General features: G+C 38.7%; 207 protein-coding genes, 1 tRNA gene and 3 pseudogenes (2 of these 211 only partly in view). 78 read left to right on the top strand and 133 right to left on the bottom strand.

What is annotated here, in order from left to right; all coding sequences use genetic code 11:
• From AS4_RS08700 to AS4_RS21885, 26 genes are all read right to left on the bottom strand, one after another.
• Positions 1 to 1,738 carry the 5' portion of a transglycosylase SLT domain-containing protein gene (locus AS4_RS08700; RefSeq protein WP_096733895.1) on the bottom strand. 2,138 nt of this gene lie to the left of the window's left edge, so the window shows 1,738 of its 3,876 coding nt (coding positions 1–1,738); it begins with the start codon at positions 1,736 to 1,738; its stop codon lies off the left edge, out of view.
• Positions 1,739 to 1,795: 57 nt separating this feature from the next.
• Positions 1,796 to 2,206, bottom strand: coding sequence for a hypothetical protein (locus tag AS4_RS08695; protein WP_096733894.1), 411 nt, complete (start codon positions 2,204 to 2,206; stop codon positions 1,796 to 1,798).
• Positions 2,207 to 2,416: 210 nt separating this feature from the next.
• Positions 2,417 to 2,890 carry a phage tail assembly chaperone family protein, TAC gene (locus AS4_RS08690; protein WP_096733893.1) on the bottom strand — a complete coding sequence of 158 codons (474 nt, stop codon included), beginning with the start codon at positions 2,888 to 2,890 and terminating at the stop codon, positions 2,417 to 2,419.
• 40 nt (positions 2,891 to 2,930) lie between these two features.
• Entirely contained in the window at positions 2,931 to 3,401 is a 471-nt protein-coding gene (locus AS4_RS08685; protein WP_096733892.1) for a phage tail tube protein, read from the bottom strand.
• Between the two features lie 70 nt (positions 3,402 to 3,471).
• On the bottom strand, positions 3,472 to 3,693 hold the full coding sequence (locus tag AS4_RS08680; protein WP_096733891.1) for a hypothetical protein: 222 nt from the start codon (positions 3,691 to 3,693) through the stop codon (positions 3,472 to 3,474).
• 29 nt (positions 3,694 to 3,722) lie between these two features.
• Positions 3,723 to 4,076: a DUF3168 domain-containing protein gene (locus AS4_RS08675; RefSeq protein WP_096733890.1), complete on the bottom strand. Its 354-nt coding sequence runs from the start codon at positions 4,074 to 4,076 to the stop codon at positions 3,723 to 3,725.
• On the bottom strand, positions 4,073 to 4,525 hold the full coding sequence (locus tag AS4_RS08670; protein ID WP_096733889.1) for an HK97-gp10 family putative phage morphogenesis protein: 453 nt from the start codon (positions 4,523 to 4,525) through the stop codon (positions 4,073 to 4,075). The genes AS4_RS08675 and AS4_RS08670 overlap by 4 nt, the downstream gene beginning before the upstream one ends.
• 8 nt (positions 4,526 to 4,533) lie before the next feature.
• Complete coding sequence (locus AS4_RS08665) at positions 4,534 to 4,875, bottom strand: phage head closure protein (RefSeq protein WP_096733888.1); 342 nt, start codon at positions 4,873 to 4,875, stop codon at positions 4,534 to 4,536.
• Positions 4,876 to 4,884: 9 nt separating this feature from the next.
• Positions 4,885 to 5,172 carry a head-tail connector protein gene (locus AS4_RS08660; RefSeq protein ID WP_096733887.1) on the bottom strand — a complete coding sequence of 96 codons (288 nt, stop codon included), beginning with the start codon at positions 5,170 to 5,172 and terminating at the stop codon, positions 4,885 to 4,887.
• Positions 5,156 to 6,427 carry a phage portal protein gene (locus AS4_RS08655; RefSeq protein ID WP_096733886.1) on the bottom strand — a complete coding sequence of 424 codons (1,272 nt, stop codon included), beginning with the start codon at positions 6,425 to 6,427 and terminating at the stop codon, positions 5,156 to 5,158. The genes AS4_RS08660 and AS4_RS08655 overlap by 17 nt, the downstream gene beginning before the upstream one ends.
• Before the next feature lie 8 nt (positions 6,428 to 6,435).
• Positions 6,436 to 6,648 (bottom strand): hypothetical protein, encoded by a 213-nt coding sequence (locus AS4_RS08650; RefSeq protein WP_096733885.1) that lies wholly within the window; start codon positions 6,646 to 6,648, stop codon positions 6,436 to 6,438.
• A gap of 63 nt (positions 6,649 to 6,711) precedes the next feature.
• A complete protein-coding gene (locus tag AS4_RS08645) occupies positions 6,712 to 8,040 on the bottom strand; it encodes a phage major capsid protein (protein ID WP_096733884.1) in 1,329 nt (442 codons plus the stop codon).
• On the bottom strand, positions 8,037 to 8,651 hold the full coding sequence (locus tag AS4_RS08640) for an HK97 family phage prohead protease (protein WP_096733883.1): 615 nt from the start codon (positions 8,649 to 8,651) through the stop codon (positions 8,037 to 8,039). The genes AS4_RS08645 and AS4_RS08640 overlap by 4 nt, the downstream gene beginning before the upstream one ends.
• Positions 8,635 to 8,844: a hypothetical protein gene (locus tag AS4_RS08635; protein ID WP_096733882.1), complete on the bottom strand. Its 210-nt coding sequence runs from the start codon at positions 8,842 to 8,844 to the stop codon at positions 8,635 to 8,637. Before AS4_RS08635 ends, AS4_RS08640 begins: the two co-directional genes overlap by 17 nt.
• On the bottom strand, positions 8,841 to 10,529 hold the full coding sequence (locus AS4_RS08630) for a terminase large subunit (RefSeq protein WP_096733881.1): 1,689 nt from the start codon (positions 10,527 to 10,529) through the stop codon (positions 8,841 to 8,843). Before AS4_RS08630 ends, AS4_RS08635 begins: the two co-directional genes overlap by 4 nt.
• Position 10,530: 1 nt before the next feature.
• Complete coding sequence (locus AS4_RS08625) at positions 10,531 to 10,992, bottom strand: terminase small subunit (protein ID WP_096733880.1); 462 nt, start codon at positions 10,990 to 10,992, stop codon at positions 10,531 to 10,533.
• Between the two features lie 473 nt (positions 10,993 to 11,465).
• Complete coding sequence (locus tag AS4_RS08620) at positions 11,466 to 11,723, bottom strand: hypothetical protein (protein WP_096733879.1); 258 nt, start codon at positions 11,721 to 11,723, stop codon at positions 11,466 to 11,468.
• Positions 11,724 to 11,736: 13 nt separating this feature from the next.
• Positions 11,737 to 11,931, bottom strand: coding sequence for a hypothetical protein (locus AS4_RS08615; protein WP_096733878.1), 195 nt, complete (start codon positions 11,929 to 11,931; stop codon positions 11,737 to 11,739).
• Entirely contained in the window at positions 11,918 to 12,073 is a 156-nt protein-coding gene (locus AS4_RS21725) for a hypothetical protein (RefSeq protein WP_167468919.1), read from the bottom strand. Before AS4_RS21725 ends, AS4_RS08615 begins: the two co-directional genes overlap by 14 nt.
• Complete coding sequence (locus tag AS4_RS08610) at positions 12,070 to 12,384, bottom strand: HNH endonuclease (RefSeq protein ID WP_096733877.1); 315 nt, start codon at positions 12,382 to 12,384, stop codon at positions 12,070 to 12,072. The genes AS4_RS21725 and AS4_RS08610 overlap by 4 nt, the downstream gene beginning before the upstream one ends.
• Entirely contained in the window at positions 12,384 to 12,743 is a 360-nt protein-coding gene (locus AS4_RS08605; protein WP_096733876.1) for a hypothetical protein, read from the bottom strand. The genes AS4_RS08610 and AS4_RS08605 overlap by 1 nt, the downstream gene beginning before the upstream one ends.
• Positions 12,744 to 12,944: 201 nt before the next feature.
• Complete coding sequence (locus AS4_RS08600) at positions 12,945 to 13,418, bottom strand: hypothetical protein (RefSeq protein ID WP_096733875.1); 474 nt, start codon at positions 13,416 to 13,418, stop codon at positions 12,945 to 12,947.
• A gap of 376 nt (positions 13,419 to 13,794) precedes the next feature.
• The gene (locus tag AS4_RS08595; RefSeq protein ID WP_096733874.1) at positions 13,795 to 15,609 is read right to left on the bottom strand and encodes a DUF5906 domain-containing protein; all 1,815 of its coding nucleotides are present in this window, start codon (positions 15,607 to 15,609) and stop codon (positions 13,795 to 13,797) included.
• Complete coding sequence (locus AS4_RS08590; RefSeq protein WP_096733873.1) at positions 15,606 to 16,514, bottom strand: primase-helicase zinc-binding domain-containing protein; 909 nt, start codon at positions 16,512 to 16,514, stop codon at positions 15,606 to 15,608. Before AS4_RS08590 ends, AS4_RS08595 begins: the two co-directional genes overlap by 4 nt.
• 2 nt (positions 16,515 to 16,516) lie before the next feature.
• Positions 16,517 to 17,026 carry a phage regulatory CII family protein gene (locus tag AS4_RS08585; protein ID WP_096733872.1) on the bottom strand — a complete coding sequence of 170 codons (510 nt, stop codon included), beginning with the start codon at positions 17,024 to 17,026 and terminating at the stop codon, positions 16,517 to 16,519.
• Positions 17,027 to 17,044: 18 nt separating this feature from the next.
• Complete coding sequence (locus AS4_RS21885; RefSeq protein ID WP_096733871.1) at positions 17,045 to 17,260, bottom strand: Cro/CI family transcriptional regulator; 216 nt, start codon at positions 17,258 to 17,260, stop codon at positions 17,045 to 17,047.
• Between the two features lie 108 nt (positions 17,261 to 17,368).
• Here AS4_RS21885 and AS4_RS08575 point away from each other — a divergent pair, with 108 nt between their 5' ends.
• From AS4_RS08575 to AS4_RS08550, 6 genes are all read left to right on the top strand, one after another.
• A complete protein-coding gene (locus tag AS4_RS08575; protein ID WP_096733870.1) occupies positions 17,369 to 18,010 on the top strand; it encodes a LexA family protein in 642 nt (213 codons plus the stop codon).
• Between the two features lie 151 nt (positions 18,011 to 18,161).
• Positions 18,162 to 18,482 (top strand): hypothetical protein, encoded by a 321-nt coding sequence (locus tag AS4_RS08570; protein WP_096733869.1) that lies wholly within the window; start codon positions 18,162 to 18,164, stop codon positions 18,480 to 18,482.
• On the top strand, positions 18,479 to 18,658 hold the full coding sequence (locus AS4_RS08565; RefSeq protein WP_096733868.1) for a hypothetical protein: 180 nt from the start codon (positions 18,479 to 18,481) through the stop codon (positions 18,656 to 18,658). Before AS4_RS08570 ends, AS4_RS08565 begins: the two co-directional genes overlap by 4 nt.
• 85 nt (positions 18,659 to 18,743) lie before the next feature.
• A complete protein-coding gene (locus AS4_RS08560; RefSeq protein ID WP_096733867.1) occupies positions 18,744 to 18,941 on the top strand; it encodes a hypothetical protein in 198 nt (65 codons plus the stop codon).
• Positions 18,931 to 19,431: a hypothetical protein gene (locus AS4_RS08555; RefSeq protein WP_096733866.1), complete on the top strand. Its 501-nt coding sequence runs from the start codon at positions 18,931 to 18,933 to the stop codon at positions 19,429 to 19,431. The genes AS4_RS08560 and AS4_RS08555 overlap by 11 nt, the downstream gene beginning before the upstream one ends.
• Entirely contained in the window at positions 19,424 to 19,705 is a 282-nt protein-coding gene (locus AS4_RS08550; protein ID WP_096733865.1) for a DNA-binding protein, read from the top strand. The genes AS4_RS08555 and AS4_RS08550 overlap by 8 nt, the downstream gene beginning before the upstream one ends.
• A 28-nt stretch (positions 19,706 to 19,733) precedes the next feature.
• Here AS4_RS08550 and AS4_RS08545 read toward each other — a convergent pair whose 3' ends face one another.
• The 9 genes from AS4_RS08545 to efp all read right to left on the bottom strand — a co-directional run bounded on the left by AS4_RS08545 (position 19,734) and on the right by efp (position 29,707).
• Positions 19,734 to 20,753: a tyrosine-type recombinase/integrase gene (locus AS4_RS08545; protein ID WP_096735498.1), complete on the bottom strand. Its 1,020-nt coding sequence runs from the start codon at positions 20,751 to 20,753 to the stop codon at positions 19,734 to 19,736.
• Between the two features lie 146 nt (positions 20,754 to 20,899).
• Positions 20,900 to 20,976: transfer RNA gene (locus AS4_RS08540), tRNA-Val, on the bottom strand.
• A gap of 44 nt (positions 20,977 to 21,020) precedes the next feature.
• A complete protein-coding gene (locus AS4_RS08535; RefSeq protein ID WP_096733864.1) occupies positions 21,021 to 23,036 on the bottom strand; it encodes a transglutaminase family protein in 2,016 nt (671 codons plus the stop codon).
• Between the two features lie 9 nt (positions 23,037 to 23,045).
• Entirely contained in the window at positions 23,046 to 23,954 is a 909-nt protein-coding gene (locus AS4_RS08530; RefSeq protein ID WP_096733863.1) for a DUF58 domain-containing protein, read from the bottom strand.
• A 12-nt stretch (positions 23,955 to 23,966) separates the two neighbouring features.
• Complete coding sequence (locus tag AS4_RS08525) at positions 23,967 to 24,926, bottom strand: AAA family ATPase (RefSeq protein ID WP_096733862.1); 960 nt, start codon at positions 24,924 to 24,926, stop codon at positions 23,967 to 23,969.
• A 155-nt stretch (positions 24,927 to 25,081) separates the two neighbouring features.
• Positions 25,082 to 26,107 carry a 2-dehydropantoate 2-reductase gene (locus tag AS4_RS08520; RefSeq protein WP_096733861.1) on the bottom strand — a complete coding sequence of 342 codons (1,026 nt, stop codon included), beginning with the start codon at positions 26,105 to 26,107 and terminating at the stop codon, positions 25,082 to 25,084.
• 197 nt (positions 26,108 to 26,304) lie between these two features.
• Entirely contained in the window at positions 26,305 to 26,607 is a 303-nt protein-coding gene (locus AS4_RS08515) for a YbdD/YjiX family protein (protein ID WP_004721243.1), read from the bottom strand.
• A gap of 32 nt (positions 26,608 to 26,639) precedes the next feature.
• On the bottom strand, positions 26,640 to 28,739 hold the full coding sequence (locus tag AS4_RS08510) for a carbon starvation CstA family protein (RefSeq protein ID WP_004820734.1): 2,100 nt from the start codon (positions 28,737 to 28,739) through the stop codon (positions 26,640 to 26,642).
• A gap of 398 nt (positions 28,740 to 29,137) precedes the next feature.
• Positions 29,138 to 29,707, bottom strand: coding sequence for an elongation factor P (gene efp / locus AS4_RS08505; RefSeq protein WP_004721246.1), 570 nt, complete (start codon positions 29,705 to 29,707; stop codon positions 29,138 to 29,140).
• Between the two features lie 341 nt (positions 29,708 to 30,048).
• Here efp and epmB point away from each other — a divergent pair, with 341 nt between their 5' ends.
• The 3 genes from epmB to AS4_RS08490 are packed head-to-tail and all read left to right on the top strand — an operon-like array spanning position 30,049 to position 35,050.
• Positions 30,049 to 31,065 carry an EF-P beta-lysylation protein EpmB gene (epmB, locus tag AS4_RS08500; protein WP_034611889.1) on the top strand — a complete coding sequence of 339 codons (1,017 nt, stop codon included), beginning with the start codon at positions 30,049 to 30,051 and terminating at the stop codon, positions 31,063 to 31,065.
• A gap of 14 nt (positions 31,066 to 31,079) precedes the next feature.
• Positions 31,080 to 32,831 (top strand): hypothetical protein, encoded by a 1,752-nt coding sequence (locus AS4_RS08495; RefSeq protein WP_034612070.1) that lies wholly within the window; start codon positions 31,080 to 31,082, stop codon positions 32,829 to 32,831.
• Positions 32,813 to 35,050 (top strand): EAL domain-containing protein, encoded by a 2,238-nt coding sequence (locus AS4_RS08490; protein ID WP_096733860.1) that lies wholly within the window; start codon positions 32,813 to 32,815, stop codon positions 35,048 to 35,050. The genes AS4_RS08495 and AS4_RS08490 overlap by 19 nt, the downstream gene beginning before the upstream one ends.
• A gap of 144 nt (positions 35,051 to 35,194) precedes the next feature.
• On the opposite strand, the gene rpmE is transcribed toward AS4_RS08490, so the two are convergent.
• The 4 genes from rpmE to AS4_RS08470 all read right to left on the bottom strand — a co-directional run bounded on the left by rpmE (position 35,195) and on the right by AS4_RS08470 (position 40,000).
• On the bottom strand, positions 35,195 to 35,419 hold the full coding sequence (gene rpmE, locus AS4_RS08485; RefSeq protein WP_004721254.1) for a 50S ribosomal protein L31: 225 nt from the start codon (positions 35,417 to 35,419) through the stop codon (positions 35,195 to 35,197).
• Between the two features lie 227 nt (positions 35,420 to 35,646).
• Positions 35,647 to 36,627: a bile acid:sodium symporter family protein gene (locus tag AS4_RS08480; RefSeq protein WP_004820726.1), complete on the bottom strand. Its 981-nt coding sequence runs from the start codon at positions 36,625 to 36,627 to the stop codon at positions 35,647 to 35,649.
• Between the two features lie 484 nt (positions 36,628 to 37,111).
• A complete protein-coding gene (gene gloA, locus AS4_RS08475) occupies positions 37,112 to 37,513 on the bottom strand; it encodes a lactoylglutathione lyase (protein WP_096733859.1) in 402 nt (133 codons plus the stop codon).
• Positions 37,514 to 37,804: 291 nt separating this feature from the next.
• On the bottom strand, positions 37,805 to 40,000 hold the full coding sequence (locus AS4_RS08470) for an AmpG family muropeptide MFS transporter (protein WP_096733858.1): 2,196 nt from the start codon (positions 39,998 to 40,000) through the stop codon (positions 37,805 to 37,807).
• Between the two features lie 181 nt (positions 40,001 to 40,181).
• Between AS4_RS08470 and AS4_RS08465 the strand changes: the two genes are divergently transcribed.
• Positions 40,182 to 42,821, top strand: a complete 2,640-nt coding sequence (locus tag AS4_RS08465; RefSeq protein WP_096733857.1) for a Lon protease family protein — start codon at positions 40,182 to 40,184, stop codon at positions 42,819 to 42,821.
• Positions 42,822 to 43,042: 221 nt separating this feature from the next.
• On the opposite strand, the gene grxD is transcribed toward AS4_RS08465, so the two are convergent.
• Positions 43,043 to 43,384, bottom strand: a complete 342-nt coding sequence (gene grxD / locus AS4_RS08460; RefSeq protein ID WP_004820720.1) for a Grx4 family monothiol glutaredoxin — start codon at positions 43,382 to 43,384, stop codon at positions 43,043 to 43,045.
• Between the two features lie 165 nt (positions 43,385 to 43,549).
• Between grxD and AS4_RS08455 the strand changes: the two genes are divergently transcribed.
• On the top strand, positions 43,550 to 44,761 hold the full coding sequence (locus AS4_RS08455) for an aspartate aminotransferase family protein (RefSeq protein ID WP_096733856.1): 1,212 nt from the start codon (positions 43,550 to 43,552) through the stop codon (positions 44,759 to 44,761).
• A 131-nt stretch (positions 44,762 to 44,892) separates the two neighbouring features.
• Here the strand turns inward: AS4_RS08455 and AS4_RS08450 are convergent, their stop codons facing one another.
• The 3 genes from AS4_RS08450 to surE all read right to left on the bottom strand — a co-directional run bounded on the left by AS4_RS08450 (position 44,893) and on the right by surE (position 47,649).
• Positions 44,893 to 45,825: a LysR family transcriptional regulator gene (locus AS4_RS08450; protein WP_004721269.1), complete on the bottom strand. Its 933-nt coding sequence runs from the start codon at positions 45,823 to 45,825 to the stop codon at positions 44,893 to 44,895.
• Positions 45,826 to 45,920: 95 nt separating this feature from the next.
• Positions 45,921 to 46,757 carry a peptidoglycan DD-metalloendopeptidase family protein gene (locus AS4_RS08445; RefSeq protein ID WP_034613659.1) on the bottom strand — a complete coding sequence of 279 codons (837 nt, stop codon included), beginning with the start codon at positions 46,755 to 46,757 and terminating at the stop codon, positions 45,921 to 45,923.
• Positions 46,758 to 46,863: 106 nt separating this feature from the next.
• Entirely contained in the window at positions 46,864 to 47,649 is a 786-nt protein-coding gene (gene surE, locus AS4_RS08440) for a 5'/3'-nucleotidase SurE (RefSeq protein WP_034613661.1), read from the bottom strand.
• 116 nt (positions 47,650 to 47,765) lie between these two features.
• Here surE and AS4_RS08435 point away from each other — a divergent pair, with 116 nt between their 5' ends.
• The 4 genes from AS4_RS08435 (at position 47,766) to AS4_RS08420 (ending at position 50,655) form a co-directional block, all read left to right on the top strand.
• Positions 47,766 to 48,131 carry an MCR_0457 family protein gene (locus tag AS4_RS08435; protein ID WP_034613664.1) on the top strand — a complete coding sequence of 122 codons (366 nt, stop codon included), beginning with the start codon at positions 47,766 to 47,768 and terminating at the stop codon, positions 48,129 to 48,131.
• A 183-nt stretch (positions 48,132 to 48,314) separates the two neighbouring features.
• Positions 48,315 to 48,689 (top strand): MCR_0457 family protein, encoded by a 375-nt coding sequence (locus AS4_RS08430; RefSeq protein ID WP_004721274.1) that lies wholly within the window; start codon positions 48,315 to 48,317, stop codon positions 48,687 to 48,689.
• 141 nt (positions 48,690 to 48,830) lie between these two features.
• Positions 48,831 to 49,979, top strand: coding sequence for a D-alanyl-D-alanine carboxypeptidase PBP5/6 (dacC, locus tag AS4_RS08425; protein WP_096733855.1), 1,149 nt, complete (start codon positions 48,831 to 48,833; stop codon positions 49,977 to 49,979).
• A gap of 133 nt (positions 49,980 to 50,112) precedes the next feature.
• On the top strand, positions 50,113 to 50,655 hold the full coding sequence (locus AS4_RS08420) for a gamma carbonic anhydrase family protein (RefSeq protein WP_034613668.1): 543 nt from the start codon (positions 50,113 to 50,115) through the stop codon (positions 50,653 to 50,655).
• Positions 50,656 to 50,782: 127 nt separating this feature from the next.
• On the opposite strand, the gene AS4_RS08415 is transcribed toward AS4_RS08420, so the two are convergent.
• Positions 50,783 to 51,265 (bottom strand): hypothetical protein, encoded by a 483-nt coding sequence (locus AS4_RS08415; RefSeq protein ID WP_096733854.1) that lies wholly within the window; start codon positions 51,263 to 51,265, stop codon positions 50,783 to 50,785.
• 608 nt (positions 51,266 to 51,873) lie between these two features.
• On the opposite strand from AS4_RS08415, the gene AS4_RS08410 reads away from it, so the two are divergent.
• The 5 genes from AS4_RS08410 (at position 51,874) to AS4_RS08390 (ending at position 56,455) form a co-directional block, all read left to right on the top strand.
• Positions 51,874 to 52,359, top strand: coding sequence for an NUDIX hydrolase (locus AS4_RS08410; RefSeq protein WP_004820704.1), 486 nt, complete (start codon positions 51,874 to 51,876; stop codon positions 52,357 to 52,359).
• 4 nt (positions 52,360 to 52,363) lie between these two features.
• A complete protein-coding gene (mnmA, locus tag AS4_RS08405; RefSeq protein WP_034613669.1) occupies positions 52,364 to 53,500 on the top strand; it encodes a tRNA 2-thiouridine(34) synthase MnmA in 1,137 nt (378 codons plus the stop codon).
• 30 nt (positions 53,501 to 53,530) lie between these two features.
• Positions 53,531 to 54,262 carry a high frequency lysogenization protein HflD gene (gene hflD, locus AS4_RS08400; protein WP_004820699.1) on the top strand — a complete coding sequence of 244 codons (732 nt, stop codon included), beginning with the start codon at positions 53,531 to 53,533 and terminating at the stop codon, positions 54,260 to 54,262.
• Positions 54,263 to 54,318: 56 nt separating this feature from the next.
• Positions 54,319 to 55,707, top strand: a complete 1,389-nt coding sequence (gene purB / locus AS4_RS08395; RefSeq protein ID WP_096733853.1) for an adenylosuccinate lyase — start codon at positions 54,319 to 54,321, stop codon at positions 55,705 to 55,707.
• Between the two features lie 103 nt (positions 55,708 to 55,810).
• The gene (locus AS4_RS08390) at positions 55,811 to 56,455 is read left to right on the top strand and encodes a DUF2238 domain-containing protein (RefSeq protein ID WP_096733852.1); all 645 of its coding nucleotides are present in this window, start codon (positions 55,811 to 55,813) and stop codon (positions 56,453 to 56,455) included.
• 68 nt (positions 56,456 to 56,523) lie between these two features.
• Here the strand turns inward: AS4_RS08390 and AS4_RS08385 are convergent, their stop codons facing one another.
• Positions 56,524 to 56,898, bottom strand: coding sequence for a winged helix-turn-helix transcriptional regulator (locus tag AS4_RS08385; RefSeq protein WP_004721299.1), 375 nt, complete (start codon positions 56,896 to 56,898; stop codon positions 56,524 to 56,526).
• A 126-nt stretch (positions 56,899 to 57,024) separates the two neighbouring features.
• Between AS4_RS08385 and AS4_RS08380 the strand changes: the two genes are divergently transcribed.
• Positions 57,025 to 57,876 (top strand): SDR family oxidoreductase, encoded by an 852-nt coding sequence (locus AS4_RS08380; protein ID WP_096733851.1) that lies wholly within the window; start codon positions 57,025 to 57,027, stop codon positions 57,874 to 57,876.
• A gap of 60 nt (positions 57,877 to 57,936) precedes the next feature.
• Here AS4_RS08380 and AS4_RS08375 read toward each other — a convergent pair whose 3' ends face one another.
• The 8 genes from AS4_RS08375 to uvrB form a co-directional block, all read right to left on the bottom strand.
• Positions 57,937 to 58,617: a hypothetical protein gene (locus AS4_RS08375; protein WP_096733850.1), complete on the bottom strand. Its 681-nt coding sequence runs from the start codon at positions 58,615 to 58,617 to the stop codon at positions 57,937 to 57,939.
• 12 nt (positions 58,618 to 58,629) lie between these two features.
• On the bottom strand, positions 58,630 to 59,364 hold the full coding sequence (locus AS4_RS08370) for an MFS transporter (protein WP_096733849.1): 735 nt from the start codon (positions 59,362 to 59,364) through the stop codon (positions 58,630 to 58,632).
• Between the two features lie 130 nt (positions 59,365 to 59,494).
• Positions 59,495 to 59,956, bottom strand: coding sequence for a hypothetical protein (locus tag AS4_RS08365; protein WP_096733848.1), 462 nt, complete (start codon positions 59,954 to 59,956; stop codon positions 59,495 to 59,497).
• 148 nt (positions 59,957 to 60,104) lie between these two features.
• The gene (locus AS4_RS08360) at positions 60,105 to 61,562 is read right to left on the bottom strand and encodes a glyceraldehyde-3-phosphate dehydrogenase (protein ID WP_096733847.1); all 1,458 of its coding nucleotides are present in this window, start codon (positions 61,560 to 61,562) and stop codon (positions 60,105 to 60,107) included.
• A gap of 353 nt (positions 61,563 to 61,915) precedes the next feature.
• Complete coding sequence (locus AS4_RS08355; protein WP_096733846.1) at positions 61,916 to 63,616, bottom strand: hypothetical protein; 1,701 nt, start codon at positions 63,614 to 63,616, stop codon at positions 61,916 to 61,918.
• 112 nt (positions 63,617 to 63,728) lie between these two features.
• Positions 63,729 to 64,658 (bottom strand): EamA family transporter RarD, encoded by a 930-nt coding sequence (gene rarD, locus AS4_RS08350; protein WP_034613698.1) that lies wholly within the window; start codon positions 64,656 to 64,658, stop codon positions 63,729 to 63,731.
• Positions 64,659 to 64,802: 144 nt separating this feature from the next.
• Positions 64,803 to 65,393: a lipocalin family protein gene (locus AS4_RS08345; protein WP_034613701.1), complete on the bottom strand. Its 591-nt coding sequence runs from the start codon at positions 65,391 to 65,393 to the stop codon at positions 64,803 to 64,805.
• Between the two features lie 137 nt (positions 65,394 to 65,530).
• Positions 65,531 to 67,552, bottom strand: coding sequence for an excinuclease ABC subunit UvrB (gene uvrB / locus AS4_RS08340; RefSeq protein WP_096733845.1), 2,022 nt, complete (start codon positions 67,550 to 67,552; stop codon positions 65,531 to 65,533).
• A 177-nt stretch (positions 67,553 to 67,729) separates the two neighbouring features.
• Between uvrB and AS4_RS08335 the strand changes: the two genes are divergently transcribed.
• The 3 genes from AS4_RS08335 (at position 67,730) to AS4_RS08325 (ending at position 71,689) form a co-directional block, all read left to right on the top strand.
• On the top strand, positions 67,730 to 68,509 hold the full coding sequence (locus tag AS4_RS08335) for an A1S_2505 family phage non-structural protein (RefSeq protein WP_096733844.1): 780 nt from the start codon (positions 67,730 to 67,732) through the stop codon (positions 68,507 to 68,509).
• Between the two features lie 137 nt (positions 68,510 to 68,646).
• Positions 68,647 to 70,050, top strand: coding sequence for a sensor domain-containing diguanylate cyclase (locus AS4_RS08330; protein ID WP_227548149.1), 1,404 nt, complete (start codon positions 68,647 to 68,649; stop codon positions 70,048 to 70,050).
• 187 nt (positions 70,051 to 70,237) lie between these two features.
• Complete coding sequence (locus AS4_RS08325; RefSeq protein WP_096733842.1) at positions 70,238 to 71,689, top strand: sensor domain-containing diguanylate cyclase; 1,452 nt, start codon at positions 70,238 to 70,240, stop codon at positions 71,687 to 71,689.
• 101 nt (positions 71,690 to 71,790) lie between these two features.
• On the opposite strand, the gene AS4_RS08320 is transcribed toward AS4_RS08325, so the two are convergent.
• The gene (locus AS4_RS08320) at positions 71,791 to 71,970 is read right to left on the bottom strand and encodes a hypothetical protein (protein WP_004721316.1); all 180 of its coding nucleotides are present in this window, start codon (positions 71,968 to 71,970) and stop codon (positions 71,791 to 71,793) included.
• 221 nt (positions 71,971 to 72,191) lie between these two features.
• On the opposite strand from AS4_RS08320, the gene AS4_RS08315 reads away from it, so the two are divergent.
• Complete coding sequence (locus AS4_RS08315; RefSeq protein WP_004820670.1) at positions 72,192 to 73,427, top strand: pyridoxal phosphate-dependent aminotransferase; 1,236 nt, start codon at positions 72,192 to 72,194, stop codon at positions 73,425 to 73,427.
• A 98-nt stretch (positions 73,428 to 73,525) separates the two neighbouring features.
• Here AS4_RS08315 and AS4_RS08310 read toward each other — a convergent pair whose 3' ends face one another.
• Positions 73,526 to 73,903: a hypothetical protein gene (locus AS4_RS08310; protein ID WP_004820668.1), complete on the bottom strand. Its 378-nt coding sequence runs from the start codon at positions 73,901 to 73,903 to the stop codon at positions 73,526 to 73,528.
• 229 nt (positions 73,904 to 74,132) lie between these two features.
• Positions 74,133 to 75,029 (bottom strand): AraC family transcriptional regulator, encoded by an 897-nt coding sequence (locus AS4_RS08305; RefSeq protein WP_096733841.1) that lies wholly within the window; start codon positions 75,027 to 75,029, stop codon positions 74,133 to 74,135.
• Between the two features lie 201 nt (positions 75,030 to 75,230).
• Between AS4_RS08305 and AS4_RS08300 the strand changes: the two genes are divergently transcribed.
• The gene (locus AS4_RS08300) at positions 75,231 to 75,926 is read left to right on the top strand and encodes an alpha/beta hydrolase (RefSeq protein ID WP_034613715.1); all 696 of its coding nucleotides are present in this window, start codon (positions 75,231 to 75,233) and stop codon (positions 75,924 to 75,926) included.
• Between the two features lie 133 nt (positions 75,927 to 76,059).
• Here AS4_RS08300 and AS4_RS08295 read toward each other — a convergent pair whose 3' ends face one another.
• The 11 genes from AS4_RS08295 to AS4_RS08245 all read right to left on the bottom strand — a co-directional run bounded on the left by AS4_RS08295 (position 76,060) and on the right by AS4_RS08245 (position 91,070).
• Positions 76,060 to 77,550, bottom strand: a complete 1,491-nt coding sequence (locus tag AS4_RS08295; protein ID WP_096733840.1) for a surface lipoprotein assembly modifier — start codon at positions 77,548 to 77,550, stop codon at positions 76,060 to 76,062.
• 67 nt (positions 77,551 to 77,617) lie between these two features.
• On the bottom strand, positions 77,618 to 78,379 hold the full coding sequence (locus tag AS4_RS08290) for a Slam-dependent surface lipoprotein (RefSeq protein WP_004820661.1): 762 nt from the start codon (positions 78,377 to 78,379) through the stop codon (positions 77,618 to 77,620).
• Between the two features lie 203 nt (positions 78,380 to 78,582).
• Positions 78,583 to 81,717, bottom strand: coding sequence for a TonB-dependent receptor (locus AS4_RS08285; RefSeq protein ID WP_096733839.1), 3,135 nt, complete (start codon positions 81,715 to 81,717; stop codon positions 78,583 to 78,585).
• A 275-nt stretch (positions 81,718 to 81,992) separates the two neighbouring features.
• Positions 81,993 to 83,006, bottom strand: coding sequence for a FecR family protein (locus AS4_RS08280; protein ID WP_096733838.1), 1,014 nt, complete (start codon positions 83,004 to 83,006; stop codon positions 81,993 to 81,995).
• Positions 83,007 to 83,528, bottom strand: coding sequence for a sigma-70 family RNA polymerase sigma factor (locus AS4_RS08275; RefSeq protein ID WP_004721334.1), 522 nt, complete (start codon positions 83,526 to 83,528; stop codon positions 83,007 to 83,009).
• 277 nt (positions 83,529 to 83,805) lie between these two features.
• On the bottom strand, positions 83,806 to 84,243 hold the full coding sequence (locus tag AS4_RS08270; RefSeq protein WP_004820653.1) for a Fur family transcriptional regulator: 438 nt from the start codon (positions 84,241 to 84,243) through the stop codon (positions 83,806 to 83,808).
• A gap of 17 nt (positions 84,244 to 84,260) precedes the next feature.
• Positions 84,261 to 84,686 carry a YbaN family protein gene (locus AS4_RS08265; protein WP_004721341.1) on the bottom strand — a complete coding sequence of 142 codons (426 nt, stop codon included), beginning with the start codon at positions 84,684 to 84,686 and terminating at the stop codon, positions 84,261 to 84,263.
• Positions 84,687 to 84,717: 31 nt separating this feature from the next.
• Complete coding sequence (locus AS4_RS08260; protein WP_004721344.1) at positions 84,718 to 85,314, bottom strand: biliverdin-producing heme oxygenase; 597 nt, start codon at positions 85,312 to 85,314, stop codon at positions 84,718 to 84,720.
• 41 nt (positions 85,315 to 85,355) lie between these two features.
• Positions 85,356 to 86,213, bottom strand: a complete 858-nt coding sequence (locus AS4_RS08255; protein ID WP_096733837.1) for an energy transducer TonB family protein — start codon at positions 86,211 to 86,213, stop codon at positions 85,356 to 85,358.
• 499 nt (positions 86,214 to 86,712) lie between these two features.
• A complete protein-coding gene (locus AS4_RS08250; RefSeq protein ID WP_096733836.1) occupies positions 86,713 to 89,829 on the bottom strand; it encodes an efflux RND transporter permease subunit in 3,117 nt (1,038 codons plus the stop codon).
• On the bottom strand, positions 89,826 to 91,070 hold the full coding sequence (locus tag AS4_RS08245; protein WP_096733835.1) for an efflux RND transporter periplasmic adaptor subunit: 1,245 nt from the start codon (positions 91,068 to 91,070) through the stop codon (positions 89,826 to 89,828). Before AS4_RS08245 ends, AS4_RS08250 begins: the two co-directional genes overlap by 4 nt.
• Positions 91,071 to 91,206: 136 nt before the next feature.
• Here AS4_RS08245 and adeR point away from each other — a divergent pair, with 136 nt between their 5' ends.
• Together adeR and adeS are read left to right on the top strand one after the other, a co-directional pair.
• Complete coding sequence (adeR, locus tag AS4_RS08240) at positions 91,207 to 91,938, top strand: efflux system response regulator transcription factor AdeR (protein ID WP_004820644.1); 732 nt, start codon at positions 91,207 to 91,209, stop codon at positions 91,936 to 91,938.
• On the top strand, positions 91,928 to 93,019 hold the full coding sequence (gene adeS, locus AS4_RS08235) for a two-component sensor histidine kinase AdeS (RefSeq protein WP_096733834.1): 1,092 nt from the start codon (positions 91,928 to 91,930) through the stop codon (positions 93,017 to 93,019). Before adeR ends, adeS begins: the two co-directional genes overlap by 11 nt.
• A 176-nt stretch (positions 93,020 to 93,195) precedes the next feature.
• Here adeS and mobR read toward each other — a convergent pair whose 3' ends face one another.
• Positions 93,196 to 94,878 carry a phenol degradation transcriptional regulator MobR gene (mobR, locus tag AS4_RS08230; protein ID WP_096733833.1) on the bottom strand — a complete coding sequence of 561 codons (1,683 nt, stop codon included), beginning with the start codon at positions 94,876 to 94,878 and terminating at the stop codon, positions 93,196 to 93,198.
• 405 nt (positions 94,879 to 95,283) lie between these two features.
• Here mobR and AS4_RS08225 point away from each other — a divergent pair, with 405 nt between their 5' ends.
• The 8 genes from AS4_RS08225 (at position 95,284) to AS4_RS08190 (ending at position 102,007) form a co-directional block, all read left to right on the top strand.
• Positions 95,284 to 95,574, top strand: a complete 291-nt coding sequence (locus tag AS4_RS08225) for a phenol hydroxylase subunit (RefSeq protein ID WP_004820638.1) — start codon at positions 95,284 to 95,286, stop codon at positions 95,572 to 95,574.
• 18 nt (positions 95,575 to 95,592) lie between these two features.
• Complete coding sequence (locus tag AS4_RS08220) at positions 95,593 to 96,594, top strand: aromatic/alkene monooxygenase hydroxylase subunit beta (protein ID WP_096733832.1); 1,002 nt, start codon at positions 95,593 to 95,595, stop codon at positions 96,592 to 96,594.
• Between the two features lie 12 nt (positions 96,595 to 96,606).
• Entirely contained in the window at positions 96,607 to 96,876 is a 270-nt protein-coding gene (locus AS4_RS08215) for an MmoB/DmpM family protein (protein ID WP_034615112.1), read from the top strand.
• A gap of 67 nt (positions 96,877 to 96,943) precedes the next feature.
• On the top strand, positions 96,944 to 98,470 hold the full coding sequence (locus AS4_RS08210; protein ID WP_004820631.1) for an aromatic/alkene/methane monooxygenase hydroxylase/oxygenase subunit alpha: 1,527 nt from the start codon (positions 96,944 to 96,946) through the stop codon (positions 98,468 to 98,470).
• Between the two features lie 94 nt (positions 98,471 to 98,564).
• Entirely contained in the window at positions 98,565 to 98,927 is a 363-nt protein-coding gene (locus tag AS4_RS08205; protein WP_096733831.1) for a phenol hydroxylase subunit P4, read from the top strand.
• An 11-nt stretch (positions 98,928 to 98,938) separates the two neighbouring features.
• Entirely contained in the window at positions 98,939 to 100,000 is a 1,062-nt protein-coding gene (locus AS4_RS08200; RefSeq protein ID WP_096733830.1) for an NADH:ubiquinone reductase (Na(+)-transporting) subunit F, read from the top strand.
• Between the two features lie 124 nt (positions 100,001 to 100,124).
• Entirely contained in the window at positions 100,125 to 101,045 is a 921-nt protein-coding gene (gene catA, locus AS4_RS08195) for a catechol 1,2-dioxygenase (protein ID WP_096733829.1), read from the top strand.
• A gap of 80 nt (positions 101,046 to 101,125) precedes the next feature.
• The gene (locus tag AS4_RS08190) at positions 101,126 to 102,007 is read left to right on the top strand and encodes a SphA family protein (RefSeq protein WP_096733828.1); all 882 of its coding nucleotides are present in this window, start codon (positions 101,126 to 101,128) and stop codon (positions 102,005 to 102,007) included.
• Between the two features lie 191 nt (positions 102,008 to 102,198).
• Here the strand turns inward: AS4_RS08190 and cntB are convergent, their stop codons facing one another.
• From cntB to AS4_RS08160, 6 genes are all read right to left on the bottom strand, one after another.
• The gene (gene cntB / locus AS4_RS08185) at positions 102,199 to 103,155 is read right to left on the bottom strand and encodes a carnitine monooxygenase, reductase subunit CntB (RefSeq protein ID WP_096733827.1); all 957 of its coding nucleotides are present in this window, start codon (positions 103,153 to 103,155) and stop codon (positions 102,199 to 102,201) included.
• A 111-nt stretch (positions 103,156 to 103,266) separates the two neighbouring features.
• Positions 103,267 to 104,718, bottom strand: a complete 1,452-nt coding sequence (locus AS4_RS08180; protein ID WP_004721374.1) for an NAD-dependent succinate-semialdehyde dehydrogenase — start codon at positions 104,716 to 104,718, stop codon at positions 103,267 to 103,269.
• Positions 104,719 to 104,846: 128 nt separating this feature from the next.
• Positions 104,847 to 105,962: a carnitine monooxygenase subunit alpha gene (cntA, locus tag AS4_RS08175; protein ID WP_004721375.1), complete on the bottom strand. Its 1,116-nt coding sequence runs from the start codon at positions 105,960 to 105,962 to the stop codon at positions 104,847 to 104,849.
• A 66-nt stretch (positions 105,963 to 106,028) separates the two neighbouring features.
• The gene (locus AS4_RS08170; RefSeq protein ID WP_096733826.1) at positions 106,029 to 106,982 is read right to left on the bottom strand and encodes an alpha/beta hydrolase; all 954 of its coding nucleotides are present in this window, start codon (positions 106,980 to 106,982) and stop codon (positions 106,029 to 106,031) included.
• Positions 106,979 to 108,634 (bottom strand): BCCT family transporter, encoded by a 1,656-nt coding sequence (locus AS4_RS08165; RefSeq protein WP_016539053.1) that lies wholly within the window; start codon positions 108,632 to 108,634, stop codon positions 106,979 to 106,981. Before AS4_RS08165 ends, AS4_RS08170 begins: the two co-directional genes overlap by 4 nt.
• 42 nt (positions 108,635 to 108,676) lie before the next feature.
• A complete protein-coding gene (locus AS4_RS08160; protein ID WP_096733825.1) occupies positions 108,677 to 109,789 on the bottom strand; it encodes a tartrate dehydrogenase in 1,113 nt (370 codons plus the stop codon).
• 100 nt (positions 109,790 to 109,889) lie between these two features.
• On the opposite strand from AS4_RS08160, the gene AS4_RS08155 reads away from it, so the two are divergent.
• The gene (locus AS4_RS08155) at positions 109,890 to 110,870 is read left to right on the top strand and encodes a LysR substrate-binding domain-containing protein (protein ID WP_004721384.1); all 981 of its coding nucleotides are present in this window, start codon (positions 109,890 to 109,892) and stop codon (positions 110,868 to 110,870) included.
• A gap of 75 nt (positions 110,871 to 110,945) precedes the next feature.
• Positions 110,946 to 111,779, top strand: coding sequence for a DMT family transporter (locus tag AS4_RS08150; protein WP_096733824.1), 834 nt, complete (start codon positions 110,946 to 110,948; stop codon positions 111,777 to 111,779).
• Between the two features lie 112 nt (positions 111,780 to 111,891).
• On the opposite strand, the gene AS4_RS08145 is transcribed toward AS4_RS08150, so the two are convergent.
• From AS4_RS08145 to AS4_RS08095, 12 genes and pseudogenes are all read right to left on the bottom strand, one after another.
• Positions 111,892 to 113,076, bottom strand: a complete 1,185-nt coding sequence (locus AS4_RS08145) for a TonB-dependent receptor (RefSeq protein ID WP_096733823.1) — start codon at positions 113,074 to 113,076, stop codon at positions 111,892 to 111,894.
• 378 nt (positions 113,077 to 113,454) lie between these two features.
• Positions 113,455 to 114,177 carry a tetratricopeptide repeat protein gene (locus AS4_RS08140; protein ID WP_096733822.1) on the bottom strand — a complete coding sequence of 241 codons (723 nt, stop codon included), beginning with the start codon at positions 114,175 to 114,177 and terminating at the stop codon, positions 113,455 to 113,457.
• Positions 114,177 to 114,656, bottom strand: a complete 480-nt coding sequence (locus AS4_RS08135; RefSeq protein WP_096733821.1) for a hypothetical protein — start codon at positions 114,654 to 114,656, stop codon at positions 114,177 to 114,179. Before AS4_RS08135 ends, AS4_RS08140 begins: the two co-directional genes overlap by 1 nt.
• 109 nt (positions 114,657 to 114,765) lie before the next feature.
• The gene (locus tag AS4_RS21980; RefSeq protein ID WP_227548148.1) at positions 114,766 to 114,930 is read right to left on the bottom strand and encodes a hypothetical protein; all 165 of its coding nucleotides are present in this window, start codon (positions 114,928 to 114,930) and stop codon (positions 114,766 to 114,768) included.
• Between the two features lie 30 nt (positions 114,931 to 114,960).
• Entirely contained in the window at positions 114,961 to 115,197 is a 237-nt protein-coding gene (locus tag AS4_RS21975; RefSeq protein WP_227548147.1) for a hypothetical protein, read from the bottom strand.
• Between the two features lie 39 nt (positions 115,198 to 115,236).
• On the bottom strand, positions 115,237 to 115,710 hold the full coding sequence (locus tag AS4_RS08125) for a hypothetical protein (protein WP_096733820.1): 474 nt from the start codon (positions 115,708 to 115,710) through the stop codon (positions 115,237 to 115,239).
• An 806-nt stretch (positions 115,711 to 116,516) separates the two neighbouring features.
• Positions 116,517 to 116,984: a hypothetical protein gene (locus AS4_RS08120; RefSeq protein ID WP_096733819.1), complete on the bottom strand. Its 468-nt coding sequence runs from the start codon at positions 116,982 to 116,984 to the stop codon at positions 116,517 to 116,519.
• Positions 116,972 to 117,343 (bottom strand): hypothetical protein, encoded by a 372-nt coding sequence (locus AS4_RS08115; protein WP_126606911.1) that lies wholly within the window; start codon positions 117,341 to 117,343, stop codon positions 116,972 to 116,974. Before AS4_RS08115 ends, AS4_RS08120 begins: the two co-directional genes overlap by 13 nt.
• A 56-nt stretch (positions 117,344 to 117,399) precedes the next feature.
• Positions 117,400 to 119,133: pseudogene (locus AS4_RS21970) on the bottom strand (RHS repeat domain-containing protein); the annotation flags it as partial.
• 124 nt (positions 119,134 to 119,257) lie between these two features.
• Complete coding sequence (locus AS4_RS08105; protein ID WP_096733818.1) at positions 119,258 to 119,506, bottom strand: hypothetical protein; 249 nt, start codon at positions 119,504 to 119,506, stop codon at positions 119,258 to 119,260.
• 39 nt (positions 119,507 to 119,545) lie between these two features.
• Positions 119,546 to 124,699: an RHS repeat-associated core domain-containing protein gene (locus AS4_RS08100; RefSeq protein WP_227548146.1), complete on the bottom strand. Its 5,154-nt coding sequence runs from the start codon at positions 124,697 to 124,699 to the stop codon at positions 119,546 to 119,548.
• A gap of 68 nt (positions 124,700 to 124,767) precedes the next feature.
• A complete protein-coding gene (locus tag AS4_RS08095) occupies positions 124,768 to 128,352 on the bottom strand; it encodes a type VI secretion system Vgr family protein (protein ID WP_096733817.1) in 3,585 nt (1,194 codons plus the stop codon).
• A 702-nt stretch (positions 128,353 to 129,054) separates the two neighbouring features.
• Here AS4_RS08095 and sbnA point away from each other — a divergent pair.
• From sbnA to AS4_RS08060, 7 genes are all read left to right on the top strand, one after another.
• Complete coding sequence (sbnA, locus tag AS4_RS08090) at positions 129,055 to 130,059, top strand: 2,3-diaminopropionate biosynthesis protein SbnA (protein WP_056513005.1); 1,005 nt, start codon at positions 129,055 to 129,057, stop codon at positions 130,057 to 130,059.
• Positions 130,060 to 130,081: 22 nt separating this feature from the next.
• The gene (gene sbnB / locus AS4_RS08085; RefSeq protein WP_004820581.1) at positions 130,082 to 131,095 is read left to right on the top strand and encodes a 2,3-diaminopropionate biosynthesis protein SbnB; all 1,014 of its coding nucleotides are present in this window, start codon (positions 130,082 to 130,084) and stop codon (positions 131,093 to 131,095) included.
• Between the two features lie 71 nt (positions 131,096 to 131,166).
• Entirely contained in the window at positions 131,167 to 132,807 is a 1,641-nt protein-coding gene (locus AS4_RS08080) for an IucA/IucC family protein (protein ID WP_096735497.1), read from the top strand.
• A gap of 3 nt (positions 132,808 to 132,810) precedes the next feature.
• The gene (locus tag AS4_RS08075) at positions 132,811 to 134,016 is read left to right on the top strand and encodes an MFS transporter (protein ID WP_096733816.1); all 1,206 of its coding nucleotides are present in this window, start codon (positions 132,811 to 132,813) and stop codon (positions 134,014 to 134,016) included.
• Positions 134,013 to 137,540, top strand: coding sequence for an IucA/IucC family protein (locus tag AS4_RS08070; protein WP_096733815.1), 3,528 nt, complete (start codon positions 134,013 to 134,015; stop codon positions 137,538 to 137,540). The genes AS4_RS08075 and AS4_RS08070 overlap by 4 nt, the downstream gene beginning before the upstream one ends.
• Positions 137,533 to 138,306 carry an HpcH/HpaI aldolase family protein gene (locus AS4_RS08065; protein ID WP_096733814.1) on the top strand — a complete coding sequence of 258 codons (774 nt, stop codon included), beginning with the start codon at positions 137,533 to 137,535 and terminating at the stop codon, positions 138,304 to 138,306. Before AS4_RS08070 ends, AS4_RS08065 begins: the two co-directional genes overlap by 8 nt.
• Positions 138,307 to 138,468: 162 nt before the next feature.
• Positions 138,469 to 140,697 carry a TonB-dependent receptor gene (locus tag AS4_RS08060; protein WP_096733813.1) on the top strand — a complete coding sequence of 743 codons (2,229 nt, stop codon included), beginning with the start codon at positions 138,469 to 138,471 and terminating at the stop codon, positions 140,695 to 140,697.
• A gap of 438 nt (positions 140,698 to 141,135) precedes the next feature.
• On the opposite strand, the gene AS4_RS08055 is transcribed toward AS4_RS08060, so the two are convergent.
• From AS4_RS08055 to AS4_RS08040, 4 genes are all read right to left on the bottom strand, one after another.
• On the bottom strand, positions 141,136 to 142,314 hold the full coding sequence (locus tag AS4_RS08055) for a thiolase family protein (RefSeq protein WP_096733812.1): 1,179 nt from the start codon (positions 142,312 to 142,314) through the stop codon (positions 141,136 to 141,138).
• A 151-nt stretch (positions 142,315 to 142,465) separates the two neighbouring features.
• Complete coding sequence (locus AS4_RS08050) at positions 142,466 to 143,113, bottom strand: 3-oxoacid CoA-transferase subunit B (RefSeq protein WP_004721431.1); 648 nt, start codon at positions 143,111 to 143,113, stop codon at positions 142,466 to 142,468.
• 2 nt (positions 143,114 to 143,115) lie between these two features.
• Entirely contained in the window at positions 143,116 to 143,817 is a 702-nt protein-coding gene (locus AS4_RS08045; protein ID WP_004721433.1) for a CoA transferase subunit A, read from the bottom strand.
• A gap of 147 nt (positions 143,818 to 143,964) precedes the next feature.
• A complete protein-coding gene (locus AS4_RS08040) occupies positions 143,965 to 144,846 on the bottom strand; it encodes a LysR family transcriptional regulator (RefSeq protein WP_004721435.1) in 882 nt (293 codons plus the stop codon).
• A gap of 654 nt (positions 144,847 to 145,500) precedes the next feature.
• On the opposite strand from AS4_RS08040, the gene AS4_RS08035 reads away from it, so the two are divergent.
• The 3 genes from AS4_RS08035 to AS4_RS08025 all read left to right on the top strand — a co-directional run bounded on the left by AS4_RS08035 (position 145,501) and on the right by AS4_RS08025 (position 148,908).
• The gene (locus AS4_RS08035) at positions 145,501 to 146,925 is read left to right on the top strand and encodes a GntP family permease (protein ID WP_004820560.1); all 1,425 of its coding nucleotides are present in this window, start codon (positions 145,501 to 145,503) and stop codon (positions 146,923 to 146,925) included.
• A gap of 33 nt (positions 146,926 to 146,958) precedes the next feature.
• The gene (locus AS4_RS08030) at positions 146,959 to 147,744 is read left to right on the top strand and encodes a 3-hydroxybutyrate dehydrogenase (protein ID WP_096733811.1); all 786 of its coding nucleotides are present in this window, start codon (positions 146,959 to 146,961) and stop codon (positions 147,742 to 147,744) included.
• A gap of 207 nt (positions 147,745 to 147,951) precedes the next feature.
• A complete protein-coding gene (locus tag AS4_RS08025; protein ID WP_096733810.1) occupies positions 147,952 to 148,908 on the top strand; it encodes a 3-hydroxyacyl-CoA dehydrogenase NAD-binding domain-containing protein in 957 nt (318 codons plus the stop codon).
• Between the two features lie 1,146 nt (positions 148,909 to 150,054).
• Here the strand turns inward: AS4_RS08025 and paaG are convergent.
• Both paaG and AS4_RS08010 read right to left on the bottom strand, forming a co-directional pair.
• Complete coding sequence (gene paaG / locus AS4_RS08015; protein ID WP_096733808.1) at positions 150,055 to 150,843, bottom strand: 2-(1,2-epoxy-1,2-dihydrophenyl)acetyl-CoA isomerase PaaG; 789 nt, start codon at positions 150,841 to 150,843, stop codon at positions 150,055 to 150,057.
• A gap of 40 nt (positions 150,844 to 150,883) precedes the next feature.
• A complete protein-coding gene (locus tag AS4_RS08010; protein WP_096733807.1) occupies positions 150,884 to 152,686 on the bottom strand; it encodes an acyl-CoA dehydrogenase C-terminal domain-containing protein in 1,803 nt (600 codons plus the stop codon).
• A gap of 329 nt (positions 152,687 to 153,015) precedes the next feature.
• Here AS4_RS08010 and AS4_RS08005 point away from each other — a divergent pair, with 329 nt between their 5' ends.
• Positions 153,016 to 153,450: a PaaI family thioesterase gene (locus tag AS4_RS08005; RefSeq protein WP_096733806.1), complete on the top strand. Its 435-nt coding sequence runs from the start codon at positions 153,016 to 153,018 to the stop codon at positions 153,448 to 153,450.
• Between the two features lie 210 nt (positions 153,451 to 153,660).
• Here the strand turns inward: AS4_RS08005 and AS4_RS08000 are convergent, their stop codons facing one another.
• The 6 genes from AS4_RS08000 to AS4_RS07975 are packed head-to-tail and all read right to left on the bottom strand — an operon-like array spanning position 153,661 to position 160,123.
• Complete coding sequence (locus AS4_RS08000) at positions 153,661 to 154,869, bottom strand: MFS transporter (RefSeq protein ID WP_034614883.1); 1,209 nt, start codon at positions 154,867 to 154,869, stop codon at positions 153,661 to 153,663.
• A gap of 18 nt (positions 154,870 to 154,887) precedes the next feature.
• Positions 154,888 to 156,204 (bottom strand): outer membrane trimeric porin-like protein DcaP, encoded by a 1,317-nt coding sequence (gene dcaP, locus AS4_RS07995; RefSeq protein WP_096733805.1) that lies wholly within the window; start codon positions 156,202 to 156,204, stop codon positions 154,888 to 154,890.
• Between the two features lie 42 nt (positions 156,205 to 156,246).
• Positions 156,247 to 156,900: a 3-oxoacid CoA-transferase subunit B gene (locus tag AS4_RS07990; RefSeq protein ID WP_004721453.1), complete on the bottom strand. Its 654-nt coding sequence runs from the start codon at positions 156,898 to 156,900 to the stop codon at positions 156,247 to 156,249.
• A complete protein-coding gene (locus tag AS4_RS07985) occupies positions 156,900 to 157,568 on the bottom strand; it encodes a 3-oxoacid CoA-transferase subunit A (protein ID WP_004721455.1) in 669 nt (222 codons plus the stop codon). Before AS4_RS07985 ends, AS4_RS07990 begins: the two co-directional genes overlap by 1 nt.
• 47 nt (positions 157,569 to 157,615) lie before the next feature.
• On the bottom strand, positions 157,616 to 158,911 hold the full coding sequence (locus tag AS4_RS07980; RefSeq protein WP_016539715.1) for an MFS transporter: 1,296 nt from the start codon (positions 158,909 to 158,911) through the stop codon (positions 157,616 to 157,618).
• A gap of 57 nt (positions 158,912 to 158,968) precedes the next feature.
• Positions 158,969 to 160,123, bottom strand: a complete 1,155-nt coding sequence (locus AS4_RS07975; protein ID WP_004721459.1) for an acyl-CoA dehydrogenase family protein — start codon at positions 160,121 to 160,123, stop codon at positions 158,969 to 158,971.
• 312 nt (positions 160,124 to 160,435) lie between these two features.
• On the opposite strand from AS4_RS07975, the gene AS4_RS07970 reads away from it, so the two are divergent.
• The 6 genes from AS4_RS07970 to AS4_RS07945 all read left to right on the top strand — a co-directional run bounded on the left by AS4_RS07970 (position 160,436) and on the right by AS4_RS07945 (position 167,075).
• Positions 160,436 to 161,224, top strand: a complete 789-nt coding sequence (locus AS4_RS07970; RefSeq protein ID WP_004721460.1) for an enoyl-CoA hydratase — start codon at positions 160,436 to 160,438, stop codon at positions 161,222 to 161,224.
• 29 nt (positions 161,225 to 161,253) lie between these two features.
• On the top strand, positions 161,254 to 162,015 hold the full coding sequence (locus AS4_RS07965) for an SDR family oxidoreductase (protein ID WP_096733804.1): 762 nt from the start codon (positions 161,254 to 161,256) through the stop codon (positions 162,013 to 162,015).
• Between the two features lie 88 nt (positions 162,016 to 162,103).
• Positions 162,104 to 163,627, top strand: coding sequence for a 3-hydroxyacyl-CoA dehydrogenase (locus AS4_RS07960; protein WP_096733803.1), 1,524 nt, complete (start codon positions 162,104 to 162,106; stop codon positions 163,625 to 163,627).
• 14 nt (positions 163,628 to 163,641) lie between these two features.
• A complete protein-coding gene (locus AS4_RS07955) occupies positions 163,642 to 164,847 on the top strand; it encodes a 3-oxoadipyl-CoA thiolase (protein ID WP_096733802.1) in 1,206 nt (401 codons plus the stop codon).
• A 121-nt stretch (positions 164,848 to 164,968) separates the two neighbouring features.
• Entirely contained in the window at positions 164,969 to 165,811 is an 843-nt protein-coding gene (locus tag AS4_RS07950; RefSeq protein ID WP_004721464.1) for an IclR family transcriptional regulator, read from the top strand.
• A gap of 88 nt (positions 165,812 to 165,899) precedes the next feature.
• Complete coding sequence (locus AS4_RS07945; protein WP_004820527.1) at positions 165,900 to 167,075, top strand: MFS transporter; 1,176 nt, start codon at positions 165,900 to 165,902, stop codon at positions 167,073 to 167,075.
• Between the two features lie 63 nt (positions 167,076 to 167,138).
• Here the strand turns inward: AS4_RS07945 and AS4_RS07940 are convergent, their stop codons facing one another.
• Complete coding sequence (locus tag AS4_RS07940) at positions 167,139 to 168,110, bottom strand: NAD(P)H-dependent flavin oxidoreductase (RefSeq protein ID WP_004721466.1); 972 nt, start codon at positions 168,108 to 168,110, stop codon at positions 167,139 to 167,141.
• Between the two features lie 50 nt (positions 168,111 to 168,160).
• On the opposite strand from AS4_RS07940, the pseudogene AS4_RS21965 reads away from it, so the two are divergent.
• Positions 168,161 to 168,298: pseudogene (locus AS4_RS21965) on the top strand (enoyl-CoA hydratase); the annotation flags it as partial.
• A 67-nt stretch (positions 168,299 to 168,365) separates the two neighbouring features.
• Here AS4_RS21965 and AS4_RS07930 read toward each other — a convergent pair.
• Both AS4_RS07930 and AS4_RS07925 read right to left on the bottom strand, forming a co-directional pair.
• On the bottom strand, positions 168,366 to 169,211 hold the full coding sequence (locus AS4_RS07930) for an IclR family transcriptional regulator (RefSeq protein ID WP_004721467.1): 846 nt from the start codon (positions 169,209 to 169,211) through the stop codon (positions 168,366 to 168,368).
• A gap of 190 nt (positions 169,212 to 169,401) precedes the next feature.
• Positions 169,402 to 170,619 (bottom strand): CaiB/BaiF CoA transferase family protein, encoded by a 1,218-nt coding sequence (locus tag AS4_RS07925; RefSeq protein ID WP_096733801.1) that lies wholly within the window; start codon positions 170,617 to 170,619, stop codon positions 169,402 to 169,404.
• A gap of 328 nt (positions 170,620 to 170,947) precedes the next feature.
• On the opposite strand from AS4_RS07925, the gene AS4_RS07920 reads away from it, so the two are divergent.
• The 4 genes from AS4_RS07920 to AS4_RS07905 all read left to right on the top strand — a co-directional run bounded on the left by AS4_RS07920 (position 170,948) and on the right by AS4_RS07905 (position 176,154).
• Positions 170,948 to 172,099: an acyl-CoA dehydrogenase family protein gene (locus tag AS4_RS07920; protein WP_096733800.1), complete on the top strand. Its 1,152-nt coding sequence runs from the start codon at positions 170,948 to 170,950 to the stop codon at positions 172,097 to 172,099.
• 61 nt (positions 172,100 to 172,160) lie between these two features.
• Positions 172,161 to 173,411, top strand: coding sequence for an MFS transporter (locus tag AS4_RS07915; RefSeq protein ID WP_096733799.1), 1,251 nt, complete (start codon positions 172,161 to 172,163; stop codon positions 173,409 to 173,411).
• A gap of 175 nt (positions 173,412 to 173,586) precedes the next feature.
• Complete coding sequence (locus tag AS4_RS07910; protein WP_096733798.1) at positions 173,587 to 175,299, top strand: electron transfer flavoprotein-ubiquinone oxidoreductase; 1,713 nt, start codon at positions 173,587 to 173,589, stop codon at positions 175,297 to 175,299.
• A gap of 264 nt (positions 175,300 to 175,563) precedes the next feature.
• Positions 175,564 to 176,154 (top strand): tetratricopeptide repeat protein, encoded by a 591-nt coding sequence (locus AS4_RS07905; RefSeq protein WP_227548145.1) that lies wholly within the window; start codon positions 175,564 to 175,566, stop codon positions 176,152 to 176,154.
• A 77-nt stretch (positions 176,155 to 176,231) separates the two neighbouring features.
• Here the strand turns inward: AS4_RS07905 and AS4_RS07900 are convergent, their stop codons facing one another.
• Positions 176,232 to 176,561 carry a hypothetical protein gene (locus tag AS4_RS07900; RefSeq protein WP_096733796.1) on the bottom strand — a complete coding sequence of 110 codons (330 nt, stop codon included), beginning with the start codon at positions 176,559 to 176,561 and terminating at the stop codon, positions 176,232 to 176,234.
• 730 nt (positions 176,562 to 177,291) lie between these two features.
• Here AS4_RS07900 and AS4_RS07895 point away from each other — a divergent pair.
• Positions 177,292 to 178,974: an arylsulfatase gene (locus AS4_RS07895; RefSeq protein ID WP_096733795.1), complete on the top strand. Its 1,683-nt coding sequence runs from the start codon at positions 177,292 to 177,294 to the stop codon at positions 178,972 to 178,974.
• Positions 178,971 to 179,975 (top strand): SUMF1/EgtB/PvdO family nonheme iron enzyme, encoded by a 1,005-nt coding sequence (locus AS4_RS07890; protein ID WP_096733794.1) that lies wholly within the window; start codon positions 178,971 to 178,973, stop codon positions 179,973 to 179,975. The genes AS4_RS07895 and AS4_RS07890 overlap by 4 nt, the downstream gene beginning before the upstream one ends.
• Before the next feature lie 127 nt (positions 179,976 to 180,102).
• Here AS4_RS07890 and tatC read toward each other — a convergent pair whose 3' ends face one another.
• From tatC to AS4_RS07860, 7 genes are all read right to left on the bottom strand, one after another.
• Positions 180,103 to 180,876, bottom strand: a complete 774-nt coding sequence (gene tatC, locus AS4_RS07885; RefSeq protein ID WP_096733793.1) for a twin-arginine translocase subunit TatC — start codon at positions 180,874 to 180,876, stop codon at positions 180,103 to 180,105.
• On the bottom strand, positions 180,873 to 181,385 hold the full coding sequence (gene tatB / locus AS4_RS07880; protein ID WP_096733792.1) for a Sec-independent protein translocase protein TatB: 513 nt from the start codon (positions 181,383 to 181,385) through the stop codon (positions 180,873 to 180,875). Before tatB ends, tatC begins: the two co-directional genes overlap by 4 nt.
• Before the next feature lie 17 nt (positions 181,386 to 181,402).
• Positions 181,403 to 181,627, bottom strand: a complete 225-nt coding sequence (tatA, locus tag AS4_RS07875; RefSeq protein WP_096733791.1) for a Sec-independent protein translocase subunit TatA — start codon at positions 181,625 to 181,627, stop codon at positions 181,403 to 181,405.
• A gap of 201 nt (positions 181,628 to 181,828) precedes the next feature.
• Complete coding sequence (locus tag AS4_RS07870) at positions 181,829 to 183,592, bottom strand: alkaline phosphatase D family protein (protein ID WP_034616083.1); 1,764 nt, start codon at positions 183,590 to 183,592, stop codon at positions 181,829 to 181,831.
• Between the two features lie 106 nt (positions 183,593 to 183,698).
• Positions 183,699 to 183,866: a hypothetical protein gene (locus tag AS4_RS21960; RefSeq protein WP_227548144.1), complete on the bottom strand. Its 168-nt coding sequence runs from the start codon at positions 183,864 to 183,866 to the stop codon at positions 183,699 to 183,701.
• Entirely contained in the window at positions 183,850 to 183,918 is a 69-nt protein-coding gene (locus AS4_RS21955; RefSeq protein WP_264757332.1) for a hypothetical protein, read from the bottom strand. Before AS4_RS21955 ends, AS4_RS21960 begins: the two co-directional genes overlap by 17 nt.
• 657 nt (positions 183,919 to 184,575) lie before the next feature.
• Positions 184,576 to 184,821: an ABC transporter permease subunit gene (locus AS4_RS07860; RefSeq protein ID WP_319922701.1), complete on the bottom strand. Its 246-nt coding sequence runs from the start codon at positions 184,819 to 184,821 to the stop codon at positions 184,576 to 184,578.
• Here AS4_RS07860 and AS4_RS07855 point away from each other — a divergent pair.
• Positions 184,802 to 184,906, top strand: a pseudogene (locus AS4_RS07855) (twin-arginine translocase subunit TatC); the annotation flags it as partial. The gene AS4_RS07860 and the pseudogene AS4_RS07855 overlap by 20 nt on opposite strands.
• Positions 184,907 to 185,006: 100 nt before the next feature.
• On the opposite strand, the gene AS4_RS07850 reads toward AS4_RS07855, so the two are convergent.
• The 6 genes from AS4_RS07850 to AS4_RS07825 form a co-directional block, all read right to left on the bottom strand.
• Positions 185,007 to 186,122: an NAD(P)-dependent alcohol dehydrogenase gene (locus tag AS4_RS07850; RefSeq protein WP_096733790.1), complete on the bottom strand. Its 1,116-nt coding sequence runs from the start codon at positions 186,120 to 186,122 to the stop codon at positions 185,007 to 185,009.
• Between the two features lie 33 nt (positions 186,123 to 186,155).
• Positions 186,156 to 187,610: a benzaldehyde dehydrogenase gene (locus AS4_RS07845; protein ID WP_096733789.1), complete on the bottom strand. Its 1,455-nt coding sequence runs from the start codon at positions 187,608 to 187,610 to the stop codon at positions 186,156 to 186,158.
• 95 nt (positions 187,611 to 187,705) lie between these two features.
• Positions 187,706 to 188,590, bottom strand: coding sequence for a transporter (locus AS4_RS07840; protein ID WP_096733788.1), 885 nt, complete (start codon positions 188,588 to 188,590; stop codon positions 187,706 to 187,708).
• Between the two features lie 511 nt (positions 188,591 to 189,101).
• A complete protein-coding gene (locus tag AS4_RS07835) occupies positions 189,102 to 190,898 on the bottom strand; it encodes a sigma-54-dependent Fis family transcriptional regulator (protein WP_096733787.1) in 1,797 nt (598 codons plus the stop codon).
• 265 nt (positions 190,899 to 191,163) lie between these two features.
• Positions 191,164 to 191,859, bottom strand: a complete 696-nt coding sequence (locus tag AS4_RS07830) for an LrgB family protein (RefSeq protein WP_096733786.1) — start codon at positions 191,857 to 191,859, stop codon at positions 191,164 to 191,166.
• Positions 191,856 to 192,248: a CidA/LrgA family protein gene (locus AS4_RS07825; protein WP_096733785.1), complete on the bottom strand. Its 393-nt coding sequence runs from the start codon at positions 192,246 to 192,248 to the stop codon at positions 191,856 to 191,858. Before AS4_RS07825 ends, AS4_RS07830 begins: the two co-directional genes overlap by 4 nt.
• 611 nt (positions 192,249 to 192,859) lie before the next feature.
• Between AS4_RS07825 and AS4_RS07820 the strand changes: the two genes are divergently transcribed.
• From AS4_RS07820 to AS4_RS07810, 3 genes are read left to right on the top strand one after another with little or no spacing between them, the layout of a single operon-like run.
• A complete protein-coding gene (locus AS4_RS07820; RefSeq protein WP_056513011.1) occupies positions 192,860 to 194,317 on the top strand; it encodes a cytochrome ubiquinol oxidase subunit I in 1,458 nt (485 codons plus the stop codon).
• Entirely contained in the window at positions 194,310 to 195,314 is a 1,005-nt protein-coding gene (gene cydB, locus AS4_RS07815) for a cytochrome d ubiquinol oxidase subunit II (RefSeq protein ID WP_096733784.1), read from the top strand. Before AS4_RS07820 ends, cydB begins: the two co-directional genes overlap by 8 nt.
• A 14-nt stretch (positions 195,315 to 195,328) precedes the next feature.
• Positions 195,329 to 195,451 (top strand): DUF2474 family protein, encoded by a 123-nt coding sequence (locus tag AS4_RS07810; RefSeq protein ID WP_096733783.1) that lies wholly within the window; start codon positions 195,329 to 195,331, stop codon positions 195,449 to 195,451.
• A 586-nt stretch (positions 195,452 to 196,037) separates the two neighbouring features.
• Here AS4_RS07810 and AS4_RS07805 read toward each other — a convergent pair.
• Positions 196,038 to 197,303: an OprD family outer membrane porin gene (locus tag AS4_RS07805; protein WP_096733782.1), complete on the bottom strand. Its 1,266-nt coding sequence runs from the start codon at positions 197,301 to 197,303 to the stop codon at positions 196,038 to 196,040.
• 557 nt (positions 197,304 to 197,860) lie between these two features.
• Here AS4_RS07805 and catA (AS4_RS07800) point away from each other — a divergent pair.
• The 3 genes from catA (AS4_RS07800) to AS4_RS07790 all read left to right on the top strand — a co-directional run bounded on the left by catA (AS4_RS07800) (position 197,861) and on the right by AS4_RS07790 (position 201,709).
• Positions 197,861 to 198,805 (top strand): catechol 1,2-dioxygenase, encoded by a 945-nt coding sequence (catA, locus tag AS4_RS07800; RefSeq protein WP_004721555.1) that lies wholly within the window; start codon positions 197,861 to 197,863, stop codon positions 198,803 to 198,805.
• A gap of 85 nt (positions 198,806 to 198,890) precedes the next feature.
• A complete protein-coding gene (locus tag AS4_RS07795) occupies positions 198,891 to 200,147 on the top strand; it encodes a GTPase (RefSeq protein WP_096733781.1) in 1,257 nt (418 codons plus the stop codon).
• The gene (locus tag AS4_RS07790) at positions 200,147 to 201,709 is read left to right on the top strand and encodes a dynamin family protein (RefSeq protein WP_096733780.1); all 1,563 of its coding nucleotides are present in this window, start codon (positions 200,147 to 200,149) and stop codon (positions 201,707 to 201,709) included. Before AS4_RS07795 ends, AS4_RS07790 begins: the two co-directional genes overlap by 1 nt.
• Before the next feature lie 193 nt (positions 201,710 to 201,902).
• On the opposite strand, the gene catM is transcribed toward AS4_RS07790, so the two are convergent.
• The gene (gene catM, locus AS4_RS07785) at positions 201,903 to 202,820 is read right to left on the bottom strand and encodes a cis,cis-muconate-binding transcription regulator CatM (protein ID WP_034617960.1); all 918 of its coding nucleotides are present in this window, start codon (positions 202,818 to 202,820) and stop codon (positions 201,903 to 201,905) included.
• Between the two features lie 118 nt (positions 202,821 to 202,938).
• Here catM and AS4_RS07780 point away from each other — a divergent pair, with 118 nt between their 5' ends.
• The 7 genes from AS4_RS07780 to AS4_RS07750 all read left to right on the top strand — a co-directional run bounded on the left by AS4_RS07780 (position 202,939) and on the right by AS4_RS07750 (position 210,769).
• A complete protein-coding gene (locus AS4_RS07780) occupies positions 202,939 to 204,048 on the top strand; it encodes a muconate/chloromuconate family cycloisomerase (RefSeq protein WP_096733779.1) in 1,110 nt (369 codons plus the stop codon).
• A gap of 14 nt (positions 204,049 to 204,062) precedes the next feature.
• A complete protein-coding gene (gene catC / locus AS4_RS07775; protein WP_004820442.1) occupies positions 204,063 to 204,353 on the top strand; it encodes a muconolactone Delta-isomerase in 291 nt (96 codons plus the stop codon).
• Positions 204,354 to 204,489: 136 nt separating this feature from the next.
• The gene (locus AS4_RS07770) at positions 204,490 to 205,173 is read left to right on the top strand and encodes a 3-oxoacid CoA-transferase subunit A (RefSeq protein WP_096733778.1); all 684 of its coding nucleotides are present in this window, start codon (positions 204,490 to 204,492) and stop codon (positions 205,171 to 205,173) included.
• Between the two features lie 2 nt (positions 205,174 to 205,175).
• Positions 205,176 to 205,829, top strand: a complete 654-nt coding sequence (locus tag AS4_RS07765; RefSeq protein ID WP_096733777.1) for a 3-oxoacid CoA-transferase subunit B — start codon at positions 205,176 to 205,178, stop codon at positions 205,827 to 205,829.
• Between the two features lie 132 nt (positions 205,830 to 205,961).
• Positions 205,962 to 207,176 (top strand): 3-oxoadipyl-CoA thiolase, encoded by a 1,215-nt coding sequence (gene pcaF / locus AS4_RS07760; RefSeq protein WP_096733776.1) that lies wholly within the window; start codon positions 205,962 to 205,964, stop codon positions 207,174 to 207,176.
• A gap of 10 nt (positions 207,177 to 207,186) precedes the next feature.
• A complete protein-coding gene (gene pcaD, locus AS4_RS07755; RefSeq protein ID WP_096733775.1) occupies positions 207,187 to 207,984 on the top strand; it encodes a 3-oxoadipate enol-lactonase in 798 nt (265 codons plus the stop codon).
• 295 nt (positions 207,985 to 208,279) lie between these two features.
• The gene (locus AS4_RS07750; RefSeq protein WP_096733774.1) at positions 208,280 to 210,769 is read left to right on the top strand and encodes a penicillin acylase family protein; all 2,490 of its coding nucleotides are present in this window, start codon (positions 208,280 to 208,282) and stop codon (positions 210,767 to 210,769) included.
• A 174-nt stretch (positions 210,770 to 210,943) separates the two neighbouring features.
• On the opposite strand, the gene AS4_RS07745 is transcribed toward AS4_RS07750, so the two are convergent.
• The 12 genes from AS4_RS07745 to AS4_RS07690 form a co-directional block, all read right to left on the bottom strand.
• The gene (locus AS4_RS07745) at positions 210,944 to 212,431 is read right to left on the bottom strand and encodes an NAD-dependent phenylacetaldehyde dehydrogenase (RefSeq protein ID WP_004721583.1); all 1,488 of its coding nucleotides are present in this window, start codon (positions 212,429 to 212,431) and stop codon (positions 210,944 to 210,946) included.
• Between the two features lie 34 nt (positions 212,432 to 212,465).
• Positions 212,466 to 213,743 (bottom strand): hypothetical protein, encoded by a 1,278-nt coding sequence (locus AS4_RS07740; protein WP_096733773.1) that lies wholly within the window; start codon positions 213,741 to 213,743, stop codon positions 212,466 to 212,468.
• 84 nt (positions 213,744 to 213,827) lie between these two features.
• Complete coding sequence (gene tynA / locus AS4_RS07735) at positions 213,828 to 216,143, bottom strand: primary-amine oxidase (RefSeq protein ID WP_167468937.1); 2,316 nt, start codon at positions 216,141 to 216,143, stop codon at positions 213,828 to 213,830.
• Between the two features lie 208 nt (positions 216,144 to 216,351).
• Positions 216,352 to 217,266, bottom strand: coding sequence for a transcriptional regulator FeaR (feaR, locus tag AS4_RS07730; RefSeq protein ID WP_096733771.1), 915 nt, complete (start codon positions 217,264 to 217,266; stop codon positions 216,352 to 216,354).
• 144 nt (positions 217,267 to 217,410) lie between these two features.
• Entirely contained in the window at positions 217,411 to 218,370 is a 960-nt protein-coding gene (locus AS4_RS07725) for a p-hydroxyphenylacetate 3-hydroxylase reductase component (protein WP_406565196.1), read from the bottom strand.
• Between the two features lie 65 nt (positions 218,371 to 218,435).
• The gene (locus tag AS4_RS07720; RefSeq protein ID WP_096733769.1) at positions 218,436 to 219,389 is read right to left on the bottom strand and encodes a PDR/VanB family oxidoreductase; all 954 of its coding nucleotides are present in this window, start codon (positions 219,387 to 219,389) and stop codon (positions 218,436 to 218,438) included.
• 34 nt (positions 219,390 to 219,423) lie between these two features.
• The gene (locus tag AS4_RS07715; RefSeq protein ID WP_096733768.1) at positions 219,424 to 220,161 is read right to left on the bottom strand and encodes an SDR family NAD(P)-dependent oxidoreductase; all 738 of its coding nucleotides are present in this window, start codon (positions 220,159 to 220,161) and stop codon (positions 219,424 to 219,426) included.
• Between the two features lie 11 nt (positions 220,162 to 220,172).
• Positions 220,173 to 220,658, bottom strand: a complete 486-nt coding sequence (locus AS4_RS07710) for an aromatic-ring-hydroxylating dioxygenase subunit beta (protein ID WP_004721595.1) — start codon at positions 220,656 to 220,658, stop codon at positions 220,173 to 220,175.
• A 10-nt stretch (positions 220,659 to 220,668) separates the two neighbouring features.
• Positions 220,669 to 221,946: an aromatic ring-hydroxylating oxygenase subunit alpha gene (locus AS4_RS07705; protein ID WP_004721598.1), complete on the bottom strand. Its 1,278-nt coding sequence runs from the start codon at positions 221,944 to 221,946 to the stop codon at positions 220,669 to 220,671.
• Positions 221,947 to 221,979: 33 nt separating this feature from the next.
• On the bottom strand, positions 221,980 to 222,504 hold the full coding sequence (locus AS4_RS07700; RefSeq protein WP_096733767.1) for a nuclear transport factor 2 family protein: 525 nt from the start codon (positions 222,502 to 222,504) through the stop codon (positions 221,980 to 221,982).
• Between the two features lie 43 nt (positions 222,505 to 222,547).
• Positions 222,548 to 223,714, bottom strand: a complete 1,167-nt coding sequence (locus tag AS4_RS07695) for an acyl-CoA dehydrogenase family protein (RefSeq protein WP_096733766.1) — start codon at positions 223,712 to 223,714, stop codon at positions 222,548 to 222,550.
• 18 nt (positions 223,715 to 223,732) lie between these two features.
• Entirely contained in the window at positions 223,733 to 224,845 is a 1,113-nt protein-coding gene (locus tag AS4_RS07690) for an amidase (RefSeq protein ID WP_096733765.1), read from the bottom strand.
• A gap of 147 nt (positions 224,846 to 224,992) precedes the next feature.
• On the opposite strand from AS4_RS07690, the gene AS4_RS07685 reads away from it, so the two are divergent.
• Complete coding sequence (locus AS4_RS07685) at positions 224,993 to 225,460, top strand: MarR family winged helix-turn-helix transcriptional regulator (RefSeq protein WP_004721604.1); 468 nt, start codon at positions 224,993 to 224,995, stop codon at positions 225,458 to 225,460.
• A 54-nt stretch (positions 225,461 to 225,514) separates the two neighbouring features.
• Here the strand turns inward: AS4_RS07685 and AS4_RS07680 are convergent, their stop codons facing one another.
• From AS4_RS07680 to AS4_RS07665, 4 genes are all read right to left on the bottom strand, one after another.
• Positions 225,515 to 226,510 (bottom strand): 3-hydroxybutyryl-CoA dehydrogenase, encoded by a 996-nt coding sequence (locus AS4_RS07680; protein ID WP_096733764.1) that lies wholly within the window; start codon positions 226,508 to 226,510, stop codon positions 225,515 to 225,517.
• A gap of 1 nt (position 226,511) precedes the next feature.
• Complete coding sequence (locus AS4_RS07675; protein ID WP_096733763.1) at positions 226,512 to 227,618, bottom strand: NAD/NADP-dependent octopine/nopaline dehydrogenase family protein; 1,107 nt, start codon at positions 227,616 to 227,618, stop codon at positions 226,512 to 226,514.
• 83 nt (positions 227,619 to 227,701) lie between these two features.
• On the bottom strand, positions 227,702 to 228,703 hold the full coding sequence (locus tag AS4_RS07670; RefSeq protein ID WP_096733762.1) for an AraC family transcriptional regulator: 1,002 nt from the start codon (positions 228,701 to 228,703) through the stop codon (positions 227,702 to 227,704).
• A gap of 90 nt (positions 228,704 to 228,793) precedes the next feature.
• On the bottom strand, positions 228,794 to 230,137 hold the full coding sequence (locus AS4_RS07665) for a spinster family MFS transporter (protein WP_004721612.1): 1,344 nt from the start codon (positions 230,135 to 230,137) through the stop codon (positions 228,794 to 228,796).
• Between the two features lie 364 nt (positions 230,138 to 230,501).
• On the opposite strand from AS4_RS07665, the gene AS4_RS07660 reads away from it, so the two are divergent.
• Positions 230,502 to 230,686 carry the 5' end (the start) of a DUF4440 domain-containing protein gene (locus AS4_RS07660; RefSeq protein WP_096733761.1) on the top strand. The gene runs 208 nt beyond the window's last position, so only the first 185 of its 393 coding nucleotides appear in the window; the start codon lies at positions 230,502 to 230,504; the stop codon falls past the right edge of the window.

The following is a 230,686-nucleotide window of genomic DNA, read 5'->3' as shown; positions in this document are numbered from 1 at the left end:
TTTGAGCAAAACTTTGATTTGCCTTACTGATCTCCAGTGCTGAAAGAGGATTTTTCCCATAACCTAAATCCGCGGCATCACGATAGTCTGCAAAGGACTCAGCTTTCTCTCTACTTCCTCCTGCTTGAACAAACTCTCGTATATATTTTTCACGTTGAAGAGATTTATCTATATTATTAATAGCTTCACGCTGTTTTTGATTCAAAGCTAAAAATGCTTTTGCCTGAGCATTAACACTCTCAGTAACACGATCATTAGATCTGGCAAGTTGAGCATTTTTAGATTCAAGCGTAATAAGCAATTGCTGGTGTGTTTTCAACTTCTCATTTACATCACCATAACCTAAATTTAATTTTGCAATATCATCCAAGTCTTTTTGACTAAACATACCTGTTGCTTGAAGTTGTTTAAATGCCTCGTTAGTGTCCATCCCACTTTTAGTGACTTGTCTAATCATACTGTCATATTTTTCAATTTTATCTAAAGTCCAAATACCTTCTTTAGACATTGAAAATGCAAAGTATTTATTTGTTGCCAATTCTACAGCATGTGCCTCTTCTTCAATCTTTTCACGTAGCTTTGATGCTTCAAATTGACGTTGTTCATCATTTAATTTGATGTAAGATTTAACCAATTCTTCAACATTCTCAATCTGATCAATAAGCGCTTCTTTTGACTCATCACTAGAGCTTTTCATATAAAGGAATGCCGCACCAGCAGCAATGGCTTGAACAGCTAACATGGCCAAACCAGCTGGACCACCAATTAAACTCCACATCGATGCACGTAATGCTGCTGTAGCAGATGTTAATGTTATTGTTTCACCAGCCATTGCCGCCAATGTCATCTGATAACGTACACCCTCAATGACACCCTTTACAAATTGGAAAGATAACATTCCAATCTGTACCACTAATCTAGTTGCAATTGCAGCACCAAGTGCAATTGCAACAGCCTTAATAGTATCGAAATTTTCTACAACAGAAGTAATAACAGGCGCAACATGTTCTGCCATTTCAACTTTAAAACCAGTCCAAGACTCCAAAAGCATTTGGACACTTTCATTGGCATCAGCTAAAGCATTGGCAGTACTTTCACTTACAATCGAACCAGCAGCTACAGCATTATCACCCCATTTTTTAAACCCAGCACCACCTTTTTCTAATAATGGAATTAACTTTGAGGAATCCCCAATAATGCTTTCCATATAAAATTTAATATCATTTTGTGTAGCACCCACTTTTTCTAATGAATCGTAAAATAATTGTAAGGCTTCTGGACCTGATAATTTTTGAAATTGCTGAATTGTCACACCAACCAAGGGCGCAATATTGGTAAAGAAATCTGCAAGTGGACCGCCCCCAGATTGCTGAAAATCACCAATACGATCTTGCATATCTTTCATTTGATCTGCAAATTGCTCCATTTCAATACCAGCTGAACGTGCACCTTTCGCATAATATTGAAATTGAGTAACGCTTGAATTAGCGAGCTTTGCAAATGAAGTAAGTTGATCACCTGCATCCATCAAACTATTTACATAATCAACAACTACACCAACAGATATCCCTGCCAAAATTGCCCCAAAAGCTTTAACTGCCAATCCTGCTGTAGTAAAACCTTCTTCAATTTCACTGGTTGCCTCTGTAGCAGCATCTCTTGCTTGATTCACTGGTGCAACAAATTGGCCAATTCGTGCCACCAAATCCAAAGTGAGTGTTCCAAGTTTTGATGACATTACTTTTCTCCAATTATAAAAAAACCCCGCGTTATGCGGGGTTCAAGTACTTTTACATTATTCAGGTTTGTCGTGATATTTCCTATCTGAACCTAAAAATTTTAACACTCTAATCTCATTTACAACATCAGCACCATAACTATTTTCAGCAGTATATTTAACTATAAATTCTAAAGTATCAGATACCTGCTCAACAATTACTTCACGTGGTTTAAATGAATATTCATTTTTTAAATTTGATTTTTTTGCTTTATTAAAAGCCGCTTCTGAAACACTGTTAATATATTTTTTTGATATTGGCTGATTAATTTTACCATCCATTAAAACTTTGACTTGCACAGATTTGCTAGAATTATTCCCATCAATTACTGAAATATTAAAAACTTGATCCTTTTCAATCATTTTTTCATTTACTGCAAAAGTATTACTAGAAAATAAAAGGGCAATCATTAACAAAAACTTTTTCATATCTTAAATCCTTAAACTTTAGGATAAAATACTAATTAATGGATTAAAAAGAAACCAGTCTAAGCCAATTTCTTTACTCATCATCTTCAAATTCCAACTCACTCATCTCACTTTCTGGTTTATTTTCATGTGACATAAGATCATAGATACTGATCTCTTTAACACCTTTAGAAACTAAAAATGAATGATGTATCTTGGAGAACTCTTGCTCTATTCGTCTGCCAATGTTGAAGCTGCCGTATTTTTTGAAGTACGCTGAGTACTTTTTGACTTCTGAGATCGGGAAGGCTTTGATTTCTGAGAACGTCCGACCTGTTGCGATTCCGATTTCGATAATAAGTTCGTCGTCTGGGCTAAGGTCTGCGTCTTTCCCAAAACATTGACTTCCACGATTTTAGACCAGATAGCATCAACCAATGCTTGGTTAAACTTGGTCCGTACATCATCTTCATTAAATTCTAACTTACCGTCTTTATCACAAATAACTGAAGCCAAAATCCCCGCCAAAGCTTCTTTCTTTTCACCGAATGCTTTTAATTGGGCTACAGCAGTATCATAAGAAAACGGCAAGATAAAAGTGTTAAATTCACAGTCTTCACCACTTACCTTGATATTCACTGTAATTTCTTCAGGTTTACCCATCAGCAAACCAGACTTGATATCTTTAAGACTTAACTTTTTCATATTTCACCAAAAAGTATGCCCCGAAAATCGGGGCAGTATGTTAAGGGGCAATTGTTCGTTTAGTTCGCTTCACTGGTGAAACACGTACCATTGTAAATGTATAGCTTTCAACTGCATCCACTTCTACATCATTTGGTGCGGTTGGATTGATATAGCCTGTAAACTCATTCCAAGCCCGTGTTTTTGGCAATGTTACTATGCCAGTGGCCACAGTTGGTGGTTCCTTAGAATGACCAGAACCAACATACCACACCAACTTTTCACCCGATTCAGCAATTTCAATCAATCGGTCATGACTGGTATTGGTATCATCATAGTTAATTTCTAAAGACCCCTCACCAGGATCACGCATACCGCGCTCATACTGTTTAGAATCAGCATCTAAACAAGTAATATCGATTTTCGAAAATGAATCTTGACCGTAGCCAATTTTCTTTAAACATTTAAACTGGACGACTAAATCATCAATCACAGTAAATAACTGTGTACCTTGTGTTTTTACAACAGGCATAAGCTACCACTCCATAAATAACAGGCAATAAAAAACCCCGCTTGCGCAGGGTTTCATTAAAAAAATTAAATTAAGGTTTATAGTCTAAATCGACAGAAGCACCTGTTACAGAATATTGTTTAGGTTCTGCCATGCATGCAGTATTAGTCAGAGAAATATATATCTCTTTAACTGCCAACTGATTTTCAGTTTGAAATTTTGCAACCTCAATACCAACGACTTCAGCAATACGTTTTTCTAAATCCTCTTTTTTTGCTTCAATTTCATGAAGCATTTTTAAATATTCAGACATAAAATTTCACCTTGTTTTTATGCATTATATCAACGATTCAACCACCAACTCACAGTAAATCCACGTGCAAATAGCTTGGTGACTGTTTCATAATGGCCAAGTCTTTCATTTACAACGCCATGATCCTCTAAAACACGACAAACTTCTTTTCTTACACTTGTCGCAGTGACTTGATAAGGATCATAAATTAAAATCTGAATTTCCAAATGATCAACAGAAGCCCCACAATCCAAATGATTTTCAGGTGTACCTGAAACTTCGGTCCAGACCAAATAAGGCGTAGATGTTTTATCAGGTGCTAAATCCTCAAAAATCCGATTTGCCAGCAATGACTTAACCTGAGTATCTGCTTGTAATATCTTAAACAACTCTATTGTATTCATAATGCAGCAATGGCCTCATCTAACTGTTGCATAAAAGATTGAGAAAAACGTCCAATTACGGCATCGACATTATTCGCTAAAGCAGGACGCATAAATGGTACAGCTGGAATTGTTGAAGTTCCAAATTCAATGAATCGCCAATGCCGGGTATCACCACCACTTAATCCTGCTGTACTGACAGAATATTGGTTTTGTCCAGCACCACCTTTAATCCCTACTCGCATTTTTATACTATTTCGATCACGGACTTTACCCGCTTGAACCGTGATATTTTTGTGAATTTTTTCAACAGTTTCAGGATCATCAATCGCTTTGGCATTATTTCGAGCCGTATCTCGAACAATGTTCATCGCTTGACGGCTTGCTTTACGTACAAACTTTTTAACTTCCTTTTCACTGCCAATACGACGCATCTTTTCACGAAAATCAGGCAATCCATGTATCGACATTAGACCTCCTATGGTGGATATTTTTCTAAACCACCACTTAAAGTGAATGTACAGTATTCATTGCCACTGTTTGGATCATCCAATGCTGATGAAGTAATCGCATAGATACGGCCCTTATGAATCACTCGCATAGTTGTTTCAATATCAGTCCGATAATTGATTTTTAAACGAGCAACTGTTTCAGACTGTGCCGCTTGCGCAGCAATTAAGTCACGTGCTGATAATGGTGTAATTTTTGCCCATAGCGTTTTGTAATCCACCCACTGTTCAGGAATGGGATAATTATTTTCATCACGACCATCTGTTTTTTGCTGTATTTGAACACGGTGTCTAAGCTCATTTGAACGCATAACACCACCTCAAATGCACAATGGGAAATAATATGGCGAAAGCAAATCTTTGACGGGTTGTGGCAAGAATCCATCATTTGATTGTGTATTTTTATCTACACCCCGATTTTCATCAAAATAACCGCACATCATCAATATTGCACGTTGATGAATCTTATTTTCAGGATCATATTTATTTTTAATATGATCCTTCACGGCCTGCTCAGCACTCTCTAGAATTTCCTGTAAATCGTCTTCAACAATATTATCCAGATCATATCGTAAGTGAAATGCAACTTTTTCAACTGTCAGGGGCATTATCATTCTCCTTAGATTTTTCAGAACCACCCGCAAACGGATCTTCTTTAGCATCACGCTTAGATAATGCCTCAAGTGAAAAGTTTTGTTGTTGCATATAGACAGAGTTACCACCAGGTACAGGTGCATAATTAAATTGCTCCCGTGCTTCATCAGGTGAAATAATGCCACGCTGCACACCAAGAGAATAAAAATTCATTTGTGACATTGAATCCATTCTCAACAAACCAGATATATCGAGAAAGGCTTCATAGCCTTTTTCTTTAAGCCCCAACCCATCATCTAAACAGTTTTCAATTGCTTCAATTAACGCCTGTAAACAACTATTTAAGTAAATACGCTCCATATCTTCAGGCTTTGTACCACTTGGTAATGAACCAATATTGACCTTAAATGAAGGAACCTTCATAACAGAACAACAGATTTCAGCAGACCATTTGTGTTGCTCAATCATCTGAGCATCAGAAGCAGGAATAGACATAGCAACATATTTCATGTCACCACCTAAAACAGCAGTTTTACCAATATTATTACCTGAATAATTTTCGTTCCAAGCTGCTTGGATTTTTTTTGCATCTGCTTCTTCTATTTTGCCTGGTGCTGTCAAAATCCCACTTGGCCGCCCCATGTTATGGAAGAAACTTGAGCTATACTTTTGTATTTCAGTTCCTTGAACAGCAGCATTATTAGCTGCTTGGATGCGACTAATACCAACGAGCGGATGATATAAGCAGTTTTCCCGATCATGAATGATTTCAGAAGCAGGTAAAATAATTGATTCCATCTGACCAGCAAGCCGATCAATACCGATTCTATAAAAAACATCACCAGAATCTGAAATCAAAGGCATAACATTGTCAGGATTTAATACAATCAAATGAAGTATTTTTCCAAACGCATCACGACGTTTGAAAACATAAGTATTACCACGAGTAATTTTTGAAATAATCCAATATTCCAAGAATTGCTGCATTGTTTGAAATGGATTAGGTTTTACTAAAAACTTTAGATTTTTATCTTTAGTTTTTACCCAAATAGCACCATTTTTCTTTTTTAAATCTAATGGTAACTTACCAATGTCTTGTGAGATTGTAGAAATACATGCAAAAACAGCATGAAATAAAAGTAAGTCTTCACGTTTTAGCTCAATATTTCTTTGCCAAGCGCCCGTAAATGGCTCACTTACATAGGTCCAACCACTTTGAATCGCATTAGCTAGCGTTTTTTTTCGAAATAAATCACCAAACCAACTCATATTTTCACCTATTTCGACTTCGACAAACCTTTTTCAGAAACAAGTCCACCAAAATCATCCACAACTGGCGTCCCATTCAGATTTAACAATAATTTCGGATCACTTTTTTTTTGCAATTTTGCTATACCCAGAGCGATCAAAATTTTGGCTTCATGTTCCTGAACTGTTGCAACTTCACCTTTTTTCCCAAGTGGGGCATCTTTTAAATATTTGATTTCCACAACATCACCTATTTATCGAGAAATAAAAAAAAGCAGTCTCGAAAGACTGCTTTGCACCTTTTACTACTCAATGATCTGAGCCGTATAGTCAATATATGCTGATGCTAAATTACGTTGTTTCCAGTTCACATAGCGCTCAGCTCGCACTGCAACCATATTTTGCTGGAAGAGACCTAATCGAATGTCATCTGTACCATCGTTGTACTCTAAAGTTGCTTCTGTCGAAATTGCGAGATCAACACCACCATCATCTGCAAGTAAAATCTCAGAAGGCTTAACTAATGCAATCAGTTTACCTGCTTTTTCAGACTCGACTACTGGCAGACCTTTCAAGGTTTTCTCGCCTGTTGGAGCATCCATTCCACGATAAATTGGATTACCTAACGCATCAATTAAATCAGACATAAAACTTGCCATAGTTTCACTCATGACATAATAGCAGCCAGTTAATGAAACATTTTTCTTAATCAATTCGCCACGCAATTTGCGTAAATCTGAACGAATTGCATCAGCAGTAATGCCAGAAGCAACAATTTTTGGTGCATCTTTCAAAATTGACGCAGGGCTTTCAGCAGATTCTGCTTTTGCAGGATCAATAAACTGGCCATCCATGAATTCAATAATTGATTCACTTAGATCATTAAATACCATCTGATCAATACTTGGATCTGAAAACCGCCCTAATTCATCAGAGAATGGAATAATTCCAGCGATTTTTGCAAAGCCAAGTTTAACCTGTCCAAATTTCAAACCCGTTACTGGCTTTTTCTTAGTCTCCCCAACCCAATTCACGATACTCCCTTGGGTTTTTGTAGGGATTGAAATATTAAAAGGTACATTACGGAATCCTTTCATTTTTCCAATAATCGTTTGTGGACGCAAAATATCAACAAATTCAGATGTTAAATTTTGCAAGGTAACCAAGGATTGATAATCTGGTGAAGTTGTAGTACCTGGAACAGCCTTAGCTACATCAATAATATGTTGCGGAACATTCCAACTTTTAAGTAAATCACTGGCACTGATAAACTCACTATGATTTTTCATCAATTGTTGAGAAGCAAGCTTTGCACGTACAAGTAATGCTACGCCCATGCCTTTTGCCAATACAGGCTCAGTAGTAACAATACCTTGAGTAGTCTTAACCCCCTGCTCTGAAGTTTGGCCAGCTACTGGCGTTAAATTAAGCGTCTGCGCCTTTTCAATATTTTCTAAACGCTCAAGATTTTTTTGCATTACATCTATTTCATCTTGAAGTTGTTTAATTTCTGCCTCAACAGTTTCATCAGGCGTCACACCCTTAGAAATTGAATCACCAGATTTCACAACAATTTGATCTTGGTGCGATTTAATATTGGCTTTTAATTTAGCAATTTGTTCAGCTAATTTCATACGAGTTTCACTCCAGTTTTGTTTGAATTTTCAGCCAATTTCACAACAATGTGTTTTGACTCAGGCTGAACAGATTTAGGTGCTATACAGGGCAACGTTTTTTCTTGTTGTTGCTGTGTCGGTTGATTTTGTTGGTTGCTTTGACAGAGTGTCTTAATGCCTGTGATTGTCGCTTCTTGATTCGCAGGAATCGTAACAGCTGATAATTCATACCAATCCCATTTGATAAACTTGTAACCCCAGGTTCCTTGAATGTCGGCAACTTCAAGACCTCGAAACCCAATTGATAAACCCCGAACAAGGCCAGTTTTAATACTGTCCCAAGCTTCTTGTAGCCGTTTCTTTAAGTCTTCAGACTCCACCTCATCAGGCTTTACAAGTTGAATAACAACCTTGATTCCGTCATCAGTCACTTGAGCCTCTGTGACATTCCCAATCGGCTGTCGTTTATCGTGTTGCCACAGGAACGGCACAGGTAAAGTAAATTGAGCACCTTTAGGCTCAACAACATCATCAACACGGTCAGGTGTGGGTGTGGTTGCAATACCCTCAAGCTTCCAATCGTCATCATTCACCGACTTGACTTCAAGTAAGCTATAAGCAAGCTTCATTGTTTTTCTCCAAATTTTTACTACGCTGTAAGCCTGCTTTGAGCGACTCCAACTTTTCACAAGCCAAAAAAAATCGCTCATCAATGTGAGCGATCTCTTGTTCTGATTTGCCTGATGTTGTACAGGCTCCCAAATGAGAAATTTCATGCCGAAGATTTGTCATCTCAAACTTTATTTTTTCATTTCGTGTCATAGAAAAAATACTCCATAACTTTGATTTGGTGGTTCCGGGTTTAATGACATTAGTGCTACAGCGTTAAAGGTTGCAATTAAAGGATCTATTTTCCCTTTCCCTGACTCTTGTTTTCGGATCGTCATTGCATTGCCCTGGTAAACACCCTTTGCGTTTCCTACACACCAGTTCATCATTCGCTGACCTGCATGTAAAAATTTACCTTCAGCAACCTTACGTTCTGTAGTCTGTACATAACCAGATAATTGATAACCTTGAGGGACTCCAATCAACAATTCAAAGGGAACCTCTTCCAGTAATCCATCCTGAAGAGACGGCATTCCTAATTTATCTAACCCGATTGCAGCTTTTTCAGGAAATTTTCCAGCATCATAGATACGCTTACATATTTTTGCTGCTTGACCAACATCATCGCCAATATTTTTAACGATTACTAAATCGCCTTCATTTTCAAAGTCTTTATATGCTGGTGCATTTTCCCGCCTACGCTCAAGCGCAATCGGATGCACCCAGGCACGGTTCCAACAATACCAAAGTGAACGATCATTTTTATCCCTGCCAATAATTGACATTCCGAACATATCATCTAGACCACCACCATCAAATCCAGCAGTGCAAATTTCACTTAAATCTAGAATCGACTCAACGAACAGCTTATCTTTATATGCAGATAACATCCAAAAATCAGCACCAGCCCAACGATCTGCCCTCTTATTCATTCCGATTTCTACATTCAAATATTTAGCTAGAAATATTTGAATAGAATCGGCTCCATTTTCTTTTGCCTGTTCATACTTATTTAGCAAAAATCGAATATGCGTAGAACGTCCTAAATTTGGATTTGTGACATAAAAATAATCTGGATTAAGATAGCTCTCAGTCTTGATCATCTCTTCAGGGAATTCATATAAGATCGGTAAGAATGATGGATTGAGAATTTCACCATCACGAACCTTACGGGCGTAATCTAACTTTTTCTTAAACACTCCAGCTGGTGGCTTATCTGACTGTGTAGACAACCAAATCAAAAATCCTTCAGGAAATGATGCCATTCCCCCTGTTGCTTCCTCAAGCATTGACTCTGCGTTAGCTCGCTCACCAAATACCCAAAGCTCATCAACTAAAATAAATGCACCTTTTGCACCTGCACTAGAGCCAGTTTCAGCAGCTACCACCATCAAAACTGCTTTTGTTGCTCTGTGAGTTATGGTTCTCGTATGCTCTGATACACTAAATAATGAAGCTAATTCAGGATCAGCACGAATCATATTCTTCAGCGGTGTGAAACTGTTATCTGCAACCTTTTTTGTTGGTGCAATAATAATGAATTCAGCAGCTTCCCGACTATTCAAAATAATTGCTGTCAACATAATTCCAGCTGCCATCGTCGATTTAGTATTTTTCTTACTAATCAGTAAAAAAAACTCGTTAATCAAACGCTGATTATTTTTATAATCATATGCGCCGAAAATCGCACCTACGAAATCAAACACCCAATGTGCAGTAATCTCACCAATTGTCGGCTTACCTGATACATCAACAACAATTAGCTCTTTAAAGACACGCAAAGCCATTTCGGCTTCTTCTTGAAATAATGCCTGACAAGCAATTAAAGATTCTTTTGCTAAAATCTTCTTTGGCCAATCTGGGCAAGCTGTTGTCCAAACTGGAGAAAACGAAGACATATCAACTTACTCTTTGTTGTTTACGTTGTTCATCTGCTGTTGCAAACTTACCTTTTTTTGAAGCCTCATTAGCAGCTGCTTCACGACCATCCTTGATACCCATTTCACTGACTTTGCCAGATTCATAAGGAAGTGCAGCTTTAGCGGCCTCAATTCTAGTTTTACGATCTATACGGGGATTTTTATAAACATATTGCAAATACTCCAGCGAACTGTTTACACTCTCCATGTCTTTAGTTTCAGCTTGAATTGCTGCTTCACCTAAAGGCAAGTGATCAATTCCCCCTCCCCCCCGTAAATTCATGCTCGCCAGATATGCAACTATGTCAGGATTTTCTGCTAATTGACTTCCGCGACTTGCCGCAGACCCTTTAGAATAGCCAGCCAACTCAGCTGCTTCTTTATTTGACTTGCCCTGCATTTTCGCCTGGGCAAAAGCTTTCATCTTTTCAGTTAAAGCCATATTCACCTCAAAACGTCAAAAATTTACGATATTTATCTGATTTTCAAAAAAGTTTATTTACTTTTTGCTCAAATGGGATTTTTTTTATAAATGAGAAGGAGGGCGGTGTCCGTTGAAAGCACCTTTAAAAATTTTAGATACCCCCCTACCGAGATTTTTAATGCACCTATTTGGTGCAACATCTATTTTATTAAAATGTTCCACGAAAATCTTAATAAAATAGATATTCTTATATGTTCCACGAATTAAAAATCCCTGCCGTTGCCGACAGGGATCAGAAGCGTCATTACTATGGCCAACTTATGTGTTAATGGCTTGCCGTCACCAAAGTCAAATCCATTTTGTACTCACCTTTTCTCAGCATCCTGCCGAGCGATATGACGAACATGAGCATTGCTTACACATGAACGTGCTGTCTTTCCAGCTGTCAACATACGACCTATTCGCTACCCTAGGACCGTTATATATGTTTGTTAAACTTCGTATTGATACTGATCAGGATCGCTTCCAATAGTTTTAATATCCTGAATAACTGCATCAATCTGCTGTTGATTTGTCGGGTGAACTTCAATAACAGCCTTCCAAAGATTGTCGTATTCTGCAACAAGAGTGACCTTTACAACACCTTGGAGATAAGTACCATCATCTAGTAAAACCTTTGATCCGTTAACCAATTGAGCACCACGATTACTATTATTGGGTGCTGGAATTACAGAAACCACTTTAGGCATTGTTGCCTCCAAATTAATCCAAGCTTTTATTCGGATCAGCTTCTGCCTCTTCATCAAACATTATCTGATTCATCAATTCTGTATTCTGATCCACAAGTTTGCCCATCACTTCATTTTGTGCTGTAAGTAATCTTGACTGTTCTTTCATACTTTCAAGCAATTGAACAATTAAGCCTTTACACTCACATGTACCGCTATGCTTTGTCATGCTTAAACTTCCACGCCATGTAAGTCATCTGGACTGCAAGTAATCGGTAAATATCACCATCCTTCAAGAACAATGCATCACCATGCTTGTATCGCATATTTGTGTAGAAATACTGGTTTTCAAACCACTCTTCATATGTCATCGCGCCACCATCCCTGCTTTACTTTCCTCAGCTGACTTTTCGTCATGACAAACTTTGCAAAGTGACTGAAGATTATCTAAGTCATCAGTACCACCTTGCGCTTTATTCACAATATGATCACATTCAAGATCCATCGTAATGCGACCACATCGGCAGCATATCCATTGATCACGCTCATGAACCTGTTGTTTAATTCTGCGCCATGGTCTACCGCCACGACCTTGCCCATAGTTTTCTTGTTTGGGCAAGGTCGCCTGATTACTCTTTAAAGATGGCAGAGAGCTACCCAACTTTGCTAATCGTTGTGTCATCACTTCACCGTATACAGTGTTTCAAGCACTGCCTTTGGAATTGGATTTAATATGTTTAATTCAATATTGCCCTGAACTCGTTGATAGCAACTGTCACATAAAGCTTGCCAATTATTAATATCCCAAAATAATACTTGGCTGGTCCCAGGTGACTGTATATGCGCAACATGTTCTGCAATGTTTTTATATTTACGTTTGGCACAATCTTGGCAAACAGGATTTACAAGCAAATATTCTGAACATGCTTTTTTCCAAAGCTTGCCCTTATCAGTTTGAATTTTCTCTTTAGCACGTTGTTGTAGCTCAACATTTTGTTCATGTTGCTCCCAGAAATCCTCCCGCTTTTTTTTGGAAGACATATGAATTCACCTATCAAATGATTATCCACAATTAAAAAAACCTGTATGTTTGCACGGTTCACACAAACATACAGGCATAAAAAAACCATCTTTTCAGATGGTTAGCTAAGATAAGCCTCAGTGTTTCAACTATAGCACTAAATACAGTTATCCATTGTGGTAAAAATTAACTTAAATTTGGTTTTCTGTCAATTACAAAGTTTACTTAATTTTATAAATCTGAAAAATAATCTTGTCCTCTCCTTCAGCCAATTGCTCTTTCAAGTCTACAAGTACAAATGCAATATGGTGATTCAAATGATTACGAACTACTGTTCTACTCCAACCACAAATTATTCCCCGATTTCTTTCAGTTGAAGTGTAATTCGCAGGTACCAAACAGAATTCAGTCAAAGCAACAAGAACAACAGCATATTGATAGTCAATATCTAAATCAGCATCAAGAAATCTTTGACGATATTTTGAGATCAATATTTTGCTGAATTTTTCAACATTTTGATTTGTATTTGCTCCAAAATATTTTAAACGAATCAAGTTATCTTGAAGTTGAGATAATTTCGCATAGCTCATTGCAAGCAATACATCTTGTGCAGTTAGTTGTTGCACACCTCCATCAATCCGATCTGCTTCATAATTAATTGTTTTTGGATTTAATAACCGTAAAAACTTTTCCATAATTCAAACTCCGTGTGAACGTGTGAATAATGTGGGAATAAAATTTAAAAGTCGTTCACATGGTAAGCTATTGTTTTTATATTTAATTTTATTAAATGTGAATGAGTGAATAATAAAATATACGCGCACGCGAAGAAAAAAAACAGAAATAAAGGGTGAAATAAAAGTAGATATAAAACAGCGGGAAGGAAAATAAATTCTCACGTATGCGCGCGAAAATTTATTCACTCGTTCACATTGCACATTTTTACTATTATTAATCAGTGCATTACCGTGTGAACGAACGTGTGAACGAGGATTTTTGTCATTCCCATCGTTCACATCTAATAGCGTACAAGCTATTGTTTTACTGAAAAAATCAGTAGTATTTAATTTATCATGCGGTAAGAACATTTGGAACTCCTTTTTCAAATTCATTCACACCAATGCCGTACCAGTCCATTGCATTTTCACCAGCAGGGCATTCATTTACGCACACAATAAGTGATTGCTCTTCCTCACGACCATATCTCCAACGCTGTTTTTCAAGCAATTTTATCCCATCAATTTTCTTCATATCTTCAGTAAATTTTCGATACGAATATTTGTGCTCCAATGTAGATGATGCCCATTCTTTGTATGAGTCATATAACTGCCTTGCCTTACAATTGACATACTTATATTTGGTTTCTCCAGCAACCCATTCATCAATAAAAACTTCGATGGACCGCTTACTTGCATTCATTAACGCCTTTTTTGCTTCCGTGATTGGTGGCTTATCATGCTTAAAACCATCTAGTGAGTAGGTCATCAAGTATGTATAAAATGCATCCAATCCATCTGACGCTATTTCGCTATATACTTGTTCACTTAACTTTTCATCCAATTTATTCGCAGGTGCAATCACAAACCATCGGCGAGCCTCACCGTGTAAAGGAAAAGGGATATTCTCATTTGAAGCAAATGCCATATTAAAATAAGCAGGAACCTGTTTCTGAGGACGTTGCTTCTCATTAATCGTTACACTTTTAGCTGTAATCAAGGCATTTAGATAAGGCGTAACGTTGTATTTGGTCGCGTTTGTTGCAATTTCTTCACCAAAAATAAAAGCTGCATTATTTAACCACCCATTAAATTGTGGACTCTCTAACTCTTGCGATGTAATCACCCGATGATATTTTCCATAAATTCCGCCCATGACCTTTTCAAATAATGTCGTTTTACCTGATCCTTGAATATGACTAGCCATCAGTACCGCACTATGTGCCTTTTGCCCTTCGTTTTGAAGCGGAAATGCAAGCCATTGAATTAACCATTTTTCAATATCAAGATCTCCATTACACAAACACCAAATCATTTTCAATATTCCTGCACATCGTGACCGCACATCTGAAAATTCATACGGATTCCCGTCTTGATCCAGCAACCCGTTGACTGCATACCCCTCAAATGTGTTGATGTAATTTTGGTCAATGTCAATTTTTCGCGTCGGATCAAAGATCAATTTTTCATAATCAATTTCACTTCGAGTCGGACTTTCAATCCATTTTTTATATTCATTCGGATACATAAGCTGAGAAGCCGACCAAGACACTACTCGATTCAACGACTTGTCATATAAAAATGTTTCACCTTTAAGCAAAATACAATTTTTACTCATATTAGGGGCAACATGCCCCGCATCTTCAATTAATAATTTTTCAACTTCATCTTTTTCAAGCGTTTTGCGGTCATCATGGGCATACCAAACTTTAAAGATGCTACTCAATGTATGTTTAAGTGAAGAAATCTTAAATTTATGATTTGTTTTTAAATCAAATGCATCATTACTACATGCAATCACAGCATATCTATCCAATGCATTTTTTAGTTTAGCTTCAGGACTATTTGGGTCAAGAACCCTAAAATCTCCTTCACTAATTGTTGTTTGCTGACTATTCTGAGTAGGATCATTCATTGGTGGTGCAAAATCTAACTTAAAATCACTATCGGATTTTTCGATAGCTACATCATTTCCTGACAATTGCCCCAAAGTTTGGTCGGCTGAATCTAAGGGGTGTGGGGAAACAGCAAAAGCAGAAAGCTGAGATGAAATTCCGCTCTCAATCTGCTCGCGCACCGCTTCAAGCCCGCGTAGCATATGCAAGTCATTGAAATCAGATGGTGGCTTTGATGTTGCTGTTGGCTGCTCAATAATTTCTTCGTCACTCATACTGACTCCACTGTTTCAAATTTGGGTAAAATCACAATACCGCCAGTCGCAGCCAAAGCTTTATTAGCAGCTTTCAGTCCCGCATCTGGAGGATTTGAATGACTGTCGTCATCAGCACAAAATACAAACTGAGCATTTGGATATTTCTTTCTGAATTGTTTAGCGACTTTGTCGATGTTGCTTGACTGAAATGTTACGACTGTGGCGCGTCCTGTTGCTTCATAAACGCTTGCACCTGTGGCATAACCCTCAACAAAACAAATAATCTGATTTGGTGCCGTAATTTGACCAATCAGAAAAAAACAGTCATTAATACGTCCACCAGGTAAATATGGCTTATGTCCATCTGCATGGATTTCTTGGATATTCCAAATTTTGTCGTCTATATCGAAAAGCGGAATAACCAAATTCCCCTTTCCATTGACTTTACAGCCATGATTAAGGACTTGCTTGCGTTCTAAATATGGGCAGTCACGATCTACAGATTTGTATGACCATGTCCGTTTTGCACGCTTGGCTGCCGCTTCACGTTCTTTCTCTTCTTTTTGAGCTTGTTCCAGTTGTAAACGCTCGGATTTTTCACGCCATTTTTTTCGATCTTCTTCAGTCACTTTACTTTCAGCAGAAAGCCCTAATACAGCGCCAACTTCTTTTAAAACTTCTGAATATTTCAAGCCTCTTGATTTTTCTACTAAAGAAAACCCATCACCTGCTCCACATTGGTTACAAATCCATGTGCCTTTACCCTGTTGATCATCAAACCTAAAACGATCTTTACCCCCACAGATCGGGCAAGGACCATGTGTATTTTTATTACGTGGAACTTCAATTCCAAATGCTGGAAATATACAATCACGCCAACGCCCAATTGCTGCATCTCGAACTTGATCAAATGTTAAAGCCATATTTAATGATCCTCATGTTTGAGATCATTTTCAGATTTCTTACGTGCCAAATTTTTCAACGTTGCCACTGCACTGATCAGTTCCATGGCATGCTTTTCAATCATTGCCATTTCAACTTCAGTAATGATGTGATCTTTTAACGACTCACTTAAACCATTAAAAAGTTCACCAACCTTATTCGAGACTTCGCCAATGTTTGCGAGAAATGAACAGTCTCCAATAATTTCATAATTAGGATATTGATAAATTGCAACATTCTCATACATCGAAGCCATGCTTTGTAAAATGCGAATATCTTTTGTATATGACGCAATCGCTTCAATTTGCTCAGGTTTTAAATGAAAATGATCATTATTGACATCAACTGCTTTGCTAAATGTCATTGAGTTGAATCCATATATTTCAGCTATTGCTGACTTACTTCCATGTCTGTCTTTGCAAGCACGATATAAAGCAACATCCAGCGGAAGCACAGCATGCTCTGCTGCATAATTTGATAAAAATGATTTCATATCCAATTTGCTCCCATTTTAGATATTACTTTGTTGAGCGCTTAACTGTAGATTTACAAGCAAGTGCTGAGCCTGTTGTAACTCAGCAGCTTTTTTATGAATTTGATATTCACGTAATTCAGGAATGTTCTGTTCATTCCAGCCTGAAATAGCTGCGTTTGTAATTCCGAGAAGATCTGCCAACTCGTAATTAAATCTACAGTTCAACTGTTTTTTAGCATCATCTAATGTCATGTTGGTCTCAAAAATTAAGATAACTTAATTTATTAAACCCAATTTAACTTTCCACGTCAAGAATTAAGATAAGTTAATTTATATATTCGATCATTTAAGGTTCTTTTTATGGAAACTGTAGGCACTAGAATTAAAAAGCTGCGTAAACAGAAGAAATTTACTCTGAAAGAACTTGCATCAAAAGTAGGTGTTTCGGATGTTTCAATATCTAATTGGGAAAATGATGTTAATACGCCCAAGCATGAACATTTAACTTTACTTGCACCAAATCTCGATACAACTATTGATTTTATTATGTATGGGAAAACTGAAGATACTGAGAATGTATCAGACTTCAGACCAGTAACCAGAATGTTACCAGTTTTGACTTACATTCAATGCGGAACAATGACTAATGTTAAAAGCATTGCACCTCATGAAATTGAAATGTGGTTACCTGCTCCGCCTGATGCAAGTAAAAATAGTTTCTATTTAATCTGTCAAGGTATTAGTAATGCACCAGAATTTAAGGATGGTGATTTTGTTTGTATAAATCCAGATATACCCTTCGATAATGTTCAGCATGGGGAAATGATTGCGGTATGTCAGGATGATGAGGCTACTTTTAAGGCTCTAGTAAGAGAATTTAACAGCTTACATTTGAAGGCATTAAATGAGAATTTCCATCCTAACATCATCCCATTGAAAGAAGATTTTATTTACAAAGGTAAATATGTTGGGAAATTTACTCCACCCAAAAAATTTATTTAATTCTTTTTAAATAAGCCTGCATATGCAGGCTTTTTTGTACCTAAAAAATCATAGACTTCAAAAAACATTAACTTGTCTTAATTTTTATATTGACATTAAAATTAAGTTATCTTAATTTAATTAAACAAATTAAGTTTTCTTTGAGGAAATCATGAATAAATCTTCGTCTAAAATTAAGCCGACAAGCTTTGATAAAACTGTATATGCACGTTTACACGCTGATGATTTTGCTCAGCCAGCAATAAATGATCATTGGTTCTACAAAAACAAGGCTGTCACACAAATTTCCTCAGCTGTGAAAGCTATTCGCAATGCAACTAATCAACACGATTTCAGCACAGCTATCGCTCAAGCAAATGCATTTCTTGATGCAGCATATGACTATGAATTTATTGACTTAACAGATAAGTCAAAATGGTTGTATGAAATTGCTCAAGCCACTCGTGTCCAAACGATTGGAGAGAATCAATGAACGTTAAAAAGAATAAGGCTCTGAATATTACAAAGTCTCAGAAAGATTTTGCACCCGATGTACCTGAGCAATCAGTAATAGACACTTGGCCAAAGCTCCAGCGCAAATCTGTAACAGGTCAAGACATTGCTAAATACTTGAAAAATACAAAAGAAGCATTGGGGTATGTGTCATGACAAAAAACGAATTAATCATCGGTACTCTCTTAACCGTTTTATTGCTTGCCGCATTCATTGCAGTGGATTACCTGGAGAAACTCTAATGCTTAGATTCATTGATTTAAACCAAGTAAAACATGCAATCGACATTACAAAAGTGACAAACGTTGCTATTCGCCCACAAGACAAGGATTGGGTTTGTTCTTTTCACTTCGGTGGATCTCATATTGCTGTAGCTACAGTTGATCAAAAAACTGCTGAACGGCTTCACTATGACTTGGGGATCAAAAATGAACACTAATATTGATCACGATGTATTCGCCAAAAAATTGCAGTCAATTGAGTTGGCCAACAAAGTCGAAGAGTATTTAAAGAGCCAGAATCTTGATGAGCCGGTTCAAATTCCCTTTGGTCATTCTGAGTATTTGAATACATGTAAAAAGAATGGTGTAGATCCATACACATATTCGTTACGTTTAATCATGACTCATTCAGTTGAACAATCTCATGCAGAAAAAAAGAATAATTCTGTAAAGCAAAAACCCCAAACAAACAATACAACATACACACCAGACAATAGCTTAAATCGTCGCGAGTTTAATCGCAAAGCACGTGAGTTAGCCTGGATAAGTGGCCAAAAAAAGTTTGTTGGTAAATGTCAGAAACATGGTGAGCAAAATTTCAATATTCGCAAACAAGGCAAAGATCAACTTTGTAGCATTTGCCAACGTGAATTTACTAGAAACCAGAATTCAAAACGAAAAAAAAAGGAGGTGAAGTTAGATGCCTGAGTTTATCGTCACCATTGAAGCCGACTGCGCACCTCAAGTTGTGTTAGGTCAAATCCTGCTAGGTGGAACTGTTACCGCACTTAAACTAGAAAAACGTAAATTAGTGTCTGTAGCAGAACTTGTTGCAAAATATGGCTTATCTGATGAAACAATCCGTACACGTTTGATTTCAATCAACCAAGGCAGCAATGGAAAACACATGTATGATCCTGACGCTGCTGAAGTAATATTGAAAAACACAAAATCTCGACGTGGCCCTAAACGCAAAAATTAAAAAATACCCGCTTCATGCGGGTTTATTTTTAACCGTTGAAAGCTGCAACCAAATCATCAGCATTCGGATTGTAATAAGTATTGATTAACACATCAATTTTCTTATGCCCTGTTATTTTAGCTAAAATCTCAACTGGTAGCTTTCTTACCCTGACCATTCTTGAAATCGCTTCATGCCTAGTATCGTGAAAATGTAATTGATTTAAGCCAATTTCAGCTTTACGTTTTTCCCAAGTTTGCCTAAAAGCATTTTCTGACTGTGGAATGATCTTTCTTCCATCATGCTTAATCAGATCCAGCAATGCCCTGGCTTCTTCAGAAAGTGGAACATTTCTAGCTTCACCATTTTTAGTAGCTGGCAGATGAACATATCCCTGTTTTATGTCTATCTTATTCATTGCCAGGATTTCCCCACGCCTCATTGCTGTTTCTATTGCAAATAAGAAACCCCAAGCAACATAATGATGTGGATATACTGGCTCACACCCTCTTTCGTATTCCATAACGCTTAGAATTAAGTCAATTTCGGATGGATGTATTCTGCGGTTTCGTGCGGCTGGCTTAGATGGTTTACTAATCAAAAACCAAGGGTTTTCATCCAGGAGAAATAATTCCTTTTGAGCGTAAGAAAATATTGCACTGTAATGTGAGATTTCTTTAAGAATTGTATTTTCACCAACTTCCTTCATTCGCTTATTTCGCCAAGCTGTCAAATCTTTAGGAGTTATGTCATATATTGATTTTTGTGCCAAAGCTCCAAATTTATTTTCAAAATTCTTATATTGACCTGCAATCCAAGCCCGTGAACTTTTTGATTTATTGTGTTGACCAACATCTTGATAATATTTTGTATTGAGGTCACGAAATAGAAACTTTGGTTTCACTTCGCCAGACTCAATTCTAGATTGAGATTTTAATTCTAATAATTTTAATGCTGCCCATTGCTCACATTCTTTCGCAGTGTCTCTTGTGCAGTAGTATCTTTTATTTTCATATGAAACCGTAATAGTATACGTTTCACCTCGTTTTCTTGGCGTTGGAAGCTTCATTTTTGTCGCAGACTTGTCGCAAATGGCATAGAAATATTGCCATTTTTTACCAATAATTCCAACTCTACCAACAATTAAATGCGACAAATAGGCAAAAAAAAAGACTTATAAGCATTTGATTCACTTATAAGTCTTTGAAAAATATATGGTAGGTATAAGCAGACTCGAACTGCTGACCTCTACGATGTCAACGTAGCGCTCTAACCAACTGAGCTATACACCTGAAGTGCTGAGAATATTATTCATTTTTTAATAAGATGACAAGCCTTATTTCTTTACTTTTAATGCATTCGCACACTCTTTAAGCAATTTCTTGATATTTTGAATATCCTGTTGATTTTCATTACCTAAATAGACAATTTTTTGAAAAATCTGATTCACTTGTTCAAACAGATGGTTTTGTTCAGTCTGCAAGGCTAAACGCTGCATCCATTGTTGAAAGGTTTCTGACTCTGCTTTTTGATCAACCTCAGATAATTGATGATTAAATTGAGCAATGATTCGCTCAAGCGCTGACATTTGACGAGTGCGCCAAAATTGCGTCACACCCCAATAGATCAACAGTAATCCAAGAATTCCAAAAATTAAAACCAAACCATAACTATAAGCCGATGTTAAGCCAAGCTTCTTCATCCAGCCACTTTGCTTCTCTGCATCGTAACCGACAACCTTACTCTGCCATTGAAAACTAGCATAGTCACTCCAAACACGCAGCGTTCTAAGCAACGATGAATGCTGAAAACGTAAATTTGAATAGCCCGCATCACCAAAAATCGAACGATCGTCATTCATCACATTTTGCATACCACGATCTATACGCATCGGTGCAATGATGGCTGTTGGATCAATGCGTTGCCATTGCCCGTGTTGATACACCTCAGCCCAAGCATGTGCATCTAGTTGACGTACTTCCCAACTTTGACCATCAGGAGACAGCTCACCGCCTTGGTAGCCTGTGACTACACGCGCTGGAATTCCAACATAACGCATCAGCAAGACAAAGCTTGAGGCATAATGTTCACAAAACCCTTGCCGTGATTGAAACAAGAACTCATCAACGCGGTTATTCCCCAACCTACCTGGGGCAAGTGTATAAACAAAATTTTCTTTCTTGTACCAGTTCAATACATTCTGAATATAAGCTTCAGGATTAGACTGACTCTGCTGAAACAGATTTAAAGCAAACTTCTGGGCTTGTAGATCACTCTTTTTTGGATAACTGAGATTATTTTTCAGCATCATCTGTTCAAAATGTGCATCCTGAATATCTCTAACCTGACTCCCCACCCACTGCAATTCAATTGGCTGGGTACGTTGTACCAGTCGTTTTGGTGTAATCGACCAGTCTTGGTGTAACTCAAAACGTTGTTCTATTGGAATCGACTTTTCCAAACCGGTAATCCATTGCTGACTTGGATCACTGGCAAGATATTGATAATGAAATCCATCAATCTGCCCTGCGATCTTGGAATAAGCTTTTACCTGTTTATTGGCAAACTCACTTGTCCACGTTGTACCATCATAACGATCAAGCACCATCGCTCGCCAATACAGCTCATTACGATTTGGCAATTGCTGCATATTGCCAATAACTCGAAATGCCAATGCACTTGACTGTGAAAGCTCAGCAATATCACCCGGTGACATGCGATCACTTAATCCCGTTACCGCTTTATTATTGGGAATGGGGATTTGCCAAAGTGGTGGCAAACGCGGGAAAAACATAAACAGTAAAACAAAGAATGGCAGTGCCAAAGCAATAAATTTAAGAATATGCAATGAATCACTTTTAAGTGACTGGAAAACAGGTTGCTCTATTTCAAAATTAGCGATTTGTACACGATACAGTCCAACCAAACAACTGATTAAACAACATAAAACTAACAGTGCCATCCAAAAGGCTTGGCTGTGTAAAAATAAACTGGCACTGACGAACAAAGCAAAGTTAAACAGAATAATAAAGTCACGCTTTGATTTGGTTTCTAGTGCTTTCGCAAATAAAAATGTGGAGAGAACGGCTGTACCTGCTTCTACGCCTAAAAAAGTGCGGGAATCAAAGTAAATGATAAGTAAGGCTAAAAGTGCAAAAACTAATTTTGGGATTTGTGTAAATAATCGAGGCAGATTATAGACTTGATGTTTATTGGTTTTGTCATAATACAGCGCCAAAGCCACTATATTCATGAGGAATAAAATAGACAATGCAACAGGCATATAAGCCAGCTGTGCCAACCAAATCAAACTCAGCACAACTAAAATTGAAATTTGTATCGATTTATTCATTGTTCATCCTCATGCTTGCGCCAATAAGGTTTTGATATGAATATAGTGCTGTTCTCCAATCCCATTTTCAGTTTGTGCATGCGGTAAAATGATGCTGTACGGTGTTTCCGTCTGATGACATCGATCGACCAACTCCATCATAAAACTTAGCTTCTCTTCATGGTCTGCGCTTGGCATTTTGCTATATTCAATTTGCATCGCATGGGTATCAACCAAATCATCGAATTGCTTTACAAATAATCCTTGTCCACGCGCGGCCTGTTTCCAAGAAATGCTTTGCAATGAATCACCTGATTTAAAAGTCCTTAACTCTTTAAATTCATCTAAATCAGGCTCACCTGTATTGGAATAATTCTGTGATTGATGGGTTAAAGGCTTCGCTTCAGGGGCAATCCAGTAACTTTCCGTTAAATAAATATATGTCCATGCCCGCACCAAACCGAGCGGATATGTAGAGTAAATTTGAATTGGGGGAACTGAAAATTCACCTCGTTGTTGTGGGATAAAATTCAATTCAAAACTTTGTTGTTTTTCTTCAAATAGAAAAGATTGTAATTGTTCATCAATTTTAAAGTTTAAAAACTTAGGCGTAGCACGATCTTGTTGTAGGTTAATTTTCACCTTAAAAACTTCATTGACTTTACCTACCTGATCGACAACCACATCTAATGTAATCGCATGTAATTGTTTAAAACTGAGATAGAAACTAATACATAAAATTGCACTGATTAAAAAACAAAAACCAAGAATTAAATTGTTGGCATAATTAATCCCAGCGATAAAAGTAATCAGAATAAGGACCAGATATAAAAAACCCTGCTGGTACATAAACACCAACACTTGGTTTTGTTTCAGTGTACGGGTTCCTGTATAGCGAAACCGAAGATGCAGCCATTTAACAAATCGTTGACCTAACATAAGCGTTTCCAATTAGCCCTTTACAGGAACTTTTTGCATAAGTGCTCGTGTCTCAGACTCACCTAATCCTATACGATGCGACACCACAGCAACAAACACTGCCTGTACATCATCTGCAATTACAAATTGTCTTTTTTCAATCAAGGCATAGGCTTGTGCTGATTTTTTTAATGCCAATAACCCACGTGGAGATAAGCCATGACGACCTTTACGTGTTTCTTCTGCTAGATCAAGCATATATTCAAAAACAACATCACTCAATGTAATTTGATTTACCACACATTGTAATTGCAAAATTTCCTGATGTTGGAAAATCGCTTTTAACTTTTCAATCAAATCATGGCGCGAGTTTTGCTGTAATAATAGTTTTTCTGCTGCGCGTGATGGATAGCCTAAAGACAGTCGCATCAAAAAACGATCAAGTTGTGACTCTGGCAAACTATAGGTTCCACTTTGAAAAAGTGGGTTCTGTGTTGCAATCACCCAAAATGGTTGTGGTAAAGGGTAACGTGTACCATCTATAGTGACATTGCCCTCCTCCATTGCTTCAAGCAAAGCACTTTGGGTTTTAGGGCTACAGCGGTTAATTTCATCTGCAAGCAGAATTTGGGTAAAGATTGGACCATGTTTAAACTCAAATTGATGTTCTTTTTGATTAAACATATTGATCCCAATCACATCACTTGCCAGCATATCATTGGTAAACTGAATCCGTTGAAAATCGAGACCTGCTAAACGTGACAAGCTGCTGGCTAAGGTGGTTTTTCCAAGTCCGGGTAAGTCTTCAAAAAGTAAATGCCCACCAGCCAATAGACTACAGAGTGCCAGTTTGGTCTGATGACTTTTATCTAAAATAATTTGGTTGATTTGACTTAAAAAGTCATCAATTTTTGGGTAAAACTGAGCGAGATCTAAATTTGATACAGTGCTATGTTGTTCTGATACTTTTACTTGTGTTGTTCCCCAAATCACCTTTTATTTCCCCAATAAAATTATTGTAACTTCCTTAACATACACGGTTTTAAGGAATACTCAATCTTGCCTGCTATAAATCCTTATGTTCATCTCATCATTTTCATTTGCTGAATACACTTCAAAATTTATAGCTTCCCCCATCAAGCAAAATTTTAAACTTTTAATTTTGCGGCATGTTCTAACTTTGTTTTTAAATCGTGCGCACCAATTGAAAATTCACTTCCTGAAATTTCAGCCTGTTTAATCAATTCGATTAAGGTTTTATTGATAGGCGCTTGTTTACCTAGCTGTTGGGCGAGCTGAACAACTTCCCCATTGATCCAGTCCACTTCTGTTGTTCGCCCTGCCATCAAATCATCTTGCATAGATGAACGCGCCAAGGGATCGATTGCCAACATTTTACGGCTTAATATTTTAAAAATGAAATTGGGCAAACTGATTATTTTAGGCAATAGATGTGCCGAAATTGCTGTGAGTTTTGCTGGCTTGATTTGTGCTAAATCTAAGAGATGTAAAGTTTCTTGTTGCGCCATAGCAAGGCATTGTCGATATTGATGATTAGACAATTGTTGTTTTAACGGTAACTTTGATAAAGCATTAATTGAATTATTTAAATTCAGCAAAATTTTTGCCCATTGCACCGCAAGCATATCCTGATTAAAAACAATTTCTAATTCTGCTTGTTTAAAAAGCTTGGCTAAATCCTGTTGCTGTGTATACGCTTTCACATGCAACGCACCAGATGTCCCTTGATGAAAATGCCCAACTGCTTGGACTGCAACATTAAAAGGCACCATACCTTCTAAAATCGAATGATGTTTTAAAATCCGCTTTAAAATCGGAACATTACTCAACCCGTTTTGAAAACTCACAATATAGGGTCTGTGTGCGCCCAAGTTGTTATAAAGTTCCTTGGCCACTTGCTCAGTCGCAGCAGATTTTACACATACAAAAATAATGTCAGCATCTGTGACTATTTTAGGATCAACACTAAGCTGTAAATCTTTTGCCGCGATTTTTATCGTTTTACCAGTATAATCTGTCAGTTTTAAACCAGACGTCCTCAATTCTTCATATACACGAGGACGTGTAATAAAGCTCACATCAGCACCTACCGCTGCTAATCGACCGCCAATATAACATCCAATACTACCAGCACCATAAATACAGATTTTCATAGCAGTCTCCTTTTCATTTATATGTATTGCATGATTCTAGCGGAGTTAGGCTTTGCCAACTGTCAGTTATACGACAAGTCTCATCATGAAGTGTGCTGTTATTGCGTTAAACCGATAAATCACTTCGCTCATCTTCAATAAAAAACGGCACCCAAGTGCCGTTTCTATTTAAGCTTTAAATCAACTTATCCCTTCCATCAACATGGACACTTCTTCATTGTTCCACCAGCCGTTGGATAGCGGGCATCTACACAATAGCGATGAAAAGTCTTTTCATCCATTGCATCCATATCGGGATGATGCTTTTTCATATGTTCCAGATAATTTTGATAATCTGGAACACCCACCATCAAACGGAAACTTTGTTGTAAGCGTGTCCATAATGTTGCAATTCTAGACCAATTTTTAGGATTAAAAATTAGCTCCTTTTGAGACATGATGGTCATCTTGATGATTTTATAAATCACCGTTTTACCACCTTGAGCAAACTTAAGCTTCATCACTCACCTCTCACTCTATCTGTAATATCAACTTAGTGTGATTTAGAAACAGACACTTCTTCAGGATCTGCATATACCGCTGGAGCTTCATTTACTGTTGGTGTAGGACTTGCCAATGCACGACGAATTGCGCCAATAGCAGCAAACAGCATCACAATCGCAACAATCATAAAGAATGCACACAGTGCAGCATTGATTTGATTGGACAATACAATGGTTTGCATTTCTTCAAGTGTTTTGGCTGGTTTTAAAATTTCACCATTGGCAATTGCGGTTGAGAATTTATCCGCCTGAGCCAAGAAACCAATCTTAGGATTGGTATGGAAGATTTTTTGCCAACCCGCAGTCATACAGGTAATGAATAAGAAAATTGTTGGGATAATGGTAACCCATACATATTTCTCTTTCTTCATTTTAAATAAAATCACTGTACCTAAGATCAAAGCCATTGCCGCAAGCATTTGGTTACCGATACCAAACAAAGGCCATAAGCTGTTAATACCACCAAGTGGGTCGACTACACCTTGATAAACAAAGAAACCCCATCCAGCGACAGCAACCGCAGTACCGATCATATTCCCCACAAAGTTGTGTGAGTTTTTAAGTGCTGGAACAACGATACCCACCGTATCCTGTACCATAAAACGACATGCGCGTGTTCCTGCATCGACAGCAGTTAAGATAAACAGCGCTTCAAATAAGATCGCAAAATGATACCAGAACGCCATCATTGAACGATTATTAAAAATATCCGTGATGATGTGAGCCATACCAATTGCAAATGTTGGTGCACCACCAGTACGTGAAAGAATCGTACTTTCACCCACTTCTTTTGCCAGCAAGCTCAATGTTTCAGGTGTAACCACAAAACCAAGTGTACGTACTGCTTCTGCTGCGCTTTCTACTGTAGTACCCAATACTGCCGCTGGCGCATTAATCGCAAAATAAACACCCGGTTCAAGCACTGTTGCACAAATCATTGCCATGATTGCAACAAATGATTCCATCAACATACCGCCATAACCAATGACACGAATATTGACTTCGTTATCAATCAGTTTAGGTGTAGTTCCAGACGAGACTAAGGCATGGAAACCAGAAATCGCACCACAAGCAATGGTAATAAATAAGAATGGGAACATGGATCCAGCAAATACAGGGCCAGTACCATCAACAAAATGCGTAACAGCCGGCATTTTTAACATTGGCATTGCAACAATAATACCCACTGCTAAACCCGCAATTACACCAATTTTCAAGAATGTTGATAAATAATCACGCGGTGCTAATAACAGCCAAACAGGTAGAACCGAAGCCACGAATCCATAAATGATGAGTGCCCAGGTGAGTTGTGTTCCAGTTAAGGTGAAAAATGGTCCCCAATAAGGATCCGCAGCAACATTTCCACCATAAACAATGGCAGCCATCATCAACACAAAACCAATGATAGAAACTTCTGCAATCTTGCCCGGACGGATATAACGCATATAGATGCCCATAAATAAGGCAATCGGTATCGTCGCAGCAATACTAAACACACCCCATGGACTATGTGCCAGTGCTTTCACCACCACCAATGCCAATACAGCAAGGATGATAATCATCACACCTAATGCACCAAGCATCACTACCACACCAGCAAATGAACCCAGCTCTTGCTTTGCCATTTCACCAAGTGAGCGCCCATCTCGACGTGTAGAGATAAATAAAACCAAGAAATCCTGAACTGCACCAGCAAGAACAACCCCGACCAAAAGCCAAATTGTTCCTGGTAAATAACCCATTTGGGCAGCAAGAATAGGCCCAACCAATGGCCCCGCTCCTGCAATAGCAGCAAAATGGTGACCAAAAAGTACATATTTATTGGTCGGGACATAATCCAAGCCATCTGCTAAACGATGTGCTGGTGTTAATCGCCGAGGATTCAGTTCAAAAACTTTGGTCGCAATAAATAAACTATAAAAACGATAGGCGATGCTATAGACACATATCGCTGCAAGCACTAGCCAAACCGCATTGACATGCTCACCCTTGCTGACTGCAAGGATTCCAAAAGATACTGCACCAATTATGGCGACAATCACCCAGATCAATTTTGATAAGGGTGATGATTTTGTTTGAATATTTTCCATTAAAACCTCACATCTTGATTACAAAAAGCAGTTCCATTGTTTTTATAAAGCGTAATGCATTTCCGTGACTCATTCCTTGGTGACTCTACTCCTCATTTTTTTGTTTTCATCTAAGACTTTGGCATTAAAACTGGTCTGAATATGTACTATTAGCATGACATCACAGTGACTTAAATCGCGACTTTGTTATTTTTATCATCAATGTAATCATCCGACTCTCTGACTCTACTATTAATTATAGGCTGTCGATCTACGACTTTAGTCGAAAATTTAGCCGATATTCGCTATTTTTATAAAGGCTTGTACTTTTAAAAAGCCGTATACCAATTCAATCTATGTGCAATAAAAAAGGGATGATTTTCATCATCCCTCAGCGTCATCATTTTTCAATAAAATGATTAAGCACGCTCTAAGTAATCACCAGTACGGGTGTCTACACGAACGCTTTCTTCTTGCTGTACAAATAATGGAACACGTACAACTGCACCTGTTTCAAGTTTAGCTGGTTTACCACCACCACCTGAAGTATCACCACGGACACCTGGATCAGTTTCAACGATTTTCAATACAACGAAGTTTGGTGCACTAACGTTTAATGGAATACCATTAAATAGCATAATTGTGCATTTTTCGTTTGAATCGTCTTTTAACCATTTTGCAGCATCGCCCATTGCAACTTTATCAGCAGCAATTTGTTCGAAAGATACTGGATCCATGAAGTTCCACAATTCGCCATCGTTGTAGAGATAATCCATTTCTACTTCTACAATATCAGCTGCTTCTAAAGATTCACCTGATTTAAAAGTTTTTTCTAATACTTTGCCAGATCTTAGGTTACGTAGTTTTACACGGTTAAACGCTTGACCTTTACCTGGTTTTACATATTCGTTTTCCATGATTGAACATGGGTTACCATCAAGCATAACCTTTAGGCCAGCTTTGAAATCATTTGTAGAATAATAGGCCATGAAAGGCACACTCCGAACTTACTAATTTAAATCTCTACTGCGATGCTATCAGCAAATCACCCGATTTGTGACAGTGATCATTCCAAACAGCAAAGAATGTATTTTACATTTTTCGTATTCTAAATGAGCAATACATCGTGAAGCAATGAAAAAATACCCATGTTCGGTCAGATTGAGGGTAAAATCTTCGATTCATTGGTGATTCACAGCTGTTCAATACAAATCAGCTGTACTGAAAGCATTTTTCCAGTGAAATATTTCAAATTGAACCCTGACAGATTCAATCTGAACAAGCAATACCATCCGCTTTCCTCTATCTTCAACTATTTATCGCACGTGGCATGTTAAATTACTTATATCAAGAGCAAAATTGGCAATCTCAACTCAGTGATTTAATTACTGATCCATTAGAACTGTTAGAAATACTCGAACTTTCTAAAGCACAGTTATTGTCTGGTGCAATCCTTGCGTCTGGACAATTTAAACTACGTGTGCCCCGTGCATTTGTCAGAAAGATGGAAGTTGGCAATCCCCTAGATCCACTTTTATTGCAAGTTTTACCACATCATCTGGAAATGGAAGAACACGAAGGCTTTGTCACAGATCCACTTGATGAAGAACAAGCCAATCAAATTCCTGGGGTTTTACATAAGTATAAATCACGTTTTTTACTGACCCTCACCGGTGCATGTGCCGTGCACTGCCGTTATTGCTTCCGTCGTCATTTTCCATACCAAGAAAATTTACCTAAAAATGAAGACTGGTTGAACATTAAAGGTTATTTAGAAGCTCATCCTGAAATCAATGAAGTGATTTTAAGTGGAGGCGATCCATTAACTTTATCTAACCGAAAATTAGCCACTTGGATAGAACGTCTAGAATCTCTCAGTCAGATTAAGATCTTGAGAATTCATTCACGCGTTCCAATTGTAATTCCAGAAAGAATCGATGAAGAGCTGGTTTCTTTATTGAAAAACAGTAGGCTACGTGTAATTCTAGTGGTACACTCGAACCATCCTGCTGAATTAGATAATTTGACTTGTGCAAAGTTATCTCATTTAGCAAAACAAAATATTCTTGTGTTGAATCAAGCCGTTTTACTTAAAGGTGTGAATGATTCTGCACAAACTCTTGTTAATTTAAGTCAACGACTTTTTGAAGCACAAATTTTACCGTATTATCTTCATGTTTTAGATAAAGTAAAAGGTGCGCATCATTTCGATTTAGGGGCGGAAAAAATTGATCAGATTTATAAGGATGTATTGGCCAGTTTACCGGGTTATCTAGTTCCTAAATTGGTTCGAGAAGTCGCGGGAGAAAATAATAAAACACCGCTGTTTGGAGTCACAACCTTTTAAGAGTTGAAATGCTCATGATAAATAAAGAAATTTCAGAAATTTTTCAAAATATCACGGTTCTACAACGAGAAAGTCTAAGTTTTGCAGAAAATTCGGTGGCATCTGTCAATGCATGGGTGGCCACACTGTCTATTATGCAACTTGGCGATACCTCAGAGTCGGTCTTAAAAGCGATTTGTGAAATCAGCGAACTCGATTGTAGCGAAATGCTACGCTTTGATTTAATTCAAGTTTTACACCCAATTACCGAAAGCATTTTATCAAGCCTTGAAAAAAACATCTTAAATCAAGGTCTTTCTCAAAATGCGCGTATTGAACATATTATTGATTTATCCTCTAGAATTCGCACCTATTTTGCCAACGTCTATATCAATATTGTGCGAAGAAGTCATCAAACACTGGTTTCAAATAAATTCTCATTTTTTAATTTTAAACAAAAACGAAATTTACAAACAGCGCGTACACTTGCAACCTTTTATGCTTTAGAACAACTTGGTTTATTGTTGGTTCAACAGCAAATGCTCTACAGTGGTCCATTGACCCATCAATGGCTCACCACACATCATCTTTATGAGCTTGCGGTTAAAAACCAAGAATTTAATATTAATATCAACCAATTACAAGGTACACATTTTACCATTCAAAATATCCAGCAAGCCTATGCACAAGTGCTGCTTTTGGATATTTTTAATACGCATCAGATTCGCCCTTCAGAAACACAAGCACTTTATCAATGTACTTTTGATTGGGTCAAACTGATCCAAATTTTACCAAGAGAAACCAGCTTATCGCGTTATGTGATTGATGGCTCTAAAGACGTTCCACCAATTTATAATCGCAAACAACATGCGAATTTCCGTACTTCTTTGTATATTTCTACACAGAATCTGCTTGAACATATTAATTCAACGATTCATAAAGACGAATATCTGTCTAAAAATGAACAAATCTATTTATCTGCTGCGTTAAAATTTCATGTGCAAAATGTCTTGGGTACAACAACTGAACGTCAACATGAGCGTTATGAATACTCTGCACAACTTCAAATTTGTTTTAGCTTACAAACCGCACACTTCTATTTATCCAAAGCTAAGAATTTCTATGAAACACTTAATTTAAATAATAATTATGCATTTCAGTCTGAGTCCAATATTCATTCATCGATTTCAACAGGCTCAAGCACAGCATCGAACTTAGGACAAATCAAAACTTTAGACCGTGAAGCAAAACAGATCTATCAAACCCAAGTACTGGATATTAGTGTAAACGGTTATCGTATTCGCTGGTCAGATGAAACCCCACGAAATTTACGCACGGGTGAATTTATCTTGGTCAATGAAAGCCTCAATGACAAATGGAAAGGTGCGATCATTCGTTGGATCAAACAATCTGTTAAAAAAACCTATGAAGTGGGTTTAGAGGTTTTAGCTCAAGACATCTACCCATGTGCGGTAAAAGTTCCAGCTGATCGTTCGACGATTAACTACCACCCTTGCCTTATGGTTCAAGTGCAAAATTTAAATGAATCCAATGTTTCTATTATTTTGCCAAATTTACCGTTCTTCAAAGAACAACAAGCAATTTATCTACGTTTAGACACTGAAGAAATTAAGGTGTATTTAACAAAAACATTGTTAATTACCCAGAGCTTTATTCAGTACGAATTTGAATTGATCAATGATGAAGAAAATGACCGCATTGATCAGTTCATTCAACACCAATCTGCCAATTTGAATAATCAAGATGTATGGGAAGCTTTAAAGTGAGAAATTTATTATTATCGAAAAAATTAAAACTCTCTGAAACTAGATTACTCATTATTGATGATAACCAGATTCGTTATAATCAAATTATTGATCTTTTTCAAAGTAAGAATCATCAAGTACAAGCGCTTTTATTGGATGATTTAAAAAGTTTTGAAAAACAACTCAATACCTCATGGGACTTGATTATTTTTGGTCGTGCTTATGACATCAAAATTGAGCAAGCCATTACCTTAATTCAAGCCTCTGCTGATATTGATCTGCCTGTTTTGTTCTTAAAACCTGAAGATTATCAAACCAACCAATATCAGTCCTATATTCAAAAAGGCATCTATGATGTTGTTAATTTAGAATATACCGATCGTTTTTATATTAGCCTAATCCGTGCGTTGTCTTATAGCCGTACCTTACAAGCGAAAAAGCACCTTTTAAACGATCTTGAAAGTGCAAAAAATCAAGCTCAAGCCTTGGTTGAAGAACAACATAAAGCGATTGCCTTAATTCAGGAAGGTATCCATACCCAAGCCAATGCTGAATATTTAAAATTGTTTGGTCTAAAAGATGAAGCAGAAATTATTGGATTACCTGTATTAGATATTTTAAAACCAAAGAATATCAATGATTTTAAACAACGTTTTAAAAAGATTTCTCAAGGTAATTTTGATTTAGCACGTTTTGAAATTGATACACTGAATAGCAATGCTAAATCTGAAAATCCATTAAAAATTGAATTTCTGCCTTCAGATGAAGAAGACTGTATTCAAATCACCATTGAGATCAATTCTGCAAGTCAAAAACCGCAAGCACAATCATCCGAATCGAATAAGAAAAGCATCAGTGCTGTCGCAACTAGTCTGCAAAAAATTCAGTACGCTTTAATCAACCAACCTGCCAAATCGAATGCATTGGTACTGTTTAGCTTTGCCGCTTGTCCTGAGAATATTTTAACTTCTCCTTGGAAAACAGCCGTTCAATACTTAGAAGGGTTTAAAAACTTTATTCAAGAACAAACCAATACCACGGTATATCAAATTGATATGTTGTTGTATGCAGTGATTTTACAAGCTGAGTCTGACACCATTTTAGAATCTCGTGTTCATGGGCTGCATGCTTTAGAAAAGCCGCAATTATTGGAAATTGATGGTCATACCTACCCACTGAATATTAAGATTGGCTATTCAAACATACAGCAAAACAGCTTTACAGAAGCAAGTTTTAACGACGTTTTAGAACAAGCTTATAATCATCGTCTGGCAAAAAAAGACTCAGTATCCGAGCAACAATTAACGGCAACTTTACAGGACACTAAAATTGAATTGTCATTGCTTGAGCCAAAATTAGATCAAGCAGAACCGCTGCAAGTACAAAGTAACTCCATTGAATTTACCTCAAAACCTCAAGTTGAAAATACAGCTGTAGAGAAACAAGTTCAAATTCAAGAAACACCAGCGCCACATATCTTTAAAACCTCCGCGATTCTTGGTCAAATTGCCCAATCGCTTGAAAAAGGTGAGATTCAGCTAAAATACCAACAGCTTTATGACAAACAAGATAGCAATTTAAATACCTATGAAGTCAGTAGCGGTTTTATTTTTGAAAATCAGTGGAAAAAAGTAAGTAATTTAATTGATTTAGATGATGATATTGAGCTTTCAATTAAATTAGATCGCTGGATTTTAGTCGAAGCATGTAAGCAATTACATAACTTTATCACTCAATATCCAGAAGCAAAATTAATCGTCAATTTAAATCGTCATGTGCTGTTCCATGACAAACAGTTCCCTGAGCTTATTTCTAAACTATTGACCATTGTTGGAAGCCGCCAATCTCATCCACTGATTTTACAATTTGATGAGGAAGATATTGCAAAAAATATCTTAGAAACTCAAAAGCAAATTGGCGTTTTACGTGATCATGGTGCCGAAATTTCAATTCGACGTTTTGGTTCGAGCATTTCAAGTGAAGCCATCTTAAAACAATTGGATGTGAGCTTAGTAACGCTGGATGAGAAGTTTACAAAGCAGCTTAATAGTGATGCGACTATGACGCAATTCCAGCATACCCTTGAAAAATATCATGCAATCAAGCCAATTGAATTGCTACTGAAAAATCTAAATGATATGAACTCTTTTGCAAATGCGTGGAATGTAGATGTCAGATTCTTGCAAGGTGAATATTTCCAGAAGAAACTGGATCACTTGACTGATGTTCAAGATCAATAAAGTCTAATACTAAAAAGGTTGAGCATTTAAAATGCTCAACCTTTTTTAAATCTATCACTTTGTCTAATCCTGAAATAGATCAACACGAGATAAAAATCAGCAACAAAAAAACGGGCTAAAGCCCGTTTTTTATGTTTTGTCGTATTAACGCTTAACAGAACGTGACATACCAGCAAAACGTTGTTTGAATTTATCGATACGGCCGCCAGTATCAACATTCTTCTGTTTACCAGTATAGAATGGGTGGCAAGCTGAACATACGTCTAGATAAAGTGTTTCTTTACCTAAAGCTGAACGAGTTTCGATAACGTTACCACATGAACAAGTAGCAACTAATTTTTCGTATTTTGGGTGAATATCGGCACGCATGGTCGATTCTCCTAAGTTAAGAAAGGTTTAGCTGTCATCGCAATTAACCACTCTCAAAATCTAATAAAACTTTGAGGAAAGCAGATTTAAATTAAAAACCAGCAGGTTAACACCACAACAGACCATTTCTTTTGGCCCACCGAGACTATAAGCGTCAGAGCTAAGCACAACAAGTGGGCAAGATTATACTCGAAATATTTATAAATTGCGAGCCAATCGATACTAATTTATTCGTCAGAATGTTTTTGCTTTGACCAGTAGTTTGCAATCACCCCACAAACCATTAACTGGATTTGATGGAAAATCATAATCGGTAACACAATCATACCTAAAGGCTGCCCAATAAATAAAATCTGCGCCATAGGCACACCACTGGCAAGGGTTTTCTTCGATCCACAGAAGAAGATTGAAATCTGATCTGCTTTGCTAAATCCAAGCCATTTTGGAACATACAACGCCAACAGCATAATCACCGTGAGTAGAATCGAACATGCCAAGGTGAGGTAAATCAATGTAGATAAGCTGACCTGATGCCATAAACCTGCCACCACTGCCCCACTAAATGCACCATAGACCACCATCAAAATCGAGCCTTGATCAAAAACTTTGACGATCTTTGGCATTTTCTGCATCAATGGAAATACATAAGGGCGTAATACCTGCCCTAGAACAAATGGAACCAACAACAACAAGGTGATTTCGATAATAGAAGAAGTTGGATCGTAATTATGCTTAGATTGACCGAAAATAAATATGCTCACCAAAATCGGAGTAATAAACATACCGATCAGGTTTGAAAATGAGGCACTGCATACAGCCGCTGCCACGTTCCCTTTTGCAACAGAGGTAAATGCAATTGACGATTGTACTGTCGACGGCAAAAAGCACATAAACAAAAAACCCCAATACAACTGTTGACCCAGCAAAGGTTCAAGCACAGGTTTTGCCATTAGTCCCAATAAAGGAAAAACTAAAAAGGTAAAAGCAAAAACCAATCCATGCAATTTCCAATGCAAAATCCCCTCAATCACAGCTTCACGTGATAATTTTGCGCCATGTAGGAAAAATAAAATTGCAATCGCAATTGTGGTGATTTTTCCAAAGATAAGCGCTGCCTGACCTGAAATCGGTAAAATAGAAGCTAAAACCACCATCGCGATTAAAAGTATCGTAAAGCGATCCAATGCTAATAATTTCAACATTTTCATAAGCAACGTCCTGTATTTTAAACATGAAAAAGCCCAGTAGTTAAATTTTACTATCGGGTAAAATTCAATCTTACTGAGCGAAATAAATAAAGCTACTCATTTGGCTAAATGTTCACTATTTATTTACGACACATATCAAGTTAATTTAAGGTCTATTGATATGTCTTTGCCAAATAAACAATAGCCCCATCATTTTTAAATGATGGGGCTATAGGCATTTCATAAATGGCTTGCGTTGTAGGTTAAAATTGAGCAGGCAAGGCATGAAACGAAGAGAATAGCGAGACTATTTTCGAGTTTCATAACGTAGGCTGAGATAATTTTAGCCACAACCCTTCGGGACTAGCGTGTTTTTTGCCGTTACGTTGTCACCTTGCGAAACGATGTTTCTCATCATTTAGAATAGCTAAATTTCGTATTTCGCGCCTAGTATCGCCTAAAAAACACACCTAGTCGCAAACGTAGACGAATTGTCAACAGCCCCCTAATTATTTCGTGCATCTTGATCTTGTTGGATCAATTCAATTTTATAACCATCTGGATCTTCAACAAAAGCAATGACTGTGACACCACCTTTCATAGGACCTGCTTCACGTACCACATTACCACCACGCGCTTTAATCTCTTCACAGGCTTTATAGGCATCATCGACACCAATGGCAATATGTCCATAAGCATTACCTAATTCATAACTTGTAGTATCCCAGTTATGGGTAAGTTCTAACACGGTATGATGCTCTTCATCACCATAACCCACAAATGCTAAAGTAAACCGCCCTTCTTCATAATCACGTTTACGAAGTAATGTCATACCGAGAACTTCAGTATAGAACGCTAAAGATTGTTCTAAATTGCCTACTCGTAACATGGTATGCAACATGCGCATGATTTATTTTCCTGTTTGATCAGATATCATCTGCCAATATAGGCAATACAGTTCAATATTTCAATTTATCTATATTTCAGCTGCACAATGATGCCGTCTTTTGGATTGTTTTTAAGCAATAACCGCTTATTTTTAGCTGAACACTACAGCTTTATCTTTCGAGTAAGCTGTTTGAATGTGTTAGCAATCCAATGATTCAAACCACCTTCCGATAAAAAAAGCCTACTTTATCTATAAGATAAAATAGGCTACTTGTAATCATCGTAAATCTATCTTGAGTAATTCAGTCGCTTACTCGATGGATTGATTCACCTTTTGTGCTTGATGTTCTCGCAATAATTTTCCAACCCATAACACAAGCAATAGAATCGGAATACCAATTAAGGTGGTCATTAAAAAGAATTTAGGATAACCAATGTGGGTAACAATTGTTCCAGAATACCCGCCTAAAATCTTAGGTGTAAGCGTCATCAATGAACTAAAGATCGCATATTGAACTGCTGTAAATGACACACTGGTCAAACTAGACAAGAACGCAATAAATGCTGCACCCGCTAAACCAGAGGCTAAATTATCGACAACAATGGCAAAATACAGCCAACCAGAACTATATTTTTCAATCACTTTACCCTTAATTTCAACGGCTGCAGAGGAATCCGCTTTGATCACTGGAAGTGGTTGAATATCCACATCGATATCACTTTTTATCGTTGTTAATTGATAGCTTTGTTGAGTACTTAATACCGCTTGTGCGTGTTGATAATTGACCACAGCGATCACATTTTTTGAGCCAGAAGCATATAAGGCTTTACCGTCAATCGCACCACTAAACAAACCATCTTTATCTAATTTTGCAGGATATGTTTTGCCATCAAGTTTAAGGGTAATCGGCTGATCTGGATTAAGCTCAGATACAGGTATTCCCGCAATCTGCCCCTTAACCACGATACTTTGCTTTGCTTCTGTTGCAGACAATTGATTGTCACTAGTAATAGGCAATAATTGAATTTGGGGCTTGGCATTGTCTTTTAAATAAGGCACCGCATATTCATTCACGACAGCCTGATCAACTAGTGCTGCTTTGATATGAATGGTATTTTCCCCTACCAAATCCTGACGAGGCACAGAAACTTTCCAATAGCCTACTTCATCAGGTTGAGCTTGAAATTTCTTATCGCCAATCTGTACAGATACAGCTTGCATCGGTGCACCAGATTTCACCAATCCAATAAAGATCAAATTGGTTGAACTTGCCAAAACAGCACCGACAAACATCAATTTCATAATGTTCATACGTTGTGCAAGTAAGCCACCTAAAAAACCACCCAATAGGCTAAAAATAACTCCGTAAATTTTAACGGCTTCTGCAATTTGCTCTTTGGTGAAGTTTAAATCTTGATAGAAAACATTCGAAATAACACCTGCAATAATGTCTGAAATTCGATAGAAACCGATCAATAACAGCAGAACCAATGCCAGCTTTACCCCATAACGCTTAAAAAAATCAGCAATCGGGTTAACCCAAGTCTCATAGGCCATCTTTTTATTGACTACACCAAAACGAATCAACGATGTAGCAACAAGAATTGCACCGAGCCCTGAGCCTAAAAAGCGTACAGCTTCCATTAAAAACTTCAGCAAGTTGTCTTCGACTTTCCAAGTCGCTTGCAGATATTGAACCATGTCATCGGAGTAAATATATAAACAAACAAAACTCGCCACAGCCAAAATAAAGACCAAAACTAAACGATAGTAATCAATATTTTTATAGTGTTTATCAACTCGATTAACCAAGGGTTCTCGAATCACTAAAGTGGTGATAATACCCACTAGCATCACCAGCGCCATCGTTAAATAAGTATATTTCCACGCTTCATAAATATAGTTCCCTTTTGCAGTCCCCAAAGAAGCAGCAAGAAATAAAGCACCCGCACCAGCGAGAATCATCCCTAAACGATAGCCTGCGTTATAGGTCGATGCCAACACCGTTTGCATCTCGGTTTCAGCCAGCTCGATTCGATAGGCATCAATCACAATATCTTGTGTTGCTGCGGAAAACCCCAGTAATACTGCCCCCACAGCCATTTGGTAAATATAACTTTGGCCCAAAGCTGGATCAGAAAATGCCATAATACAGATCGCACAGATAATCAGTACTTGTGCAATCAACAACCAAGCACGGCGCCGACCCAGTTTTTTGGTGAGTATCGGGACGGGTAATTCATCAATCAGCGGTGCCCATACAAATTTAAAAGAATAGCCCAGCGCAGCCCAACTAAAAAAAGTCACTGCACTTTTTTCAATTCCGGCCTCACCTAACCATAAAGATAAACTTGAGAAAATGAGCAGAATTGGAATACCTGCTGAAAACCCAAGAAAGAGCATAATTGCAGCACGCCGATCGATAAAAGCGGCAAAAGCAGATTTCCATCCATTTTTTGCTGTGGAATTCTGCTCAGCTGATTGCTGAGATAGTTGCGTTGTCATTGCGTTGTTATTTTCTGAAAAATGAAATAGTGCTATTCAACCGCTTAATGCTTAGAGTTTCAATCACTTTTATGCAACTGATGAGCGCTTTTACAGATATTTCCGCTTTTGGCGCTTGATCTTTACCCCCAATCCTGTATACCTTTAACTTTTCAACCCATATAAGTTTTGGATTTCACCTGTGACCCAAAGACACGATCAATTAAGCTCTACCACTGTTTCAATTACGACGACTGCAACCCCAATACAAAAAACTGAAACGATTTTTCCATCTGCTTTTGATCAAACGGAAATTCAAAACACGTTGACACAAACCGCACTAAAATCAGAACAACTGACGCATATCCCTAATCTGAGCAAGATTCCTACCTCAACCAAGAGAATCAAGCCTTTAAATAATTTCTTAGGGCAAGATCGCGCCAGAGCCTCTGTAGAAGCAGGGATTGCTTTACCTTATTCAGGCTACAACATTTTTGCTGTGGGGACGGCAGGTCTTGGCAAAAGAACCATGATCAAGCGTTTATTACAGCAGCATGCCAAAACCATGCAAACGCCTGATGATTGGGTCTATGTTTATAATTTTAAAAATGCGCGACAACCGATTGCACTGCGTTTTCAAGCGGGTCAAGGCAGTAAGTTTCAAGCTTTAATCCACCAAGCATGGCAAACCATTCTCAAGCAACTTGAACGTCGCTTTAGTGCTGAAACTTATCACAATCGTATTGAACGTATTCGTCAAATCACGGGAAATGAGCAACAACTCGCTTTGGTTGAACTGACCAAAGAAGGCGAAGACCTCGACCTAAAACTGATTAATCGTAACGATGAACATATTTTTGTGCCGATCCATGTCAAAGATGACAAAGTATTGGAAATGTCACAGGAAGATATTAATGCGCTCGACAGTAAACAGCGCGCAGAAATTAATTCCAATATGCGTTATATGGATAAAAAACTTGAACGGCTTGGCCTTCAGTTAGGTGATTTGGAAGATGATGCACGTGATCAAGTTTCTGAATTGAATCGTGATATTGCCAAACAAGTGGTGATTCCTCGTATAGATTTGATTTTAAGTAAATTTAAAACCGTACACGGACTCGATCAATACTTAAAGCATTTTGCAGCAGATATCATTGAAAATGTTGAAACGATTTTAGATCAAGAAGGCGAAGAGTTCTCTCCTGCTTTATTTAATCGGGTTCCTTCACGTTACCAAGCCAATGTTGTGGTGAGCAATAAGCCAAACTCTGGTGCACCAGTTATTTTTGAAGACTTCCCAACACACTATAATTTACTAGGACATGTTGAACAGCTGACGCAAAACGGCACCATCACCACCGACTTTACTCTGATTCGCCCAGGCTCATTGCATCAAGCCAATGGTGGTTTTTTAATTTTAGAAGCAGAACAGCTGTTAGAACAGCCTTATGCATGGCAAGGGCTAAAACGTGCTTTAAAATCAGGACAATTAAAGCTGTCTTCTCTTGAGCACATGCTGACTTTAACTGGCAGTATTTCAATTGAGCCTGCATCTGTGCCGCTCAACTTAAAAGTGGTTTTATTGGCAGAACCTGAAATTTATTATGAAATTTTAGAACTAGAGCCAGAATTAGGCAGTGTTTTTAAAATTCGTGCTGATTTTACCGATACCCTGCAACGTAATGATGATAATGAACAAGCTTATATGCAACTGATTGCAGACTATGTTCAACAAGACAAATTACTGCCTTTTGATCGCTCAGCATTGGCGGCATTACTAACAGATTCAAGCCGCCAAGCTGAAGACCAGAGTTCATTGTCTTTACATGCTTTGACCCTAGGTGACTTGATCCGTGAATCTCATCATCACGCTGCACAGTCAGATGAAAAGTTAGTCACCTCTCATCATATCAACACTGCCCTAAAACATCGTCAATATCGCTTAGGCTATTTAAGAGAGCTTTATTGGCAAGACTTGTCACGTGGTACGCAACTGATTGAGACACGCGGCCATCGTTTAGGTCAGATCAATGCTTTATCCGTGATCCACTATGCTGATGTTGAGTTTGGTCTACCGTCACGCTTAACCGCTTCGGTATATCAAGGTGGTGGTGACATTCTAGATATTGAGCGCAGTGTAGAACTTGGTGGTTCATTACATGCCAAAGGTGTCTTGCTGATGTCGAGTTTCTTAAAAGCTCATTTTGGTCGTGAACAGATTTTGCATTTCTCTGCTGCCCTCGCCTTTGAACAAAGTTATGGTCAAGTAGATGGTGACAGTGCCACGGTTGCAGAGCTATCTGCATTGATTTCCGCAATCTGCCAATTACCTATTGATCAATCGTGGGCGATCACAGGTTCGATGAACCAATTGGGTCAAGTTCAACCTATTGGTGGGGTCAATGCAAAAATTGAAGGATTCTTCGATGCGTGCAAACTCCAAGGATTGACAGGCAAACAAGGGGTGATTATTCCACGTCAAAATATGCAGCATTTAATGCTTCGCCATGATGTGATTGAGGCTGTCAATGAGGGTCAATTCCATATACATGCAATAGACACCATTGATCAAGCTTTAGAAATCCTAATGGCACGTCCTGTTGGGGCATTAGATAAAAAAGGTCGTTATACCAAAGGTTCAATCTATGCGGCAGTGATGGCACAGCTTGAATATTGGCAAGCCTTGGAAGATGGCGTTGAAATAGAGCACAAGCCAAAGAAAAAGAAAAAAAAGAACAAAGGGAAAAAACTGAAAAAGGCAGAAGCTGAATCAACAAGCATCATTACTGACGAAAACCAAACTGAAGTTGCAGCAAAGCAAAATAAGCGCAAGTCAGCTTAAATTGCTTCTTGGATAGACCTCAATCAGACAAAGCTTTGAATATTCAAAGCTTTGTCTGATTCATACTGATAGCTTGTTAAATATACAAACAAAGATTGGAACCGCTCATCAGCCATAACCTAATTTCTCTAGATTGTTGATCAATTCAGTCACGTGACAACAACATAAAGCCTAGCCAATAAAAAAGCACCTTCCGGTGCTTTTTCTACATCATCAACTTATTAAGCATCTGGTGCTGGGCTATATTGCTCGATCAATGGCTTTAATTCACCATTTTGGAACATTTCTAGCATAATGTCGCTACCGCCAATCAATTCGCCATTAATCCACAATTGCGGGAATGTAGGCCAATTTGCAATTTGTGGCAAAGTTGCACGAATATCTGGATTTTCCAAGATATTTACATAAGCAAATGGACGACCAATTTGGCTAAGTGCTTCAACTGCACGTGCAGAGAAACCACATTGTGGAAATTGCGGTGTACCTTTCATATAAAGAAGTACTGCATGTTTAGCTATTTGATCGCGAATTAACGCTTCTGTATCACGCGCTTGTTCAGTCATTGATTAAATCCTCAACTCATCTGCCTGCATTATACCTAAATCCACAATAAAGAATATGTCTAGACGATTATTTCCAATTTTATTTATATTAAAGCTTTAAATCTTGTGCATATTTTGGTTAGATAATCTTTTACCCTTTCCACTCCTAACAGATAAGAGTTAGTTATGAATAACATTACCCTCGCTCCGGTACAAACTGATCAACCTTCACACTTGATGCCTGTATTCAGCCGTCAACCGATCAGCTTTGTCCGAGGACGAGGTTCTTATCTTTATACTGAAAATGGTACTGAGTATTTAGATGCATTGACGGGTATTGCTGTGTGTGGCTTAGGACATGCTCATCCTGTTCTAGCTGAGGCTATTGCAGAACAAGCGGCTACATTAATCCATACCAGCAATATTTACGAAGTCGCTTGGCAAACTGCAGCAGCGCAAAAGCTGGCTGAAGTTTCAGGTATGGAAGAAATCTTTTTCTCAAACAGTGGTGCAGAATCAAATGAAGGTGCAATTAAAATTGCACGTAAATTTGGTCACTTACAGGGTGTTTCCAACCCAAAAATCATTGTTGCGGATCAATCATTCCATGGTCGTACCCTTGCAACGCTTTCAGCTACCGGCAATAAAAAGGTTCAAGAAGGCTTTGCACCACTGGTTGAAGGCTTTATTCGTGTGCCTTTTGGCGATGTAGAAGCCATTGAAGAAGCCGCTATTCAACATTCTGATATTGTGGCAATTTTGGTTGAACCGATCCAAGGTGAAGGTGGTGTCAATACCGCACCTCAAGGCTTTAGCTACCTTGAAGATATTCGTCGTATTTGCAACCAACATAATTGGTTAATGATGCTGGATGAAGTTCAAACAGGTAATGGCCGTACTGGTAAATACTTTGCTTACCAACACACCAATATTATTCCAGATGTTTTAACCACAGCAAAAGGCCTCGGAAATGGTTTTCCAATTGGTGCTGTGATGACACAAGGTCGTGGTGTTGGAGTACTTGCTGCGGGAAATCATGGCTCTACTTATAGTGGTACGCATTTAGGCTCTCGTGTTGTCTACACAGTGATTGACTTGATCCAAAAAGAAAACATCGTTGCAAATGCTGCTAAAATTGGAGCATATCTGGTTGATCAGTTCCGTGCTCAACTTGTGGAGCAAAATGTGATTGTGCGCGGTTTCGGCATGATGATTGGTATCGAATTACCTAAAGACTGTGCCGAATTAGTAAACATTGCACGTGATAAGCATTATTTAATTATTAACGTTACTTCAGGCAATGTGGTGCGTTTACTGCCGGCTTTGAATATGAATCATGAGCAAGCAGATGATCTATTAAAACGCTTAGTACCCGCAATTAAAGAGTTTCTTGCCTAATTGCGAATAAATGCTTTAAGAGATTAATCCGTTAATCTCTTTTGGTTTTGTCATGAATGCTTATCAAATTGCAAATATAGAAAAGCCGCTTTAAAGCGGCTTTTTTATTAGAACTTATTAGAATTAAAACTTTATGAAGCTTCTTGGAAAATTCTACCACCAGGCAACTGGCTAAAATATTGTTTCAAAGCATCCAAACAACGATGAATTTTCATCGGCTGCTGTTCACGCTTTAAGGTCACAGCACTTAAAGTGAAAGTTGGTAATTTCCACTCTGGAAGCACTTCAACCAATGTTCCGTTCATTAATTCTTTTTGCACATCTAAATAAAGGATTCGCGCAATACCATGCCCATGTTGGCACAATGATTTTGCAACAAATACGTTATTTGTCTGAAGACGATGCTTCATTTCTAAATTAACAACTTCACCTGTTGCACCATGCTGAAATGAAAAATGTTGAGAATTTTTCATGATATTTATCGGAATCAAATCATGATTCTGTAAATCTTCAGGACGTGAAATAGGCGCTGTTTGATTTAAATAACTTGGCGATGCAACTAAGATCTGATCGACTCGTGCAAGTGGCATACAGCTCAAGTTATTCGCATCTTCGATTTTTGAAGACATGCGAATAGCAATATCTATACGCTCTTGAATCAAGTCGATATATTGGTTATCTGCTTCAAAATGAACCATCAAACCTCTATGTGCCGACATCCAATGCGATAAAGCAGGAACAACATGGGTTGCTCCTATTTCCGGGGTTGTCGCAATACGCAAATCCCCAACTAAATCATCGCGCAACTCATTAATGCGGATTTTTCCACGCTCTGCGGCAGCGAGCATTTCTTGACAACTGTGGAAAAAAGCTTGACCAGCCTCAGTTAAACTCAGCTTTCGCGTAGAACGATGTAGAAGTGTCACTTCCATTTCATGTTCTAGAGATCTAATTTGCTGACTAACCGCACTAGTCGTAATGCCAAGGTCACGCGCGGCACCACTAAAAGAGCTTTTTTCAACAACACAAGCAAATACACCCATTGCCCGAAGTTGATCTAACATAAATTTCCCTCTGAAATTATGAGCTGTTTCACACTTTTTTGTTCAAAACAACTCATTGTATTATACGAAGAAAATTACACTTTGCATTAAAATATTTAATTTATTGGTAAAATATTTGCTGGGTTTATCGGTTTTCCATCTAAACGTACCTGAAACTCCAACATGGTACTGCTAGCACCTGAAGATCCCATCTCTGCAATCTTCTGTCCTGCTGTCACAGTTTGACCACTTTTCACCAACATTTTGCTGTTATGAGCATATGCAGTAATGTAACCATCGATATGTTTTACTAAGACAAGATTACCATATTCTTTTAATCCATCTGCAGCATAAACCACCTGTCCATCCGCTGCGGCAAAAATTGGATCACCTTGATTCCCTCCAAAACGTATTCCTTTAATATTATTCGCAATATTATAATTTGCAATAACAGATCCATTTGATGGTTTTACCCATCTCAATTGGGTTGATTGTACTGTCGTCGTCGTTTGTACAGGCGGCGGCGTTACTGGCTGAGCCGTCGTTGTGCCAGTTGGCGATGTCGGCTGCTGTGTTGGTAACTTAATCGTTTGGCGTTGAATTTGCGGTTCATTGCTCGTCAACGGTTTCGTTGTAGATCGAGTGACATTGCCCCCACCTTTTTTCAAACGTAATGACTGGCCTACATAAATTCGATAAGGCGCAGCAATATCATTCATTTCAGCAACACTGAGATAACTCAAACCATAACGCATAGAGATTGCGCTTAAGGTATCACCAGAACGAACTGTGTAATAGTCAGGCGCAACAGCATAACGTGTAGGGTTATTAATTTGAGGCTTCGATGCACACCCAGTCACCACTATGGCAGAGGTGATTGCTATTGTGGACAAAATGATTTTCATCCATCGCTTAGGCATTTGAATTGGAAGTGTTGATCGAGCCAAAAGCATTGATTTCCCTCTCTACAATCTTAAAATTTAAAAATATTTGCTTAAGATTAGCAAAATACACACGCATTTCACTGTTTAACAGTGCTTTTTCACAAAGTTATAACACTCATACATCAAAATGACTATGTGAGAGTTGTGATTGTAGTGTTTCAAGAATTGTGTAATTGGTTGCATCCATCTGAATTGGGGTAATACTGACGCAACCATTGGCAATGGCAAAAAAGTCAGATTGCAGGTTTTGTGCATTTTTTTGCGGATCTGTCACCGCTTCACCCGCCAAACCAATCCAATAGACTTGACGACCACGCGGGTCAACCTGACTGGTTATCGGCTTTGATTGTATTCGACGCCCCTGATATGTAATTTGAGCCCCTAAAATTTCAGCGACATCGGGAATATTGATATTTAAGATATGTCGTGGAGGCAGTTCGGGTAAGCCTTTGGCAATAAAGCTGTAAACCCAGTTTGCAGCTTGTGCATAATCTCCAGGGTTGTCATAGGAACGTACATTACTGCCTGCCAATGAAACTGCGATTGCTGGCTGTTTCATCAAACGTCCTTCAAATGCCGCCCCTACGGTTCCAGAATAAAGGACATCGTCACCTAAATTCGCCCCACTATTGATTCCACTGACAACTAAATCAAACTCAAAATCAAATAAACCATTCATGGACAAATAAACACAATCAGCAGGTGTCCCATTGACTGCCCACATATCTGGTGCAACTTGAATCGGTCGAAGTGGTCGATCTAGGGTTAATGCACTTGAATAACCACTGCGCTCACTTTCTGGCGCAACAATAACAACTCGACCTAGAGGTCGTAATGCTTTTGCTAAAGCTTGAATACCTGGTGCAAAAACACCATCATCATTGGCAACTAAAATATTCACAAAAAGGTTCTCTGACTAAAAATTATTAAATGACTACTGAGTAATTTAATTCAAATTTATTGAACAATTATATATAGTTAGTTACTCAATTTTAAATCTAATTTGTGACTATAAAGATGATTACACGTTCTCTTACTCATACTATTTCTATCGCACTCATCACACTTTGTGCACAATCTGCATTTTCAGAAACATTAACTTCACAAGAATCTGATCGAATTGCGAAAGAAGATATTGCCGCAACACAGGTGCTTGCCGAAGTTTGCCCAGCGTTAATTGGAAACAACCCTGCATTTCAAACTAAAATTGCAAGTTTAACCCAAACCTTATTAAAGGATTTGTCCAAACCTACAACATTGACTCAGCTTCAACAAGATCCAGAATACCAAACTGTACTCAAAGAAGCACAAATCAGTGCCAAAGAAGTTGATCAAGCTGAACACAAAGCAGTATGTGCTGATGTACTCGAACTTCCACACTAAAATAAGATAAAAAAACTTCCCCCCAATGCGATGTTAAAAAATCCTTTTTTGACATCTTTTGCATTGTTCAGTGTGCGAAAATTTCAAATAAATCTACAACATCGATACACTTTCTCTATATTTTTCACAGTTTTTACGTTTAATCTATGCAGATTCTTAAATTAAAAATTGATTAGGTTATTTATGCGTATGACGTTAAAAATGCTTACATTAAGCCTTGTTTCAGCAAGTGGTTTATTTATGACCCATGCTTTTGCCGCATCTGACAAAATCGAAGTCACCCAGCAACAAGTATCTAAAGAAGAATTGGCTGCAATTTATGTATTGTCGGATATCTGCCCGAGTCTAATCAAAACAGATGCTGCATTTAATAAAGGTTTTGATCACTTGCTTAAAGACTATATGCCAAATGACAAAGATCCTAAAGCAACCTTAAAATCACTTGCCAAGCAAAAAGATTTCCAAAGAGCTTTAAAAGAAGCAAAAAGTGATGCTAAAAAAGCGGGTGATACTGAAAACACAGCAATTTGTAATGACATTAGTAACTATCAGTCATAACGATTTCTGCAATTTATCCAACAAATATTGAATTAGTTACAATAAGTAAGAAATAAGCCGACTTTCCTTATAGAAGTCGGCTTTGCTTTGCCCTAAAATGCTAGCCTGTTTGTGCTCATATAACGATTGGAACGACCTAGAATGATTCGAAAAAGCGCCATTGCTGCATTATTACTTTTACCTTCATTTTCTTATGCAGCAACCGTCTTAACCACTCCGCCAGAATTAAATAATAAATCGTATGTCTTAATGGACTATGAGACAGGTCAAATTCTTGCATCGAAGAATGAAAATGAAAAATTAGCACCTGCTTCGATGACGAAAATGATGACGAGTTACATCATTGAGCAAAAACTTCTTAAAGGCGAACTGACCGAAAGTGAAAAAGTTCGCATGAATGAGTCTGCATGGTGTCGTGGTAGCAGTACTGAATCTTGTATGTATGTGCCGTTAAATGGTACTGCAACAGTTTTAGAAATGTTACGAGGCATTATTATCCAGTCGGGTAATGATGCATCTAAAGCAATGGCTGAACATATTTCAGGTAATGAGGGTTCATTTGCCTATGCAATGAACCAAGAAGCCAAACGTGTAGGTATGGTCAATACACACTTTATCAATGCAACGGGTATGCCTGCTGAGGGTCATTACTCAACTGCTAAAGATATGGCGGTACTTGCTAAACATATCATTCATGACAGTTCAAAATATTATCCTATTTATTCTGAAAAAGAATTTACCTTCAACGGGATTAAACAAGGTAACCGTAATGCCTTGCTGTATACCGACCCAAGTGTTGATGGCTTAAAAACAGGTCATACCGATGAAGCAGGTTATTGCTTAACCACATCTTCAAAACGCGGCCCAATGCGTTTGATTTCTGTGATTTTTGGTGCACCATCGATGAATGAACGTGCCAGCCAAACACGCTCATTGTTAGCTTGGGGTTATTCAAACTTTGAAACAGTCAGTGTTCAACCTGCAAATCAAGTGCTTGCTAAAGCAAAAGTTTATTTTGGTAAAGAAAATGATGTACAAATTGGTTTAGCTGAAAACTTCAATGTGACCATGCCTAAAGGTCAAGCCAATGCCATCAAAACACAAGTCACTGTTCAACCCAACTTAAATGCACCATTAAAACAAGGTCAAGTTGTTGGTAAATTAACAGCAACTTTAGATGGTAAAGTGATTGCTGAAAAACCATTAGTGGCGTTAAAAGCTGTAGAAGAAGCAGGCTTCTTCTCTCGCTTGATCGACCATATCAAAATGTTCTTTAGCAACTTGTTCTAAGTTATTCGCTTAAACCAATATTGAATTTATTAGACTAAAGCACAGGCATCCTGATCACAGATTTGGATGCCTTTTTAATTTATACTCGGTAAAAATACACTGGTTAAATTTTGCTTTTGACATGGAAGCCAACATGAAAAAAAATATTCGTTCGTATTTAGGCCATCATCCTAAAATTGATTCAACCTGTTATATCGATGATCTCTCGGTTGTAATCGGTGAAGTAACTTTGGCGGAGAATGTATCGGTTTGGCCTTTTGCGGTGATTCGTGCGGATGTCAATCACATTAAAATTGGCCGTTATTCTAATGTACAAGACCATTGCATGTTACATGTCAGTCATAAAAATGATGCTAAACCCAATGGCTCACCTTTAGTGATTGGAGAAGATGTGACCATTGGACATCATGTCACCTTACATGGTTGTACCATTGGCAACCGGGTTTTAGTGGGAATTAATACAATTGTTCTAGATGATGTGGTGATTGAAGATGATGTCATGATTGGTGCAGGCTCACTGGTTCCACCGCGTAAGCGCTTAGAAAGTGGTTATCTCTATGTAGGAAGCCCAGTGCAAAAGGTTCGCCCTTTAACTGACAAAGAAAAGGAATTTTTGCCTTATTCAGCAAGACACTATGTCAAAGTAGCAAATCATTATTTAGAAGCGAACGATTAATCATAAGATTAAAGCAAATATCTAGGCATGCTTAAAAGCGTATTTGTTATTTGAATACATGTTGCTCAAGTAAATCTAATTCCACTGAACTACAGTGGAATTAGGCATTACATTTTGGATCAAACCGCTATTCAGAGACCTTGTAGTATTTGGTTAATTCTTCAAATACTGGTGCTTTGACATTGTCTTTTAAAATATAGCGGGTAATCACACCTTGATCTGTATGTATTTCCATAAAGATATTTTGCGAGCCTTTGAAGTCCCCCATTAGGTTGACTGGAATAAGCACACTGTTACGAGAACGATTTGCTTTAAATGCAAAATCAATTTCAGTTGGCCCAATCACATTAAATGAGTGACTTTTTGCACCATCACTAAATACAACTTTTTCAATATTATATTTGGTATAGGCGCTATTTAAGCTGAGTTTTACCTTTAAAAAGTCTTTATGTGTCTCATTCCACACTACAGTGACGATTGGACAAAGTTCACTTGGCTGGCAAATTAATAATCCCTGTGTACCTAGATTTGAAGTGGCGTCATTAGGATTTGAAGCACACCCAGTGATCAGCAATACACCTAAAGGTATACATAATAATTTCTTTATCATACTTTTTAAATCCTATTGTATGCCCAAGAATTGGAATGGCTAAGCGATCTTAAAACAAGAACTGGCTTTACCTGTATAAAACGTTGCTTGATCAAGCCCCAATTCAAGCTTTTTTGATTTGACTATCTTTTATAGCCAATGTCTTTTAATTCTATCCAAAAAACATTCGACGATACAGTAGATTCAAACAAATAAAGTCTTTTATGTTTTAGCAGTGTACACCTGTATATAACGAATATATTTAGTCCTTCTTTCGGTATTGAATCCAATAATCATACAAACGTATTGCGTATAACACTCAACATATCTGCACATGAATATTCCAGTAATCTATTGAGTTGGCGTGATAGGCCAAAATGCATCAGTTTATATGAGAATTTTTATGTGAAACACTCTACCCTACAACAATACCGATATAAAATAATAGATTAATCAGTTAAAGCGCTGAGATTTCAGCTCCAAATGCAAGATAAGAAAACTTGCCCAGAACTATTTTAAGCATATTGTCGATACATCTCCGCTTAGGATGATCAAAGAAAATCCGCATGAACATAGCCACCACGTGCTAAATTTTGTAGAATAATGCTTTATCTCCCTTGGTGCTGGTCATGACCGCTTGGACACCCCACGTTACTGTTGCGACAGTTGTAGAAAAAGATGGAAAATTTCTTTTTGTAGAAGAATATACTGAAGGTGTAAGCCATACTGTTTTCAATCAACCCGCTGGCCATGTTGAATGTGGTGAAACTATTATTCAAGCTGCGTTACGTGAAACCATGGAAGAGACAGGATATGCAGTAGAAATCAATTCATTACTGGGGATCTATACCTATACCCCACCCATGTTTCCAGACCGCACTTATTTTAGATTTTGCTTTTTAGCACATGTGACTGAATACTTTCCAGACGCACAACTGGATACAGATATTATTGGCCCACAATGGATGACGCTTGAAGAACTGCTTGAATCTGCTCGCGCCAGAAGTCCTTTGGTCATTAAAGCTGTACAAGATGCACTTTCTGGGCAAAAATACCCACTTTCGCTCATCTATGAGCACCAAAACTCTCCTTTAATTTCAAATTTGGATGCCTAATCCTATGCAACAACGTGTCATCGTCGGTATGTCGGGTGGTGTAGATTCATCTGTTTCTGCTGCACTTTTACTTCAACAAGGATATCAAGTTGAAGGGCTTTTCATGAAAAACTGGGAAGAAGATGATGGCACGGAATATTGTACCGCAATGGATGACCTTGCTGACGCACAAGCGGTGTGTGACAAAATTGGGATCAAACTCCATACTGCAAATTTTGCAATGGAATATTGGGATCGCGTTTTTGAACATTTCTTAGCAGAATATGCCGCTGGGCGTACACCAAACCCCGATATTCTGTGTAATAAAGAAATTAAATTCCGTGCATTCTTAGATCATGCTGTCAATTTAGGCGCGGATTTTATTGCAACTGGACATTATTGTCGCCGTGGCGAAACAACCACCAATTCAAAAGGTGATCAATATGCGCCTTTATTACGTGGTGTAGACAATAACAAAGATCAAACTTATTTTCTTCACGCGGTTCATGGTCGTGAAATCAATAAGACCTTGTTCCCTGTTGGTGAGATTGAAAAACCACAAGTACGTAAAATTGCGGAAGAACTGGGTTTAGCCACTGCCAAGAAAAAAGATTCCACTGGGATTTGCTTTATTGGTGAACGCCGTTTTAATGACTTCTTAAAACAATATTTACCGGCTCAACCCGGGAAAATTGTCTTAGATACAGGAAAAGAGGTTGGTGATCATCACGGCTTAATGTACTATACGCTCGGTCAGCGTGGTGGTATTGGTTTAGGTGGACTCAAAGGCGCAGAAGAAGGTGCTTGGTTTGTTCTACATAAAGACATCGAAGGTAATCGTCTTGTGGTTGGACAAGGTCATGAACATCCACTGATGCAGAGTACCATTTTATGGTCTGAAACAATTGACTGGGTTGCGGGTGAACAAGCAATTCCAGACACAGGTTTCCGATGCACGGCAAAAACTCGTTACCGTCAGCCTGATCAAGCATGTACAATTTATAAAGATGCAAACACGCCAAATGGTGTTCGTGTCGAATTTGATGAAGCACAGCGTGCCGTAACACCGGGACAAAGTGTTGTTTTCTATGTCGATGAAGTCTGTTTAGGTGGGGGTGTGATTCATCATACCAATGCACCAAAACCAGATTTTATTGAGTAATGATTAAAAATTATTTAAAGGAATTTAGGCATGGTTGAGTTGCCCTTTCAACAGCCTCAAACTTTGAATCAACGCCAAAACCGAGCTTTGGCGTTAGCAGCTGTGTTTCAAGCAACACAGCTGACGCATATGACTGCAATGTCAGGACGTCAAAGTATTGGTGAAAGTGGTAATTTCTATTTTGAACAGCTCATCAAAGCCAGCCTCAATATCCGTGCCACTGCCAATTCATCAGGTCAAACTTTAGACTTCTTCAATCAATTGGCAGACATTTCCTTAGGTTTAAAAACTTTAGAAAGTAGCATTACACAACCTTTCTCAGCATCACCAAAATCTAGAATTCCTAAAATTGCCAATGCAAAACTGCCAATGACTTATGCCATGTCATTATTGGCCTTGGAAAAAAAAGTTTATAGCAATCCAAAGTTTGTTGAAATTATTGAACAATCTCAACAAAAAATATTAAAACAGCTGTCTTTTTTTGATAATAACTATTTACATCCAAGTATCATTGCCAATTTAGCACAGACCTATGTCGACACTGCTGGTCAAATTAACCCCCGAATTCTAGTCCGTGGTAATGCAGAAGCCTTCAAAGACTCTGCACATACCAATCGCATCCGTGCCAGTTTATTCACAGGCTTACAAATGGCTCACCTATGGCGTCAATTAGGTGGAAGCTCATGGAATATGATCTTTAGCAAACGCAAACTTCTTCAAGATATTCAAGATCTTGCTCGATTACAATATCAGGTTGTTTAATTTGATACTGTTCGAGTTACGCCATTCGCTCTAATTCCAAAATTTAAGGAATCTTTATGAACGCTTTAACCGCACTTTCTCCACTAGACGGACGCTATGCAAGCAAATGTGATGCATTACGCCCTTACCTCTCTGAGTTTGGTCTAATCCATGCTCGTGTGACTGTTGAAGTGCGTTGGTTACAAGCGCTTGCAAATCGTCCTGAAATCACAGAAGTTCCAGCTTTTTCTGCTGCAACCAATACCGCTTTAGATGCGATTGTTACTCAATTTTCTGAAGATGATGCTAACCGCATTAAAGAGATTGAACGTACCACTAACCATGATGTAAAAGCGGTTGAATATTTCTTAAAAGAAAAAATTGCACATATTGATGAGCTTAAAAATGCAGGCGAATTTATTCACTTTGCTTGTACTTCAGAAGACATCAACAACCTTTCTCACGCTTTGATGTTGAAAAATGGTCGTGAAGTGTTAGTTGTTGCTATGCAACAAATTGTTGATTCTATTGTGGCTTTAGCTGAAACACATGCAGAACAACCAATGCTATCACGCACCCATGGTCAAACTGCGAGCCCAACTACTTTGGGTAAAGAAATGGCCAACGTTGCATATCGTTTAGCGCGTCAAATCAAACAGTTTAAACAAGTTGAATTATTGGGCAAAATTAATGGTGCAGTGGGTAACTACAACGCACACTACTCTGCTTATCCTGAAATCAACTGGCCTGCTCACTCGCAAGCATTTGTTGAATCACTCGGTTTAACTTTCAACCCTTATACAACTCAAATCGAACCACACGATTACATCGCGGAATTGTTCGATGCTTTACGTCGTTTTAACACAATTTTAATCGACTTTAACCGTGACGTTTGGGGTTATATCTCTTTAGGCTTCTTTAAACAACGTTTAAAAGAAGGTGAAGTCGGTTCTTCTACAATGCCTCACAAAGTCAATCCAATTGATTTTGAAAACTCTGAAGGTAACTTGGGCATTGCCAATGCAGTATTAGCCCATTTAGGCGAAAAATTACCAATTTCTCGTTGGCAGCGTGACCTTACAGACTCGACTGTATTGCGTAACATGGGTGTTGGCTTGGCACAAAGTTTAATTGCTTTTGAAGCATGTTCAAAAGGTATTGGTAAACTTGAGCTTAATGCAGCACGTATTCTTGAAGACCTTGATCATGCTCAAGAAGTATTGGCTGAACCAATCCAAACTGTAATGCGCCGCTATGCAGTTGAAAAACCATATGAAAAATTAAAAGCATTGACTCGTGGTCAAGCGATGACACGTGACATGATGGTTGATTTTGTCAATGGCACTGAACTTGAAGCTGTACCTGCTGCTGATCGTGCACGTTTGGCTGAAATGACCCCTGCATCTTACACAGGTAATGCTGCGGATCAAGCCAAACAAATTAAAGATTTGATTGCTAAAATCTAAGCTCTTAATCTTCTAAAAGACCTAAAAAATGCGAAGCCGATGCTTCGCATTTTTTTTGCATTTTGATTACAATGCGCAGTAATAATTTTTAGAAAATACCATAATGATTTATCATACCTTAACAAAAAAACATTGGCTTGTACTTGCTGTTCTTGCAATCGCAATCATTCTTGCCAGTATCAATCCTTTAGAATACCCATCCTACATGCTGCATCAGGTTGGCACCTTGCTCATGCTGATTACCCTGTTTTTCTGTTTAAAGAAAATAGGACTGACATTTTCATCATTTTTATTGTATATCCTCTTCTTGGTGATTCATGTCATTGCCGCACATTATCTTTATTCTTATGTGCCTTATAATGATTGGTCAATCAAATACTTACATTTTGATCTCAATCAAGCAATGGGTTGGACACGTAACATGTTTGACCGCTTTGTACACTTATTCTATGGTTTATTCCTTTACCCATTTTTCTACCGAATTTTCCAAGTTTGGTTACCCAACTTAAAGCCTAAAACCTTATTTTTATTGGTCATTCAATTTGTTATGGCAACCAGTTTATTTTATGAATGGATTGAATGGTGGATTGCTATTGGCCTATCTCCTGAAGAAGCTGAAAACTACAATGGACAACAAGGTGATATATGGGATGCGCATAAAGATATGTTCTTAGCCACCATTGGTGCAATCATGACAGGGCTAGTCTCTTTAAAAGCTACGGCAAAAGAGAATCATCCTCAAGAATAAGGCCTCCCTCCCTTCCAATATACTCACTTAGCGATCAAGTTCTTGGTGAGTATAAAATCAACTGAGTTTTACTTTTGCAATCTCTGTTTATTCTCTAAGATATCGGGCAAACTGCGCTCGATCCAACCAATCAAATAGTTTAATTTTTCAGCCGCTTGTGCACCTAAAATCGTCAATTGATACTCTACTTTGGGTGGTACTTCAGGGTAAACCGTTCTCAATATAAAGCCATCTTGTTCAAGCACTTTTAATGTCTGTGCAAGCATTTTTTCGCTGATTCCCTCAATTCGATTACGCAGTTCGCTAAAACGTTGTACGCCATCATTTAAACAACGTAAAACCAATACAGACCATTTGCTAGTTAAATGCTCCAATATTTCTCTAGATGGACACTGGCTGGATAAAACTTGACCAATTAAATCACTTGAAGCATAGATGCTCATAAATTCTCTCTACACAGTAATTAGCTTACTTTTAGGTACGTACTTACATATAGTAAGTTTAATGATTATGATCATAACATCAAGTTTAAAAAACATCCAATTTAAATCATATTTAAAGGTGAAATTATGAAAATCGCAATTACAGGTGCAACGGGTCAACTTGGACAATTGGTGATCCAAGCCTTACTTCAACATACTGCCGCTGAAAATATTGTAGCGCTGGTTCGAAATATAGATAAAGCACAGTCGCTTAAACAACAAGGGAGTGAACTTCGCCTATTTAACTATGATCAACCTGAAACATTAATACCTGCTTTACACAATGTAGATAAATTACTTTTAATTTCAGCCAATGAAATTGGTCGTCGCACCCCACAACATAAAGCAGTTATAGATGCAGCAGTCGCAGCCAAAGTTGAATACATTGCCTATACCAGCTTACTCAATGCAACAGATAACCCACTCGGTTTAGCACAAGAACATCGTGAAACAGAAGCTCTCATTCTGCAAAGCGGTTTGAAATATACATTTTTACGCAACAATTGGTATAGCGAAAATTATCTTGGCAACGTTAAGCATACTGCGGAAACAGGAACACTTTACGGCAGCGCTCAAAATGGAAAAATCAGTTCAGCTTCTCGTTTAGATTATGCCGAAGCTGCAGCCAAAGTCCTTGCTTTCTCAGGTCATGAAAATAAAACCTATGAGCTTGCAGGTTCAAATCATTTTACCCTTGCAGATTTAGCCTCTTATATCGCTTTGGCATCAGGTAAAACTGTACAGTATCAAGATATCAGCCCAGAAGATTATACTCAGGCACTTATTAAGGCAGGGTTACCTCAAGCACTGGTAGCGGTTATTGTTGACGCAGATGTACAGACTGTAAATGGTGCAATGTATAGTGAAAGTAAAGACTTAGAATATTTGATTGGTCGTAAAACAACGCATATTCAGGATCAGGTTAAAGCTTTATTTTAGGCATTTATAAAGATAAGCATGGGCTTAATACAAAATTTAAGCCCACGCTCTACTGAGTAATTAAGGATGAATATTTTTGATAGGGAAATCGATATTCATCTCTAGATCTGCGAGGGACTGCCTTTCTGTGTTGTACATGGTTGCACGGAACACCGCAATTTTTTTCATCGTCATTGGATCATTAATATTCAGTATTGGCTTAAGTTTATGCTTAACATATAAATGAATCACTTCATCAAATTCTAAATAAACTGGTCCATCAAACATAATCTTGATCGGAACTTGATAACGTCGTTTTAACTTAAATGGCACCGAAAGTTTAATCGGAATATCCACTTTTAAAGGAAATTGAGGCAACAGTTTATTTTGATAAACCAAGTCCGTGGTTGTTTCTAATGGCATTAGCGTTTCAATCTGAATATCAGTCTCATAATCAAGCTCAACCTCAATCGGCGTTGTCACAACAAAACTTAAATTAGCCAAATATTTGCCTTTCAAAGGTAAAGCCAACTCACGGTCAATCGTCAACTCAGTATCTAAAGCGCCTTGTGCATGTGTTTGTAAATAATTCCCCACATGGATTTTTGTCGGTAAAGATTCCGACAATTGAATTTGTGCGCTTTGTGCAGAAACCTGCATTGAGGCATGAATATTCAAATACAACCAAACGCACAGTGCAATGAGCAACACGACGCTGATAAAAGTGAACAACAAATTTCGTATAGATTTAAAGATCCACATTTCCATACCACCCTATTTTAAAGCTTCGGACTGTGGCTGTTGTGGTTCTACTGGCGGATGATCGCGACGTGATAGCCTTAAACTATTGAGCGGAATTTTAAGCTGCCCTTTTTCAATTTTTACCGGTAATGTATTTTGAACATCTACTGTTGCTTGAAGTGCTGATTTAATTGGAACATTGAGGTGGCCTTGAATTGGAATATTGGTTTTTAATGTCGCATCAAGTGGCACATGTAAATTTTCTTTAAGTAAAACCTTTACAGGTGCATCAAACTTTAAATGAATATTTTGGTTGAGTGGCACTTGTAAATTAATCGGCACATCCATATGAATCGGGATGTTCCCTTTTAACGGTAAAGTAATATCTTTGCCTAAAACAGTGACTTTAACCTTGGTATCAATCGGCATATCCTGATTAATTTTGATCACTTCATTCACAGGAATTGTGGTTTGAATCGGGACTTCATTATCAAAATACACATGTGGCGTTAAAGTTTGTGTAATCGGTAAATTTAGCTTTTCATGAATAGGAATTTCAGCTTTCACTTTCCCTTTAACATCCACATCTAATGCATCATGAATTTGTACTTTGGCTTGTAAAGGTTCTTTTAAATCGATACGTACAGCTTGATTTTCAAGTGGTATATAAATATTAAAATGTTTAAATACCCAGATTGCAATCAATACACCACACACTGTAGCAATAAGAATAAAGGCAACTCCTGCCATAACTTGCTTCAACTGCAAAATCCTGTCCTTAATTTTTATCCTTAATTATTTTTTATTTTAAATACTTATGTGAATTAATATGCGTTTTTATGTATAAAAGTCGAAGAATTTTGTTTAATTAATAAACAATTGATATCTAATCTACGGATTATTTCGAAAAATCAGCTAACCAATAGCACTGCACAATTGCTGTATTATTTTTATACTCAACACTCACATCACCTTTTTCATGCTGTTGTTTGAATCTTAGGGTTTTAAATCGCTGCTTTGCTGCTGTAGTACTCAGATCAAAATATAAATATTCATTGTATTGTTGCGCTGGACGACCAAAACTAAACTCTATTTTGCGAATAGGGATTCCAGCATAAGTGACATTTTTTAACTTATAAATGGTTGAGTCATAAACCTGTTTATCCACATATTTCACATCAATCGTATAGTGTTCAAGTGGTGCAATCAGTTCTGTATTTTCATTATGAAAATCATATTGCTGCCGAATTGCACAGTTTTGTTCAAAACGGTCTTTTAATAAAGGACGTAATTCTAAGGATTTGGCATGTGTAGCAAAACAAGTAAATAACATCATGATGGATAAGATTTTTGTTCTCATTTTATTTTCTCTAATTTCTTAATCAAATGTTTTTAGTCAAATTGCCAAGATAAATGGTAATTTTCATTTGAATTTAACCATATATCATCAATTTTGAATATAAAAAAAGGAGCTTCATTTGAAGCTCCTTTTCGACGACTATGACAAATTATGCATTTGTTTCAGCCGGTACTTTCGGATAGCTTACGCCACATACTTGTTCAGCAATACGCAGTACTTGGCAGCTATAACCAACTTCGTTATCGTACCAAACGTAAGCTGTTAAACGGTTACCAGAAGTAATTGTAGCTTGTGCATCAAATACACCCGCTGTACGTGAACCAATAAAGTCAGACGATACAACTTCTGTAGAGTTGGTATAGCCAATTTGACCTTGAAGGTTAGAGTTGATCGAGATTTGACGAATATATTCGTTCACTTCTTCGCGATCTACTTCTTTCTCAAGTGTTAAGTTAAGAATAGCAAGTGAAACGTTTGGTGTTGGAACACGTACTGAATTACCTGTTAATTTACCTTGTAACTGAGGTAATGCTTTTGCAACAGCTTTTGCAGCACCTGTTTCTGTAATGACCATATTCAGAGTTGCAGCACGACCACGGCGATCCGCTTTGTGGTAGTTGTCAATCAAGTTCTGGTCATTTGTAAATGAGTGAACAGTTTCCACATGACCATTAATCACTTTGTATTTGTCTTCTAACACTTTTAAAACTGGTGTGATCGCGTTAGTTGTACAGCTTGCAGCAGAAATGATTTTGTCTGAATCAATGATGTCCGCTTGGTTAACACCAAACACGACATTCTTCATATCACCTTTACCAGGCGCTGTAAGCACAACACGACTTACGCCAGGGCATTTAAGGTGTTGAGATAAACCATCGATATCACGCCATTTACCCGTGTTATCAATCACTAAAGCATTGTCAATACCATAAGCTGTGTAATCAACTTCAGCAGGGCTAGACGCATAGATCACTTTGATAAAGTTACCATTTGCAATGATTGCTTCATTTTGCTCATCAACAGAAATTGTTCCTGCAAATGGACCATGAATTGAGTCACGACGTAACAATGAAGCACGTTTTTCTAAATCGCCATCAGATGATTTACGCACAACGATCGCTTTAAGGCTTAAACCACGGCCAAGACCTGATTGGCTAATGATTAAACGCGCTAAAATGCGGCCAATACGACCAAAACCATAAAGAACAACATCTTTAGGCTCAACTTGCGCAGGACGACCATCTAAAGATTGAACAGCTTGAGCAACAAATGCATCAATATCGCCACCCTTTTCTTTATATTCAACTGCAAGTTTACCTAAATCAACTTCAGCAGAACCGATATTATCTAATTTCGCTAAAGCTTCTAAAATAGGGAATGTATGTACAACAGAAAGCTCAACATCCATCATACGTGTACGACGGTGCGCTTTAAGGATTTGAATTACTGAACGGTTCACTAAAGAACGACCGTACACAGAAGTCACAATGTTTTTTTCACGGTATAATTGACCGATTAATGCAATCATACGTTCCGCGATTTCTTCACGGTTTTTCCAGCGACCTTGGTGCTCTGCATGTAGGGCGATGATAGTGTCTTTGCTCACAGATACGTCCTCTATTTATGTATATCTAGACATGGATTTTTAAACCCCATAATTGTAATGTAATTCTCATTTAGTTGAAATCAAATCGTGATACATTTTTATAATATTTTGTCATACTGGCTATTTTATTTTAAATTATGCCTTGATCTCTAAACAATATTTCAGCCATTTTAGTTTTTTGCATCTATGTAGAATTTTAGTATTGATATTGACTTTACCAGAGGAACTGGAAAAATAAAGTAGATAAGAACAAAGTTAAACCAGACAAAACAAAAATAAAGCTGATATTGTATCGTTAAAAACCCCATTATCGCGCTCAGTCTGAGCTTTCTACTCAGTCCCTAACACGCGCTTTAATCATCATTAATCGACGCATTAAACTCTTCCAAATCAAAATCAGCTAAATTTTCAGGCAGCTTCATTAAATAAGGAAAGCGAATAATGCCATTGTCCCCTGAAGGAAATGCATAATGGCGCTCCAATTCACTCATTGAAGTCAGGCTTTCAAACTCAATAAATACACTATACTTTGCTAAACCTTTAGGAACAGTTAATACCTCTAAATAGGTTTGTTTTTTTATCAACATTGCGGCATGGTTTGCTTGAACAATATCCTTTTCAACTTTCCCGCCTTTGATCATTTTTTTTAACAGTGAGCCTTCTACTTCATGTTGTTCATTCTTTAATTGCTTAACATAGCTGTCTAAAGCCCTATAATCTTTCACTTGCTCTGCGATAATTTCTTGAAGTTTTCTAATCGGTTGTTGAGAGCGTTCATGCATCACTTGCCATTCTCGCGGGCTCATTGGAATAAAAATTTCATCTTTACGCTTTTCCAATAGCTTTAGATAAGCCAGCAAACGATATTCAAACAGTTGTACATGAGAATTAAAAAATAATGCGGGCTGTTCTTTAAAGTCACGATAATGCGATAAAATTTCAGAAAATATTCGATGCACACTCATAAACAAATATTCAAATTCTTCAATATGTGATAAATCGCTTTTAACCGCATTTCTTAACGGCATCAACAAATTGGCCGTGAGCAACTGTTCAATGGTTTTGATATGATTTTGTGCAACCGTATCACTATTTTTCCCCACCATTCCGAGTGGTTCCATTAAAAATGGCAAGAGTTTGTTTTCTGTGAAATCTTCAAATTCTTGCACAATTTCAATCACATCCCTATGAACTTGATGCTGAATTGTGACCATTTTCTGAATCAAAAGGTCAGTGCTATCTCGATATTCACTTTCACTCATTTGATCTGTATCAAGTACCAAACCCGTTACATAGACCTGATTTTTATATTCAATATTTTCTTCAAACAAAAAGCGTCGAATCGAATAAGGATTCTGTTCAAAATTTTCAATTGGTGCAATTAAATAGATAAATTCAGAGGTTTTAACAATATCAAACTTACGAATCCGTTGTTCTCTTAAAATAAAATACTTAAAAAAAGGACGTTTCATTAATTCAGATGATTTGGTCAATAATGGCTTAAACCAATAGCCCAATAATTGTTGCTTAATAAACACTTCAATAATAAAACATTTAATTTGATCAGAAGTTAAGTTACGAATACCTTCTGGCGCTTCAATATTTAATGTGCGGATCAATTTCGCCACATCTTGTAAAAAAACACGACGAATCAGTAATTTTTCTCGTTGTAAATTTAGATGATCATCCACCGAAATCAAATCTATTTGATACAACGCATTTTCTAAATAGTCTGCGATCTGAATACTATCTGTAATATTTTTTAACCAATTGATTGAGTTGCTCAATTTGGTTGCAATGGAACGCATTCGCTCATTTTCAAAGCTATATTTTAAATTTTCTAATGAATTTGTAATTTTAAATTCAAAGCTGTTATTACCTTTGTTCCATCGAATTTCTTTCGGTCTTAAAATTTGACGCTCAATTTCTTCGCGTACTTCGATGTTGGCTTCATCAAAAACATCACACAAAACCTGTTCCCAGTTTAAATCGGTACTAGGCTCTAATTGCAATAAGGTTGCCCTTGTTTGATAGGGAATTATTGTTGTGTTCATAATATATTCAGCGTTTTTCTACTTAAAAACCAAATTAAAACATAGATTAATGAGATAAATTTAACACTTTTAAAAATTATAGTCCAACAATTATCAATTTATTTTCTTTTGATTAACCGATTCTTTCGTCTAATTTCTCGATATTCAAGGCTAAATTTTTCCGCTTATTGTTTTGTTGATAGAGATGCCAAATCCCTTCCAATACCAAAACCCCCACAGCACACCAAATTGGAATATAGGTAAACCATTCATCTGCTGAAATAGATTCACCCAACGCCAAGGATGCTAAGGCCAACAAAACAGGTTCTAAATAACTTAACAATCCAAATAAGACCATTGGCAAATGACGACTCGCTAAAATATAGCTCCCTAAACCAATCGCACTCAGTATTCCAAGCCCTGCAACCACAACGATTAAAACGGGTGCATCAGCAAATTGGCTATATGCGTCTAATCCGGTTTGCGTGAAATAAATTGCGATGGGAATACAAATTAAAATATCCCACCAAAAACCACCTAAATTATCAGTTTTAATGGTTTTTCGAACCAGAAAATAAAGCGAATAGCCCAATGCAACACTGAGGGTTTCCCATGCAATACTGCCCAAACGCCATAATTCGTGCCCTACCCCAAGAACCGCAAAAGCAACGGCAACCATTTGGAATTTTGATAATTTCTCTTTATAAAAAATGCTACCTGCAAGGACGAGAACCAAAGGTAAAAGAAAATATCCAAGCGATACTTGTAAACCCCGCCCATTCATCGGCCCCCAAAGAAAAAGCCAGAGTTGGAAACAGGTCAAGATAGAAGTAATGATCAATAATAGTAATAAAGCAGGTTGTTTGACCATTCGATGATAAATGGTTTTAACATGAACAAAATCACCGCTCAATAACATAAATAAGGTTAGGAATGGTAAAGTGGCAATAATCCGCCAACCAAAGGTTTGTTGACTATCTAGATCGCCCAGCAATTTGGTATAAAAGTATAAAACCCCAAATGTTACAGATGCCAATACAGACAATACGACGCCCTTAAACATCTGTCGCCTCACGGTGATTTTCAAATAAATTCTTAGGCATTATAAACATCTTCACCCAAAATTAATTTGAATATTCAATTATTTTTCCAAACTCAAGATTTGCAAATATTGAAATATTCAAAATATATCGGCTTAAATTTTTGATTATTCTTGCGCGTTCTGCTTGGTTCGAATCAAATCTTTTAAGTTAAAACCGACAGTCTGCGCATAACGAAGAAATTCAGTTACTTTTGCTTCATCTGGATGAGGATCCCTAGACAGTAACCACAAATATTTTCGCTTCGGTTCTCCCACCAATGCCATTTGATAACTTGAATCAATTTTTAATACCCAATAATCACCACGGCCCACGGGCATCCAACGAATCGCTTCTGGAATAAAACTCACTTTAAATTTTGAATTAAACGGCTCATTACTGATAAATGCTTCACCCAATGAACGTAATTCTTGTCCATTTTGATCTACACATCGATTATCAACTGCAACATTGCCATATTCATTCACGGTATATCGTGCAGTCACATCTGACTTACAATCTTTTTGAAAATACATTGGTTTACGGGCGATTTCATACCATAGCCCTAAATATTGACCCAATTCCAATTTTGGAATCGCAGCTAAAGTCGAATTTTCCGCATAGACTTTTGGATAAAAAAAGCTGGAAAAAACCACCCCGAATACGATTATTAATTTTTTAAAGTCATAAGAATTGGGTAATATTTTGAATAATTGCACCTTATACCCTCAGCATTACTTTTTACTATTTATTATAAAATAATCAGAAATTTAAACTTAGACTGTAGCTTTATGTATCCTTGTTCAAACTAAAGCTACAGCAAGTACCAAAGTGTAATCATCCCACAAAGAGATAATTATTTTAACATTCTGGTTTTTAAACGCACAATTTCGTCACGTAATCGCGCAGCTTGTTCAAATTGCAACTCTTTAGATGCTTTTAGCATTTCTTTTTCAAGCTTACTAATGTGCTTCGTAAAGAGTTTTGGATCAGATAAAATGTGACGTTCATCTGCAGTTAACGCCTGATGCTGGACACTTATACCTGCTTCAATTTGATCATCACTGATCACTTCACCAGTATCAATTTCTTTAATTGCTTGACGTACAGCACTGCGCGGAATAATGCCATGCTCTTCATTAAATTGAATTTGTTTGGCCCGACGACGATCAGTTTCATCTATGGCTTTTTGCATCGAATCGGTTATACGGTCAGCATATAGAATCGCCTTACCTTTTAAATGACGAGCAGCACGACCGATGGTTTGGATTAACGACCGTTCAGAACGAAGAAAACCTTCTTTATCTGCATCAAGAATGGCAACCAACGATACTTCTGGCATATCCAGACCTTCACGCAACAAGTTAATCCCGACCAGAACATCATGTACCCCTGTCCGCAGTTCGTGAATAATTTTGACACGCTCAACGGTATCAATATCTGAATGTAAATAAGCCACCTTCACCCCATATTCTTTTAAATATGAAGTTAAGTCCTCGGCCATCCGCTTGGTTAAGGTGGTGACTAAAACACGTTCATCGAGTTCTTTACGGATATTAATTTCTGAAAGCACATCATCCACTTGAGTCAATACAGGACGTATTTCAATTTCTGGATCGACTAATCCAGTTGGACGTACCACCTGCTCTGCGACTTGTTCAGATTTTTCCAGTTCGTATTTCGCAGGTGTTGCACTGACATAAATAGTGGTTGGAACAATACGCTCCCATTCCTCAAATTTCATTGGACGGTTATCCAATGCACTAGGTAAACGGAAACCATAATTGACCAAGTTTTCTTTACGTGAACGGTCACCTTTATACATTGCCCCAATTTGTGGAACAGTTACATGCGATTCATCAATAATCAGTAACGCATCATCAGGGATATAGTCAAATAATGTCGGAGGGGCTTCACCCGCTGGGCGACCAGATAAATGCCGTGAGTAGTTTTCAATACCGTTGGTATAACCCAATTGTTGCATCATTTCTAAATCATAACGAGTCCGTTGTTCGATCCGCTGTGCTTCAAGGAGTTTTTCATGTTCTTTAAAGAACACTAAACGATCAGCCAATTCATCGCGAATCGTTCCAATTGCACGCTGTAAATTGTCTTTTGGTGTTACATAATGGCTTTTTGGGTAGATTGTTATACGAGGTGCTTTACGGACCATTTTCCCGGTAATTGGATCAAACCATCGAATTGAATCGACTTCATCATCAAACAACTCAACCCGAACTGCATGTTGATCCGATTCAGCAGGGAAAATATCGATAATTTCACCACGAATACGATAAGTACCGCGTAAAAATTCCAGCTCATTACGGGTATATTGCATTTCAACAAGTCTGCGAATAATGTCATCACGACTAATTCTGTCCCCTTGCACAATATGCAATAACATACTCATATAAGCATTGGGATCACCCAAACCATAGATTGCAGATACTGAAGCGACAATAATCGCATCACGGCGTTCTAATAATGCACGCGTAGCAGAGAGACGCATCTGGTCAATGTGATCATTGATTGCTGAATCTTTTTCAATAAAAGTATCCGAAGATGGTACATAAGCTTCGGGTTGATAATAGTCATAATAACTAACGAAGTATTCAACTGCATTGTTGGGGAAAAATGCTTTAAATTCACCATATAATTGTGCAGCAAGAGTTTTGTTATGTGCCATGACAATGGTTGGACGCTGCGTTTGAGCAATCACATTTGCCATGGTATAGGTTTTCCCTGAACCCGTTACACCGAGTAGAAGTTGATCGTGAAAACCTTTATTTATGCCTTCGACTAATTTTGCTATTGCCTGTGGTTGATCCCCAGCAGGTTGATAATTTGTAACAAGTTCAAAAGGTTGATGTTCACTCACAATAATTCACTCTTTAACCAATCGGGAAGAAGCCACAGTAGTTTAACAGAAACCAATTAAACCCATACATTGACACCTATTCTAGATGGGGCTTTTTACACAATATTCAACAAATACCTTGACCCTTTTTTATTTCAATAGCAACATGGAAACAAGCCAATTAAAAGATTGAAAAACATGACATATCACTATCATGATGAAAGCATAATCAAAACTTTGCCAGAAGATACTGTGTTTGTTTTTGGTAGTAATATGGCGGGTACTCATCAAGGCGGTGCGGCAAAAACAGCACATTTACATTTTGGTGCAACCAAAGGTGTTGGACGTGGCTGGGCAGGACAAAGTTTTGCTATACCGACCATGAATGAACATTTACAACAAATGCCCCTTTCACAAATTCAACACTATATTGATGATTTTAAAATCTATACAAAAAATCACCCGAAGATGAAATATTTCATTACTTCAGTGGGTTGTGGCGTTGCAGGCTATAAAGTCGAAGAAATCGCACCGATGTTTAAAGGGATTTCACGCAATGTAATCTTCCCTGCTTCATTCCGCCCATTTGTAGAAAAAACCTTACCTAAGCTCACGCAAAAATTACTGCATAGTTTTTTAACCGATGACGTCATTTTTAGTTCAGATGTAGAGCAAAAGATTCAAAGCTTAGATTTAACTGAAGCTGAAAAAAGCCTTGCTACGATTATTCTCAATACGCCAATGTATCCAAATGATAGTAATGGTCGAGATCGTATTTTTGAAATACAAGATATCCTGCACAATTTAAATGGAAAAATATTTGAATTTCAGTCTAATTCAGAAGGTTCAATGATTTTTGGAGGTGCTATTTTAGCGCTTTTAGAACTTTATAATTTAAATGAAACAGACTTTATTGCAGTATGGACTGGTCAGCGTACCATTGCTGCACCAAAAGCAGAACATCGGGCTAAAAAGTAAAATGCTTTGATTATTTTTAATTGAACAACTCGGTTTCATGCCTTGCCTACTCAATCTTAGAAAACAACGCAAGGCATTGATAAAATGTCATTAATCCCTAAATAAATAAAAGAGATATTGGAAAATATATGGAGCAAATGGATTTAACGATATTTAATTTGTCTCCAATTGCCATGTGGCTACAAGATTTTAGTGGTATAAAAAAAATATTTGATGAATGGACTGCGCAAGGTATTTCCGATATTAAGCAACATCTATTGGAAGATACTAGCCGTTTAAAACCCTGTTTGGCGGCGATTCGTACCATTCATATCAATAAAAGCACTCTGGTTTTATATGAAGCTGATGATTTAGCAGAGATTTTAGAAAAATTTCCAGAAATGCATACCGAAAATACTGAACTCTTACATATCCAATTTTTTTCAGCACTTTGGAATAAAGATCAGGACTGTTCGATTCAAGTGGTCAACCTTAGCTGCAAAGGCAAAAAAATTGATATCCAACTTAGAGCCAATATTTTAGCGGATGCGAAACAAAGCTGGGATCGAGTTTTATTAACCACAGAAGATATCTCTCAATGTCAAAATGCACGTCGGATTGCAGAATCCCTATTTTTGCATTCACCCACTGCGCTATGGGTCAAAGACTACAGCAAAATAAAATTATTATTCAATCAATTAGTAGCGAATAATGTCACGGACTTAGATCAATATATTCAGCAAAATCCAGATTTTCTATTTCTTTGTTTTGAAAGCATCCGATCAGTGGGTGTAAATCAAGCTTTACTGGACTTATTTAATGCCGACAATGAACAACATTTTTATCAGCATTTAAATCATATTTTTAGAGAGAATTATCAACAAAATTTTCATAAACAATTATTACACTTATGGAATGATCATCATCAACTTAAACGAGAATGTGAATATCAGTCAATCAATGGAGATTTGCTGCATGTACTCGAACAGTTTGTTATTTTTCCAGATTCAAAACATAACTGGGATACCGTACAAATTGCCTTTACCGATTTAACGGAACGAAAAAAATTAGAAGATCACCTGCAACATGCCAGTAAACATGATCAATTAACACAGTTATATAATCGAACCTTTTTTATTGCTGAAATTCAACGCTTACAATCTCAAAAATTTAATTCGCTGTCATGTATGTATTTAGACATCAATGGTTTAAAAAGAGTGAATGATTTACAGGGACACCATGTTGGCGACTTACTGATTCAACGTTTTGCGCATCTGTTAAAAAAATCCACCATCAAAACACCTTATTCTGTTTCACGCATTGGGGGTGATGAATTTGTGATTCTTATGCCTGAATCAAATCACCTGCATATAGAAACATTACTGAAGATCATTCAACAAGAATTAGAGATAGATCGAGTGAACAATCCTCAACATCCAATTCATGTGGCGATTGGTTATGCGACAACAAGCCATTATAAAAATATTGATGATTTATTAAAAAAAGCAGATCAAATTATGTATCAAGATAAGCAAGCATATTATTTATTAAATACGGATTAATGCCTTTTAAGAATTAAAGAAATTAATTAAAAATAAACAACATCAATGTAAATCCAATGAAAGGATAACCAGCGATCATAAAATACAATAAGTAATAAATAACTTGGATTTTATTATTTTATATCGCTCTTTTTTAGGATATATTTCAAACATTCTAGATCACCGCTCAACACACGAGAATCTTATAATGGAATTTTCTGATTCTTCTATTTTTGATATATCACCTACCCCGATGTGGATAGAGGACTATAGCGAAGTAAGAGAACAATTTAATCAATGGAAAAGCCAAGGAATCACAAATCTTCAAAGCTTTTTAGAAGAAAATCCAGATCAGATTACGGCTTGCGCACATAAAATTAAGATTCTTCATGTCAATAAAAAAACCTTAGATTTATTTGAAGCCAGAAATCAGCAACACCTGTATCAGAATTTAAATATTATTTTTCAGAAAGAAATGCTGCATTCACATATCAAAGAACTGGTTGCGCTTTGGAATGGAGAAGCTGAATTTTCAAATACCACCGTCAATTACACGATCTCAGGCAAAAAATTAGATATCAAATTACGCGGTATCATCATGCCGGGTTCAGAAGTCAGTTTAGACCGAGTATTAATCACCACTGAAGATATTACTGACTATCAAAATGCGCGCCGTTTAGAAGAAAAAAATCGCCAACTGGCAGAATCTCGCTTTATTTACTCGCCTACCTCGTTGTGGGTTGAAGATTTTAGTCGTGTAAGACTCCGCATAGACCAACTCCGTGAAATTGGTATCGAAGATTTTCGCACCTTCTTAGATGTACATACCGACTTTGTAAACCAGTGTATCGAAGACATCATCTTATTGGATGTCAATCAAGCAACCCTTGATTTATTTAAAGCCAAAGACAAAGAAACCCTGTTTAAAAACTTAAACAAAGTATTTGCAAAAGAGATGTATCAGACTTTCCGTGAGCAACTGATTGAACTCTGGAATGGTAAAATTCATCATCAACGTGAAGCTGTAAATTATGCATTGGATGGTTCAGTACGAAATGTATTGCTTCAATTTACTGTTTTCCCAGGTTATGAACATGACTGGAGTCTAGTGCAAGTTGCATTGACTGATATTACTGCACGGAAAAAAGCAGAAACGTATTTGGAATATCTGGGGAAACATGATGTTCTGACTAAATTATTCAATCGTTCGTTCTATACCGAAGAAATTAATCGTTTAGAGCGTGGTGTACTGCGTCCGACTTCAGCTATTTTTATTGATATGAACGGTTTAAAAGCCATCAATGATCAGTTGGGTCATGATGTTGGTGATGAATTATTGCGACGAATGGGCAACATTCTGACTCGCACCATTGCCAATACAAGTTATACCGCTTCTCGTATTGGTGGAGATGAGTTTGTGATTCTTATGCCTGCGGCAAATGAACAGACCGTCGAATCGATGATTATGACCATTGAAGAATTACTCAATATCGACAATCAATATTATTCGTCACAGCCTATTAGTATTGCCATTGGTTATGCAACAACATCTACAAATGAAAGTATAGACAATATGTTGAAACGTGCAGATTTATTGATGTATCAAAAGAAAAAAAAATATTATGAATATGTCACGGAAATGTTAAATGGTAGTGCTTAATAATCTATAAGGATAAATGTTATAGCCTTAATAAAAATCTTCTTTTTTATTTTTATTATAAAAATAGGTGCATCAAGCACCTATTTTTATATCTCAAACACTTAGCGTTTTCCCATCGAACGGCGTGTACCACGAGGTGGCATCCAAGTACGATCTGCATATTGCTCAGGTTTAGGACGGACGTTGTTGTGGGCAACATCATCATCATTTTCTAAAGATGATGGCATTGGAAATGGTAAATTCACCAATGGCTTCTTTTTGGGAGTATTTTGGGTGCTCATGTGATTCACTCAATTTTAACTGGCTATATTGTACGTAAATTTCAGCTTTGATGCGAGTGCTCTTAAACTTTCGCTTTTATTTGTATTCTCTTGATACATTAATTTCTGCTTTTGATGAATATTTATTGAATTTGCATAGATATTAGACGACCAAACATGAAAAATTAGGCTATGATAATGTGCTTTTTATTTTTTTAATCCCTATAAGAAGGAATAATGCCGTGGACGTACGTCTCTCTGATCGTGTAAATGCCATCAAACCGTCTCCAACGCTTGCTGTTACCAACAAAGCTGCTGAATTAAAAGCTGCGGGTAAAAATGTAATCGGATTGGGCGCTGGCGAACCAGATTTTGACACCCCACAACACATCAAAGATGCTGCTATTACAGCGATTAACAACGGTTTTACCAAATATACCGCTGTTGATGGTACACCAGGCCTTAAAAAAGCAATTATTGCGAAACTAAAACGTGATAACAATCTTGACTATGCTGCAAATCAGATTTTAGTGTCTTGTGGTGGTAAACAGTCTTTCTTTAACTTAGCACTTGCTTTGTTAAACAAAGGTGATGAAGTCATTATTCCAGCACCATATTGGGTAAGCTATCCAGATATGGTGATCATTGCTGAAGGTGTTCCTGTCATCGTGAAATGTGGTGAAGAACAACGTTTCAAGATTACACCTGCTCAACTAGAAGCTGCGATTACAGACAAAACACGTTTGGTGGTTTTAAATAGCCCTTCAAACCCAACAGGCATGATCTACAGCAAAGCTGAGCTTGAAGCTTTAGCAGAAGTGCTCCGTAAATATCCTCAAGTTTATGTTGCTTCTGATGATATGTATGAGCCGATCCGTTGGGATGATGAGTTCTACAATATTGCGACTGTAGCGCCTGATCTTTATGAGCGTGTTATCGTGCTTAACGGTGTATCTAAAGCATATGCAATGACTGGATGGCGTATCGGCTATGCAGCAGGACCTGCAAAATTGATTGGCGCAATGAAAAAAATCCAATCACAATCAACTTCAAACCCAACTTCGATTTCACAAGTTGCTGCTGAAGCTGCATTGAATGGTCCTCAGGATGTACTTCAACCGATGATTGAAGCATTCAAACGTCGTCATGATTTAGTTGTGAATGGTTTGAATGAAATTCAAGGGATTAGCTGCTTACCTGCTGATGGCGCATTCTATGCTTATGCCAACATTCGTCCTTTGATTCGTGCAAAAGGTTTAAAATCTTGCACAGAATTCTCAGAATGGTTGTTGGAAGAAACTGGTGTTGCTGTTGTTCCTGGTGATGCTTTTGGTTTAGGCGGCTATATGCGTATTTCTTATGCAACTGCTGATGAAGTACTTGTTGATGCACTTGCTCGTATTAAAAAAGCTGCAGATTCTATTGACGGTATTGATGCAGCAATTGCTTCAATCGCAGCTGAAAAAGCAGCACAATAATACTAGTTGGTTTAAATAAAAAATGGGTGTATTGATTACACCCATTTTTTTATCTTTGTTGATCTTACTTATCAACAAGCTTCTATATTTTTTGTAAATCAATCTTTGAGGAGCAAGCCCGTGGTATTGTCTCCATCATTTCCAGTACCGTAATGATCTATACGTACAGTATCAACTTGCACAGTAGATGTGTTCGCCGCATAGTACTTTTCATGATCGACTAATAATAACCCTGTGGTATTGTCTCCATCATTGCCTGTGCCATAATGTTCAATTCGCGGCTCCTTATTTTGATCAAGCTTTGAATAAGGCACCAGTTTTATTGGCTCTTTCAATAAAAGACCTGACGTATTATCTCCATCACTACCTGTACCAAAGTGATCAATGCGTATTTCTTGCGTATTTTGATGTGATGCAAAACTTAAACTTGAAACACTACAAAGACCAATAACAGCTAATCTGATTAAAGTTTTCATGTCATTCTTCCCATTGAGATATCATTTCATTCTAGAGGCCGAAACTATACAATTCACGGTCTTGGGAATTACATTTATGACATTAACCAATCTAAGCAAGTCTTTAATAAAAATCTGAAATCTAGCCTAAATCTTCAAGTTTTATTGCTGTTCCAGATCAGTTTGGCTGAGTACGATTCAGTGTTAAAGCAAGTTTCAAAGCATAAAAACTAAATTTGATCATTTGTATTTATTGATCACTTTGTATCAATGACGCTCTAAATACTTTTGGTGCGCATCCATATGTTTGTGTAAAAGCACGAGTGAATGCTGCTTGTGAGCTATACCCTACTAATTCAGCAATTTGAAAGATATTTTTGTCTGTCTCTTTTAGAAACTGACCTGCCAGTCTCATCCGCCAATTTTTTAAATATTGAATTGGTGAAACTCCCACCAGTTCTACAAATTTTTTAGCAAAACTTGAACGTGATTGATGGGTAGATTGAGCCAAATTTTCTACATCCCATGCATAAGCAGGACGATCATGCATCAAAGATAATGCTTTACTAATCGCAGGATCACGTAAAGCGACAATCCAGCTTTTATGTTCAATGGTTGCCTTTGCCAACCAAAACCGTATTGACCACACCAATAGAAGATCAATGATACGTGAAAGCATCACTTGGCTACCAAGGCTAGGATGTTCAAGCTCAAGCTTTATCGCAGCAACAGTCATTGGCACCCATTCTGCAATTTTATCCGTATCATTGTGCGATGGGACATGGATATAGCGAGGCAACCCCTCGATTATAGCTTCACCATAAATTCCACTAAGTTTAAAAATACAGCTAATCACAGCGGCTGCTTGATTTTCAGCATCCAACAATTCAATCGTGTGTTCTCCAGCTGAAGGTAGAACAATAATATCCCCTGCTTTTAAAACCAGATCTAGATTAGTGCATGCAACTTTAAGTCTGCATGTCGCCTGCTGAACGATATGGATATATGCATAATCCTGTTTAAAACTTAACTGTTGTTGATCTGTAAATCGCGCAAGGCTATAGATCTCACCTGATATTTTTGCAAACTGATAAATATCAAAGAATATATCCGTTAAAGCACTTTTTTCAGCATATTCATCTCTCATTTTTTGTCACAATTCCTAAAAAGTGTTTCTGCAAAAACATTGGTGTTTCTGTTATTGTTAAAGTGAATTTAAACATGAATAATCGCTTATAGAAGCTTTTTTGAGTATAAAAATTACATCCTATATCTATCCAATCTTTATACAGAAAGTCTTCAATCATTTAGCTCAACAAATACAATAGCATTTAGCTAGGAGACACACATGAGTAATAAACCGACAATTATATTCGTACACGGATTTTGGGGAGGCGCTGCTCATTGGAGTAAAGTCGTAACTGAGCTGTCTCACCGAGGTTATGAATCATTACGTGCAGTAGAACTCCCGCTTAGCTCACTGGCTGAAGATGTTGAACGAACAAGAAAAATGATTGCGCAAGTTAAAGGAGATGTGCTTCTGGTTGGTCACTCATATGGTGGCGCTGTAATTACTGAAGTTGGCAATCAAACGAATGTCGTAGGTCTGGTTTATATTGCTGCTTTTGCACCTGACTCAAACGAAAGCCCTGGTGGCATTACTCAACAACATTTACCTGAAGCTGCACCAAACTTAGAACCAGACAGTGATGGTTATCTCTGGCTTAAAGCAGATAAATTCCATGAAAGTTTCTGTCAGGATTTAACCAAAGATGAAGGGTTTGCAATGGGTGTCACCCAAAAAGCGCCAGTAGCAAGCACTTTTGGCGATACGATTTCCACGCCAGCATGGAAAACGAAACCATCTTGGTATCAAATCTCGACTCAAGACCGAATGATCCACCCTGAAAATCAAAAAGTCATGTCTGCACGCTTAAATGCAAAAAAAGTGATTTCGCTAGATGCAAGTCATGCTTCTTTGGCATCACATCCAAAAGAAATTTCAGACTTGATTGAGGAAGCTGTCAGCTTTCTTGCTCAATAAATGATGAATGAATAGAGGAAATCAACAGATTTCCTCTATATCTTAGACCCATTTAAAACTAAGATTTATTGAAATTCAATTTGGCTATATAAATGCCTAAATTAGAATTCAGTAATAAAACCTCTACAACACTTTAAAACCGATGCTCCAGCTTTAAACTAACATTATGTTTATCATAAGAATATAGCCACTCTACATTGCTGTTATTTTGATTATATTGATAAGTGAGATTAGGTGTTAAACCATAAAAAGCCCAACGAGGTGCACTTAAAATCAAAGTATAATTTTGTTCAAAATCATGTCGTCTAGCCTCCAATACCGGAGTAAATTTATCAAATTGACGCCAACGGAAAGAACTAAACAAATTTGCGTTAAAACCTGAGTCAAAGTTTTTGGAAAGGCCTAAACGTATGCCCTGTTGCTGATAAGCCGTAAAATATTGTTCTTGGGTATTATGGTCGACAAAATCCAGTCCGCCAAATAGGGTCCAGTTTCTCGGTAAAATTTTCCAAAAGGTTGAATAGACTGAATATTCCAAGCCATCTTGGCCTTTATACTGGGAATAATTTATATCTTTCAATTCGGCTTCTAACTTGACGGCTTTGTCGTTAGAGATAAAACGCATCCACTCGCCCCTTAGCCCATAGGCACTATAGAGTGGGTCGTGAGCATAGTATTTATGTTCAAATACGGGTGCAATCAAGACTTGATTACGTTCGTTGTAATAACTATAACCCGCATTTAAATTAAAAGTTAATTCATTATAATCAGTCTGCTCTGGATAAACTTGACCATAGAATAATCCACGCAATGCAATGCCATGTTGTCCAGAAAGCGACCATCGTTTAGTTAAGGTGGCTTCATAATCCAAACCTTGCGCACTGATCGCGTCAGGTGTGCCACGCTTTACTTGTTCAATAGGAACGACCTTCTTAGTCTCAGGGTCAATGCCATAATACGTAATGATGTCGTATTTATCGGAAGCATTATTAACATTACTGGCATAACGTGAACCAAACGCCAATGAACCATGCCATTCATCTCGTTGTTTAAGCCCTTTGAGATACATCTCTACGGTTTGACCAATACCGTGGGCAGCGGGATCTGTAGACAGAGCAAGTTGAGATTGAATCTGCTGAAATAACTGTTGACCTTGCTGATTTTTTTGTTGTTCGGTATAGACACGAGCCAGCTCAAGTTGGGTCATTAAATTATTGGATTGAATCTCTTGGCTATGTTTAAGTTTACTCTCAGCTAAACTTAAGTTCCCCTGTGTTCGTGCCATAACGCCCTCAGCGAACTCAGTCAAAGCCTGATCATAATTTGGAAATTTTTTATATTTTTCAAGATAACTTAAAGCCACTTGCCATTGTTTTTGCATCACTGCCAAGTAAAGTGCATATGCGACTTCTGCGGGTTCATCCTTAACCACATATTCTTGACCTTGTATGATCAGATTCGGTAATGCTTGTGTGTTCTTAGGGTCTTCTGATTTAAGTAGTTTCTTATCATTTTGATATTGCTGTTGGCTAATTTCCTGATTTAACCTGATACTGGTATCATCCGCTGCATAAACACATTGTCCACACTGCAATACGGCACCAAGCAATACTATTTTTTTCATCTATAAACTCACCAGATAGAATAAAAAAAGAAAGACTTACCGAAGTAAGCCTTTCTCATTTAAATCATTATTTTTTTCCACCAAAAGCAACGTCATGCACATTATTGTTAAATGTTGCAATTCCAGCTAAGCTGCTTTGGCTATTATAGAATTGACCTGAAACTGTCCCTGCACCAGCTGACGGATTAGTCGTCCAAGATGCATTTGAACCACTAATCGTTGCGTCGTTATTAATTGTTGCAGTACCCAAATTAAAGGTACGTGAACTATCGCTCAATGAACCCGTTAACTGTTTGGTTGCAAAGTTAGCGGTAAAAGTACCTGACAATAAATTAGAGCCATTATAATTATTGACACCTTGAACACTATAATTTGCAGTACCTGTAGACGGTACGCTGGTATCCGCATCTTTACCATTGTAATAAACAGTGTGTGTTGCTGGATCAACCGTACCTAAACGCTTACCGCTGGCATCTTTGGCTTCGGCATTCCACTCACCAAACCAAACGTCTTGTGTAGGCACTTGTTTATAGTTAGCATAACCAATCCCAGCATGAGACGCTGGAAGCCCAGGTAAGTACGGGCTTAGACGTACAACGCCATTGCCATCTGCATAGCCGTTAAAACCTGAGAATGCAACAATTGCACCGTTATAAAGAGTGTTAACACCAAAACCAACACCTGAGTTTGGATGAGTCGGTCCAAGTGAACCTGTAGAACCAACTACAATATTACCAATATCACTTGATTCACCTACAACAGCTGCTTGTGCAACACCCACTAAACCAACAGATAGTAAAATAGCCAATGAGATAGATTGAAGTTTCATTTTAAGTTCCTCGATATGAGTTTTAAAGTTTTATCATTAAGAATAAAAATAAAAGTCTTAATGATTATCATTAAAAATAAAACATGTGCTGCACTGATTTTAATTTTTAAATTCAAGTGTAAAATCAAGGAGTACGTGTCTTATTTTCCACACATTTATTGCACACCAAGTGCAATAAATTTGGTTAATTACCTCTAAGTTCCTTAAAACTTATGGGTAATGCTTAGCTTAAATGTTCGACCTGGTGCTGCAATTGCCGAACGAGTTAATGGATCAATATAGAATTCGTCAGTGAGATTAGTCCCCACCAGTTCAAATAAGGTGTCTTGTTTAAGTCGATAATTGATATAAGCATCCACAATGGTCATTGAGTTCCATGCCAAAGGGGTATTGGCGTAATAACTCATCTCTATATCGTTATAGTTTTTCGTTTCAGGATTTTCATACTTATGGTGATAACTCGCACGAGTTCCGACTTCAAGTTTTTGATCAAAGAATCGTCCACCAAGTGTTAAATTAACTGAATATTTTGGGGTTGCCATACTGACTAAATATCCGCCTACAAATCCATCATCAACACAACGATTTAATAAAAACTGGTGGCTCGCCCCTAAAAGCATCGCTGAGTTTTCATCACAAACTTTATTTTTAAAACGATAATTGGCACTTAAGTCAGTAAAGAAACGCCCATTGTCAAAGCGACTTTGCAGTTCTAATCCTTCTGTGGTAAGGCTATCGACATTGCTAAATGCCAAAGTTGGACTACGTTCAATCGCATTCTTGGTTTTGTTATAGTAATAAGCCAACTTAATATCTGCATAACTGCTATTTTTAAATAACTCAGATAGATTATGAACATAGGCAAGTTCATAATTTGATGCATGCTCTGGCTGTAACTTATAACCACTTAAGGTTCCAGAAAACCCAATCGTGCTTTCAAACATACTTGGCATTCTATAAGCTTCGCTATAACGTAAATACATTCGACTATTGGGGCTAAAATTAACCGTTGCTGAAGCTGTCGGTGTCCAACCATGATCTTTGCTTTTTTGCACACCTGTTTTGGTTAAATCAATATCTTCATAACCGCTAGGAATGCCACTACCAGAATAATATCCATAATCCCGACCTTGTACTAAGGTCCCATTTAAAAAGGGATTATTGGCAATGGTTAATTTTCCACGGTTATCCATTTTGTAATCAATTTTATTAGATTTCTGATAAATTCGACTTAAAATTCGAGCCTGCTTGCGCTCCTCAGTCCAACCTTCCGCTAAAGCAAGAGCCTCAATACTTTCTCGTGTTTGCTGTTCAAGTTCTGGTGTCATATTTGGGCGTTTAGTAAAATAAGTCATACTTAATGCCGTGGCTTTTTTAATCAGGCTAAACTGGGGATCACCCGCATTGACTCGTTCATTAAGAAAATCATCAAAGGCCCAATAGTTTTGATATCTTGCACCTGCGTTTAAATTCAGCCATGAGACAGGTTGATAGTCAAAGTTAAAATTAAATTCTTTTTCTTCTCGACGACCTGCTCTCGGTAACATCCTATAACCCGAATTTGTTCCGTTAATATTCGGGTCTTTATAAATATCATCCGAACTAAGTTTTTCTTTTTGAAAACTCCCCCCAACAGTTAAACCCAGATTAGACAGCAATTTAAACTTATTACTTAAGGTCATTCCTTGGCGAGTATTGTCTGAGTTTGCGGTAGCACTGTTCACAAAAACACCCAAGTTTGCATTGGTATCATTGGGAAATCCACCTGAACTATAGGTATGACTCTTAGTATCAGTCCGCCAAATATTGCCGTAGAAATCGACTAAATTATTGTTTTGAGGTTGATATTTGTATTCCATATTATAGGCTTTAGAGTCGATATGACTTAAAGGCCATTGTGGTACCCCTGCTTTATTTTTGACGACTTCACCCCAAGCAATTCGTGAAGGTAAAATTTCTCCATTGATGATTGAACTGTCCCGATAACCGAACTCTAAACGCTGTTCATCTGTGGGTTTCCACGCCGCTTTTAACAAATAAGATTCTGTTTCAAGGGATGTATTGGGAACTTCTGTACCTCCTGGGTAAACTTTGGCAAGGTATGGAACGTAATTAAATCGTCCTGTGGCAGGTTTATCATAAAAATCACTGCCATTTTTCCCTGCAAAGTGATTGCCTTTATTACGATAAGCATAAGCAGCCAAAACTTCAAAATTATCACTACGTCCTGCCAAAGCAATACGTGTTGCAACATCATCGCCTGAATAAATATTATTTTCTTTATTTTGTCGTGCTACTTTAAATAAGGATGGATCATAATAAGGCTCGAACACTGGATTGCCTTGCCAGTCCGTTCCTGTAGCTGGATAATTTGGATTATCGTAAATGCTTTGACCAGTTAATAGTTGTGGTTCTCTAGGTTTCACTGCATTGCTGCTGGTTTCTACTTTTATCTCCCCACCAAAATTTTTACCTTCCTTTAAAACATCATCTACAGCTAGAGTATGAATAACGACCGCACCACCCACACCTGTATTTACATTGCGTGTGATGGAAGGCCCCTTAATGACTTGTAGCCCACCGATTAAATTAGGGTCAATATAACTCCGATTATTCGCACCGTTATAGCCACGCCATACAGTGAGTGCCTGTTCTGTCCCATCAATAAGGACAGGAACGCGGCCCGGCCCTTGAACACCACGGATACTTGGATCTAAAGCACCACTGTTTCGGGCATCACCACTGTATACGCCGACCATTCCCTTGAATAAGTCTGCTGGCTGAGCACCTTTATATCGTTCTATTTGCTCTTTGCTGGCATAGACGCTAGAAATATCTTGATCATAAACATCATTCTGCCCTTTTGTATCGCGACTGACTGTGCCAAAAACAGTCATTGGGCTAAGTTGTACGACATTTTCTTGATCAGCTATCATCGACTGAGATTGTACTGGAATGGGTCTAATTTCAGCTTTATCCACATGCTTCAATATATAGCCATTTCCAACTTTCACCACAGTAAACTCGGTTGCTGCTAAAATATGCTGAAAGCCATTTTCTAAATTATATTGTCCGCTTAAACCTAGGCTACGTTTACCTTTGAGCTGATTTGCATCAATTGCAATCGAGGTCCCCGCTTGCTCGGCAAAGGTATTCAGAACACTGGCAAGTGAACCCGCTGGAATATGATATGACTGCGTTTCTGTACTGAGCGCATAAGTGCTTTGTGTCGCGACTGTTGTTGCTACACCCACACAAACGAGATGAATCGCTAATGCCAATGATGTCACTTTGAAAGAATATTTTGGTTGCTTTTGACCGCAAACAGGTTCACTCATTTTACGCCCCAGTAAATGTAAATAAGAATCATTCAATATATTAAATTAAATTTATTCCTAATATTTGCTTCTATTTACTATGACGCTTCAGAATTGAAAAAGTGGAACCATTTATTCAAAATAAATTTAAATGATCTATCTTTTATTTTCACAAAATTATTATTTGTCATATTTATCAATCATTTTTAAAAACGATATGAATTTTTAGCCTAGAATTTTAGGCTTAATTTAAAGCTAAACAGCATGATCTAAACCAAGTGCTTAAATCATGCTATTTATTGCAAAGTCACAACTGTGAAATATGGGGTGATTTGATAGACATTTAGCTGAGGGAATACACTGCTTAATAATTGCAATGCACTTTCGGTATGATCTAAAGGCAATACAGCATTGACCTTAATTTTTTCTAACTTAGAAGCGTTAAATATAATTTTTTCTTTGCTGTTTCGATTCAACTCATTTAGCACTTTTGACAAAGACATATTTTCAACAATCAAATGCCGTTGATTCCATTTCTGCTGTTCATTATATAAATTAAAAGTATGTATAGGTTGTATACCATTTCGATCAAGTATAACTTCTTGCCCTGCTGTCACAATCACAGGAGATGCTTTGGTTTGATCTAACTCTTGTTTCGAGGACTGAACTTTCACTTTGGAATGTAGCATTTTAAGCCCAGTCGCATCTGGCTGATATTGAACACTAAATGCAGTTCCCAATGCTTCAATTTGACCATGTTGGGTTTTGACAATAAAAGGACGGGCTTTGTCTTTGGCCACATCTACAAATATTTCCCCTTGAACCAACTCCACAACACGCTGATTTGCTGAGAAGTCCAGATTAACCGCACTCTGACCACTGAGTTTAAGTTGTGAACCGTCTGCTAAGGTTTGGGTTTTCCATTCTCCCGCATGATTTTTAATATCAGCGGTTAGATATGACACTGGATGATAAATAAAATAACTATAAATGCCACCTATACAACACAATATCACCGTTAAAATTCCACCATAGCGCATATTTTTTTGCTTGCGAGCACTATGTAAACCTGTTTTTAATACAGATTGGGTCATTTTCTGTTGTTGTGGATTCTGTACCAGTTTTTGAATCGAAGTAATATATTGCTCGATATCTTGAGCAATTTTTTGGCGTTGTGGACTCTTGCTTTTCCAAGCATCAAAATCTGTTTGCGCTGTTCTTTTGAGTAAGTCATCATCGGTACTCAGCAACACAATCCATTCCGCTGCTTCTTCGATTAATTGTTGCTTACTCTTCTCTTCTTCAATCATTTACTCAAACAAATCCTTCTCTTGTTTCAGTGCGTAGCATTGCACAAGGCAAGTTGCTAGATATTTTTGAATCATCTTAGTTGAAACTCCAATGATTTCTGCAATTTCTTTATGGGTTAAACCTTCAAAATAATGTAGCACAAAAGCTTGTTGTGCTTTTTCAGAGACGCGTATCAAAGCCTGACAAATCTGGTCAATCGCTTGAACAACCTGAAGTTGATCTTCTGGCGAAGGAATTGTATCCAGCATATATTCCATCTGACTTAATTCATTCAGATAGGCTTGCTCTATGCGCTTACGGCGCACCTGATCAATCATTAAATTTCTAGCAATGGTCACCAGATATGCACGAGGTTCTTTTACTCCAAAAAGTTCATCACGCGTTTGCAGAATTTTAATAAACGTATCTTGTACCAAATCTGCAGCTTGCTCACTATTGCCTACTTTTTTTCTAAGCCATTGATGCAACCAAGATTGGTGATTACGGTACAATTGATCTACAAATGCAGGATTTTTGTTCACAATAGGATCAACTCTTTGATGGTCTGTTAAATGATAATAATTATCATTTAAATGTCAAGACACCCTGAGAGAAAATCCCCGTATATATGATTATTTTTTAGTTTATGTACATCCTTATGTTCTATTTGATCATTTAATATACTTAAAAAATAAAGTTAAATTATCAATAGTTAATGCCCATTGAACCTCAATATCTGGGTTATCATTCAGTTTAAATTCCGATTTATTATTTATGGATATTTTTATCATAAAATAATCTACCCTTTGGCATGTTATTTTAATGACTACAATAAGGACAAGAGGGTTTTTCTATAACAAGATGATATGAACTTGCACCATGTTCTAAAATAAGTCCTCGAATTTGCTGCTCTAAAGCCTCATCATTAATTTGTTGCAACTGACTACACTTTTTACAATATATTCTCATATTGGTTTGACTTCCCTTGAATGAATATAATGCTTGTTCACTGCCCAGCTTAAATTTAACCAACAATCCTGCTTTAACAAGCTGTTTCAGGGTTTGATAGACACCAGCAAAAGATAATTTTTTCACTTTTAAATCTGGACTATACAAAATTTCGGCTGCTGTCAGCTCTCGTTGTGCATTTCTTAAAATATTCAGTACAGTTAATCGTGTTGTGGTTACTTTTAAGTTTGCTTGCAACAGCAAGCGTTTAAGTTCTTCAGTATTTTTATAATATTCAAAGATTTCCATCCTGAGATTATCCTCATTTATGCTTTTAACCACATCCACAATTGCACACAAACCATCATCAAAACAATGGTCCCTACTGCCCATGGATGAGGCACAGTCCAAATTAAAATTCCAGCAGCCACACTCATACTGGCCAAAGAAAATAGTTTTACTTTTACAGGTAAAGTTCGTTTGAGTTGCCATTGCTGTAAAATTGGAGCAATGACTTTATTATTAACAATCCACTGATGCATTCGCTGTGAACCCTTTGCAGCAAACAACGTCGCAAGAAAATAAAAATCAAACGTAGGCAAACCAGGAACCACCAAACCGATCGTCCCTAAGACCAGACATAACCCCGCCAGTGCAATACAGATCCAGCGAACCAACCATGACTTCGCCAATCTCGGCTCCGACATAGAAATACTGGTATTTAGATTGGTCTCTGACCCCGTTTGCTTCATTGCTTGATTTCCTTTATCCATCATCAATTATTTATTTCAGTGTTTTTAATTGTGCTAAAAGTTCACCAAAACGATGAAAGCCTTGCATAGCCCCCTCAATAATCAATTGCTGTTCCTCTAAACTAAAATTTGCATCATCTAGGGTTTGCTTGAAACGCTTCCACACTAATCCACGACCCTCTGGATATGCTGCTAAGTTACGTGCAGCAAAATCAGCATTAAAGCCAAATCTAGCCTGAGCCTCTTTGAGTAAAAATGCTGCGCCTAAGGTTGAACCTTCTGAAACATAAATCCAGCCCAAAGATTGTGGAAAACTAATTTCATCTGTTGCAATACCCTGCTGCTGAGGCGTTAAACCTAAATCAGCCAAGTCTTGTAAAGCTGCATCGGAACGCCCACGCACATCTAAATCGGGAATCAATTGTTCAACCTGTGAATCTTGATAAAGATGTTCAACATCTTTCTGAAAATAATATTGCGACAGGGTGAATTGCGCATAATTCTCTTTACTCTCAAACGCGCCTGATTGCTGCATTAAAATTTCCATACGTTCATGCTCTGCCAGTGTTTCTTGTTTCAAGCGTTGCATTAAACTACTGCTGATCACTTTTTCTGTTGATGCGTTCATAAAAACTCCTAAATAAACCCTTTCATTGTTTAATGATCCAATCAGCGATTACGACCAAGCTTAAGCTGAATGGGAAAATCCACCACGATTGCCAATGCTTCACCATTGACAATATGTGGTTTAAATTTTGCTTTTTGTGCAGCTTGTATAGCTCTTTCATCCAAACTACTAATACCTGAGCTTTGCTTTACTCTGACATCTATCGGCTGCCCTTGAGGATTGATTTTGATGGTGAGAACCAACAAGCGCTGCTGGTTTTGCAATTCGCGATCATCGTAATTAAGCTTGCCAAAGCTGAGTACATCGACCCGACTCACGGGAAGCGGTTGCTGTGGTTGAGAAGTAGAGGCAGCGTTTTGTTCTTTTTTATTGTCTTTGCCTGCTTCACCGCCTGCGCGTTTGGCTATCTCATTTGACTGACCTGAAGCAGCCTGTTCAGTATTCGCAGATGATTTCGTTTCAGTGAATGTTTGCGTTGACTGACGATTTGATTCAGATTTACTTTCCGTCTGTTGATCGGTTGGTTTTTTTTCTTGTGCTTTTGTTGTCTGTTGTGTTGTTTGATCCATCTTCAACTTTTTTGACTCAGTACTATGTATCACTTTGACCTGTTGTTGATGTTGTACCGCTGTTGCTACTGTAGATTGAGGTTGTGCTTTTGATTGCGTTGCAGCTTGCTCTGATGCCGTCTGCAGCTTTGTACTGCTTTGTTGTACAACATCGGTTTTGTTCAAGCTGATAAAACGAATTTGAATCGCATTTTCAGGTGAATGTGATTCAATACGAACATCTGTTTTTAAATAAGACAAAGACCATAACAACAATATATGACTGATCACTACCCCACAAAGCGTAGAGTATTTTTGCTTATCATTTGAAGCGAGAATTACAGCAGACATAGGCTTAGATACAGCGCAAATAAATGTAGTGCATTTGCTGAGTGCTGAAAACCCTGTGTTTTTCCTGCCTGCTCAATCTAGTGTATTGCGTTGTACTGTTCATGAATCCTTCCTGCTTCGTCTATCAGATCAGTTGCCGTGAATTAAAAAACACTGCCTTTATCTATATAGACGAATGAGAAGGCAAAAATGCCTAATGAGAAATGTAATTAAATGTAAATAAGAATGGTTTAGAGAGTATGAATTGACGATAAAACAGTGGGCCACTGAACGTATTTATTTAAATGTAAAAAATAAACTTATATAAATAATGTAGTTAAAACAACTGGCCTGTATATCGAAACATTACAATAAGAGATAAAAATAATGGGAAGAAAAATTAGGCATCCAAATAAATGCATATAATAAATGCGATGGAGGACTTAGAAATATTGTAGAGGACAAATACTTATCCTCTACAAAACACAAGACTAAAAATTAAAAGCTTAAAACAGAGCGCTTAAGGCAGTTTACGTACAGGTAAAGCTTTGCCACGTAATTTCTCAACAGCACTGAGGATAAACACAAAAAATACTGGCACAAAAAAGATTGCAAGTATCGTCGCACTAACCATACCACCAAAAACCCCTGTACCAATCGCATGTTGAGTTTCAGAACTTGCACCTGTAGCAATCACCAATGGAATCACACCAGCGGTAAAAGCCAAGGATGTCATCAAGATCGGTCTTAAACGAAGTTTGGCAGCCGCAACAGTGGCTTCAATCAGAGTCATTCCTTCTTCTTTTAGCATTTTGGCAAATTCAACAATCAAAATGGCATTTTTTGCAGATAATCCAATGATGGTAATTAAACCCACTTTAAAGAAAATATCATTGGGAATCCCTCGGATCCATACCGCAACCACTGCACCAATCATACCTAAAGGTACAACCAGCATCACCGACAATGGAATCGACCAGCTTTCATAAAGAGCAGCAAGGACGAGGAAGACCACCAACATTGACAATGCCAATAAAAAATTGGTTTGTGCTTCTGACTGTTTTTCCTCCAAGGATTGCCCTGTCCACTCATAACCAATTCCTTTTGGTAATTGCTCAATCAATCGCTCCATTTCCTTCATCACTACTCCTGAAGAAACCCCTTCTGCGCCTGCCCCTGCAATACTCAATGATGGTCGTCCATTATAGCGATTGTATTGCTGCGGAGACTGTGTCCACACAGGTGTTACAATCTCAGACAGTTTAACCAGTGCTCCAGTCTTGTTAACCACATTCAAATTTAGAATATCAGTAACTTTCATCCGTGAATCGGCATCGACTTGAACAATCACTTGCTGCATTCGTCCCTGATTTGGAAAATCATTGACATACATTGAGCCCATTGAAGATGAAATGGTGTCTGTCACATCAGCAAAATTCACACCTAAAGCTTCTGCCTTATTCCGATCAATTTTTAAATCGACATTACTGCCTGGTGGTAAACCCTCTGGATAAACATAAGCCAGTTTTTTACTGGTTGCTGCAAGACCAATCAACTGTGCTTGTGCCTCATTCAAAGCTTGCATTCCAAGATTACCGCGATCTTGTAAACGTAAAGTAAAGCCCGAAGTTGTTCCCATTTCTTCAATTGCAGGCGGTAAAACAGACATAATCGTACCTTCTGCACTGTCTGCCATGGCCGCATTTACAGCGTTAACCTCATCTGCAGCGGAGGTATTTCGGTCTTTGAAATCTTTTAAATTTGTAAAGGCAATGGCAGTGTTATTACCAGAACCACTAAAGCCAAATCCGAGTACAGAGACATTTTCTTTAATACTTTCTCTGCTTTTTAAATGTTCCTCAAACGATTTTACAATGGTCAATGTACGTTCTTGACTGGCATCTGCAGGCAATTGAAATGAGGTGATAAATGAGCCTTGGTCTTCTTCAGGTAAAAAAGCGGTTGGAATCGATTTAAACGCAAATAATAAGAAACCTGTCAGAACAACAAATACAATCATCACAGTAAAAATGTGTTTCAACAATTTCACTAAAATTGCTTCATACTTTTTATTGACGCGGTCAAAAAAGCGATCAAACCACGCAAAGAAGCCTTTTTTCTGATGATCGGCTTCAATCGGTTTTAACAAGGTTGCACAAAGTGCAGGGGTTAAGGTCAGTGCTAAAAATGCTGAGAATGCAATGGATACCGCCATGGTCACGGTAAATTGTCTATAGATAATTCCGACCGAACCACTGGCAAAGGCCATCGGTAAAAATACCGCCACCAGCACCAAGGTTATCCCGATGATTGGACTGGTAATTTCTTGCATTGCTTTAGAAGTGGCATCAACAGGTGATAAACCCTCCGTTGCCATGATACGTTCCACATTTTCAATCACTACAATCGCATCATCGACAATAATACCGATGGCTAAAACCATACCAAACATGGTTAAAACATTGACCGAAAAACCACTGATCAACATCACTGCAAATGTGCCTAGAAGTGCAATCGGTGCAACAATTGAAGGAATCAAGGTGTAACGAATGTTATGTAAAAATAAATACATGACAAGGAAAACTAACACCATTGCTTCCAGCAAAGTCATGATTACTTTTTCAATCGAAATTTTAACAAACGGCGCAGTATCATAAGGAATCGAATATTGCATTCCCTTTGGTAAAACCTTGCTCAGCTCCTCAACTTTTGCTTTGACCGCTTCAGAGGTCTTGACCGCATTCCCGCCTGGGCTCATTTGAATCGCCAAAGCGGTTGCTGGCTTTCCATTTTCTAAAATAGAAAAACTATAGGTTTGCGCCCCAAGCTCCACCCGTGCAACATCTTTCAGTGTGACTTGTGCGCCACTCTGATTGGCACGCAAAGTAATATTTTGAAATTCTTCGACTGTACTTAATTGTCCTTCAGCCGTTAATGGCAGTGTAATCATCTGTCCTTGAACCGCAGGCAAACTCCCGACACTTCCCGGAGATATCGGCGTATTTTGTGCTTGAATGGCATTTGTGACATCTTTAATCGACAGCTGATAAGACACCAGTTTGTTTGGATCTATCCAAATACGCATGGCTTTTTCAGATCCAAAGGATTGAATACGTCCTACTCCTTCAACCCGTTTTAATTCTTCAACCACATTTCGAACCAAATAATCACTTAAATCAATTTCTTTAAATTGATCATTTGGTGAGTTGATTCCGACCATCATCAGAAATCCAGAGGATGCCGCTTCAACAATTAGGCCTTGCTGTCTAACCGATTGTGGCAATCTCGGTTCGATAGACTTTAGTTTATTTTGCACATCTACCTGAGCCAACTCTGGATCAGTCCCCGGTTTAAATGTGGCAGTAATACTCGCTTGACCACTGGCATCAGAGGTGGCGCTGTAATAAAGTAAATTCTTTACTCCTGATAACTCTCTCTCAATCAAGGTGACAACACTATCATTCAAGGTTTCTGGTGTTGCTCCCGGATAGGTTGCATAGATACTAATCGAAGGTGGTGCAACTGAAGGAAAACGAGAAATCGGCAACTTTGGAATACTTAAGACACCAAACAGAATAATAAAGAGTGCAATCACCCAAGCAAAGATTGGCCGTTTAATAAAAAACTGCGATATCATAATTTTTCTCCTGTATTCGGAGAAGACTGACCTGCTGTGCTTTGATCACTGCCCTTATTTTGCGTTTGTAAAGTCCCAACATCGGTTGTGTATTGCGACTTCCACTGGGTTATTTTTAAAGGCTGTTCTGGCTGTTGAATTCGATCATGCCCCTCAACAATGACTTTTTCACCTGCTTTAATTCCACTATTCACCACATAGAAACCTTTATATAACTGCCCTAAACTCACTGGACGTGTTTCAGCAGTCTGATTTGCTTTTACAATCATCAGTTGTGCTTGACCTGAAATATCTCTTTGCACGGCTTGTTCAGGGACAAGTAAGGCATTGGGCTGTGATGCTCTGTTTAAACCAACTCTGACATACATCCCTGGCAATAATTTCCGTTGAGGATTATTTACTTCCACACGAATAGTCACGTCACCCGTATTAGGATCTACGCTGGTATCTGAGAATAAAATCTTTCCTGTGACTGGATACAATTTACCCTGACTATTGGATATGCTGACCTCAGCACCACCACGTTGTAATAACGAACCATCATTCAAACGATCTTGCAATTGCTCATATTCAGAAATTGATTGTTTAACATCAACATAGACTTTATCTAACTGATGTACCAAAGCCATTGGATTGGTATCGCTGGTGCTGACCAATGCACCTTCGGTTACCAGCAACTTACCAATTTGACCTGAAATCGGGGCGCGTACAGTCGCATAGCGTAAGTTTAAATTTTGTCGTGCCAATGCTGCCTTGGTTTGAGCAACTTCAGCCAAAGCTTGTTGATAAGCGGCTTCCGTATTATTAAATTCCTGTTTACTAATGGCATTGGAAGGAAGCAGCTGTCGATATCGCTCCTGTTGCGTTTTTAGACGCACCACTTCTGCCTGTGCTTTTGCCAATAAAGCCTGATTACTATTGACATCTGCTTGAAGAATTTCCGAATTGATCTTAAATAAGGGTTGTCCAGCCTTAACTTCACTGCCTTGGGTAAACAGCACCTTTTCAATAATTCCGCCAACTTGTGGGCGAATTTCTGAAATTCGATAGGCTTGTACACGTGCAGGTAAGTTTTCAATCAAATGAATATCTTGCTGTTGAACGGTATAAATACTGATTTTGGCTGGCGCAGCCTGTTGTGCTTGTTCTGCTTCAGCATTTCCTGAGCGATTACATCCAGTTAACGCACTCCCACTTAAAACAACCAATAAAATAATAAAAAAATAAGGCTTAGGCATCATCTGCACCCAGAGTTCTAGATATGATGATTATTGGCAATATTTGTGTACTTAGCGTCACTAAAGTGTGGAGATTGTGTGGATATAGCCACTAAAAATAAATTATGATGGTGTTATATCCATTTTAAAGTATCCAGTAATGGGCAATATTTCTTTTGCGTCTGATCCAGCCAGTAAACAAATTTTAGTCGTTGAAGATGATTATGATATCGGCGATATTGTGGAGCATTATCTGAAAAAAAATGGCTTCAATGTGCTCAGAGCGCTTAATGGACAGCAAGCCATCGAAATACATGCGCAGCAACAGATTGATCTGGTGATTCTTGACGTGAAATTACCAATCTTAAATGGTTGGGAGGTTTTAAATCATATTCGTCAATCCAAACAAACCCCTGTGATTATGCTGACCGCATTAGATCAAGAAGTAGATAAAGTCACAGCACTTAGAATCGGCGCTGATGACTTTGTGGTAAAACCATTCAATCCAAATGAAATTATTGCCAGAGTTGAAGCCGTATTGAGAAGAAGTGCAATGTCATCTCAGGCGAAAGCCCAAATCATTAGTTTTAAATCAATTGAAATTAATATAGAAACACTTTGTGTATACATTATCAAAGAACATTCGAAAGCACTGTTAAACCTTACCTTAACGGAATTTAAGATCCTTGCGTTGATGTCACAAGCACCCTACAAGGTTTTTACCCGATCAGAATTAATGAACCATTGCTTGCCTGATGGTGATGCCTTAGAACGTACTGTAGACAGTCATATCAGTAAATTACGTAAAAAACTGGAAGATCATCATCAAACCGACTTACTGATCAATGTTCGTGGTGTTGGTTATCGTTTAAGGCAAAATGATGAAAAATAACATTGGAATTAGCCGCCAGCTGATTATCACCATGGCCAAAGTGAGCTTATTGACCACTTGTTTTTCCTTGATTTTTGGCTATTTGACTTATTTTGTTGCCATCGAGTTTAAATTGGTCTCACTTGAACAATTAAATTCCGAAGACTGGTCATTTAATTTTGTTGATCTCACTTGGATTTTATTGGTGACTTTATTCGGTTCACTAACTTCTGTTTATTTAGGATTAAAATTAGCGCAACGCTTTATCGCCCCGCTAAATTCTTTAGCCATTGCAGCAAGAGAAATTAGTTTGGGTAATCTTTCCGTAAGAGCACAATTGGACAATCCCTCTTCTGTCGCTGAAATCACAAAGATGATCAATGACTTTAATCGTATGGCAGAAAAATTGGAAATCTCAGTCAACAATGCATCTATTTGGAATGCCGCAATTGCACATGAATTAAGAACACCTGTGACCATCTTACAAGGTCGCTTACAAGGCGTGCTTGACGATATATTTACCCCCGATAAGGCCTTATTAAAAAATTTGCTCAATCAAGTTGAGCAACTGTCATTTTTAATCGAAGATCTAAGAACCCTAAGTCTGGCGGATAATCAACAACTTCGACTTAACCTAGAGTCAGTTTGTCTATCTGACGTCATTACACAATCTGTAAACTTACTTCAAGACCGTTTTGATCAAGCAAAATTAATCATCGAAACCAATTTATCAGATCAAGCCTGCTTTTTTGACCGACAACGGCTTGAACAGATTTTAATTGCGTTATTTGAAAATGAAATTCGTTATGCACAGGCAGGGATTTTACGGATTAGCACCCAAAAAAAATCAGAAGGTTTGGTTTTAACCATTGAAGATCAAGGACCCGGTATTGCAGATCAACATATCCCCTTTATATTTGATGCGTTTTATCGACTTGAAGAATCCAGAGGCAAGAAGAATGGTGGCAGTGGTTTAGGTCTATCTGTTGTCAATGCAATTATGATCGCGCATGAAGGTCGCATTGAATATTCCAAGTCACAAGCTTTAGGGGGAAGTTGTTTTAGTATTTTATTTAAGCCCGACGATTTAAATAAAATATAAGATCAGCATCCAAGTGTAAAATCGACTTCATTGAAACAAGCATTCAACTCATCTGTTTTAAATTGACAACTATCAGCAACTATAGACAGATAACATAGCGGCCTGTAGCTGATCAAAGCGCTATCCAAGCACATTTCTATGGCTATTGGTCTATGGTTATTGAGGCAAATTTGATTTTAACCTAGCGTAATTTTCTTTAAACGGTAATCCAATGTTGCCCGACTAATTCCAAGCATACGTGCAGCTTCTGAGATATTCTGTTGGCTTTTATCCATAGCGCTACGAATAATATTTTGTTCAAGTTGATCTAAAGAGAAATTCTCACTAAATAAATCCTCTACATTGATCAGCGATTGTGCAGTTTCACCCACTGCTTCTAAATCCTTATGTTGAGGAAACAAACTGTCCAATTTAATTTCCTGTTGATGATCGGTCAGTAAGGTGGCTCTTTCCAACAAGTTTTCCAACTCACGAATATTGCCAGGCCAATCATATTTCATCATAAAGTTTTTCGCTTTATCACTGAGCCCTTTTAGGGTCTTGTTATACATATTTTCAAAGCGTGCCAAAAAGTGATTAATCAGCAAGGGAATATCTTCTCTTCGCTCACGTAAAGGCGGAATAATCACAGGAAAAATATTTAAGCGATAATATAAATCTGCACGGAATTTTCCATCTTTAACGGCCTGCTCTAAATCCTCATTGGTCGCAGCAACAAGTCTGACATCGACTTGGCGGGTGCGACTATCTCCTACCCGTTCAAATTCACCTTCTTGCAGCATCCGTAATAACGCAGCTTGTGCACGCGGTGAAAGCTCGACCACTTCATCTAGAAAAATTGTTCCGCCATGAGCACGTTCAAATTTTCCCATACGAGATTGAACCGCACCAGTAAATGCGCCTTTTTCCACTCCAAACAGTTCTGACTCAATCAGATCAGGAGGAATACAGGCACAATTCACTGCCACAAATGGTTGCGCTTGACGCTGACTACCATTATGAATACCACGTGCAAATGCTTCTTTGCCAACGCCTGTTTCACCTTGTAATAAAACTGCGACTTTACTCCCTGCTGCTTTTTTAAGTAGATCACAGACTTTGCGATAGGCGACCGACTCTCCTACCGCATTAAACATGGTGTAATCACTTTCAGCATCGGTATAGATATTTTTCTTTAATTGATTGAGTTCCGCCTGTAAGGCAATGATTTCATCCGAGACGGCATCGGGTGACATAAAGCGAATCAACTCATCGGCATTTTCCCATTCACTCAACGGCTTTCCAATGATTCGACAATGCTCATCACCTTGAGCAACGCAATGTGTCTCCTGATAGATAATGGTCTGCCCCATGACAAAGCTGCTATAGCCACAGGCATAGCCCAATAACATCCAACAAGCAGGTTGATCTGAAGCACCAAATTCACTTAAATGCACTTCTGCCTCAAATGAATTAAGCCAGTTAAAATCAGCATAAAACTGTTTTAAATCATGACTTAAATGCAGCTCATTGACGTCAACCTGCACCATGCCACGGATGCCATGCATTTGCGGTCCAGCCATAAAAGCTTCTGCTTCATTTAAATTTGGTCGTAGTTTTGAGGTCACTTCTGCATCGCGCATGCCAGCTTGGTAACCACAACGAATAAAAAAGCGTTTAGTGCGTTCAAGCCCCAACATTTGATAAAGATCTTTTCTTAAAAAGCCCAGAATACTGGTATGCATCAACAGCATTCGATTTTCATCAAACCAGATTTGTCCGTGTTGAGCATCAAAAACGATTTTATCGAGTAAATCTTGAATATCTTTGTTCTGTTCCAGTATTTTTTTATATACCTTCACATCTTTGGCTGGGGGCATGATATATCCATCCTTGGCTATATGTCTTTGTGAATGCAATCTTGATATTACCTAATTCTGAACCAAAAGCTTCACTACCTTTTCTTATATTTTCATACCTTTAAGGTATATTGTTTTTATTTTAACCAATATCAAGTCGTTATTGGTTTTTATAAACATTAACTCGACCTCTCCCATCAAAATCACTGTTTCATCTTTTGATGAAATCAGCATCTCTTTACGTTCATTATTTGATGAAAATAATGTTGTCGTGCTTCATATCCTCATGAGCAACAAATAATAAACATTTGAATTTTAATTAAATTTTAAAGTTGGCACGACTTTTGGAATATCTAGAGCAAACCTAGTACATGAGCATGAAGCTCTACATCGAAATTGTTTTGATGTTGATAAAAGGATAAGCACATGATTGACGCTAAACAGCCTACCGCATTGGTCAAATATATCCGTATTACTGGTGAGCGGAATGCCAAATTTGTCGAGTTCGATTTTGCCATTCAAGACCCTACGCTTTTTGTTGAACTGATTCTCCCCCAACAAGCTTTCCAGCATTTTTGTGAAATTAATCATGTCATTGAAATGACCGCAGAACAACAAGCTTGGAACGATGCGCAGGAAGATAAATGGCGTTATGGCATTGAACCGACTGTTTTAAATCATGCTCGCCAACATTCTGATCAAGACGATCAGGCTTAATTCTACAAGGAGAAGCTAATGACTTTAGAAATTAAAACATCCAATTTGGAACCGATTCGTCAGACTTATGCGTATATCGAACGCCGTTTTGGAGCCAAGCCCGCAACACGCTACCAAGAAGTCAGCTTTGATATTCAAGCTTCGACAAACTTTCACTATCGCCCCTTGTGGAAGCCAGACAAAACCTTAAATGATAAAACCCATACGGCTTTGCAAATGCAAGATTGGTATGCATTTAAAGACCCTCGCCAATTTTATTACGGTGCTTATGTGCAACATCGTGCACGTCTGCAAGATACCGCTGAAAGTCATTATGCTTTTTTTGAAAAACGTCAGTTGGTCAATAATCTCAGTGATGAAGTGAAACAAAAAATCATCCAGCGTTTATTACCTTTTCGCTATGTCGAACAAACAGCCAACTTACATATGATGTCAGGCAGTGCCTATGGTTATGGCACTGTCATCACCCAAGCATGTATTTTTGCAGCAATGGATCGTCTCGGTATGGCGCAATACATTTCACGTATTGGCTTAATCCTCGATGGCAATACAGGTGAATCATTACAGCAAGCCAAACACGCTTGGCTAAATGATGAAACTTGGCAACCCTTACGTAAACTTTGTGAACAAAGCCTAACCGAACAAGACTGGTTCAAACTTTACATTCTGCAAAATCTGTTGATTGACAGCATGTTACAAGAGCTGGTTTTTGGACAGCTGGATGAATGGCTGGTTGAAAATGGCGGGCGTGATATTGCCATTCTTACTGAATTTATGAAGGACTGTTTAACTGATTTAGCGAAGTGGTCAGACAGTGTTTTAAAAACTGCGATTTCAGAATCTGAAGACAATAAAACCCTGATTCAATCATGGATCACGGAATTACTACCCCAAGTTAAACAAGCATTTAGTGCTTGGGCACAAACCGCACTGACGGATTCAGGGATTGATTCAGGTCTAAATAAGATCTCTGAACGTAGCAAAAAAGCCGGCACCATTTTACTCGATTTAGCAGCATAAGGATTTGCCATCATGACCTCTAAAGTTTATTTAGCATTGCAAGACAATGACACTTCACGCTACATCATTGAAGCGATTGAACAGGACAATCCTCAAGCAACAATTCAATATCTTCCCGCGATGATTCGGGTCGAAAGCACTGGCGAGCTGGTGGTACGTGCAGAAACAGTATCAGAAAAACTTGGGCAAAACTGGGATATCCAAGAACTACAACTCAACATGATTACCTTGGGTGGCAATGTTGATGAAGATGATGACAGTTTTACCTTGAAGTGGAACTAAGCCGTACTTCCCCTAGATTTAAAGCATAAATAGCAGGCAGCTGCATGTAAGTTAAAGGATGATCAAAATGAATAGCCAAGCCAAAGTAAACAATAAAAAGCTCAATGCCAAAGAACGTTATCGGATACTCACCCGTGATCTAGATTGGGACTTTTCCTATGCAGATCGTAAAGATGCCTTTCCGTATGAAGAGTTTGAAGGCATCAAAATTACCGACTGGTCGAAATGGGAAGATCCTTTCCGTTTAACCATGGATAACTATTGGAAATACCAAGCAGAAAAAGAAAAGAAGCTATATGCCATTTTTGATGCTTTTGCACAAAACAATGGGCAAATGAATGTTTCAAACGAACGTTATGTCAATGCGATTAAATTATTTTTAACGGCAGTAACTCCGCTTGAGTATCAAGCTTACCAAGGCTATGCCCATGTTGGGCGTCAGTTCAGTGGCATTGGTGCACGTATCGCCTCGCAAATGCAATCCATTGATGAATTACGTCATGTACAAACCCAGATTCATGCGATGAGCCATTACAACAAGTTCTTTGATGGCTTCCAAGACTGGGCACATATGCATGACCGTGTCTGGTACTTGTCTGTACCTAAATCATTCTTTGAAGATGCACGTTCAGCGGGGCCTTTTGAGTTTTTATTAGCAATCAGCTTTGCCTTTGAATATGTCCTAACTAACTTATTGTTCGTTCCTTTCATGTCGGGAGCAGCTTACAACGGTGATATGGCAACCGTAACATTTGGCTTTAGTGCACAATCAGACGAAGCACGCCACATGACGCTAGGACTGGAAATCGTAAAATTCTTACTGGAACAGCACGAAGATAATGTGCCAATCGTACAAGAATGGATTGATAAATGGTTCTGGCGAGGAACTCGCCTGCTGTCCATTGTCGGTATGATGATGGATTACATGTTGCCAAATAAAGTCATGTCATGGAAAGAAGCTTGGGAAACTTATTTTGAAGAAGCAGGTGGTGCTTTGTTTAAAGACTTAAGTCGCTACGGGATCCGTATGCCGAAATATAGTGAAGTGATTAGCAAAGAGAAAGAACATGTTTCGCATCAAGCATGGTGGATTTTCTATAACTTCGGTCATGCAGCAGGCTTCCATACGTGGATTCCAACAGATGAGGAAATGGATTGGCTCTCAGAAAAATACCCTGACACGTTTGATAAATACTACCGCCCACGTTGGGAACTTGCTCGAAAAATGGAAGCTGAAGGTAAACGCTTCTATAGCGCGGGTTTACCTCAATTGTGCCAAGTATGCCAAATTCCAATGACCTTTACAGAAATGGATGGCGACCCAACACTATTTAGCTATCGTGATTCAATTTACAAAGATGAGCGTTATCACACTTGCTCTGATGGTTGTCATGACATTTTTGAACGCGAACCTGAGAAATACATCCAAGCGTGGTTGCCTGTACATCAAATTTTGCAGGGTAACTGTGGTGGTCCAGATTTAGAAAGTATTTTAAGGGATTACTACAACTTTAATGTCGGTGCAGACAATCTCGATATTGAAGGTTCACCTGACCAACAGCGCTGGAAAAAATGGAAAGGCAACGCAGCTTAAACCCTCATCCAAAAATTAAAAAATAAGCAATGGATGTTGTCTAATTCGACAGCATCCGCTCAAGGATTTATTCAAAAGTTTAAGGAAATACACCATGACTGTACAAGCGATTGTTGAAAAATATCAATTTGAACCACTAGATCTACAACAAAATTACGGCGAAAACATGTTGTTGTTTATTGGTTGGGATCATCACACCCTATTTTGTTCGGCACATGCTTTTGTGGTTTCACCAAAACAAAGCTTACAAGCCTTGATCGATGGACAAATTCAGGCGGGTTTTGAGCAACATCCCGATTTTAAACATATTGATTGGTCTAAAGTTGAATTCCGTTTAAACCGCAAGCTTTTACAGGCTGATTTTTCTAAGTCCCTAGAAGATTTGGGTTTTGATCATAAATCTCTCCTGCGCTTTGTAACGCCTGATCTAACGGGTTACCAAGGCACACATGTTTAAGGAGAACACAGATGAGCTATCAAGTCACGATTGAACCAGCAGGAACCATCATTCAAGTTGAAGAAGATCAAACCATTTTAGATGCAGCATTGCGTCAAGGTGTTTGGTTGCCCTTTGCTTGCGGACATGGCACTTGTGGTACATGTAAAGTTCAAGTCACAGACGGTTTTTATGATGTTGGTGAAGCCTCACCTTTTGCGCTTATGGACATTGAACGTGAAGAAAATAAAGTGTTGGCTTGTTGTTGCAAGCCCGAATCTGACATGGTCATCGAAGCTGATGTGGATGAAGACGAGGATTTCTTAGGCTATTTAGTCCAAGACTACCAAGCCAAAGTCATTGAAATAACGGATTTATCGCCGACGATTAAAGGTGTTCGACTTCAACTTGATCGACCAATGCAATTTCAAGCAGGCCAATACATCAATATCCAACTCCCCAATATTGAAGGAACCCGGGCATTTTCAATCGCCAATACACCGAGCGAAGCAAATCTGATCGAATTACATATTCGTAAAGTGCAAGGGGGTGCTGCAACACGCTATGTGCATGATGAACTGAGTGTTGGTGAAGAAATGGCGCTTTCAGGACCTTATGGACAATTTTTTGTGCGTAAGTCTGATCAGCAAAATGTCATTTTCATTGCAGGTGGTTCAGGTCTTTCAAGCCCTCAATCGATGATTCTGGATCTTTTAGAACAAGGTGACACCCGTATCATTTATTTGTTCCAAGGTGCACGGGATGTTGCTGAATTATATAACCGTGAAAAATTCGAACAGCTTGTCAAAGAATATCCAAATTTCAGATACATCCCTGCTTTAAATGCGCCTAAGCCAGAAGACCAATGGACAGGGTTTACAGGCTATGTACATGAAGCGGTTGCCAATTATTTTGAAAATAAATGCAGTGGGCACAAAGCATATTTATGTGGCCCGCCACCGATGATTGATGCCGCCATCTCCACCTTGATGCAAAGCCGTTTATTTGAAAAAGACATCCATACCGAACGCTTTTTAAGTGCGGCAGATGGTGCAAATGGGCAATCACGTTCGGCACTTTTTAGACACATCTAAAGTTGAGTGGTTGAACCCTTAAATTATCCAATATACCAACACCAGCGTGAGTGATCTGCACCGATTCCAGATCGCTCTCAAGATACTCATGCCAAATACTCATATCAATCAAAGGAAGATGATGATGAATAGACAACAAATCGATAGCCTCGTTCAGCAAATGAATGTCGCGACAGCAACAGGTGAAGTCAATCTGCGTGTTCAGCAAATCGTTGTTCGTTTACTTGGTGATTTATTCCAAGCCATTGAAGACTTAGATATGTCTCAAACCGAGCTTTGGAAAGGCTTAGAATATTTGACAGATGCAGGTCAAGCCAATGAACTGGGACTTTTGGCAGCAGGTCTCGGGCTAGAACATTACTTAGATTTACGTGCAGATGAAGCAGATACTAAAGCCGGTATTACAGGTGGAACACCACGAACAATTGAAGGACCGCTTTATGTTGCAGGTGCGCCTGAGTCCGTTGGCTTTGCTCGTATGGATGATGGCTCTGAATCTACGCACGTCGATGCCTTAATCATTGAAGGCATTGTCACAGACACTGCTGGACAGATTATTCCCAATGCAAAAGTAGAAATCTGGCACGCCAACAGTTTAGGCAACTATTCATTCTTTGATAAATCTCAGTCTGCATTTAATTTACGCCGCAGTATTTTCACCGATACACAAGGTCAATATATCGCTCAAACCACCATGCCTGTCGGTTATGGCTGTCCACCTGAAGGTACAACACAAGCTTTACTCAATTTGTTGGGTCGACATGGTAACCGTCCTTCGCATGTTCACTACTTTGTCTCTGCGCCGGGTTATCGCAAACTGACCACTCAATTTAATATTGAAGGTGACAAATACCTTTGGAATGACTTTGCCTTTGCTACTCGTGATGGACTGATTGCTACTGCGCTGGATGTAACGGATCTCACGAAAATTAAACAATACAATTTAGATAAAGCCTTTAAATACATCAAATTTAATTTCCAATTGGTCAAAGACGCTGATCAAGTCCCTTCTACAGAGGTTGATCGTCGTCGAGTAGCCGCTTAGTCAAAAATGTAGTGATGCTTAACCCGTTTAGGTTTAGCTACAGCTAGCTGCAATAAAAATATCATTGAAAAGGATTTTCTATGAAACAATTGATGTTCAAACTTTCCATTCCATTGATGCTCGGTTTAACCAGTAGCATTGCCTGTGCTACAGAAAATGGGGCTGACTCATTTGCTCTCGGTGCTGAAGGTATGATGGCGGGCGCACTACCACCAGCTGGTGTGTATCTATTAAGCTATTATCAAAATTACCATGCCGGAAGTTTTGATAATGGCCCAGCGAATTTTCATTTAGATGTAAATGCCTTTATACCCCGTTTGGTCTGGATGACAGAACAAAACTATTCCGGTGGTCAACTGGGTTTCTATGCCATACAGCCTATGGTTGATCTCAGATTATCTGCAGCGGGGATGTCAGATCATAACACTGCCTTAGGTGATTTAATGTTGGGGTCAATGTTAGGTTGGCATCAAGGAGATCACCACTGGATTGCTGCGATAGAAACAGTACTCGCCACAGGTCAATATGATAAGGCCACAGCACAACAGCCTTTGGTCGCCAATATTGGCAAAAACTATAATACTGTTCGACCGATTTTTGCTTACAGCTATGCGCCAAAAAATGGTTTAGATATTTCAACTAAAATTTCTTATAGCTTTAACACTGAAAATGATGATACCCAATACAAATCTGGGGAATATTTTGCTGGTGATTATAGTCTTGGATATAAACTTACTGATCAGGTTAAAGTGGCTGTTGAAGGCTACGCTTTTAAGCAAACCAAGTCAGATAAGCAACAGGGTGAAAATATTGCGATGCGTGGACAAGTTTTGGCAATTGGTCCTGCAATACAATATCAAAATAAAAACTGGTCAATTGAAGCAAAGTATTTAAAAGAAACTCATGTTGAGAATCGCCCTGAAGGTCATACGAGTGTATTAAAATTTGTGTGGGCTTTTTAGTGGCTATGCTTTGCACTTAGCAATATTTGGTTTTTTGCGCAGGTGCTCAATTGTAGTTGTTAAATCATACTCATAATCAGTCATTAACGCCGAATGAACTCATTCGGCGTTAATTTAGAAACCGTCAATTCGGGTTAAAGTAAAGCTGCAATATATCAACATAAATCACTTCAGTTTACGCCAATAATCATTTATAAATCTAATACCAATCTTTTGCCTTTGGCACGAGATACACAGATCATCATCGATTGCTGTGATGCCTTTTCATCATCACTCAAATACTGATCAAAGTGCTCTGCTTCACCATCTAGAATTGCAGTTTCACAGGTACCACACACCCCTTCACGACACAAGCACTCAACATCGATATTCAATGCTTCAATCGCCTGTAAAATAGTCTGGTTGCCTTGAACTTCGACTTGCTGATTGGATTTCGCCAAAACCACAGTAAATGCTTCACCATCTTCAGGTACGGTTGAAGCAAATTGTTCCCAATGAATATATTCATCTCGATAACGATGAAAATTACAACGATCAATCACCGCATCAATCATTGGCTTTGGCCCACAGACATAAACGTGTGTGCCCTTTGGCTGTGCGGAAATTAATTGATCGAGATCAAGGCATTTCCCATCTGAATCGATATAACTAAAAATATGTTCAGCATGTTTTTGTTTGAGCTCTTGCAACAGTGCAGCATGCTCTGGCGAACGATAGGCATAATGCAATTCGTAATCTGCCCCACGTGCAGCCAACTCATCCATTTGCGGCACAAAAGGCGTAATCCCAATCCCACCTGCAATTAAAATATGTTTTGCGCCATTTTCAGCCAGTGGAAATAAATTTTTAGGTTCTGAAATCAGAATTTCACAGCCTTCATTGCATTGCTCATGCATATAGACCGAGCCACCTTTACCTTCTACATCTTTGCGTACGCATACTTGGTAAGTGCTAAGATCCTGAGCACAGCTCATCAGTGAATAGGCATTGGAAAGCTGATCATTCATTTTAACAATGATATGACTGCCCCCATTAAACTGAGGAAAATTTTGTCCATCCTGACGTTTAAATGTAAACCGTTTGATCAATGGTGTAAGTTGCTCTACCCCTGTGACCACTGATGCAAACATTTCATAATGACTTGCCATGTCTAAATCCTCTTTACCACATGTTGCTTTTTTAAGTACTTATTCAAGCGCTTTCTCATTGGAGGGCAGCATGTTGGATGATCATCAATGAATGTCCAACACGCCTTTATCCTATAGCCCTAAACACATATATTTAATGGTCATGAATTCTTCTAAGCCATACTTAGAACCTTCACGGCCTACCCCTGATTGCTTCACACCGCCAAACGGGACCACTTCATTTGAAATTGCAGTTGAGTTCATCCCCACCATGCCATATTCAAGTTGTTCTGCGACACGCCAGATCCGTGAAATGCTTTCACTATACACATAGGCTGCCAAACCAAAGATGGTGTCATTGGCTTGGGCAACCACATCTGCTTCATCACTAAATCGAATCAGTGGTGCCACTGGCCCAAAGATTTCTTCTTTGACAATTTCCATGCTTTGATCCACATCAGTAAGCACGGTTGGTTCAAAAAAGGTCTGTCCAAGTGCATGCTGTTTACCACCACAAGCCACTTGTGCACCTTTTTTACGTGCATCATCGATTAACTGTTGTGCTTTAAGGACGGCTTTTTCATTGATTAAAGGCCCTATCTGTACATTTTCTTCAAGACCATTGCCAATCTTAAACTTTTCAACTTCTTGCACAAACTTCTCAGTAAATGCCTGATAAACCTTGTCATGTACATAAATACGGTTGGCACAAACACAGGTTTGCCCTGCATTACGGAATTTGGCAAAAATTGCACCTTGTACTGCTTTATCTAAATCTGCATCATCAAAAATAATCAATGGCGCATTTCCACCGAGTTCGAGCGCAAGTTTTTTAATCGTGTCTGAACATTGCTGCATCAATAAACGGCCAACAGGCGTTGAACCGGTAAAAGTCAGTTTTTTGACTTTTTCATGACTGGTAAATACCGCACCGATTTCTTGTGACTGACCTGTTACAACATTGATCACCCCAGCAGGAATCCCTGCCATTTCTGCAAGTTTTGCAATGGCCAAGGCGCAATAAGGCGTTTCATTGGCAGGTTTAATCACAATCGTACAACCCGCAGCTAAAGCTGGCGCAGCCTTACGGGTAATCATGGCGATTGGGAAATTCCAAGGCGTGATCGCTGCAACCACACCTACAGGTTCCTTGGTAATGATAAAACGCTGTTGATTGTTGGTGGTAGGAATCACATCACCATAAACTCGCTTGCCCTCTTCTGCGAACCATTGAATAAATGAAGCAGCATATTTCACTTCACCTAAAGCTTCAGCCAAAGGCTTGCCTTGTTCAATGGTCATGATACGAGCCAGTTCGTCAGCATGTGCCAATACCAACTGATACCAAGCCAATAATAAATCTGCGCGTTTTTGTGCAGTTAAGGCTTTCCACGTTGCTAACGCTTGATATGCAGCATCAACCGCTAGGCTTGCTTCTGCCGCCCCCATATTGGGAATAAGCCCAATCTCTTCACCTGTTGCTGGGTTGGTGACGGGTACAGTGGCATTGGATTGTGCATTGATCCACTGACCATTTACCCATCCGCGTTGTTGAAATAGCGGACTACCTTGCAAACTTGACATGTCATGATCCTATGGTTTGAAAGCAAGGTACGACTTTATTTGCCGCACCTTTAACTTGAGAGCTCCTCTAAAAAACACATGATCGAGCTGTTTGCCCCAGTGATGTTTCGAGAGGCTCCCTTAAATGATTATTTGTGATATTGCGCAACGAGGTTTTGGAAATAAGCAATGCCGTGTTCACTAATCCCCGAACGTTGCTTATCCGTCATGATTCGCCCTTGACCGCGATAACCACGTGACTTTAAGCCACGTTGCACACTTTCAACCAGATTTAAATCTTCTGGGCGGAAGACATTACGATACCATTCAATCAAATCTTTTTGGTCTTGAGTCAGTTCTTCATTGGTAAAGTAAATATCATAATGTTGTAATGTCGTTTCAGCATCTACAGGAAATTCATAGATCACGGTCATAAAATTACCACCTGGTGGCACATTAAACATGGTGCAAGGCCATGTCCAAAAACCACTAAAGGTTGGATCTTGTACAGATGGATCCAGCTTGAAGGATTTTTCTGAAGAACGTGCATAACCATATTGCAAGGTCCAGTTTTGATGTGTGGTATGCCAATATTTATCCACCTGAACAGAATCAGCAAAGCCCGGATGCGCAGGTCCGCAGTGATAACATTCCATATAGTTATCTACAATCACTTTCCAGTTCGCTGGTGTTTCCGTCACAAAGCGTGCTGCAAGTTTTAAATCTTTGATGACCGCACAAGTTTCATTGAGCTTTTGTGCAAACTCAGGCAATTGATCTTCAACACAAGTGGCATTTTCATCCATATTGATAAAGATAAAACCGGCATACTCTTCAACTTTTACAGGCACCATACTTGAGTTTTGTTTATCAAAGGATTCAACATGATCACAGTTACGTGCCAGCGCCAAACTTCCGTCTAACTTAAATGTCCATGCATGATAAGGACAGGTAATCACATTCTTCGCTTTACCACTGCCACTTAACAACTCATGTCCACGATGCGGACAGACATTATAAAAAGCCCGTAGTACGCTGTCTTTACCGCGAATCACAATAATATTTTCACCAATGACCTTACGGGTAATATAGTCATTGGCTTGAGCCACCTCACTGCCGTGTGCAACGCAAATCCAGCTTTTTGCAAAAATTTCTTCTTTTTCACGCTCAAAAACCTGAGACGATGTATAGAACACTTTGGGAAATGTCCAAGCAACGTCTGGGTTTGAACAGAAATCTTCTGGTAATTTTTCAACTGCATTCATGTTTTTACTCCATTAAACTCATTTTTGTCCTAACGACCGTTTGTTTAAAATTGGCTGATGTTCAAATCAATTGAACATTGGCTTTAACGAACTCAGCATGCGCTGATATAAATCTTGCACCACAGGACAGTCACGTACTAAACGCAAACTGCCATGTAGTAATCCTTTACCGAGATAAAATTCGGTTGCAATATTGGCCTGTTTTAACTTGTCAGCAAAAATACGCCCATCATCACTGAGTGGGTCATACTCAGCGACAGCAATAAAACTACGGGGCATATCAGAAAAATCCTGTGCCAACAGTGGTGATAAACGTAAGTCCTGCCAGTCGCTTGTATTTGGCGCATAGGCTTGCAAGTAATCATGCATATCCGCTAGCGACAGTAACGGTGCATCTGCTTGCTGCTGACAAGATGCCGTATCAAAACCACTACTCAAACATGGATAAATCATTGCAAGACCACAGGCTTGAGCCCCTGTATGTTGTAATTGCACTGCAAGTGCAGCCGCTAAATTACCGCCCGCACTGTCCCCCATCAAAACAATTTGATTTGGATTAATCTTCCATTGCAGGCCATGTTGATAGAGCCAGTGATATACCGTTTCACAGTCTTCATATGCAGCTGGAAAATGGTGTTCTGGTGTTAAGCGATAATCCACACTCAGCACAGCAACATTTAAATCACGACATAAATAGCGGGTGATAAACTCATGTGAATCAAGATTTCCCACCATCCAACCGCCACCATGAAGATATAAAATACATGGCCAACCTGTCGCTGGTGCTTCGCCCAATGGTGAATACAACCGAACATTGACTGGATGATTGAGCTGCGGCACAGTTTTATCTTCAATATTGACCGTACCATCACGTGGTAAGGTGTAATGTAAGCACATTGCATCATACGCAGCCCGAATAGAATCGATATCATTATCCGCCGGTGAATAAATGCTGCTCCAATACACCAGACTTTGCATTTCTTCACTCAATCTATAGTGCATGCTCGATTGTTGTGTCATGACAATTCCTTTTGACTGGTTTTATCCGCAGTGGGTTCAATTGCAACATCAATGTGCATATGTTTATTTGCATCTGTTTGATCTAAAGATTCCAACTCACTAAAACTCATTTGCTCAATCAGATGGGATGGAACCTTTGAATAATCCTCAATCAACCATTTCACTAAGCCATAGGTCTGTATCAAAATAATCACAATGAATGGCAAGGCAGTCACAATGGTCGCGGTCTTCATGGTGTCCAAAGGCGCTTTAGAGAAAATCATCGCAATCGGAACAAGGGTTAACATCACACACCAGAACAAACGTGCATTTGGTGATGGGTCTTGCCCCTCACGTAAACCACGGGTACAAGTTGCCGACACTGCATAGCCCACAGCATCCATATGTGCTGCAAGAAAAATCACCATAATTCCAAGGAAAATCCACATCATCAGCTTGCCAGCAGGCAATAAACCAAGCAGTTGGCTAATCGCAACTTCACCACCTTGTTGGCTTAAAACTTGTGGCACATTGACCATACCGTGAATAAAGTTATAGACACTGTAGTTTTCAAACACCCCAAAGATGAACCATAAACCAACGCTACCGCCGATGACCATGGCAAGAATCACTTCTTTGATAGTACGTCCCTTTGAAACACGCGTTACAAATAACGCCACACCCGGTGCATAAGAAATCCACCATAACCAATAAAATACGGTCCATTCACGGGTGAACTTTCCATCGCCCATTGGGTCGGTAAATAAACTCATATCGACAAAATTGGTTGCCATTAAGCCAAAGCTCATCAGCGAGTTATTCATAATGAATTGGGTCGGCCCAAAGCACAGCACATAAATCGCAAACAACACCACACCTAAACACACCATATGGCTGAGACGTTGCATGCCCTTATCCATCCCCACATAAGAACTCAGGGCGAATAAAATCGATACTGCAAAAATAATCACCACTTTGGTCATAAAGGTATTCGGGATACCTGTCAGCTGCGACAAAATATTGGTAAAAGTCACCGCAGTCAGCACCAAAGAAATCGTTAAAGCACCGAACATACACAACAAGAACATCAGATCGACAAGGCGCCCAACAGGTCCAGTTGCCTTAAAACCAGTGACCGCTTCAATCATTGACGCCAAACTTAAGCCTTTATTCTTTCTGACGTGGTAGCTATAACACAGTGAAATTGAAGCCAGCGCATAGATCGACCAAGCACTCAATCCCGAATGAAAGAATGAGTAAGCAACGCTATATTTCAGTGCTTCCGCAGATTCAGGAGTTAAATTTAAACCCGGTGTTTGATAATAATAAGCCCAGTCTAAGAAGCCCCAATATAAGGTCGAAGAACCAATACCCGATAAAATGAACATGAAAATCCATGACATGGTACTGTATTGCGGTTTGCCTTCACCTAATTTGATTTTTCCATATTTACTGAACGCCAAAGCAAAGGTAAAAATAATCGATAAAAATGCAAATAAAAGCACTGGTGTAGTAAAAACAGATGTTGTCCACTTCATCCATTGAGCAGCAAGCTGTATAGATTCAGTCGAGTAAATTGCTAAACCAGCCACCGAAATAAACACAACGGCAAGACTGGTTATTGCAAGTGTCTTATCTGTATAAAGTTTTGTATTTTGATTATCCATATCCATTCAATCCATCTTGGATCCTGATTGTTTATTCCCTAAGGGCGATTACTCCATCGCGAATAAGTCCATTTTTTGATGTGTTACAAATGCTGCAATCGCATCTCCAACATCGTCCGTTTTGGCTGTTCCACCCACATCTGGTGTTTTCGGACCATGTAGCAATACATGTTCAATTGCCTGCATAATCTCTTGGCCTGCTTGAACCACCTGTTCGTCACCATCTGCCAAGAAATTCAACATCATTGCGCCAGACCAGATTGCAGCAATTGGATTGGCAATTTTTTGACCATAAATATCGGGTGCAGAACCATGTACAGGTTCAAACAACGATGGGAAATTACGTTCTGGATTTAAGTTTGCAGAAGCAGCTAAACCAATTGTTCCTGTACATGCAGGTCCCAAATCCGACAAAATATCACCAAATAAATTTGAAGCAACCACGACATCAAAACGTTCAGGCTGTAACACAAAACGAGCGGCCAAAATATCGACATGTTGTTTGTCTGCCTTGATTTGCGGATATTGTTTTGCCATCTCATCAACACGTTCATCCCAGTACGGCATACTGACTGCAATACCATTTGATTTGGTTGCAGCGGTAACTTTTTTAGCATCGCGTTGATTGGCAAACTCAAAGGCATATTTCAAAATGCGGTCTACACCATGACGGGTAAACACAGCTTCTTGTAAAACAAACTCACGCTCAGTACCTTCAAAAGCCTTACCACCAATCGCAGAATATTCACCTTCGCTATTTTCACGTACCACGTAGAAATCAATATCCCCCGGTTTTTTCCCTGCAAGTGGGCATTTCACCCCTGGCATTAAACGTACTGGACGTAAATTTACATATTGATCAAAACGACGACGGAACTGTAGCAATGACCCCCAAAGAGAAATATGATCTGGCACTTTTTCAGGCCAACCCACTGCACCAAAGAAAATCGCATCGTATTGCTGTAAAATTTCAAACCAGTTATCCGGCATCATTTTTCCGTGTTCAAGATAGTAATCACAACTTGCCCACTCAAACGCATCGAACTGTAGCGCTATGCCATATTTGTCTGCAGCTGCCTTTACAACCTTGATCCCTTCTGGTAGAACTTCTAGCCCGATTCCATCGCCTGCAATCGTCGCAACTTTATACTTTTTTGCCATAACGCTCCCTTACACCTTTGGTTAATATCTTTAGCTGTAAACATGCTATTTTCAGCAAAAATGATCAATAATAAAACTATCACCCCAATGGACACGGATCGTGAATAATCTACCTAACCTATCGGATTTAAAGGTTTTTTGCACAGTCGCAAAACGTAAAAGTTTTGTTGATTCTGCTGAGGAACTGGGTGTTTCGCCTGCGTTTATTAGTAAGCGCATCAACATTTTAGAAAACAATTTAAACTGTAAATTGTTTCATCGTAGTACCCGTCATGTCAGTTTGACTGAAGATGGCAAACTGATTTTGGAGCGAGTCGCTCATATTTTGGATGAATTTGATGAAATCAGTGAGTTGGTCAATAACCCATTAAGTACCCCCACAGGGCATCTGGATATTGTCAGCAGCTTTGGTTTTGGGCGGAAACACGTTGCACCGATCCTGTCTAAACTGCTGACCATGTATCCAAAATTAGAAATTCAGTTTGATACGATTGATAATACGAAAGATTTAATTCAACACAGTATTGATCTGGATATTCGGATTGGCAATGAAATTGCACCCAATATGATTGCCAAAAAGATGGTTTCTAATTTCCGAATTTTTTGTGCTGCACCAAGTTATTTACTGAAAAATGGAATGCCTGAAAGTTTAGACGATTTGCGTAGTCATGATTGCTTAACCATCAGTGAACGAGATCAATCCTCGGTATTATGGAAATTACGCCACGCTTCAGAAGATATGTCGGTACATGTCACCCCACGTTTTATTTCCAACAATGGTGAAATTATTCACCAATTGGCAGTCGAAGGTCATGGCATTATCTTACGTTCAATTTGGGATGTTGCAGATGAGTTGATTAGCGGTCAGTTACAGCATATTTTGCCTGAATACTGGCAAGATGCCGATGTATGGGCAGTCTACCCTTCACGTTTAAAAAGCTCGTCTAAATTACAGACCTGTATCCTGTTTATCCAAAATGAATTACAGAATCGATTGCAGCATGTTCAGAACCTATCACGTGGACAACTGATTCAACCGGTAGAATCGGTAACACAGCACGCTGAAAAGGTATTTTTATAATCGAGATCAGCTGCCTGCTTTCTTTTTTTAACAACATCATGCACATTAATTCAATCATGAACATGCAGGCAGCATATGAGCACGGCAATATTTGGCCTTATTTTAATCGCAGCGGCATTTCACGCTACATGGAATGCTATTGTCAAAGCAGGCTCAAATAAATTTTTAACCACTGTATTGGTGACTGCATCAGCAGCAGTTTTAGCAGCGCTACTGCTGCCCTTTTTCCCGATACCACATCGCGCTAGTTGGCCTTATATTTTGGCCTCAACGGGAATACAGATTCTCTATTTTGGCATGGTTGCCAAAATCTATCGTGTCGCTGACATGGGACTAAGTTATCCACTGATGCGTGGTACTGCACCGCTTATTGTGGCAGTTTTAGGGACATTCTTGCTGCATGAAACATTAGAACTTAATGCTTGGCTTGGGATCATTACCATTTCCATCGGCATTTTATCTATGATCTTCGCGACCTCTCAAACCGGACGAAAAGGGATTGGCTTAGCCTTGCTCAATGCAGTTTTAATTGCTGGCTATACCTTGGTGGATGGTCATGGGATTCGTCTCTCAGGATCACCCATTTCTTATATCTTATGGAGCTTTGTGCTCTCAGGTCTGATCTTTTTTATGTTTGCCTTGAAAATGCAATATCACCAGATGGGTAATTATTTTCGTCATAATTGGCATTTCGGTTTAATTGGCGGGATTGGCTCATTTTTCTCTTATGGACTCGCATTGTGGGCGATGACACTTGCACCAGTTGCTATTGTTGCCGCACTGCGTGAAACCTCGATTTTATTTGCTACGCTAATTTCGATCTTTATTCTTAAAGAGCAAGTTAATGTGATACGTATTGTCTCGTCATGTATTATTTTAATCGGGGCATTGATCCTAAGAGCTGCCTAACCCTAACAGCCGTTTATTCCTAAGTGCCAACTATTCCTAAGAATGGCTGGCGTAGGCATAATCGAAAAAACCAGCCTATTTTAAATAGACTGGTTGATCTTCAATGTTAATTTTAGAAGTAATAACCAAGTGATAAGTAAAATAATTTATTCCACTGATTACTGTCGCCTTGTGCAAGACCGTTGGCACTGCCGCCTGTCATTGGATCATTACGACTCCAAATATATTCGCCCTGAATCCCTACTGCTTTATAATTAAAATACACCCCAGCAATTAAACGATCTGAATCTTGATAGCCCTTTTGATCTTTAAAGAAGCGGCTATAGGACAGATAAGGTTTAATATTTTCTAACTGATAAAAGGGTTGAGCCAAAGTGTAATTAATTTCATTGGCCATAAATTTGCCTTTATTGGCCACTTGGTAGGGGTAATCAAATGCCCCGATGGTTGAGCTATTTGGCAGAAGATTATCGGCATTATTAATGTTCTGTTCACCTGCAAGGAAGAGCCATTGCCATGCTTGATAATTGGTTGTACTAAATACGCTCCATGTACTTCGATGACCATCTTGCTGCGTGCGATTATTTTCCAGATCTGAGTACCAGAATGAACCACCTATCTCAGTTGAAAACTTTTGCGCTGGGTCTAGCTCAAATTTTCTAGATAAGCGCGTCACCCACATATTTTTTTCATTAATATCTGTGCCTTGGCTTAAATCATCGGCTTGAACAAAGTTACCACTATAGCGGCTGGCGTCTTTAGACGTTCCTGTATAATTACCACCATCTGTTAGATAAAAACCTAAAATAAAATTGTATTGATCATTTTTAAACTGATACTTCGCACCTAGATTTTGAATATCTTCTAAGCCAACGGTATTTAGCAAGGTTTCATAATAACTGTTACCCCACAGTCGACCAAATCCAAAATCAACTGATTGAAAGCCCACGGTAAAGCGTTGTTGGTCTGAAATTTTATACCCAGCCCAAGCATCTTTTAGAAATAATCCGTCACATAAGCGGCTGTATTGGTAACAGCGTAGATCTAATGAGGCAATCCAATTTGGATTTTCATAACTCAATACTGTTTTAATATCTGCAAGCTGCCAGTCCTTATTTTTAGAACCTTCATTTGCCTCAACGATATAATCTTTGTACATATATCGGGTACGGATTGCGCCTGAAAGTTTAAGTTCACCTGATTCTGTTTTAGGGTCACCTATACTTAAATCTGCTGCAAAACTAGGCATGCTGACCAAAAGCCCCATTGAACCTATAAATAGAAATAACTTCTTCATTGTTGTACATCCTTGTTTAACATCATATAAAAATGAAGAATTTATGTACAACAAACAATGGGCAAACTATAAAGTCGGAATTTACAGACTGTGTTTAATGCGGATTGATTCAATCACGATAAGGAGGTAAAAAAACTGTGATTTTTAGGTTTTATTGAAAAACCAAACTTATGGCAACGATTCAAATCAAAGCTTCTTAAAATCAATAAAATCGTTTTAATTTTGATTACATGCAGCTAACTTTGATGTACTTTTATAAACAGAAATCTGCCAGAAATTAATGTCATCATAGCTTAATGGAATACCTGCTGGAGTCTTTGCGAATTTTCCTAATGGATATAAAATAATTAGAGAAAAATCTTCTCTAAAAAAACCTAACTATAAGTATTTTTTAATTCTATTTGGCACTTTGCTTAAAAGACCTAATTTTTTCATCTCTGCATAATATAGAGCGTAGTTTTTCCTAGCGAGAGCTTCATTTTTTTGTGCGACATATATATCGGCAATATTTAAGTAAGCTATTGCTTTACTTGGATCTAGCTTTATAACATGGTTTAAAATGCTTAAAGATTCATTGTAATAACCTAATTTATATAAATAAAATGCAGAATCATTAAGCTCTTGAATATCATTTTTGCTATATACAGGCAATTGGCAATTTATACTTTTAATTATTTCATCTATTTCTAATCTTTCAGACTTTTTCAATTTCTTTAAATTTTGGCTTGTTGAATAATTCATATAAACAACTGCGCCTCTTCCCCCACCGACATCAGCCTCCCAAATAGGTAGATCTTTTTGCTTATCCCACTTTCCAGCACACATACCACTTAACATTGTCGGAATAGCATCAACAATCACTTTATTTTTATTATTGATAATTAAACAGTAACGTTGATCTTGATCTGAAATCGGTAACGTCAAAAAGTTATAATTTTTAGTGATGTATGAATATTCAGGAAAGACATCTTTCGATGAAAGACTAAAATTTGCATCACTTAAATTTAGCGGACTGCAATTTTTATAGCTTAAAAAATCAGGAGTTGCATGTACTGTAAAAATTGTACTGCTTAACAATATAAAGAGCGTTTTCTTTAGCATTATTGTTGTCCTAATGTCAGTGTTAAATATTTACAATTATTGGTACCATCATCTTTAAACCTATAATACACAACCCAATAGTTTAGGTATTTTTTTGTTATACTAAATCCATTCTTGCCATCTTTCGAAGAATAATTTTGTTTTGTAGGATATAAGATTGCCATTTCATTTTTTTCATCATAACAGTATATATCCTGATTCTCATAGGTTGATTTAACCTTTTTCCAACCCATATCTTTAATTCTTTTTGTTACAACGCTATTATAAAAGTCAATACTCATGTCCTTTTTACTAACAAAAACATTATAATTTTCGACCTTATCTTTGACTATAACTTCAAGAAAATCATATTTAACATTATAAAATATTTTTTCACTTACTAAAGAGAAATTTAAACTATCTTTATTTTCATACATATTTGTATTTGAGCTACAACCCACCATTAAAACAAATAAAATACATATATATTTCAACACCATAAAACACTTCAACTTTCAGCCCTATTAATTAATCAGCACTTCAAACAAGAAAACTACTATCTTAATTTTCATTCACTCCAAATAATTTTAAATAAAAACTCCATATAAATTACTTACAACCATTTACACCATCATCATTATATACATAATAAATCAACCAATCATTAAAATCACCAAAAACAACTCTACTTCCACTTCTATCAAAATATTCATTCTTTTCTGGATATAAAATTCCTAATTTATTATAAACACCATGACAATATATATAATCCATTATAAACATCCTTTCTCACCCATCCTTCTTTTAATATTTTTTTTCGACATGCAAAAAATCGACCTTACTCATATTATCTTTGGATATCAAAATATTAGAAATTTCCGCACTAGGCTTCACTATTCCTGCCTCATATTTATATTGATATCCTTCAAAGACAATTTTTAAAAAATCTTGAATATCAACTCTTTTTTCATTTGGATTATTATTTACACAAGACACCAAGAAAAAGGATAATCCTAGTATAGAAAAGAATATTTTATGCATTTTACTTCCTTAATTTTTGATTTTTTAACAACCTCAAGGCTATGTTTCACACTCAGCAAGCCCATGATAATTATAGATATAGGAAATCACCCATTTATCTAAGTTTTCTTTTTTAATTGTTAAAGTATCCCCTTTTAAGTTTCTATAAATTTCTTTCGTAGGATAAACCACACTCATCATATTATTAGCACCAGAACAAAATAAATTTTGATCTTGAAACTCGGGACTAACTTGTTTCCAACCTTGATTTTTTATATTATCAACAACAGTATCATTAAAATAATTTTTCGTCATATCTGACTTTTTCACATACACTAAATTTATTTCTGATTTTTCTTTTTTTAGAATATTCACATATTCATAATTCACATTCTTAAAAACCTTCGATGTAAAATTAACAGGATCTACATATTCTAGTCTTTCTGTCTTTTGGGTACAAGAAATTAAACTTAATATAAATAAAAAAATAACTAATCTCATTATTATTTTCTTTGTTTTTTCTAACAAAAACATTCACCCACCTTATTAAAATTCACTCTAAACAACTAGAGAATTTTCGTTAAAAAATTATTAATTTTTAAACATATTTCACCTCAGGTTATTTTTAAAATAATTCTCACAATTTGTATTTCCATACATATTATACCTATATAAAATAATCCATTTATCTAAATTCCCCTCGCAACACACTCCTATTCAGCTTTGTTCTTTCGGGTTTCTGTTTTCCATACTGAAACTTTATAAATTCGGCTTTCAGGATTTTTAATATAATTGCACAGTACGTAAACTTTATATTTTTATTGCTATTTATAATTTTGACATTTTACTCTCAATGAAATTATATTTATCCATAAATTTCCCATATATATCTAAATCTGCATCAAATTACTCTTGATTATTAGCTATATGATATAAAAGAGGTTTGAACTCAGGATATACATCTTTAATTACATCTGATTATTTTCTCACTCTCTCTTCAATCAAGTTAAAAAAAACACTTACAGCACTTGCTGTATCAGCATTTAAAGGAATTACTTCAATATATTTTTTAATCCTAATATATAGTAATTAAATACTTTATCTGGCATATATTGTAATTCATCTATCTCCTCCCATTTATAAATAGTAGGGATTTGATCATTATTCATTAACATCTACTTAAATCCTTGATAAATTGTTAGCCTAGTATAATCTATTAACGCTTTCGATGATTTAACTGATTCCCAATCTATCAAATCAATCTCCCAACCAAATAGTGTCAAACTATGATTAGTTGAGTTATTCTTAAATAAATGACGACTAAACACTTCATACTTTAATTAATTTTTATCAAAAATTATATCATTACATATAAACTTATCAAAATCTTTACTATATACACTTAAATCTACTAATAATACTTCTGAGGAAAAAAAATCACCTTTATTATTATATTTTTGTCTATATATGATCTTCTCATCATTTGAACAATCATAAAAATGCTCTGCATAACCATAACTATCAATACCATCTGATTTTAAAAAAGAATACTCTATCAATCCTTTTTGAAAAGAAAAATTTCTGTCTTGAATAATATTTCTATAATAAACTTGTTTGAATGAATTTCTTTCATCCAAATTATCACCATTAAAATACATTGCATTCTTTCTATTATTTATTTTATCAATCAGATCATTAATATTTATTCTTGGATGATATTCAACTGCAAAAACATCACAATTAAATATAAAAAAACACATAAGCATAAAAAATTTCATTATTTCTAAACCACATTTTATTTGGTACAAGTTGAAACCCCTCCTTTTGTATAGGTTAAATCAACCCATACTTTATCTTTACTTTGATCCGGGTTATTTTTATATAAAAACCCATCAGGAAAAACAATTTTCATAAAGTATTTGTTTTCAAAACAGTATTGATAATATTCATTATCACTTTTTATTTGAACCCACCCTCTTCTCTTTATTTTATCATTCAATATCTGAAATTTTGAGAATGTAAGGTTTTCTGGTTTTATAAATAAATAATTGGTTATTACTTGATCTTTATCGGTCACATTAACTATCTCAGGCTCATACTCTAAAAATAAATTATTGATTGTATTTTGATAAAAACTTCTAATTTCTGGAGTATTAATTTTATCCATATAAACTGAATAACCAAGATAGCAAAAAACAGTAGCAAGCAATATATATATTTTCACTAATTATCCTCACTATGTACTTGTATTCCATAGTCTTTAGAGTAACCTACAACCCTTGGAGTACCAATACCAAATCCCCAAGCTTTTGTTCCATTAGGATCTAATGCACCCTCTCCATCTGGTACAGTAAGAGTACCAACAGCACCATACCATCCTGTCGAATATGTTTCTGACCATCCTTGTAAAAACTCTGATACATAAACTGCCGGATCTTTTCCTTTCGGTTTATTCTGAATATAATTACCTGTACAAGAAAAGCCTCTTGAAATAAGTTTACTACCAATACCCTTTGTAAAATCTGATCTCGACATTGGCCGCCCTGTTAATCCCTTGAGAATTTCATCTTTAGAAATATCACTCCCAAGTGAACCACTTATAAATATGTCTTTTGGTTTATATAAATTTACAGCAATTCCAACAGAAGTAACACCCGCGCCTCCTGAACATGTAAAATATTCAACTAGTTGACAATCATAATCTATTGATTCACTTTTTTGGGCTAATTCAGCTGCTTTCATCGCATCATATTCTGCTATTTGCTTGTCATGTAATTTTTGATTTCCAATAGGATCCCTATTCCAAATCTCTTCTTGTTGTTTTTCCCAGTCCCAATGTTTTTGGTGAACAGTTTCTCTTCTTTCTTTTACTTTAGTAAACCTCGCATTTTTTTCCAGTTGTGCAATGTAGTTTTTTGCTTCATCATTTTGGCCTATTGCACCAGATACATATGTTCCTGAGTAACTGCCATCAGGATGTATAAATATCTTTGCTAGACCTAAAGCATCCACCCACTGGTTTGGATCACTTACATAAGCAGAATTATTTAATCCCCCAAATAATCCTATCGGGTCTTTACTCACATACCTTGCACTAAACGGCTCGTAATAACGATAACGGTTATAGTGTAACCCTGTTTCTTTATCGTAATATTGCCCTTGAAATCTTAAGTTGGTTTGCTCAAGCAGATTATCACTTGTATTTATTTCTAAAGCTGTGCCCCATGTATCCTGTTTGATTTCCCAAACAGACTCGCCTAGCTCATTACTTAAAGTTTGTGGAGTACCGACTTGGTCACAGTGGTAAAAGGCAACACGTTCTAATTCAGCTTTGTTTTTTCTGGTTTCTGTTTTCCATACAGGGTCTTTATAAATCGAATAAGGTACATTTTGGAATTGGCGATAATCAGGTGTTTCAATCAGCTGAATAAAGCCAGCATAACCAGTCTGTAATAACGGTACAAAGCTATTCGGTTCATAAACATAGTGTTTGGTATAGTCTTGCTGTTTTGATTGAGTTTGGTTTGCTTGATATGACTCCCAGACCATCTGATCACCATCCCAACCAAATAAGGTTAAACTGTGGTCTGTTTGGTTATTCTTAAATAATCGTCTGCCAAAAACATCATAACCATAATCAGTAATTTGACCATTGTTGTCACTTTGAATCAGACGGTTTAAGTTATCCCAAGTCAGTTTTAAAGTCTGACCGGCTTGGGTGGTTTCAATCACATTACCCTGTGCATCATATTTATAATGTTTGCCTTGATACTGGCTAATCAAGTTATTTTTCACTTGCGCAGCTTGAGTGGCAATCGGATCAATCAAGTTCCCAGCAGGATCAAAACTAAAGCTTTCAGTCTTATATGGGTTTTGGCTTTTGATTAAACGTCCGATTGGATCATATTGGTAATTTAACTTGCCTAATCTGCTGTCATCCACCTGAGTCAGTAGGTAAGTGATTAAGCCTTTGCTATCGGTATGTTTGAATAGGCACCCTTCTTCATCGTGTTCAAATTGTTTTTTGACTCGATTAGATATATGTCAACTTTTAAAATAAAAAACTGAATAAATTAATTACTCATTTTTCAATATTTTCTCTTCCAATTTCACATATTCCTGCAATAAAACTTATGACTAATCCAATAGATAAAGAACAACCAACCAACCAATTTAAACTTTTCATTATCTCTTTATCGCTTGATTTGAAAAAAATTAAAAACAATGCTGTTATCACACTTATGATAATGGTTCTTAAAAAAAACGTTAGATAGGGTTTATTCTTAATTCTTAAAAAAGATGACAGCAAAGTAATAAAAAATTCTAACATCATGATTTCCTATGATTTTACATAAAATTACACTAATTTCTACTCTTTATCCTTCTGATTATTTTTCTTCCGCTCTTGGTCCTCTTTTTTATAACCTGCTGTAGAATTAGCACCTAATTTAATACCCCAACTTGCAGCTCCTGCAACTACACCTATCATAGCTTTTTCAGTTATAGCTATAGATTCATCCAATTTTTTCCCTACTTGCTTTGTGGCATCTCCTCCCGCACCTTTTACCATAGATCCTTTATAAACTCCAGCTGTAGCACTTGAAACTGCTGTAGTAAAAACAACTTTGTTTGTGTCTATTGGTGGTAAGCTAATACAATTACATTCATAGCTGCTCATTCCTGCAGGTAAGGCAATACCTGTTACAGTCGCTGTTGGGATAGCATTAGCGGCAATATATGTTCTAGTAGATGCTCCAACGCCTGTTAATAGATTAGTTGCTCCACCCGCTTTAAGAATAGCTGTCCTCCCTAATCCAGCTAAGTTAGTAAGCCCTAAAACCTGCCCTCCCATATAAGATTTTGAATCCTTATTAACACCATCATTAGTTCCCATTAAATCTCTTATTTTATTAGTAATTCCCATACTTGCAGTATCCCCCCATGCTGCTGCGACATCAACAACAGGTTGGGGTAATGTAGGTGGAATCCAAGAAGTATCTATTTTCTTTGGTATTAAAGGTATTTCCTGCCCATAACCTCTCGATTGCTGTTTATTTATTTCATTCATACTCTGAGCTGAAGCATTCCATGCTTCTTGTGTTTTTTTACTTTCATTCTGAATCTGCATCATCCTTTGTCTATTTTCAGCATCAATCTGGGCCTGCCTATCCATTTGTACATTCTTAGCGGCAGTTATTGAATCTGCTGGATATTTATGCTTCGAATCTTTAGTTCTAGAAAAACTACCATTACCATCCGTCCAAGCATAATCTGCCATCAACCCCATCGGATCCACCCACTGATTTGGATCACTAACATACTTAGTGCTATGTAAACCACCAAATAACCCAATTGGGTCTTTACTCACATACCTTGCACTATACGGTTCGTAATAACGATAACGATTATAGTGTAACCCTGTTTCTTTATCGTAATATTGACCCTGAAAACGGATATTACTTTGTTCCAATGGATTGTCTTGGTTTGTTGTATTAATTTCTAAAGCTGTGCCCCATGTATCCTGTTTGATTTCCCAAACACACTCGCCTAACTCATTACTCAAGGTTTGTGGAGTACCGACTTGGTCGCAGTGATAAAAGGCAACACGTTCTAATTCAGCTTTGTTTTTTCTGGTTTCTGTTTTCCATACAGGATCTTTATAAATCGAATAGGGTACGTTTTGAAATTGGCGATAGTCAGGTGTTTCTATCAGCTGAATAAAGCCAGCATAACCTGTCTGTAATAGTGGTACAAAGCTATTCGGTTCATAGACATAGTGTTTGGTATAGTCTTGCTGTTTTGATTGAGTTTGGTTTGCTTGATATGACTCCCAGACCATCTGATCACCATCCCAACCAAATAAGGTTATGCTATGGTCTGTTTGGTTATTCTTAAATAATCGGCGACCAAATACATCATAACCATAATCAGTAATTTGACCATTGTTGTCACTTTGAATCAGACGATTTAAGTTATCCCAAGTCAGTTTTAAAGTCTGACCGGCTTGGGTGGTTTCAATCACATTGCCCTGTGCATCATATTTATAATGTTTGCCTTGATACTGGCTAATCAAGTTATTTTTCACTTGCGCAGCTTGAGTGGCAATCGGATCAATCAAGTTCCCAGCAGGATCAAAACTAAAGCTTTCAGTCTTATATGGGTTTTGGCTTTTGATTAAACGTCCGATTGGATCATATTGGTAATTTAACTTTCCTAGACGACTATCATCGACTTGAGTCAGCAAATAGTTGTTATCATAGTGATAATGACGTTCTGTTTGAAATTGTACCCTATCCGTTGTTTCTTGCTCTGGGCGAATGATTTGTGAGCTAAGTAAGCCCACATCATTATAATTCTTAGTTTGCACTAACCCATTGGCCAGCAGTCGTGTGGTTTCACGATGTAAATCATCACGTTGGAATGCCACCATATCTTGTTGGTTAAAAGCAATACCATAAATATGCCCTGATCCATAACTTAGATTGGCTTGTACTTGTCCATCAGGACGAATGGTTTGAGTCAAATTCCCCAATTCATCGTATTCATAACGTAATACTGCTGTGAGTGGGTTTAGATTTGGTACTTTATAGTGTTGATGCTCACGTACCAATTGTCCAAGTTGATTGCGATAAAAATCAATTTGGCTTTCTATATTGGTCGCTTTGCTGAGTTGGTTATTTAAGTTGTATTCAAATTCTTCAACTTGACGATGTCGAGTTTGTAAATGGGTATAGGTTTTTGACGCGATCGAACCATCCGTATGATAGCCAAATTGGGTCAGAATATTTGGTTGGCGGATTTGAAATAAAAATCCATTGTCATGATATGTAAAGTGCTTTTCTTCACCATCAAAGGCTTGTTCACGCACCAATTGCCCAAAACGATTATAGTCAAATAGATATTCGGCATGGTTTTGATTGCTTAGTTTTTGAATTCGACCTTGTTTATCCCACTGGTAGCCGATTTGGTCTCTATTAGCATCGACCCGTTGTTCTAATAGCCCGACCTGATTGTATTTATATTGGGTAATTAAGCCTTTGCTATCGGTATGCTTAAGTAAACGTCCTTCTTCATCATGTTCAAATTGTTCTTTTAATCCATCAGGATAAATAATTGCTTGTAACTGCCCCCGGTCTTTACCTTGAGTACTATAGAGATACTGAACCTGTTGCGCATCTGCAGCAGCTTGTGCGGTCAGTGTACCGTCTTCATCATATTCCCAAGCACTACTTTTCCCTGAACAATCGGTATACGACACCATCTGTCCAAGATCATTATATTGAATTTTCTTTGAGCCGCCTTTGGCATCAACCACTTCAACCAATTGATTATCATTATTATATTTATATTGGGTAGTATGCCCTAAAGGATTAATGTCTTTGCTGACATTGCCATCAGCATCATATTGTTTTTTCCAGATATTGCCTTCTGGGTCTTTGGTTTCAGTCAGATTACCATTTTCATCATAGGCAAACAGGATAATGCCACCATTTGGCTGTACAATTTTCACCAATTGATCTTGATCGTTATAGACTTGCTCTGTTTCTAAGCCTGCAAAATCAATTTGACGCGTAATCCGTTTTTGACTATCTCGAGATATCCACTTTTCACGACCATCGGCTAAACGAGTACGATAGGTAAAACCGTCTAAATCAAAATAATAATAGGTTGGAACTTCATAAGCATCATAGACGGCCACTTGACGCAAACGTGGATGCCATTCTAAACGGGTTTTAAAACTACCATCATCTGCCCATTCCTCAATCGCTTTGGCTTTGGGTGCGGTAGATTCATATCGAATATTTTGCCCACGTCCAGTACGATCTGTATAACGGGTCAATTGATGGGCTTGGTTATATTCATAACTGCGTGTATGTCCATTTTGATCAATGGCTTTGATCAAATTGCCTTGTTGATCATATTCATAACGTGCCAATGCTTCTGTTTGTTCATCTACAAATGCCGCAATGACTTTGGCTTGTTCATTAAAAGCAAACTTGACTAAGTGTTTAGCGCGCTTCAATTGAAAATCAATCGCCTGTAAATAGGCAAATTGTTCAAATAATAAATAGGTCAGAACCACTTTTTCATCAGTCTGATCATTAAATTGTTGAACGAGGTGATAATGTTTTCCAGAATTAAAACTATGAAAATGGAAATTCCAGTCTGAACCAAAATTCAGCAATAAATCCCCATCGTCATGTGGTGCGACACTAAAGCCTTCAAAGGGTACCTGATATTTTTCATAGACGATCGAAGCAGGCAGTTGATGTTTACGTCCATTGCTGTCAATAAATAAATAACCATTTTGGTTTTGTATGATCACATTGGAAAATGGCATCATCCAACGTGCACCGATCATACTGTGGTCAAACTCATTCATTTGAGAGTTATATTGACGACTAAAGGCAAAACCAACTTTAGGCAAGTAAAAGTCTGAATGATTAACCCGTTCAGCGCCAATCGCATAACTGATACTTTTATCCGTTTTAGAACTTTGATCTTGAACTAAGGTCGCACAAATCGGATCATTTAAGGCATCCGGTTGTAAGGTGACAAACTCTAAAATATCACCATTGATATGCTGCTCATGTTCGCCTGTTTGGTTTAACGGCACACTGGCTGTGGCTTTTTTACCTTGAGTTTGGATGACTTTTAGGGTTTCTTGAATCAACCAAGCAAGGCTATATTGAGTTCCTGTATTGCTTTGTTGTTGAATCACTGTAGCAAGTTGTGGTGTGGCCTTAAGCACTTCTTCTGTTAATCGTGTTGCGATATTCGGTATCATCTTTGCCGTCATATCAGCTTGTGCAGGTGTACCCAACAAATCAATCAATGGCTGTGCCCAGTTGCTAAACTGTTTGCTGGGATCACGTTTTTCAGCTGTGGCTCCCGCTGAAGCAACGCTGGGTAATCCAGCTACAGCACTGCTGCTAAAAGCTTGGAGAATTGAAGTCCCTAATGTCGTTGCACTAGACAATAAACCTGATAATTTAGCTTGTGTTTCTTGTAGGAATTTTTCTAAATCGCCGGCCATCTGCGCATTTAAGTGTAGCTGCATACGTCGTAAATCAGCTTCTTTGATTTTGCCATTGGCTGGGTATAAACATTCGGCCATTAAACCCAGCATTGGACGTAAAGCCATACGCACATGTGCTTCTGTATTCGGTTGTAAAAATAAACCGATTAAGTTCATGCTTAACAATGCCGATTGTTGTACGCCTGCCTCAGCTTGTTTGGGTTCAGTGGCAAATAAAATAAGGTCTAAAACACTGCCGGATAATGCAAAGATATTGGCGACTGTCGGTACATTGGCGCTTGCTTTGATCTGTTCTAGGCTGGTGTTTCCACAAGCTTGTAAATAGTTTTGGATTTGATGGGCGATAAACTTATGGTCTTCTGTATGCGTTAGGCTGGCCAAATTAAATACCGCCAACTCTACCGCTGGCTTGGTCTCTTTAGCGGTTGGTTGTTGCTGTGTATTTGACCCTGCGGTCTGATTTTTACTGTCTATAAATGCCATAAGCTTAACCTTAATACGTTCTAATTTTTAATTTAATTTCAATCAATTAAAATTCAAAAAATGTTCAATTATTTATTTCGCGCGTTATATACATCTGGTGGTTCAGCAGTCGTTTTTCGCACAGTCACTTGTTTGGTGACATAACGAGACTCTTCCAAATCCATCCGTACCACATCCTTATCCATATCATAAATCGACTGCGGTTTTTTCACTTCAACAGGTGCTGTCGCTTGTGGAGTCTGTTGAGTCAAAATTGGCGCAGGCTGACTGATTTGTTGAGGAATGTTTTGTGGGATCGTGGGTGCAGATGCATCACCTTTTCGAGTGGTAATGCTATAGGTTAAGAAACGAGAGAAATATTCATCTTTTTTAATAAAATCATCCATCACTTTCACAGGGGCATCTAACCCATTTTGAGCAGCGCCAAATGACTCTGCAACAAAACCTTGCCCCAGTGACGACCCAAATCCTGTTCCAGCAGTTATATTAGAAACTAAACCGCTGGTCTGTTGAGCAAACAATGCTGAGGCTTGGTCTTTAAAGAAATCGATGCCTTGATCTTTAATGTTTTGCAGGGATTGACTTGGATTGGCAATCATCTGTCCCACATTCATCATCTGTGACGGAGATAAATTTAAATTCAATGCTGAAGAGACTGAACCTAATGCACTTTGAGTAAATTGTTCTTTAAATTGTCCCAAGCTTTGTGTGCCTAAGTCTTTTAAAGCGTTTTTGCCCATATCTTTCAATGAGTCAGCATTCAAAGAGAATAAATTGTTTTTGAGTTGAGACATCATATTTTGCCCCACTGAATTTAAAGCATTTTGTGCAAAGCTTGTGGCACCACCGACCACTTCTTCTGACCAAGTATAATCACGGTTAAAATGACTTGCTTTATCCCATGCACTTCGTGGATCAGTTTCAAATTCAACTTTGGCAGGGCCAGGTGCAATACCTGTCACTTGGGCAAAGCCATTGCCATCCAGCTTGCCAGACACTTGCTTGCCAAATGAATCAATCACTTTAAAGCCGGTTTGTTTAAAGAAGTCTTGCCCACCATAGCTTTTTAATAAGTCGAGTGCGCCTTTAAGTGGATTCGATGGCGGCAGTTGTGCTGATTTACTCACACTGGCACCCGGCTTAAATGTGTGCTGCCCTGCATTGACCTCAAATTTCCCACCTGTTTTGGGGAAAATCCCTGAGCCATTTAGGGCAATCTGTGATGAACCACCAGTAATCAACACTTCTTTTGGACTACTGATTTCTATCCGATCTTCTGTAGATGAGATGGTAATCCCCAGTTTGGCAAATACATCTAAAGCGTCTGACTGTGCTTGAATTTCAACTTTACTTTGCGCGGCAATGGCTTTAATACCACCTTGTGCAGCAAATAGGCTCACTTTGCCTAAAGCTTGTCCCAAAAGATTCTTTTGGGTACTGAGGTTAATACTATCGCCCGCAGTATGGCTAATGATGCCTGTTGCTGAAAAATGGATATCTTCAGGGGTACTTAAGGCAATCCCATCAACAGAACTGAGTAACATGATGGCTTTTTTATACTTGGCAACATCTTTTTCAATTTCTTCGGCAAAAGCTTTGAGTTGCTCAATTGATTCTATTTCATCAGTCTTTTGATTCTTGGCAATATCACTTAAAGCTTTACTGTTGGTCTGACTGCCTTCAAGTTGCTTTTTGGCAAACTCTGAATCAAGGTGATCACCTTTGGCTTGGTCTTGTTTATAAGTCGAAAGTAGTAAACCTTGCCCTGCACGTACTGCTCCCCATTGGTCAGTTCTCAGCTCAAAGCCTTCACCACGATCATCACTTTCCGCTTTGTCTTTAGGATGACTCAGTTTGCCCAAGTTAAGTTGGCTGGCGGCATGACTACTTTGTAACTGGCTGCTGATTTGGCCAGTAGTATCGTCAAACCTTAGCTGATTGTAGCCACTACCTTGATACTCTCGACTTTTGATTCCTGCCAGTTTCTTGGTGTCAGGCAGTTTGCCTTTGTCATCAAACTTGCTTGGATGACGTTGCGCTTCATGGATACGCCCAACCACAAATGGACGGTCAATGTTGCCATCAAAGAAATCAATCACAACAATCTCACCGATTCTCGGTAAGAATCGCGCCCCATAGCCTTCACCTGCCCATGGGGTCAGGACATCGACCCAAGCTGAATCTGTGTCATTGTCATTAGAACCCGCACCGCCATCATGGGTATTGTCTTCATTACGGCTAAACAGGAAGCGAACTTTAATACGTCCCCATTCATCAACATGAATTTCTTCTCCGCTTGGCCCCACTACTTTGGCCCGTTGTGGTGATGCCATCGGTCGGTGTTGTAATGGGTTATAGGCTGGAACTGTACTGATGTTACGACGTTGAATGGTTAAATTACTGGCTTGACGTTCATCACTCGTGTTGCTGGTGATTTGGGTGGCTTGCCAATTGCTTTGTTGAACTAAAGCGGTGACTTGATCAGTGAGATCTTTAGGTAAGTTATTTTGGTTATAAAAGCTTTTAGCCGTGATTAAAAATTCTTTGTCTGCACCTGAGTGTTGATCTATCTCAGGGTGTTCATTCAGTTCAAACCAATAACCAACATGTGCATCGCGCACAGTTGACGTTGCTGTAAATTGTTTGGCTTGTGAATCGTAGTAGTTGCTGAGGTTTTGGTTAAACTTTTCAATCTGACTGTTGCCCGATGGCGTTGCACCATCTTCACCATTAAGGTCTTGAATCCATGCAGGGCTAAAGTGCCATGCTTGTTCTAAAGCGAGACTGGCATTGTCATAATTTTCACTATGGCTGTGTTTACTTTGGACACTACCAGCGCCTTCATCAATATCCAATACATCAGCTTGCCAACGTTGGATATGCACTGAAGTCGGTTGAATGGAACGCTGACCAATAAAATTGGTGATTGAATCAGTTTTTTCTACGGCGCTACTTCTATGGAAGCGAATATTGCGGCGTTCTAAGGCACTAAATTGCGAATTATCATCAATTAAACGAAGCTTTTGTGCTTGGATTTGTTCTGTTGAACTCGACACTTTAAGCTGTGCTTCATCAATCAGCCAGTTAATCCCTTCACTTCTCATCAAACGGGTCAGGAAGTCAAAGTCACTTTCAGATGCCTGCATAATGAATGGGCGTACATCATAGTCTTTGCTCAGTCCACTCTTATCTAAACTCAGACTTGAGGCAAACAACGGACTGCGTTGTGTCCATTCTTGGAACACGGTCTGGATCACATCCACAACCGACTTATTCATAAATACTCGAGAGTTTCTACGGTGTTTCCAAAGTGCTGTTGGGTCTTCTACAGTCAAACGATAGATGGTAAGAGAACCATCAGATGCGCCAATATCAGCTTGGGTCACAATCCCTGAAATACGGGTTAATTCGGATTTATCTGTGACAATATCAATTGCAGCTTGAGTTCCAATAAAGCTTTTTAAAGGGATAGTTGCTGACGTTGCAAGACAGATGAGTTGGAGCCGAACACCCTCATTGATTTGATGTGTTCCATCGATACGTTGTAGGAACACCTGTTGGCTCAAAGCCGAATTAGAAAATTGTACGTGAATCGCACGTTTTTGTGCTGATAAGCCAAGCTGCTCCAAAGCAGCATAAATATTGTTAGACATGCGTTATTATTTAATTCTAAATTGTGATCAATTGTACTAAAAAATTTAGGGCTTTGTCTATACAGACTAGTCTATCTTGTGGTTAATATTTAAGCAAAACTGCATCTATTTTTATTATAACTCATATAAAAGATAAAAATTTCTCATTGTTTTATCAAATATTTATTTAAAAATACGCTCCTGCTTAAAACACGATTATCACACTGAGCTGATGTTTGACTCTCTTTATTTCGATTTGGTCGATTGGCATAATGTGTTTTAAACAGTATGAGTAAACTAAACAGCTTTGAACTGAGCTTATGCCACTACAATCTGCAAAAGTCCTAGAAATAGATCCCCTCTTTTTAAAGAATTCATCATAAATATGAATCACGATTTTCTATTATGATTTTTGGTCTCTATGGTTTTATAGCGGCAATTCTCTTTAATAAAAATAAATGTGATAGCGATCTGCTTTATAAATTTTTTCTAGTGATTGATTAACAATTTTAATCAAATGGTCATCTAATCTCACTATAATTTAAGCCAATAATTAAATATAAACCATATTTATCAAAAACTTATAAAACAATATCATTACTTACTCTCACAGTTTACTCTTCAATAAAATTACAAAACACAACAAATTTCACGTAAATTTTAATAATAACAAAACCAATAATGATTATCATTTGCAACAGATAAAACCAGAGAATTCTAACGATGATCCATAACAATATTCTCGATTGCATAGGTAAAACTCCTTTAATCAGACTCTCAAGGATGTTTACCGATCAATCCATCACCGTTGTCGCAAAAATGGAGTTACTCAATCCAGGTGGAAGTATCAAAGATCGACCTGCATTGTATATGTTACAAGAGGGGCTTAAATCTGGCCTCATTCATAAAGATAGCCACATTGTTGAAAGTTCATCGGGAAATCTAGCAATTGCACTTGCTATGGCATGCAAAATTTACGGCCTAAAATTCACTGCCGTGATTGACCCCAAAATTGCTTCAGCCAACTTACAAATGTTGAAGCTCTATAAAGCCAATATCGAAATGGTCTCTGAAAAAGATCAAAACGGCGGTTATTTAAAAACAAGAATCGATACAGTACAACGACTTTGCCGCCAATTGCCCAATGCTGTTTGGATCAACCAATATGCAAATCCCAACAATTGGAAAAGCCACTATTATGGTGAAGCGGAAGAGATCATAAATCAAATCGATCGCAGTATTGATTACTTGGTTGTTGGTGCAAGTACTTCTGGAACAATCATGGGCGTATCTCGTCGCTTAAAAGAAAAATTCCCACATTTAAAAGTTATTGCAGTCGATATCGTCGGTTCTGTTCTCTTTGGTGGTCACTCAGGCCCACGTGAAATTCCGGGTATCGGCGCAAGTACCGTTCCTGCCCTACTCTCCCCAGATGAAATAGATGATGTCATCTATGTTGATGATTATGAGTCAGCTTTAGGTTGCCGAGAACTCCTCGAGCATGAAGGCATTTTTGCGGGTGGATCTAGCGGCTCATCTATTTCAGCAATAAAAAAACTTATCCCGACCATCCCGTCTGGATCATGCGTTTTAACCCTTTTAGCAGATAGAGGCGATCGTTATTTAGATTTAGTTTATGACGAAGAATGGTTCGAAATGATCAAGAGAAGACATTTCAATAAAAATCATCTCAATCAAGAAAATTTTAATTTGCAATCCGTTGTTTAACTCCACTTTTTAGGAAATATTTATGAGTAATTTGGCTAGCCTTCGTTACCTTAGTCAATCAGATTTACTCCATCTTGGTGCAAATCACAGTAATTCGTTTATCGAAGCAATTACTGAAGGCCTCACACTTCACGCAAATAAACAGTTTGTACAACCCTTAAAACCCTATTTACGTTGGCAAGGTGCGGACCATATTGCAGACCGAATTATTGCCATGCCGTGTTATTTGGCTGGAAATGATCCTATTGCAGGGATCAAATGGATTGGTTCTCGCCAACATAATCCTAAGAAATTTAATATTCCTCGTGCCAGTGCCTTAATTGTTTTAAATGACGCTGAAACAAATTACCCCGTGGCAATCATGGAAGGCAGTTTAATTAGTGCGATGAGAACAGCGGCAATTACTGGTGTATCAATTCAATATCTCGCCAAAAAAGACTTCTCAGATATCAGCGTGATTGGTTGTGGTCCGATTGCCCAAATGCAAATCAAAACGGTCTTAGAACAATATCCACAAGTTAAAAAAATACATTTATTTGATCTAAACCCAGAAGCTGCAGAAAAACTTAAAGCATTATTTATTGGCGAATATCCAAATCTTCAAATCGAAATTCATGAAACTGCCAAGTCGGCGATCCAACAAGCAGATGTATTAATCACTTGCACAGTATCTGACAAACCTTATATCCCGTTTGAATGGCTTAAAAAAGGTTGCTTCGTTTCAAATATCTCAATCATGGATATTGAACCAGAAGTTTTCCTCAAAGTTGACAAAGTGATTGTGGATGACTGGGATCAATCCAATAGAGAAAAGAAAGTCATCAATGTGCTGGTTGAAGAAGGTTTATTTAGCCGTGAAAAACTACATGCTGAACTAGGTGACATCATTATTGGGCATAAAAATGGCCGTGAAAATGATGATGAAATCATTTTACTCAACCCAATGGGTATGGCGATCGACGATATTGTTTGTGCGAAATGGTTTTTCAATGCTGCACAAAAACAAAATATTGGCACAGTTTTGCCACTTTTATAATTATAGGAACAATGCACATGTTAGATCGGATTTACACAACACAACTTCAGAAAACTATAGATGCGCTCTATATGGAAAATTATGGTGAGTTCAGAAACCATATTGTCTATAAAAAGCCTTATCTTGTAATACATCTGAGTAGTGAGTTGGAACTATATTTCAACTGCTTAAAAGTAAATAGTGTAAATCCTTTCTATATCACAAATGCAGAAGTTTTACTTCATAACACGTTGAGTCAACAGACCACTGAGATCGCGATTGCTGACGTTTTCAATTATTTAACTCAATCCTCATGGTGGCCATCAATCAACCACCAAAAGGCCATTGCGTATTGGCATGATAATTTAGTTACTGCTGAAAAAATTCCTCAAATCTTACAATCCGCACTTTCTTTTTCTTCGCCACTCATAATGAGTGAACAACTTTCGCTTGTCGCTGACCGTGCATTTCATCCATTTGCACATGCAAAAGGTGAACTCAGTCCACTCATTACTCAAAAAGAAATTGAAGTGTATTGGTGGGCATTTAAAAAAGCAGATGTCATAAATAATATGGAATCCATTCCACATGATGAACTGGCTCTCTCTGCTGAGGAAAAAAATCTTATTATTGAAAAAATGCAGGCTCTCTCAAATGAATACCTTGCAATACCTGTACTTAAAACACAGCATGACTATTTAAGATTTCAAGAAAACAAATATCTAGGGATTGACCTCGGCCTCGCCACTGCAATTGGTTGCCCAACATCCTCGCTACGAACTTTAATCAATCACTTAAATTCAAATCAGCACTTAAAGCTCTCGACCAATGCCAAAACTTTGGGTGCTATTCGCTCTATGCCTGCTCGATATTTAGCCAACGGTCATGCGGCATATGATTTTCTCAATGATGTCATCGACAAAACACCATCATTAAGACATCAGCTCTTTTTAAGCAATGAAACCCATTGGTGGGTCTTGGGAAAACAAGAACCGCTGGTACAGAATTTAGGTGTTATCGGCTGTCAAGTGAGGCATTTACCTCATTTTTGCCAAGAAAAAAATATAGCACCAATTAGCATGTCTGCTTTAAGTTGTCCTTATATTGATCCATGGCAAGCTTTAGGTATAACAGGTGACAAATGGAACTTACTTAAAGATTTGAGTACCCATTTTATTCACACTTTTCTCACACTGTGGTCTTTTGGTGTTATGCCTGAGTGTCATGGTCAAAACACTCTTGTATGTTACCAAGACAATCAATTTAAATGCTTTATTCTGCGTGACCATGACACCTTAAGAATATGCACCCCTGCGATTCAGGACAGTGGTTTTGTTCCGCCAATCTATAAAATTGATACAAGTACACCAAACAATCTTATCTTTAATAAAAATGAGGATTTATTTAATTATTTTATAACCCTCGGGATACAAATCAACCTATACCCTATCGCATTAGCAACATTGAAATATACCGATCATACTGAAATTGATTTCTGGGAAATGATCCAAGCGATTATTGTCAACTTTATAGAAACTGCCGCGCTTTCTGAACAATCGAAAAACTGTATTCAAAAATATGTTTTTGAAAGTAGCCATTGGCCATTCAAACAATTACTCACCCCTTTATTAGCACAACAAGGTGATTCAACAGGGATGCCAAGTAAAATTGGTATGACGTCAAATCCCTACCATGCTTTATTTCAATCTAGCTATGAGACCATGGATATCTAAATCATGCGTTCCTCTCGCCTAGATCATTTGATTATTTTACTGTGTCAATTTTTTTCAACTTTTGGCCTGATGGTCTTAATACCGATCATGCCGTTATATATGGAAAAATTGACAGCGCAAATGGCAACACCCGCCATTTGGGCAGGTATAGCGCTATCAGCACCAGCTCTAGGGAGTCTATTTACAGCCCCCCTTATTGGTCATCTATCAGATACATTTGGGCATAAAAAAGCACTGATACTTTCCTTGGCTGGTTTCTGTATTTCTATACTTTTAATGGCGGGAGCACAGCATCTATTTGTGTTTATTTTTGCCCGTATTCTATTAGGATTTTGCGGTCTATCCGTGATTCTTTATGCCTATACCTCTTACTTGTCTAGCGAGCGACAAAGAGGTCTTGCTTTTGGACAGCTCCAAAGCAGTGTCGCACTGGCCTGTCTATGTGGTCCGGTACTCGGGGGCATATTTATGGATCATTGGAAAGTTGAAACCTTACTCAATGCCACAGCATATATTGTCATCGTTTTAATCTTAGTTGCTGCCATTTTATTGAGCCAACCTGTACAGACATCTGTCACTGAACTCAATAAAAAACCATCAACATTGCAATCCCTTGATCGAACAATTTTTTCTTGGCTCAGTGCGGGAACCTTTGTCCAAGCTGGCGGGTTCGGTTTAGTGTCCTGTTTTATCTTATATATCAGTGAAATCAGTCGAAATATAACTACCCCCTTATCTATTGCGAGTTTAACAGGAACAATCCACGCACTTTCATGGGGCGCTGCATTTTTTGCTGCAACCTATTGGGGGAAACGTAACGATGCGAGAGGCGATTCATTTCATAATTTTGTCAGTGCAACGCTGATCTGTGGAATCACGGTTCTGGCTTTGACATGGACCACTAATATTTGGTTAGTGCTGCTCTTAAGACTTATACAAGGTTTCTGTTTCGCTGCGCTTATTCCCTCTATTTTTCATACGATTTCTTTAAAAACAGATGCAAGAAATCAAGGAAAAGTGATTGGTATTTCAAATAGTGCCTTTGTTCTCGGTCAACTGTTTGGGCCGATTGCGGTCACCCTCACATACTCATTTTTCAATATCACTGCCGCGTTAATTTGCACCGCCTTATTTTTTATTGGTGCTGGATTAATCGTGACTTTAAACAAATTTTTAACCAATACAATTTTAGAAGAGGTACAAGAATGAACCCGATCATTACCACCGATGCATGGTCTTACAAGCTTTTTGAACAATACTTGAATACTTTTTTTCGTGAACTTCAAGTTCAACTCGAACAGCATATTCTCTCAGAACAGGATTCACCTTTAGCAATACATGACGCAAATAATTCACCCTATTTTTCATATCCATTTACTGCATCTAACTCAATCATCTATGGTGCGATACAGCATTTCTCAAGCACAGGTTATCATCGTTACCAGCGCTCTTTTTGTGTATTCAATACTGTAGATAAGACTGTCACAAGTCTGACTGATCCTAAAGTGTTGGTTAAAATGATAACCGATGAGTTAAAGTTAAATCAGCGATTTAAAGATAAAAAGCAAAATCAGAATCTCTATGCAGAAATCGCAAACAGTATCGAAAATACCAAATTCTTTTTAGAAAACAGCAAAGATCAATTAAAACCTAAACTGGCCTCTAGTTTTCAATCTGCTGAACAAGGCATGTTATATGGACATCCATTTCATGTGACCTCAAAAGCCAATCTAGGCTTTTCTAAAGAGGATATGAAAAAGTATAGCCCAGAGCTAGGCGCGACGTTTCAGTTACACTACTTCGCAGTGCATTCATCCTTAATCCAAAAACTTGTCAGCGATAACAATGTTGATCAACTGATTGAAGAAGACGTTTTGAAGCATGCACGACAGCGCCTCAAAGATGACTTCGAAAATTATGAACTTTTGCCTACACATCCGTGGCAAGCAAACTTTTTACTCCTACATCCTTCCTTAAAACGCTATTTAGAAAATCATGAGGTTCGATATTTAGGTGCTTTAGGACAAACCGTTTGGCCTACATCTTCAGTACGAACCGTTTGGTTACCGCAATCCAATATTTTTTTAAAACTCTCCATTGATGTGCGTATTACCAGTTTTATTCGTAACAACCCTATGGATGAAATGGAAAGAGCGATTGATGCCAGTAAAATTATTCTTAAGCATCAGATCAATCAACACTATAAAAATATGCTCATTCTTCCAGAGCTTACAGCCAAAACTGTCAAAATCCCTGAGTTAGAAAGTTCTTTTGGCATTATATATCGCGCAGGATTAGCGACAGAAACGCTTGAAAATACTCGAATGCTAGGTGGTTTAGTCGAAGAAAATGAGCATCATCAGATCCCCTTAATGGCGTTTATTGATCAGGCCGCACAAGCCCAAGGACTTCCAAATAGTCAATCAAAAGCCTTTCTTGCTGATTGGTGGAAACAATATATTCAAGTTTCCTTGGTTCCACTGATTGAATTATATGCAAATAAAGGGATTAGTGTTGAAGCCCATATGCAAAACAGTTTGATGGAATTTAAACAAGGCTTCCCTGCTCGACTGATTATTCGTGATATGGAAGGGATTAGTGTGGTTTCTGAGATGCTCAATGATCATTCCTCAGTCTCTGAAGATAGCACTGTTTGGTTTTCTCAAAAGGATGCATGGATTTTTCTGCAATATTATTTAGTCATCAATCATATTGCGCATCTGATTAGTGCGATATCAAGAGTAAGCATTATTGAAGAAAGTGAACTTTGGCAAACCACCAGACAAACCCTGATCGATGAAAACTTCTCAGATAAAGCACAGCACTACTGCAACCTTTTGCTTAACTCTCTCACTTTACCTATTAAGGCAAATATGATGAACACCTTATATCACAGTGGTGGTAACCCGATTTGGATTGATATTGAAAATCCGATTTATAAATACAGAGGCGCTCAAACACTGACCCCACTTCAAGCTACGCAACAAGTTGATTATAAAGTCCAAGCGGAAAGACGTGTCATCGGGCAATTATTAGAAGCATTAATCTTTGAAAATGCCTTTAACTACGAAAAATCAAATGGGCAAATTAAATTCTTTATTTCAGATGATCTTTTTTATAGCTGCGACGCTAAACAACATTTTAGTTTTAACCGAATTAAATTAAATCCATCGAGTTTAGTCCGTTATGATGCCGTTCAAAAGTCATCAAGCAGTCCAAATTTAAAAGCATTATTGGCTGATTTAAAACATATCATTGATGCAGATCCAATCAAATGGCAAAGCTTTAATGATGAGCTCAATCTTACCTATGTCAAACATGCACAAACACTGGGTCTATCACCCAACCAACCATTAAGAACACTGTCATATATTGAGCAAGAAGCCCGTATAAACAACGCACATCTCTATCATCCAAGTTTTAAATCTAGAATAGGCTTTGATCTTAAGGAAAATCAAAAATACTCACCTGAATTATCACAAGGATTCTCTGTACAATGGGCTGCTACTCATAAAAGCTTATGCAAATTGGTTTTGAGTGAAACGATCAACTTAAATCAACTGTATAAACAGCATTTTTCAGACAAAGACCTTCACGCAATCCGTGAGGAATTGACAGCGCATCAAGTTGATTTCAATGATTATATTCTTAGCCCCATTCATCCTTGGCAATGGGATAAAATTATTGAATTGTATTATCAAGATGCAATCAGCAATCAACTGATCATTCCATTGAAAATCGCTGGACCTACTTATTTACCGCAACAATCAATCCGAACATTATCAAACATCACGGATATTTCAGCGTTATCACTAAAATTAGCGATGAATTTAGTTAACACGTCGACCTCACGTGTTTTAGCACCACATACTGTGCAAAATGCTGCAAAAATGAGTGACTGGCTGTATAAAATCGTTGAGCAAGACCATATTTTAGAAAAACAACGTAAACCTGTTATTTTAAGAGAGATTGCTGGGCTTTCTATCAATCAGCCGATCGCCTTAGCTGTTCAATATGGCGCACTGGCCTGTATTTGGCGTGAAAGTATTTATCATTATCTCAATGAAGGTGAATCAGCAACTCCGGTTACAGGTCTGATGCAACTTGATACTGACCAAAAACCGCTGATAGACCACTGGATCAGACAATACGGGATCGAGTTTTGGTTAGAGAAGTTATTAAAAAATGCCTACCTGCCAATTATGCATATTTTATGGTGTCACGGCTTAGCATTGGAATCTCATGCACAAAATATGGTGTTAATTCACAAAGATGGTCTACCTGTTAAAGCTGCTCTAAAAGATTTCCATGATGGTATTCGCTTTAGTCGTCATTTGTTAAGAAATCCAGAGCTATTACCCGAGTTACAAGACGCGCCTAAAGAACATGCCAAAATTAACCCGAATTCTTTTTTAGAAACACACGCAGCAAATGAGTTAAGAGATTTTACCCAAGATGCACTTTGGTTTGTCAATCTAGCGGAATTGGCCATATTTTTAAACACGCATTATGATTTTGATGAAATCAAATTTTGGACAATGTTAAGATCGATCATCAATCAACATAAAGAAAAGCATCCAGAATTTGCACAAAGATATGAATTATTTAACTTTACAGATGACACCATCGATATTGAACAACTTGCAAGTCGTCGCTTCCTACCAGAAATCCGATTAAGAGTACAAACCACCCCAAATCCGTTGAGTTTAATTAAGGAAATTGAATATGAATAAAACTTCAGTTCCCTTTAAAAAACGCATGGAAAATGGTGAGTCACTGTATGGCATATTCTGTTCTATTGCCTCGCCAATTCATGTGGAGCAATTGGGGCTGGCTGGTTATGACTTTATTATTATTGACTTGGAACATACTTTATTTAGTTCATCCCAAGTTGAAAGCATGATTTTAGCCGCTAGAGCCATGCAGCTTGATGTATTGGTTCGAGTTCCCTTAACCGCCAATCACTTGATCTTACCTTTACTCGATGCTGGCGTGACTGGAATTGTATTACCACGTATAGAAAATGCACAACAAGCCCAAGAAGCTGTGAATTATTGCCACTACATGCCCCTAGGACAAAGGGGCTTAAATTCAACTCGGTTAAATCGCTATGGCATGCAGAGCTTAACGGATTTTGTGCAACACGCACACAAAGAAACAGTTGTCGTCGCAATGATTGAAAGTTTAGCTGGTGTAGCAAATATCGATGAAATTTTAGCTATTGATGGGATCGATATTATTCTTGAAGGTGCGGCAGATCTTTCTCAGTCTATAGGCGTTCCTTGGGAAACGCGCCATCCGCAAGTTCAAGCAAAGATCCAAGAGATATATAGCAAAACTCAACAACAGGGTAAATATTTCTGCGCAATTCCGCGCCAGCCTGAAGATATTGCATTGTGGAAGCACCAGTCTGTAAAACTTTTTGTGCTCGGTGATGATCGCAGTATTACCCGTCGAGCACATCAGTTTCATATTGATTCATATAAAGAAATTGTATAGATCTCTAAACCTTGAGTGGTGTATCAGCTATTCCATTCAATTAAATTTAAGCTGAATATAAATGTTTTATTGTTTGTTTATTTGTTACTGTGAATTACAATCATTCTCAATTATACTTTCGTCAATTTAAAGCAATCTCAGGGTGAGATAAAAGGAAGCAAGATGAAAAGCAACAAAATTTTTAATAAGAAGTCTGATGTAAAAAAAATCATTCCACTTATATCAATTGGTGGGTTCATCTTTTTATCGCAATCCTCTTTTGCTATTTCACCCACAGAGGCTACAGATACAGAAAACAAAGCCGCAGTGCTTCCAACCATTACTGTCAGCGCATCACGCTCAGATGAATTCTCCTCTTCTGCAAAACAAGTGACCAAATTAGATGAAAAACAAATTGAATTTCTAAAAAATGCGTCTTCTGGAAATATCGCGACTGTTTTAGCCAAAGTTGTGCCAGGTTTATCAGACTCAAGTCGTACAATTACTGATTATGGGCAAACTTTACGCGGACGTAATGCCTTGATCTTGGTTGACGGTGTACCTATGAATTTGACACGTGATACATCAAGAGGTCTTTCATCAATCGACCCTCAAAGTATTACAGGGATAGAAGTCATTCGTGGCAGTAATGCGATTTATGGAAGTGGTGCTGCTGGCGGAACGATTTCAATCACCACCAAAGCTGCAGGCGGTGAACCGACTGCAAAAACTGTGATTGGGCTACAAAGCGCTTTGACCAACTTTCGTACAGATGCTTTAAGTGGAGATATTCATCAATATTTTTCTGGAAGCTTAAATAACTTTGACTATGCATTTGATTTTGGCTATCAACGTATTGGTAGCCCATACGATGCTCGAGGTGATCGTGTAGCACCAGAACCAAGTCAAGGGGATCTGTTTGATGCGGATGCATATAGCGTAGGCGGTAAACTTGGCTATCACATTGACGATAACCAATATCTACAATTTGCAGCAAATTACTATAATGCTGAACAAGACTCTGACTATGCCTCTGACACAAGTGTGGCAAATCTTCCTGCAGGTAGCGTACCAGCAAAAGCAATTAAAGGACTTAAATTAAAAGACCAGAATAAAAATGAAAATCAAATCTACAATTTGACCTATAACAATAAAGATTTATTTGGCAGCAAAGTTGACGCGCAAATCTATTACCGAGACTTTTTTACTCGCTTCTCGCCATTTGATGCCCGTAAAGTCAGTACCCGTGGTGGAAAAGTCGATCAGGTTTATCAAAACAATAATGTTCTTGGCAGTCGCCTAACCGTAAACACCCCACTAGAATTTTTAGGTGATACGTCGATTGTTTGGGGTGGCGATTTTAGTCGTGAAAAAAGCGAAATGCCTCTAGATACGTTTGATCCTACAATTTATGACCAATCTGGTGGCTTAGAATTTGTTAAAAATGGAAAACTGATCTATTTACCTGAATTAACCACCCAAAGCATCGGTGGTTTTGCGCAATTAAAACATAATTTTAATGAACAATGGTCTGCTGAAGTTGGTACGCGTTATGAGGACAGTTATGCAAAAATTGATAGCTTTGTTCCATTATCACAATTAGGTAAACCAAAGCCTTATACCGTTAAGGGTGGTAAAGTGACGGCCGATGCATGGTTATATAATGCCAATGTCACCTTTAAGCCAACAGATCAGCACTCGATTTACGCATCTTTTAATCAAGGTTTTCAATTGCCCGATGTAGGGGTGGTGATCCGTAATGCAACAGAAGGATTTAACTTAGCATCATCATTCCTTGAACCGGTTAAGGTGGATAATTACGAGCTAGGGTGGAATGGTCATTTTAATAATTTTAGCTCAAGCTTAGCGGTGTTCCAGTCAACTTCAGATCTGGGTGGTGTTCAATCCTTTAACAATGGCTTGATACTGACACGTACCAAAGAAAAAGTGACTGGTGTAGAAGCGACTCTTGATTATCTTGATGATGCAAAAGTATGGGGAACTGGAGGAAGTGTTACATGGATGAAAGGCCGTGAAACGCCACAGAACAGCAATAAAGAACAAGACATGACGGGTTATCGTATCCCACCATTAAAAGTAACAGGATACATTTCTTATAGCCCAACAGACACATGGACAAATCGTTTACAAGCGACATATTTTGCTTCAGAAGATTATCGCTTAAACGGTGTCAACAGTTTTGGTCGTTATGATGTGAAGTCATATACCACTGCAGATTTAATCAGTAGTTTTGCCCTAAACAAAAAAGATACCGTTACGATTGGCTTAGAAAATATGTTTAACCGTAAATATTATCCATTATACAGCCAACTTCTCCGTACCAGTAATAACACCAGCCACCTGCTGGCATCAGGTGCAACATTGAAAGTGACTTATAGTCATAAATGGTAAGATTTAATGATAAAGCCTTGTGCTTTTGAATCATAAATGGTTGTCCTACCGTGGGGTGACATGGATGTCGCCCCTTGTGTGTGGGAATACGGGGGTACAGGACGTCCCCCCGCCCAACATAAGCAAAAACAAAGCACTGCTTTGTTTGCAGCGCAAGGTTTGGCATCCACTACGAAAAGTGAGGCATCGCCTACACAAAGGTATTGAAACTTTGAATGTAAGGTGGAGCATTGCAAACTTTTTATAATCAAACAATTTATCTCGTCATATAATTGATTTAATTAAAAATATTCATTTATTGGGTTTGATTTTTTGACAAGTTGACTATATATAAACTCACATGACAAAGAACAGCAAAAAGCCGGCAGTATTGAAACGACCGGCTTTTTTAATTTTGAATCACAAACTATTTAGCTATTTATTACGATAAACAATAAATTACGCGCTTAATTCAACTGCAAGTGCTGTTGCTTCACCACCACCAATACAAAGTGTTGCGATCCCTTTGGTTTTACCTAAGCGTTTTAAAGCATGGATCAAGGTCACAATGATTCGTGAACCTGATGAACCCAGTGGATGCCCGAGTGCGCAAGCACCGCCATTAATATTGACTTTTTCAGGATCAAGTTTAAATGCATCAATTGCAGCCATAGTGACCATGGCAAAAGCTTCGTTAATTTCCCAAAGATCAACATCGTCTACGGACCAACCGAGATTTTTCAGTAATTTTTCAATTGCTCCCACAGGTGCAATGGTAAACTCTTCAGGATGTTGGGAATTGGTTGTATAGCCTTTGATTTCAGCCAATACAGTCAAGCCACGCTTTTGTGCTTCTGACGCCGACGTGATCAGTAGTGCAGATGCACCATCACTGATTGAACTAGAGTTTGCAGCAGTGATCGTACCGTCTTTAGCAAATGCAGGTTTTAAGCTTGGGATTTTATCAATCTTGGCATTTTCAGGATTTTCGTCCACATCTACAGTGATCTCACCCTGACGTAACGCCACTTTAACAGGCGTGATTTCGTCTTTAAAATAACCTTCTGCAATCGCTTTTTTTGCACGTGTCAGTGAGCGAATTGCAAACTCATCCATTTGCTCACGGCTATAGCCCTTTTTATCCGCCATTTCCTGTGCAAAACTTCCCATTGCACGCCCTGTACCCGCATCTTCCAAACCATCAAGAAACATATGATCAATCACTTGACCATGCCCCATCCGATAACCTGAACGTGCTTTAGGCAATAAATACGGTGCATTGGTCATAGACTCCATCCCACCGACGACAATAATTTTGGCACTTCCTGCTTTAATGGCATCGCTGGCTTGCATTGCAGCTTTCATCCCAGAACCACAGACTTTATTGATTGTGGTTGCGCCAACATGATCTGGTAAACCCGCTTTTCGCATCGCTTGACGTGCTGGACCTTGTTTTAAACCCGCAGGTAATACACAGCCCATAATTACTTCATCAATATCAGCAACAGGCACATTGGCTTGTTCAACAACTTTTTCAATGACGACTGCACCCAAATCTGGTGCAGATAAGCTTGCAAAACTGCCTTGAAAACTTCCCATTGCAGTACGACCAGCAGCGACGATGACAATCTTTTCCATTCGAGTTCACCTTGTATTTTAAATGCGTATACTTTTGAAGCGGGTATTTTTGAAAATAGCATATCCATTGATAACATGTCTAAGCCGCCAAAGCGACTTAGCATTTAAACTTGGCTGGTTAAATTAGAATTTTAAGCTTGCTTTGTCACAATCAAGCCACAGCGAGATTTGAGGTGATCAGTTCTACCCCAGTTGCCGCCTGAATTTGCTCTAGGCTCACATCTTTGGCCAATTCAATCAACTCAACACCTTGGGGCGTGATATCCATCACTCCTAGATCGGTAATTATACGGTTTACGACCAGTCTTCCAGTAAGCGGTAATGAACATTCAGCGACGATTTTAGGACTACCATCTTTAGCACAGTGTTCCATCAACACCACGACTTTTTGTACACCAGCAACCAAATCCATTGCACCGCCCATGCCTTTTACTTTTTTCCCTGGGATCATCCAGTTGGCTAAATCTCCCTTTTCGGAAACTTCCATCGATCCTAAAATGGCAATATTGACCTTACCACCACGAATCATGGCAAAAGATTCAGCACTAGAGAAAAACGCAGCGCCCTTACGTGCAGTTACGGTTTGTTTACCCGCATTAATTAAATCTGCATCGACAGTAGCTTGTGTTGGAAATTCATCAATCCCCAATAAGCCATTTTCAGATTGAAGCCAGACATTGATATTGTCAGGAATATAGTTTGCAACCAAGGTGGGTAAGCCAATGCCTAGATTGACATAAAAGCCATCTTCAAGCTCTTGCGCTGCACGTTCAGCCATTTCATTACGCGTCCAAGCCATGATTAAATCTCCGTCTTCAATGTCAATTGTTCAATTCGTTTTTCAGGCTGCGCATTTAAAACAATACGACTTACATAAATGCCCGGTAAATGAATTGAATCTGGATCTAACTCACCAATTTCAACAATTTCTTCAACTTCGACAATGGTCAATTTGCCAGCCATTGCACACTCAGGGTTAAAGTTTCGTGCAGTCTTACGAAAAATTAAGTTACCAGCTTTATCTGCCTTATAGGCTTTTACCAAAGCAATATCTGCAACCAATGCTTGTTCGAGTATGTAATCTTTACCATCAAATTCGCGAACTTCTTTGCCTTCGGCAATCAATGTCCCAACACCTGTTTGGGTAAAGAACGCTGGAATGCCTGCACCACCTGCACGTAACTTTTCAGCCAAGGTGCCTTGAGGTGTCAGCTCAACTTCAAGTTCACCATTTAAATATTGACGTTCAAATTCTTTGTTTTCACCGACATAGGATGAAATCATTTTTTTAATTTGTTTGGTTTGTAAAAGCTTGCCTAGACCAAAATCATCCACACCTGCATTGTTAGAAATACAAGTTAGACCCGTTACGCCAATTTCTTTTAAGGCATCAATCAATGCTTCTGGAATACCACATAATCCAAAACCACCCACTGCAAAAGTCTGGTTGTTTGCAACCACATCAGCCAAAGCTTCATGTGCATTCGCGACAACTTTGTTCATCGTTTTAACTCTATGTCCTTTAGAATTATTATTATTAACATCGAGCAAATTATTTTAGAAATTGATTCTTTCAAATGTCTAATGAGTAAAACTCATTAATCTGATTTTATCCTGAAACAGTGGGCTTTATGATGAGGTGATAGTCTTTTAAAACTGATGTGCCAATATCGTTTCAATAAATTGCGAAGAAATATTAGAAAGTTCAAAATCTTTTTTATAAATAATCCCAACCGAAAGATTGACATTGCCCTCTTCAATTTCGACCAAGACATTATTTTCTTTATCGATATAATTTTGAAAATGACGTGGAATTGCACTGACCCCCATACCAAAAGCCACAAAATGCGACAATGAACTGATCTGATGACACTCAAGTTTTAAATCTAAGATCATATTATTTTGTGAACATTTCTCTTCCACCACGTGTCGAATGATTGAAGGTTTCTGTAAAGTGATAAAAGGATAAGCATACAGCTCACGCCATGTCACACTTTTACGCTGCGCCAACTCATGATCCTTGGGAAGTAGTGCTAAAAAATCTTCATTGAAAAATGGCTTAAAAATTAATTGATCATTGTGTTGTGGTTCAAAGCAAATCCCAATTTCAAAAATGCCCTCTTGGACTTTTTCAATAATTTTTTCATTGGGAATATCATGGATTGAAAAATTGATATTGGGGTGATTCTTATTAAATTCATGCAGTACAGCAGGTAAAACGGCATGTGTTGCGAAAGGCATCGAGGCAATATTCAATGTGCCACGATGTAATTTAAAACGCTGTTTGACATCTCTTTCCATGTCTTCCCAGTTTGCCAAAAGTTTTTTAGCAAATGGAATCAACGAATTTCCCTCAGCAGTAAGATCCACACGGCGGGTATTGCGCTTAAACAGCTTGCCCCCCAACTCATCCTCTAAACTTTTGATACTTAAGCTTAAAGCAGATTGACTTAGGCAAAGTTCATTGGCGGCATTGGCATAATTCAATGTCCGAGCAAGAACTAAAAAAGCTTTTAACTGTTTGAGTGTCATACGGCAACCTAACTGATTTATAGCTCTATAATACGCTAAACCAAGCGAGTTTTGATCCTAAAATGAGTCATTTGAGCTATCGATTTGCTTATAGAATAAGATATTAATCCATGCTAGCTGATCTCACTTTTGCTCAGATTGATGTCTTAATGAAAGTTTTTAATTTGTGTGATCTGTAAAAAATATGTCTATGCATTTAAATCAGGACAAAATCGATATATGACGTATTTCAAGCAATATACTTGTCAATAAAGCCACTGCTGTAAATAAAAATTAAAACGCTCAACATATACTCATTCGTCTGCACATCCAATTTGGCTTTTTCTTTTGCTTATCTATGACCTATTGCGCAAAAACCTCATGAAACTTGTTTCTATTCATTAGTTTTCCATATTGACTCATAAATATTTTCAAACAATGCCTCGAATAATTTGGATTATAGTTTTATCCATCATTTGGAAATGGATATTCCAATTTATAAGTCTGGACGATTTATAAAAGCTAAATTTATTGATCAAGATTAATTTCTCTAGATATCCATTTTTATTGGTTTCACTCACTAATGCATTTTTATGATTGAGATAGCCTTGTCGTGATTTGAAATAAAAAACAAGGTGGGTTTTGACATATATTCTTTAAGGACGGAGTAAAAATATGTGGGAACTGGGTATAATTTTGCTTTCTCTTGGCTTGTTGATGTACACAGCCTACAGAGGATTTTCTGTAATTCTCATGGCACCGATTTGTGCCTTATTGGCCGTCTTGCTGATTAACCCTGCCAACGTTTTACCATTTTATTCTGGTGTGTTTATGCCAAAAATGGTGGGCTTTATTAAAGATTATTTCTTGGTGTTTTTGCTGGGTGCGATTTTTGGTAAAGTCGTTGAAATGTCAGGTATTGCTGAATCCATTGCCAAAACGATTGTTAAATTAATTGGCTCTAAAAATGCAATGCTTACAGTTGTTCTGCTAGGGGCAATTTTAACCTATAGCGGCGTCAGTTTATTTGTCGTGGTTTTTGCAGTCTATCCCTTTGCAAACCAATTATTTAGACAAGCAAATATCCCTAAACGTTTGATTCCTGGCACGATTGCACTGGGTGCTTTCTCCTTTACCATGGATGCCTTACCGGGTACGCCTCAGATTCAAAACGTTATTCCAACTACATTTTTTGGAACCAATATTTATGCAGCGCCATTTTTAGGGATTATCGGTGCAATCTTTGTTCTAGGTGTCGGTTTAACTTATCTGGAATGGCGTCGTCGTGTTGCTGCTCGCAATGGAGATGGTTTTGCATCGGGTATTACTTTAACAGAAGCCGAACTTCAACAATTTGAAAATCAATCTCAGCAACAAGATAATGGTTCTGGTCTACGTCAATTCATGGCATTTGTTCCCTTAATTTTAGTTGCAGTGATGAATAAATATTTATCTACAGCAATTAAAACATGGTATCCAAATGGCTTTGATTTTAATGCGCTTGGACTAGCAAATTACACTGTCGATGTCGCAAAAACGTCAGCGATTTGGGCAGTTGGTTTGGCTTTAATTGTTGGGATTGTCACTGCGATTATGTTCGATTATCGTCGTGTTTCAACCAGCTTTAAAGAAGGCGTAAACGCAAGTATAGGTGGTTCTTTACTCGCTGTGATGAACACTGCATCTGAGTATGGTTTTGGTGCAATCATTGCCGCTTTACCGGGTTTTGCTGTAATCAGTCATGCTTTGGGGCATACATTTACCAATCCATTGGTCAATGGTGCAGTCACCACAACCGTTTTGGCAGGGATTACAGGTTCAGCATCTGGCGGTATGAGTATTGCCCTCAGTGCCATGGCTGACCAATACAATACAGCTATTGCTGCAATGGGCATACCTGCTGAAGTCATGCATCGTATTGTTGCAATGGCATCTGGCGGTATGGACACCTTACCGCATAACGGCGCAGTAATTACCCTGCTTGCTGTCACTGGACTTACACATAAACAATCTTATAAAGACATTTTTGCCATTACCATCATTAAAACAGTTGCAGTATTTGTCGCAATTGCTGCATTTACATGGTTTGGTATCGTCTAAGTTTATCTTCAAAATGAACACAGGGAGTCAATAATGAGTCAACTTCTCAAAGATAAAGTTGCATTTATCACAGGTTCAGCAAGTGGAATTGGTCTTGAAATTGCCAAAAAATTTGCCCTTGAAGGTGCAAAAGTGGTGATTTCGGATATGAATGCGGACAAATGTAATGAAGCAGTTTTAGCCTTAAAAACTGATGGATTTGAAGCCTTATCTGCACCTTGTGATGTTTCAGATGAAGATGCTTATGCTGCTGCTATTGGTCTAGCACATAGCACCTTTGGTCGTTTGGATATTTTGATCAATAATGCTGGTTTTCAACATGTTGCTGCCATCGAAGAATTTCCAACGGCCATTTATCAAAAACTACTGAATGTCATGCTGGTGGGTTCTTTTATTGGAATCAAACATGCATTTCCAATCATGAAGGCACAAAACTATGGCCGTATTATCAATATGGCTTCGATCAATGGTTTAATCGGCTTTGCTGGAAAAGCGGGTTATAACAGTGCCAAACATGGGGTGATCGGTTTAACTAAAGTTGCAGCGTTAGAATCTGCTCGTGATGGAATCACGGTCAATGCATTATGCCCAGGTTATGTCGACACACCTTTGGTACGTGGTCAAATTAAAGATTTAGCAAAAACCCGCAATGTCAGCGAAACAAGTGCACTTGAAGATGTCATTTTAGCCATGGTGCCACAAAAACGCTTACTCAATGTTGAAGAAATTGCAGATTATGCCGTTTTCTTGGCGAGTGAAAAAGCAGCAGGCGTGACGGGTCAGGCAGTGGTTATGGATGGTGGTTATACCGCTCAATAATACAGTTGATGATTGCAATGATCATGAATTTATCTCTATGTAAATCATCTAACCAGATGTAATACATATTCATTTGTAGGGGGAAATCCTCCCCTACTGTTTTTTAGTTTTTCTATCTTTAGTTTTTATCAAAGTGAAAGGCTCACTTTGTCATGTGTCATAACGAGACAATCCAACGTTCTCAGGTTATTCAAGGAAAATGAATATATGAAACCCATAAATAAAGTTGCCATTATTGGTACTGGTGTTATTGGTGCAAGTTGGGCAGCATTCTATTTAAGTAAAGGATTTCAGGTGAGTGCTTTTGATCCTGCAGTTGATGCAGAATTAAATTTAAAAAATAGAGTTCAGACCTATTTACTTGATTTGTTTGAATTGGCTGAAGAGCAAACCACCTCTTCTGATCATTATGTTTCAGACACTTTAAAAAATCTCACTTTTTATCAAAATCTAGCAGATGCGGTAAAAGATGCTGATTTTATTCAAGAAAATGGTCCTGAGCGGATTGATCTAAAAAAAGACTTATATGCACAGCTCACTCAAAACTGCCCCAAAGATAGCATTATTGCCTCAAGTTCATCTGGCTTAAAAATCTCAGATATTCAACATGATTGTCTATATCCTGAAAGAATTGTACTGGGCCATCCTTTTAATCCACCACATTTATTACCGTTGGTTGAGATTATTGGTGGAGAAAAAACCCAAGCGAACTATATCCATGATGCTTTTGAATTTTATACATTCTTGGGGAAAAAACCGATTTTAATTCAGAAAGAAGTCAAAGGCCATGTCGCCAATCGTTTACAGTCTGCAATTTGGAGAGAAGCATTTTATCTGGTTTCTGAAGGTGTATGTAGCGCAGAAGATATTGATATCGCCATCACCAATGGCCCCGGATTACGTTGGGCAATATTTGGTCCTTATTTAAATATGCAGTTGGCCAATCAACATGGATTTAAAGCTGCTATGCATCATTTAGGTGAACCGATGTCTGAATGGTGGGCTGATATGCACCCTTATACCTTGTCTGAAGAAAAAATTGAGATGCTGAATGAAGAAACTCAGCAGTTTGTTAAAAAACTAGGCGATAAGAATCTTCAATTACTTCGTGATCAGGCATTACTTCGATCTTTAAAGATGCGTAAAGAATTAGATTTGCCTTAATCGGGTTTTACAAAAGTGAGCTTCATTGATTCTCCAGAATTCTCATCTGGAGAATTTAGTCTTCAAAAATTTAGCCAAGGGAAACAGGATCATTGACCTTCCCGCTCCAAAATTGAATCAACATTTCAAAGCACCCCAAGCAACAATTTCTGACTGAACCTTGTTGCTTATTTTTGAATTACATCAAAATGCCCAATAGCTTTTAGATTGTTCGAAAATTCGAATAGACATGCCAAATTTCATATCATTATTCTTCTACTAAAAACAGTTATCGTTGTCTTATTCGCTACTTTAATCATTAAGTCGCCAAAATAAGGGAAGTATTATGCTCAACAATAAAATAAAGTTAAAACAAATGTGGTAAAGCAACTTCGATATGATGAATGAAAATATAAATAATCTCTAATTCAAATGGTGACCCAATATGCGAACTTTCTATACGATTCTCATCGGTATAATGCTACTCCTTGTAATTCTTTTTATAAGTCGAATATTACGTGGTCGCTTTAGTCCAACATTATTTTTTATTCTGTTCATCTTGATGTGGTTTGTAGCAATGAGCTGGAATATGTATATGGGCATACAAGCAGGATATGCGGTTAAAGAAGAATTCTTAATATTTTTACTTAATTTTGGTATTCCTTCTCTTCTCGCAACTTACTTCATATATAAAAAATAAAAGCTCTATTTAGCTTGCTAAGGTTAAAAACCAGCATGTAAACAACGATCAAAACTAGGGTCTGTTGACATTTCATAAATAGCTTGCGTTGTAGGTTAAAATTGAGCAGGCAAGGCATGAAATGAAGAGAATAGCGAGACTATTTTCAAGTTTCATAACGCAGGCTGAGATAATTTTAACCACAACCCTGAGCAAGAACAAAGCACTACTTTGTTTGCAGCGCAAGGCGCAGCGGGGGACTAGCGTGTTTTTTGTCGCTTCGTGTTACCTTGCGAAACAATGTTTCTCATCATTTAGAATGACTAAATTTCGTATTTCGCGCCTAAAATCGCCTAAAAAACACACGTAGTCGCAAGCATAGACGAATTGTAAACAGACCCTCTTATTACTTATTTTAAAGCACTCTCCAAAGTGAGTGCTTTTTGAGTTAACTTTTACTGCTTAACCATGATTAGGCTTAGATTTAATCAATTAAAATTAGCTTTCCTTTTTTCGATAAAGGCCGCAACACCCTCTTTATAATTGTCTGATTGTCCAGCAATACGCTGTAACTCTCGTTCCAACTGTAACTGTTCAGCCAAAGTATTTTGCGAGGCAGTATTTAATGCCTTTTTAATTAGCGAAATCGAACTGCTTGGTTGCTCTGCCAAACGTTCCGCCAATTCAATCACCCCTTGATCAAAAGCATCATCTTCATAGACCTCCCAAATAAGCCCCCAATTTAAGGCTTTCTGGGCAGATAACTTATCCCCGAACATAGTCAAACCTTTGGCACGGGCTAGCCCCACCAAATGTGGCAAATTCCACGTTCCACCAGCATCTGGGATTAAGCCGACTTTGCAAAAAGACTGTATAAAAGCAGCAGATTGCTTGGCCACAACAATATCGCAAGCCAAAGCCAAGTTCGCCCCTGCACCAGCCGCTACGCCATTGACTGCAGCCACAACAGGTTTAGTCATATTGGAAATTTTAACGACTAACGGATTATAAAATTTTTCTAAGGCAGCACCTGCATCATAATCAGCTGCGCTTATCACCTCTTTATTTCTAGCTCTTAAATCCTGACCCGCACAGAAGCCCTTGCCTGAACCAGAGATTACAATGGCTTTAATCTCAGTAGAAACCGCCCACAGGTCTAAAATTGCAGCAATTTCACGATGCATTTGCTCATTAAAACTATTGAGCACCTCGGGACGGTTTAAAGTTAAATAACCCACCCGATTTTCCTGACGAATTAAAATATGTTGAAAATCCATTTATTTTTACTCATTTAAATAAAAAACATCCTGACCCTGCTTAAAAAGCAAAGTCATCTTGTTCTAATTCCATTACCGCTTCAGCACCCGATGCAATAGCAGCCGCATGACTTTGGGTACGGTGTAATAATTTTTGAAAGAAAAATTTCGCTGTGGTTAATTTAGCCTGATAAAATTTTTCGTCCTGCGTTGCTTGACTTAACTTTTCATGTGCTACTTGTGCCATACGAGCCCAAAGATAAGCAAACACGACATAGCTAGAGAAATACAGATAATCAACTGAAACAGCGCCAATTTCTTCTGGGTTTTGCTGCGCTTTTTTAGCAACATTGTCGGTGATTGATAACCACTGTTGCTTGAGTTCCGTCAGTTTTTCCAGATAAGCTGCCAATACAACATTTGATTGGTTGGCTGTAATAAACTGTTCTATTAAATCAGTCATATTCTTTAATAATTTGCCTTCCGACTTAAGCACCTTACGTGCCAGCAAATCTAAAGACTGAATCTCTGTGGTTCCCTCATACAAGGTTGAGATACGTGCATCACGAACAATTTGCTCCATACCATGTTCAACAATAAATCCATGCCCACCAAAAATTTGTACGCCGTGTTTTGCCGCTTCATTGCCTGATTCAGTTAAAAAAGCTTTGGCAATCGGGGTTAAAAATGCCAACAATTCATCTGAGATTTTCTGTTGTTCAGGATCATTGGATGTTTCGACAATATCAACATGTTGAGCCAGAAAATATGCCAGTGCTCGACCACCTTCAGAAAAGGCTTTTTGCGTCATTAACATCGAACGCACAGCTGGATGTACAATAATCGGATCGGCATTTTTATCTGGGTATTTTGCACCTGATAAAGCGCGCATCGCCAAACGTTCTTTGGCATAACTCAATGCACCTTGAAATGAAATCTCCGAAGCCGCCAACCCTTGTACAGCTGTTCCAATACGTGCTGTGTTCATAAAGGTAAACATACAATTTAGCCCACGGTTTTCAGGACCAATTAAATAGCCCTTGGCCCCATCAAAATTTAAAACACAGGTTGCATTGCCATGAATCCCCATCTTGTGTTCAATCGCACTACAGATAACCTTATTGCGATCTTGGCAATCACCTGCATCATTGAGGTTATATTTTGGCACGATAAACAGGGAAATCCCTTTGGTCCCCGCTGGTGCTTGTGGTAATCGGGCTAAAACAATATGAATAATATTTTCTGACAGATCATGTTCCCCAGCAGAGATGAAGATTTTCTCGCCCGTAATTGCATAACTTCCATCTGGGTTTGGTTCGGCCTTGGTGCGGATCAAACCTAAATCTGAACCTGCATGTGATTCGGTCAGACACATTGTCCCTGTCCACACGCCACTAATCAGTTTACTTAAAAATTGTTGTTTCTGTACTGTTGTACCATGATGTTCAATGGTGCGCATTGCGCCATGCGATAAACCTGGATACATTGCCCAAGCCCAGTTAGAACCACACAGCATTTCTGAGATTGCAATACGCAATAAAGTAGGTAGACCTTGACCGCCATATTCAGGATCCGCCGTCAGAGAGGTAAAACCCAATTCAGTATATTTATGATAAGCCTGTTTAAATCCCGCTGGAGTTGTGACGACACCCTGATTTAAATGACAACCTTCCTGATCACCATTTTGATTGATGGGTGCAAGCTCATTTTCACAAAAGTCTGCTGCGACATCTAAATATTGATTGATCAATTCACGACTGACCGTTTCCTGATATTTGGGTAGTTTTTGGTAGTTTTCTTCTGTTTGCAGCATTTCATGCAATACAAATTGCATATCACGCAGTGGTGCTTTGTATAAAGGCATAGTGTTTCCCTTTCAGTTCTTCTGCCGATGATGCAGATAGAGATGATTTCCCTTAGATGACAATTTTATTTTACGATTGCTTAAAAATATCAAATAAATTTCTTATTGCAAAATTTATTTTCATTTTTATTAGCTAAATTTATTCAAAAATACCGCCAAAAGCATGATAACTCGACACAAAAAGCTGTATTTAAACAATAATATTCAATTAAATCAAAATCCAAGTATAATATTTTATTAAAAAATAATTTTGTATAGCAAAATATTATTTCGTAAAATTTAATTTTATAGTATGGTAATTAGATCGCTTAACACTCCAAGGATGATTTATGGATAACCCTCAATACACAGGTCTTGAATTCTTAACTGCTTTAAAAAATAGTGAAATTTCAGCATCGCCAATGGCGCAAACCATTCCTATGCAGTTAATCGAAGTTTCTAAAGGCAAAGCGACGTATAAGGTTACGCCAAGTCAAGCGCATCGAAATATACAAGGAACAATCCATGGCGGTTTTTGTGCAACTGCTTTAGATACTGCAACGGGAAGTGCAGCACATACCTTGCTGGAACATGGCGTGGGTTATGGCACGATAGATCTCAATGTGAAAATGATTCGCCCAATGCAGATCGATACCGCCTACTACGCACAAGCTGAACTGATTAATGCTGGACGTAATATCATCACCACAGAAGGTAAAATTGTGGATGAAAATGGCAAAATTTATGCGTTTGCGACGGCAACACTGATGATCATACGAAAATAATAAAAAGACTAAGCCCCCAAAGGGCTTAGGGTCTGTTGACATTTCATAAATAGCTTGCGTTGTAGGCTAAAATTGAGCAGGCAAGGCAGGAAACAAAGAGAATAGCGAGACTATTTTCAAGTTTCATAACGAAGGCTGAGATAATTTTAGCCACAATCCTGAGCAAGAACAAAGCACTGCTTTGTTTGCAGCGCAAGGCGCAGCGTGAGATTAATCTTTTATCACTGTTTTCTTCATGGCATAAAAATCTATTCGGTCAATTATAAAACTTAGAATTGCCATAGCTAACCCCACAGCTACACAGACACTCCATCCCCAGTGTTTCCATGTGTAGACCGCAACCAAAGAACCCAGCGCAGCACCACCAAAATACAGTGTCATATAAATAGAATTAATTCGAGAACGTGCTTGTGCTGAAATTCGATAGACCAAATTTTGGTTAAGTACATGAAAGGCTGATAAACCAAAATAAGCCAAAATCACCCCCCCTGCATAAGCCAGCAAAGACTGCTGGGCAAAAAACAGTGGAATCCATGCCAGTACCAATAACCACATACAAATCAGTGCAACTTTATTTTCCAATCCTTTGGCAATTTGTTTTCCCGCCCAAGGGGTTGCAAACACACCCGCCAAACCAACTATGCCAAATAAACCAATTTGGAAATCATTAAAATGATAAGGCGCATTGGCAAGAATAAAAGTCATGGTGGTAAAGATCAGCGCCAATATACCGAAGCCGATCCCACCTGCCAGACCACGGCGGATTAAATGTGGCTGATCAACGGCCAATGTAAATAATGAACGATAAATTTGCAGCACTGTTAATTGATGAGATTTTCGAGCAACGGGTAATTTAAGCCACATCACTACTGCAAAAGCTAAAATCACCATACCACTGAGTAAATATACCGCATGCCATGACCAAACGGTCGAAAGTAAGCCTGCGATTGATCTGGCCAAGAGAATACCTAAAAACAAGCCACTCATCAGTGTTCCGACAATTTGTGGGCTTTTTTGAGGGCTCGCCAAACCAGCAGCAAACGGTACCAAGACTTGTGTCGTAATCGAAAAGAAGGTGGCTAAAAAGGTAAAACCATACAATACGGGCAAACTTTGGCTTAAAGAAAGTCCGATCTGGGCAAAACCTGTGCAGCACATCAACAGACAAATATAGCTACGCTTTTCAAAAAAATCACCGAGCGGCACCAAGATAAACAGACCAACTGCATAAGAGAGTTGGCCGATTACAATTGTTAAAGCGACTTGCTCTGCATTGACCTGTAAAGCTTCTGCAATAGAATAAATCAAAGGCTGGTTATAATAGTTCGAACCTGCACAAATTCCACATGCCATTGCCATGATGAAAATAAAGCTTTTTGACAAGATATGCGTTGTGTCAGGTTGAACTATTTTTTCCATTGCGCAGCTCACCTTATTTTAGAATTTGTACATCGACACAAAGTTAATGCGAGAAACATCTGCTGTTCTTCCATCAAACACTTCACGCTTACCTTGATGATATTCCATACCAATATCAATTTGCTCAGCAGGTGAATAAAACAGATTGGCAGCATAATCCGTTAAACGCTTATTTGCGTCAGGATTGAGTTTTGCATAGGCTGAATCATCATCAAAATCAAAAATCGATGCAGATAAATTTGCACGCCATTGTGGATTAAATTTATATGAATACCCAATATTTAAGCTATTGAGTTTATTCATCTCTAAATCTGTTTTTTGCGCATTTAAAGAAAAATCACCTGCCGCATTTAAGCTGGTTGCATTTGTCAGGCCAGTTTGTGTGGTATATGGCATGAATTTTTGATCACCCACAATATATTGATAATTCGCCTGTACAGATTGCGCTGGGCTGAGTTGGTATTTTAAACCTGCACCCGCGCCCCAACTGACTTTTTTAACGGTATCTTTCGCAACATCTACAGATTTTTCATTGACAAAACCTTGAGCCAAAGCCGTTAAAGCACCTTCTTTTATGGTATATCGACCTGTCAATGTCGGGAATGCTGAAACCCGAGATCCAGTGTATTCCAATGCGACTTTTAAATCACTCTTGCCATTTATCTTCCAATCATAGCGCACTTGAGGTGTACGGGTATAAGAGGTTCCCATAAACTGAGTATAATCGACGGACTCTGTACGTGTTTCCATATTGGACATCAAAGACCATGTTTGACCGAAAGTCCAATCTTTATAAGTAAAGAAAGCATGACGAATACGGAATTTACCATCGCCTGTACCCATGTTGGCACTGTCAAAAAAATCGGCTTCAATATTTCCTGTTACAGCCTTATCTGGACTGTTGAAATACACCCCGATTCGACTGGCATTGATCATGGCATCTGAACGGGCATGATTGGAACGTTTGTCACTTTCAAACGGAGTCCGGTTTAAGCTATTGGTGGTTCTTCCTCCCGAATCTGGTGAGGACTTAAAATCAACTGCGGCATCAAGTCGAGCAATTCCATAGACTTTAACATTGTCTGTCCAAGTCACCCACGAAGGTGCAATTGGTTTCGCAGTTTCAAGTGCTTTATTTTTTTCTACATTTTCTTCAATTTTTGCTTGTTTGACCTGCAAATTATTTTGTGACAGCTTTTGAGCTTCGAGTTCTGCTTTGAGTTTTTGCAGCTCTGTCTCTAACAGATTAATCCGTTGTTCTGCTGTCACTGGCGAATTTGCAAAAATAGTCCCTGAAGCCACAGCGCAAGCTGTAGCTAAAATTAATTTTTTCATCTTTTAATCCTTAAAGAAGCTTTTTTTTCCTACACTTATAAACTAAGCGTCTCGTGCATCTATCAACGGGCAGCCCGTTACTGCCTGTAATTCATCAAAACTCAGTCCCGAAACCATTTCAGTGACATAGGCTTTGTGACCTTTTAATTCAATAATGCATAAATCGGTATAAATACGATCTACACACTGCTCCCCTGTAATGGGATAACTCAGTACATCAACAATTTTAGCTTCGCCCTTTTTGGTGACATGCTCCATATAGACATAAATTGACTTGGCTCCCACCGCTAAATCCATTGCACCACCTACAGCGGGAACATCATCAGCTTTGCCAGTATGCCAATTGGCTAAATCGCCATTCACTGCGACCTGAAAAGCACCAATCACACAGATATCCAGATGCCCACCACGCATAATGTCAAAAGAATCTCCGTGATGCATAAAGCAGCCACCATCCAGCAAAGTCACTAACTCCTTTCCAGCATTGACCAAGTCCTCATCTTCTTCACCTGCTTTGGGTGGTGGGCCAAAGGCCAAAACCCCATTTTCTGAGTGTAGAAAGATTTCTTTGTCTTGAGGTAAATACTTCGCAACGTTGGTAGGTAAACCAATACCTAAATTGACATAAGCTCCTTCGGGAATATCCTGAGCAATCAACTGAGCGATATCTTCACGAGAACGTTTTTGAACTGACATTAGATATCTCCTACTTTGACAACATGCTGTACAAAAATCCCAGGGGTGATAATGCACTCAGGATCAAGGCTTCCTAGATCTACCGTATGATTCACTTGAACAATGGTTGTTTTTGCCGCTTTTGCCATAATCGGGCCAAAGTTCCGTGCTGCCTTGCGATAGGTCAAATTCCCCCAACGATCGGCTTGATCGGCATAAATCAAAGCAAAGTCAGCTTCAAGCGGATACTCAAGTACATAGTTTCGACCATTAATGGTTCTGGTTTCTTTGCCTTCTGCGACTTTTGTGCCATAGCCTGTAGGTGTAAATATTGCACCTAGACCTGCACCTGCCGCTTGAATACGACAGGCTAAGTTGCCCTGTGGAACCAGTTCTAATTCAATCTTTCCTGCACGATATAAGTCTTGAAATACGGTCGAACCCGCTGACTTTGGAAATGAACTGATCATTTTTCTGACACAACCTGCAATGATCAGCTTGGTCAAACCACGATCACCAGAGGCAGCATTGTTATTGACAATGGTCAGCTCTTTTTTACCTAAATCGATTAAGGCTTCAATCAGTTCCGCAGGCTGACCTGTCACACCAAAACCACTGGTCATGATGGTTGCGCCATCAGGAATTGCCTTTAAAATCGGTTCAATGTCACTGGTGATTTTATTTATCATTTCGCTTGTCCCTTTTCATCCTTAAATTGACGTGACAGGTCAAATTGTCACTCTGCCTTTTGCGGGTTAAATAGTCGGTCTTTAATAAATAACAGTGGAATTACACCGCATATAAAGTACGCTCCAGCCATCACCAACAGTCCTAAACCAATCGAACCATGTTGTGATAAATAACCGATGGTTAATGGTGAGAAAATTGAAAGTACTTTACCGATGTTATATGCACCGCCAACCGCTGAGCCTCGAATTGAGGTTGGAAAACTTTCAGTCATATACGTGGCATTGATTGCATACGGTATGCCGTATAGAAAACCAAAGAACAACATGAGCCATAAAATATTGGCAGGCGTGTTAAGGTAAACAATCACGGGAATAAATAGAGCTGTGCCAATTGTGCCGAATGCAAATACAGCGCGGCGACCTAATTTATCCGCAATAATCCCAGCAATAATTTTGGCAAACATCATGATTAAGAAAGTGCCGACCATATACATCGCCATTTCTTTAAACTTGATTCCTAGATCAGATTCCAAATAAGCTGGTAACCAGTTACTCACCCCGTAATAACCAAATTGCAAAGCACCAGTACTCAAAATCCACAGCACAAACATGGTGCCATGTTTCTTATCTTTCAAAATTTCCCAATACGGATTCTGACGTTTAACGGGCTGTGCATTTTGTGGCGTTGCAATGACTTTTAATTGGCGTGCTTTTTTCCATGACTCAGGCTCAGGTACGATAAAATGCATCAGTACTGATAAAATAATCGGGGTAATTGCAAGCCAATATAGGAAACGCCAGCCATGTTCAGGAATAATATGACCTGCCAATAAAGTCGCAAGTAAAGACCCCAAGGTATAGCCCGTCATCAGTGTTGCCAACACTGTAGAACGATGTTTGGTCGGTACCATTTCAGACATTAAAATATTACAGGCAATATAAAGTGCGCCTAAGCCCATTGCACCGACTGTTCTTAAAATTGCAAATTGCATATATGAATGGGTAAAACCCAATGCACAGGTCAGAACAGAAGAAAAAGCAATAAAGAATACAATCACGCGCACTCGGCCAAAGCGATCACAAGCCCATCCACCAACTAAACCACCCACGGCGGAACCTAACAGTGTCAAACTGCCCAAAGTTCCTGCTTGTACACCGCTCAGATGAAACTCAGCCTTTAAACTGGTCAAACTTAACGCTAAAAAGCCTAAATCTGCGCCATCACAAAGCAAAGTAAAAAAAGCAAAGATAAAGGCCGTAATCCAAATCTTTTTGGGTGTCTGAATCACCTCTCCAGCACCATTATTACCGCTATTATTTTGTGTAACTGTTTCCGTTGTCATGTCCATATCCTCAGAAGGAATATGAGGCATCCGCTGCCTCATGGCATCTAATTGTTATTAGGCTGTAGCGTCCCTAATCATGTTTTTTGCGATAATCAATTGTTGAACTTGCGTGGTTCCTTCATATAAACGGAACAAACGCACATCACGATAAAAACGTTCAATCGCATATTCACTGATATAACCAGCACCACCGTGAATTTGTACGCAGCGATCTGCGACCCGACCACACATTTCAGTGGCAAACATTTTTGAACAAGATGCTTCTGTACTAATGTTTTCACCATTATCACGGCGACGCGCAGCATCGAGCACCATACATTTTGCCGCGTAAATCTCAGCTTTTGAGTCTGCAAGCATGGCTTGGATCAATTGAAAATTAGCAATCGGCTGACCAAATTGTTTGCGCTCAATGGCATAGTGAAGTGCGTCATTTAACATCCGTTCAGCCACACCGACGCTATATGCACCAATATGTAAACGACCTTTATCTAAAACCTTCATGGCTGTTTTAAAACCAATACCTTCAATCCCACCAATCAGTGCTGATGCTGGAACGCGGCAGTTTTCAAAAATCACATCACAAGTATGAGAACCTTTTTGTCCCATCTTTTGATCGATTTTCCCCAAACTAATCCCAGGCGTATTGGCTTCAACTAAAAATGCAGAAATACCACTTGCGCCTTTAATATCAGGATTGGTCCGCGCCATCACGGTAAAAGTAGCAGCATGTGGTGCATTGGTAATAAAGCGTTTAGTGCCGTTTAAAACGTAAAAATCACCATCTTTGACCGCACTGGTTTTTAAAGAGGCGGCATCTGAACCAGCCTCAGGTTCGGTTAAGCAAAATGAACCAATAATTTCACCGCTGGCATAACGAGGAAGATATTTTTGTTTTTGTTCTTCTGTACCATCAATCAAAATCGCACTTGAACCAATACCATTGTTGGTACCAATCAGTGAACGGAATGCTGGTGAAGTTTGCCCAAGTTCAAATGCAACATTCACCTCCTCTTCCATGGTAATTCCCAATCCACCATATTCTTCTGGAATGGTTAACCCAAACAAACCTAACTCACGCATTTGTTGCACGATATCCTCAGGAATTTTGTCCTGCTCGGCAACCTCATGCTCACGTGGAATCAATTCATTTTTTACAAAGTCACGAATTGTTGTGAGCAACTGTTGCAACATTCCTTCATCACGGATCATCTATGATCTCCCTTCTTTTGTAGCTTCATTGCATCCATCAGCTATTCCAGCTGGGTAATGGATACCCTGTTTTAAATCTTGTTTACTGCGAATGTGTTTCATAGTACGAGATTAAAAACACAAATTTCAAGCTTTTTTGAAAATTAATTTCATTAAGCGAAATTTTACACTCTACCAATATTAAATATCAATCACTTAGAAAAATATGCAGGCGATAAAGTGTCAAAAGGAATAAAAAATACTTGAAATAAATTTCAAAACACGCATTATTAAAGAAACATAGTTTTGATCTGCGAAACAAGGAATCAAAAAATGAGTGAAATAACAGGGAACAGTTTCATTGAAGTTGACTATTCTGTTCAGAAAGTAGCGATCGTGAAAATTAATCGTCCAGAGGCTAAAAATGCCTTAAATACACAGGTACGTCAGCAACTGGCTCAAGTGTTTACTGAGTTAAGTTTTAATGACCAGATCAATGCCATTGTGCTTACAGGTGGTGAAGAAGTTTTTGCCGCAGGGGCAGACTTAAAAGAAATGGCAAGCGCAACCTCTACAGAAATGTTGCTACGTCATACAGAACGTTATTGGAATGCAATTGCGCAATGCCCTAAACCCGTAATTGCTGCTGTAAATGGTTATGCACTGGGTGGCGGTTGTGAACTTGCCATGCATAGCGACATTATTATTGCGGGTAAAGGCGCAACTTTTGGTCAACCTGAAATTAAAGTCGGTTTAATGCCTGGCGCTGGTGGAACCCAACGTCTCTTTCGTGCAGTGGGTAAATTCCACGCGATGCGTATGATCATGACGGGTGTAATGGTCAAAGCAGAAGAAGCATATAGCATTGGACTGGTTTCCCAAGTTACTGAAGATGACCAGACCATCCCAACTGCCATTCAAATGGCGCAAAGTCTAGCAAAAATGCCACCGATTGCCCTACAACAAATCAAAGAAGTTGCATTAATGAGCGAAGATGTTCCATTAAATGCAGGTTTGGCATTGGAGCGCAAATCATTTCAATTGTTGTTTTCGACCGAAGATAAAAATGAAGGCATTCAAGCATTTATTGAAAAGCGTAAACCATCATATCAAGGCAAATAAGCTTAATCGATAACAACAATGGAATAGAAATGGCTAGAAAAGTATTGATTAGTGCAGGCGGTTCAGGAATTGGACGATGTATTGCAGAAGCATTCTTAGCACATCACGATGAAGTTTTCGTTTGTGATATCAATGCAGAAAGCTTAGCGCAATTCCAAAAGGCCTATCCTGCACTACATATTTATGCATGTGATTTATCTAACCATGATGAAATCAAATCTATGTTTAGTGATGCCACCAGCAAACTGGGGCATATTGATGTTCTGGTCAATAATACAGGGATTTCTGGCCCAACCATCGCAGCAGCAGAATTGAGTTTTGCCGATTGGAGTGCGGTATTAAACCTTAATTTAAATAGTACCTTTGCTATCACCCAACTCGCTATCCCCTTTTTAAAACAGTCGGAAGCAGGTGTCATTATCAATATGTCATCGATCGCTGGACGTTTGGGCTATCCATATCGTTTGGCTTACGCGACCTCTAAATGGGGATTAATTGGTTTTACCAAAACATTGTCGATGGAACTTGGTGCAGACAATATTCGAGTCAATGCCATACTTCCAGGTGCAGTGGATGGGGAACGTGTTCAACGGGTGTTACAAGCGCGTGCAGATGTCGCTCAAACTTCTTTGGATGCCGTTACGCAAAATGCACTTAAAAATCAATCGCTCAAATATTTTGTCAATCCAAAGCATATTGCCGATTTGTGTATATTTTTAGCCTCGGAAAGCGGTTGCTCTATTTCTGGACAAATTTTACCGATTGATGGTGATAAACAATGTCTGAGTTAACCCACCAGACTGTACTGGTTTATTTCGTTTCTATTTTTTCCGTCTCTAATTTTTCGTTTAATCTGGATCAGTTATCAGGATGATCGACATGACTTATGATATTCAAAGCATGGCTGTAATTGGTGTTGGTATTATGGGCAGCGGTATTGCTCAAATTGCCGCACAATCAGGTCATACCACCTATTTATATGATACCAAAGAAGGTGCTGCGCTACAGGCCAAAGAAAAGCTGGCAGCAACTTTTCAAAAGCTGGTCGATAAAAATAAAATCAGCGCTGAACAGGCGGAAAATGCCAACAAACATTTGATCGTTGCAGCGCAACTTGAAGATTTAAAAGCCTGCGACTTGATTGTGGAAGCGATTATTGAGCGTTTAGATATTAAACAAGCGTTGATGCAACAACTTGAAGAGATCGTTTCAGACACCACTATTTTAGCCTCAAATACTTCATCGCTTTCAATCACAGCCATTGCAGCAAACTGTAAAAAACCACAACGTGTAGTCGGTTTCCATTTCTTTAATCCGGTACCCCTGATGAAAGTTGTGGAAGTAATCCAAGGATTAAAAACGGATCCACGCATTGTAGATGCATTAAATGAGTTGTCACGTGCATTTGGTCATCGACCTGTTGTTGCCAAAGATACCCCAGGATTTATTATTAATCATGCGGGGCGCGCCTATGGCACCGAAGCGTTAAAAATCTTAAATGAAAACGTCTGTGACATCAGTGAAATTGACCGCATTTTAAGAGATGGTGTTGGTTTTAGAATGGGACCATTCGAACTCATGGATTTAACAGGACTGGATGTATCACATCCTGTAATGGAGTCGATTTATCATCAATACTATGAAGAAGCCCGTTACAAGCCCAATCCATTGACCAAACAAATGCTTGAAGCCAAACAACTTGGGCGTAAAGTTAATCAAGGCTTTTACCACTATGAAACAGGCACAAAAACAGGTGAAAAACCCGCACAGTTTGTTGAGCGTTTAACAGACTATCCAAAAGTTTGGATTGCAGCTGATTTTGCTGAAGATAAACAACAACTGGAAGATTATTTAATCCAGCAAAATATTGTCTTAGATACAGGTTTAGAACCATTACCTGAGAGTTTATGTTTACTCGCTTGCTACGGTGAAGATACCACCCAAGCAGCGACACGTTTAAAAGTCAATCCACAACAAGCTGTTGGCATAGATATGCTATATGGCATAAGCAAACATAGAACGTTAATGCCGTCACTGGCGACAAACACTGAGTATCGTCAAGTAGCCCACTCTATGTTTAATTTAGATGGTGCTATGGTCAGCATGATCGCTGAAAGTATTGGCTTCGTGGCACAACGTGTTTTAGCCATGGTGATTAATTTAGGTTGTGATATTGCACAACAAAATATTGCCAGTGTCGATGATATCAATGCCGCAGTCCGTTTAGGTTTAGGCTATCCATTTGGCCCTATTGAATGGGGTGATCATATCGGTAGCCAAAAAATCTTACTCATTCTCAATCGTATCTCAACACTGACCTATGACCCACGTTATCGCCCTAGCCCATGGTTACAACGTCGTGTCGCATTAAATTTACCGCTTACTTTTAATTCTGGATTTTGAAAAGGAACTTCTCAATGTTAAATGCCTATATTTATGATGGTTTACGTAGCCCGATTGGTCGTCATGCAGGTGAGCTTGCTTCAGTACGTCCAGATGATTTAGCTGCGGCAGTTTTACAAAAGCTTCTTGAAAAAACTGGGGTTCCGGGTGCAGCGATTGAAGATGTTATTTTAGGCGATACCAACCAAGGTGGTGAAGATAGCCGTAACGTTGCCAGAAATGCCCTATTAATCGCGGGCTTACCTGTGACTGTTCCTGGCCAAACTGTAAACCGTTTATGTGCAAGTGGTTTGGGTGCTGTGATTGACTCTGCACGTGCCATTACCTGTGGCGAAGGCGACTTGTATATTGCAGGTGGTGTAGAAAGCATGTCACGTGCTCCATTTGTGATGGGTAAAGCTGAAACTGCCTATAGCCGTGAGGCCAAAATTTACGACACCACAATTGGCTCACGCTTTCCAAACAAAAAGCTGATTGCGCAATACGGTGGTCACTCAATGCCTGAAACTGGTGACAATGTCGCGCTTGAGTTTGGCATCACCCGTGAACAAGCAGATTTATTTGCTGCCCAATCACAAGCAAAGTACCAAACAGCCAAACAAGACGGCTTTTTTACTGATGAAATTACCCCAATTGAAGTCTTTCAAGGCAAAAAGTTACCACCAAAACTGGTTTCTGAAGATGAGCACCCTCGCCCAAGCTCAACGGTTGAAGCCTTAACCAAATTAAAACCATTATTTGAAGGTGGTGTCGTCACTGCTGGAAATGCATCGGGTATTAACGATGGTGCTGCTGCATTACTCATCGGTTCCGAAGCAGCGGGCCAAAAATATGGCTTAAAGCCAATGGCAAAAATCTTGTCAGCAGCAGCAGCAGGTATTGAACCTCGTATTATGGGTGCTGGCCCAATCGAAGCAATCAAAAAAGCCGTTGCACGTGCAGGGCTAACTTTAGATGATATGGATATCATTGAAATCAATGAAGCTTTTGCTTCACAAGTATTATCTTGCTTAAAAGGTTTAGATGTTGATTTTAATGATCCACGTGTCAACCCAAATGGTGGTGCAATTGCCATTGGCCACCCACTTGGGGCTTCAGGTGCACGTCTTGCACTGACAGTTTCGCGTGAGCTGATTCGCCGTAATAAGAAATATGCTGTCGTTAGCTTATGCATCGGCGTAGGACAAGGCTTAGCCATGGTGATTGAAAACGTGTCATAACATTGACTGTTTAATCACTAACCGAGTATCCATTCATCACAACAGCGCAGTGATGAATGGATTTATTTTGCAGAGCGAAATATAATAGCCAAACTGTTGCTTTATTATATTTGAGTATTGAATGTCTCAGAATTCAGAAACTGAACAACCTATAAATTTTGATGAGATACGTCTTGATCCTATTTCACATATTCATCGGGAAAATAACCCACAATTTATCGCTTCTTTAGCACGTGGTTTAGAGCTATTACGTTGTTTTTCTGCCAACAATCAAGTTTTGGGTAACCAAGAACTGGCAAAAATGACGGGTTTACCAAAACCAACCATTGCGCGGATAACCAATACCTTAGTGTCATTAGGCTATTTAAAACAACTACCGAACTCCACCAAATATACCTTGGATATCGGTGTTTTATCTTTAGGCTATGCAGCCTTGTCCAATATTTCTATCCGTAATATTGCACATCGCTATATGGAAGAAATGAGCCAATATGTACAAGCACCGGTTGCGATGGCAACCCGTGACCGTTTAAACATGGTCTATATCGATGTGGTTCAGATCGAAACTGCTTTAAATATGCGCCGTCCCATCGGCTCAACCCTACCCATTCACAGCAGTTCCATGGGTCGAGCTTGCTTGGCGGCTACACCTGAACGTGAGCGTAATTTTTTACTGGATGCGCTTAAACAAAAAAATGCTGAAAACTGGCCTGCAATTAAACGTTCTTTAGAACGAGCTTTCCGAGATTATCAAGATTACGGATATTGCCTTTCTTTAGGTGAATGGCATAAAGAAGTAAACTCTGTTGCTGTACCTTTAGTCAGCTCCAAACATGGTCTTTATGTGTTTAACTGCGGTGCACCAAGTTTTCATTTAAACCCTGAAAAACTTGAAGGTGAAATTGGACCCCGTTTAATCCATATGGTGCACAACATTCAAGATGCTTTGAGTGAAACGCCTTAACAACGATGTTTAAAATCAGATGCTTAAAATCAGCAGATACATGGTTGTGTGAATTAAAGTTCCGATTTCATAATGACAAACCATAGGCATGATGAAAAACACTCTCTATACCCCAACCATTATTTTAATGGCAGTTGCAGCAGGCATCTGTACTGGTGGGAATTATTTTAGCCAACCACTGATTCATTCCATTAGTCTAAGTTTAAATTTAGCAGATACCACCACAGCATGGGTGCCTACTTTAGCGCAAATCACCTATGCAGCAGGTCTGCTATTTTTAATGCCTTTAGGCGATATTCTTGAAAAGCGTAAGTTGTTATTTATATTTATGCTGCTTGCCTCAATTGGGCTAATTATTAGTGGTTTTTCCCACAATATTTATCTGTTAATGCTCGGTACCATCATTACAGGATTATTTTCTAGTTCAGCCCAACTGTTGTTACCACTGGCTGCCAGTCTGGTTCCAATTCAACATAGTGGTCGTGTTGTTGGATTTTTACTGAGTGGGTTAATGATGGGTGTCTTATTGGCACGCTCATTATCAGGGATGATGTCGACGCTTTTTGCTTGGAATGTTATTTATCTGCTCAGCGGTTTTTTATTATTGCTCATTGCGATTATTTTGTACCGTAATATTGGCTTATTTCCTCCAACCAAATCTGAAAATTATCTCAAAACAATTCACTCACTGCCGCAAATCTTTATTCAAAATCGTCGCCTAAGAATCAGAACCTATATTGGTGGATTAACCTTTGCCTGTGTAAGCTTAACCTTTACCACCATGTCTTTACTCTTAGCTCCCGCACCTTATTTTTTCAGTGATTTTACGATTGGCTTATTTGGGTTTGTCGGTGTTTTAGGGACATTCGTTGCCAATTTTTCAGGTAAATTTATTGATCAAGGCTATATTCATAAAATTTCGATATGTTGTGGTATCGGTCTGATTTTAAGTTGGCTATTGTTTTTGTTGCTCCCTTATCATTTTATCTTTTATATCATTGCCTTACTTATCCTTTACGCCTCACTCTCGGCTGTTCATGTCACCAATCAAAGTATTGTCTTTAAGCTTAACCAACAATTACGTTCACGTTTCAATGCGATTTATATGACAGGTTATTTCGCTGGCGGTGCTTTAGGGACCACGAGTGGAAGCTATGCATGGAAACATTTTGGCTGGACAGGTGTATGTATCTTGGGCTTAGTTTTTGCCCTGCTGTGTCTATATTATTGTCTTGCAGATGCTAAAAATCAGCACAACTCATAGTGTTGTGCTGATCTTTAAAAGCAGTCTTTCATCATCGAGATAAAGCTGAACTCAAATAGATGTTTATAAAAGCCCGAATAAACGTCCACGAATAATGTCTTCTGCATCTTTTACAATACGGTTGACCAGTTCATCACATGTCGGAATGTCATGGATCAGGCTGGCAACCAAACCGCATGACCATGCCCCAGCATTGACATCGCCATCAATCATCACTTTAGGATAAACACCTGCAACTTCTTCAATGATATCTTCAAATTTAATCTGGTCACCAAGTGCTTTTTCTTTGGCTACAATTTTTTCTACAGCCGCATTATTCATAACACGCTCAGTATTACGTAAAGCGCGCATAATTAAACGGGTATCTCTTTCCGTAGCATTCAGGATCGCCTGTTTTACATTTGCGTGTACTGGCGCTTCTTGAGTTGCAATAAAACGCGTTCCCATATTAATGCCATCCGCCCCCATCGCTAAAGCGGCAGCAAGTGAACGTCCATCAGCCATGCCACCTGATGCAACAAATGGAATTTCTAAGGTATCGGCAGCTAAAGGCAATAAAATCATATTCGGTACATCATCTTCACCGGGGTGCCCACCACACTCAAAACCATCGACAGAAACAGCATCACATCCAATTTTTTGAGCTTTTAGACTATGCCGAACCGAAGTACATTTATGAATCACTTTAATTCCAGCAGCCTTTAAATAAGGCATGACCTGTTCAGGATTACGGCCTGCTGTTTCTACAACTTTTACCCCACCTTTAATAATTGCCTCGACAAAACCCGGATAATCAGGTGTATTGACTGTGGGTAAGAAAGTTAGATTGACACCAAAAGGCTTATCGGTCATTTCTCGACATCGGGCAATTTCTTTTGCTAGATTTTCAGGTGTTCGCTGGGTTAAACCGGTAATAATTCCTAACCCTCCAGCATTTGAAACTGCAGCAGCCAGCTCGGCAAAACCGACATAATGCATACCGCCTTGAATAATCGGATGTTCAATTTCAAATAATTCTGTAATTTTGGTTTTCATATTCTTTCCACTCACTATTTTATATTTAGAGGCTCATTTCTTAGCATCCTATGCTTGTCGATAATTTATTAAATCTGATCGATCATGAGTCCACTGTATTCTCACTTTGTTTGCAAGGTGACGAGTTTAAACAAGCTCTGAGTACCTTGATGAAAAAAACACCCATTTTCCGTAAGCAAACTATTTAACATGCATCTTATTAAAAAGGCCAACAATGCAGATCGTTGCTGGCCTTTCAGTTTTAAAGCAATAAAATTAGCTAATTTCAGTGCGGATATTATTCACCATGTGGAGAAGACGCGGTGCAATATCCTCTTCAAGTTTTTCGCGGTTCATAATAAAGCTTGGTCCACCGCAGTTAAATACCAATAGACCATGTTGTTCATGAATCAAGGGAACTGCCACTGAATTGACATCTTTATGCCATTCACCAATTGAAAAACAATAGCCAAAATCTTGATAATCTTTAAATGCTTTGTCTAAATCACGGTTAATCTTGATCCAATCGTCTTTATGTTTGCTACGGATTGCATCAAGTAAAAACTCTCTTTCATCTTCAGGCATTGCAGCCAGACATGCACGCCCCATTGAACTTAAATGAATCGGTAAATAAGTACCGACTTGACGACGCATGGTCATATTGCCCTTGCCTTGTACCACATCCAAATAAATCATATTTAGACGATCACGCGTTGCCATTGCCACAGCAGCACCCGCATAATCCGCTAAATTTTTCATATAGGGATGTGCAATATTACGGATAGACACATTAGAAAGCATGGAGTAACCAAACGCCAAAACCCCAACTGAAAGTTGAAATTTGCTTGAATTTGGGACCTGCTTGATATAGCCCAAACGTGACAATGTGTGCGTTAAACGGGTAATGGTCGGTTTAGGCAAACCCGTCATTTGTGATAACTCTTGATTACCCAAATGCTGATGTTTTGGGGTAAAGCAACGTAAAAGTTCTAAACCACGTCCTAAAGCTGTAATAAATTGACGATCATTTTCATCTTGCATATCTTCAATCGGATGCAATAACTCATGCCTCAAAGGCGCTAATAATTTTTCTGTTTGTTCTGCATCTACGGCATCATTCATGGTTATACCAATTCACATATTTGTTTCGCACTGCGAAAATTATAATCTATTTTTTCTATAAATAGCAAAAAGCAATCATCTGATTCACTTTGAAAATAAAACGATGCATCCATCTTGATGTGAAAAGTCTAAATTTGCTTATTTTATTGAAAAAAATGGCTTTAGACTGCTCACATCATCTATTTAAAAACTATCCTATCACGCCTTTGGCTTTTAACTCATCAAGTTTTGCTGGAGAGATAATACGGCCTAAGATTGTTTGAGTATGTTCGCCTAATAAAGGAGGCGCATTTCTATACTCTACAGGTGTACGTGAAAGCTTAATCGGAGAACCGACCACAGTAAGTTTTTCACGTTGAGGATGTTGCATTTCTACCAGCATCTCTCGCGCAAGCACTTGAGGTTCATTAAAAGCTTGTTCTAGATTATTAATCACACCAACGGGCACTTTAGCAGCATAAATTGCACTTACCCATTCATCGGCAGTCTTGCTTAAAAAATGCGTTGATAAAATTTCTATCACTTCATCACGATGCTTAACACGATCTGCATTACGGGTAAATCGAACATCATTGGGTAACTCTGGCAAACCAATACTTCTACACAGTTGGATAAACTGGGTGTCATTACCACAAGCAATGATAAACTCTCGGTCAGCGGCTTTAAACAATTGATAAGGCACAATATTGGCATGTGCATTGCCATAACGTACCGGCACTTTACCAGATGAAAGATAATTCATTCCTTGATTTGCCATTGTGGCAATTTGCACATCAAGTAAAGCCATATCAATATGTTGCCCTAAACCTGTTACATGACGATTGAGCAAAGCAGCTTGTATGGCAATGGTTGAATATAGTCCCGTTGATAAGTCTGAAAATGCGACACCTACTTTTTGCGGACCACCACCGGGCAAATCATCTTTTTCACCCGTGATGGACATCAGTCCACCCATTCCCTGAATGATAAAATCATAGCCAGGTTCTGCTGCTCTCGGTCCATTTTGACCAAAACCCGTAATCGAGCAATAAACCAGTTTAGGATTAATTTCTGATAAAGAAGCATAATCCAAGCCATATTTTTTCAAAGAACCAGCTTTGTAGTTTTCAATGACCACATCGGTATCTTGAATAAGTGCTTTGATGAGTGCCTGCCCTTCAGGATTTGCAATATCAATTGCAACAGAAAGTTTATTGCGATTGGTCGACTGATAATAAGCGGCTTCTCGTGTCTCTTGTCCGGCGTCATCTTTCATCCAAGGTGGTCCCCAAGAACGCGTATCATCACCTAGTTTCGGTCTTTCAACCTTAATCACTTCTGCGCCTAAATCGGCAAGAATCTGTCCACACCACGGTCCAGCCAGTACTCGACTTAAGTCAAGTACACGAATTCCATTTAAAGCACCCATGTTTATTCCACTAACCTTTGATTAATTTCCTACAGGAAAATTTATTTAACATAAATTTCGCATAGCGATATATATTTTTAATATACACAAAAAACCTTAAAAATAAAACTTAATTTTTTCAGCAAAAGTGATGATTTTTATTCAACAAATATAGATTAATTAAATCAAATAATTAGCCAACTAAAAACAAGCACAATATACCGCATTGCGAAATTAATTTTCAAAATATATTGTTTTCTACTAATCCTTTGATTACTATCGCATCAATATGCAGGGTTTTAGCAACATCAGCTCGATGTTTTCAACATGTTGTACAAAGGACAAGACTATGATTCGAGATCAGGAAACACTCCAACAACTGGTAGATATGATTCGACAGTTTGTAGATGGTGTCCTTATTCCTCATGAGAATGAAGTCGCAGAAACAGATCAAATCCCCCAAGCCATCATTGAGCAAATGAAAGCTTTGGGTTTGTTTGGGCTGACGATTCCAGAAGAATATGAAGGTCTTGGCTTGACCATGGAAGAAGAGGTGTCTATCGCTTTTGAACTTGGACGTACTTCGCCTGCCTTTCGTTCACTGATCGGCACCAATAATGGAATCGGTTCGAGTGGCCTGATTATTGATGGTACCGAAACTCAAAAATCATTTTTCTTGCCCCGTTTAGCACGTGGTGAAGTGATCAGTTCTTTTTGCCTAACTGAGCCAGATGCAGGCTCAGATGCTGCCTCTTTGAAAACCAGCGCAGTAAAAGAAGGTGAGTTTTATATTTTAAATGGCACCAAACGCTTTATTACCAATGCACCTCATGCAGGGGTATTTACGGTGATGGCACGAACCAATCCAGACATTAAAGGTGCTGGTGGAATTTCTGCTTTTATCGTAGATCGCAAAACCGCAGGAATCTCTCTGGGTAAAACAGATAAAAAAATGGGGCAAAAAGGTGCGCATACCTGTGATGTGATTTTTGAAAACTGTCGGGTTCCTGCCTCAGCACTGATTGGTGGTGTCGAAGGTGTCGGATTTAAAACCGCAATGAAAGTCTTGGATAAAGGTCGTTTACATATCGCCGCAATCAGTGTCGGTGCTGCCATACGCATGTTAGACGATACCTTAAAGTTCGCCCTTGAGCGTAAGCAATTTGGACAAGCGATTGCTGAATTTCAACTGATTCAAGCCATGCTTGCTGACTCCAAAGCAGAAATTTATGCAGCGCAATGTATGGTTTTAGATGCGGCAAGACAACGTGATGCTGGGCGCAACGTCAGCACAGAAGCATCATGCGCAAAAATGTTTGCCACTGAAATGTGTGGTCGCGTGGCCGATCGCTGCGTACAGATTCATGGTGGCTCTGGCTATATCAGTGAATATGCCATTGAACGCTTTTACCGAGATGTACGTTTATTCCGTCTCTATGAAGGCACCACCCAAATTCAACAAATGATTATTGCGCGAAATATGATTCGTGCTGCGTCTTAATTAATTTTTAGGCACTTTAAAACGATTTGAAGTGCTGTAAATCAAATGTAGGTAATGGATTATGGCGACAAACTACAATACACATCTCTCTTCAATACAACCTCACACTTGGAAAATTGCATTTGTTTTTGCATTTTTAGCCTTGTTGGTGGATGGTGCCGATCTGATGCTGTTGTCTTATAGTCTCAACAGTATTAAGGCAGATTTTGGTTTAAGTTCCGTGCAGGCAGGTATGCTGGGTAGTTTTACCTTGGCGGGTATGGCTGTCGGTGGAATATTTGGGGGATGGGCATGTGACAAATTTGGTCGAGTACGGATCGTGGTTATTTCTATTCTCACCTTCTCACTACTTACATGTGGACTAGGCTTTACCCAAAGTTTTCTTGAATTTGGCCTATTACGCTTTTTTGCTTCTCTCGGACTAGGCTCGCTTTATATTGCCTGCAATACCTTGATGGCGGAATATGTACCTACACGTTACCGTACAACGGTATTGGGTACCTTACAAGCAGGTTGGACGGTTGGCTATATTGTTGCAACGCTACTCGCTGGATGGATTATTCCAGATCATGGCTGGCGTATGCTGTTTTATGTTGCCATTGTACCGGTGTTGATTGCTGTTTTAATGCATCTTTTGGTGCCTGAACCACTCGCATGGCAACAGTCTCGTTTACAACAGCCAACACGTGATAAAAACGCTGAGGAAACTTCGGCATTTAAACTGATTTTTAAAGATAAACGAAATCGCAATATGTTTATCTTGTGGGCGCTCACAGCAGGCTTCTTGCAATTTGGTTATTATGGGGTAAATAACTGGATGCCTTCATATCTAGAAAGTGAATTAGGCATGAAGTTTAAGGAAATGACCGCATATATGGTCGGTACCTATACCGCCATGATCCTCGGTAAAGTCCTTGCGGGGATGATGGCTGACAAACTTGGTCGTCGCTTTACTTATGCCTTTGGTGCGATTGGGACTGCTATTTTTCTACCGCTGATTGTTTTTTATAACTCACCCAGCAACATTTTATATTTATTGATCGCTTTCGGATTTTTATACGGTATTCCTTATGGTGTAAATGCCACCTATATGACGGAAAGTTTCCCAACAGCGATTCGTGGTACAGCGATTGGTGGTGCCTATAACGTGGGGCGTCTTGGTGCAGCACTTGCGCCTGCAACGATTGGCTACTTGGCGTCGGGTGGTTCTATTGGTTTAGGTTTTGTGGTGATGGGAGCTGCTTATTTAATTTGCGGTGTTATTCCTGCCCTCTTCATCAAGGAAAAACTCTACGATCCGCAAAAATCGTAAAAGTAGACCTTGTAAAATCAGTTATCTCATTTTAAAGCCAGCTAAATCTAGCTGGCTTTTTTGTGGGTATCATTGTGAATTTGCTCATCAAGCAGCCCCTTTTTTGATGCTTTTTTATTTGATATTTTTAGCCCAATAAATTAAAATACCGCCAAGCGAAATAGGATTTCTTTTTATGAAAGATTTACAACGAGAGTCAATGGAGTTTGACGTAGTGATCGTAGGCGCAGGCCCTGCGGGTCTTTCTGCTGCGATTAAAATTCGTCAATTAGCGCTTGAAAACAACCTTCCAGACCTTTCCGTCTGTGTGGTTGAAAAAGGCTCTGAAGTTGGTGCGCATATCCTTTCTGGTGCTGTACTTGAACCTCGTGCAATCAATGAACTTTTCCCTGACTGGAAAGAACAAGGTGCACCTTTAAATGTACCTGTGACTGAGGACAAAACTTATTTCCTCATGTCTGCTGAAAAGTCACAAGAAGCGCCGCACTGGATGGTTCCTAAAACCATGCACAATGATGGTAACTATGTTATTTCATTGGGTAATATAGTGCGTTGGTTAGGTCAAAAAGCGGAAGAGTTAGAAGTTTCTATCTTCCCTGGCTTTGCTGCCTCAGAAATCCTTTATCATGAAGATGGTTCTGTAAAAGGCATCCAAACTGGTGATATGGGTATTGGTAAAGATGGTGAACCTACTCATAACTTTACTCCTGGCTATGAACTTCATGCAAAATACACAATTTTTGCAGAAGGTTGCCGTGGACATCTCGGTAAACGTCTAATTGCTAAATACAACTTAGACCAAGATGCTGATCCGCAGCATTACGGTATCGGAATCAAAGAACTTTGGGAAATTGACCCTGCAAAACATAAACCGGGTTTAGTGATGCATGGTTCAGGCTGGCCATTTTTAGAAACTGCGACATCTGGTGGATGGTGGCTATATCATGCTGATAATAATCAAGTAACTTTGGGAACATTCGTAGACTTAAGTTATACCAACCCACATGTATATCCATTTATGGAAATGCAACGTTGGAAAACACATCCACTGATCAAGCAATATCTTGAAGGTGGTAAGCGTATTTCTTATGGCGCACGTGCAGTTGTTAAAGGTGGCCTAAACTCACTACCTAAATTAACCTTCCCAGGCGGTTGCTTAATTGGTGATGATGCTGGTTTCTTAAACTTTGCTAAAATCAAAGGCTCTCATACTGCGATGAAATCGGGTATGTTGTGTGGTGAAGCTGTATTTGAAGCAATTCAAGCGGGTCATGAGAAAGGTGGTGATTTAGCGGTTGCGCGTGTCGCTGAAGGCGAAGACTTCTTTGCTAAAGAATTGACTGCATATACTGACAAGTTTAACAACAGTTGGTTAAAAGAAGAGTTACATCGTTCACGTAACTTTGGTCCAGCAATGCATAAATTCGGTTTATGGATGGGTGGTGCATTTAACTTTATCGATCAAAATATCTTTAAAGTGCCATTTACCCTACATGACCTTGCACCTGACTTTAGTGCATTAAAAACTGTAGATGCTGCGACATTTAAACCAACTTATCCAAAGCCAGACGGTAAATTAACCTTTGACCGTTTATCTTCTGTATTTGTATCCAATACCGTACATGAAGAGAATCAGCCTGCTCACTTAAAGCTGACGGATGCTTCGATTCCAGTCAATGTCAACTTACCGAAATGGGATGAGCCTGCTCAACGCTACTGCCCTGCTGGTGTTTACGAGATTATGGAAAATGATGATGGTTCTAAGCGCTTCCAGATTAATGCTGCAAACTGTGTTCACTGTAAGACTTGTGATATCAAAGATCCATCTCAGAATATCACATGGGTAACACCGGAAGGTGGTGGTGGGCCTAACTATCCAAATATGTAAGCTGGATACTTAGGACGATGCTTTAATGCTGCTCACCACTAAACATGCGAGTGTTTAGATAATTTTGTGTGACATTAACAGCGTCTTTTACCCCAATTTGTTGAGTGATATAAGCTCTTCATTTTCATTATTTAGGTAAGCTTAGTTCCCTAGGGAGCTAAGCTTGAAAGACAAAATAGAATAAGTTTTGGCTCAAATTAAGTTGACTATAACTTAATTTTGCACTTTAATTTTATTGATTAAAAGACACAAATGATTGAAAAAATGATGAAATTTAAAATTAAAAAATTGCTGTATCCTCTGATTATTCTTACATTGTTCCCCACTACACTTGTATTTGCAGAAAGTTTTGAAGCGCTACTCGAAAAAGCCAACAATGGGGACGTAAAAGCGCAATACCAAGTGGGTTATCTTTATAGCAGTGGCAATCAGGGTGTGTCCTTTGATGAAGAAAAAGGTGTTTTTTGGTTTAAAAAAGCCGCTGAAGCGGGTGATGCAAAATCTCAACTTAGTTTAGCAATGAGTTATTTATGGGGATCAGGTGTCGGTAAAAATTCCCGTAAAGGTATTGAATGGCTGACCAAATCTGCAAATCAGAACAATGCCATGGCACAATACAATTTAGCTGAAGAATATTCAGATGGGAAAAATATAAAGAAAGATCAAGATCTTGCAAATTATTGGTATCTTAAGTCGGCTGAAAATGGTGATGTGTCAGCACAATTTAAATTGGGATCTCTATACTTAGATGAAAATTCAGGTCTACCTCAAGATATCAACAAAGCGAAAGCATGGTTAAAAAAAGCCGCAGATCAAGGCTATGAATTAGCGCAACGACAATTGGCTGCACTATGATTGAAGACAATAAAACCACCAATTTAATAATTTATAATATTGATTTTTAATGATTATTTATTTTGACTGATGCTTTTTTAAAGCAGCGGTTTTACAACATTTAACACCTCATGACTTTTAACAATTAAACAAATACATTGATCAAAAATGGCTTTTGAATTTTGTATAAATTCATCTTCCATCGCATCTAAATGTAAGTGGCTTTCCTTTTGGACTTTTTTGTACAAGGCAAATAAATCATGCTTATACTTAGACTTACAACTGAGATTGAAGTCCTTAAGTTCTTGCTCGAGTTCTAAACGCATATTTTCAATAAAATGCTGACGTGAAGCTTTATTATTCTGAATATAAAATAAGCGTGTTTGTTCATAAGTTCCTTTATGAAATATCATTTCATAAATTTTCATCGTAATACTTACCTATAGATTCGTATTATTACTCTTAAAATACAACTCATACAAATGCATTATTTAATAAAATTTATCTGAGTCCGTATTGAGATAATATATTTTCTGTCTTTTATAAATATCTTTATCCATTGCTTTTTTATTCAGCCTTAAAAACTCCTATTTCCCTTGGGGAAAGGAAATAGGATCAAGGCATCAAGAATCTTTAAAAAAAGATCTCCCTCTAATTCTGTAGAATTTATCACATTAATCTTCAACTAATCAATACTCCATCAACATAAAAACAGACAGTTCTGTATATTTTTGTTTAAAAAATATTCATTCGCAACCAAAGTGACTTGTTTATTTACATCGGCGTTTAAAGTTTAATCAAATTAAATTGTAGAGCTGGATAGATTCAAATTGTTGCTATGCTAAAACCAATGATATTACAAAGGTGTATTTGAATATCATGTATTAAACTATTACAAATATAAAACACTCCTAATATGCCTAAAGTATATCCAAGGCCTTGCTATAAGCTGATGGTGTTCATTTTTTTAAGCCTAGAAGTATTTTGGTTTTATTAAATAGCTCAACATACTTACTTTTAAATGATTTCAATATCTATTCGGAAGCATATTGAGGGCTTTTCTTTTTTTTAGATTAACAATCAAATTTTAATTATTTTTACCATAAAAATTAACACTCTAAACTCAGCCTAATTTTTTAGAAAACCAAGTCGACACGTATGTCTCATAAAAATCTGTTTACAACACTTTCCATTGCATTATTCAGCCTTTCAATTTCAGCATGTAATAATAATGATTCCGACCATTCAAATACTGTGGTGGAAACCAAGAAACAACCAAACATTTTATTCATCATGGCAGATGACTTAGGCTATTCGGATTTAGGGGCATTTGGTGGAGAAATACACACTCCAAATATTGACGCACTGACCAAAGAAGGTCGGATTTTAACGGACTACCATACTGCCCCGACCTGCTCACCAACGCGTTCGCAATTAATTTCGGGTACAGACCATCATTTAGCTGGCATTGGTGCTATGGCTGAGCTCACACCTGCTCACTTAAAAGGCCAACCGGGCTATGAAGGCTACTTAAATGAGCGCTCACTCTCAATTGCAGAAGTGCTTAAAGATAATGGCTACCGAACCTATATCAGCGGAAAATGGCACCTCGGTTTAACCGCTGAAACCAACGCACATGTAAAAGGCTTCGATCACTCATTTACGCTATTGCAAGGTCTAGATTTACACTTTAAACAAGCGCCTAGTGCCTACAAACGTAATGCCACCTATACAGAGGATGGTAAAGTTGTTCCAATTTCAGCCTTACCCGATGATTTTTTCTCAACCAATTACTTCACCGATAAATTAATTAGCTATTTAGAGTCAGGAAAAAATTCAGGCAAACCATTCTTTGCCTATGCTGCTTACACCGCACCTCATTGGCCATTACAAGCCCCAGCTGAATATCGTGACCGTTATCGTGGCGTTTACGATGCTGGTTATGATGTGATCCGTAATGGTCGTATTGCCCGCCAAAAACAACTTGGTCTAATTCCAGCCAACTTTACTGCAGCCGAACCGATTGCGACACAAAATGCACCACAAAAATATGGCAAATGGAATGAACTTTCCGCTGAGCAAAAAGTATTAGAAGCACGCAGAATGGAAATCTATGCGGGAATGGTTGAAAACCTTGATGCCAATATTGGACGCGTGATTGAGTATTTAAAACGCAATAACTTATACGACAATACTTTAATTTTCTTTGTTTCAGATAATGGGGCTGAAGGCTTTATCCGTGGTAATTATGGAGCCGAATCAGGTTTTGATAATCGGGTGAGTAATGTCGGTACATCCAGTTCTTATCACTATGTCGGTCCGCGTTGGGCTGAAGTCAGTGCTGCACCTTTCCATTTATGGAAAGATACTGCAGGTGAAGGTGCAACCACAGCACCAGCCATTGTTAAACTTCCTCACCAAAGCAAAGCGCAAGCAACCTATCATGGTTTTGCTTCAGTGCTCGATGTTTTCCCAACTGTTTTAGATTATGCCAATATTGCCATCCCACAAGGTCAATATAAAGGCCGTCAGATTAATACCCCAAGCGGTTACTCGTGGAAATCGGTGCTGGAAAATAAAGCACAGGCGATTCGTCCTGTAAACTTTAGTTTTGCCGATGAATTGCATGGCAGTAAATATGCGCGTCAAGGCGAATGGAAAATTGCTTTACAAGGTAAAGCAGAGCTAGGAACGGGAACTTGGGAATTATATAACTTAAAAAATGACCGTGGTGAAACCCAAAACCTTGCACAAAATAACCCAGCAAAACTACAAGAACTACTTGATGTGTATAACAAATATACCCAACAAAATGGGGTCAAGGAATACAACATTCAATGAAGTTCAGTCCCCTTTTAATTGCACTGTGCAGCCTGTTCCTTGTAACAGGCTGCAATAAAGTTACGCCCGACTCGCATCATTCTCCCAAACAATCCAGTAAAGCTTCTACACCGCTTGGTTCATTGCAGCAATGCAAACACTATTCAGGTTTACCCGATGCGTGGCAAAAAAAGCCAACAGCGGGGATGGTTTGGATTGCCAAAGGTTCATTTCAGCTCGGCTCCGATAAAGCCTATCCCGATGAACTTAATTTTGGGCAAAAACAACGTCAAGTTGAGGGTTTCTGGATCGATCAAACCGAAGTAACTGTGGCGCAATTTAGCAGTTTTGTAAAAGCTACAGGCTATATAACCGATGCAGAGCAACAGAAACAGGCGGCCGTATTTTCACCAGATGCCAATCAGCCTAATCAGTGGTGGCAACTCAAATCTGATTACACTTGGAAAACGCCTAATGGCGCTTCGGGTCAAGCTCCACGCCCTGCTGAACCTGTTCGCTATGTGACCAAAAATGATGCTGAACATTATGCAGTTTGGTTAGGACGAGATTTACCTACTGAACCAGAATGGGAATATGCTGCCAAAGCAGGTTCAAAAGTCGATACGCCACTGCATCAAGCGCCTCAGGATGCCCATCAACATCCACAAGCCAATTATTGGCAAGGTGAATTTCCATTGCATAATTCTGTAGAAGACCATTTTGCAGGTGTGGCACCTGTCGGTTGCTACCCTGCCAATGCGTTCCAATTGTTCGATATGATTGGTAATGTTTGGGAGTGGACCTCCTCTATATATCAAGGTGCGCATGATCAACATATGGGAAATTATACGAATCTGCGTCAGCAAAGCATCGCAGCAACCCAATATGTGATTAAAGGTGGTTCTTTCTTATGTGCTTCTAGTTATTGCTCTCGTTATCGAAATAGTAGTCGTTATCCGCAAGAGTTTGATTTGGCTGCAACGCATGTGGGGTTTAGAACAGTATTACGTACTCACCCATGAGACAAGGATGGGTTAAAATCTAGAGATGTGGCGAATTTATACACTTAAATATAAATTTGCCTGCTTTAAAAAAGAAAGGTTGAATAGAACAAAGCAACACTTAACCACTTTCGCTAAAAATCAGTGCTTATACACGTTTACGTTTTTCAATCATCTTGCCAAATACCAATCCCAATTCAAACAACATCCACATTGGAATTGCCAGCATGATCATCGAAATAGCATCTGGTGGCGTGACAAACATCGCAATAAAAAAACAGCCCACAATAATAAAGCGTCTTTTTTCCACCAGCGTTTGCGTGCTGACCAAACCAATTAAAATCAATACCAGTGTAATAATTGGAATTTCAAAAGTGACCCCAAACACCAAAAAGAGTTTTAAACAGAAACTTAAGTAACTGTTAATGTCCGTCATTGGCGCAACGGTATCGGGTGAAACACTGATAAAAAAATGCAGAATCGAAGGTAAGGCAATAAAATAGGCAAAGGCAATCCCTGAATAAAACAAGCAAATACTGCTCAATAACAATGGCAATGCCAGATTCTTTTCTTTTTCATACAACGCAGGTTTAATAAATGCCCAAATCTGATAAATAATAAAAGGCATCGCCAGCATTAGCGCAATAAAGAAATTCAGTTTAAAAGGTGCCATAAATGTTGCAGTTACATCTGTAGCAATCATGGTCGAACTGGCAGGTAATTGGGCACGCAATGGTTCAGATAACATTGAATAAGTTCTGTTTGCAAATGGCAACAAACAGAAAAAAAGCACAATCAATACCCCGATAATTTTAAACAAATGCTGGCGCAACAGCATCAAATGTCGGGTGATCGGCATTGCTTCAAGCTGAGTCGCTTCTTCAGAAGCTTGCTCTTGCAGCTGCGGTATCATTGACGTCATACAGCCACCTTCAATTGCGATATTGATTTGGATTGAACAGGAACAATGCTGAGTTTGTCATCATTAGATTTAGCCTGTTTTAGCCAAATACTTGGCAAATAGACAGTAGGAATATCACGTGAGACAGGTTGATAAATCTGCTTCACTCTCAGCTGGGCTATTTGCTGTTCTTTTAATTGCGGTTGTTCTAATTGCTGTTTCTTTAATAGCGCTGGCGCTTGCTCTTGTTCATCTCCAGGCATAGCCGATAATTGCTGTAGCTCATGCATCTGCGCCTGCATTTTTTTCTCTAATTCTTGAATACGCCGCATCTCATTCTGCATCTGTTCGCGCAATTCGGATAAGCGTAATTCACGGTCAATGTCGTTCTGAACATTGCTGATGAGACGTTTCAATTTACTGTACCATTTCGCAACAAAACGCGCAGCTTCAGGGAGTTTATCTGGTCCTAACACCAACAGTGCAATAATCCCAAAAACCAATAATTCAGAAAATCCGACATCAAGCATGTGTTAGTTCTCCAGTTTTACTGCTTTACCGTAGAGTTCACATCAGCATTGCTATTTTGATGTTCCTGTGTTCTTGGTTCATTCAGTGCAGCAGTGGTTGTTTCATCATCTTGAATTGATTTTTTAAAATCCTTCACCGCACCGCCGACATCTTTACCTAAATTTTTTAATTTAGATGTGCCAAAAAGTAAGATCACCACAATTGCAAAAATAAGTACGTGCCAAATCGATAATCCAGCCATGGTTTTTTACTCCTGATATTAGGGTGTGTTGACATTTCATAAATGGCTTGCGTTGTAGACGAATTGTCAACAGACCCTATGTGTTATTTCATTATGTGTACATAGACAGCTAAACCATGCACTACTGAAGAAATGCCCCGATAGCAATAGCATCTAAATCTTCTTCAGTAGTTAGGCGATATAAAATTAAATAGACTTTTATTAAGCAGTTTTCTTAATCGAACGGGTATTAACCAATTGATTATTCAACACCACTTGATGCCCACGTTTTGTATCCACAGTATATTGCGGCTCTTTAATGGTATCGACATAGATCCAGTCCGCTTGAACCTGCGTTGCAGTAAAGCTGACATTCAGATAACCACGTTGATTTAGATTGGTATAATCCAACTCATCAATCAGTGTGGTAAACGCCATTTCAAACTGCTGTAACTGTTCCACTGGAATATTGAGATACTTTTCAATTCCCGGTGATGACACCGAACTTGTCGCCAGCTCGACACCGACAAAATCACCCGCCTGACTATACAACTCTGATGACCATGCATTATGGGTATCACCTGCCAGCACTACGACCTTCTTGTTCAATGCTTTTAAAGTGTTATACAGAATTTCTCGTTCAACATAATAACCATCCCAAGCATCTAAATTATAAGGTGCGACAGTGGTTAAACGTGCCTTTTCAATTGCTGTCAATGTTGGATCGCCCTGTAGCACACGCATTTTCAGTTGCACCAACTCCATGATCATCGTATTGATTTGATTTAAAACCTCTTGAGTTGCGTTTCCACTCAGAACTGCACTCAACGGTACCAGTAATTCAGCAGGGATTAATATCTTACCCATCAACACTTGCTGACCCAATACATTCCAAGTTGCCTTGGATTGAGCCAACTTTTGCTGTAACCATTCACGTTGGGTATACCCCATCAAGGTTCGATTCTGATTGGTTAAGTCGGTCTGAAAACGTTGAAAATCCATACCAGAAGCGGTGATATAATCGGTATATTCCAGTTGCTTATCTCTGGCAAGGATACGGGTATCTAACATGGTCAATTGCACCAGTGTACCAAAGTCAAACTGGCGATAAATATTGAGATGATCATTTGCGGAAATAGGGCGAATCGGCATCCATTCAAAGTACGCTTGTAATGCTGCAAGTTTACGATCGAGGAAAGACCCTTCATTGGCTTGGTGATTTTCAGCACCATCTCGCCATGTATCATTTGCCAACTCATGATCATCCCAAATCACAATAAATGGGTGACGGTGATGCAATGTTTGTAAATCTTTGTCTTTACGATATAACGCATAGCGTTTGCGATAATCATCTAACTTGATAATTTCTTGATTATTGTCCGCAGCCAAAGTACGTCCTAACTTCACTGCATCTTCTGTTGCATAACCACCTTGACCATATTCATAAATATAGTCACCCAAATGAATCACCACATCAACATCTTGCTTGGCCATTTCACGATAAACATAGAAATACCCTGCTGGATAATTCGCGCAAGAACATACCGCAAAACTGACCTTGGTCGGATTGATTGGTAATGTTTTGGTTTGTCCAACTGGTGAAAATTTATTGCCAAAGCTAAAACGATAGAAATAGCGTTGATCTGGTTTTAAGTTTGTGGCATCAACTTTCACAGTGAAGTCTTGTGCTTTTGCTGTGGTGACTTTGTCTGTTTTAATGATTTGCTTGAATTGATCATCTAAAGCAATTTCCCAAGTCACTTGCAAACGTGCGCTGCTATCATTGGGCGTTAAGCGTGTCCATAAAATCACGCGATCTTGTAAAGGGTCTCCACTGGCAACCCCATGTTCAAAATTGACTTGTAGTGTTGTTGATTCTCGATCTGAACTGTCATTACATCCCGTAAAACCCGCTGATAAAGACAGTGCACCAAAACCGAATAGGCTTTTTTGAATAAGTTCTCGTCGTGTAATTTTGGCTGTCATACTTTACTCCTTAAACTATGGCTAGATTACAAATACTAAATAAGATCTAACTTTATTTATTCTCTACGGTCCCATTAACTAGATTGATTCATTGAATACACATGCATTAATTGAGAATATCTAGCGATTTTTCCGTATCATAAATTTTTTCCAAACTGATAATTCTCCGCTTATCATATCTGTCACTAAAAATTTCTTTTCTAAGCGCTTCAATTGATTTTTCCTGATCAAGCATATTTAAATCACGCTGCAAAATTTCACCTCGCTTTTGCATATATTTCTGCTTGGTTTTTAAATTGCGCTCTTGATTTATCAACAGATTCCATCCGCTCGGTCACTTCAGGACCAAACACTTTTAACCGCTCCTTGCGTATTTATAAAAATTTTCTTGTCATGATCTATATCGTCGTCTCAAACTAAAATACATACCAAGATTCACAAATCCTTCGTGCAGTCTTATCGATTGGTATTGATTTAAATCATTTCTTAAAGTTATAAAAGTTGTGGAATTTTATTGATAAATATTCACAACACAGTGCTAAAGTATAAAATTTAGAAATATGCGTATTGACATTTCACCACGAATTCATTGACAAATTACGACAAATATAAAGACCGATATGTATAAAGTATTTTCTTTTAGGGTTTTAGTAAATTCAATTGAATTAAACATACAAATAAAAATCACTTGAATAATAAAAAAATTATTATCTTAAATGCTTAATTATTATTTATGATGATCAAAAAAGTCAGACTATAAATAAAAAATTAAAACGTTAAACTCTATTCTCTAAAGTTATTATTTCGTTTTTTTTGAATAACGGAAAAATTAAATCGACTCAATCTCTTTGACCTGTTTGGCAATAATATCCATTAACACTAATTATTGTGGTACTTAAAAGAATCAACCGTAATGTTTTTTATATTTTCTCATTAGAAATAATCAAGCCCTTGAAATGACATTCACTTCAAAGGCCAATGACTTAACCTTTATTTTTGGTATATACGTCAATAAGTACTGCACCAAGAAGCACCAAACCTTTAATCACTTGTTGGTAATCAACTCCAATCCCCATAATTGACATACCATTGTTCATAACACCCATGATAAATGCACCAATCACTACAGCAAAAACTTTACCAACGCCACCAGATGCAGATGCACCACCAATAAAGCAAGCTGCGATTACATCCAGTTCAAAGCCATAACCACCTGATGCAATTTCCATGATTATGCTTGCGATCCCAATGTGGTTATTGTTTGAGCTGGGTTTATTATTTGGAAAATTACTGGAAAAGCGAAGAAAGCGCTAAACTCATCCTGCCACCTTAAAAAACTAAACCCAAAATTTAGACCCCAAAATGCTTAAAATCAAAGAAATGGCATGCTCATTGATGAGCATGCCATGCAAGATTATGCAATTTTAATAATCGGTTTGAGTGTAATACCCTTGTGGCTATCTATCGCTGCTTGATTGATTTCATCAAATGCATAGAATTTTACAAGTTGGTCAAAGGGAAATTTCCCTTGCTGATATAGACGGACTAACTCAGGGATAAATTTCTTGGGCGAACCACTCCCCTCAACGACACCTAAAATGGTTTTCCCACCTAATAACAGATCATTTACATCAAATTGTGCAGTTGTGCCTAATTGAGGTGCACCTACCACGGCGATTTTGCCTAAAATCCCCAGTGCATCAACACCTTGTTTTAATATCTCAGGTCGCCCCGTAGATTCCAATGCAAAGTTGGCTCCACCATCGGTAATCTCTTTAATCACCGCCACAGGATCTTGAGTTTGACTATTGATCACATGGGTTGCACCCAATTGTTTTGCCAACTCCAAACGAGATTCAACAATATCAACAGCGATAATGATCGAAGCACCACACACTTTTGCTGCAAGCAAAGCACTCAGACCAACAGCACCAGCACCCCAAGTCACAAAACTACTGGCCGGTGTCACTTTTAAAGCATTTATACATGCACCAGCACCTGTTTGAATACCACAACCTAGTGGTCCTAATAGTTCAATTGGTACGTCTTTGGTCACTTTAACCGTGTTATTTTCACGACTTAAAGCATAGGTTGCAAAGGAGGATTGGGCAAAAAAATGATCATTAACCACACCATGATCGTGGGTACAAAGTGCATGTTGTCCTTCTGAATCTGCCCCACTAAAATTTCGTCCAAAAAACTCTGAACAATAGGCAGGATTTCCAGTATTGCATTGGGTACATTTTCCACAATACCCGTAACTTAAGACCACATGATCGCCCACTTGAAGCTCGGTTACATTAGGGCCAATCGCCTCGATAATTCCTGACCCTTCATGTCCAAGAACAGCAGGCAGCGGAACCGGATAATATTGATCACGTACAATCAAATCGGTGTGGCACATTCCTGTAGCAACCACTTTTACCAATACTTCATCACCTTGAGGCTGACGTATTTTTAAAGCTTGCAACTCAAAGTCAGCACCTTTACATGGGGTCACTGCGGCAATAATATCTTTTAATTCACTCATGGTATAACGTCCTGTAATGATTTATTTAATTGTTTAAAAAGGATAATGTGGCGCTTGAGCCTGTACAGTAATCCATTGCCATTGGGTAAATTCATCGGCATTGGCAGGGCCGCCAATACGCGTACCATTACCTGATGAACCAAAACCACCAAATGGATTGACCGTTTCATCATTTACGGTCTGATCATTGATATGTAGCAAGCCCACTTTGAGCTGTGCACCGAGTTGCATACCTCGTCCTACATTGGAGGTAATAATGCCTGCTGAAAGCCCATAATCGCCGTCATTGGCTAATTCAATGGCCTGTTCATCTGAGCTAAACGGAATCAACACGGCAACAGGGCCAAAAATCTCTTCACTAAAAATCGAATTATTTGCAGTCACATCTGTCAGTACAGTCGGTTGAAAAAACACCCCATCGGCATGTCCACCGATTTCCAATGTTGCGCCTTCTTTAACCGCAGCACTAACCAATTGTTCTACACGTTGCGCTTGTTTGGCATTGATCAATGGCCCAATGGTGACATTCTTGTCACAAGGATTCCCCACCACAAAATTCTGCACTTTTTCAATGACACGCTGTTTGATCTGTTGATAAATTTTTTGATGAATCAAAATTTTGCCTGAGGTCATACAAATCTGCCCAGAATGTAAAAATGCACCCCATGCAATATTTTCTGCTGCCAACTCAATATCCGCATCATCCAAAATAATCAGTGAGTTTTTCCCACCCAGTTCTAGAGAGACTTTCTTTAAGGTCTTTGCCGCATTCGCCCCAACAATCCGTCCAACTTGGGTTGATCCCGTAAATTGGATACTGGCAATATTTTTATCCAAAGTCAGTGCTTCACCAACCTCTGCCCCACCTGGCAATACATGCAGCAGCCCCTTTGGCAATCCTGCAAGTTCAAAAATCCGTGCAATCACATAGCCACTGCACACTGCTGTACGCTCATCAGGTTTTAACACCACCGCATTACCAAAGGCCAAAGCAGGTGCCACAGCACGTAAAGCTAAGTACAGTGGAAAGTTAAATGGAGAAATGACCCCAACAACACCTAAGGGCAAGCGTTTCGCAATACTTAATTTGCCATTTTGCGTAGGTAATAATGTGCCCTGTTCAGTTGCAGGTGAAGCAATACAATGTTTAAGCACTTGAATCGCAATACTCACTTCAAAACCCGCTTTCAGTTGTAATGAGCCACTTTCCTTAACCAGCCACTCAATCACTTCCGCTTGATTTTCTGTCAGTAAAACAGCAGCTCGCTCAAACACTGCCTGACGTTCTTGGTAATTTAAAGCCCACCACTGTTGTTGAGCGGCTTTGGCTTGTTGTGCGGCATTCACCACATCAGCGGCACTGGCATAACCGATTTCACCAAGCACTTGACCTGTTGCAACCTCAATCACACTGTAGGTGTCTTGGGCTGACTGCCATGAACCGTTAAATAATTTTTTATCCCAAAGCTCTTTTGTGAATATAGACATTCTGACCTCTTCAAAATTTATTTAGACAATTGCTTTACTGTTCCAACTGCATCCTTGTAAAAATGACGCAATCAATGTGTTACACCTGCTTTAAATTAAAAAATGTAAAAAACACGAAAATTCAGACCGTAATCCTTCCTAAATCCGCTTTCCGTTCGTGTGTCTGAAAGCAACTGCGCACTTAATTGAGTTTTTGCATTCAACATTTGCTGAAACTCCAATCGCGCTTGTTGCTTTTCCATGTTCTGATCCAGTTTGATTCCATCCAATTGTTGTTCACCCCCATAATTTGCGGCATAACCGAGGGCGATTCTCTGTTTAGAATTCAAGTCGTAACGTAAGTTAAATTGAGTTTGATAGCTGGTCGCTTGTGAAAGTGTTTGATCGCCCTTTCCCGCTTCATCGTTGTCTCCATACCAAATCACATCTTGATAAAGTTCAAAAGCAAGCTTGCCATATAGCGGCTGTACCCATGCCAGTTGAAGATCATACTTAAATCGATTTTCGCCTAAATTCACCGCATCATTTCGATCATATTGCCCAAGTGGCAGATAAATAAATGGGGTAAATGCCAGATAACGACCCGATGAACCTTGTTCAGGTTGATTAATCAACCAAAAAGCAGAAGCAATCACTGGATCTGCAAAACCTGAGGCATTGTTCAAATCAGTATCGCCAATTTGCGTATGCCGTATTGTTCCAAATGGTAAAATTATTTGAGGTGTTGCACGTAAACCAGCGATGTCGGTGTAATGAATTAAGCGCGCGATAGCGATATCCGATTTAGATTCAGCTCTGGTTTTTTCACCATTTTGGTAATAACCCTCCATTTGACTATGTTGATAATAGAACACACCTGCATTGGTGCCTTTTGGCAACGCTGTATAATCCCCCACATTTACATCTATCGCATGGCTATACTGTACAAACATGCCACTCAACATAATAAGAAGCAGGCTATTTTTATTGCTAAAACGCATCATCTATTCCCTTTAGTTTCAAGCATCCTTTTCACTGCTCATTGCACTTGTTTAAATTTTTAATCAAAAATCAATCGATTCATCCATGACGAATCGACCATCTACACTTGATAAATCGATTGATAGATTTGTTTTAATCAAATATGAGCCATAGAATATTTGCAGTTAGCGTGCCAATATTTTTATAATTAATAATCATAGACTTAAAACAAGGTTACCTTTCCAATGTCCAATAAATGGACAACATTGAGAAAGCGCTGTCCAATCAATGGACAATCACTGAGCGCCTAAAACAAGGATGAGGGTTAAATATGGATAAGGATTAAAAACGAGAATAAGGGTTAGTTAAGTTTAAAAATAATGTGTACGTAATAAGTGTATATTCAGGCAACGTTGAGTTGCCCTAGCATGATGAACAATCAGGAAAAAAGCCCAAGCTGTTCCGACAAGACCTAATATACAGTCCCAAGATCAAGCTTTGGATGGAGTAAACGTTGCAATAAAAACAGTATTAATTGCCAATATATTTATATATCGTTGTTCTTGAAATGTTTAAGCGTTTCGCTGTCCTTGCGATATTGCCATTTTCTTCTTGTAACGCCTGCACAATCATTTGCTTGGTCAAGCTATTTAAGTTTTTATTTTCATCTAATATCAGTTGCTCACTTTGCTGCTGAATCGCTAAATCAGCTTCAGGTAAATATAAATGATTTAAAATTTCACTGTCTTTAAATGCTGCGGATAGCTTCACCACATGAATTAATTCACGAATATTTCCTTCCCATGTGTGCCTATTAAATTGTTGTTCTACATGGCTCGACCATTGCTCTATACCAAATTGATCCAGAACGTGATGTAAAATGACCTGTTTATCTTGACGTAAGCGTAAGGGTTGTAAATGTACCTGAAAACCGCAAATACGATAATATAAATCACGGCGGAATGACTGCTGTTGTATTTTACTTTTTAAATCCTGATGTGTTGCACATAACAGTTTAAATGCTGACTTGATCGGTTTACGTCCTCCAACCCGATAGAACTGCTGATCTTGTAACACTCTTAAAATTTTCACTTGTAAATGTAAAGGCAAATCACCAATCTCATCGAGAAAGAGTATGCCCTGATCTGCCAGTTCAATTAAACCTTTTTCGCCTTGCCGTTTAGCACCTGTGAAAGCGCCGCCTTCATAACCAAATAATTCTGCTTCAAGCAAATGATCTGGTATTGCACCGCAATTAATCGAAATAAAAGGTAAATCTACATCCAGCTTCTGATGTAACTGCTGAGCAAAATGATCCTTACCTGTGCCGGTTTCTCCGGTAATCAATACAGGAATATCGGCTTTTAATGCTTTCAGCGCTTGATCAAGCAAATGCTGTGTCGTGATTTTGCTTGTTTTATTCTGCAACTGCCCATTCACACTACGTAGCTGGGCATAAAAAAATGCATGGTCAAAACTTTGAATTAAAAAACAATCACTCGAATTTAACGGATTCAAATGCTCAGTGAGCAAAAAATGATCCATTGGTTGCTGCAACAATTGCTCAATAGAACAATTCAGCAATTTCAACGCCATTTGGTTGGCTTTGAGGATTTTTCCTGATTGATCCAGTACCATCATGCCCGTATAGGCATTGTCCAGTAAATCTTTGGAATGTTGAAAATAAAGGACCCGTTGTTCAGGTTGTAGCGCTGCCTGAATAATCTTATTTTCCAAAATATAACTTTGGTAAAGTAAGTGACGCAACCAATTGCTCGCCAAAAGCCCTTGTGGTGAAGTGATATCTAAAGCACCGAGTACATCACCACAGCCATTGAATATCGGAACCGATGCACAAGAATAATTCGAAAATTCATCTAGATAATGTTGATGCCCTGTCATGATCATAGGCTGTTTAGACATCACACTACATGTCGGTGCAATCGCACCAAACACAGAGGGCTCAATAATACGACCCGTGCATAAATAATGATATTGGTCATCTAAATCAGGATTGTGACGTTCAGCAATAATTTTAAGCTGATGATTAATTAAGAAAACGATAACATCCTGTTGCCCAAATAAGCGCCAGACATCATTTAATACACCTTCAGCCAATGCAGCTAATTTTATATCACCCTGTGAAAGGTCAGCGACAGGAAACTCTTCTAAGTCAGTGATTTTGGAGAAAGGGCTTAAGCCCGAATTTTTTGCACTTTCCCAAAGCTGTAAAATAGGTGAATCTCGTTGCACAAGCTCTGGCAGTTCTCCAGTATTGTAAAAGTTATATTTAATATTTTGCCAAGAAAATTCAGATAACCCATCCATAAGCCTATTCCAAATCCAGCAGTTGCTTTCGATCATCCCTTTGATGATCCTAATATAAAATCACCCTCTCTAGAATATGACAAGGGCTAAATACAATTAAATATGTAGCGCAACATCTGCACCCTCACAAAATCCCATACGGAGATTTAAAATAAATATTCATGTAAATCAATTACCTTGAACATTGCATACTGTCTTTAAATGCCGCTTAGACTTTATTTTTAAAGGTTATTTTTCAATCTAAATCAAATCAAATCAAATCAAATCAAACAATATGTTTAATCAATGAAATCATAAATGGCGCAAATAACACCATGATGATCCCTGAAATAATCATGGATAGACTAGCAATCACCCCTTCCAACTCATGACGTTGTCTTGCTCGCGCAATCCCCATCGCATGAGCGGCATTTCCTAGAGCAGCGCCTTGTGCAATACGGTTTTTATAGCGCATCCATAACAGTAAAAAATCACCAAATAACATCCCCACTAAGCCTGTTATGACCGTAAACAAAGGAATTAAACTGATTGAGCCGCCAATTTTTTCAGTCAACTCCAAAGCAAATGGAATAGAAATCGAACGTGCCAAAAGACTATTTTTCAAAATTTCGTCGAAATTGAACATACTTGCCAATAGCCAGCTACTTAAGATCCCCACCAGCATAGACACACTAGAACTGACGATTAAAACGAAAAAATATTGTTTGACGATCGCTCTATAACGAAATACAGGAATCGCAAATGCCACTGTAATTGGTCCTAACATGGCAACCAAATATTGGGTGTATAGGTAATAGTCTTGAAAGCGATGCTGAAATATAAAGATCAAAATAATACTGAGACTCGGCACCACAATAATCGGAGAAAAATATATTTTCTGGGTAAAAACAAATACGCGCTTTGCCAAGAAGTAACACAGTACCGTCCAAAGCAAGTAAAAAATTCCCCACAACTCCGTCATTCCACATCATCCTGTTGCAAGAATATTTTCACCATCAACACAGAGCTTGCCATCACCAAAGCGGTACTGAGTAAAATCACCAGAAATATTTTCCAACCACTGATTACAAGCAATTGCTGATACTGAATCACACCGACCACTGGCGGAATAAAAAACAGTAACAGCTCACCCAACAGAATATCGGCACCTAGACTCACCTTTTCCAAATTGAGCCATTGCGTTTGCAATAAAATCAGCAATATAAAAAAACCTAAAACACCTGATGCAATGGGTAAATTGAACAGTTTTTGCAACATATATGCAAAACCCCAAATCGCTATAATCAAGCTGATTTGGTAGCTCGCGCGCTTGATGGTGGTTAACTCAGATATTGTATAAAACACTGTCATTTACATCCGTATATTCATCATGACTCAAGCTAAATTTAACGGTACATACCTTTTTTAACTTAAAATTGAGTGATATATCCGTAGTTTGCAGTGCATTAAAGAAAAAAAATAGCTACAAAAGCAGCCGATAAAAATATAACAGTTTAGCCATGTTTTAAAAATCTGTTATATTTTTTCTCCTCATTTTCTGTACCTACATCCCAACTAGATTATCGTGCAACATCTCAGGGTCTGTTGACAATTCGTCTATGTTTGCGACAACGAGTGTTTTTTAGGTGATACGAGACACGAAATACGTAATTTAGTCATTCTAAATCAGTAGTTCGTAACGATGTAGCAGCAAAAAACACTCTAGTCCCGAAGGGTTGTGGCTAAAATTATCTCAGCCTACGTTATGAAACTCGAAAATAGTCTCGCTATTCTCTTCGTTTCCTGCCTTGCCTGTTCAATTTTTGCCTACAACGCAAGCCATTTATGAAATATCAACAGACCCTAAACATTATTTCTAAGTAGGTAGTTTTTATGGAACGATCTATGGTTTTTTCCAAACTTAATCATGACGGTCATGGGTCTATAGCAGTCCAATGCCTCAAGCAACCATGGGGCATGCAATGAGTCTCGGATTAACTGCACTAGAACTGGCAAGAATTCAGTTTGCTTTCACTGTGTCTTTTCACATTATTTTCCCTGCAACCTCTATTGGTTTAGCCTGTTTCCTTGCGCTGCTGGAATGGAAATGGTTACGTACACAAAACCCTGTTTACAAAGACCTTTTTAAATACTGGATTAAGATTTTTGCTGTTGCATTTGCTATGGGTGTTGTTTCAGGCATTGTCATGGCCTACCAGTTTGGTACCAACTGGAGTGAGTTCTCGCGTATCTCAGGGAGTGTGACGGGACCATTACTCACCTATGAGGTTTTAAGCGCATTTTTCTTGGAAGCAGGCTTCTTAGGAATTATGCTTTTTGGTTGGGGCCGAGTCACCGCAAAAGCCCATTTTTTTGCCACACTTATGGTCGCCATTGGAACCTGTATTTCAATGTTCTGGATTTTATCCTCTAACAGTTGGATGCAAACACCACAAGGCTTTGCAATAGAAAATGGCATCATTGTCCCGACAGACTGGTGGGCAATTGTATTTAACCCCTCGTTCCCCTATCGCTTTGCACATATGGCAACAGCTGCATTTTTAGTGTCTTCATTATTGGTTGTGGGCACAGCGGGCTGGCATCTGCTTAAAGGTCGTCGTGATGAATTAATTAAAAAATCATTCTCTATGGGTTTATGGATGGTGCTGGTAACCTCTTGTTTACAAGTGGTTATTGGTGACAACCATGGTTTAAACACCTTAAAACACCAACCTGCGAAATTGGCAGCAATTGAAGGACACTGGGAGACCAACCGTGACCATGCGATGCCACTTCTGCTGTTTGCAACACCAAATATGCAACAAGAAAAAAATACAACTGAATTCGGTATTCCCTATTTAGGCAGTTTGATTCTAACCCACTCCTTAGATGGCGAAGTCACTGGATTAAAGGACTTTGCAGCTGAAGATCGTCCAAATGTAGCCATCGTGTTCTGGAGCTTCCGTGTCATGGTGGGTCTTGGCATGTTAATGGTATTGCTGTCTTTAACAGCCTTATGGTTACGCAAAAAGAATCGACTCTATGAGTCTACATGGTTTCATAAATTTGCCATTGTGATGGGGCCAACGGGTTATATCGCTTTACTCGCAGGTTGGGTTACGACAGAAGTCGGAAGACAGCCTTGGGTGGTTTATGGCGTGTTACGTACCAAAGATGCGTTATCGCATACCGTAACAGCAGACCAAGTGGGACTCAGTCTGATCATTTTTGTACTGGTGTATACCGTTGTATTTGGTGCAGGGATTTATTATATGTTCAGACTCATGAAATCTGGACCTGAGTTTTTAACTCATTTAGATCCTGAAATAACTGGTTTAGGGCATTTTAAAACCCCATTACGCCCCCTCAGTGCTGTGGATGATCCAATCGATGGACAACAAGCGCCGCTAGATCAAAATAAGGAGAAACATCATGATTGATCTCGCTTTAATATGGGTCGGCATTATTGGTTTAGGTGTACTGATTTATGTGGTGATGGATGGCTTTGATTTAGGTATTGGCATTCTCTTTCCATTTATTCCAGACCGACAAGAACGTGATGTCATGATGAATACGGTCGCCCCTGTCTGGGATGGTAACGAAACATGGATGGTGCTTGGCGGTGCGGGATTATTTGCAGCCTTTCCGCTGGTCTATTCTACGGTACTCTCTGCTTTATACCTTCCTATCATTTTTATGGTGGTCGCATTGATTTTCCGTGGTGTTGCCTTCGAGTTCCGCTTTAAAGCAACTCGAACCAAATACTTATGGGATCAAGCCTTTATTTGGGGATCGATCTTATCTAGCTTTTTCCAAGGGGTTATCCTTGGTGCATATATCCAAGGTATTCAAACCACTGCGGGTATTTATAGTGGCGGTGTATGGGATTGGTTTACCCCTTTTTCACTTTTCACTGGTTTAGGTGTTGTTGTCATGTATGCCACTTTAGGTTGTGGCTGGTTGATTTTAAAAACGGAAGCGCGTTTACAAGACATCATGTATACGCTGATGCCAAAGCTGTTAATTACGTTAATGATTATTTTTGCTGCCGTCAGTATCTATACCCCGATCACACATCCTGAAATTGCCCAGCGCTGGTTTGCCTTACCAAACCTTATCTATTTCAGCCCTGTGCCTATTTTAGTTGTACTCTTTTCTGGTTTAATTTTACATGCTTGTAAGCAACGATACGAGGTCAAACCTTTTGTCTATACGCTGGCATTGGTTTTTCTAGCATTTACTGGATTTGTAATTAGTTTATGGCCAAACATCATTCCACCTTCAGTTTCAATTTGGCAAGCCGCTGCACCAGAATCAAGTCTTAAATTTACCTTGGTCGGTGCGGCAATTCTGATCCCAATTATTATCGCTTATACCTTCTTGTCTTACTGGGTTTTCCGAGACAAAGTCCGTATTGGTGATGAAGGCTACCATTGATCAAGGAGTTTTAGATGAACAAATACATCAAACAACTCAACCCTACGACATGGTTTATTTTATTGTGGTGTTTCGGTTTTGCAGCATTGGCTTTAATTGCGGGTTTGTTTAGATTAATGCTTAGTTTTGCCTATTAGGCATATACCTGTTGATGATCTGACTAGAGAAGAAAGGATAAGCATTTAACTATGCTTATCCTTATTTATAGCCAAACCACCTAATTATTTATACAACTGATTTGCATCAAGTCATTGATCAGAAATGAAGCTTAAGTATTTGTATAAACGTTTAGAAACTGCTGGTTATCAATTCACTTTTTGTGCTTTTGAAGCATAGATACTTATCCTACCGTGGGGCGACAAGGATGTCGCCGTTGAGCGGGGGTATATGAGCAAAAATAGAGCACTGCTTTGTTTGCAGCGCAAGAGCCCTGTTAAACGAAAGATTTTTGTCCCTTTTTATCTCTAAAAAGGGAGGCATCGCCTACGCAAAGATATTTAAACTTTGAATGTAAGGTGTGGCATTGCAAGCTTTTTAGAATCAAACAATTTATTTTCTCCATACAATTGATTTAATTAAAAATGTTAATTAAGAGAAATTATATTCTTGTGTCTCAGTTTTTACAGGTTAACTATACTTGGACGCTTAAATGTCCTGACTACTAAAGATGATGCCCCTTGTTTTTAATAGGGACACCATTTAATTTATTGGATTAAGCAAAAATTAGAATTTAAAGGTATAGGTTGTGATAAAACGATTTTCCACAAAATCTCTACCTGGAAGGTTTCCAACACCATATTTAATATTGGCATCAATATAGCGCCATTCCACTCCAAGCCCCTTTAACCGTCCTTCTGGAACAGTATAGTTTACAATCAAATTCTTCTCGGTTTCTTTATTATCCTTAAAGCCAGCCCGATAAATGTCACTACCATTTAAATAACGCAAGGTCAGTTTCAGGCCCGGTACGCCATGATCTTTAAAGTCATAACTATATAAGGCATGCCAAGTAAACTCTTTCGCTTTATAAAATGCAATTGCAGACCAAGTCTGTAAATATCCTTGCGGAACATAACCATTTAAAAGTGGAATATTGTCCTCACCCATATGCTTTTGCACACCCGCTAAAAAGGTATTTGGACCATGCTGTGCACTCGCTTGTAATCCTAGAGATTGAACATCGATGTTTCCAAAATAAGCATCGCCATCCTCTTTATAATTAAAATAGCGCGCATCTACTTTTAGCTTGGTCTCATTGACTTTTTCTGTATAAACCGCATTGAAATAGTGTTGTTGATAAATATCTTCCAACTGACCAAACCAGTATGAACCAGTGAAGTTTGGGGTAAACTTATAGTCTAATCCGATAAAATTTAAACCATCACTTCTTTTGTTGGGATCTGTAGAGTTGCCCAAAGTGAATTTTCTATATTCATCATCATCTCGGGCATTGACATGGGTAAAACGACCTGCAGACAGTTTTAAATTTTGAATGTCTTGGCTTTCTAACATTACCCCAGCATAGGTCGTCACCAATTGTCGAGAATCATCAATAAATAAAACCGGTGTTTTTGGAAAAAGCTCCCCCACTTTAAGCTCTGTATTTTGATATTTAAGTTTTAAGGTGGCACCTAATTTTAAATAATCCCGTGCTTGTTGGGCTTCACTTTTGTCATATTTAAAAACGGTATCTAAACGTTCATCGTAACGATTATTTAAACGTAGGGCATATTGAAAACCAAAATCCAAACCGACTTGTAGCGCAGTGTCGCTATAACCCGATTCAAAGCGCCCAGATGCCGCCTGCGACCAACTGCCGAGGTCATGCTTGGTATCTTCGTAGTCACGTTCATTATAGAAATTACGTAAATAAATACTGGTGTTACTCTCTTCTAAAAACTCGGCATAAGCGGCATCTATACTCAGACATCCAAACAGCGTATAAAGTGCAACTCGTTGAGTTCTATAAAGCAGATCTAGCTTTAACATGGGAAATCCTTTCCTGAATCTTTGAAATTCTTGTTGTGTAAGTTCTAGGGTGTTCTTTGTCTTATCCTCCAGACAAAAACTTTTGCACTTCCTTAAAATATAAATAAATTCAAAATGATATAATTAAGGGAATACATCAGCATTACCCATTATAAGAATTATTAATGTAATTTTCCATGTATAATGTGGTATATGTTTATACCTTTTCAGTCATACCACTGCTATTTCAAACCTAGATAAACAATTTTTTATGTATAAAAATACATTTTAAAATATTGAAAAATAAGTAGTTTTTATTATTTTTAATGATCTAACAACATTGTTATTTTCAAGCTATAGCATGACAGCATCACAGTTTTATCATTTGAGCGGGTTAAATATACCTTTTAAGTATTTAAAGATACCGAATTCAGTCTAGATAAGGGGATTACATTCAATTAAGGTATATAGAAGGATTTATGAACCAAGCAAGATTAGGAATGATGCTGGCTCAACGCACAACATATCTTAAAAGATATGACGCAAGCCAGCATTATGGCAAGATTAAGGAGATAGCCATGACAGCCAATAATATTAGAATTTTCGAAACGGAAGAAGTACAGAATTTCATTAACCTACTCAGCGGACTTGAGCAAGACGGTGGAAATCCTCGTACTAAGCAAATCATTCATCGGGTGGTTTCTGACTTATTTAAGACCATTGAAGATTTAGAGATTTCTTCTGACGAATATTGGGCTGCAATTGCATATTTAAACCAGCTAGGTACCAGTCATGAAGCAGGCTTACTTTCTCCTGGTTTAGGCTTTGACCACTTCCTTGATATGCGTATGGATGCAATTGATGCCGCTTTGGGTATTGAGAACCCAACCCCGCGTACCATTGAAGGCCCACTTTATGTCGCAGGTGCACCTGTTGCCCAAGGTTTTGCTCGTATGGATGATGGCAGTGATCCAAATGGTCATACCCTGATTTTGCACGGTACAATTTATGCTGCAGATGGTCAACCACTGCCAAATGCACAAGTTGAAATCTGGCATGCCAATACCAAAGGTTTTTATTCACACTTTGACCCAACTGGCGAACAACAACCTTTTAACATGCGCCGTACCATTATGACGGATGCTCAAGGTCAATATCGTGTACAAACGATTCTACCTGCAGGTTATGGCTGTCCACCAGAAGGCCCAACTCAACAATTGTTAAATCAATTAGGCCGTCATGGTAATCGTCCTGCACATATTCATTTCTTTGTATCTGCAGATGGTCATCGCAAACTAACCACGCAAATTAACGTTGCTGGCGACCCGTACACCTATGATGACTTCGCCTACGCAACACGTGAAGGCCTTGTGGTTGACGCAATCGAACATACAGATGCAGCAGCGATCCAAGCCAACGGTGTTGAAGGTCCATTTGCCGAAATGGTATTTGACCTCAGACTTAGCCGCCTTGTAGATGGTGTTGATAACCATGTGGTTGACCGCCCTCGCCTACAAGCTTAATTCAGCTAAAAGTCATTTTGTGAATCTTGAAATCAGGCGAGCTGTAACGGTTTAGCCTGATTTATTTTATGGAAAAGATATTTAGATGGATATTCATACTTTTGATGCAGCAAGCAATACTATTTTAGCCGTTGTACCTGAAGATGCGAAAGCTCTGGCTCGACTGCGTGCCATTCTACAGGCAGGTCAATTTCCGACGGTTACAGTGATTGGCAAATATAATCATGGTAAAAGCCGACTGTTAAATGAGCTTATTGGTCAAGATATTTTCTCAGTTGCAGATAGACGAGAAACGATAGCCCTCTCCGAACATCTGCAACATCAAATCCGTTGGTTAGATGCGCCGGGTTTGGATGCTGATGTGGCGACAATCGATGATCAACTTGCTCAAGATGCGATGTGGAATAAAGCAGATATCCGCCTAATGGTCCATTCGGTACGTGAAGGTGAGTTTGATCCTTATGAATTGCACTTATTCCAGCAATTCGAGCAAGATGCAAAGCAAACCCAACGCCAAAGCTTACTGCTGCTTACTCAAATTGACCAAATTCCAGATCAAGCCGTTTTAGCACAGATTATTGGCAGCATTCAAAATCAAGCACCAACTGCAACGATACGACCTGTATCAGCTACACGGCACCGTCAAGGTATCGAAAATTCCAAACCCATACTGGTACAACGCAGTGGTATTCCCGAACTACAACACACACTTCATCGGATGCTTGAGCAAGTCCCCGCAATACGTCAATTTGAAAAAAAACAGATCATTGTTGATCTAAAAATGCGCTTATCCCAGCACCTAGAAACCATTCAAAGTAACATTCAGCAACTTACAACAAGCTTACAGCAGCAACGCCAAAATTTTGAGCGTGATCTCAATCAAATATTAGATAAAGTGCGTCAAGATTTACAACCGGTCCTACAGGTCTCTGGGCAGGATAATTCGCTAGAACCAGATTCTTTTGCCAATATGTATAAAGTAACCGCAGGCAAACGTGATCGTAACCGTATTCAAGTGGCTTATTCTCGTGCCTGTATCGAAATCAATAGCCATCTGGTGCGCTATGGTGTGGTGGGTTTACCCGATACGCAAAAAAGTAATGTACGCAGTCTAGATACGGTCATGGTTGCGGTGATGGGTGTTTCAGTCAAACTGCGTAAGGATCTCAATCTTATTTTTGTGGAAGAATCAGGTCGTGAACGTTTACGTGGTGAATTTGCCCATTATTTTGAATTGTCTTCTGATCGAATGCAGTTGCAACAGCAATTACTTAATTTGCAGCAGCAACAGCAGCTCATCATACAAGCTCAACAAGCATCAACCACTTTGGAGCAGGTATAATGACCGTTCATGATTCGCATGATTCGATTCAGACGCTGATTGCGAGTAGCAAAGCTTTTGATCAGCATGAACAGGACATCATCCTGCATTTAAATAAGATGCACACTTGGCATCAGCAACTGGCGATCAATCTTAATAAACAACGTATCAATCCCATTGGACTGACATCACATTGTCAGATTGCCCAAGACATCGCAGTACTCAATTCACAGCTTGAAAGCTATCTCAGCCATTGGGAAACACAATTAGAAACCCTACATGCTGCACAATCCATCGCAGATCATTTTGACGATAAGATTATTTTGCTGATTTTCGGAAAATTCAATGCGGGTAAAAGTTCATTCTGTAACGTAGTGGCAGAGTGTTTTCACAGACGCCAGCAAAGCGTTGAATATTTTTATCTCGACTCAGGTCAAATTATCCATAGTCAAGAGCGTTTTAAAGAAGGTGCCACAGAAACCACCACACGCTTACAAGGGGTTTGTTTAGCGAACAATCTCATTTTACTGGATACCCCAGGACTTCATTCCGTTACGCCAGAAAATGCAGCATTAACCCAACGCTTTATGGATAGTGCGGATGGTGTCCTTTGGCTCAGTAGTTCCTCCTCACCCGGTCAAGTCAAAGAATTAGCGGCTTTGGGGCAGGAATTACGCCGACATAAACCGTTATTGCCAGTGCTTACACGCAGTGATTATTTTGAAGAAGATGAAGTCGATGGCGACATTTGCCAGATTCTATGCAATAAAACCTCTGACCAACGTTATCTGCAAGAAACCGATGTTCAAACCCGCGCTATTGACCAACTGATCGCAATGCAAGTTGATCCTGTGCTGTTGCAATCGCCAATTTCAACCTCCTCTCAGATGTTGAAAAATGCGGATTTCAATGATCAGGCCATGCAAATGGCAGGTTTTAATCGTTTATTTGATGCACTTTTACATTTGATCCAACCTGCTCTGGCTTATAAACAGCGTAAACCTGCGGAAGCCTTGTTACATCATTTACAAGAACAAATTCTAACGCCTTTACAACTTGAGGTTGTGCCACAACTGCATCAATTACAGCTGCAGCTAAGCAATGCTATAAGCGCTTTGCTGCAACATAAACAGCAGATCATTACGCAAACATGGCGCAGTATGATTGCAACCCTGCCAAGCTTATTAGAGCAACATGCCGAGCAGCAAGCAGTGGATGAATTGTATAGTGCATTGACCCAACAGGCTCAACAGCTTCTATCACAACATATTGCAAATACTTTATCGGATTATCAACTGCAATATGCCCCTCTCAGTCCGTTACAGTTTGCTGAGCATCTGGCGTATGAAGTAATTTATGCTGATGATGCAACCGAAATCTTAGCCATTGGCCATGACCGTTTATATAGCGAGATCTCACATAGTTTGTGGCAAAAGCTTGATCTATATAGCGATGAAGTTATCGCACAATGCCAAGAACTGCTGAGCAATCTTCAAGAGCAAATTGCCACCATCCAGCAAGGCTTAATCAATGACGAACAGGAACTGCAATACATTGCGAATTCATTAAGAATGCAAGGATAAAGACCGATAATGTCATTTTAAAATCAATATTTTAAAATCATGGTTTCAAATCATTAACTCAATAGATCCTATTCATAAACCAAAAAATGATCATGTTGAGTGAATCATATTGGTATTGAAAGTCCCTTCTCCCGTTGGGAGAAGGCGAGGATGAAGGGATTTTATATTGATCTCAGCGCAGACCTATACTCGATTAATCCCCATCGAGTTGAAGTGGAATCCCTTCTTCTTCAAAGACTTGTCGAATACATTCTAAAATTTTAGGTAAATAAGGACTTTGATCCATATTTCTCACGGCTAATGAAATAGGACTATAGGCCTCTATATCCAAAATCGGAATATAGACCAGATTTTTCATGCCTATTTCACTGGCGCTTTCAGGAATAATGCATATCCCTTCCCCTGACGACACCAAACCCAAAGCCATATGGATTTCTCGAACTTCAACCATATCTTTCGGTACCAAGCCTAATTCGGTAAAAATGGATTGAATCAAGGTTGAGAAATTGGGCTTCTGTGTGGCTGGATAAGAAAAAATAGGTTCATTGATAATTTGTGATAAATAAATACCTTTATCAATATAACTGGTTAAATGATGATTTTTATGCGCGGCTAATTTTAATTTCTCTTTGTACAATAAAATGCGCTTAATCGATGGATCACTAATTCTTAAACGACCAAAGCCTAAATCTATTTTACCGAGTTTGAGTGCTTCGATTTGATCCTTGGTACTGTATTCAATCAGCTCAACCTGAATATCAGGGTTATTTTGACGAAATAAATAAATTACCTGAGGCAGTAATGCATACAGCAATGAACTGACATAACCAATACGGACAATTGTATTCATTGAACTAATACGCTTCGCCATAGAGGTGGCTTGCGCAGTATGGGTCAAAATTTGTACCGCATGTTGGTAAAAGAATTGCCCTGCTTCTGTTGTTCTTACTGGACGTGTGCCACGCTCAAATAAAAGAATACCGAGTTCTTCTTCTAACTTTTGAATCTGACGGCTCAATGGCGGTTGAGCAATACATAATTTTTCTGCAGCTTTGGTAATACTCTGCTCTTCAACCACTGTAACGAAATAACGAAGATATCTTAATTCCATCTCTATAAATCCCTTTTATATACCTTTTAAGTATCTAAAAATACCAAAATCGGCCTAGTTAAAGATATTACATTAAATTAGGGTATATAAATAGATTGATACTTAAGAAATAACCACGATGTACAAGTCCATAGAAACGCTGTTAATCGAAATTCCAACGATACGTCCTCACAAGATGGCCGTTGCGACAATGCAAACCCAAACCTTGGTCCTGATTAAAATCACGACTGAAGATGGTTTAATTGGCTGGGGTGAAGCGACCACAATTGGCGGTTTAGGTTATGGTGAAGAAAGTCCTGAAAGTGTAAAGACCAATATCGAAACCTATTTTGCGCCATTGTTAAAAACACTGTCTGGTGCCAATATTGCCCAAACAATGCAAGTGATCCATCGTAATATCAACGGTAATCGTTTTGCGAAATGTGCTGTTCAAACTGCATTATTAGATATTCAAGCACAACGTTTAGGTCAACCCCTGAGTGAAATTTTAGGCGGTCGCTTACGTGACAGTATTCCTGTGCTTTGGGTTTTGGCGTCGGGCAATACCGAAAAAGACATTGCCGAAGCAGAAAAAATGATTGCGTTAAAACGTCACAATGTCTTTAAGTTAAAAATCGGTTCACGTCCTGTTGAACAAGATGTTGAGCATGTATTGGCAATCAAAAAAACCTTGGGCGCAGACATCTCAATTCGTGTAGACGTTAACCGTGCTTGGTCTGAACTGAATGCAATTAAAGGGATTCAAATGCTTCAAGATGGTGGCGTTGACCTGATTGAACAGCCTTGTGCAATACATAATATTGATGCTATGCAACGTCTTAGCCGTAAGTTTGATATCGCGATCATGGCAGATGAGTCGTTAACAGGTCCGCAAAGTGCTTATAACTTGGCAAAAACCAATGCAGCCTCAGTTTTTGCGGTAAAAGTTGCGCAATCTGGTGGTCTGATTGAAGCATGTGAAGTCGGAAAAATCGCCAATCTGGCAGGTATTGATCTTTATGGTGGCACTATGCTTGAAGGTCCTGTTGGAACAATTGCCTCAGCACATGCCTTCTCTACATTTAGCAATCTCGCAGCGGGAACTGAATTATTTGGCCCACTGCTACTGACTGAAGAAATTTTAAAAACACCGCTTCAATATGGCAATTTTGAGCTCAAAATTCCAACTGGTCCGGGCCTCGGCATTGAACTAGATGAAGACAAAATCGACAACCTACGTCGTCAATAATTCAAGGAGCTGACATGCTTTTCCAAGTACGAATGGATGTACACATCCCCCTCGATATGCCCGTCGAAAAAGCCAATGAAATTAAAGCAATTGAAAAGGCTTATTCACAAGATTTACAGCGTCAAGGGAAATGGCGTCATATCTGGCGTATTACAGGTCAATACTCAAACACCAGTATTTTTGATGTAGAGAGCAATGAAGAACTCCACAATATTTTACAGGGATTGCCTTTATATCCTTATATGAATATCGAAGTGACGGCCTTAAACCGTCATCCGTCTTCAATTCGAGAAGATGACCATTAAGCAGCGGATGTAAATTCATTGACCAAATAACTGTGAGATAAGTTCTTTCTCACAGTTTTTTAAGTTTCTATACATGTCTATCTTTGCTAATGCGGCATGTATAGAAATTTAAAAACATGGATAAAAGGTTCGTCTTATGATTGATAAAAGTAAGCTCTCGTTGACTGAGGTTCTATCACACATCAAAAATGGTGCAACCATTATGATTGGTGGCTTTGGAACAGCAGGACAGCCCGCAGAGCTGATCGATGGGCTGATTGAACTTGGCGTTAAAGATCTGGTGATTGTCAATAACAATGCAGGCAATGGCGATTATGGTCTGGCTAAACTGCTTAAATCAGGTGCAGTCCGTAAAATCATTTGTTCTTTCCCACGTCAGTCTGATTCTTGGATATTTGACGAACTCTATCATGCGGGCAAGATCGAACTGGAACTGGTTCCTCAAGGTAATCTCGCGTGTCGTATTCAAGCCGCAGGAATGGGCTTAGGGGCAGTGTTTACCCCAACAGGTTTTGGTACCTTATTGGCAGATGGTAAAGAAACTCGTCATATCGATGGCAAAGACTACGTGCTTGAATATCCGATTAAAGCAGACTTCGCACTGATTAAAGCACATCAAGGCGACCGTTGGGGCAACTTGGTTTATAACAAATCAGCACGTAACTTTGGTCCAATCATGGCGATGGCTGCAGATGTCACCATTGCGCAGGTTTCAGAGGTGGTTGAACTGGGTCAGCTAGATCCTGAACACATTATTACCCCAGGGATTTTTGTTCAGCATGTGGTTGCAGTTGATACAGCCAATGGTAATGGAGAATAACAATGAGCTACCAAAAACTAAGCCGTGACCAAATTGCTGAACGTGTTGCCCAAGATATTCCCGATGGGGCTTATGTCAATTTAGGCATTGGTTTACCGACCAAGATTTCAAAATATCTGCCAACAGACAAAGATGTATTCCTGCATTCTGAAAATGGTTTATTGGCTTTTGGTCCTCCACCTGCCAAAGGTGAAGAAGATCCTGAGCTGATTAATGCTGGCAAAGAATATGTGACTATGCTAACGGGTGGTTCATTTTTCCATCATGGTGATTCTTTTGCCATGATGCGTGGTGGACATCTGGATATTGCTGTATTGGGTGCATTCCAAGTGGCGGCTAATGGCGACCTTGCCAATTGGCATACCGGTGCGCCTGATGCGATTCCTGCGGTGGGTGGTGCAATGGATTTGGCTGTAGGGGCCAAGAAAGTGTTTATCACCACCGACCATGTGACCAAGCAAGGTGAACCGAAGATTGTTGAAGAACTGAGCTATCCAGTAACAGGTAAGCATTGTGTTGATCGTATTTATACCGACTTATGCGTGATTGATGTGACTGCAGATGGCTTAAAAGTGCTTGAAAAAGTTGCAGGTCTGAGCTTTGAAGAATTACAGGCTTTGACGGGTGCTCAATTGATTGATGCGACACAGGGATAATAAATCCCTCCCTTGCGGAATGATTAAATCTCCCCTAACCCCTCTTTATGAAAGAGGGGAACTTCTTCTGTTACAAAGAGGTGAGCTGCGGTAGTAGCAGCGCAAGGGAGATTATTTAAGGATATAAACAACATGAAAAACGCTTACATCATAGATGCCATCCGTACCCCATTTGGTCGTTATGCCGGTGGTCTTGCGCCAGTACGCGCAGATGACCTCGGTGCAATTCCAATTCAAGCATTGATACAACGTAATCCCACGGTAGATTGGCAGCAAGTTGATGATGTGATTTATGGCTGTGCCAATCAGGCTGGTGAAGACAATCGTAATGTCGGGCGTATGTCAGCATTATTGGCGGGTGTGCCATACCAAGTGCCAGCAACCACTGTCAACCGTTTATGTGGATCATCACTGGATGCGATTGCCATGGCAGCTCGTGCCATTAAAGCCAATGAAGCAGATTTAATCATTGCCGGTGGTGTAGAAAGCATGAGCCGTGCGCCCTATGTGATGGGCAAGTCGGACAGTGCTTTTGGACGCAGTCAAAAGATTGAAGACACCACCATGGGCTGGCGTTTTATCAATCCAAAACTCAAAGAATTGTATGGTGTGGACAGCATGCCACAAACCGCTGAAAACGTGGCAGAGCAATTCAATATTAACCGTGAGGATCAAGATCAGTTTGCGCTAAATAGCCAACAACGTACTGCGGCAGCACAAGCTCAAGGCTTTTTCCAAAATGAGATTGTGCCTGTCTCTATTCCACAGCGTAAAGGTGATGCTGTGATTGTGGATACCGATGAACATCCACGTGCATCAACCACTTTAGCTGCGCTGACAAAACTTAAAGGTGTGGTCAAAGCTGATGGTACGGTCACGGCGGGAAATGCGTCTGGGATTAATGATGGTGCAGCAGCCTTATTGATTGCTTCAGATGAAGCCGTAGAAAAATACCAATTAAAACCACGTGGCAAAATTATTGCAGCAACCACGGTGGGTGTTGAACCACGAATTATGGGCTTTGCACCTGCGCCTGCAATTAAGAAACTGCTTAAACAAGCCGATCTTAGTTTAGCGCAAATGGATGTGATTGAGCTAAATGAAGCTTTTGCCGCCCAAGCTTTGGCCGTAACCCGTGATTTAGGTTTGGCAGATGATGATGCACGTGTCAATCCCAATGGTGGGGCGATTGCTTTAGGTCATCCTTTGGGTGCATCAGGTGCCAGACTGGTGACCACTGCCTTAAATCAACTTGAACAGATCAAAGGTGAATATGCCTTATGTTCAATGTGTATTGGGGTAGGTCAAGGTATCGCGCTCATTATTCAACGTGTTGATCAAAATTAAGGAACGAGCAATGCCAACTTTTCAATCAGCGGATGCACAGATTAATTATCAAAGTTTTGGAAACCCTAACTCCCCTGCACTGGTCTTTTCAAATTCCTTAGGGACCAACTATGGCATGTGGCAAAAGCAGTTCAATTATTTTAAAGAACGTTTTTTTGTCATTTGCTATGACACCCGTGGACATGGTTCTTCATCTGCGCCACAAGGTCCTTATACCTTGCCCCAATTGGCTGAAGATGTGATTCGATTACTGGATCATTTAAATATTGAAAAAGCCAGTTTCTGTGGCATTTCTATGGGGGGGTTAACAGGTCAATGGTTAGCCATCCATTATCCACAACGATTTAATGCTGTTGTTATCAGTAATACCGCAGCAAAAATTGGACAAGAACAAGCATGGCTAGATCGTGCCCAACTTGTCCGAGAACAAGGTTTAACCAGCATCGCAGCAACCGCTGCATCACGTTGGTTTACAGATCCCTTTATCCAAAGTCATCCTGCAATTGTCAATAATCTGTGTAACGACTTAAGTGCTGGCAGCGCAATAGGTTATGCCAATTGTTGTGAGGCTTTGGCTAAAGCGGATGTCCGCAATCAACTCAAAGATATCACGATTCCAGTTTTGGTCATTGCAGGAACGCAAGACCCTGTAACTACAGTTGCAGATGGGCAATTTATGCAACAGCACATTCCGCAATCCCAACTTGTGGAAATTCAAGCATCGCATATTTCAAATATTGAATGTCCTGAAGCATTCAATGCTGCACTTGAAAAATTTCTCTCTGAAATTCTTACGACTGAGCTTTGACACTTAATTTTTGACGCAGCATAAAGGGATAGAACATATCCCTTTATTTTTTGGCATTTCATCAAGACTTGAGAAAGCATATTTAAAATAAAATGATGAGATAAAACTCAGTACCAAACACTTTAAAATAGGCCTCTTTATTTAAAAGTATAAATATATACCCACAAAGTAATAGAAAATTACATATAAAAATAACAATCATTTTATTTATTCAGGACCTGTATATCGATAAATCTACTGTTTTTAGAAAACATCTAAAAGCATTTATTTCCCAACACTCTATTTCTCAACAATAATGAAAAGGATATTTCAATTGAAAAAAAGACCCTCAAATAATCAACTGAGCGATAAACACCACTTAATCAAATTAGGTGTTTTAAGTTGTTTATTGCTTGCAGGATGTAGTTCATCCTCTCGTTTAGAATCAAACCCAGTGCAAAAACAGGTCACGATTCAACGTGACAATTTTGGCACACCGCATGTCTATGCCAAGGACACTTATGGTCTTTTTTATGGCTATGCTTATGCAGTCGCAACTGATCGTTTATTTCAAATGGAAATGTCAAAACGTACAGGTTTAGGCACTGTTGCTGAAGTGCTCGGTCCCGATTATCTACAATATGATATTGCAACCCATAGTCGCTTTAATCCTGAACAGATTAAACAACAAATTGCCCGACTTTCTCCTGAAGATCGTGCCATTTTCGATGGTTATGCTGCTGGTTTTAATAAGCGTGTCCAAGAGGTTTTGGCCAATCCAGAGCTGATGCCTAAAGAATTTATTGATTATGACTTTAAACCATCGACATGGCAGCAAGAAGATATCGCAATGGTCTGGGTGGGTTTAATTCTCAATCGCTTTTTTTCAGCCAGTTCAGAAGTCTCAAATTTAGATTTACTGACTCAACTACAAAAAGAAAAAGGTCCAGAAACAGGATTAAAAGTTTATCAGCAATTACGTTGGTTAGATGATCCGAGTGCTCCTACAATTATTCAATCTAAAGCAAAACCACAAGTTTCAGCACGTCAGCAACACATGTTAAAAGGTATAGCGCCTATCTCAGACCAAGCAGCCAAAAACTATTTAGCTCAAGCACGTATCGCATTGGGTAAAAGTGTGGTTGATGGCGTCCCTACAGCCAGTAATGCTTGGGTGGTCACAGGAGATAAAACGGTAGAAGGCCAAACGGTTTTATATAATGGCCCTCAACAAGGCTGGTACACGCCTGCAATTACTTATGCGGTTGGGTTACATGGTGCTGGCTATAATCTCACTGGGATTACCCCCGTCGGTCTACCTGCTATTTTATTTGGAACCAATGGAAAAATTGCTTGGGGTTCAACTGTCGGTTCGCTTGATACCAATGACGTCTATCAACTTAGCTTAAATCCGAGCAATCCAAAACAGTACCGTTATCAAGGCAGTTATATTCCCTTTGAACATCAACAGATCAAAATTAAAGTCCGTAATCAGCCAGACCACGTTTTAGATGTGTATCAAAGTAAACAAGGCTTTGTCAGCACATGGGATGAAAAAAATCATACCGCCTATGCACAAAAACGTAGCTGGGAAGGTGTAGAGATTGAAACTTTATTGGGCTGGGCCAATGCAGCAAAAGCGAGCAACTGGCAAGAATTCCTAGATCAAGCCAAACGTGTCGCGGCTTCGATTACATGGTTTTATGCCGATACCCAAAATAATATTGGTGTCGCTGCATTGGGTCGTTTACCGATCCGCCCTGAAAACCAGCATATTCAACTGCCTGCTCAAGGTGATGGCTCAATGGAATGGCAGGGTTTCTATGATTTCTCACACAATCCCAAAGCCTATAACCCTGAAAAAGGCTATATTAGCAGTTGGAACAATAAAGCTTATGCGGATTTACGTTCTGATTCCTCCAACTTCTCTCATGTTGACCGTGTCAATGAACTGATTGAACCCCTAGAAAGTAAAGCAAAATTAAGCCAACAAGACATTTGGGATATCAATAAAATGGGCGCTTGGTCGGATCTGAATGCGCGTTATTTTATTCCCTATATGGTCAAAGCTGCGCAAAGCCCGAACGCATCACCTTTAGTAAAGAAAATCGCACCGATATTGGCGAGTTGGGACTTCAAACTTCGTCCTGACAGTGAAGCTAAATTCTATCAAGGCGCAGCACCTGTCATTATGCGTACATGGCTCAATCAAATGATTGAATTGGTGCTTAAACCAAATCTATCTGAAAATATTTATGCACGTTACACAGATACCCTTTACCCAGTAAATAATGACCCACGGAGTACACAACCTGCCAATGCATCCAAACTAATCTGGAATGCACTGCAAGGCAAACAAGCCAGCGTTGTTCAAACCGTTGATTTCTTAAAAGGACAATCAGCAGATGATGTGGTGTTAACTGCCTTAGAAAACACCTTAATTCAGCTTTCAAAACAATATCATTCAGACCAACCCAATGACTGGAAAATTCCTGTTGCCACAATGGAATTCTCCAACAAAAACTCAGTGGGTATTCCATGGGCTGATCAGGCGCATCAACAACAGCTGAGCACCTATGGGAATACAGGGAGTGCAACCTTTAGAGTGGTACTTAATCCCAATCAAGTCAGCATGTGTTCAATTCTTGCACCTGGTCAAAGTGGATTTATTCATCGCAATGGAAAGACCGATGCACACTTTGCCGATCAGCTCCCATTATTTGAAAACTATCAATGTAAGGATGATGCAGTAAGCCAAAAGCAAATTGATCAAGCAACACAACAAAGTATGACTTTAACCTATTAATTTTTACTCGAAACAGCCCAATATATAGATATATTGGGCTGTTTAAATTTTAAAGCTTGTTCAACTTATATATTTTCAGAACTTATCAAGCCTATATTCGCAATCAGTAGATCACTGGAAGCGATACCACTCTTTCAGACTCTGCTACCTACTTTTAAATATCTATGCACATTTTTAATAGCGAATCATCACTGATTTTAATTCAGTGAAATCTTCAATAAATGCATCTGAAAACTCTCGACCAGTTCCTGAAGCTTTCACACCACCAAATGGAACCGACGGATCTAAAAAAGTATGCATATTGACCCATAAAGTACCCGCTTCAATTTTCGGTATTAACCGCAAAGCTTTGGATAAATCGTTGGTCCAAATACTTGCGGTTAAACCAAACCGAGAATGATTCATCAGCTGAATGAGTTCTTCATCCGTTTCAAACGGCATTAACCCTACAATTGGACCAAAGGTCTCTTCTAAAAATAATGGATCATCAATCGCTTTTAAGGAAATTAAAGTCGGTTCGACAAAATAACCTGTTTGTTGCAAAGTATCTCCACCAGCAATAATTTGATTATTGGCTTTAGCCAAATCTAAATAATGCTTTACTTTATCAAAGTGAGGCCGGTTAGACAGCGGACCAAACATACTGCTTTCATCCATCGCCGATCCAATTTTAAATTGAGATAATGCTTTAGAAAGCTTGGCAACAAGCTCATCATATTTTGTCTGATGCACAAAAAACCGCTCTGGCGATGCACATACTTGGCCTTGATGCACAAAAGTTGCTTGTATCAAGGTAGGTAAAATCTCATCTATATTTGCATCAGCCAAAATGGCAATCGCATTTTTACCCCCCAACTCCAAGCTAACACGAGTTAAATCACTGCTCATCGCAAGCTTACCAATAGCAATCCCCGTAGGTACTGAGCCTGTGAAAGAAACCTTTTTAACCAAGGGTGACTCAATCAGATATTGCCCAGTTTCGCCTTTACCCGTCACAACATTGATCACACCTGCTGGAATACCCGCTTCAATTGCTAACTCAGCTAAACGTAGCAATGACAAACTGGCAAATTCACTGGGTTTCAGCACAATGCTACAGCCTGTTGTTAAAGCTGAACCAATTTTCCAAATGCCAATCATGAGTGAAAAATTCCACGGAACAATACCCGCGACGACCCCAACAGGCTGCCTTAAGGTAAATGCGGTATATTTTTCACCTTGTGTAGAAGGAATAGAAGGTTGCATGGTTTGACCATGAATCTTGGTGGCCCAACCAGCAAAATATCTTAAAAAAATAATAGATTGTGCCACTTCAAGATGACGGGAAATATGAATTAATTTTCCAGTAGACAAAGACTCTAGTTGCGCAAGTTCCTCAGCATATTGCTCAATTAAATCTGCCAATTTATTTAGTTTTACACCACGTTGATACGGTGTCGTTTCAGCCCAAGCATTTTGAAAAGCATGATCTGCACTGGATACTGCATCTACAACATCTTGTTGACTCGCGATACTGATCTGAGCAATGACTTGTTCGGTAGAGGGGTTTACAATATCAACTTTATTTGAATGTTGAGCAGCAACCCACTTTCCGTCAATAAAATGTCCATGCGCTCTATTCAAAAAAGTCTGTACGCTATCTAATATTTTGACTTCATTCATTTTTATTCCTCACACTTAACTTTAAAGGGCTTAATTAATAGATATATTGCAAAATCAATTGAGCATATAGATTGGTCTTATCATCATAGTTTTGAGTACCGCCACTATGGATATCTTGCTTCGGTTTATACAGCCCAATGAGCGGAATAACGGTAACGTTTTTATTTACAGACCAGACCGAAAACACATCCAACTCATGTCCATCAACATTTGTTAAAGCTTTATTTACTGTTTTAAACTTATGTGCCAAAGCACCTAATATAAAATTTTCTTTTAAATTCATCATGTAAGATATTTGATGAATATCGGCATTTTTATTGAAAGGACCCGCATAATTTCCAGCAACCTCCCCCTGAAACCATGTTCCAAATCCCACGGTATTTCCATAAAACATGGGATCATATTGGTCTGAAAAACGACTAAAGCGATAGCCTAGCGAAGGCGTATATTTTGAGGATAAAAAGTTATAGTTCAGTCCTAAATAACCTGCATTTTCTTGGTGTTCCTTTTTGTCTTGAACAACAAATTCAGATTTTATTTGTAATTCTGGTAAAAGTTGATAATTCAAACGTAAAGCATAATTTTTAAGATCTTCCCGCCCTGAAATATGCTCGGCATCTTCAAGATCTAATACATTTAAGTAAGTAAATCCGATACCTTTATCATTAAGTTGATACATCAGATCAGTCACAAAGAGTTCTGATGAAAATTGTGCTTTATTATTCGATTTTAAATAGGCCAGTTTTAAGGTTGTATGATCTTGCAATTTATATTGCAGCAGACTGGTAAAATCAAAACTGCGTCGTGCCGCCAGATAATAGGCCCCTCCACGGTCTAATGCGCCATCTGCGGGTAGTTTTCCGAGGTTTAATGCATCACCAGCAATAAAAAAACCGTCTCCAATCATTATATTTTGTCGACCAATACTTAAATCATAAGTGGTCAATTGATCTTTATGAGTACCATCTTTAAAACCAATGACCCATTCATTCACATCAGTTTTACGTTCTTTACCATTACTATTTTGTCCTGCATCCCCCTCTCCAAATGTGGCTGAGCTAATCCCACTCAAACCTGCGTAGAGTTGGTTGTTATTCAATGTGTATTGTCCTTTTGCACCATATTTAAGATGCCCTTCTTGCCAATTTATTCTTTGCTCAGCTATGTTTTCACCGTTATAACTTTTCCCACTGCTAAAAGCACCCAAGGTGACTTCAAAAATCGGTTGGATTTCTATTTCGCTTGCATAGACAGTTGAAAAAATTGAGACAAAGATAGTCCCTCTCATCACTTGAGAAAGTAGCGTTTTCATACAAAATTCCTTTTTTGTGAACGGTCTACAAGACGCTAAGTTTTGGGTAACTTATTGGTTACCTATACTTGCTGATTGGCATCTTTAGTGATGCTCATGCTGGGTATTTTCTTTTTCATCACCCAAGTTCAAGGTTGGTGTATTGTCAAAGAAATTCCACGGTTTGATTAAGGTATAAACCCATTCGGTTGGCATAATTGGCCATTCTTCAGCACGTGCAACATGGGTTGTTCCTGTCGTCATCCAGACCACAAGGTCTTTATTCTCAATATTGTCATTGTTACGAATAAACTGTCCTAAACCAGTATCATGCGTTGAGCGATTTGAATATTTACCTTCAGGGTAGCGTTCATCGGCATCGTACTGCGTCACCCAAATTTGCTTATCCATAAAATTCAGGCGTTTAAATAACCATTCATCTTTGGCAAAATTTGCCCCCTTCGCCACAGGGTGTGTACCGCCAGCAAACGGAATCAGCTGATAAGAAACTGGGTTACCGAGTTTATTTTCCTTATTAAAGTTGGTTAGCAAACGAATAGTCGACGGATCAAACTTTTCAGCGGCGTTTTGCTCATTGCTAATCACCTGACTGTCAATTTGCATCGTACTTGTACGAACACCACCTCTGTCATTTACCTTCACGACAGGGTCCATATGCATAAAGCTATTATTTTCCCCATCGACATCCAGATCTAAACGGAAGTTATAGATATGTTGATGCGTTGTACCAACAATATTATGGTCAATTAACGTGCCGTATTTAGTGTCTTCTTTGGCAGTACTGTCATGCATAGTTCGCGCTTTAACCCCTTTAACAGCTTCAATTCCTGTTGCACCAGCATTAATTCCAATGACACCATTTTGAGCAAATACCCAATCAAACATGTAATCATAGTTTCCAACCGTACTAATCCAGCGCACCACAAGCTCACGGCGGGCTTCAGTTGCATCCTGATCACCAAAAATTTCTTGATGCTTATACTCAGGTCCAGCATATCGCTCAAAAATTGCGATCGCATTTGGAATAACTTGGGGCTGCCCTTTATAGTCAGCAATCACAGCATCCAGTAAAACCGCATTTTCTGGTGCATCTGTTCCCAGTTGAATCGATGAAGTGAGTGTTCCCATACCATACTCACCTGAGTCTAGATAAGATTTAAAGTACCATCCCATATCAGGGTCACCATATGGAACAACCATTCCACCAAGGTTGCCCTCATACATGACTTTACGCTTTACACCCTTATCTTTATAAGTCACGGTTGAAAGCTGTAATCCAACACGAGAATCTAGTCCAACATGGAAACACCAGTTTCCCCAATGTACAGTTTGTCCAGTAATTGTGAAGTTTTTACCTTCAGGTTCAATAATGTTCAGTGGTTTAATTTTCGGGGGTTGCGTATTTTTAGTCGCATAAGGTCGATCTGCCATCGGAACGGGAATCATTGCCCCTTCTTCAATTTTAATAATTTTTTCTTTATCTAGATCAACCACAGCAACTAAATTTTCAATAGGATGTGCCCAATAATTGCCATCGCCTGTATCTAAATATGACACGACTTTTAAAACATTCAGTTGTTTGTCTAAACCATCCTTACCGCCAAAATATCCAACCGTTAAAGGATTGGTAATGACCTTTTTAACATCCGTTACACCTCGTTTACGTAAAGCTTCCTGATATTCTTTGCTTGACTCAATCACACGCTGGACTGTCTCGAAGTTATCTAGCAGGATCATTCCATGTGTATCTTTTAATACATTCCACTCTGTAACTTGCTGAGTATGAAGGTTCACTTCACCTTCAATCGCTTGATTACCTTTTAATAGAATAAAAGATGCTATACGGTCTTCTTTATAGTCTTTGTGGTTAATAAAATAATCCCACACTTTGGCTTTTTCAGGTTCTTTCAGCTTTAACTCGGCAAAACGCATATTTTTATAGGCATATTTTGAGCGATTAATACTTTCAAATGTTTTTTTGATTTCTTCTGTACTTAAACTATTGAGTGGGTGAAACGTGTTTTCAATTTTAAATGTTTGATCTAAGCCAGACTGAAATACTTCATTGAAAAAGTCTTTGCCAATAACAGGCTTACCCTCTTTAATAACTAATGGCACACTTAACTTTAACGGTTTACCATTGACTAAAACCTGATCTGAATTTGGTTTAGCTCTCACCACTATAGAGCCTTTGCTGATCATATACGTATTGGTAAAATCATCTTTTACAACTTTAGCGCCTTGCTCGCTCATGTTTTGATATAAAGGGACTAATTCTGCCTGTCCACCATGCGCATAAGCTTGTGTGTTCAGTCCCCAAAAGCTTGCAGCTATAGATAAGTTAAGCGCCAATATTTTTTGTATATCATTGAATAATCGTTGTTTACGCATCAGTTTCATCCTTTTCATCTATCCCTAAACTATCTAAGACAGATAGTTAAATGCACGTTCCTATGTGTGAAATTCGTGAGATAAACTGAATATTTTTAAGTTTATTCAGTCGTTCCTAACTGTTCTCATCGATTTAATTTCAACACACTTGCATGGGGCTAGCTTGTTCAGGAATGACCTCGAACTTGTCTAGAAGTGACATCAAAAAACAAAAGACTTAAGTCAAGACATGCTCTCTAAATTCTTTAGGAGAGACACCATAATTTTTTTTAAAGATTTTTGAAAAATGCGCGCCATCCCAAAATCCCCATTTCAAAGCAATTTGGGTAATCGAGCTTTGCTTATTTTTTTTATCAAGCAAATCTGCTTTAATTTTTTCTAAGCGTTTGAGCTGTATATACTTGTTAATCGATAAATTTTCTTGAAGAAATAATCGATAAAGATGCCGTAATGATACACCAATATGCTCAGCAATCAGCTTAGGTGTCAGATCAGGTTTGGCTAAATTTTCAATAATATAGCGCTCGGCTTTTTCCATAAGATTATTTGAATCATGCATATTTTTATAATTAATTGTCGGCTTGATTAATGCAATCAAGGCATCTTCAAAAGCATTGCCATCTTCAGTTGCATACCAAAGTTTAATGTTTTCAGCAGACATATTTTTCATAATATTTTTAAGTAAAAAACCACTCATATTTTGCGTAATGAGTTTGCCAAAATATTCAGAACTAATATTTTCTTTCAGCAATTTTTCCCGCGACAGATGCACAGAAATTTGACTGACTAAGCCTTGTGGAAACATAGAAATTGTTTCAACTGGGTCGAGTAATACAATATCGCCCTCATTGAGAATCAAGGTTTCATTTTTATAGTTCAACTGTATTTTGCCTGAATACTGCAAAATCAAAAAACAAAAACGATTATTTACTCGATCAATTTCATCCGCTTTTCGGACAATTTTGTTTGCATTATTTTTAATAAAAGCGATCTCAGTATCGCCCAATAAAAAACATTCGACTTCGCCAATGAACAAATCACGTGTACCATCAAAATCTGTTTCAAAATTACCGCAAACATTTTTGATATTACGCGTCCAAGTTATTAGTGCATCACGTACATATTGGTTCATCCGCTCACTTCCTTGTTTTACGGTTTAAACTGTTCAAAAATCGATATTAAATATACTTCTCGCTCATAAATTCTTTTGTTTATTATATAAATAGCGAATAGTCTAAAGCTGATAGACCCTTACAACCTATCAGCTTGTTAAGCCTTATACAATCCCCGCAATATCCTTTAAAATTTTAATAAAAATTTCCTTTTCATTTTCAGGATATTTTTCAAAAACTTCATTTTGATGGCTATCGGCAATATCAAATAAATAATGTGCGGTTTTCTTGCCCTTTTCCGTTAACTTAAAAAAACCTTCCGTTTCAATCAATAAACCATCTTTTTGTAAGATAAGCGCAGCTTGTTCGATCTCACGCATCGGCATGGCAATATCACGTGGTAAATCTGCTTTATTGGATGCAGTACCACTGCCTAACACCAATAATAATCTTGCTTCACTGGTGCGAAATCCAGTGATTAACTGCTTCGGAATATAATCAGTCTGATAAAATTTAAACGCCCGACTCATTAAATAGCAGACATTACTATATAAATGCCCTTGATGTAATTCGCCTAAGTCTTCTGCTTCTACAGTATCTTTAAGCTGTAATAATGGATGAGGAATCACACCTGAATACGCGCCTTGGTGATACACCAACGGACTACGCCCTTGATCATGAAACTTAACGACTTTGCCAATAATAATCCAGTGATCACCACCTTCAATAATTTCATGTCGCTCACATTCAAACACTGCTGAACAATGGTCTAGAACTGGTGATTGACCTGCACCAACCTGATAACTTGTGCCTTCATACTTATCGATATTGCGACGGGAAAACTTATTGGATAACTCAATTTGAGAACCCGATAAAATATTTACCGCAAAATGCGTAGCTTGCTCAAATACAGAAAAACTCGATGATTTTTTATCGATACTCCATAAAATGAGTGGTGGGTCTAAAGACACTGAGTTAAAACTATTTGCAGTGACTCCAACCTTCTCGCCTTGCTCATTTTGTGCCGTCACAATGGTCACACCTGTAGCAAAATTACCCAATGCCCGTCTAAATTGCATTGGATCTATTTTGATTTCATCCATTGATTTTAATGAATTCATTATTCTCTCCTGAATCTTTTATCCTATTTAGCTCGGTATCTGAAATTGCTTCGTCCTGTTAAAAGCAATTAAATATCCAGTACCAATCGTGCTGACTTTGCACGGGAACAGCACACCAGTATTTGTTCATTACTGGCTTTTTCTTCATCAGTAAAATACACATCACGATGATCAGGCTCACCTTCGATCACATCGCACATACAGGTTCCGCAGACGCCCTGTTCGCAAGACATTTCAATCTCAATCCCTTCACGTGCCAGTGCTTGCAGAATGGTTTCTTCGGCATTGACCATGATGATCTTGCCGCTACGCTCAGCAACAACTTCAAATGCATCACCGTTGGTTTCAACCTCAACCTGAAAATATTCCTTATGAATCTGTTGCTCAGGAAAATTTTGCGTCAATGCCAAATTAATCACCCAATCCATAAATCCATTGGGACCACAGGTATAGATATGGCTTGCTTTGTCTATGTCCTGAATGGCAGATTGAAAAAACTCACGATGGCTGGCCCCTTCCGATTTAAAATGGAAAGTGGTAAAGGGCGCCAATACACTATTTCTAATTTCATCGACAAAGGCACATTGCTCTGGGCTTGCCCCGCAATAATGCAGTTCAAAAGATGCATTTTCTTGTACCAATTGATATGCCATAGTGATCAAAGGAGTAATTCCAATCCCCCCACCCACCAGTACAGCATGTTTGGCTTTGATTAATGGAAACAGGTTTTTCGGTTCACTGACCTGTATTTGCATCCCATCTTTTAAATCATCAAAAGCCGAGACTGAACCACCACGCGATTCTGGATCGCGTAAAATCCCCAATCTGAATATGCCAACATCTTTTGGGTTTTGGCATAGTGAGTACTGACGCACCATACCATTGGGTAAGTGCACATCAATATGCGCACCTGCTTCAATTTTTGGTAATGTGGCAGAATTTGCAGATTCAAACTCCATGACTGCAACATTCCCACCTTCTACATGACGGTTTCTGACAACCACGTTATAGAGTGTAGCCATGATTTATCTCCCTTTTATGCATCTCGCCCAAGGCTTAACGCATAAATAATCCACCGTTAATATCCCACGTCGCCCCAGTGACAAATGCAGCGCTTGGGCTTGCCAACAAGGCACAGGTTTCAGCAATAAATTCCATACTACCTAATGCTTTGACTGGGATATTTTGAATAAATTGCGCCATTTTCTCGTCAGATACCACACTGTGTACAATTGGTGATTCCATTGGCCCAGGTGCTATGGCGTTTACAGTCACGCCTTTAGCAGCAAACTCTTTGGCAAAGATTTTGGTCAAAGTCACAATTGCACCTTTAGTTGCAGCATAGTGTGCTCCTGTTGCAGTACCTCCATTTTGCCCTGCCAATGAAGCCAAATTGACGATACGGCCATAGCCTTGATCTGCCATATATTTGCCAATAATCTGACATGCCTGAAAGGTTCCTCGCTGATTCACTTGGGTGATCCAGTCGAAGTCAGCTGCAGTAATCTCTAAAACAGGGGTTGCCTTGGTGACCGTCGCATTATTAATCAACACATCCAATTTGCTGAATTTTTGTTGAATCCACTGCACTGCGGCATGAAAATCTTGCTCAACTGAAATATCCAGTTTTAACGCAAACATATTCTCCGCATTAGGACTACGTGCTTTGGCATTTTCAGCCTTTTCTAAGCTGCTGGCAGAGACAATCACTTGATGCCCCTGTGCTGCAAAATATTCGGCGATTACATTCCCTAAACCAGACGCTGCGCCCGTGACTAAAACAACCTGTTTCATTTTTTGCGCTCCTAGAGGATGTAACTGATACCCGCCAAAGTATCGGTCGAGTTGACTAAGTTGATAATTTTACGATTGATCTTAAAGCCTTGTTCTGGATCACGAACCAAATGAAAAATCACATCTGCGGTGTAATGTTTTAAGCTTTCCTTACGGAATTCACGGAGGTTTTGTGCACAACGTAAAATGATTTCACCATCCTCATCTTTTACGACACGGATACGTGACACGCTACGGACGGTATTGGCTTTGGGTGCAGTCGAAATCGCTTCACCATTTTCCAAACGTTCGACCCGTAATGTACGCATATGATTATTGTCATAGGCATAGTTCAAATTGTTTTCATAATCCTTCAGCGTCGGATCAATCGGAATGATATACACGCCTTTTTCATTCCAGAGATTGAGCCATTCACGGTATTCACTGTGATCTAACATGTCAGCTTCAGCCCAAACAAAAGCAGTCACTTCATTTAATAATTGCAAATTCATGTTCATGCTACTCTCCTTAAGCCGTCATCATCTTTTTCCACTGCTGATAAGCAGCGCGCATTCCAGTTTCTGCACTGACATCGCTCTTTAAGCCATCTTCAGTTTTTACTTCGCCGGGTAAACCACGGTTCAACATGATCCATAAATCATGACCAGCATTGGCACCATGTTGCACACGTTCCCACGCTTCTGAGTCATCAGGCGTACCGAAACCAAATGGACCTTGGAAATGTTCATGTAGACGTAAGCGATATTGATTGGCAATCTGTGGACCACCATCCATCGTGATCACAGAATGGTGAATTTCAGTTTCATTGACTGAAATCGGTTGCATAACACGGAAGAACGCCATTGAACAGGCAATGTTCGGGAACAGGTTTAAGTTAAACCCAGAACCACCCACAGCACGTACAATACGGCGTACTTCAAGTTCTTCATGTCCTTCATCACGTAACGCTTGTGCAAGCTCTTCAAAACGTTCCTGAATTGGGCGTTCCATCAACTCTTCATCTAAATCCACCAGCTCAGGAATCATCACCATGACACTGTGACCATTGCCTAAGTCTTCAACATAGCCAGGTTGATTTTCAAAATTAAATAATTCTTCAGTCTTCTCATCGACTGAACTTAAGAATGACTTATGTACCAGTGGGAAATGATAGGCATCGGTGGTGTTTTCCAGTTGAATTTTCCAGTTGCCTGGGAAACGGAAACGATGTTCACCCAATACTTTAATTGGATAACCTGCGCCTTGTTTCATAAACAAATCAATCCATTTTTTCGCAGCGCCCAAGAAATCCGCTAAAGGTTCAATATCGTCTTTAAAGGTGGCGAAAATCATACCGTTGTATTCTTCAACACGTAGGCTAATCAATGGAAACTCTGATTTATCCAGACATTCACCATAACTTTCAGGTGAAGGTACACCACGTAATGAACCATCCAGTGCATAGCTCCATCCGTGATATGGGCAAACAAAACTGTTGGTTTTGCCTTTTTTATGTTCACATACCGTTGCTGCACGATGGCGGCAACGATTGAGCAATACATGGACTTTTTTCTTACGGTCACGTACAACGACCACAGGTTGCTTACCAATATTGATGGTTTTATAGCTACCACCATCTGGAATTTCGCTGGCATGTGCCACCCAAACCCAAGTGCTGTAATAAATCTTTTCCATTTCATCATCAAAGACACGTGCATCTTTATATAAAGAGGTATGCGCACGATCACTTTGAACTAACTCGCTGTAATCAATGTTAATATTCTGCATTGGAATAATACTGTTCATATCCATTATCCTTTTCAATTTATCCATAACTTATTACTGAGACGGTACTGGCAATATCGCTGTACTGTTCCAGTGAGACACGGGGCGACTAAAAATATTTTCAGTCTGAAAATGTTTGATCTTCCATAGACCATCGGTTTGCTGTTTAAATTTCACACTGAGTTTTGCGGCATTTAAATGGCTATCTCCATTGAGAAAGGTCGAGGTTTGCAACATCAACCAGCTTGCATTGGCCTGATCGCCTGCAATATAAATTTGTTCTGAACTGACAAAATGCGCATTCATCACAAAATGTGATTCGGTTTGGGTATAACTTTTAAACATGTCAAAAATGGCTTGCCATGAAGCATAGCGACCAAAAGATTGCGCATATTTCTCACCAATCCCTTCCCAAATACTGTCCTGATCAAATAAATCCATTAATTCATTGAGGTCAGTCTTGACATTTAATCCATCACAAATTTCCATATAACGATGAATACAATTACGTATCGCGTTTTGCGCTTCGAGCTGCTCTAAGCGTTGTAAGATAACGGTCAAATCCATCTGGCTATTCATGTCATATTCATCCTTGGACATCTCGTGATTATTTAAATTCGGCTTATAAATAACCGGGTGCTGGCTGCATACCAAAGCTCACCAAAGCGGCATTTTGTAAAGTGGCATCGCCCATAAAGGCATGCTGAGTCACCACATTGGTATCATTCACAAAACGGCTAAATGGGTTATGGGTATAAATTGCAGTCATGCCCGCCAGCATTTGAATTTTGCGCGTTACGCGTGCGCAAACTCGAGCAACATGGGTACAAGACAAACGCATCTCACTGATCTGTTCTGGCGTTGGCGTACCACCTGCAATAATTTCATTCCAAACGATTTGCATAGTGTCGTAGAACCAAACACGCGCTGCTTTAAACTCAGCTTCGACTTGGGCAAATTCATATTGAGTGACTGGGCGACTGGCAATTTCAGCACCACCTGTGATAGATGATTTGCCAGGCGCTAACTTTTGGAATTCTTCCAACGCTGCTGCTGCAACACCGATCCCAACCACAGTTAACACCTGTGTTGCCAATGACAGTGATGGATATTTAAAAAATGGTTCCGAAAGTTTAGACGGTTCACCGCGAATAAAGGTCCAGTCATTGTTTACAAAGACATTATCCACCAACAGATCATGACTGCCTGTTCCCTTTAAACCGACCGTATCCCAAGTCATTTCGATTTGCGCTTGTTTTGCAGGAATAATTGCTAAACGTGGGAGACCTTGTGTGGTGTTATTGACCTGTGGACTAATCCCCACCCCAATAATATCGGCCCCCATACAACCACTTGAAAATTTCCATCGACCTTTTACCACCACGCCGTCAGCTCTTAAATCTGCGGGTTGCGGTGGAAAAATACCTGCTGCAAATACAATATCTGGGCTTTCTTTATATAATTCTTCAAGCGTTGCTTCAGGCAGGCTACCCAAATAAGCAGGGCTCATCCCAAAACTCGCAACCCAGCCCACGGATCCATCTGCTTTAGACAAACGTTCAATCAACTCACAAAACTGTTGAGGTGACCATTCATTGCCGCCAAAACGTTTCGGTACCAATGCACGATAGACTCCAATCTGTTTCAACTTATCGATGATGTCTTGACTCACATACGCTTGGTTATCGAACTCGCCTGTACAAGCACGTTCTCGAATCTCCTGACAGAGTGCTTCTAATTCCGTTATTGTTGTGTCCATTACAAATTCCTTTGTCGATAAATCATTCATTACCCAACTCCTTGTCATTTATTGCGCGGCATCCACGATATATTTCGCAATTGCACACAGCAGTTCATCCGAATTTCGTTTCGCCACGATTTGTAAACCCACTGGTTGCCCTTCGCTGGTTTTGAGCGGTATTGAAATTGCCGGATGTCCAGATAAATTGAATGGACGCACCAATGAAGTTAAGTTCAACAGTGCAACCATATGTTCTGCATCGATTAATTTGGGTGGGATTTGCGGAAGGGTTGGCAGTAACACGGCATCATATTTTTCCAATAAGCCATCAATTTCATTGATAAATTGTGCTTTGACCGCTTCCGCCTCTTTTACTTGTTGCGCCGTGGTTTGCGCAGATTTGAGCAAGCGAGCATGGATATCGTCACCCAGCAAACCAGTTTTAGTTAATTCACCATACGCCTGCCAATTTTCATAATTAATGATTTGCATCCCTGCATCATAAGCAGGTTCAAACCATTCAGATTTCACTGGTGTAGCTGGCAGATTCGCCTGAGCAAGAAAATGCTGAATACAGTTCAATACCGTTGGATTTGCATTTACCTCAAGCCAAGCCAGTTTCGGCGTATGCGCTAATTTTTCCAAAGCATGAAAGCTTGGATCAATTATCTGCATTGCGGTTTCAATCATTGCAACCGAAGCGGCAAATGGTCCCACGCAATCCAACGAACTCATGGCTGGATGTATCCCTTGACGACTGACGCGATTGAATGTCGGCTTAAAACCATACACCCCACAACATGCCGCTGGCATACGAATTGAACCACCAGTATCGGTACCTAAAGTAAAATCAGCCAGACCTGCGGCTACGGCAGCAGCAGACCCACTCGATGAACCACCTGGAATTAGATCAGGATATTGAGGATTGATTGCAGTGCCAAAAACAGGATTGATCCCGGTAATTCCAAAAGCCAACTCATGTAGATTGGTTTTTGCGGTAATTTGGCAATCCGCTGCCAAAATACGCTCTACCACTTCTGCATTTTTTGTTGCAGAAGGCTTATCCATCAAGGCTTTGCTCCCGATCATGGTCTTTAGACCTTGAATATCAATGGAATCTTTCACCATGACTTTTAAAGCACCGCGTCCTATTTGTACGTCTTGTACAACAATATTCATTCACTTTTCCATGTATTTTTGTACTTAATACCAATATCGGAAAAAGTAATGTAATTGTCAAGATGTTTTTATCAGAAAGAGCAAAGATTTTTTCTTTAATTTTTGTATAATGATGAATATTCATCTTTATAAAGTTATCACTTTGCTATGCTTACTCATTTAGAACAATTTCTACCTAATAATGAACCTAGCAGTTTACAAAGCTATCCTTTCTTTTGGATTTCTCAAGTGAATGGTAAATATACACAACTTATTGAAAAGTCAATAAAAAAACTAGGTATCGACAATACACGTCGTAAAATCATTTTAAGTACCAATGCTTTGCAACAAGCCAGTATTACCGAAATTGCCAACCTCTCTACCCTTAAATTGACCACAGCAACCAAAGCCATTTATCGCCTAGTTGAAGATGATATTGTGCAGGTTTTTTCTTCAGAGTCTGATGAACGTATCTCGATGGTCAAGCTCACAGACAAAGGTAAAGAATTGGTGGAGCAGATCAATCAAATCAGCCAAGTGACTTTATCTGGGATTTTAAATGCCTTTGAAGATGAGGAATTGCATCAGTTAAATGCACAGTTGAAAAAGCTATTCAATTTGATGCCATCAAGCTAAAAGCTGTAAACAAACGCCCATTTGCTGAATGCAATGGGCGAATTGTTCAGTTCATCACGTTGTGGACTGTAAAATATTAAACGGTGGTTTTAACTTACTTTTTTCAATTCGATCTGAAAAGGTTCGTAAGACATCTTGTTTATATTGATGAATATCCACATCCGCATAATTATAAAAGCCCTGCTTTTCACGTAGGCCGTTACGCTGCTGACGCATATTTTCCGCAATAATTTCAGGTGTACGAAAACGCTCACCCAGCTCTTTTTGCAAATATTGCGAGGCATAATACAAAATATCGCCACCGCCCCAATCAATAAATTCCAATAAGCCTAAAACAGAAAAACGCAAACCGAAACCGGTACGAATAGCAATATCAATATCTTCTGCTGAAGCGACTCCATCTTCAACCATACGTGCCGCTTCATTCATTGCCAAGGCCTGAATCCTTGGCACGATATAGCCTGCCTTGGCATTACAAACCACAGGTACTTTACCAATCAGCTGTAGGAAATGCTTAAGCCGAGTCAGCACCTCATCTGAGGTTTGCTCAGAACGGCTTAACTCCACCAAAGGCATGAGATAAGCAGGATTTAGCCAATGTGCATTGACCACTCGCTCAGGATGCGAAATCATTTGCGCAATATCCGTCACTAAAAATGTGGAGGTGGTCGAAGCCACAATACACTGCTGTGAAAGATATTGATCCAGCCAAGCAAAAATTTCTTGTTTGGCTTGTTTTACTTCTGGTACAGCCTCAAGGATCAACACACAGCTTGGCAATATGCCTGTAGCAGCCTGTTTAGATAAAATCGCAATCTTATCCAAAACAAAAGTTTGCTGATCTGCTTGAATAAACTGAATTTTCTCAAGCAACTGTAACTCTTGCTGTAAATCAGCACCAATTTGAGTTTGATATTGTTCAAATTCAGCTTCACTGCGCTGTTTGGCATCAATCAAATCAACGTTTAGTCCTGCATAGGCAAAAGCAATCGCAATGGCTTTGCCCATACGTCCAGCACCGAGCACCGCAATTTTTTCGATCATCTGCATTTTAGACTCCTTGTTGCAAAATCACTTGCAGTTCTGCTGGGCTTTTATCCGCAAGACCTAAACGCTCAAAAGTACGTCCTTGTTGATATAAATCCTTACCCGTGACTGCTGACGCGATATTCAACAATCCTTCAGCAACAGGGGTTGAGACACCTGCCCAACGTCCCACAGAAACTAAAAAAGATAATCCTAAACGAGTGTCTTCTAACATATAGCGATGTGAATCTAAGTCGATATCCTCACGCCAGTCACCGCTGTCGGTTAATTTTCCATGTGCCCCACGTCCATACATCCATTCATCACCCTCACCTTCATGATTATAATGATCCGCCAAAGGAAAATGTGGTGCGACATATCCCAATGCTTCACGTACTTGCATTCGTTCCGCATCGAGTTGATTGGTGACACGGCGAATTGAGGGTTGAGTACCTTCGTTATGAATATCCCATGCGTCAAAATGTTCAAGCGGACCCGCATTCATCAGAATTAAAGGAGGATGAATAATGGGTCCAGCATTCATCAATGCCCCACTTAAGCTGTCCTCAACGGGTTCAACGCTAGGATATGCCTGCTTAAGCACTTGAAATGCCTGTTGTGACAACACGCTTGGAAATACGCCTGTTGGTAAACGGGTCGCATAACCACTAATCACAATTTGATTCACCCCATGTTTACGCACCAAATAAGGCAAAGTTCCCGTTTCTGCAAATGCCACTTGCGCAGTGTTGCCTGCTTGTTGCATCGCCTTGGCAAAGATAAAACTACCAAATGTCGCTGGTGGTAAGTACACCACTTGCCCTGCTTTAAAAAATGGCGCTGCTTGACGGGCTAAATCATCATGTGTGGTCGCAGGCAATGGAATAATAATTAACTCGGCATGTTCAATGGCGCTTTGCAAATCATCAGACAAATTAATCTGACTCTTTTCAAAACCCACCGTCACAGTACGATCGCCCTGATAATCCTTAATCTTTAATTGCCCAGTGGCAGCAAGTTGTTGCAAAGCATCTGAATCACGGCGCCATAACAGCACCTCATGCCCTTTTTCAGCCATTTCTGCCGCAGCTGCATAACATCCATGACCGCCACCTAAAACTGTAATTTTCATCATTGCTCTTCCTGATTTATTTCAATTCATCATAGAAGCGCAATAAACTGCTGGCTTATCCAAACACGCAACACGTGTTCAGTTTACGAAAGCATTGTACTCATTTGAACAGGACTCATTTTTAAAGTTTTAGAAGGTAAACACCCGTAGCGTTTTTTATATAGTGTGGAAAAATGCCCTATACTTTGGAAGCCGTGACGCAACACAATATCCGTCACTGTTTCATTACTCTGAGCATGCTGTAAAGCCACATGTACCCGTTCAAGTCGCTGATCACGGATATACTCGACTGGGGTTTGTTGTAAATACTGGCTAAAGCCTTTTTGCAATGTGCGGATCGACACCTCACAACACTGACTTAAATCTGCTAATGAAATCGGTTGTTCTAAATGATTCTGAATATATTTTTGTGCTTTTTTCAGATAGCCGGGCAAAATATGCTGTCTTTGCAAATTAAGCTGGTCACTATAGTTATTTGGGATCTTTAATAAAATTAGTTCGATTAAATACTGGGTAAAACTCGCAGAGATAAAGCTCCAGTTTTGAATATGATAATAGGCATGGCACAAATAATTGAGGGTTTCAATAATCGAGTCTATGCCTTCCTCGGTACAGGACAAGCTCATATCAAAGATAACCGGTTCATGACTGGTATGCCCCAACATTTTAAACAATTGGGTTTCTACATCATGTTGAGCAAGTTTTAAAATAATATTTCGGCAATGCTGATTGGTCTGGATTTGCTGTTGAGTATGCGGATGCGTAATCGACATAATCCCGACTGACTGTAGCACCTGTTGGTCTTCTATACCGACTTTACATTGGCCTTCCAGTGTTAAACGAAATAAATAAAAATCGGAAACTTCATCAATGGTGATTATCACAGGGGCACTATATTTAAGATCGTACAAGGCACAATTTCCAAAGCGAAAACCATTTAAACGGGTATTTAACGGTTCACGTACTTCCACTTCAAAACGATGAGGGCTTAAATAATAACTGACCTGATCTTTAATGGTTTGATAATCATCCGATTTAAACAACAACAGCTCATTTAGATAATCCAACTTGAAAAACTGTTCCATCCTTTCACTCCCTGATTATGGATTGACCAAACAAGTCACAAAGCCCATTACAAAGAATGGGCGTTGTGACTGATTGAGAACACCATTAAATTAAGAGGCATGTTCCTGCTGCATACTGGCGCTAAATGCCTTACAGCCCTTTTTCAATAAGATAAATGCCAACACACATGAAATCGTACCCACGATAGACAAAGACATCCCCACCATCAGTGGATTTTCAAAGATTTTATCTGTAATCAATGCCACCAACGTGGTACCGATTCCAACTGCAACCAAATTACTAATCAGCAAAAATACAGCTGAGATTTGTGCACGCAACTGATTCGGTGCCAGCATTTGCATTGCTGTGGTTGAAATTGGCATAGGGAAAGAGGCAAAAAACATGGCAGGGACCAGAAATACCACAGAAAGCCACAGCTCATTGACTTGGGTAAACACCATAATTGGTAAAATTAATCCCACGATGCCGATCACACCGGTAATCATTGGCGCGTCCTTACGTCCTTTTTGAATAAACCAGTCATTGAGCCAGCCTGCACAGAATACGCCAAGAATATTTGCCACCAATAACACCGTGCCTAGCATATAGCCTGCTTCTGTCGGTGTAAGGCCAAACTTACGCATGTAAAATGCAGGTGACCAACTAATCAAGCAATACAGCGCCATTGCATAGAAGGTAAAACCTAAATAATGGCAAGTAAAAGTACGACTATGTTTTTTGATAAACTTAAACGCATCTTTCATATTGGTCTTTTCAACTTGACCTTGTGCATTTAAACGCTGACCTTTGCGTTGCGGTTCTCTCACCGTAAGTAACACCAGTAAGCCAATAAACACCCCAGGTAAGCCCACGATAATAAATGCCGCCTGCCATGCTCTTAATGCACCAAATAAAGGAACCTGAATGGTGTCCATATTTTTAAGCAAGCCAATCACATAACCGCCGACCAGAAAAGCAATCCCTCCACCGACAAATGAACCAATTGAATATACTGCAACAGCACGGCCTAATTTGTCCTTACTGAACATATCACTAAACATTGAATACGCTGCTGGAGATAAAGCAGCTTCTCCCACTCCAACCCCCATACGGCTTAAAAACAGTTGAATAAAGTTTTTACTTAAGCCACAGAATGCAGTTGCAATGCTCCAAAACACCACCCCGACTGCAATAATTTTTGGTCGAGAAAATCGGTCTGCCAAATAGGCCAGTGGCAACCCCATAAAGGCGTAAAACAATGAAAAGGCAAGACCATGTAATAGACTAAATTGGGTGTCTGACAAACCTAGATCAGCCTTAATCGGTTCAATCATCAGTGCCAGTATTTGCCGATCTATAAATGAAAAGATATAAGCCAACATGCAAAGTGAAACAACATACCATGCATATGTATTTGAATGAGAGCCTGTTGACTCTGGTGAATGAGTATCCATTTTTCTTCCTTGTCCATGCATTTTTATGATTGGTATCTTTAAGAAGACGTCGCGTATTAGAGGAAATATCCATTTCCTATCCACCTTCATAAAGAAAAGCTTAGCCTACTATAGTTATTTTTACATGGAATTTTCCATGTTATTTTAAGTATATAGTTATACCTTTTGCGTCACAATGCTCAACTCGAACAAATTCATTTTATTTAAAACAATAGATATCAATAAGATGCTATGTTTTTTAAATTGGAAATTATTTTTGGGAGCGATCTTGAAACATACGTTAAAAATTTAATTTTAAAATAATATTGAATTTTACATTTATTTTTACATAATATAAAAAATACATCTCTCATAGGAAATGGATATGCCACTGTCAAAACAAGATGCAATTGAAAGTATACATAGCATGCACGTACTGATTGAACGTATTTTTAACGGGAAACATACAGAACAAGATCTTCCCCTACTTATTGAATATTTTTCCGATCATTTTGAGATGGTCGGTGCAGCTGGAAAGCGTTTTTCCTTGGCCGATGTCAAAGGGCTGTT

This window comes from Acinetobacter guillouiae, assembly GCF_002370525.2.
GTDB lineage: Bacteria > Pseudomonadota > Gammaproteobacteria > Pseudomonadales > Moraxellaceae > Acinetobacter > Acinetobacter guillouiae.
This window is presented reverse-complemented; position numbering and strand designations above follow the sequence as displayed.

Excerpts from the sequence above, each read along its gene's own strand:
- AS4_RS08695 (WP_096733894.1), bottom strand. The coding sequence starts at position 2,206 with ATGAAAAAGTTTTTGTTAATGATTGCCCTTTTATTTTCTAGTAATACT.
- AS4_RS08690 (WP_096733893.1), bottom strand. The coding sequence starts at position 2,890 with ATGAAAAAGTTAAGTCTTAAAGATATCAAGTCTGGTTTGCTGATGGGT.
- AS4_RS08685 (WP_096733892.1), bottom strand. The coding sequence starts at position 3,401 with ATGCCTGTTGTAAAAACACAAGGTACACAGTTATTTACTGTGATTGAT.
- AS4_RS08680 (WP_096733891.1), bottom strand. The coding sequence starts at position 3,693 with ATGTCTGAATATTTAAAAATGCTTCATGAAATTGAAGCAAAAAAAGAG.
- AS4_RS08675 (WP_096733890.1), bottom strand. The coding sequence starts at position 4,076 with ATGAATACAATAGAGTTGTTTAAGATATTACAAGCAGATACTCAGGTT.
- AS4_RS08670 (WP_096733889.1), bottom strand. The coding sequence starts at position 4,525 with ATGTCGATACATGGATTGCCTGATTTTCGTGAAAAGATGCGTCGTATT.
- AS4_RS08665 (WP_096733888.1), bottom strand. The coding sequence starts at position 4,875 with ATGCGTTCAAATGAGCTTAGACACCGTGTTCAAATACAGCAAAAAACA.
- AS4_RS08660 (WP_096733887.1), bottom strand. The coding sequence starts at position 5,172 with ATGCCCCTGACAGTTGAAAAAGTTGCATTTCACTTACGATATGATCTG.
- AS4_RS08655 (WP_096733886.1), bottom strand. The coding sequence starts at position 6,427 with ATGAGTTGGTTTGGTGATTTATTTCGAAAAAAAACGCTAGCTAATGCG.
- AS4_RS08645 (WP_096733884.1), bottom strand. The coding sequence starts at position 8,040 with ATGAAATTAGCTGAACAAATTGCTAAATTAAAAGCCAATATTAAATCG.
- AS4_RS08640 (WP_096733883.1), bottom strand. The coding sequence starts at position 8,651 with ATGAAGCTTGCTTATAGCTTACTTGAAGTCAAGTCGGTGAATGATGAC.
- AS4_RS08635 (WP_096733882.1), bottom strand. The coding sequence starts at position 8,844 with ATGACACGAAATGAAAAAATAAAGTTTGAGATGACAAATCTTCGGCAT.
- AS4_RS08630 (WP_096733881.1), bottom strand. The coding sequence starts at position 10,529 with ATGTCTTCGTTTTCTCCAGTTTGGACAACAGCTTGCCCAGATTGGCCA.
- AS4_RS08625 (WP_096733880.1), bottom strand. The coding sequence starts at position 10,992 with ATGGCTTTAACTGAAAAGATGAAAGCTTTTGCCCAGGCGAAAATGCAG.
- AS4_RS08620 (WP_096733879.1), bottom strand. The coding sequence starts at position 11,723 with ATGCCTAAAGTGGTTTCTGTAATTCCAGCACCCAATAATAGTAATCGT.
- AS4_RS08615 (WP_096733878.1), bottom strand. The coding sequence starts at position 11,931 with ATGACAAAGCATAGCGGTACATGTGAGTGTAAAGGCTTAATTGTTCAA.
- AS4_RS21725 (WP_167468919.1), bottom strand. The coding sequence starts at position 12,073 with ATGACATATGAAGAGTGGTTTGAAAACCAGTATTTCTACACAAATATG.
- AS4_RS08610 (WP_096733877.1), bottom strand. The coding sequence starts at position 12,384 with ATGACACAACGATTAGCAAAGTTGGGTAGCTCTCTGCCATCTTTAAAG.
- AS4_RS08605 (WP_096733876.1), bottom strand. The coding sequence starts at position 12,743 with ATGTCTTCCAAAAAAAAGCGGGAGGATTTCTGGGAGCAACATGAACAA.
- AS4_RS08600 (WP_096733875.1), bottom strand. The coding sequence starts at position 13,418 with ATGGAAAAGTTTTTACGGTTATTAAATCCAAAAACAATTAATTATGAA.
- AS4_RS08595 (WP_096733874.1), bottom strand. The coding sequence starts at position 15,609 with ATGAGTGACGAAGAAATTATTGAGCAGCCAACAGCAACATCAAAGCCA.
- AS4_RS08590 (WP_096733873.1), bottom strand. The coding sequence starts at position 16,514 with ATGGCTTTAACATTTGATCAAGTTCGAGATGCAGCAATTGGGCGTTGG.
- AS4_RS08585 (WP_096733872.1), bottom strand. The coding sequence starts at position 17,026 with ATGAAATCATTTTTATCAAATTATGCAGCAGAGCATGCTGTGCTTCCG.
- AS4_RS21885 (WP_096733871.1), bottom strand. The coding sequence starts at position 17,260 with ATGACATTAGATGATGCTAAAAAACAGTTGAACTGTAGATTTAATTAC.
- AS4_RS08575 (WP_096733870.1), top strand. The coding sequence starts at position 17,369 with ATGGAAACTGTAGGCACTAGAATTAAAAAGCTGCGTAAACAGAAGAAA.
- AS4_RS08570 (WP_096733869.1), top strand. The coding sequence starts at position 18,162 with ATGAATAAATCTTCGTCTAAAATTAAGCCGACAAGCTTTGATAAAACT.
- AS4_RS08565 (WP_096733868.1), top strand. The coding sequence starts at position 18,479 with ATGAACGTTAAAAAGAATAAGGCTCTGAATATTACAAAGTCTCAGAAA.
- AS4_RS08560 (WP_096733867.1), top strand. The coding sequence starts at position 18,744 with ATGCTTAGATTCATTGATTTAAACCAAGTAAAACATGCAATCGACATT.
- AS4_RS08555 (WP_096733866.1), top strand. The coding sequence starts at position 18,931 with ATGAACACTAATATTGATCACGATGTATTCGCCAAAAAATTGCAGTCA.
- AS4_RS08550 (WP_096733865.1), top strand. The coding sequence starts at position 19,424 with ATGCCTGAGTTTATCGTCACCATTGAAGCCGACTGCGCACCTCAAGTT.
- AS4_RS08545 (WP_096735498.1), bottom strand. The coding sequence starts at position 20,753 with ATGAAGCTTCCAACGCCAAGAAAACGAGGTGAAACGTATACTATTACG.
- AS4_RS08535 (WP_096733864.1), bottom strand. The coding sequence starts at position 23,036 with ATGAATAAATCGATACAAATTTCAATTTTAGTTGTGCTGAGTTTGATT.
- AS4_RS08530 (WP_096733863.1), bottom strand. The coding sequence starts at position 23,954 with ATGTTAGGTCAACGATTTGTTAAATGGCTGCATCTTCGGTTTCGCTAT.
- AS4_RS08520 (WP_096733861.1), bottom strand. The coding sequence starts at position 26,107 with ATGAAAATCTGTATTTATGGTGCTGGTAGTATTGGATGTTATATTGGC.
- AS4_RS08515 (WP_004721243.1), bottom strand. The coding sequence starts at position 26,607 with ATGAAGCTTAAGTTTGCTCAAGGTGGTAAAACGGTGATTTATAAAATC.
- AS4_RS08510 (WP_004820734.1), bottom strand. The coding sequence starts at position 28,739 with ATGGAAAATATTCAAACAAAATCATCACCCTTATCAAAATTGATCTGG.
- efp (WP_004721246.1), bottom strand. The coding sequence starts at position 29,707 with ATGGCCTATTATTCTACAAATGATTTCAAAGCTGGCCTAAAGGTTATG.
- epmB (WP_034611889.1), top strand. The coding sequence starts at position 30,049 with ATGTTAAATTACTTATATCAAGAGCAAAATTGGCAATCTCAACTCAGT.
- AS4_RS08495 (WP_034612070.1), top strand. The coding sequence starts at position 31,080 with ATGATAAATAAAGAAATTTCAGAAATTTTTCAAAATATCACGGTTCTA.
- AS4_RS08490 (WP_096733860.1), top strand. The coding sequence starts at position 32,813 with ATGGGAAGCTTTAAAGTGAGAAATTTATTATTATCGAAAAAATTAAAA.
- rpmE (WP_004721254.1), bottom strand. The coding sequence starts at position 35,419 with ATGCGTGCCGATATTCACCCAAAATACGAAAAATTAGTTGCTACTTGT.
- AS4_RS08480 (WP_004820726.1), bottom strand. The coding sequence starts at position 36,627 with ATGAAAATGTTGAAATTATTAGCATTGGATCGCTTTACGATACTTTTA.
- gloA (WP_096733859.1), bottom strand. The coding sequence starts at position 37,513 with ATGCGCATGTTGCATACCATGTTACGAGTAGGCAATTTAGAACAATCT.
- AS4_RS08470 (WP_096733858.1), bottom strand. The coding sequence starts at position 40,000 with ATGACAACGCAACTATCTCAGCAATCAGCTGAGCAGAATTCCACAGCA.
- grxD (WP_004820720.1), bottom strand. The coding sequence starts at position 43,384 with ATGACTGAACAAGCGCGTGATACAGAAGCGTTAATTCGCGATCAAATA.
- AS4_RS08455 (WP_096733856.1), top strand. The coding sequence starts at position 43,550 with ATGAATAACATTACCCTCGCTCCGGTACAAACTGATCAACCTTCACAC.
- AS4_RS08450 (WP_004721269.1), bottom strand. The coding sequence starts at position 45,825 with ATGTTAGATCAACTTCGGGCAATGGGTGTATTTGCTTGTGTTGTTGAA.
- AS4_RS08445 (WP_034613659.1), bottom strand. The coding sequence starts at position 46,757 with ATGCTTTTGGCTCGATCAACACTTCCAATTCAAATGCCTAAGCGATGG.
- AS4_RS08435 (WP_034613664.1), top strand. The coding sequence starts at position 47,766 with ATGATTACACGTTCTCTTACTCATACTATTTCTATCGCACTCATCACA.
- AS4_RS08430 (WP_004721274.1), top strand. The coding sequence starts at position 48,315 with ATGCGTATGACGTTAAAAATGCTTACATTAAGCCTTGTTTCAGCAAGT.
- dacC (WP_096733855.1), top strand. The coding sequence starts at position 48,831 with ATGATTCGAAAAAGCGCCATTGCTGCATTATTACTTTTACCTTCATTT.
- AS4_RS08420 (WP_034613668.1), top strand. The coding sequence starts at position 50,113 with ATGAAAAAAAATATTCGTTCGTATTTAGGCCATCATCCTAAAATTGAT.
- AS4_RS08415 (WP_096733854.1), bottom strand. The coding sequence starts at position 51,265 with ATGATAAAGAAATTATTATGTATACCTTTAGGTGTATTGCTGATCACT.
- AS4_RS08410 (WP_004820704.1), top strand. The coding sequence starts at position 51,874 with ATGACCGCTTGGACACCCCACGTTACTGTTGCGACAGTTGTAGAAAAA.
- mnmA (WP_034613669.1), top strand. The coding sequence starts at position 52,364 with ATGCAACAACGTGTCATCGTCGGTATGTCGGGTGGTGTAGATTCATCT.
- hflD (WP_004820699.1), top strand. The coding sequence starts at position 53,531 with ATGGTTGAGTTGCCCTTTCAACAGCCTCAAACTTTGAATCAACGCCAA.
- purB (WP_096733853.1), top strand. The coding sequence starts at position 54,319 with ATGAACGCTTTAACCGCACTTTCTCCACTAGACGGACGCTATGCAAGC.
- AS4_RS08390 (WP_096733852.1), top strand. The coding sequence starts at position 55,811 with ATGATTTATCATACCTTAACAAAAAAACATTGGCTTGTACTTGCTGTT.
- AS4_RS08385 (WP_004721299.1), bottom strand. The coding sequence starts at position 56,898 with ATGAGCATCTATGCTTCAAGTGATTTAATTGGTCAAGTTTTATCCAGC.
- AS4_RS08380 (WP_096733851.1), top strand. The coding sequence starts at position 57,025 with ATGAAAATCGCAATTACAGGTGCAACGGGTCAACTTGGACAATTGGTG.
- AS4_RS08375 (WP_096733850.1), bottom strand. The coding sequence starts at position 58,617 with ATGTGGATCTTTAAATCTATACGAAATTTGTTGTTCACTTTTATCAGC.
- AS4_RS08365 (WP_096733848.1), bottom strand. The coding sequence starts at position 59,956 with ATGAGAACAAAAATCTTATCCATCATGATGTTATTTACTTGTTTTGCT.
- AS4_RS08355 (WP_096733846.1), bottom strand. The coding sequence starts at position 63,616 with ATGAACACAACAATAATTCCCTATCAAACAAGGGCAACCTTATTGCAA.
- rarD (WP_034613698.1), bottom strand. The coding sequence starts at position 64,658 with ATGTTTAAGGGCGTCGTATTGTCTGTATTGGCATCTGTAACATTTGGG.
- AS4_RS08335 (WP_096733844.1), top strand. The coding sequence starts at position 67,730 with ATGACATATCACTATCATGATGAAAGCATAATCAAAACTTTGCCAGAA.
- AS4_RS08330 (WP_227548149.1), top strand. The coding sequence starts at position 68,647 with ATGGATTTAACGATATTTAATTTGTCTCCAATTGCCATGTGGCTACAA.
- AS4_RS08325 (WP_096733842.1), top strand. The coding sequence starts at position 70,238 with ATGGAATTTTCTGATTCTTCTATTTTTGATATATCACCTACCCCGATG.
- AS4_RS08320 (WP_004721316.1), bottom strand. The coding sequence starts at position 71,970 with ATGAGCACCCAAAATACTCCCAAAAAGAAGCCATTGGTGAATTTACCA.
- AS4_RS08310 (WP_004820668.1), bottom strand. The coding sequence starts at position 73,903 with ATGAAAACTTTAATCAGATTAGCTGTTATTGGTCTTTGTAGTGTTTCA.
- AS4_RS08305 (WP_096733841.1), bottom strand. The coding sequence starts at position 75,029 with ATGAGAGATGAATATGCTGAAAAAAGTGCTTTAACGGATATATTCTTT.
- AS4_RS08300 (WP_034613715.1), top strand. The coding sequence starts at position 75,231 with ATGAGTAATAAACCGACAATTATATTCGTACACGGATTTTGGGGAGGC.
- AS4_RS08295 (WP_096733840.1), bottom strand. The coding sequence starts at position 77,550 with ATGAAAAAAATAGTATTGCTTGGTGCCGTATTGCAGTGTGGACAATGT.
- AS4_RS08290 (WP_004820661.1), bottom strand. The coding sequence starts at position 78,379 with ATGAAACTTCAATCTATCTCATTGGCTATTTTACTATCTGTTGGTTTA.
- AS4_RS08285 (WP_096733839.1), bottom strand. The coding sequence starts at position 81,717 with ATGAGTGAACCTGTTTGCGGTCAAAAGCAACCAAAATATTCTTTCAAA.
- AS4_RS08280 (WP_096733838.1), bottom strand. The coding sequence starts at position 83,006 with ATGATTGAAGAAGAGAAGAGTAAGCAACAATTAATCGAAGAAGCAGCG.
- AS4_RS08270 (WP_004820653.1), bottom strand. The coding sequence starts at position 84,243 with ATGGAAATCTTTGAATATTATAAAAATACTGAAGAACTTAAACGCTTG.
- AS4_RS08265 (WP_004721341.1), bottom strand. The coding sequence starts at position 84,686 with ATGAAGCAAACGGGGTCAGAGACCAATCTAAATACCAGTATTTCTATG.
- AS4_RS08260 (WP_004721344.1), bottom strand. The coding sequence starts at position 85,314 with ATGAACGCATCAACAGAAAAAGTGATCAGCAGTAGTTTAATGCAACGC.
- AS4_RS08255 (WP_096733837.1), bottom strand. The coding sequence starts at position 86,213 with ATGTCTGCTGTAATTCTCGCTTCAAATGATAAGCAAAAATACTCTACG.
- AS4_RS08250 (WP_096733836.1), bottom strand. The coding sequence starts at position 89,829 with ATGATATCGCAGTTTTTTATTAAACGGCCAATCTTTGCTTGGGTGATT.
- AS4_RS08245 (WP_096733835.1), bottom strand. The coding sequence starts at position 91,070 with ATGATGCCTAAGCCTTATTTTTTTATTATTTTATTGGTTGTTTTAAGT.
- adeR (WP_004820644.1), top strand. The coding sequence starts at position 91,207 with ATGGGCAATATTTCTTTTGCGTCTGATCCAGCCAGTAAACAAATTTTA.
- adeS (WP_096733834.1), top strand. The coding sequence starts at position 91,928 with ATGAAAAATAACATTGGAATTAGCCGCCAGCTGATTATCACCATGGCC.
- mobR (WP_096733833.1), bottom strand. The coding sequence starts at position 94,878 with ATGCCCCCAGCCAAAGATGTGAAGGTATATAAAAAAATACTGGAACAG.
- AS4_RS08225 (WP_004820638.1), top strand. The coding sequence starts at position 95,284 with ATGATTGACGCTAAACAGCCTACCGCATTGGTCAAATATATCCGTATT.
- AS4_RS08220 (WP_096733832.1), top strand. The coding sequence starts at position 95,593 with ATGACTTTAGAAATTAAAACATCCAATTTGGAACCGATTCGTCAGACT.
- AS4_RS08215 (WP_034615112.1), top strand. The coding sequence starts at position 96,607 with ATGACCTCTAAAGTTTATTTAGCATTGCAAGACAATGACACTTCACGC.
- AS4_RS08210 (WP_004820631.1), top strand. The coding sequence starts at position 96,944 with ATGAATAGCCAAGCCAAAGTAAACAATAAAAAGCTCAATGCCAAAGAA.
- AS4_RS08205 (WP_096733831.1), top strand. The coding sequence starts at position 98,565 with ATGACTGTACAAGCGATTGTTGAAAAATATCAATTTGAACCACTAGAT.
- AS4_RS08200 (WP_096733830.1), top strand. The coding sequence starts at position 98,939 with ATGAGCTATCAAGTCACGATTGAACCAGCAGGAACCATCATTCAAGTT.
- catA (WP_096733829.1), top strand. The coding sequence starts at position 100,125 with ATGAATAGACAACAAATCGATAGCCTCGTTCAGCAAATGAATGTCGCG.
- AS4_RS08190 (WP_096733828.1), top strand. The coding sequence starts at position 101,126 with ATGAAACAATTGATGTTCAAACTTTCCATTCCATTGATGCTCGGTTTA.
- cntB (WP_096733827.1), bottom strand. The coding sequence starts at position 103,155 with ATGGCAAGTCATTATGAAATGTTTGCATCAGTGGTCACAGGGGTAGAG.
- AS4_RS08180 (WP_004721374.1), bottom strand. The coding sequence starts at position 104,718 with ATGTCAAGTTTGCAAGGTAGTCCGCTATTTCAACAACGCGGATGGGTA.
- cntA (WP_004721375.1), bottom strand. The coding sequence starts at position 105,962 with ATGAATGCAGTTGAAAAATTACCAGAAGATTTCTGTTCAAACCCAGAC.
- AS4_RS08170 (WP_096733826.1), bottom strand. The coding sequence starts at position 106,982 with ATGACACAACAATCGAGCATGCACTATAGATTGAGTGAAGAAATGCAA.
- AS4_RS08165 (WP_016539053.1), bottom strand. The coding sequence starts at position 108,634 with ATGGATATGGATAATCAAAATACAAAACTTTATACAGATAAGACACTT.
- AS4_RS08160 (WP_096733825.1), bottom strand. The coding sequence starts at position 109,789 with ATGGCAAAAAAGTATAAAGTTGCGACGATTGCAGGCGATGGAATCGGG.
- AS4_RS08150 (WP_096733824.1), top strand. The coding sequence starts at position 110,946 with ATGAGCACGGCAATATTTGGCCTTATTTTAATCGCAGCGGCATTTCAC.
- AS4_RS08145 (WP_096733823.1), bottom strand. The coding sequence starts at position 113,076 with ATGAAGAAGTTATTTCTATTTATAGGTTCAATGGGGCTTTTGGTCAGC.
- AS4_RS08140 (WP_096733822.1), bottom strand. The coding sequence starts at position 114,177 with ATGCTAAAGAAAACGCTCTTTATATTGTTAAGCAGTACAATTTTTACA.
- AS4_RS08135 (WP_096733821.1), bottom strand. The coding sequence starts at position 114,656 with ATGGTGTTGAAATATATATGTATTTTATTTGTTTTAATGGTGGGTTGT.
- AS4_RS21980 (WP_227548148.1), bottom strand. The coding sequence starts at position 114,930 with ATGGATTATATATATTGTCATGGTGTTTATAATAAATTAGGAATTTTA.
- AS4_RS21975 (WP_227548147.1), bottom strand. The coding sequence starts at position 115,197 with ATGCATAAAATATTCTTTTCTATACTAGGATTATCCTTTTTCTTGGTG.
- AS4_RS08125 (WP_096733820.1), bottom strand. The coding sequence starts at position 115,710 with ATGTTTTTGTTAGAAAAAACAAAGAAAATAATAATGAGATTAGTTATT.
- AS4_RS08115 (WP_126606911.1), bottom strand. The coding sequence starts at position 117,343 with ATGGATAAAATTAATACTCCAGAAATTAGAAGTTTTTATCAAAATACA.
- AS4_RS08105 (WP_096733818.1), bottom strand. The coding sequence starts at position 119,506 with ATGTTAGAATTTTTTATTACTTTGCTGTCATCTTTTTTAAGAATTAAG.
- AS4_RS08100 (WP_227548146.1), bottom strand. The coding sequence starts at position 124,699 with ATGGCATTTATAGACAGTAAAAATCAGACCGCAGGGTCAAATACACAG.
- AS4_RS08095 (WP_096733817.1), bottom strand. The coding sequence starts at position 128,352 with ATGTCTAACAATATTTATGCTGCTTTGGAGCAGCTTGGCTTATCAGCA.
- sbnA (WP_056513005.1), top strand. The coding sequence starts at position 129,055 with ATGATCCATAACAATATTCTCGATTGCATAGGTAAAACTCCTTTAATC.
- sbnB (WP_004820581.1), top strand. The coding sequence starts at position 130,082 with ATGAGTAATTTGGCTAGCCTTCGTTACCTTAGTCAATCAGATTTACTC.
- AS4_RS08080 (WP_096735497.1), top strand. The coding sequence starts at position 131,167 with ATGGAAAATTATGGTGAGTTCAGAAACCATATTGTCTATAAAAAGCCT.
- AS4_RS08075 (WP_096733816.1), top strand. The coding sequence starts at position 132,811 with ATGCGTTCCTCTCGCCTAGATCATTTGATTATTTTACTGTGTCAATTT.
- AS4_RS08070 (WP_096733815.1), top strand. The coding sequence starts at position 134,013 with ATGAACCCGATCATTACCACCGATGCATGGTCTTACAAGCTTTTTGAA.
- AS4_RS08065 (WP_096733814.1), top strand. The coding sequence starts at position 137,533 with ATGAATAAAACTTCAGTTCCCTTTAAAAAACGCATGGAAAATGGTGAG.
- AS4_RS08060 (WP_096733813.1), top strand. The coding sequence starts at position 138,469 with ATGAAAAGCAACAAAATTTTTAATAAGAAGTCTGATGTAAAAAAAATC.
- AS4_RS08055 (WP_096733812.1), bottom strand. The coding sequence starts at position 142,314 with ATGGAAAAGATTGTCATCGTCGCTGCTGGTCGTACTGCAATGGGAAGT.
- AS4_RS08050 (WP_004721431.1), bottom strand. The coding sequence starts at position 143,113 with ATGGCTTGGACGCGTAATGAAATGGCTGAACGTGCAGCGCAAGAGCTT.
- AS4_RS08045 (WP_004721433.1), bottom strand. The coding sequence starts at position 143,817 with ATGAACAAAGTTGTCGCGAATGCACATGAAGCTTTGGCTGATGTGGTT.
- AS4_RS08040 (WP_004721435.1), bottom strand. The coding sequence starts at position 144,846 with ATGACACTCAAACAGTTAAAAGCTTTTTTAGTTCTTGCTCGGACATTG.
- AS4_RS08035 (WP_004820560.1), top strand. The coding sequence starts at position 145,501 with ATGTGGGAACTGGGTATAATTTTGCTTTCTCTTGGCTTGTTGATGTAC.
- AS4_RS08030 (WP_096733811.1), top strand. The coding sequence starts at position 146,959 with ATGAGTCAACTTCTCAAAGATAAAGTTGCATTTATCACAGGTTCAGCA.
- AS4_RS08025 (WP_096733810.1), top strand. The coding sequence starts at position 147,952 with ATGAAACCCATAAATAAAGTTGCCATTATTGGTACTGGTGTTATTGGT.
- paaG (WP_096733808.1), bottom strand. The coding sequence starts at position 150,843 with ATGGATTTTCAACATATTTTAATTCGTCAGGAAAATCGGGTGGGTTAT.
- AS4_RS08010 (WP_096733807.1), bottom strand. The coding sequence starts at position 152,686 with ATGCCTTTATACAAAGCACCACTGCGTGATATGCAATTTGTATTGCAT.
- AS4_RS08005 (WP_096733806.1), top strand. The coding sequence starts at position 153,016 with ATGGATAACCCTCAATACACAGGTCTTGAATTCTTAACTGCTTTAAAA.
- AS4_RS08000 (WP_034614883.1), bottom strand. The coding sequence starts at position 154,869 with ATGGAAAAAATAGTTCAACCTGACACAACGCATATCTTGTCAAAAAGC.
- dcaP (WP_096733805.1), bottom strand. The coding sequence starts at position 156,204 with ATGAAAAAATTAATTTTAGCTACAGCTTGCGCTGTGGCTTCAGGGACT.
- AS4_RS07990 (WP_004721453.1), bottom strand. The coding sequence starts at position 156,900 with ATGTCAGTTCAAAAACGTTCTCGTGAAGATATCGCTCAGTTGATTGCT.
- AS4_RS07985 (WP_004721455.1), bottom strand. The coding sequence starts at position 157,568 with ATGATAAATAAAATCACCAGTGACATTGAACCGATTTTAAAGGCAATT.
- AS4_RS07980 (WP_016539715.1), bottom strand. The coding sequence starts at position 158,911 with ATGACAACGGAAACAGTTACACAAAATAATAGCGGTAATAATGGTGCT.
- AS4_RS07975 (WP_004721459.1), bottom strand. The coding sequence starts at position 160,123 with ATGATCCGTGATGAAGGAATGTTGCAACAGTTGCTCACAACAATTCGT.
- AS4_RS07970 (WP_004721460.1), top strand. The coding sequence starts at position 160,436 with ATGAGTGAAATAACAGGGAACAGTTTCATTGAAGTTGACTATTCTGTT.
- AS4_RS07965 (WP_096733804.1), top strand. The coding sequence starts at position 161,254 with ATGGCTAGAAAAGTATTGATTAGTGCAGGCGGTTCAGGAATTGGACGA.
- AS4_RS07960 (WP_096733803.1), top strand. The coding sequence starts at position 162,104 with ATGACTTATGATATTCAAAGCATGGCTGTAATTGGTGTTGGTATTATG.
- AS4_RS07955 (WP_096733802.1), top strand. The coding sequence starts at position 163,642 with ATGTTAAATGCCTATATTTATGATGGTTTACGTAGCCCGATTGGTCGT.
- AS4_RS07950 (WP_004721464.1), top strand. The coding sequence starts at position 164,969 with ATGTCTCAGAATTCAGAAACTGAACAACCTATAAATTTTGATGAGATA.
- AS4_RS07945 (WP_004820527.1), top strand. The coding sequence starts at position 165,900 with ATGATGAAAAACACTCTCTATACCCCAACCATTATTTTAATGGCAGTT.
- AS4_RS07940 (WP_004721466.1), bottom strand. The coding sequence starts at position 168,110 with ATGAAAACCAAAATTACAGAATTATTTGAAATTGAACATCCGATTATT.
- AS4_RS07930 (WP_004721467.1), bottom strand. The coding sequence starts at position 169,211 with ATGAATGATGCCGTAGATGCAGAACAAACAGAAAAATTATTAGCGCCT.
- AS4_RS07925 (WP_096733801.1), bottom strand. The coding sequence starts at position 170,619 with ATGGGTGCTTTAAATGGAATTCGTGTACTTGACTTAAGTCGAGTACTG.
- AS4_RS07920 (WP_096733800.1), top strand. The coding sequence starts at position 170,948 with ATGATTCGAGATCAGGAAACACTCCAACAACTGGTAGATATGATTCGA.
- AS4_RS07915 (WP_096733799.1), top strand. The coding sequence starts at position 172,161 with ATGGCGACAAACTACAATACACATCTCTCTTCAATACAACCTCACACT.
- AS4_RS07910 (WP_096733798.1), top strand. The coding sequence starts at position 173,587 with ATGAAAGATTTACAACGAGAGTCAATGGAGTTTGACGTAGTGATCGTA.
- AS4_RS07905 (WP_227548145.1), top strand. The coding sequence starts at position 175,564 with ATGATGAAATTTAAAATTAAAAAATTGCTGTATCCTCTGATTATTCTT.
- AS4_RS07900 (WP_096733796.1), bottom strand. The coding sequence starts at position 176,561 with ATGAAAATTTATGAAATGATATTTCATAAAGGAACTTATGAACAAACA.
- AS4_RS07895 (WP_096733795.1), top strand. The coding sequence starts at position 177,292 with ATGTCTCATAAAAATCTGTTTACAACACTTTCCATTGCATTATTCAGC.
- AS4_RS07890 (WP_096733794.1), top strand. The coding sequence starts at position 178,971 with ATGAAGTTCAGTCCCCTTTTAATTGCACTGTGCAGCCTGTTCCTTGTA.
- tatC (WP_096733793.1), bottom strand. The coding sequence starts at position 180,876 with ATGACGTCAATGATACCGCAGCTGCAAGAGCAAGCTTCTGAAGAAGCG.
- tatB (WP_096733792.1), bottom strand. The coding sequence starts at position 181,385 with ATGCTTGATGTCGGATTTTCTGAATTATTGGTTTTTGGGATTATTGCA.
- tatA (WP_096733791.1), bottom strand. The coding sequence starts at position 181,627 with ATGGCTGGATTATCGATTTGGCACGTACTTATTTTTGCAATTGTGGTG.
- AS4_RS07870 (WP_034616083.1), bottom strand. The coding sequence starts at position 183,592 with ATGACAGCCAAAATTACACGACGAGAACTTATTCAAAAAAGCCTATTC.
- AS4_RS21960 (WP_227548144.1), bottom strand. The coding sequence starts at position 183,866 with ATGCAAAAGCGAGGTGAAATTTTGCAGCGTGATTTAAATATGCTTGAT.
- AS4_RS07860 (WP_319922701.1), bottom strand. The coding sequence starts at position 184,821 with ATGGAAATTGCATCAGGTGGTTATGGCTTTGAACTGGATGTAATCGCA.
- AS4_RS07850 (WP_096733790.1), bottom strand. The coding sequence starts at position 186,122 with ATGAGTGAATTAAAAGATATTATTGCCGCAGTGACCCCATGTAAAGGT.
- AS4_RS07845 (WP_096733789.1), bottom strand. The coding sequence starts at position 187,610 with ATGTCTATATTCACAAAAGAGCTTTGGGATAAAAAATTATTTAACGGT.
- AS4_RS07840 (WP_096733788.1), bottom strand. The coding sequence starts at position 188,590 with ATGCGTTTTAGCAATAAAAATAGCCTGCTTCTTATTATGTTGAGTGGC.
- AS4_RS07835 (WP_096733787.1), bottom strand. The coding sequence starts at position 190,898 with ATGGATGGGTTATCTGAATTTTCTTGGCAAAATATTAAATATAACTTT.
- AS4_RS07830 (WP_096733786.1), bottom strand. The coding sequence starts at position 191,859 with ATGACGGAGTTGTGGGGAATTTTTTACTTGCTTTGGACGGTACTGTGT.
- AS4_RS07825 (WP_096733785.1), bottom strand. The coding sequence starts at position 192,248 with ATGACAGTGTTTTATACAATATCTGAGTTAACCACCATCAAGCGCGCG.
- AS4_RS07820 (WP_056513011.1), top strand. The coding sequence starts at position 192,860 with ATGAGTCTCGGATTAACTGCACTAGAACTGGCAAGAATTCAGTTTGCT.
- cydB (WP_096733784.1), top strand. The coding sequence starts at position 194,310 with ATGATTGATCTCGCTTTAATATGGGTCGGCATTATTGGTTTAGGTGTA.
- AS4_RS07810 (WP_096733783.1), top strand. The coding sequence starts at position 195,329 with ATGAACAAATACATCAAACAACTCAACCCTACGACATGGTTTATTTTA.
- AS4_RS07805 (WP_096733782.1), bottom strand. The coding sequence starts at position 197,303 with ATGTTAAAGCTAGATCTGCTTTATAGAACTCAACGAGTTGCACTTTAT.
- catA (WP_004721555.1), top strand. The coding sequence starts at position 197,861 with ATGACAGCCAATAATATTAGAATTTTCGAAACGGAAGAAGTACAGAAT.
- AS4_RS07795 (WP_096733781.1), top strand. The coding sequence starts at position 198,891 with ATGGATATTCATACTTTTGATGCAGCAAGCAATACTATTTTAGCCGTT.
- AS4_RS07790 (WP_096733780.1), top strand. The coding sequence starts at position 200,147 with ATGACCGTTCATGATTCGCATGATTCGATTCAGACGCTGATTGCGAGT.
- catM (WP_034617960.1), bottom strand. The coding sequence starts at position 202,820 with ATGGAATTAAGATATCTTCGTTATTTCGTTACAGTGGTTGAAGAGCAG.
- AS4_RS07780 (WP_096733779.1), top strand. The coding sequence starts at position 202,939 with ATGTACAAGTCCATAGAAACGCTGTTAATCGAAATTCCAACGATACGT.
- catC (WP_004820442.1), top strand. The coding sequence starts at position 204,063 with ATGCTTTTCCAAGTACGAATGGATGTACACATCCCCCTCGATATGCCC.
- AS4_RS07770 (WP_096733778.1), top strand. The coding sequence starts at position 204,490 with ATGATTGATAAAAGTAAGCTCTCGTTGACTGAGGTTCTATCACACATC.
- AS4_RS07765 (WP_096733777.1), top strand. The coding sequence starts at position 205,176 with ATGAGCTACCAAAAACTAAGCCGTGACCAAATTGCTGAACGTGTTGCC.
- pcaF (WP_096733776.1), top strand. The coding sequence starts at position 205,962 with ATGAAAAACGCTTACATCATAGATGCCATCCGTACCCCATTTGGTCGT.
- pcaD (WP_096733775.1), top strand. The coding sequence starts at position 207,187 with ATGCCAACTTTTCAATCAGCGGATGCACAGATTAATTATCAAAGTTTT.
- AS4_RS07750 (WP_096733774.1), top strand. The coding sequence starts at position 208,280 with ATGAAAAGGATATTTCAATTGAAAAAAAGACCCTCAAATAATCAACTG.
- AS4_RS07745 (WP_004721583.1), bottom strand. The coding sequence starts at position 212,431 with ATGAATGAAGTCAAAATATTAGATAGCGTACAGACTTTTTTGAATAGA.
- AS4_RS07740 (WP_096733773.1), bottom strand. The coding sequence starts at position 213,743 with ATGAAAACGCTACTTTCTCAAGTGATGAGAGGGACTATCTTTGTCTCA.
- tynA (WP_167468937.1), bottom strand. The coding sequence starts at position 216,143 with ATGAAACTGATGCGTAAACAACGATTATTCAATGATATACAAAAAATA.
- feaR (WP_096733771.1), bottom strand. The coding sequence starts at position 217,266 with ATGAACCAATATGTACGTGATGCACTAATAACTTGGACGCGTAATATC.
- AS4_RS07720 (WP_096733769.1), bottom strand. The coding sequence starts at position 219,389 with ATGGCTACACTCTATAACGTGGTTGTCAGAAACCGTCATGTAGAAGGT.
- AS4_RS07715 (WP_096733768.1), bottom strand. The coding sequence starts at position 220,161 with ATGAAACAGGTTGTTTTAGTCACGGGCGCAGCGTCTGGTTTAGGGAAT.
- AS4_RS07710 (WP_004721595.1), bottom strand. The coding sequence starts at position 220,658 with ATGAACATGAATTTGCAATTATTAAATGAAGTGACTGCTTTTGTTTGG.
- AS4_RS07705 (WP_004721598.1), bottom strand. The coding sequence starts at position 221,946 with ATGAACAGTATTATTCCAATGCAGAATATTAACATTGATTACAGCGAG.
- AS4_RS07700 (WP_096733767.1), bottom strand. The coding sequence starts at position 222,504 with ATGAATAGCCAGATGGATTTGACCGTTATCTTACAACGCTTAGAGCAG.
- AS4_RS07695 (WP_096733766.1), bottom strand. The coding sequence starts at position 223,714 with ATGAATGATTTATCGACAAAGGAATTTGTAATGGACACAACAATAACG.
- AS4_RS07690 (WP_096733765.1), bottom strand. The coding sequence starts at position 224,845 with ATGAATATTGTTGTACAAGACGTACAAATAGGACGCGGTGCTTTAAAA.
- AS4_RS07685 (WP_004721604.1), top strand. The coding sequence starts at position 224,993 with ATGCTTACTCATTTAGAACAATTTCTACCTAATAATGAACCTAGCAGT.
- AS4_RS07680 (WP_096733764.1), bottom strand. The coding sequence starts at position 226,510 with ATGCAGATGATCGAAAAAATTGCGGTGCTCGGTGCTGGACGTATGGGC.
- AS4_RS07675 (WP_096733763.1), bottom strand. The coding sequence starts at position 227,618 with ATGAAAATTACAGTTTTAGGTGGCGGTCATGGATGTTATGCAGCTGCG.
- AS4_RS07670 (WP_096733762.1), bottom strand. The coding sequence starts at position 228,703 with ATGGAACAGTTTTTCAAGTTGGATTATCTAAATGAGCTGTTGTTGTTT.
- AS4_RS07665 (WP_004721612.1), bottom strand. The coding sequence starts at position 230,137 with ATGGATACTCATTCACCAGAGTCAACAGGCTCTCATTCAAATACATAT.